We start from the raw sequence: 230686 nt of genomic DNA, 5'->3' as shown, positions 1-230686 counted from the left end.
AGCTGGTCTCTTAAATTTTCAATAGTTTCTGTTATATTGGAATCACTTTCATTAAAATTATCTAATTCAACATCAATTTTATCTTGATCTACTTTATGAGTTTCACCTTGAATGTCTGTAATATCTCTTGCGAAGTGAACACCTCCTTCATTTTCATTTAAAAGAACTGCCACCACCTTATCTGTAACCATAATGTCAATATCAATATCAGACTCAACATTCCCAGATAAAATATTCTTTTTAAGAGGAATAAATATTTGTGTCTTACCAGCCCATTGACTATATACCCTAGAAAGTCCCGCATTTTCTTTAGTTAAAGACTTCAAAGCAGACTCAATATAAAACCCTTTATAATAATCCAAATCTCCTCTATAAACAGCATTATATATTGTAATAACCTTAGCAATCAATTCCGCACTAGATCTTTCATAATCGAAAGCCTTTATTAAATACCCTACAAGAATTTTTCTTAAATTAAATATGCTGTCAAGCTCTGACCTACTGCCAATAGAAAAAACATCAACACTTGCTTTTTTATCTTGATCGTCAATAAATCTATTAATAAAATATTTACCATAATAACTTGAGTTGCTATTGGAATTGATCAATGGTTTTGCTAAAAATTCCCCAATACCTACTATTTGTTCATACGTATTTGAAAAATCATAAGGACCTTTATAATTTACAAACTCAAGATCCATATTTACAAAGTCCTTTAATTTCTCCTTATCAACTTCCCTTGCATTAAGAGGAAATCCATTCAAAAAAACAAGAAAAAAACTAAAGATTAGTAACATTTTTTTCATAAAAGAAATTCTCCTATAAATTTAATTATAATCTACCTTACCAACTAAATTCACTAATTTACCCTAATTTTAACATAATCAGATTTATATACAAAACAGATAATTCAATCTTGAATGCTTGAAATAATTTCATTAATGTGCTTATTAATATTTTCAGAAAAATTTTGCCGTCTCATAAACATTAATAAATTTATATACTTATTCTTACAAAGTTTTAGAAGTTTGTCTGTTGAATTTAAAATTATATTTCTCAAATTTAAAATCACAGAATAAGCTATTTCCAAATTGCCTTGGTAATTTAACACTATATGCTGTATATAATTATATATAATACAGTCTTGGCCATAATAACTTTCAAATTTGGTAATAGTTTGCACTATAGTAATTATATTATTAATATCTCTTTCTCTAATTGCAAAATTAATAAAACTCTTAATTGAAGCTTCATCATTAACACATAAAAAATATCTATAAAGCTTGCCCCTTGAAACAATCCGATTGGGTCCCTTTTCTGGCAAAAGCCAAACATCAAAAGCTTTTTTATATAAATTTAAATATTTTTTGGGGAAATTTCCATGTTTAGTTGCAAGAAAATCCAAAATCCCTAAAAATTTATCATAAGCAGCATCACTATAGCTAGAATTAAGAATTTCATCAAGAAGCAAATAATTTTTATCATAATCTACAAAACCTTTCTCTTTTAAATCTATTCTACCTTGATTGTATTTATTACCTCTAAAATGGTTCCACACACTAACATCAAGATTTTTGTCATATTCGTAATAATAAGTACTAAGAACCCAATCACCTCCCCCTAAAACAATAATACCTGAATTAGCACTAAGTCCTGACAAATCCTTAAGATTAGCATCTACAAAAGATACATTAAAATTTTCTCCAAAAGACAAAATTCCATCTGATTTGGTTGAAACTAAAAGATTTCTATTATTATAAAGAACAGCTTTTTCAACCTCAAAGTTCATTCTTTTTTTGAATTTAAGCTTAAAGTTTCTATTCAAATCAAAAAACATACCAACACTTGAAATTGCGACATATTCACCATTAAACTTTTCAAACAAAAAATTAATAGGAAAGTTTAATTTAATAGAGCCAACAACTTCCCCAAAATCTCTCTCATAAGAAACAATATGTCCTGATTTATGTCCAACAACTACTTCCTTTTTTGTATTTATCATTAACAAAAAAGGAAAAGCAACAAGCCTGGAAAACCATTTCTTATTACCCGAAGAATCAAACAAAAATATTTCATCATTTTCACTTGCAATGCAAAAATCACCATTATCAAAAACTACAGGAGAAGTAACAGGCCTACTGCCTATATTGACCTCAAATATTTTTTTTCCACTATTTAAATCAATAGAAACAACCCTTTCATTAACAAGAGGAATTAAAATGCTAACATTCCCCATAGCAGGAGCACTCAAAGGTGAAAAATCAAGCTTATACTTCCAAACAAGTTTTCCTCTCTTAATCTTTTGAACCTCATTTCTAACTGTAATAACATAATACCCATTATCAAAATCTTTCAAAAGAAAAGGATATGGAATTCTATTCAATCTATAAGAATATTTCTTTTCAAATGACATTGTATAGGTTATCAACCATCTATCTTTTGTTAAAACTGTAATAGTATCACGTTTTTCGTCAATAATTGGATTGCCTGCAACTTTACCAGTCAATGCTTTTTGAAAATATAAATTGATACTAGAATAAAGCCTTAAAAAAGAAGCTGAAAACACAAATATAAAAAGTATACCCCTCAAAACAAAAAACCTTTTGAGTTTTTTAAAAAATGCTATTAAAGCCTAAAACTAGCATTATCACCGTAAAGGTTATTTCTCAAATCCTTAATCTTAGTATCATCAATATACTCAGAAAAAGTCATATAGCGATCAATTATTCCATTGGGAGTAAACTCAATAATTCTATTGGCAACAGTATCTATAAATTGATGATCATGTGATGTAAAAAGAATAACTCCTTTAAACTCTTTAAGCCCAGCATTTAAAGATGTAATTGCTTCAAGATCTAAGTGGTTTGTAGGTTGATCTAAAATTAAAACATTTGCTCCGCTAAGCATAGCCTTAGCAAGCATACATCTTACTTTTTCTCCTCCTGAAAGGACATTTACCTTCTTTAAAGCTTCGTCCTGGCTGAAAAGCATTCGACCTAAAAATCCCCTAATATAAGTTTCATCTTGTTCTTTTGAATACTGACGCAACCAATCAACTAAGTTTAAATCTAAATCAAAATATTTCCCATTATCTTTATTAAAATATGAAAAATTAACAGTAGAACCCCATTCATAATGACCTTTATAATTTTTATCTTCGTTTGTTATAATATCAAATAAAAAAGTTGCAAACATGGGATTCCCCAAAAAAACAACCTTTTGCTGGGGCTCAATAATACTGCTAAATTTATTTAAAATTAAATTCCCTTCAAACTCTTTTGTCAAATTTTTAATTGTAAGAACATTTTTACCAAGTTCTCTCTCACTTTTGAAATTAACATAAGGGAACTTCCTTGAAGAAGGCTTTAAATCTTCAACCTTTATCTTTTCAATCAACTTTTTCCTTGATGTTGCTTGTCTAGACTTAGAAGCATTACTGGAAAATCTTTGAATAAATGTCTTAAGCTCGGCAATTTTATCCTCAGATCGCTTTTTAGCATCTTTTAGTTGCTTGTTTAAAATTTGACTTGTTTCATACCAAAAATCATAATTCCCAACATACACTTGAATCTTCCCATAATCAATATCAACAATATGTGTACAAACTTGATTTAAAAAATGTCTATCATGAGATACAACAATAACTGTATTTTCAAAATTAATTAAAAATTCTTCTAACCATCTAACAGATTGTAGATCAAGGTTATTAGTAGGCTCATCAAGAAGCAATATATCAGGCTCACCAAAAAGAGCTTGCGCCAAAAGAACTCTGACCTTTAAAGCCCCTTCAATATCGCTCATTAAATTATTATGAATTGACTCATCTATTCCAAGACCCTTAAGAAGAACTGCTGCATCAGATTCAGCCTCGTAGCCTCCAAGCTCTGAAAATTCTGCTTCAAGCTCCCCAGCTCTAATTCCGTCCTCATCACTAAAATCAAGTTTATTATAAATTTCATCTTTTTCTTTTTGAACAGAATAAAGTCTTTTGTGACCCATAATAACAGTATCGATAACCTTATAATCATCATAAGCAAATTGATCTTGCTCAAGAGCCGCTACTCTTTGATTTTTAGGAATAAATATTTCACCCTTAGTAGATTCAATCATTCCACCTAGCACTTTTAAAAAAGTACTTTTGCCTGCCCCATTAGCACCAATTATTCCATAACAATTTCCAGAAGAAAATTTAATATTTACATCTTTAAATAGAACTCTCTCCCCAAATGAAACTTCCAAATTATTTACAGTTATCAAACCATTACCCTGCCTAAAATTGATATTCTAATAACAAAATTATCTTGAAAATTAATTTAATTTTCAAGCACTATATAAATATATTGACTCAACTCTCAATTTTTTCGTATATTTAATATTATTAACATAAGGAGATGTTTGAAATGAAAAATATTAAGCCTTTAGCTGATAGAGTTTTAATAAAAATTAAAGAAGCTGAGAGTAAAACAATCTCAGGACTTTACATACCAGAAAATGCAAAAGAAAAAACAAATATTGGAACAGTTGTAGCCATTGGCTCTAACAAAGAAGAGATCACTGTAAAAGTTGGCGACACTGTACTTTACGAAAAGTATGCAGGAGCTGCTGTAAAAATCGAGAATAAAGAGCATTTAATACTAAAAGCAAAAGAAATAGTTGCAATAATAGAAGATTAAAGCTAAGTTTAGCTACTTAGCTTTAATCTTTATAAAAGATTTTTTATAAGATTATTGAAAAATAAGGTTTTAGTTTTAGTATGCATAAAAAGGTAGTCGTAGCTTAAAGAAAAAGTAGAAATGGTAAAAAGTTTCATATTTCTAAAGGAAGAATTACTAAAATTTACAAATATTTATAAGTCAAAAACTTTTATTAAAACTTACAATCTTAAACAAGAATTAAAATTTATTATAAAAACTTATTATTCTGATCAATCAAATTAAAAATTTCAAGCTTACAGAATTCTGTAAGCTTGAAAAATGAAATTAAATGAAAAAATGAAAAATCTAATTTTTAAAGAAAGCACCATATATTCAAGCAAATTCGATGACATCTATTACAATCCAAAGTATGGAATTGAAGAGAGTTTTTATACATTTATTAAAGGTTGCAATCTGGACTTAGAATTAAAAACAAAAAAAAATCTTCTAATAGCGGAGTTGGGATTTGGAACAGGATTAAATTTTATATGTCTTTTAAAATTCATAAAAGAAAACAACATAACCTCAAAAATTAATTACTATTCTATAGAAAAATTTCCACTAAAAAAAACCACAATAATGCAAATTTCAAAGTTCTTCGTTAAAGAAAATGATTATTTCAAATTAATGCTAAAACATTATCCTAAAATTCCAAAAAAAAATTTAAAACTAAAAATAACAGAAAATATTAATTTAAAAATTTTAATTGGAAACGCCAAAATAAAAATTAAAGAAATTCCAAAAAATGTAGAATACTGGTTTTTAGATGGATTTAATCCTAAAAAAAATCCTGAAATGTGGAACAATGAAATATTTAATTTAATTTCTGAGAAAAGCAGTCCAAAATGTAAGCTTTCAACATTTTCCTCTGCAAAAATTGTAAAAGATGGCTTAAAACTTGCTAATTTCAAATACATTCATATAGAAAAAGGATTTGGAAATAAAAGACATATGATAAAGGCTCAAAAAAATTAAAAATGCCTTTAATATAAGTCGTTTAAAAACCAATTCCAACAAATATGATATACTATCAAATAGAGAAAGGAGAATGTTAATGTCAATAAAAATATTTATTATAACCTTAATCTTTTTAATATCCAATAATTATATTTTTGCAAAAGACACAATTAAAGATCTGTTCTTTATAAAAGATATATTAATAAAAAAAGAAAAATACTCTGAGGTTCTAAATAATGCAAGCCTTGAAGGCATTATTGAAATTGAACATAACGGATCATACATTAAAGATCACGATTCAGAGGTTAAACTTATCCTAAAAGAAAACGGATATAGAAGAAATTTTGATTTTTTTAATCTTTTAAATACTAGCAATATAATCAAAAGTTTAAATTTATTTGATAGCAGGCCAAAAAGTATTAAAGAAAATGAAATAATATTATTAAGCACAAAAATGATTAAAGAAAATCCTAATAAACGATACCAAGACGATGATGATTTTGAATTAAAATTGAGCGTAACCCGAAAAAGTAATCAAATTTATTTAATTCTTGATTTTGAGTTTATCTTTGATCAAAGAAAAACATTCCCATCAATTTACATTAAAGAAGAAGATGTACCAACGATAATAAGCAGCTTCATGAAACTACAAGATTCAAATTTTTTATCTCCTCAAACATTACGTAACAATTAAGAACTCAAAATGCTATTTTTAATAGCGATCACACCTTTTGCCGAAAAGCTAAGTATAAAAATTCAATTATATAATAATTTTCAACTTTTTACAGATTTTTTAAATTCAAAATATAACTATTTATCTTATCAGTTAAAGAAGAAAATTCTACAAATTTTAATTTTTCAGATTCAATAATTTCTTTGGGAGCATTCATTAAAAAATTTTCATTTTTAAGTTTTTTTGAAACAGCAATCTTAAGCATTTTATACTTTTCAAGCTGCTTTTCAAGCCTTATTAACTCCTTAGTTTTATCTATCAATGACTTAACATCTGCATAAATTTCAAAACCAACTACAGCAACACCAAGCATGCTATCATAATTTTCATTGTAAAATATATTTTTAAAATTAATCATTCTTTTTGCAATACTTTCTTTGGCCTTAAAGTATTCCTCATATTTAAAATCAACATCAAATTTCAACGCAACATCAATTTTAATGCTAGAAGATATATTAAATTCACTCCTAAGCGTCCTAATAGCCACAATGAAAGTTTTAAATACTTTAAAACTTTCAAATTCTTCTTGAAAATTATTAGCAATATTAAAACTTGGATATTCATTTAAAGCTAAAATATCTCCTTTTTCTGAAAGTTCAGAATAAATTTTTTCTGTAACAAAAGGAATAAACGGGTGTAAAATTAACAATGCTTTTTTAAGAAAAAATAATAACTTAGAAATAGCCATATTTTGAATATCAACATTCTCACTACTTAGATCAATTTTACTAATTTCAATATACCAATCACAAAAATCATTCCAAAAAAATTCATAAATAAATTTTGAAGCTTCATTATATTTATAATTTGCAAAAGAAGAGTCTATGCCAAGAATAGTTGAATTTAAGCTTGTAAGCAACCATTTGTCAACATCATTAAATTTCAAATCATTTAATATTTCTCTATTTTCTAAATTCAAAAGAATAAATTTGGAAGCATTAAAAACCTTGTTTGCAAACTTAGCTCCAAACATAAAATCCTTAGCATCAATATTTAAATCTTGGCCTTGAACAGACAAAAATGATAAAGTAAACCGTAAAGAATCACTTCCATACTCATTAATAATATCAAGGGGATCTATTCCATTGCCCAAGGACTTTGACATTTTTTTACCTTGCTTGTCACGCAAAAGAGGTGTGATATAAACATCTTTAAAAGGAACCTGCCCTGTAAATTCTAATCCCGCCATTACCATTCTTGCAACCCAAAAAAATATTATATCGTAAGCTGTAATTAAAGTATTTGTTGGATAATAATTTTTAAAATCAGTAGTAACATTAGGCCATCCAAGTGAAGAAAAGGGCCATAGCCAAGAAGAAAACCAAGTATCAAGAACATCTGGATCTTGAATAAACCTCTTCCCTACATTCTTTTCATCTAAAGAAGGATCAGTATCACTAACAACAAGTTCGAATGTATCAATATTGTACCAAGCCGGTATTCTATGTCCCCAAACAAGCTGTCTTGATATGCACCAATCTCTAATATTTGATAACCAATATTTATATGTATTTTCCCACTTTTTAGGGTGGAATCTTAATTCACCATTCTCTAAAGCCTTTAAAGCCTTGGCTGCCAAAGGCTTCATACTTACAAACCACTGAGTAGACAAATAAGGTTCAACAATCTCACCCGATCTATAACAATGTCCAACCTGTTGTTTATGTTTTTTAACGCCTTGCAAAAACCCCTTTTCCATTAATTCTATCTCTATTTTAAATCTTGCATCCTTTATACTTAATCCTTGATATCGTAAAGGAACATTTTTATTAAGTTTCCCATCTTGAGTTAAAATATTGACCTTGGAAATATTATGCCTTTTTGAAATTTCAAAATCATTAGGATCATGCGCAGGAGTAACTTTTAAAGCCCCAGTACCAAAAGCACTATCAACATACAAATCTGCAATAATTTTTATTTTTTTAGTCGTCAAAGGAATTGTGACTTCTTTGCCAATTAAAGACTTATATCTCTCATCGTTGGGATTAACAGCAATAGCAGTATCGCCAAACATCGTTTCAGGCCTAGTTGTTGCAATCTCAATAAAAGAAGAATCATCAATAACATACTTAATAAAATAAAGCTTACCATCAACTTCTTTATACTCAATCTCTTCATCACTAACAACACTTCCAGATCCAGGATCAAGATTAACAAGATATTCACCCCGATAAATCAAACCTTTAGAATATAAATCTTTAAAAACCTTATTAACAGCCTTGCAAAGGCTATCATCAAGGGTAAACCTTTCTCTTGAGTGCTCATAAGATGCTCCAAGTTTTTTTATCTGACTAACAATCACATCTCTATGCTTATCTTTTAATTTAAAAATTTCTTGAATAAGCTCTTCTCTTTCAAAATCATCCTTATTTTTACCAATATTTTTAAGATACCTTTCAAAAACAGCTTGTGTTGCTATTCCTGCATGATCTGTACCAAAAAGCCACAAAGTATTGTGCTTTTTCATTCTTTTATACCTCACAAGAACATCTTGCAAAACAAAATTAAGAGCATGCCCCATATGCAACACGCCAGTAACATTGGGAGGAGGTGCAACCATACTAAATTTTTCAAATAAAGAATTATTTGGCAAAAAAACATTATTTTTAAGCCACTTATTGTAAATTTCATCCTCAAATGCCTTAGGATCATATTTTTCAAGAGGTCTACAATTCATTGTTTAGAAATCTCCTACCATATCAATAATGTTTAAATTTTCAAAAAGCTCTTCATAAGTTTTTGAACTTATAAGATTTGAGAAATATTTACTCTGTCTTTCCTTCTCAGTAAAATATATCTTAAAATATTTTTTAAGTTTATTAAAATCTTTTTCAAATCCCCAAGTAGCATAAAAATCCTTTATATGGAATTTTAATATATTTAACCTAAAATTTAAATTACTATCCAAAAAGTGTTTTGAAGATAACTTAAATAAATTTAAATTTTTAAAAATTCCACGACCAAACATAATCCCATCAATTAAATATTTATCAACATAATATTTAGCGTCTTTTAGACTCAAAACATCCCCATTGCCAATAATCAAGGTAGAAGGACTAAGATTATTTCGTAATTTAACAAGTTCATAAAAAATATCAAAATTAACAGGACCTTTGCTTTGATTAACAGCAAGTCTTGGATAAACCGTTAACATGTCAATTTTAAAGCTCAACAAAAACCCCAGCCAAGCGTCAACTTCTGGATATGAAAATCCATGCCTGGTCTTAACGCTAAGAGGTAAATTAAATTTGGCACAGGCTTCTTTACTTGCAAAAATTATTTCTTTAACCAAAGATTTATTATTAATTAAAGCAGAACAAACTCCTTTTTTAATTATTTTATTCTTAGGACAACCCATATTAATATCAATTCCCCAAAACCCCATGCCCCCTAATATTTCTATTGCTCTATAAAATTGTTCAGGAACATTCCCCCAAATTTGAGCAATTAAAGGCCGGTTAAGTTCATTGGGTTTTAAAAAAACATGCTGAATAGATTGTTTTGATCCGTTTAAAATTCCCTTTGCAGAAATAAACTCAGTAAAATAAATATGGGGTTCTCCTTCTTTAAACCCTATTAAATGAATTAAATTTCTAAAAACAGTATCAGTAACGTCTTCCATTGGTGCTAAAATCATAATTGGAAGAGGAATATCAAATAAAAATTTCATAAAATGACTATATAATAATAAAATATAACTTTAAGCAAAACAAAACAATTGCTTAATAAATTTAGATTTTTACAAAAAAAATTATAATTTTTAGAACAAAAAATTACTACAAAAGGATTCACAATAAATGGTATAATCATAAGATTTTAAAAAATAAATAAACAATTTTAATAAAAAATAATTTAAAAAATTAATCCATAACAAGACTCTCACCTGGAACTTTGGTTTTTCTTACTAAAGTATCTTTATATCCAGCAGATTTAATTAGCTCTATATTTTTTTGAACATCATCAGCATTAGTGGGGATAAAAACAGTATAAAACGGTCCATGAGAATTTACTATAACAAAAAGACCCGCTTTTTTTAATATTCGATAAGCCCTCTCAGCATAATCTTTTTTTCTATAAGATCCAACTTGTATGTAAAAATCTGTTTCCTTGTCAGCAGAAATTGAATAATCTGCTAATAAATTTGAAGATTTATTTTCAATGGAAATACTCTCCTCTGATTGCTTGATTTTTTTTTCTTTTTCAATCATGGGGGTATTAAACGCTTTTTTAAAGTCTCCAGATTTTGATACAGAAGGTCTTTTTTCATTTACACTTTCAATTACTTCAATTTTTACAGGAGCAACTCCTATCCCCAAAAAATCAAGCTTCTCGGCAGCATATTTTGACAAATCGATTATCCTGTCCTTCCTAAAAGGACCTCTATCATTAATTCTTACAACAACAGATCTATTATTTAAAAGATTTGTAACCTTTACAGCGGTATTAAAAGGCAATTCTTTATGAGCAGCAGTAAGAGCCATCATATCAAACTTTTCGCCATTAGCAGTAGTTTTACCATGGAACGCTTCACCGTACCAAGAAGCAAGACCTACCGTAGCAGAATTTATATGAGAAGCAACAAAAAAAAATACAAAGAGAAAAACAAAGTTTCTATTATCTCTTACGATAGCATCAATTAAATTCCTCATAAATTTATTATAATACAAAAACATATTTCAATAAACAATTGAGCTTGCAAATTGCTTATTTACATTTTTTTTGATTTAATTATAAAAAGAAAAAAGCCTAAAAGATGATGTCAACAGAAATAATTCGCAGTAATCAAATACAAAAAGCAGCAAAACTTATCAAAATGGGAGAGCTTGTTGTATTTCCAACAGAAACAGTTTACGGAATTGGTGCAAATGCTTACAATGAAGATGCCGTAAAAATGATTTTTTTAGTAAAAAAAAGACCTATTAATAATCCTTTAATAGTTCACGTTGACACGGTAAAAAAAATAAAAGAACTATCAGAATATATTCCCAAAAGTGCTTTAATGCTAATTAAAAAGTTTAGTCCGGGCCCTTTAACTTATGTTCTTAAAAAATCAACAAAAATATCCAGATTTGTAAGTGGAAACCTAAACACAGTAGCAATAAGAATTCCAGCAAATAAAATAGCTTTAAACCTAATCAAAGCATCTAAAGTTCCCATAGCAGCACCATCTGCAAATATATCAAAAAGACCAAGCTCTACAAACTTTGAAATGGCCTTAAAAGAATTAAATGGACTTGTGGGTGGAATAATAAAAACAACAGAGAACAAAGACTTTAATATTGGAATCGAATCAACTGTGATTGGATTTGACCTAAAAGATAACGTACTAATATTACGACCGGGAGCAATAACAAAAAACATGATAGAAAAAGAGCTTCGGGGAAAATACAAAGTAAATTATGCAAAAACAACAATAGAGTTAGAAAAATCGCCTGGCAACATAATAGAGCATTACAAACCAAAAATTCCTGTCTATTTATTTAAAAGTAAAGACAACATAAGACGATATTTAAACAAAGATACAAAAATACTTATCACAAAATCTACTCTAAAATCCTATTTATTTAATTTTTTGTGGGATAAAAAAAACATTACAATATTTAATACTCTTGAAGAGTATGCACAAAATCTCTATAAAGAACTAGTCAATTCTGAAAATACTTACAAGCAAATCCTTAGTGAATTCGTAAAAGATGAAGAACTTGGATACTCCATAAATAATAGAATAAAAAAAGCCAGTTCAAATAGGTTTATTAATTAAAAATTAAACATAAATACTCATTAGCAAAACAATGCTAAATCTAAAAACAAATATCTAAATCCATCGCACAATAAACTATCTCATTTTAAACTCAACAAAACCAGCAAATGCAAAAAACTTAAATTTTAAGCATTACAAACAAATTTGCACATAAGAAAAATTTTATTTTTTTTATTAATTAAAATAATCATGGATTAGCATAGTATACTCAAGTGGTATCTTATCCTCATCAAAAGCAATACCAAGCGCAAAAAACTTTCCATTGGGAGTCTGAATAACGCTTAAACTTTTTGATTTACCCTCAATAAAAATTTCTTTATCCATAAATTCAAAACTAAAAATCAAATCAATTGCATCTTCTTTGACATCACCATAATCAAAAGAAGAAATTACTAAAGCACCCCCATAAGATAAATCTTTTATTAAACATTTATGTTTTGACCCATTAAACTTAATAAAAGCTTTATCAGAATCAATTTTTAGCTTTCTAATAGAATCTTTATCAACAACAATCCTTTCATGAATTCTCTGATTTTGTCCAAGTTTTAAATCAAGAAGCTTTCCAACTTTAATAGCAATCTCTTCTGGCATAGGAGATAAAAATTCCAATGCTAATAGATTATATTCTTTATTTTGAGAAGAATAGGAAGAAGCACTTAGCAGTTTAACAGACAAAAAGGGAAAAAAAGCCATACTACTCTTAGAATCTGAATTTTTCTTAAGTTGAATAGAACCTAAATTTTTATTTTTAGCCAAAGCGGGCAATACTGTATCTTCTTGAAAAATAAGCTTAAGAGAATCCATAGAAATAGAATAAATTACTCCAATAACAGAATAAGTACCTACCCTCATCTCAATAGTATTGCGAAGATTTAAAAAACTATTTATCTCTGTACTCATTTTAATTTCTTTACCTCTATACTTAGCTCCATAATCTCTTATTTTTCTCGATAAAAGCATAAACCTCTCCTCTCTCCTTTTTTTGGATATAAAAAATAAAAATACTATACAACACTTAAAACTGTTTTAAACAGTTTTACACCAACAAAGTTTAAAACAAAAATGTCATAAGCAAATTTAATCAACAACCAATAAACTTACTCTTAAAGTCAAAGACATACCACCTCCCACAGCATCTATATTTAATTAACAAGACTTTAAAAATGCTATTTACATAGTGTAAAATTATAACAATAATTTTACACTATAACAATCAGCTTATAATATTATTAATTCTTATGCACTTATAGTATACTTTAGTAAAAAGTATGAACTTAAATAGCTTTAATTTAAAAAAAATAAATAAGCATAAGCTACTTATTTATTTAACATATTTCACAGTTAGCTTTTCTATTATCACACTGTCATTAGCAATATCTAAAACTATAAACATACAAAAAGATAAAAATTTTGGGTATATAAATCCAGCAATTCCTTCAAGACTTTTAGATGTTAATGGAAAACAAATAACTCAATTTATATCTGATGAGAATAGAGAATTAATGCCCTTGAGAAAAATGCCTGACAATCTAATTAATACACTTTTAATAAGGGAAGACATTGGATTTTTTTCTCATCGAGGTTTTTCCTTAATAGGAATATTTAGAGCCGCATTTAATATTGTTCTTGGCAGATATTTTTCAGGAGGCAGCACATTAACCCAACAACTTGCAAAACTTCTCTACACAAATCAAGCAAGAAGGTCTATTTTAAGAAAACTACATGAAATATGGTGGGCAATCCAACTTGAAAAAAAACTCTCAAAATACGAAATACTAGAAAAATACCTTAATAAAGTTTATTTTGGAAACGGAAACTATGGAATAGTTGCAGCATCAAAATTCTTTTTTGGCAAAAGCGTAAATAAAATCAATACAGCAGAATCCGTGATGATGATAATTCAACTCCCAAATGCAAAACTTTATTCACCTCTTTACAACCCAGAATTTTCAAAAAAAATACAACGCGCGGTTTTAAATCAAGTTGTGTCAAATGGGATAGTAAAAGCCGAAATTGCTGAAAAAGAATTTAATGAATATTGGCAAAACTATGATTGGACTAGAATGGCTGATACATCTGCAATTTCAAACAAAAAAGACCAGGCCCCTTACTTTTCTGAATATATTAGACAAAAAATATTAAAATATTTACCAGATGGTGCAAACATATATAAAGATGGGTACTCGATATATTCAACCCTTGACCTTGAAGCACAAAAACATGCAGATAAAGTTACAAACGATATGATTAATAAAGCAAGAACAATGCACAATTTAAACAGATCCTCTGAAACAATAATTATTAATTCAGAAATTGTCCCTGTAGTAGATACAATATCGGATTTATTGGGAATTAAAAACTTAAGAATAAATGGAAGACAATATAAAAAACTAAGAAAAAGAAAATTTTATGAAGACAATATTGATCTAATTGCAAGCTTTGGAGCTATACTTGGAATTGATAAAATAGATAAGGCAACAAAAGAATATATTATCAAAAATAAATTAACACCAAAACTAATTGCACAACCTGAAGGAGCAATGATAGCAATAGACACAACAAGCGGAGCAATAAGAGCCATGGTTGGGGGAAGCGGACATGCCAAAAACAACGAATTTAATCGCGCCACACAAGCAAAAGTTCAACCTGGAAGCGCATTCAAAACGCTATATTTTGCAGCAGCAATTGATCTGAAAAAAATAACAGCTGCCACAATGTTTTCAGACTCTCCTGTAGCATTTTTAGATAAAAACGGAGAAATCTATGCTCCAGGAAATTATGGTGGCAAATGGAGGGGCAATGTTTTAACACGCCAAGCATTAGCTTTGTCTTTAAATATTCCAGCATTAAGAATATTAGACAAGTTGGGTTTTGACTCTGCAATTGCCTACTCTTCAAAACTGCTAGGAATAACAGATCCAAAAGAAATAGAAAAAACGTTTCCAAAAGTTTATCCGCTAGCACTAGGCGTAATATCGGTTTCTCCAATTCAAATGGCAAGGGCATTTGCAATTTTGGGGAATAGTGGCAACGAAATTGAACCTTATGGTATAAGATACATTGAAGACAGAACCGGAAGGCTAATAGTAAATAAAGAAGCAAGCATATTAGCTAAACTAAAAAGTAAAGAACATCAAACTCAAATAGTGTCTCCTCAAGCTGCTTATATCATCACAGATATGATGAAATCAACAATTCAATACGGAACCTTAGCAAATCAAAGATATACAAATCTTAAAAATTTTAAATCTGACATTGCTGGAAAATCGGGGACAACGCAAAATTGGGCAGACGGATGGGCAATAGGATACTCTCCTTATATAACAACAGCATTTTGGGTTGGATTTGACAAAAAAGGATATTCACTAGGAATATCAGGAACAGGAACAGGATTGGCAGGCCCTAGCTGGGGGGAATTCATGTCAGAATATCACAAAAACTTACCTAAAAAAGTTTTTGTAAAACCTGCAGGAATAATTAGTATCCCCGTGCAAGCAGAAACAGGACTGCTACCAGAAGAAATTGCTGACGAAAAAATAATAAATGAACTATTTATTTCTGGAACCCAGCCAATTGAAAAATCAAAATACTATGAAAATAAACTAGAATTTAAAAACACAATAGAATTCAACATATATGGAATTGAAGAAATTAATAATAGCGATGAAATAAATTTTGACACTCCTGAATTTGAATATCTTGATAATAATCTTGAAAACCTAAAAAACAATACCAACGATCTTGAGCGTGTTAACAATAATGAAGATCAAATAGAAATGAACATTCAAGAACCCATAAATGAAATAGAAAATGAGAGCTCACAACAAGATCAAATAAATAATGACAATAACGAAGAAATGCTTTTCAAAAATACCAAAGACATTAAAGACGAAGTTATTGTTAATGAAACAACCACAGAAACACAAAGCACAAAGGAATTAAATTCAAACAAAAACGAAAATGAAAATGAAAATGAAAATGAAAAAATTAACAATAAAGACGTCAACGGAGAAGACATCCAATTGGATTAAAACAATATGTTAATAGATATCGATCAAATAAAAATAAAAAAAAGAATTAGAAAAAATATAGGAGACCTTGAAACCCTTAAAAACAGTATTCTAAAACATGGGCTAATTTATCCAATAATAATAGATAAAAATAAAAATTTGATAGCAGGATTTAGAAGATATCAAGCCTTAAAAGAAATTGGCTATAAAGAAGCTGAGGTAAAGGTAATCTCAATTGAAAACAAAAAAACCTTACTTGAGATTGAACTTGATGAGAATAATGTTAGAAAATCATTTACAAGAAGTGAAGCAAACGCAGGTGAAGATTACTTAAAAGTTTATTCTGAAAGAAATATAATAATAAGATTTTTTAAATTTATAATTTTAAAAATTAAAAACATGTGGAAAAAGAAAAAATAAAAAAATTTTAACCATATCAAAGGGGTGTGTTTATGATAAATTACAAAAATCTTAATGAGCTTAAAAATTTTAAAATCCTTGAAGGAATTGCTCCAGAAGTGCTTAAAACCGCACTAACCGGGAAAAGAATAAAAGAGTACGAAATTACAATAGAAGGAGATAGTGTGCATTATAATTATGCTTCAAAGCAAATTAATGAAAACCATCTTAAAATTTTTCAAGATTTAAGCGATGAATCAAATTTAATAGAAAAATATAAAGAAGTACTTAATGGGGAAAAGATCAATATTAGTGAAAATAGAAAAGTCCTACACCACCTTACAAGAGGACAAATTGGCAAAGATGTAATAGAAAACAATAAAGAAAATATGAGAGAATTTTTTCAATCAGAACTTGAAAAGATATATAATTTTGCGAAACAAATCCATTCTGGAAATATTAAAAGTGCAAATGGCAAAAAGTTTAAAAATGTAGTCCAAATAGGAATTGGTGGATCCAGTCTAGGGCCAAAAGCTCTTTATAGCTCAATAAAAAATTATGCAAAAAAATGTAATCTTACCTTAATGAATGGTTATTTTATTTCAAACATTGATCCAGACGAATCCGAAGAGGTGTTAAGTAGTATTAATGTTGATGAAACGCTTTTTATTATTGTATCGAAAAGTGGGAATACATTAGAAACTAAAGCTAATATGCAATTCTTAATAAACAAATTAAAATCAAATGGCATAAAAGAGTATAAAAAGCAAATGGTCATCATAACATTAAAAGATAGTCTATTAGCACTAGAAGAAAAAGGTTGCCTTGAATATTTCTTCATGCATAATTCAATAGGTGGGCGATTTTCACCAACATCAGCAGTTGGACTTACACTACTCACTCTTTGCTTCACAGAAAAAATTGTAAAAGAAATTATAAAAGGAGCCAATAAAGCTGATAAAAAAGCATTAAATAAAAATGTAAAAGACAATGCACCCTTATTAGCAGCATTAATTAGTATATACGAAAGAAATGTTCTCAACTACAGTAGTAACTGTATTATTGCTTATTCTAAAGCAATGGAAAATTTTTATCTTCACTTGCAACAACTTGAAATGGAAAGCAATGGAAAAAGTGTAAACAGATTTAACGAAACAATAAACTATAAAACTGTAAGAATAATTTGGGGAGGCACTGGAACAGATGTTCAACACTCATTCTTTCAAATGCTTCATCAAGGAACAGACATAGTTCCAATGGATTTCATAGGTTTTAATGAAACACAACTTAAAGAAGATATAATATCTGATAATAGCTCAAGCAATGACAAATTAAAAGCAAATTTAATAGCCCAAATAATAGCATTTTCAAAAGGCAAAGAAAACAATAACAAAAATAAAAATTTCAAAGGAGAGAGACCTTCTGCACTAATATATTCAAAAGAATTGACACCTTATGCAATAGGATCAATACTCTCCCATTATGAAAATAAAGTAATGTTTGAGGGATTTTTACTAAATATAAACTCATTTGACCAAGAAGGGGTTCAGCTAGGCAAAATTCTTGCAAATCAAATTCTAAAAAATGACAATTTTGAAGATGAAGTAATAGAATATTATTCTAAAAAAATATTAAAACAAGATTAATTAATTTTAAATATATAACCTTAAGTTTAAAAAAGAATGCACTAAGCTTATACAAGAGGTAATAATGGATAAAATAAGTATATTATATACATTAATCAATATTATAATAATGCTTATTCTAATAAGCATAGTTTATTTTTGCAAAAGAAAAAATGTTTCTTTTACAAAAAGAGTGTTTATATCTTTGGGAATAGGAATAGCATTTGGAACTACTATTCAATATTTTTATGGCACAAGTTCTTCTATAACAAACGAAACTATTAATTGGATAAACATTTTAGGCGAAGGATATGTAAGGCTTCTTAAAATGGTTATAATTCCCTTAATAATAACATCAATAATCTCTGCAATAATAAGATTAACCAACAGTCAAGATGTTGGAAAAATGAGTCTACTTGTAATCTTAACATTAGTAATTACAGCAGGCATTGCTGCTGTAATTGGCATTTCAACTGCTTTAATATTAGGATTAACAGCTGAGGGGCTGCAAGCAGAAGCCAGTGAAATTTTACAAGGTGAAAAATTACAAAAAGGCCTTGAAATATTAAATCAAACACCAATCACACAAAAAATATCAGAACTTATTCCACAAAACATATTTGAAGATTTGGCAGGACTTAGAAAAAATTCAACAATTGGGGTTGTGATCTTTTCAGCTGTTGTAGGGATAGCTGCTCTAAAAGCATCTATCAAAAAACCGGAATCAATAGAATTTTTTAAAAAAATAATATTAACGCTTCAAGACGTAATATTAGGAATAGTAACTTTAATTTTAAAACTAACACCTTATGCTATATTAGCCTTAATGACAAAAATTACAGCAACCAGCGAAATCAAAAGCATAATAAAGCTTGGAGAATTTGTAATTGCTTCCTACATTGCTATAGGTATTACATTTCTTATGCATATGACATTAATTGCAATAAACAAATTAAACCCAATTACTTTTATAAAAAAAATATCTCCAGCACTAACATTTGCATTCATATCCAGATCTAGTGCTGCAACCATACCTATTAATATAGAAATTCAAACTAAAAACTTGGGAGTAAGCGAAGGAATAGCAAATTTATCAAGCTCCTTTGGAACATCAATTGGGCAAAATGGTTGTGCGGCACTGCACCCCGCTATGCTTGCAGTAATGATAGCACCAACTCAAGGAATAAACCCCACAGATGCTTCATTTATATTTACACTTCTTGGATTAATAATAATAACTTCATTTGGAGCTGCTGGCGCTGGCGGAGGCGCAACAACAGCCTCATTAATGGTACTCTCAGCAATGAACTTTCCAGTAGGGTTGGTCGGACTTGTAATATCTGTTGAACCTTTAATTGACATGGGAAGAACAGCTGTTAATGTGGGCGGTTCAATGCTTGCTGGTGTTATATCTGCAAAACAACTTAAACAATTTAACCATAATATATACAATAAAAAAGAGTTCATAACCAAATAAATGGAAAAACAATCATGAAAATAATAATTATTGGGGGCACATCAGCAGGAACTAGTGCCGCAGCCAAAGCAAAACGCTTAAACAACAATCTAGATATTACTATCTATGAAAAAACAAATATTGTATCCCTTGGAACTTGTGGTCTGCCTTACTTTATAGGAGGATTTTTCGACAGTCCAAATACAATGATCTCAAGAACAAAAGAAGAATTCGAAAAAACTGGCATCTCTGTTAAAACTAACCACGAAGTTATCAAAGTGGATACAAAAAGCAATACAATCGTAATAAAAAATCAAAAAACAGGAAGCATTTTTAGCGACACTTACGACAAGCTCATGATAGCAACTGGTGCAAAACCTATTATCCCAGCAATCAATAATATCAATCTAAAAAATTTTTGTACGCTAAGAGATTTAGAAGATGGTCAAAAAATAAAAAATTTAATGGACAAAGAAGATATTAAAAATATAGTGATAATTGGTGCTGGATATATTGGAATTGAAATGATAGAAGCAGCAAAAAATAAAAGAAAAAATGTAAGACTAATTCAACTAGACAAACATATACTCATGGATTCCTTTGACGAAGAAATAGTCAAAATAATGGAAGAAGAACTAATAAAAAAAGGTGTTAATCTTCATACAAATGAGTTCGTAAAAAGCTTAATAGGAGAAAAAAAAGTAGAAGGAGTCGTAACAAACAAAAATACTTATCAAGCTGACGTTGTTATACTTGCTACTGGAATAAAACCAGCTACTGAATTTTTAGAAAATCAGATTAAAACTACTACAAATGGAGCAATAATTGTAAATGAGTATGGCGAAACTAACATAAAAAATATTTTTTCTGCAGGAGATTGCGCAACTACTTATAACATAGTAAGCAAAAAAAATGAATATATACCCCTGGCAACAACAGCCAACAAACTTGGAAGAATAATCGGTGAAAATTTGGCTGGGAATCATGTTCCATTTAAAGGCACATTGGGCTCAGCTTCAATTAAAGTACTATCTTTAGAGGCTGCAAGAACAGGACTTACAGAAAAAGATGCACAAAAGCTTCAAATAAAATATAAAACAATTTTTATAAAGGATAAAAATCATACAAATTATTATCCAGGACAAGAAGATCTTTATATTAAGCTAATTTATGAAGAAAATACCAAAACAATCCTTGGAGCACAAGCAATAGGAAAAAATGGAGCCGTAATCAGAATGCATGCGTTATCAATTGCAATCTATTCAAAGCTTACAACAAAGGAACTGGGAATGATGGATTTTTCATATTCTCCACCATTCTCAAGAACCTGGGATATATTAAATATCGCTGGAAATGCTGCAAAATAGAAAAAATTTAATAATTTAATTCTTCATGCTAATCGGTTGTCCTGTGCTTGAAAGAACATCTCTCCAAAAAGAACCATTTGGGTTAACCTTATTTCTGTCAATTACTGCCATCTTAATAGGTATATGAACAAATTTTGTACTCCACAAACTAATCAACATTTTTGTCTTGCCAGACATTGCAGCATGCACAGCGTTCGACCCAAGCCTAGCACAATATAAAGAATCACTAGCATTAGCAGGAGAACTTCTAATAATATAACTAGGATCAATGTATTTGAGAGTAAATTGTATATTTTTTGCTTTAAAATATTCTGTGATTTTATCTTTAATGTAAAGTCCAATATCCTCATAAAGCAAATTTCCAGAATCATCTTTTTTACGAGTAAAATGATCAAAATACTTTTGACCTGCTCCTTCTGCTATCAATATTACTGCATGAGGAATTTCTTCTAAACTTTCTTTCTCTAAAAGTCGTCTTTCAAGATGAACAAGAAATCCATTAGGCCCTTCTATATCAAAATCAAGTTCTGGAATTAAACAAAAATTAACATCATTAGAAGAAAGCGCAGTATGAGCGGCAATAAATCCAGAATCTCGCCCCATAACTTTAACAAGTCCAATACCATTATAAGCACTATTAGCTTCAAAATGAGCACCAGCAACAGCTGCAACCGCTTGTTCTACGGCAGTCTCAAATCCAAAAGATTTTTGAACAAACATAAAATCATTGTCTATAGTTTTAGGGATACCCACAACTGCTATTTTTAAATTTCTTTTTTCTATCTCCTCAGCAATAAGAAGAGATCCCTTTTGAGTACCATCCCCACCAATGTTAAAAATCATATTAATATTCATTCTCTCCAAAGTGTCAACTATTTCCACAGGTTTAATACCACCCCTTGAAGAACCAAGAATAGTACCCCCAAATTTATTAATATCATCAACAACATCTGGATTAAGATTAATAAAAGGTGAATTTGACTCAGGCAAAAGACCTTGATATCCAAACTTTACCCCATAAATATTGCGAACACCATAAATTTTCCATAAAGTTCGAACAATAGAACGAATAACATCATTAAAACCAGGGCAAAGTCCACCACAAGTAGTAATAGCAGCTTTAACATGTCTGGGTACAAAATAAATTTTTTCTCTGGGCCCAGCTTTTTCTAAAAGAACATCTTCATACTTATCCCCAGTATCCTCATTTCTATATACACTAAACTTAATTTTATTTTTTTCATTAACAAAATGTGAAAAACCCTCGCTAGCATAAAAATCAATCAAAGGATTGTTTTGCTTACATTCTCCCAAACTATCTATTTTAAAATCTAACTTTTCATTCTTAATTCTATACACCCAATACTCCTTTATGGAATTATAGCCTAATTACTTTCTAATAAATTGACTTTGATCTTTAATCATATCGTATATGTCATCATAAATATAAGGGGACCCTTCAATAGGAGATTTAATTAAATTACCAGCTATAAATTCAAAATATTTATTCAATTTTGAATTCTTCTCAAAATCAATAAATGGCACTCTATTATTAATAGCTTCTCTAAAACTTTTTGCAAAAGGCACAAAGCCTATAAACTCTATTGGTATATTAATATTATTCTTAACAACATTAATCAAATTTTCACACATAGCAATCTCTTCACTAGTTTCTATTCTATTTAACACCACTCTAGGATAAAAATTATTCATCATCTTCTTAACTTTCAAAGAAGAACTCAATGAAATAAGTTCAATCCCAACAACCAAATCTTTAAATCCAAGCTTTGTACCTTCAATCTTATCTTTGAAAAAATTACCAATATAATCACGCTCAGGGCTTTTTTGCGGAAACCCTAAATATAAAAGACGATAAAGAGCATTCTTTAAAAAAGAATAAGCATTAAGTATAGAGGGGGTCTCTGGCACTGTAACAATAATACCACTATAAGATGCTAAATAAAAATCTATTGTATTATAAGAAGTTCCAGATCCTAAATCTAAAAAAATAAAATCAGCAATAAGATCTTTTTGAATGGCTTCGATAATTTTTTTCTTAATAGAAAAAGAAAGATTGGCTGTTCCAGTATAAAGAGCATCACCTGGAATAAGGTAAAGCTTATCATAAGATGTTTTGCATACTAAATCTGAAAAACTTTTATCCTTTTTATTAATAAAAGAACCAATGCCTACACCTTTATTCTTAACACCCAAACATGTATGCAAATTAGAACCTCCAAGATCAAGGTCAACAAGTATTACAGTTTTACCCAAACTAGAAAGCTTATAACCAACATTTGCAACAAAAGATGTTTTTCCAACACCACCTTTACCACTTGCTACAGGAATAATTTTAGTCATTCTTGAACCCTAATTATCCTTACGATCTTTTTGAAAAATTTTCATAAAATTAAAAATCCCTACAAATCTAGGCTTCTTTTCAGCATCTTTATTTAAATTTTCATCCTCTTTAGAAACCGAAATTAAATCTTTAATTAAATCTTTATTGTTTGTAAAATTTTCAATACTATCTGGTTTTCCACAAATTACAATTTTATCATCTTTTAAAAAAAAATAATCACCATCAACAAATTCATACCTAGAATTACTTAAATTCCTAACAGCAATAACTGTAATACCGCGTTCTCTTCTAAGATCAGCTTCATAAAGAGTTTTTCCAACATATTCTTTGGGAATAACAGTTTCAGCCACAATAATATCATACCCAATAATATTATAAGTTGAAAGATTAGGAGATACTAATAATGGGGTTAATCTTCTTGCAGCATCTTTACTTGGAAATATAATTTTTGTTGCGCCAAGAGTTTTCAATATTTCAGCATCATCCCTATTTTCTGTCTTAACACATATTTCCTTCAAACCTAAAAGATTACAATAGTGGGTTACAAGAGCACTTTTGCCAAGATCATCATCAAAGTCAATCACAACAGCGTCTGTATCTACAGGAATTATTCTTTTCAAAGCATTTTTAGTAAATTGTTCAACAACAAAACTTTCTGTAGATATTACATCATATTCTTCAATAAGTTCTTTAGATGTATCTATAATAATAATTTGACAATCAAGTCTGCTTAAATCTTCAAGCAAGTGAATTCCTAAATTACTTAGCCCAATAATAACAAATGTTTTCATATGCTTCACCCAACCAAAATATCTTGTCTTGGTCTTGTAAATTCTTCAAAACGAACCTTTCTTGAAACAAAAACAGCCATCGAAAAAAGCCCTATTCGCCCTGCAAACATAGTAAAAATTATAATGACTTTACCCCAAAATGACAAATCCTGAGTTACTCCAACTGAAAGACCAACTGTCCCAAAAGCAGAAAATACTTCATAACCCAAATCAATAACTTTCCAATTGCCAGACCCTCCTTCAAAAAAAAGAAGCATGAAAAAAGAAAAACTTAAAATAAAAATAGCTCTTGCAAAAAATAAAAGTGCAAACCTTATACTATCTATTGAAACCTTATAAGATCCAATAATATACCCATTGCCATTTTGATTTTTAACAACAGCTAATATAATTAAAAAAAATGTTGTAATCTTAATTCCCCCTGCAGTTGATCCAGGTGCCCCACCAATAAACATAAACGGCAGAGAAACTATTTGGGTTCTTCCGCTTATCAAAGAATTATCAAGATAATTAAAACCAGCTGTTCTAGTACTAATTGAATAAAAAATTGAATTAAATATTAGAGTGCCTATTGAATAACCACATTTTAATTTATGCATCTCTGTAAAAAAAAATAAAATTGAGCCAATTATAATTAAAACAAAACTTAACGAAAAAACTATTTTAGCATGAAGTGATAGTTTTTTTTTGTTCTTAATAGTATTATTTACATCTCTATAAACCATAAACCCAAGCCCACCACAAATTATTAAAATAGAAACCACAACTATAGCTTCAGGAACATCTCGCCACGCATAAATACTCTCAGAATGCATAGAAAAACCCGCATTACAAAAAGCAGATACTGTAGTAAATAAAGCCTCTAAGAATGAAATATTAACCCCCCTAAGTTTAAAACAAATAAGTATTAATATTAAACCTATCATCTCAATTGAAAAAGTTATAAACAATATACTTTTTAAAATTCTAATAGGATTATATTCTATATTTGAAAGGGAATATTGCTTTATTATTCTTGCATCTGTTAAATTCATTTTCTTTTTAGGTATAAGTAAATAAAAAGTAGTAATGCTTATAAATCCAAGGCCTCCAAGCTGAACTAGTAGCATTATTAAGATAAATCCAAAAGTAGAAAAACTTTCTACTTCAACCGTTACAAGACCTGTAATGCTTACAGCAGAAACAGCAGTAAAAAGAGCATCAATGTATGCTAATTTGCCCTCACCTTGCCATGCAATAGGCAACATTAACAAAAGAGAGCCTATAAACATCATTAAAACAAAATAACTAAAAAGTAAAAACCTGTCGCTAAATTCAAATTTCAACATATCATACAAAAAGTTGTTTAAATTACTAAAAATTTATCTTATATAGCATAATATTTTAACATTGAAATACTATCATAATTACATTATTTTTAATATATGTTTGAAGTAGAATCAAAAGCATTTATTCCCCAAAAAGAGTTGAAAAGAATTATTAAATTAGCAAATAAAAAATTCAAGTTTATTAAAGAAGAAATAAAAACTGACATTTACTACTCTAACCTAAAAAAAATTATAAGAATAAGGAAATTAAATACTTTAGAAAAAATTGTCACATTTAAAAAAAAAATAATAGACAACAACAATACTATAGAAATTAATAAAGAGGTAGAATTTAAAATAGACAATATTAATAATTTTTTAATCCTTATGAAAGAGCTTAAATTTAAAAAACTATACAAAAAAATAAAAAAAAGTTTAATTTATCACATTAATAATTTAAATGTAGAGATAAACGAAATAAAGAATCTTGGATTTTTTTTAGAAATAGAAAAAATAGTTACCAATCAAAATGACATAGATTTGGCAAAAAGAGAAATTGCCAGCATAATCAATCAATTAGGATTAAAAGAAAACCTTGAGACTAGATCCTACTTTGAACTACTTTCATTGGCAAACCAAAGTAAAAAATAACTTATTGGTATTAGAGCTTAAAGTAGAGACTAAAAGCCCTTGATCACCATAAATTCCAATCTGGGGACTAGCAACATTGCTCTTAAAATAATTCAATTTATTTAAAAAATACCAATTTTTATTCTTAAAATAAATTAATCTCACATTATTATTGTCTTCAAAAGCTAAAAATAAATTATTTTTATAAAGCCCAATATCAATAATTGAACCTTCCATTGCAACATTAGGACTTATATTAATCCATTTATTGCTTTTTAAAGGACAAATACTTACAATAGGTCTATTTTCAGACACCAAACTCATAATTATTTGATTAAAATTAGAATCAAAAAAACCTTTAATAAAATTAGCCATATAAACAGAAGGAATATTTGCATTTACCCAAGAATTTTCATTGTTTACAATAAATTCAGATTTAATCTCATTATTTGACTTATAATTATAAAAAATACCCAAAAAAGGTTCTGATATTAGTCCAATGTTTGATGAATTAACATTAGAATCGCCTTTGCTTAAATAAGAATATATTACATCAGTCCAAATACTTCCGTACCCCATATTTGAAATTAAATTTATTTTATATTCACCTCCAATTTCCCTTAAATATGTTAAATACAACCTATCCTTTAAATCAATGCTAATATTTAATAAAGATCCAAAATTTTCTATGTACCTAGGGCTAATATCAATCCATTTTCTGCTATTAAATTTTTTAACTACAAGCTCGCTAGTAAAATCAGCCCCTGATTTCGTAACAAAAGCAATATATAAATTTCCTTTTGAATTAATTGAAAAATCAAAATTAACTATATTAATAATATTAACATTAACAGACGAATCAAGATTAAACCAACCAACATCCTCAATAAACTCAGCAACTTTAATGTCTTCGCTATTTTCTAACTGATACGCAATATAAATATTACTTTTATAAGTCCTTAATATATACTTTTTAAGCTTGCCAGTTAAATTTAAAACGGGCAAATCCTTTAAAGTAAAAAATAAATTTTCTTTTTCAATCTTAGATGTTTTAGCTTTCAGAGAATTGTTATTCAAAATTGAAAAATCTAAATCTGTAAGCGAAAACTTTATGTTCTCATTTTTAGTTCCAACATATATTATTGCATAAAGAGAATTCTTATCTAACCTTATTTTAAAATCTCTTTTTTTTATTTTATCAGTTATGTACCTTTTATTAGAAATATCATAAATTTTAAAAACAAAATCGGAATTTGAACTCTTATCTAAAGTTAAAATATAATCAGAAGATTTGCTGACTTTTAAATAAACACTGCCCTTTCCATTTTTATTTAAAATACTCAACGGGCTAATTTCCGTTAATATTTGATTGGCTTGAGCTTGAATGAAAGAAAGCTTTATAAATAAAAATATCAAAATTAATGTCTTATTTATTTTCATATTTTTTTATATTCAAAAATACAAACACATAATCTAAAAATGATAAAATTGCAAAAAGAGCAGCACAAACATACATTGCTTGAACAACAAATAAGAATTTGAATTCAAAATTTAAAATGTAGCTAATAAAATTTTGAATCGGTTTTGTAAAGTTGAGTTGATTAAAAGTATAAAGTAAAAGACTTGCAAAAGTACAAACAGCATAAAGAAATGACTTTAATTTTCCCAAAAAATTGGCTTGTTGAACTATATTAAACTGAATAATTAAATTCCTAACAAAACCAATAGAAATTTCACGATAAATAAATATTACAAAAAAATAATAAGGGGTTATGCCTTTGTAAAAGAAAAAAACAAAATACGTTAAATGTTGCAAAACATCTGCATACGGATCTAAAATTTTACCTACATTACTAACAAGACCATATTTTCTTGCAATATAACCATCAATAAAGTCAGTAAACTCATTAAAAATGATTAAAAACCAAATCATTACAAAAAATAAATATGGAAAAAATAGATTTTCCAAAAAAAACAAAATTAATATAATAAAGGAAAGCACAATCCTAGCTAATGTTATTTTATTAGGAGTAATAAACTTGATTAAATTATTCACAATTTATAAAATCTCCTTGTTTCTTATTTTTAATAAAATAAATTTAAGAGCCTCATTAAGTTCCATTCCATTTATTTGTTCATTTGTTCTTGTTCTAATAGATATTTTTTCTTCCGCTACTTCTCTCTCGCCAATTATAAACATATAAGGTATTTTTTTAGCTTGATATTCTCTAATTTTAGCATTCATTCTTGAGGAACTATTATCAAGTTTTATTCTAATTCCCTCATTTTTAAATTTATTTAAAACTTTAATAGAATAATCTTCTACAGTATTGTTAACGGGAATAATTACCGCTTGTACAGGAGACAACCATAAAGGAAACGCTCCACCATAGTGTTCTACAAGAATTCCAAAAAATCTTTCAATAGATCCCAACAAAGCTCGATGAATCATAAAAGGTCTTTTTTCTTTACCATCATAAGCAGTATAAGTCATGTTAAATCTCTCGGGTAGATTAAAATCAAATTGAATTGTGCTCATCTGCCACTCTCTCTCAAGCGAATCAACTATCTTAAGGTCAATTTTAGGCCCATAAAAAGCACCTCCCCCTTTATCAATTTCATAAGGAACTTCAAAATCGCTTAAAGTCTCTTCAAGAACTTTTAAAGACATTTCCCAATCAACATCATTCCCTACAGACTTGTCAGGCTTGGTAGAAAGATATGCCTTTAAACTGTTAAAGCCAAACTTACTCCACATATAAATAGCAAACCTAAGAACTTCTTTAATCTCACCTACAACTTGAGAATGAGTACATATAATATGAGCATCATCCTGAGTGAAACCTCTGACCCTCATCATGCCATGCAAAGCCCCTATCTTTTCATAACGATACACAGTACCAAGTTCGGCCCATCTAAATGGTAAATCTCTATAAGAATGCTTGCCCGCATTGTAAATTGCAATATGAAAAGGACAATTCATGGGTTTAAGATAATAATCGCTTTTATCCATTTCTATTTTTTCAAACATGCTATCTTTATAAAAATCTAAATGACCAGAAGTTTGCCAAAGCCAAGACTTACCAACATGAGGAGTAAAAAGAATATCATAACCATTTTTAGAATGTTCCTCTCTCCAAAAATCCTCTATTAAAGATCTTATTTTGGCCCCATTGGGATGGAAAAAAACAAGTCCCGGCCCAACCTCTTCATGAATAGAAAATAAATCAAGTTCTCTTCCAAGCTTTCTATGGTCTCTTTTTTTTATTTCTTCTCTCAAATTAAGATAAGATTTTAAATCTTTTTCATTATTCCACAAAGTTCCATAAATTCTGGTAAGCATTGTATTTTTTTCATTACCTCGCCAATAAGCCCCAGCAATACCAGTAAGCTTAAATGCCTTTGGATCAATTTTATTCATATTGTCAACATGAGGCCCCCTGCAAAGATCGACAAAATTATGACTTTTATAAATAGAAATTTCATTTTGTAAATCAAAATTTTTAATCAAATCAATCTTATAAGGCTCATCTTTAAAAATTTCAAGGGCCTGTTCTACGCTTATTATCTCTTTTTCGAAAGAACTTCCAGTCTTTAAAATCTCTCTCATTCTATTTTCTATATCCAAAAGAGAATCCTCTGTAATTTGCTTTTTAAATTCAAAATCATAATAAAAACCATCTTTAATAGGGGGTCCTATGGCAATCTTGGTATTTGGAAATAAATCACGCACAGCTTCTGCCATAACATGAGCTATTGAATGTCTTTTTTTGTAAAGAATATCTTCTTTATTTAAATCTTTGCTCACAATAATACCCTTAATCTCTTGATTTTTATTGAAAAATTATAATTTACATTCATTGCTTTTACGCAAAATGCATACTTCAAATATTTATAATTACTAAATTAAAATATACAAAAAAATTTTCTAAAAAAATAGAGACAAGAAAGCAAAAAAATAAAAATAAATTCTCAATCCATAGCAACTATTGATTCAATATTAAAATAAAAAGACATTGCTAAAAAAAATGTAATAGTAGAAGACCCCCCATAAGAAAGAAAAGGAAAAGGAATCCCAGTAATAGGAAGAACCCCTAAAGACATTCCAACATTAAAAGAGGTATGAAAAAATAAAAGTCCCAAAATTCCAGATATTACTAAAGCCATATATCTATCTTGACTTTTATTCATTATTATCAAAAATTTAAAAAAAAGAAAAAAAAATAATATTAAAATCGTACTAACACCTAAAAATCCAAACTCTTCAGCAAGAATAGAGAAAATAAAATCTGTGCTCTGAGACGGCACATAATTAGCATGGGTATAAGGTCCCTTTAAAAATCCTTTGCCTAAAAGACCTCCAGAACCAATTGCTATCTTAACCTGATTTAAATTCCAACCAGCACCCTTAGCATCAATATCCGGATCTAAGAATACTAAAAACCTTTTAATCTGATAAGTCTTCATTAACTTTGAAAGAACTTTTGAAAATACTATTGAAACCAACAAAATAGAACTTACAAAAAATACATAAAAATAAATTATTTTAATACTCAAACCATATTTAGCAATAAAAAATCCCAAAACAGAAATCAAAAGTATTAAAAGCAACACCCCCATTAATACTTTGAAATAGAAAGGATTTGAAAAAATAAGATAGAATACATTACCCATATTCACCTTATATTCATACCAAACCGGTAAAATTGCAAAAACAAAAGATAAAAACCCTGTCAACGCAAATGCTAAAACATAATGTAAATCTATTCCTGCAAAAAAAGAAATAAATATAAAAATGGTTAAATATACTATCGCTGTACCAAAATCAGGTTGCAACAATATAAGAATTACCGATGGAAAAATCAACAAAAAAGCAGCAATAAAGATAAAAAATTCATTATAACCTTTTTTTTCAGCATAAAATTTTGAAAGGGTTAATATAATAATAACTTTACCAAATTCAGAAGGCTGTCCCCCAAGTTTCCATATACCAATCCAAGACCTTGCTCCGTTTACGGTCATTCCAAAAAATGCAGTAAAAATTAAAGTCAATATTAATAAATAATATAAAGGATATACCATGCTATAAACAAATTTTAAATCATACTTACCCAATATAAAAATTAGAAAAAATCCAATAATTACCCAAAAAGATTGTTTTATATATTCATTCTTGGTTAAAGAACCACTAATATTATAATCACTAGAATAAATCAACAATATACCAACAAAAGAAACTATAAATAAGCTTATCAAAGCTAAATAATCATAATTTTTCCTAAAAACCATTAATCTACCTAATATACCAAGGCCTATACCCTTTAAGAATATCTTCATAACTTTGATTTGCAAAAATACCTTGCATTATTAAATCTGTAGATTTTGCAGGCCACCAATCTACATTGCTTTTTGCCTCAACCAAACTAAAAACAATAATTTGATTATCAGCTGAGCCATTATAAGGAGCAAGTCCAATAAAAGAACTGTTTTCAAAACCATCTATACCAGTTTGACCAGTACCTGTTTTGCCTCCAACTTTAACAGCTTTCGTAAGAACTGCATATTTTGCTGTACCATAAGTTACAACACTTCTCATATATTTTTTTAGAAGCTTAAATGTGTTCTTACTAATAAGATTTGTCTTTCTTAGTATTTCAGGCTTATTCTCAAGAAGAACTTCATTCGTACCGCCCTTTAAAATTCTATTTACAATTCTAGGCTTATATATCACACCTTCATTTGCAATCATAGCAACCATATTAACAATTTGCATAGGAGTAGCATTTAAAAATCCTTGACCTATTGAAAAATTTACAGTATCTCCTCCTACCCAAGGCTGATTAAAAGTTTTTTCTTTCCACTCAGGACTAGGAAGTAGACCAGATACTTCATTTGGCAAATCAATTCCCGTTTTTTCTCCAAACCCGAATTCTTTTGCATATTTTCTAATTCTATCAACCCCAAGATACTTAAGTCCAAGTGTATAAAAATAAACATTAGAAGAATGTGCAATAGCCTCTTCTAAATTAACATACCCATGACCACCAGGCTTCCAACAATGAAAAATTCTATTTCCAACTTTAAAATATCCAGGACAATAAATTTTACGATCTTTATCTATAACTCTCTCCTCAAGAATAGCCGCAGCAACAACTAATTTAAAAATAGACGCCGGCGGATAAACAGATTGAATAGCCTTATTTAAAAAAGAATAATCTTCCTTATTATGTTTATTGTAAACATCTGTCATAGAATAGTAAGGATAATTGTGAAGAGAAAGAACAGCACCTGTTGATGGTTTTAATACAACAATAGAACCATGCCTTTTGCCTAAAGCATTCTTAGCAAGATCTTGAACATCTTTATCAATATTAAGTACAACATCATTGCCTGGTACCATATTTCTTATAATAGAACCATCGTCTATTCTTCTCTCTTTAGAATCCACTTTGTATTTAATTAGTCCCTCTTGCCCTCTAATATAATTATCATAAACCTGTTCAACACCCAGCTTTCCAATCGTAGAAGTGTTGTCATAACCACTAACATTATAAAATGTTCTAAGTTCTCTTTGGTTTATTTGCCCAACATAACCGATTGAATGCGAATATGAATCGTCAACTAAATAGTTACGCTTAAAAGAATAAGTCCATGAAAGAGCCGGATAATAAAACTTTTTTTCAGAAATTTTAAACAGCATTTTTGGAGTAAGCTCCATTATTTCAACATCTTTAAGATATCCACCAGGTTCTTGGAGCTTAGACAGAATAATCGATTTATCAATATCTAGAGTGCTCGCCAAAAAGTCTATCATCTCAATTCTAGTAGCAACGGGCATATTATAATACTGTTGCAAACTTATCTTTAAAACAAACATGGTTAAATTATTTGCCAAAACATTAGAATTAGAATCTAAGATCTCACCCCTTGAGGCATTAATTTTTTCCAACCTTGATAAAAAAACATTAGCTTCCCTATCATAAAATAAATGCTTACCAATTTGCATTTTAAATAAAATTGCTAAATAAAACAGCATAATTACTATTAAAAAAAATATGCCAAATCTGTATCTAAAATTTGTTATAACACCCACTAATAATCCTCTTTAAAAGAATAAAAATTTCTAGTAAAATAATTCTGAATTGGATATAAAAAATTAATAAACATTATATTTACAACAAGGTCAAGATTAAAAATTGAATAATTAAAAGATTTCAAATCTACAAAATCATAAAATATAATAGCCAAAAACCATAATATAACTTTTGAAAGAATAAAAAATATTGTCATGCTAAGCATATTTTTAGGCATTAATAACTTTATTTTATTATTAAAATAAAATATTAATGTATACCCAAAAACAAAAAATCCAAGTGGTAATCCTGTAAAATAATCCATAAGAAGACCATATAAAATACCAGATAACAAACCCACATTAAAAATAAAATTCAAAGAATTATAAACTAGAAAAATTAAAAAAATATCTATTGAAAAATAAAAATAAGTTGCAAAATAGTGTTGAAAAATTTTACCTAAAAATGCGCTAGAAATAAAATATGTTAAAAATGCTGTCATTATTTACCAATCTCTTTGTTGTTTTTAACAAGAAAAACATACTCAAGCTTATCTAAAACTATTGCTGGCTCTACTTCTATTTTTAAAAGAGAATTGTAATCAAGAATATGAAAATTTGTAATCTTTCCAATATAAATTCCAACCGGATATTCACTAAACCCAGCAGTAACAATGGAGTCACCTATCTTCAAATCTTTTTCAGCAAGTCTATTGACATAATTCATTTCAAGTTTTTTACCATAACCATTGCCTTCTATAAGGCCTATAAACCTACTACTTTGAATCCTTGCGGACACAAAATTTTCATAATTAGTCAAAGGCAAAATTTTAGCAGTATTGGAATAAACCTTTACAACTTTGCCTACAAGACCACTAAATCCATCTTGATATGCAACTGCTATCATATCCTTTTCTATACCGTCATTGAATCCTTTATTAATAGCCATTAATGTTGATATATTTGAATAATTTAGATATATAATCTCTGCTGAAATAAAATCATTAGAACTTGACGAATAAAAATTTAATTGCTCTTTGAGACGGACATTCTCTTGCCTTAATGACTGTATATTCTGGGTTACTATTTCAAGCTGTTGTATCCTTTTTTTGTAAAACTCTATCTTGTCTTTATAATTCTTGTATTCATTCACAGTTTTAAAAACATTAGAAATAAAACTAAAAATTTCATGCATTCTACTTTGAATATAAGAATTAATAGTAAAAAACAAAAAATCATCAGATTTTTTTCTTTGAATACTGCTTGAATCATAAATCATAAAAACAAGAGAAACTATCAACACTAAAAGCACTTTGATAAAATTCTTGAATTTGACAAGAAAATTCATAACCTATTCATTGATAAAACTGTAAATATTCTTGCTAATATCTATTCTATTAGCATAGTCATAAAATAACCCAGCACCAACAGCTACAGAAAGAAGTGGATTGTCTGCAACATAAACAGGAACTCCGGTCTCTTTTGAAAGAAGCCTATTTAAACCCTTAAGAAGAGCTCCTCCTCCTGTCAAAATAATACCACGCTCAACAATGTCTGTAGCAAGCTCTGGAGGCGTTGCACCAAGAGTACGCTTAACTTCATCCACAACAATATTAATCGGTTCTTGTAAAGACTCTCTTACTTCCATAGAATCAACAAGTTGTTTTCTAGGAAGACCCGTTACAGCATCTGTACCCTTAATATCTATTTTTTCTACCCTTAAATTTTGAATATCAGGATATACATTTCCTATCATAATTTTCAATTTTTCTGCTGTCTGTTGGCCAATTATAATATTATGAGAATTTCTCATGTACTTTATTATGCTCTCATCAAATTCGTCACCACCGGTTCTAATCGCCCTACTTACAACCATGCCACCAAGAGAAATAACCGATATTTCTGTAGTTCCACCTCCAATATCACATACCATGTGACCCGTAGGTTCAAAAATAGGAATATCAGATCCAATAGCAGCTGCAAGAGATTCTTCTATTACTTTAACTTCTCTTGCACCGGCATTCATTGCGCTCTCTTTTACAGCTCTTCGTTCAACCTCTGTAATGCAAGTTGGAACACCTATTACCATTCTTGGCTTAAAAAACAATTTTTTACGAGAAAAAATTTGATTAATAAAATATTTAATCATCTTCTCTGTATTTTCAATATCAGCAATAACACCGTCTCTAAGCGGACGCACAGCCTTAATATTTTCTGGAGTTTTCCAAAGCATTTTTTTAGCATTTCGGCCAACTGCAACAACTTTATTACCTTTAGTAATATCTATTGCAACAACAGAAGGCTCACTCATAACCACACCATAATCTTTAATATAAACCAATGTATTACATGTTCCAAGATCAATGCCAATATCTATCAAAAAAGACTTAAACAAATTCAAACCAACCTCCCTAAAAATCTTCCAGAGTAATTCCAAGTCTCTCTCTTGCTGCTTCTAAATAAGGATTAAGATTGAGAGCTTCTCTCCAATATTTTCTAGCTTTAGGATAATCTTTATCTTTCTTTCTATATATATCTCCTATTTTAACATAAACGCTAGAATTTGAACTATTAATTTCTAGAACTTTATTATAGTAATTAAAAGCACCATCATAATCACCCTTATCTAATAATATGTCTCCATAAAGCAAATATACCTTTTGAATTAAATTTTCATCTGTTCTCTCACCCTTTGACAATTTTTCTTTCTCTTCTTCTATTATTTTTTTTATATACTCAACACTTTTGTTTATATCATTCAACTTATAATTAACATAAGCTAAACTCCAAAGCACTAAATCAGATTTATTTTCATTGTAGGCTTTTTCAAAAAACTTTAAACTAGACTTATAATCTCTTAAAAGCTGATATGAATACCCTAAATATTCAAAAATATCTTCTTTAATGTTCATGAAATCAAAATTATCAACACTTAAAGCCTTCTTCAAAAATTTCACTGCAAGTTCACTATAAAACTCTCCTTTATGAGAATATGCCTTCCCCAATATATAATACAAGGAGCCTATAGAGACTCCACCATTTATAGAAATTAAAAATCTTAATCTTTCTATAGATTTATCTAAAAATTCTCCTTTCAAATATTCTTCATTTACTATTAAAGAATAATAAAAGTATGAAAATCCCAAAAGCAAATTTAAATTAAAATCAAATCTATGATTTTTGATATCATTCTCGGCATAATCTATTATTTCTTTGTATTCTTTTTTATCCCATAGCAAAAGCAAATCAACCTCTGTTGGGCCTGCTTTTAAATAAGAACTAGAAAAAGACTTGAAATATGATAAAATATAATAAATTAAAAAAATAAAAATGAAAATCGTAAATGAATAAAAAATATATCTTAAATATCTTATTTCCATTAAAACTCTCTTTTATATTTACGAAATTAAGCTGACATCCATAAGCCGAGTTCTGTATTATGCCATCATCTCTCTTGTTTTTTTATCGCTAAAAAAATCATGCGATCTACCCGTAAGCACACCCTCAAGAACAAAGGAAACTTACATACTTGATCTTGCTCCTAATGAGGTTTATCTTGCCTGTATTTATTGCTAAATAAGCGGTGAGCTCTTACCCCACCTTTTCACCCTTGCCTTTTATGGCGGTAATTTTCTGCGACACTTTCTTAGGTTTAAAACCCCTAGGCATTACCTAGCATTATGTTCTTATTGGAGCTCGGACTTTCCTCTTAAGCTTTAATTATTATAAAACTAAGCGATGACTGACTGCCAGCTTAAATAAAAAGTATCAAATTAATAAATTTTATTCAATAAGATCTGCCAAACTACCAGGAATTATTTCATCACTTATTCGAATTTTATCCTGATAATAAAGTATTCTACTGCAATAAGGACAAAATTTAATATCGTTGGGCTTACGTCTTACTTTATTTGCAAATTCAACAGGAAGTATCATATGACAACCTTTACAAACATTGTTAATTAAGGGCACAACTCCGTTTGATTTATTTCTTATTATCCTTTGAAATTTAAATAAAAAATCTTCATTCATTTTAGAAGCACAATTTAACTCTTCACGCCCTATTTCTAAAAGTTTTTTTTCAATTTCTAAAAGTTCTAACTCTAAACTATTGCTTTCAGCCCTAAAACATTCTTCTTCTTTGTTATGCTTTTCGGTGACATCTAATATTTCTTTTTCTATTTTAGTTTTAAGTCCATTAACATGCGTCATCTTTTTTCTAATTGTAACTTCATCGTCAATAATAATCTGAAGCTCTTTTTCAAGAGCTTCATATTCTCTTTGCGTTTTAATGCTATCAATTTTTTCTTCTGCTTTACTTTTTCTTGAATTAATATCTTGAATATCTAACTTTAAAGCAGAGTCTTCTTTTTGGTATTCCTTAAACTTCTGTTGCAAATCAATAAGAACTTTCGATAATTCTTCAATCTGAACTTTTTTCATCTCCAAATACTTAGGAATACTTTTTCGTCTTTCTTCAAGCTCAAACTTAGACTTATATATAACTTCAAGTTTTTTTAATGTATCAATATTATTCTCCATCAACCCTCCCATGTTTAATTTAAATCTTCAAGATAATCTTTTAATTTTTGAGTTTTTTTGGGATTTTTAAGTCGCCTTAATGCCTTAGATTCAATTTGTCTAATCCTTTCTCTTGTAACATTAAAATGAAGTCCAACCTCTTCAAGAGTTAAAGAATAGCCATCTTCAAGTCCAAATCTCATTTTGACAACTTCTTGCTCTCTTTCGGGAAGAGTCCCAAGAATTGCCCTTATTTGATCTTGCAAAACTACAAAAGACGTGTGATTTGCGGGATTTTTTATTGCCTTATCCTCAATAAAATCGCTAAGAACAGAATCTTCTTCTTCTCCAATTGGTGTTTCAAGAGAAACAGGTTCTCTTGAAACACTTTTTACAGTTTTAACCTTTTTAAGCTCCCATCCCAGTCTGTCTGAAAGCTCCTCATCTGTGGGGTCTTTCCCCAAAACTTGAATTAGATATCTAGTTTCTCTATTAAGCCTATTGATTTGTTCAATCATATGCACCGGAACTCTAATTGTGCGAGCTTGATCAGAAATAGATCTTGTTATAGCCTGTCTAATCCACCAAGTAGCATAAGTTGAAAACTTAAAACCTCTTTTATATTCAAATTTTTCAACAGCTTTAATTAATCCAATATTACCCTCTTGAACAAGATCAAAAAAATGAAGACCTCTATTTGCATATTTCTTAGCAATGCTTACAACAAGCCTTAAATTAGCCTTAATCAACTGATCTTTAGCATGCTGCATCATTTGTTTTCCTTTAGCAATCTCCTCTGACATGCTTATTATCTTATCCATTGGGTATTCATAGTACATTTCAATTCTCTCAAGTTCTTTTTGAGCAAGCTGAGCCTCTGTAATCTGCTCTTTAATAGCATCTTCTTTAAGTTTAAGAGATTTTTCTATCTCTATTCTTTTCTCAGCAATGGTCAAATCTCTTCCAAGCACTCTTAAGTCTCTTATTTTTTCAATTTTTAACCTGCTTAAAATTATTCTTTGCTGTCTTTGCAAATCTTTTATTTTGTTAGCCGAGTCAATATAGTCATCCGAAAAAATTCTTAGCTCATCTTGATACAAAGGGATGTCTCGTAAAAGCTCTTTTAAGGCTGATCTCTCCCTTTTTAAATTCTTTTCAAGAATATCCCCCCCAAGCTCATATACCCTATGCTTATTATCTACATAACTTATTAAACGATCTTGAATTGGTTTTAAAGGAATTTTATAAAAAGAGGCAATTCTTTTTTTTTTATTATAATAATCAGGGTTATTTTCTTTATCTCTATCTTTTTCTCTTTTGAAAAACTCTTCCCTCTCCATTCTTGAATAAATAGTATTAACAAGATTATAATAATTTTCTATAACAAGTCCCTCATTTTTAAGAATATTCTCAATTATCCCCTCTCCAGAATCCATTTGCTTGGCAAGTTCAACTTCTTGATTTCCTGTTAATAAGAACTCTTTTCCTATTTCTTTTAAATAAAGCTTTATTGGATCTTCTGAATGACTATCTTTTAATACATTACTCTTAACATACCCAACCCCCAAGTCATCCTTAACAGAAATATCTTCTTCATCACAATCATCCAGTTTGCTATCAATATCAATATCTTCCTCATCACTTTGGAAGCCATCATCTAAAATCATAAAATTCCTATCGGATTCAATCTCCACCTCTTCATCCTCATCATTCCCCTCTTCAGTGCCTACCAGATCTAATTCTGAAATTTTATTAACCAACCTTATTCCCCTATCCTCAAGCATTGTGCAAATACAATCAAGGCTCTCTGGTTCCAATATATCATCGGGCAGCAAATTTGATAATTCGCTAAAACTAAGAAATTTTTTATCTCCCAAATGAGCAACAATACCCTCTACCAGCTTCGAATATTTCTTTTCCAAATCCAGCAAAACTCAACTCCCTGGAACATCTTCTATATAAATTTTTAAATTTTTTCTCTGCATATTTAAAAACATTAACTCATTTATTTGAACCTTAGCATTAACCAAAGAATTCTCATTACATCTTCTTTTGCAAAGCAAAACACGAGAATCTAATTTTCTTCTCTTGATTGCAAGCAAAATATGAATGAGTGTTTCATTATCCACTTCAAATTCAGAATTTAAAATTTCTTCAAAAAAAAATTCACTAACTTTATAGCTGTCCCTTAAATTTCTTTTTAAATCCATTAATGAAAAATCTTTATTATTTTCAAATAAATCTTCAAAGCATATAAAAGTTTTTCTAACATTAACATCAATTAAATCACTATCAATAATATTGCGCCTTATTATACCAAAATAACTAAAATTTTTCAACAAAGCTACTATTAGATACCTCTCATAAGAATCATCATTATGAGCATACAAATTTCTTTTATTATTGTCAACTATAAATCTTTCTTTTATTCTATAATAATCTTTTAATAAAGTTGTCACGCCAATACCAAGTCTATTGCTTAGTTTGTCTAAAAAAATTTTCTTCTGAGTATCTACTTTTGATAAATTTATCAAATTTAAAAATAAATTAATCATAGCATTTAAATCTACAGTTTTATTTAAATCATATTTATTAGAATAAACATCTAAAAAATAATCAAAAGCATCACACCTATTATTTAAAATTTTCTGCAAAGAACCTTCACCTTCATCCTTAAGAACATCTGCAGGATCACGACCAAAATCCATTTTAACAATACTAACATTAATATTAAATGGCAAACAAATTTGATAAGCTTTTAAAGTTGCAGAAAGTCCAGCGTCATCGCCATCAAAAGAAAATATTACCTCATTAGCATATCTTTGAATCAAAGCCAGATGTTCTTTTGAAAAAGAAGTGCCAAGAGTAGATACGGCCCTCTTAATCCCAGATGTAAAAAAAGCAAGAACATCTATATATCCTTCTACTAAAATAACTGACTTTGTAGATTTAATCTCATCAAACCCCTCATAAAATCCATAAAGAAGTTCCTTTTTTTTAAAAACTTCAGTTTCACTTAAATTAATATACTTAGAACCTTTCCCATCCAAATCTCGACCGCCAAAACCAACAACGTTTCCTTTAAAATCTTTAATTGGAAAAATTAACCTTTGAGATAAAATAGAAGCTTTAAGATTTGTCTTTGAAAATAAGCCACTTCTTCTCAGTGTTTCAAAAGAGTATCCTTTTGAAATTAAAAAATCATAAAGCTCTAGACCATCTTTAATATTAAATGGTAAATATCCAAGTTCAAATAAATCAACGACTTCCTTAGATATTGCCCTACTCTTTACAACGTAATCTAAAGCTTTTTTGTTTTTATTCAAAAAAAATTTAATAGTATTGATTAATCTAGAATTTAATGAGTAAATTTTTGAAACTATGTCTTTATTTTCATTTTTTTTTTCACTTTTTAGGCTTATTTTTAAATCATCATAATAAATACCGAATTTTTCACACAAAATCTTAAGAGCATCATTGTAATTGATTTTTTCCATATCCATTAAAAATCCAATAACATCACCACCCTTTTTACATCCAAAACAATAAAAATATCCTTGCAAAGGGTTTACAAAAAAAGAAGGGGTTTTCTCAGCATGAAAAGGACAAAGACCTTTATAAGTAGATCCTGATTTAATCAGCTTAATATATTGCTCAACAATAGATACAATATCAAATTTAGCTTTAATTGACGCTTTAGTTTGTAAATAATCCATACTCCTTAATCCTTAGTAATAAAATTTTTAATATAATCTTTTGCTCCTAAAAGATGTGAAGAATAATCTGATGAAAATTGATGCGTCCCTAACTTAGAGTCTTTTACTACAAAAAATAAATATTGCGTATTTTTTGGAAAAAAAGCTGCTTGTAAAGAAATAATACCAGCATTTGAAATTGGAGTAGGAGGATACCCTTTATTAATATATGTATTATAAGGGGAATCTATCTCTAAATCTGAAAAATAAATTCTTTTAGGATGACTTCGTCCTAGCTTCTCTGTAATAACATACTCAATAGTAGCACAAGATTGTAATGCCATACCAGATTTTATTCTGTTATAAAAAACCGAAGACATTATTGAAGCTTCATTTTTAACCCTATACTCACGCTCAACAATAGATGCTATTATTACTCTATTGTAAAGATCTTTACTTGAATAATCACTAAAAACAACACCTATGGATTTAAGCTTATTCAAAAAATTATCGACAAACATACGAACAACATTCTTTAATTCTATACCCTTGTAAAATTTATAAGTATCTGGAAATAAAAATCCTTCAAGAGAATCGTAATCAAATCCAAGCTCATAAATAAACGATTTTTCGTTAATCAAAAAAATAAAATCTTGAACATCATCAATCACGTCAAATTTTTTAAGCTTAAAAGCAATTCTTCTGCTAGTATACCCTTCAGGTATTGTAACATCAATATTTACGTTAGAAGATCCCCTTAAAAACTCTTTATATATTTCAAATGTAGAAAGATCACTATTGATTGAATATCTTCCCTCTTTAAATTGTTTATCACTACCAAAAATATACGAAATAAAAACAAGAAGCAATTCAGATTTAATTAATTTTTGCTTTTTCAACTCTTTAGCTATTTTTTTAACTCCCCAACCTTTCTCAACATTAAATTCATAAACCAAACCATTTGCTAAAGAAGATAAATTTAAAAAATATATAAAAATTGACAAAATAGATCCTAAAAAAAACAAAAGAATAAATACTTTCCCAATTTTAATAAGCACAAAAATCTCCTAGCTAAACAAAAGTATTTGCTAATTACTCATTGGTATCAATTAAAGTTTTTAATTGATACCAACACTATATTTTATAACCAATAATAACTTTTCTAAACAGATGAAAACACAAGCATCATAATGGAACAATATAACACATTTAAAATGTTAAAATATAAAAATTACAAAAAAGGCAATCTCTTACAATTTCACTAAATTGGGGAGGGTGGGATTCGAACCCACGTAGGCAAAGCCAACAGATTTACAGTCTGCCCCGGTTAACCACTTCGGTACCGCCCCTAAAAGCCGACTGTCGGAGTCGAACCGACGACCTGCGGTTTACAAGACCGCTGCTCTGGCCAGCTGAGCTAAGTCGGCAAATAACAAACTAATAGTTAGTTTATAAAAATAAAATTCATTAGTCAATAGAATAATGGCAAATAATTAATGCAATCTTTCCATAAATCTACTTGTTGCCAGAAAGAAAAATTTTAAAAACAAGAGCACAAAAAAAAATCATAAAACTAAAAATTAAAATTAAGCAATAATTAATTTTTTTATTTCTCAATAAATAAAAAAATATTAGCCTAGTAGATTCAAGCCCAAAAGAAACAGAGCTTAAAACAATGGTAATATCAAGATAAAATTTTTGAAAATTGTAAACAAAAATATTATAAGAACCAGCCAAAAAAACAAATAAACTCAACAAAGAATTTAAAAACAATACAATAACCAAAGTTCTAATAAAATTTGAAAAACGTCTTAGATTTTTTATTTTAAAAGCTTCCATTAGATTTATAAATTTTTTATTATAAAAAGTACTTGATCGATGATTTCTAAAAGATTGCCAATAACATCAGCTAATGTAAATTTTTTATTTTCGTTTGCCATTGACTTATAAGAAACTACTAAAGATTTTCGAATAAAAACATTCTGATTTTCCAAAAGAGCCAGACATCTTTTTTTAAGCTCAATAAAATAATCTACAAATCTATTTGAAATCTTATCAATAGAAGTCGATTCATTTAAACACCACTTTAAAATCCTTTCCTTATAAGAGTCATCAATTTTGCTCTCTCTTTTATGCCTTGCAAACTCTTCATTTTTATAATCAATCTCAAAGTAAATATTATAAATTTCTTTTTTCAAAACAGCAATATTATTTTCAATGTCAACATATATATTTCTCAAATCATGACTATTAATTAATACGACATTATTTATAGTTCTTAAAACTTCCATCATTCTAACATCATATATGTTTTTAAAAAAATCATTAAGAAAATATAACTTTTTAAAGCTATAGTGACCAAGATTTAATTCTGTGAAAATTTCACCCTTTAAATTTAAAATTACACTAGGATCTCTAACAAGATTTTTTATTTCTTTGATAACAAGAGCTTTTAAAGAGCTATCACGCCTTTTAATAACTTGGCCCATAACATTTAAAAATAAAATGTTTTCATAAAAATTTTTTACATCAAAAAAAGGAACATATTTTTTAGGAGATGCAACCGGGTTCTTGCAATACACCTTAAATACATCTAAATAGGGTAAAGTTCTTGATAAACCAACAATTTTAGATACAATTGACAAAACATTTTTCAATACATATTCTACACGAGATAAATGATCTTCTTTTGAAATTATTTCTGAATTACTAATATCATCAGATATTAGAAAATAATTTGATATAATACTTTTAACAATATTCTCATCTATCTCAATATCCTTTAATGTATACAAAATGTCAAAAAAATAATTCAAGTACTTACTAACACTTGAAAAGCTGGTTCCAAATCCAACCTCAAGATCAACAATGCTAATATTTTCAACATTATCTAAAAGATCTACATTGAAAAATGAAAAAAAAGACTTATAAGGAAAAAACGCCAAACTATTAAAAACATAATAAAACTCAAACATATCAGATACAGCTCTGTAAGTACTAGACGGGATAGAATTAATATACTCGTTTATCTTAACCTTAAGAAGTTCTTCTAAATCATTTTGGGTCTTTTCTTTTTTCAGGAAAAGCTCATATTCAAATTCATCTAAAAAATCTTCCAGATTTTTCTTAGAATGAAGAACTTTATTTTGAATAATTTCTAAAATAGTTTGCTCAACAACAACACCACCTTTTTCTAATTTTTTAAAAAATTCTTTCAATTCCATTGAATATCGACAAACACTAAAAAACATTTCTACAAAACCAATATACAAACACTCTTTCTTAAAATCTATTACTGGATTTTTACACATTTCATTAATTTGATTTTCTAGGTTTTTTATAACATAGGCTTTATAAATATCTTCTTTACTTCTATCCTTCTGAAAAAAATTCAAAATAGTTAACCACATTCTTATAAGAAATGATTCTTCCATTAAACGTCCTGAAAGAAATTTTTCAAGCTGAGAATCAACATAGGGCTCATTGTTACAATTCGGCAAAACAAATTCAGAAGAATTTAAACCTAAACTTTTCCTTATATCATTCATCAACCTATTTTTAGTCTCTTTTGAAAGCTGACCTATAGCGTTATATACACTATTGTTATTATCACTCATAAAACCCCAATAAAACCATTTTAAAAAAATAAAAGCACTACTTACAGCATACTTCAAATAAATTAAAATTATAAATCAATTTTAGAAAAAAATTATTTACACTATAATATAATTTTATATGAATCTGGGCAAGAATAATCAAAATATAATTAAAATTGGTAAAATATTTAAAAAAAATAATTACGAATTTTATTTAGTTGGAGGCGCTTTAAGAGACTTACTACTTAATAAACAACCTTGTGATTTTGATTTTGCAACAAATGCAACTCCTGAAGAAATAATAACATTATTCCCAAACAACATTAAAACAGGAATAAAACATGGTACAATTGGTATTATTTTTAACAAAAAAGTCTTCGAAATTACCACATACAGAATAGAAAAAGAATATGAAAACAACAGATCCCCAAAAAAAGTGGAATACACTAAACATTTAATTAAAGATCTCGAAAGAAGAGACTTTACAATCAATGCAATTGCAATGGACATTTTTAACTTTAACATAATAGATTACTATAATGGAAAAAAAGATCTTAATAAGAAAATAATAAGATGCATAGGAAACCCAAATAAAAGATTTGAAGAAGACGCCCTTAGAATACTAAGAGCGGCAAGATTTTCATCCACACTTAATTTTAACATCGAAAAAAATACTTTAATTTCAATGAAATATAAAAAAGAAAATATTTTAATTATTTCAAAAGAAAGAATAAAAAATGAATTTCACAAATTGCTAGAAGGCACAAATATACAAAAAGGAATTTATTATCTTAAAAAAGTTAATTTTTTTAAGAATTTTTTCAATCTAGAAATAAAAACAAAATTAATCAAAAAAACTGCCCTGCTTAATAAAGACAAATTTTATCTAAAAGCAATCACTATACTGACAATTAAAAAGCCTATAAAAGAGCTAAAAGAAATATTAATTTTTCTTAAATTCTCAAATAAAGAAATTAAATTAATTTTATTTTATAGAAGCATAATTGATAATAACAATATTTTTAATGTTAAAAAATTAAGTGATATTAGATATTTGCTCAGCAAAAGCACAAGAGAACATTATAAAGAAATAATTGATATATATAAAGCACTAAAAGGGAAAAAGAAAAAATATTTATTTATAATTAAAAATATAAAAAGAAAAAAATTACTAAAAAGCCCTCTCTCTTTAAAAGACTTAAAAATAAATGGGAAAGATATTCAAAATCTAAAACAAATAGAAAACAAAAATATAGGTAAAATTTTAAACATACTATTAAGCTATGTAATTGAAAATCCCAAACTTAACACTAAAAATTATCTTATAAAAAAAACAAAAACCTTAAAGATTAATATCTTCCATAGCCTTTAAAGCTACTTCAGCCGCTCTCATTTCGGCCTCTTTTTTAGATTTGCCCTTTCCGTTTGATACAAACTTTTCTCCAACATAAAGTTCAACGCAAAAGACTTTATCGTGGTCTGGACCTATTTCCTTGTCTAGTTTATAACTCGGTGAGATTTTATATTTTTTTTGAACATATTCCTGTAACAAACTCTTATAATCTTTAAAATCACCCCTATTAAACATCAATCTTATATACATGTCAAAAAGCCCAACCACAAATTCTGTTGCCACTAAAAACCCACTATCAAGATAAATAGCGCCTACAAAAGCTTCAATAGCATCTGCGAGAATGCCTTTTTTATTACGCCCATCATTACTCTCCTCCCCTCTGCCAAGTAAAATATAAGAACCAAGATCAATTTCTCTAGCAATATTAGATAGGGAATCTTCACTAACAATATAAGATCTAGCCTTACTAAGTTCTCCTTCACTTTTATTTGGATAAGTTTTATAAAGATGATCCGTGATAATCAAATTAAGCACAGAATCTCCTAAAAATTCTAACCTCTCATTATTGCCAAATTTTTGATCCAGCTCATTAGAATAAGACGAGTGGCTCAATGCTGTATTTAATAAATCAAAATTATTAAAATCGATGCTCAAATTCTCCAAAAATTCACTTAACTGAGCTTTTCTTTCACTACCAAAACAAAAATCGGAAGAATTTTTTTTCATCAACCTTTTCTCTTTCTAATAAAATTAACAACATCACCTACTGTTTCAAATTCATTGGCTTCGTTCTCTGGAATCTTATCATCAAAAGCCTCTTCAAGCAAATATAAAAGCTCATAAATGTCAAGACTATCTGCACTAAGATCCTCAACAAATCTAGAGTCTAGAGTAATTTCATCTTCTTTTTTATCAAGTTGCTCAGATATAATAGATCTAACCTTACTAAAAATTTCATCATTATCCATGAATATACCTTCCTTGTTACAACTATAAACCTATCTCCAGATATTGATTATTTCTATAATATCCACATTTTAAACAAATTCTGTGTCTCACCCCAAGATTAGCACAATTAGAACATTCTTGAAATTGCGGAATTTTTTTCCTCATATTTATACTACGCCTTGTTCTACTCCTAGATTTTGAAGGCTTAAATTTTGGAACAGCCATTACTTTCTCCTACTACTTTTAAACTAGATTAAATTATCTTAATAATATATATATTAACCAAGTCATTTGTCAATAAACTTAGATTTCAATCTATTAAACACCAATTCTGGGACAAAATGAGAAAGGTCAACATCCTTTTTCATCATCAATTCTTTTACAAAATCTGACCTTATGTATAAATGCTCCACACTACTTGGTAAAAATATAGTATCAATTTTAAAATTTAACTTATTATTAACAAGATATCTCTCAAACTCTATATCAAAATCATTAAAAGCCCTAATTCCCCTGACAATAAATTTAATAGAATTAACTAATGCATAATCAACAATAAAGCCATTATATTTATCTACAAATGCATTTAAAAAATTTAAAGACGAAATAACATCTTTTGTAAGACTAAACCTCTCACTATCGCTTAGCAAGTAATTTTTTGATTTATTTTTAGCAACTAAAACAATAACTTTATCAAAAATAGCCAATGATCTTTTAATTAAATCAATATGGCCCCAGGTAATTGGATCAAAAGATCCTGGAAAAACTGCCACCTTCATATCACCAAAGCCTAAACCCTTTATTAACATCTCTAAGAATTTTTTTGCGCCATATTGGTTGTTCCTCTAAATTTTCAAATTCAATTTCTTTAATAATTTTGAAATATAAATATTCACCTCTAGAAGAGGTATCCACAACAAAAAATTTACCAACACCTCTATAAACTAATTTTTCATTACTTGAAAGATTATTTTCAACCATTAATTTGTTGATAACACAATCAAAATGAACAGGCTTATCTTCGTTTCCAACTTTTAAAGACATACTAAAAACAAGATCATTTATTTTTTTTTCACAAATACCACAAGTAACATCAAAATTTATTCTTGTTTTAAATTTTATATTTTTTCTTCTAAATTTACCTTTAAAACCATTTTGTTTATCTGTATTCAAAACAGTCGATCCATTATTAGAATTGCTTACCGGAACAACATTTTGACTTTTATTCTCAGAATTTAATCTTTTTTTATTTTTAAATCCATAAAAACGCTTATTGAATTTCTGAAAATTGCTACCCTTAAACTTACTTTGAGTATATTTCAAAATCAACTCTCCTTAACGATAACAAATAAATATTTATTCTTCAAAAAAATAAAAATTTTAAGAATCAAATTACTCACAAAACTTAAAAGTTTTTCAACAAATCAAAATTTTAAACCTTTAGTTTTTTTAAAGACAAAAGTGTAATTAAACTTGCATTAAAATTAATAAGGATAGCTAATTAATCCTTTTAATCGTAACAAATGCACTATCAAGCTTACCAAAATTATTTTCTTTAACAGCAAAACCCCTAAATTTTGAATAAAAATTCACAAACAAAAGACTGCTCAAAAATAATTTCTAAGCTTGATCTATTTGCCTTATCTTATGACCTAATTTACTAAAATATTTAAAATAATTTATAAACTACTGCTTAACTTTTTTAATATTAAGACGCTCCTTGATCTTCATGGCAGCCTTACCAATTCTATTTCTCATATAATAAAGCTTTGCCCTTCTAACCTTTCCCCTTCTTAAAACTTCAACTTTTTCTATAATAGGAGAATATACCGGAAAAATTTTTTCAACACCTATTCCTGAAGAAATTTTTCTAACCAAAAATGTTTTACCAATTCCCTTATTTTGAAAAGAAATAACAATTCCTTCAAAACTCTGTAGCCTTTCATTACTGCCTTCAATAATTTTATAAACAACCTTCACGGTGTCTCCCACATTAAAGACAAAAGCATCATTTTTTTTATTTTGAGCTTCAATTTTTCTTATCAAACCCATCATTTTCTCCTATTATCTCTAAATATTTAAGGTATAAATCATATCTGTTTTTCTTAGTTTTTTCTCTAGCTTTTAAAAGTCTCCAATTCTTTATATTTTCATGATGACCTGAAACAAGAACTTCTGGAACCTTTATCCCCATAAAATTATAAGGCCTGGTATAATGGGGATATTCAAGTAATCCGTTTGTCACGCTGAATGATTCTTCTAATAAAGAATTAGGATTTATTACTCCATCTAACAATCTATATACACTATCTATTAAAACGAGAGCTGCAATCTCTCCTGAAGACAAAACATAATCTCCAATAGAAACCTCAAAATCAACATACAAATCTATAATACGCTGATCAATTCCTTCATATCTCCCACAAATTATAACAATTTCTTCTTCTTTTGACAAGGAATATGCCAACTCTTGAGTATACTTTTTACCAGAAGGGCTTAAAAATATTGTTGTTTTCTTAGTAGCTTCTACATGCTCAAGAGCAAAAGAAATGGGTTCAGCCTTTAATACCATTCCAGCACCGCCTCCATAAGGCAAATCATCACATCTTTTATGCTTATCTTTTGAAAAATCCCTAACATTAATAAGCTCAAAACTCACTATTCCTTTATTAATAGCTTTTTTCATTATTGAATTTTCAAAAAATGGTTTAATTATTGCTGGGAAAAGGGATATAACTGTAAATTTCATCTTAAAAGATCTAAAACCTTAAGCTCAATTGTTTTATTCTCCGCATCTATATTTCCAATATAAATACTCAAAAAAGGAATAAAAAAAAATTTAATACCCACTTTGACCTCAAGAAATGCACTATTTAAATATTCAAAGAAAGCTACAACTTTTCCTAGTTTTTTATTGTTATTAATAATAGAATAGCCAATCAATCTTCCCAAGTAATATTCGCCTTTCTCTAAACTCGATGCAAGCGAATCATCAACCCACAATTCAAAACCAATCAAAGGTTTTACCAACTCCGGGGTATTAATCCCTTCAAATTTTAAAAACAAGGAATTGCTCTTTATATTAACATCTACAACTTTAACTTCAATGGCAAAATCATTGTTTTTTTTTAAAAGGACTTTGTTATTTTTTAGGTTAATAAAATCACAAAAATTATTGGATATGCTTTTAACCTTAGCATACCCATTAACTCCATAAGACGATAGTATCACGCCTTTAACAAACATAAATCAATCTAAAATTTCCAACTGCACTCGCCTATTGGTTTTAGCAGCACAAGCTCCAAGCAAAGTTCTAATAGCTCGTGCAATACGACCTCGTCTTCCGATTATCTTGCCTACATCGCTTTGAGAAACCCTTAATTCCAAAATAGTTGACTTTTCCCCTTCAATCACATTTAATTTCACTTCGTCTTGTTTATCTACAAGAGACTTTACTACAAACTCTATAAGTTCAATTTCATTCCCATACTCTTTCATCTAAACCTCCTGACTTTTCGCATTCAAGTTGTTTTTATTTAAAAGCATTTTTACTGTATCACTTAAAATTGCTCCCTTACTTATCCAATCCTTAATTCTATCTTCCTTAATTTTTATTTGCTTTTGCTTTTCAACAGGATGATAATAACCAAGCTCTTCAATTGCTCTACCATCTCTAGGAGAAGCAGAATCCATAACTACAATCCTATAATAAGGTCTTTTTTTAGCTCCCATTCTCTTCAATCTTATCTTAACGCTCAAATTTATTCCTCCTTATTTTCCCCAAAGGGATGCAATCTTATTTTGAAAATCTTTATTTTTCATTTTTTTCATAAACAAAGTTGTTTGACTAAACTTTTTTATGAGCTTATTAACATCAAAAATAGTTGTTCCGCTTCCTAAAGCTATTCTTTTTTTTCTTGAGGGATTGTTCAAAATCACTGGGTTTATTCTTTCTTTTTTGGTCATAGAAAGAATAATAGCTTCTTCTTTATTAAAAACTTCTTCATTTAAGTTATCTATATTCAACATTGATTTTGAAGAACCTGGCAAATAACTTACAAAATTAGAAAATCCTCCCACTTGCCTAATACATCTAAATTGGCTTAGATAGTCTTCAAAATTAAAACTAGCTTTATTAATTTTTTCCTCAAGCTTAATAACCTCTTCTTTGTCAACAACACTTTGAACCTTCTCTACAAGGCTAACGACATCCCCCATACCAAGAATTCTAGAAGCAATTCTTTCTGGGTAAAAGGAATCAAGATCTTCAATTTTTTCTCCAACACCAATAAATTTAATAGGAACTGCACAAATACTTTTGAACGACAGTACAGCACCCCCTCTAGTATCTGAATCAAACTTAGAAAATATTGCACCGGTAAGTCCAACATTCTCATTAAATTCCTTGGCAATATTTACCGCAACTTGACCTATCATGGAGTCTAATACTAAAATGGTTTCTGTGGGCTGCAAAATCTCCTTGATTTTTTTTATCTCTTCAACCAACAAAGATTCAATCTCAAGTCGTCCTCTAGTATCAACTATTACAGAATCAAAAAACTCAGACTCGGCAACCTTCATAGACGCTTTAACAATTTTAATAGGATCTTTTTCCCCCTCAAGTGAAAATACTGGCACACCTATTTGGCTGCCCAATATTTTTAACTGCTCTACGGCCGCTGCTCTAAATGTGTCAGCAGCTACAAGAAGTACCTTTCTATTTTCCTTTTTAAGCCTTAAAGAAAGCTTAGCACATGTTGTGGTCTTGCCAGAACCTTGAAGTCCAAGCATAAGAATATAAGATTGCTTATTGATAGGATTCAAGCTAAGCTCATAATTTTTGCCTCCCAAAAATTTAACAAGATTATCATTGACAATTTTAATAAACTGAGATTTAGGATCAATGCCTCTTAAAACTTTTACTCCCCTGGATTCTTCAACTATAGAATTTAAAAAACGCCTTACAACTCTTAAGTTAACATCAGCATCAACTAAAGAATTTTTAATAATCTCAATAGCCTCTGCAATATTTTTATCATTTATTGTAGATTTTCCAGAAAGATAGTTTATAAAATTTTTAAAATTCGACCCCAAGCTTTCAAGCATTAAAAACAACCTTTATTCTCAAAAATAATCTTATCAAATATAAGATACAAAAAAAGGCAATATTAATCAATATCTCCTCCTGTCAAATAAAATTTATTAAAAATAACACTAGAAGCCGGTCCAACAACAGAAACTTCAGTATCTAATGAACTAAGCTTTAATACTATGTTCTCTTTATTGCGCTTTTTAATTTCTTCTTTTAACAAATCAAAAAAGGCTTTTAATTTAAAACTTTGACCGTAGAGTACTAAATAATTAAAATCAAGCATTCTTTGAATATTAATAATAATTATTGCCAAATATTTAACTGTATCTTCCATAATTTTATTTATAAAATCATATTTTTCATAAAGAGAAAAAATATCATATATTGTAACCTTTTTTAATCTACCTTCATACTTTTCATAAAGCTCAGGAATCTCACCATTCATAAACTCTTTTGAAATCAATCTTTGCAAAGCAAAATTAGATATTAGCATATTAACACAACCCTTATTACCACAAGTTGGACAATTTTTTTCTCCTTCATAATCAATTATCATGTGGCTAACCATACCCGACTTATTATTAAAACCAGGATAAACATTACCACCTGACCAAATCGAAAGTTCAGCAGTATCTGTATAGTCGAAAAACATAATATTATCTATATTTTTACCCATAAATTCAGCAAGCGATAAATTTTTAACATAACTTTCAAGATAAACCGTAAGTGAAAAATATTCCTCAAGTATCCTTTTAACAGGCACATCTTTTTCAATCCATGCTCCATAACTGTCATTAACAATGCCTGATTCTTTATCTTTTATTAAACCTGTAATACTAAAACCTAAACCAATAAACTTATCTCTTGAAAAATTATGTTTCCAAATAATTTCTATCATATGATCTTTTATTTTTTCTAAAATATCATAAGCACTAACTGGGGGCTCAAAAGAATGAGTTTCGCTTATTAAAACCTCGCATTTAAGATTAGCAATACCTATTTGAAAATAATTACTAGAAATAATAACTCCCATTGAATACGCATAATCTTTATTAATATCAAGAAGTATTTCTTTTCGACCATGTTTTTTAACATCAGACACTCTAGATCCAACTTCAATTAAAAGATTTTCTTTTATCATTTGATTAGTCAAAATAGTAACCGCAGCATTTGTTAAGGTCAACTTACGGGCTAAATCTGTTCTTGAATATTGCATATTTTTCAAACTAAGAAGAATTTTTCTTCTATTTCCACCTCTAATTGAAACCATATTTTCACCTTGCATAATACACCTCCTTTATTTTTAAAATAAAAAAAATATTATAAAATATCATATCAAAAAAGCCAATATAATATTTTATCTATTTTATAAAGACAAACATGCCTTTATAAGGATAAAAAATATTTTACATCATAATATCATACTCATATATTAAAAACTTATAACTTAACAAAAAAAAGGAATAAAATCATTTTTACATAAAAACTCATCAATAAAAATTAATTAGATTTAAAAAAATAATAAACACAAGAAAAGCCATTTTATCCTAAAAACTAATAAATTTAATTCACTTTTTCCTTAAAATAAGAAAATTCCATGGTAAAACTACCTCTCCCCTTAGTAGAATTTCTTAAAATAGAAGCATACCCAAAAAGTTTCTCAAACGCCGCCTCTGATTTTATCAAATCATATTCTCCAATATTGCTAACTGAATGAATAGCACCCCCCATGACATTTAGTGTAGAAATAATTCCCCCTGTATGCTCAATAGGTGTTCTAATTTCCAATAACATTATTGGTTCAAGTCTAATAGGATCTGATTTTTGAAAAATGCTATGAAAAGCAAATCCTGAAATTGATTCAAAAGCACTTGCACTAATCTTCCCAGACTCACAAACAATAGAAAAAATGCTAACATTAATATCAATAATAGGATATCCAAAAACTCCGCTTACAAATGCAGCTGTAATTCCCTTCAATATTGCAGACTTAATAGCAGAATCAATACTACATTCAAAATCGATTTTATTCCCCTCACCCCGTGACAAAGGTTTAATAATTATTCCAATTTTAAAAACAATATTCTTGCCGGCAAAAGTATCATTAAACTCAAAAACTTCTTTTACAATTTTACCCGCACTCTCTCTGTAACTTACTTGCGGTTTCCCTGTATAAACATTAAGATTAAATTCATCTTTAATTCTTGTTAAAATAATCTCAAGATGTAATTCACCCATTCCAGATATAATCAATTGCCCTGTTTCTCTGCTCTCAGAATAACTAAAAGTAGGATCTTCTTTAGATATTATTTCAAAAATTTCCTTTAATCTGGCCTCATCTGATGATCTTTCAGGCTCAACAGACATTAAAACAACTGGCTCTGGAAACATAACAGATTCAAGTAAAACATTGTTGTTTTCTTCAACAAGAGTATCCCCTGTAACAGAAAACTTTAATCCTAAAACAGCACCAATATCACCTGTTTTCACAAAATCTATTTGTTCATTTTTATTTGAAAAAACTCTAAAAATTTTTGTAAACTTTTCGCGCTTACCATTTGAAGCATTGATAATTTTTTTATTAGAATTGATCTCACCAGAATAAACTCTAACAAAATAAAGATGTGCAGCAATTACACTTGAATATTGAACTTTAAAAACAAGAGCTGACAATTTTTTGTTTTCATTAGGGTCAACTAAAATTTTTTTATTTGTATCTAAAGAAAAAGCATCAAAGCTTTTTTCAAAAGGACTTGGCAAGTAATCCACAATTGAATCAATTAAAGGTTCTATTCCAATATTTTTCAAACTAGTTCCCATTAAAACAGGAATAATAAATCTAGAAATAGTACCCCTTCTAATCTCCTTTTTAATAATATCTAAACCAATCTCTTTATCTTCAAGAAATAATTGAGTAATTTCTTCACTAAATTGGCTTAGAATATCTATTAACTTTTTCTTAAAAAAAACTGCTTTTTCAACAAATTCTTCTCTAATTTGACTATAAATTAATTTTGGATTTCCATTCTCCATTGAAAAATGGAGCTCCTTATTTAAAATAATATCAACTACTCCTTCAAAATTGCTTTCATTTCCAATCGGAATTTGCAAAATTAAAGGAATAGTTTTAAACTTACTCTCAATATCTCCTACAACTTTAAAAAAATTAGCACCTAATCTGTCCATCTTATTTACATAAGCAAGTCGAGGAATTTTATATTTTTCTGCCTGTTTCCAAACAGTTTCTGTTTGGGCTTGAATTCCATCAACAGCACTAAAAATAACAACACCCCCATCAAGAACCCTAAGAGATCTTTCAACTTCTGCCGTGAAATCAACATGCCCTGGGGTATCAATAATATTTATTTGGCAATCCTTCCAATGACAAGTAATAGCAGCCGAACTAATAGTAATTCCTCTTTCTTGCTCTTGAGGCATCCAATCAGTAACAGTATTTCCAGAATCTACATCTCCCATTTTATGGCTTTTGCCAGTATAATAAATAATTCTTTCTGTAGTAGTAGTTTTACCAGCATCAATATGAGCCATAATTCCAATATTTCTAATCCCCATAAAATCTCCAACAACTACAGCCTTAATACAGATAAACTAAGCATTAATATAAATTAAACCCTTTAATAAAATTGTTATTTTGTATCGCACTCGCAACATTCAGATTTGTTATCATCATGACAAAAACAATCACAACTTTCAAGCAATGCCTTATGCATCCATAAATGCTTTTCAAGATCACTCATAATGTCATCTATAATATTAGCAGTACCATAATCACAAGCAGTATCAATCAATTTTCTCATTCCAAAAATATTTTTCAAAATCTCTTCAAGACTGCAAACAATGCTTTTCATTGAAAGTAAAAAATCAAAAGTTGATTCAACATTAAGCTCCTTAATAAAGGATTTTTTAATAAATTCAGAATATCTAAATTCAGAATCATATCCAAGCATTCTTGAACGTTCTGCAACAATATCAATAATCTTTTCAATATATTCATAAAGATCTTCGGTTTTTTCGTGAATAACAAAGAAATTAGTATCTTTTATATTCCAATGAATACCTCTTAAATTGGAATAAAAAATATGTAAACTTGCTAAGAGTTCTTGTAATTTTAAGTGTATTTCTCTTAAATCGTCCTTTTTTATATAACTTAAATACTTTTCCACAACTATCTCCTTGATACAATCATTATAATACATAATGAGATATAATTATAATTTTAATACCATAATAAATAAAAAGGATATTTAATGAAAAAATTGATTTTAATTTTTGCAGTGTTTTTATCTCAAGCATGCAATTTAAATACAGTACATCCAGTAGATACAAAAAAAGATATGGAAATTCTATATTCAGAAATTGCCGAATTGAGAAGAAAATTGAATCTAAACCATCTAGAAATAGATGATACTCTTGAAAAAGTTGCAAAGGAATATGCTATTAAACTGGGTGAAAATAAAACACTAACTCATACCCTTTTTGGTACAACTCCGATGAAAAGAATACACAAATACGATGAATCCTTTAGTATAACAAGAGAGATACTAGCATCAGGAATTGAACTTGACAGCGTAGTTAATGCATGGCTTAATAGTCCAAGCCACAAAAAAGCTCTTATTAATACTGATACCAATAAAATAGGTGGCTATAGATTAAAAACAGCCGACAATATAAATATATTTGTAGTTCTTTTTGGGAAAAAAGAAAAAAGAAGAATTGACACCATTAAAACTTATACTGTATACTAGTTATTAGCAAAAAGGGCTCATAGCTCAGTTGGTCAGAGCGCCTGCCTTACAAGCAGGATGTCGGGAGTTCGAATCTCTCTGGGCCCAAAAATAACTTAAGCTTCAATTATTTTTAACCCTAAAACCAAGTTTATTTTGGAATTTTTAAGCATGTTATTCAATTCTTTTTGCGCTGTATTGGCTTTTTCCCAGCTTTCAAAAAGAAAAATAAACGCGCCCCCTTTTCCAGAACCGCTTAACTTACCAGATAAAGCGCCCAATTTGATTCCTCTACTTATCAGCCACTCAAGAGCATCATTAGATAATCCCAAACTCTTTAAACATTGATGTGCAACATTCATTTCGTTAGCTAAAGAATATATATCCTTATTCTGAAAAGAAACATAAGCATTGTTTGTAGTAAGACCAAGTTTCTCAATAAAAACAAATAAATCAGAATTAGATAATAACTGTTTTTTCAAATTAACAACTATTTCTTTAGTTGTAAAATCTCTTTTTATCGCTCCTATTAAAAAATAAAAACCAGAATCTTTTATTTCACTCGAACTCAAAAAATTTTCTTTTTTCTCTAAATAAAAAGTTCCACCCAAATCAACTAGTCCAATATCCATTCCAGAAGATTTACCATGAAAAATGTTTTCAATTTGATTTGCCAACAAAATTTTATTACAATCCCTATATTCAAAATGACTTGTAATATACTCTGCAAAACACAAACTAATGCTGGCAGAAGAACCAAGGCCAACTCCAATAGGAATTTCAGAAAGAATATCAAACTCAATCGGATTAACTTTGCTGTAATTTGAAACAATAAAACTTATAAGGCTATCTAATCTAGTGCTAGAGTTCCCTAAATATTTCCAATTTTTAGACACACTGTAAATCAGATCCATATAAATTGGAACTGTAGCTCCAATAACTGGAAACCCATAAACAGAACTATGTTCACCCAAGAACAATATTTTAGCAGGCTTTCTTATTTTTAGCATTATTTATTGCTTTCAAACTTAATACCTTCGGGCTCTAAAACAATTGGAATGACTTTTGACAAATCAAAAACTTTAAGATTAGGTCTGTAAACTAAAAAAGTCTCATTTCCGGCTCCCAAAGCTTTAATCAAATCACATTGATCTTGAAGATGCTCAAAACTTGAAGATAAAGTTGCAGGAACCCCTATTGCCTCTCCAATTGCTAATCCTAATTCTTTAGCTCTTTTCAAACTAGAAATTAATGCGGATTTAGAATTACCAATACTTAAAATAAGTTTTCTCATCTCCAAATTGCATTTCGCTATAAAATCTAAAATATAATCTCTATGTTTATTGTACTCATAAATAGAAGTGGTGGTTTTAACTGCTTGCAAACCCCGCATCAAATAAAAATCATTAAACTCTATAACATCCAGCTGTCTGCATTTAGGGGCAAAACCACCTTCAAACTCAATAACACCCCCAAAAATACTAGTAGCAATATCATATCCACTACCTATTCCCCCTTGAGAATGCCTGTAAGCTTCTAAACAATATTTAAAAATTTCATCTTTATCAACAACATTAGTAGCATTATTAATTAAAAAAAATCCATACACTATACCAATAGCAACAACAGCGCTTGAACCAAACCCCTTTTTAGTTCCATCATTAAAGAAAAAATTACTTGTATCGATGTATACATCATATGCAGATCTCTCTAGATTAAAAAAACAATTTTGGCTCAAGTAAGAAAACATTTTAAAAACAAAATCATTTTTATTTTCTATTAAAGAAAAATCATCTATCTCTTTTTTTTTGCTAAAGAATCGCCAAGAATCGCTCTTTTTAAAAGAAAAAAATGCTCTCTTGTTGATAGAAATTGCCAACCCTAATCCCTTTTCCTCTAAAATGCCATACTCCCCCATTAAAAGCAAATTTCCAGGCACGGAAAAATTAATCAAATCCATTCTAAGCCACACCCAACCTTTGAAACAATAAAATCAATGTCATTAAAATTTTGCTTAAGTCCTTTTAAAATAGTATTTAAATTTTTCTCCAAACAAATAAACTTTACTTGGGGACCTGCATCCATTGTCTCAAATACAAAAATTCCTGCATTTCTCAAATTAGCAACATATTTAATTAAATCTATTGTACTACTTTTAAAATAAAAAATAGAAGATGCAAACATTAAAGCAAACATATTCTGATAACTTTTTACAATAGTTGTTCCAAAATTAATAAAATCCTTTTTTAAAAAAAAATATAAAGCATCTTTAAAGATCTTTTTACTAGAAGCAATCCAAGCATCATAATAAAATTCGTGGTATTTACAAATATTCATTGCCACTCTTGAAGACAATTCTTTTTCATTACTATCAATTATGGCAAATATTATTCGCAAATCATCAAAATAAGATTGATCTCTTAACTGAAAAGATTCTTTTGAGCCTTCTTTTAAAATAGTAAACCCCCCATAAATAGCCCTTGCTGCAGAAGCTGACCCTATTCTTGCAAGATTAGATGCACTACTGAAAGAATATTTATTAAAATATTTCAAAATACAAGCAGCAATAGATGCAAAACCCGAACTTGAACTTGCAAGACCTGCTGCTGTTGGAAAATTATTTTCACTTTTAATTTTAAATCTAACATTCGGCTCACTAAGAATTTTTCTTGCATAATCAAAAAACACCTTTTCTCTATTTTGCAATATAACCGGCTTTGAATTTAAAATTATTTTATCTCGATCTGAAAGCTCAAGCTCACTTATTGAATAAAACTTATCAACGCTAACAGCAAGACTAGAAGTCGCTGGAATGTTTAAAAAAACATCCTTCTTGCCCCAATATTTAATTAAAGCCAAGCTTGCATTAACTTTACACTTTACTTTCATTCTCTAACCTTATTTTCTTTAAAATTTTCAAAGCAAAATCAAAAGAATAAATATCCATTTTTTCCATTTCTAATAATAATTTGTCTTTCTCAAAATCAGAAATACTATATTTTGTCTTTAAAAGGTAGAGTATTTTATTAACATGCAATCTCATGTGACCCTTTTGAATCCCATCAAATGCAAGAACCCTTAATGCAGCAAAATTACTAGCAAGTCCAACACAAGAGAGAATACCAATAAATTCGCTCTTACTAGTTACATTCATAATTTTAAAACTTAAAATTGAAGCTTCGTTAAAAGATGTAACCCCACCTTTAGTTCCAACTTGTAAAGGAATTTCAATTTCTCCAACCAAAGCATTATCAACGGTATAAAATTTACTAAGGGGTAGATATTTCCCGCTTTTTGAAGCAAATCTATGAACAGAGGCCTCAAGCGCTCTTGTATCATTAAAAGTCGCAAGACACACTCCTGTAATTCCATTCATAATGCCTTTATTATTAGTAACAGCTCGCTCCTCTTCGTAAAAACCTATGCTAGAAATAAGTTCAATTTTTTTAGCCAAATTCCAAGAATCCTCTTTATTTGGTAGCAAATGCTTAAGATCTAAAGTAAAACAAGCTTTGGCTGTAAATTCACTAATATCATTGCTTAAAATTTTTAAAACACACTCATACCCAAATTCCAAAAAAATATATTCTGCTACACGCTCTGCAATTGAATTTAAAAAATTAGCACCCATCGCATCACAAGTATCAAAATAAAGATTCAATTTTTGAATACCAAGCTCTTTAATATACCTGGTTAACAATCTTCTAAATCCACCCCCTCTTTTATTCATATTGGCTAAAAGCGGTTCAAGCCAAATCTTGATTTTATCATCAAGATCAATAAAAATTTCACTTAAATCTTGTTCCGATTTTATATAAATTTGAGAAATTCCCAAAACTTCACCCACAGAATACCTTAAATTAGCATTTTCAAGAATTTTTGCCGCAAAATTTAAGGCAGCAACAACAGAAGATTCCTCTGTTGCAATAGGCAAAGAATAATATTTACCATTTATTTTCAAATTTTTTACAATTCCAATAGGAAACGATAAATATCCAATATAATTTTCTATTACATTAAAAAGAAAATCTTCATTGACATTATTATAAAAAAAATCTTTACAAGATAATCCCAAAAGTTTTTTTATCTCTTGCCTTTTTTCTAAAACACTTTTATGTCTAAAATTTTTACTAAGTTTCATAAAACTGCTTAAAAACTCCAAGCTCAGCAAACAAATAGCTGCTTAAAAAATACTTATTATTTCTAAGTTCTGACAAATTTTTACTCCCACTTAAAAACATAGACATTTTTAAAACATGCTCATAATCAGAAAAAAGACTAAATACAGCATCTTCTCCTGATTCGTAAAAAGCTCTAAGAACAACCGCTGCAACTCCTATAAGTTTAGCTCCAAGGGCAATGCCTTTGACAATATCCATACCCGTCTCATATCCACCAGACGCAAAAATATTAGCCTTTAGAGAATCATCAATGCTAAGTAAAGTAAAAATCGAAGGAATACCCCAATCAGAGAAACAAGACGCGATATTTAAATTATTGCCCTTTATGCCTTCTACCAGAACCCAATTGGTTCCACCACTCCCTGCAAGATCAATATAAGAAACCCCAAGTCTAAGCAATTCCTTAACGGCTTTTGGGGAGATTCCAAAACCTGTCTCTTTGACAATCAATGGAATACTTAAAAAATCAGACAACTTAGCTATTGATTCTTTTATCCCTTTAAAATTTCTGTCGCCATTAACATTCATTAATTCCTGCCCTGCATTAAGATGGACAATAATTGCATCAACTTCCAATCTTTTAATCATTTCAGCTATTTTAAAAACACCAAATTCAACAACCTGAACAGCACCAATATTGGCAAACAAAGGAATATCATGAGCATACCTTTTAAGAGCAAAATCTTTTATGCATTCTGGATACTTAAACAAAAGCTTAAAAGAACCTAAGCCAATGGGAATTTTTAAATAATTTGCAATTTTAACTAAAGATTTATTAAAATCATTCCCTTCTTTACCGCCTCCTGTCATGGAAGAAATAAAAACGGGCATACTAATATTGTATCCAAATATTTCTTCTTTTATACTTATTTCAGAAAAATTAAAATCACTAAGAGCATCATGTTTTAACTTAATAAACTTTAAAAAATTGCAGCCACCTTTAACATCGTTTTTATTTAAACAAATCTCAATATGCCTTTTTTTATTCTCCAATATATTAGGCTCGATACCCATAAACTCGGTATCCATCATCCCTTAGTTCTTTCAAATAAAATCCTCTAGATTCACCAGGAATTATCTTATTTTGAAAAAACTCTTTATATTCTTCAAAATTTGCATTATTTCTATTTTTTATAAGCTCATCAAGATCCCACAATTTAACAACATCAAAAGCACCTTTTTCAATGGTAAATTCATAAATAATCATAATATTGCCAGATCCATAAGAACAAAACAATATCTTTTCTCCTGAAATATCCTTTTTGGAAAATACTCTTTTTAAATAAAATGCTAAAGATAGAAAAATTGAACCCGTATACAAATTTCCCACTTCCATAGAAGCTTCAACTCCATCGTAAAAATCTATTGATTCTAAATAAGCATTTCTAACAGATTCGTCATCACTATAATATTTTTTTAAAACATAATGCATTGAATCTATAGGCATCTTAGCAAAAGGAACATGTAAAATAAATCTATAATTAGAAAACAAATCTTTCATACTAAGCTGTTTTTTGACAGCAAAATCTCTTAAAGCATTTTCGTTTGCATAATTATAACATTCAACTGAATATCGACCTCGCACCTTAGCTTCTAAACTTCCAAAAGGTCTAAAAAAATCATCAACGTCATCAGTATAAACTCCAAATTCGGATAAATTAATCGAAAGTAACTTTGGATTTTTTTCAACCAGAATTGCAGTTGCACCTGCTCCTTGGGTAATCTCAGCTGTAGTAAGATTGCTATAATGCGCAATATCTGAAGAGAAAACTATACCATATTCAGAATTATTAGAATGGCTTAAAACGCTTGCTACGCTATGTAAAGACATAGCAGCACCGGCACACGCATGCTGAACTTGAAAAGTTAAAAAATTATTTCCCAGACAAATACCAGCCTGCTTTAAAGCCCCAAAAACATAAGAAGAAATTGCCTTTGAATGATCCACACCTGTTTCAGTTCCGCCCAAAAGCATCCTAATTTTGCTCAAATCAAGATTATTGTTGTCAAAAATAAGCTTAACAGCCGAACTTGCCATGGTTACACTATCCTCGTTAGGGCTGGTAAACCTGAAACCTTTTTGCAAAGTTGCATCTATCGCTCTATTGATTTTTTTAAAAAAAACTTCATCAGAAGAATATAAAGGATTTTCCAAAAGAACAGAAAAGTCTAAATAATTTAAAGGTAAAAAAATTCTAATATCACTAATACCTACTTTCATATATCCTCCCAAAGCATTAATGGACTTAAACATTATATTATAATTTACAAAAATTAGCAAAATCCTATATAATGAAACCTAAAAAGAAAAATTTATGAAAATAGCCGTACTTTTATCTGGAGGAGTTGATAGTTCTGTTGCCCTTTATAAAATTCTAAACAAAGGATATACAAATATAAAATGCTACTACCTAAAAATTTGGCTTGAAGATGAACTGTCTTATATTGGAAACTGTCCTTGGCAAGAAGACTTAAATTACATTGAAGCTGTATGCAATAAATTTAATGTACCTTACGAAATAATAAACTTTCAAAAAGAATATCACAACAAAGTAGTAAGCTATACTCTTGAAGAACTAAAAAAAGGTAATACCCCAAGTCCAGATATTTTTTGTAATCAAAGAATAAAGTTCGGAGCATTTTTTGATAAAATTAATGAACAATATGATTTGGTTGTCACAGGGCATTACGCTAAAATACAAAAAAAAGAGAAAATTTTTTTATTAAAACAGGCAAAAGATAAAATTAAAGATCAAAGCTACTTTTTATCTCACCTCTCTCAAAAACAAATGTCAAAACTATGCTTTCCCCTAGGGAAATTACTTAAAAGCGAAGTAAGGCAAATAGCTAAAAGCATAAATTTGCCCAACAAAGATAGAAAAGATAGTCAGGGTATTTGCTTTTTAGGAAAAATTAAATACAACGAATTTATCAAATATCATCTTGGTGAGAAAAAAGGCAATATAATTGAAAAAGAAACAGGAAAAATAATGGGAATTCATAACGGATATTGGTTTTTTACAATTGGACAAAGAAGAGGAATAAAGCTTAGCAACGGACCGTGGTTCGTCATAGAAAAAGATCTAGAAAAAAACATTATATATGTTTCCCACAATGAAAATTATCTAAAACAAGCAAAACGCAAATTTTTAGTTCACGAAATACATTGGATAAATGATGCTCCTTCGGATTTCAAAAATTTCAAAATTAAAATAAGACATGGTGAAAAGAAATATTCATGCAAACTAAAACTTATTTCAAATAACTTAATTGAAATTCATTTAAGCACAGAAGACCCTGGCATTTCCCCTGGTCAATTTGCAATCTTTTACAAAAATACAAAATGCCTAGGGGGTGCTAAAATTTTTAAAATTATAGAATAATAATCTTAAGTATAAGAAAATTGAAAAAATTTCTCTTACTTTTCTATTTTAAAGTAATCAACAGATTCTTTTAAATCTTTTACACTCTCTAGCATTTTTTCAGACATTGCAGAAAGCTCTTCACTACTTGAAGCCGTAGTCTGAACTAGCTGACTAACTTGTTCTATTGCATTTTTAAATTGCTCTATTTGAATACTTTGCTTAGAACTTTCATTGGAAATATTCTTCACGAGTCTAGCTGTTTGTTCCATCCCAGGAACTATTTGTTCAAAATTTTCCCCAGCACGACTTGCAACAGTTAAACTTTTATTTGCAATATCAATAATCTCTCTTGCTGATTCCTTGCTTTGATCTGCAAGCTTTCTAACCTCAGCAGCTACCACTTCAAATCCCTTGCCTTTTTCTCCCACTCGTGCAGCCTCAATTGAGGCATTTAAAGCAAGCAAATTAGTTTGTCTTGTTATTTCATCAATAATTCCAATTTTTTCAGTAATTACAGTCATTGCCTCAATAGCTTTGACAACAGATTTATGCCCCTCTTTAGTCCTTTCATTAGTATTAACAGCAATTTTTTCAGTAGTAGATGCATTTTCAGTATTCTCAGAAACACCTTGTGATATTTGCTCAATATTTGCTGTCATTTGCTCCAAAGTAGAAGCCTGCTCAACAGCACCAGAACTTAAATTCTGACTTGCATTTGCTATTTGAATAGCATTTTCATAAAGGTAATCTAGGTTTTCAATGACCCCTTTCGCAACTGAAGAAAAATTAGTTCTCAATTGTTCAAGGCCTTCGTACAAGCTATACAGTTCTACAGTATCCCATCTGTCAAAATTAACATCAGCAGTAAAATTACCAGAAGCAAGTCGCTCAGAATATTCTAATATCTGATTTAAAGAAGAGCTCAACTTTTTTACAAGATAAATAGTTGCAATAGCAAGAATAATCAATGTAAATACAAAACTAATACCCAATATTAAAGACGTAGCTCGTGACATGTAATAAAAATCATCCTCTGAAGTTCTAATTAAAAGAATAAATTTACTACTAGACAAGTTTAATGATACCTTTTGACTAATTCCCACATATTTTTTGCTGCTATTAGGATCATAATAATAAACAGTTGCGGTTTCTTTGTTTTTTTGCAACAAATCTTCAGATGTTCTCTTAAGAATATTAGAAAAAGAAGCACTAAGATCGGTCAAAACATCACCTGGAAGCACTGTATGATGAACCAAAAATCTACCTGCAGTATCATAAGCTAACGCACGACCACTAGAGAGTATACCAAAATTAATTCCTCTAAAAGATTTATATATATAATCCATTGAATAAAACAACATAAAATAACCAAAAATATCGTCTGTACCAAAATCTCTTAATGGAATGCCTATTACTATGTAGGGAATCTGGCCTTTTTTATTTTTTATCTTAGAAATGTTTTTAAGTAAAGACTCTTCAACAGACCCAGGCTCTGCCAACATGACAAAAGAATTGTAAACAATGCTTTGAGACTCTCTAAGTTTCGTAAAATATTCTTTATCCTGAATAGACTTGCCAAAATCACTATTATCCTTAACAGCTGTAGTAAAAACTATTTCACCTTCCTTGTTTGTAACCATCATATTACTACCGGTCTGAACAAGAATTTCAGATTGATCTGAAATAAAACCCAACCTTTTGGATCTAATTTTACTAGCTTCTTTGAATTTTTCAGCAGAATTGAAATACATAGAACTAACTCTAACTTTCTCTTCCATTGAAGAAATATAAATATTAAAAGAACTTTTAATATTTCCAATAAGATTCATCATAAGGTCAAACTGCTGGTCTACCAATTTGCTATTAATCAACATACCAAACACAAAAAACAAAATTGATATAAAGAATGCTATCAAAACAAGAACAAGTAGCAACATCCTAGCTTTCAGCTTCATACTAACCACCTCTTTTACAAAAAATAAATTCTAAAACTCTGAAAAATCATCATCAAAATTTAAATCCTTATCGGCAACATCGATAGCCTTTTTAGGATCAACTCTCTTATTAATAGTTTTCATAGAAGACTCGTCCTCAATACTTAAAGAATAGTTATTATGCCTACTGCCATTTAAAGTCGCAATTTCATTACTTTTAAAATTTTGATTTTCATCTTCTTTAAAAGAATTTTCAGGACAATCCATTGCTCGAAAATCATAATCACCATCTTCTAAATTTTCAATCTTAGAATCTTTAATTTTGAAAAATAACACAGATTTTCTAAGTTCCTTAGACTTTTCTAGCATTTTATCAGACATGCTAGAAAGTTGTTCACTACTTGAAGCTGAAGACTGAACAACTTCTCCAACCTGATCTAAAGCCATTTTAAATTGAGCAATCTGATCGCTCTGCTTAGAACTGCCTTCTGAAATTTTTTTAACAAGATTAGCTGTTTCTTCTATTTCAGGCAACATTTCTTTAAATATCACTCCCGCTTCAGTTGCTACTTTAGAGTTATCTTCAACCAACTCTCCAATCTCAAGGGCAGAAATTTTACTAAGATCGGCCAACTTTCTAATCTCACTAGCCACAACAGCAAATCCCTTTCCTTCATCACCTGCTCTTGCAGCTTCAATAGCCGCATTTAAAGCAAGCAAGTTAGTCTTTCTAGCTATTTCTTCAATAACACTAACTTTCTCTACAATATCCTGCATAGCAATAACAGATTCTTCGACAGCCTTACCACCTATCTGAGAACTTTCATTTGTCTTTAAAGCTATTTGCTCTGTTTCATAAGAATTATTCGCACTCATATTGACACCTGACGCTATTTGTTCAACATTGGCTGACATTTCTTCAAGAGCAGATGCTTGCTGTAATGCACTAGAGCTTAAATTTTGACTTGAACTGGCAACTTCTAAACTTGCCTTATTTACATAGCTAATATTTCTCAAAACACTCGCAATCGCTCCAGAAATAGCTTTTTTCATTTTAACAACCTGAAGACTTAACATGCTAAGCTCATCAAAAAATTCGTCATCATCAAGAGCATAATCTTTGTCTAAATTTCCCTTAACCATATCTTGAACTAAAACTCTAATTGTATTTAAACGGAAACTAATAACTCTATCTATTCTCATCAAAAGAGCAATGCTTAATAAAATAATACCTAAGATAGAATACAAGACATACTGAAGTTTTATGCTAGATATTACTCCATAAATATCTTTATAAGGAAGTCTAGCAATAAGTACTCCGCCTTTCTCTCCCAATTTACTATTTATAGGCAACAGCGCATAATAACACTCTTCTCCCATTTCGGAAAATAATATTCTATCAATAGTATAAACTGACACTTCGGTAGGAATCTTTGATAAAAGGGGTGGCTTAGAAAACACATCTTTAAGAATATTTAAAAATTTAGAACTAACCCTACTAGTCTCATTGTATTCTTCAAAAGGATTAACCGCTATATTATTAGGGTCCACATAAATAAAATTGCCTCTTTTATAAAAACCGAATCTAAATCTATCAAAACTATCTGCTAGAATATCATTAAGCAAATAGCCAGCCAAATATCCACAAACAAGTTTATCTTCTGGAGAGTATACAGGTACAATTATTGCAAAAGCCTTTTTTTCGCTTTGCCTAGACCTAATGGCAACTTCTGCGGATATTCCTTCAGAAAGATTTGAATACCAGCCTATAAATTTTAATTGGTTTTGTTTATAATCCTCAATCGCTTTTTTAAAATAATTAGTATTAGCCTCAGAATGTCCAAAATCCATATTATTTTCATGTCTTGTGCTAACAATTATTCTCCCTTCAAAATCAAAAAAAGCAAATTCTTCAAAAAAGGTATCATTTTTAAGATTGATCATAAAATTGTATACATATTGCCGATATTTTTTATCCACCTTTACAGTATCAATAACAAATTTTGAATTTTTTCTTAAATCTACTAATTCAGATTCAGAAAAATCTTTTCCTCTATTCTCAGAAATTGCAAATTCTGATATAGTTTCAAGCGCCAAATTAGAAGCTGCACCGTTGATTATGACATATAGAGTGTCCAAAAAAGATTGTGTAGAAAAAGCTGCTCTTCTTAACTGCGCCCTTGTAAGTTGCTTGTAATAATCTTCTAAATAACCACATAAAATAAATTTAAAAATCATAGAAAAAAGTAACAGTATGAAAATTAAAAATAATAATAAAAATCCAACAAACCTGTATTTAAGCTTCAACAACATAATAAACTACCTCACAAATCATCTACTTTATTTAATTAAACAAACTCAAGACCGAAAGGGTATCAAAAAAAATTTTACAGCAAAAAATTAAAAACTCTTAAAAATTAAAAGAATTTTCAAAACATGGAAAACAAATTATAAACTATTATCGCCTGTCAATGCTTTTTATAGGGTATTCCCAAAAACTTGGGCGCATAATTTCTTTTTGAAAAAAAAATAAGACTTAAAATAATAATTAAATATGGGGTAATAACTAACATTTTAGGAGGCATTATTAAAGATAAAAAAGGAGATTGGACCAAAACAATTGCCAAAGTTTTCACGAATGAAAACAAAAAACTACCTATTAAAATCCCCAAAGGAGTCCATTTCCCAAAAATCAACATTACAATAGCAATAAAACCTTGCCCACCCGTAACCCCTTGTACATAACTTGATGCGATCACTGTTGTAAGAACAGCACCCGAAAGCCCCGCTAAAAACCCACTTGAAAGGACGCAAAAAAATCTAATTTTATTTACACTAACTCCAACAGACTCTAATACCTCTGGATTTTCACCACTAGCATTAATTCTAAGCCCAATTTTAGTATATTTAAAAATAATATGAAATAAAAACACACCTAGCATTGCAATATATATAGAATATCTTTTACCAAAAATTTGAAATATAAAAGATGTTTTGCTTAAAATTCCATCAAAAAGTATTGGCAACTTTATCTCTATAGGTGGAGTTGAAATAGAAGAAAAAATTAAAGTGCTTAAAAAAACAGAAATAGCGGGTCCTAAAAAATTAAGTGCCATTCCGGTTATAATTTGATCTGATTTTAAAAAAATTGTAAAAACAGCGTGCAAAATAGAGAGCGTAAGCCCTGCTAATCCACCAACAAAAATTGAAAATAATGGGTCATTTGTAAAATATGCAACTGTAGCTCCTGAAAAAGCCCCTATTGTCATTATTCCTTCAAGTCCAATATTAATAATTCCACTCTTCTCGCTTATAAGGCCCCCCAAACCAGCTAAAATTAAAGTTTGAGAATTTATTAAAGTTTCACTAACTAAGAATATTATTATATTTGACACCCTTAACACCTTTTAAAAATATTTTATTTAAAAAATAACTAGCAGAAATTACAAGAACAATTATTCCCATCATCAAAGATACAATTGAGGATGGAAGCCCCATTAAACTTTGGACCCTGCTGCTTCCATAAAGCAATACAGAAAAAAGAATACTAGAAAATATTATGCCAATCGGTGAATTATTCCCTATTAAAGAAACAGCTATCCCATTAAAACCAATTCCTTCCATATAGGAAAGCTTAAATATAGCTTTATTAACACCCATAATTTGAACAGCGCCAGCAAGACCTGCAACAGCCGCTGAGAGAAACATTGAAAAGATTAGCACGGCTTTTACATTAATGCCCATACGCCTTGAAGCTTCAATATTGCCTCCTACAGCATTTATTTTAAATCCAATAATAGTTTTATTAAGTAAAAACCATATTAAAATAGCAAGAATTATACCCAAAATTATTCCAAAATGAAGAGGCGCTTTTAAAAGCTCATTAATAAAAGGATGCGAGGCCCTATAAGAAAGACCATCCGGTGAGAGTTTCCAAGAACCTAAAAAATCAATAAATGCACTTTCCTTAATAGACTTTGAAAAATCACTATTATCTCTTTTAATAAAATTAAAATCTAAAATTATATTATTCAAATGAAATAATATCCAATTAAACATTATTCCTGAAATTACTTCGTTAATATTGAATTTAGCTTTTAAATATCCAATTAAAATTCCTAAACTACCTGATGCAAAAAAAGTAACAATAAAAATAGAAATTACATGTAAAATTGGAGGCAAATCAAATAAAATTGATGCTATTAAGGCAACAATAGATCCTAGTATAAACTGGGATTCAACCCCAATGTTGAAAAGACCTGTTTTTAAAGAAATACCAATAGAAAGACCTGTAAAAATCAAAGGGGCTGCATAACTTAAAATATAACCTAAATGTTTGGGAGACGAAAAGATAATCTCAAGCATTATAAAATACATCCTAAAAGGAGAATAGCCAAACATCATTACCACTAGACCAACAATCAAAAACCCAACAAACAAAGCAAAAACACTAACAAATACTGAAGAATTTAAAAATTTTAATATAAATTTACTGCATACATTTTTACTAATTATCATTTAGCTTAAACCTATCATCATTTTACCAACAACATCAATATCAAAATTATCCTCTAAAATACCCACTATTCTTCCATCGTGCATTACAGCTATCCTGTCACAAACATTAACAAGCTCATCAAGCTCAAGAGAAACCAACAAAACAGATCTACCCGCATCTCTTTGCTCTATTATTCTTTTATAAATATTTTCAACAGCTCCAACATCAAGACCCCTTGTAGGCTGAATAGCCAAAAGAATATCCGGCTCTAAACTCAGCTCACGAGCAATAATAACTTTTTGCTGATTACCTCCAGATAAATATTTTACCTTACTTAAAATATTTCTTGGTCTAATATCAAAATAATTTACAAGTTGGTTGCTCATTTTTTTTAAAATGCTAAAATTAAACCCCACGAATTGTCCTTTAACCTTATGAAATTGTCTTTTGATAAAATTGAAAAAATTAAATTTTAAATTAAAATTATTCTTTGAATGATTTTTCTTTAATCCCAAATAATCAAGATTATCGAAGCTCTTAAGCCCAATATTTTGCATAACATTGAATTCTAAAATAAGACCGTGCCTTTGCCTATCCGAAGGAATACTGCCAATTTTTTTATCTATTATCTGCTTAATCGTTAAACCTTTTAAAGATTCCAAATTACCCGAAGAATCTTTTTTAAAGATATCGCCCTTAAATATGCTTTTTAAACCCAAAATTGCATCTACTAAGTCCTCTTGACCACTTCCCTCAATGCCTGATATCCCAAGAATTTCACCATTTCTCAGATTAAGATTAACATCTTTAACTCTTAAAATCCCTCTCTCATCCTTAACACTTAAATTTCTTATTTCAAGAACATTAAAATGATTTTCAAATTGAATTTTAGATGAACGAAGTGTAATCTCTTTACCTATCATTAATTTTATAAGATCTTTATCATCAATCTCATCAAGATTAACAGTTTTCACAGCTTTTCCAAGGCGCATAATTGTACATCGCTTTGCAATAGACCTAATTTCTTTTATTTTATGAGTAATAAGTATTACAGTGTGACCCTCTTTAGTGAGTACTTTTAAAATATTCATAAAATCATCAATCTCACTTGGAGCAAGCACTGCAGTAGGTTCATCAAAAATAATAATATCGGCATTTCGATAAAGAACTTTCAATATTTCTATTTTTTGTTCCATGCCAACACTTAAGTCTTCAATCTTCTTATCTAAATCTATCTTTAAACCATACTTTTCTGAAAGATAACTTATTTTTCTTCTAGCTTGTTTGTAATCAAGAAAACCAAACTTTGAATTTTCATACCCTAAAATAATATTCTGAACAGCAGTAAATTGGGGAATTAACATAAAATGTTGAAAAACCATTCCAATCCCATTTCGAATAGCCTCGCTTGAATCTTTAAAGTTTACTTCTTGGCCTTTTAAAATAATTTTGCCACTATTTACTTGATGAATCCCATAAATAGTCTTCATTAAAGTAGTCTTCCCAGCACCATTTTCTCCAAGAATAGCATGAACTTCGCCTGCCTTAAATTTAATAGAAACATCATCATTGGCAATAAAATCACCATACTTTTTTGTAATATTTTCTAATACCAATAGATCTTCTTTCACTAAGATTTAACCCCAACAAATATACAATACAAATGACTCACCATACTATATTCTAATGAAATATAATAAAACTTAAAATTTATATTTTCAATAGCATTTTTGCACTTTAATAAACAAAATAAACTATTCATAAAAATTAATTACTAATGAATAAAAAATGCTTAAAATATAAAAACCTTAATAAAGAGCGCAAATTAATGATAAAATAAAATAATAAATAAACTATTATAAAAGAGAGTACTATGAAAATCAAAGCATGCATTTTTGATATGGATGGAACCCTGGTAAATAGCATCATGGATATTGCATTCTCAATGAATTCAGCTCTTTCAAACTTGGGATACAATAAAATTGAACTAAACAAATTCAATGCTCTTGTTGGCAGAGGATTTGATAAATTTGTAATAGACACTTTAAAGTTATTATCTCTTGAATATAATAATCCCAATTTACAAGACACGCTTTACCAAGAATTTGTAAAAGAATACAATAAAAATCTTTCATCTCAAACACAACCATATGAAAACATAAAAACCCTTTTAAAAAATATGAATAAACTTAACATTCCAATTGGAATTTTAAGCAATAAAAACCATGAAGAGTTAATAAATTTGGTGAAAAATATTTTTGGAAATATATTATTTTTTGAAATCAGAGGTTATTCAAAAAAATTTCCACCAAAGCCAGATCCTGAGAATGCTCTTGATATGATATTAGAATTAAACATCAAAAAAGAAAAAATTGCATACATTGGAGACAGCGATGTGGACATGCTAACTGCACTAAACGCTGGATTTATACCAATAGGAGTTTCCTGGGGATTTAGAAGTGTTCAAGAATTAAAACAAAATGGAGCAAAACATATAATCCACAATCCGCTTGAACTATTGGACCTAATCAAATGAATGTAAAACCATATTTTTCTTACCTATATCATTACCTATTTAATCATGAAAGCATAAAAAGTTTATCTGCCATAGAAAAAGAAATTGAAATGCTCAATTATTTAAAGGAAAACAAAAAAACTATTGCTACATTTATTAAAAACAATTTTGAATCAGAGCTTAAAGATCTAATTCAGTACATCAAAGATAAAACAGATATAATGATTACACCATTTATTTTATCTGGCATTGAAGCTATCGATTTTAACATTGTAAAACCTCTTTTTAGTAAAGAATTAACAAAAAACGACTTAAATTTGATATTTAATTTTGTTAAAATTAACTCATCTTTAAGAAAAGAATTCTTTTATAATTTCAATACTATAAGCAACGGATACATTACTTTTTACATAAACAAACTATTTGAAGGAAAAAACTCTTATACAATATATTTAATACAAAAAGAAAATAAAACCCTTTACTCATCAGAGATCATAAAAAATTATTTAAAGATATTACTTCTTTTAAAAGTATTGGTAATTAAATACTGCTTCGAAAAAGGAATAGAATTGACTATTAAAAATATTGAATCTACTTCAAAAGCAATAAGCAATGATACCGATTTTTTAGACGAAAAAACAGCCAAACTAATAATTGAAAGTTTTTTTAAATATGAGATTTTACAAACAATGTCCCCAATTTCAACATTAATTGCCATTTTTTCAGCAAGAGCAAGAATTCCAAAATACAAAAACAATCCGGTTAAAGGTTTTATTGGATATGATGAAAGTTGGTTTTCAATAAAACAATCAAGCTCTAGAGAATATGACTCAAGAATAATCAAAGAATTATTAGAAATAGCTAAGGTAAATAAATGGTAAAAAAATTTTCGATTTTTTTAAAAGCAATAATAATTTTTTCAATATTTGAACTCTTAATCGAAGAGCTCTCAATAATTCTTTTTTTACCATACAAAATACGATTTGCACTAATATTTCTTGGTTTTCTATTTGATACAATTTTTATTTTCATTTTTTTATATAAAATAACCAAAGCTTACTTTTCCCAAAGATTAGAAATCTACGTCAGAAACAATCTATTCTTTGACATAATTCACTGCCTTATCCCTTTAGCATTTTATAGTTCATATCAGCTTAAAAACATAATTGTTGCCCACGAAACCATATTAAATCCAATAATGCTATCGCTTTTTAAACTAAGATTTTTAAGACTTCTTAGGTTTAACGACCTAATAATAGAAATTTACTACAATTCAAAAGAAAAGAATCTAATACTAATAGCATTTGCTAGAACATTTTCAATGAGCTTATTAATACCATTTACATTCTTTATAATAATATCAAGCTCAAAAATTGTAAATTCAATACCAGAAAAACAAGAATTTAATATTATAAAAAATATATCAATAATAAATGAAAAAGCTTACATAAAAGAAAAATATCCCTTCATCTTATTAATAAAGGAAAAAGAAAACATAATATACTCAAAATCAGACGAAATATTTGTTTACTACAGTCCTAGTGAATACAAAGTAATAGAAATAGATAAGACAAAATTTTATATAGATAAATATTTGCAAAGAAAAAGCGATTCTATTCTTGGAATTTTTCTATTTGCATTGTTTGCCTCATTTACCATTTTTTTAATGAATTTTTATAAATTTTTTAAAGCAAGTTTTTTAAATCCTATCATTTTAATGACAAAAATTTTACAAGACCCATTAGAATATCGAAAAATTCAAATTCCTTTTACTTTAAGCGAAGAAAAAGTATATGAACTTGCAAAATTATTTAATAATCTTTTACTAAAAGAAAAACTAAATTCAAAGCGAAAAAGCAAAATACCTTTAGAAATTGAAAATGTAAAAAAAATAATTAATAAAAACCAGGAATTAAAATGAAAATTCAAATAACTGCAGTGCTACTGACATTATTAAATTTGTCACTTAATGCTAGGCTTTTGAACATCTCAATTGAGAGAAGGGCAAACGAAGAAATAAAAAAATATTCATCTTTCAATTTAATTTTAGAAAAAGAATACTATACTGATTTTCCAACAAGCGAAATAGAAAAAAATATTTATAAACTAACTGAGCATTTTGTAAAAAGTATAATGCTTAATAAAATTAACTACGGTTTATTAAATTCGAACTACAAAGAAGTAAATAAGTATTTAATTCAAAGCGAGCTTATTGATAACAAATTTTTAAAATATAAAGTATTTAAAATTAAAAATATAAATGGAATCTTTAAAAGTTATTCACTAATATACACAAAAAAAGGATTTTACAAACTAGAACTTTACATAGAAAACAATACGGAACCTCTAAAAATACTCAACCTTAACATAACTTATTTTTTAAAAACTTCAGATAAAATAAGCAATGAAATGATTTTTTCTCCAAAAGAATGAAAATAATAAAATTGAAGCTTAAGCTTTTTTATAAATAATTTATTTAACAAATACAGACATTACTCTTTGAAGAACCTTTGCCCTGTCTAATGGCTTTACAATAAATGTTTTTGCTCCTTTTATTAAGCAATCTTTAACTAATTGTTCTTTGCCTAAAGCAGATATCATTATCACTCTGGCATTTTTATCAAATTCCATAATATTAGAAAGACAAGTTATTCCATCCATTTTGGGCATGGTAATATCAAGAGTGACAATATCAACATTAGGATAATGATTCTTGTATTTTATCAAAGCCTCTTCTCCATCAGCTGCGGTATCAATAATATTAAAACCCTCTGATGTAAAAATTTGAGTAAGCTGCTTTACGGTAAAAACAGAATCGTCAACAATTAAAACATTAAAAGGAATCCCTGTATCATAATTGATTCCCCTAGGCTTAGATGAAGAATCTGCAGCAATTGTAGTCTTTTGAATCATATTAACCTCTCTCTCTAATAAAAAGAATTTTTTTCATATCAAACCCTCTCTCTTATTGCAATATTAACTTCTATAATTTTACCATCAGGTAAAGAAAAAGGAACAATTAAAGCCTCAGAACCTTTATTACTTATTTTCATATTTTCTCCATAAATAAAAGCTGGTGGGGTTATATCGAATACAAAACCTTTAGCATGCAAAGTAGTAACGAAATTCCCCGCAATAATATTGCCAACCTCAGTGAGAGTTGCAGCAACCATCTCTTTTGTTTCTTCATCATCAAAATCATTATACTCTTCAAAATTTAACTTAGAAGCAACAAAAAGAGCTGTTTCTATGTCCATATCAATAATTATACTACCTTCAACAGACCCAGCAAGTCCCACTATTACGGAAACACCTTTTATCTTTTGATTTATTGACTTAAGCCCTGGCTTACCCATTTCTATATTCTCAACAAGCAACATATCCCTTAAAACCGAAGAAGCGGCATCCAAAAATGGCTCTATATAATCTATTCTCATTCATTTCTCCTTTAGACTTTCCTGTACAAGTTAAAATATTCTGCGGATTTCTCTTTTATAAAAACATCATTGTTTTTAAGCTCTTCGTTATCTCCCAAAACCAAAAGAGCCCCTTTAATAGTTTTGGAAGCAATGATATCTAAAATTAAAATCTGATCTTTACTATTCAAGAAACATAAAACATCTTTTAAAAAAACCATTCCCAAATTATCAGGCAAATCTGAAAAAAGAGCATCAGAATATTCAAACAAAACATTATTGAGAATTTCTGACTTAAATTTATAAACCCCAGGACTTTGTTCAAAAGAGTTCCTACGATAAATTTCACTAATACCAATTTCTGACTCTGAAAAAATCAACCTAGAAGTTTCAACCACTTTTGATAAATCATTATCAATAGCTGTCAACTTAAACGGTTTTACATAATACTCAGATAAAGCGTTAACTAAAGCCATAGTCTCTCTTCCATTACCACAACCAATTTCCAATACATTGAAAATAGAATTTAAATTCTCCATAAAATTCAAGCGATTCTTAACAATTTCATTTTGAAATTCTTCCAAACAATCAGCTCCCCACAAATTTCCTGATGATTTTGAATAAAATTCATTTAAAAAACTATCGTAAGGCAAGTAATCAGCATCAACCATATTAAAGTTTACTCCAACTTTTTCTAAAAACACATCATTTACTAAAGAAGCATTAAACGAGTATTTCAAAAGATTTTTTTTAATATTCTCCAAATTACATGTTGCAATATTGTTTAAAGACGAATTCTCACTGTTGTTAATATTTTTTAAAAAAACACTATTGGAAAAATTATCTTTGGAATTTTCTAGTATATCTAAATCATCACAATCACTTACAAAATTAATCTTTTCAACAAAATTTTGAGCGGGTTTTAATACTTTTTCTTCTTCACCATAATTAAAAATTTTAAAAACATCAAGGAGTATATAAAGCTTTTCGTTATAATCTACAACACCTTTTATATAATTTATTAAAGAATCCTGAGACAGGACTGGGTGTGGATCTTGAATAAGGCTAGAATCTATCGAAAAAACATTATTAATTTTATCAACAATAACCCCTATAAGAAGATCTTCATTTTTTAAAACCATAATATCTTCAAGGTCTTTTTTATTAGATTCCAAATTAAACATTATTCTAAGATCTATAATAGGAATTATTTCGCCCCGTAAATTATCAAGACCAGCCACATATTTTTTGGCATTTGGAACATAAGTAAAATTACTAGATTTTCTAATTTCTTTAACCTGCATAATGTCTACTAAATAATGATCCAATCCAAGCTCAAAGGAAACAACTTTAAAATCAAAATTGGCCGACTTAGAATTACAATTTTTATCATCTAAAACTTTAGGTCCAAAATAAATTTCTTTTATCTGCACAAGAGATTCACTCCTTAATATCCTTTTTTAAATCAAAAAGTTTAAAAACATCAATTATTAATACAACCTTACCATTACCCAGAGTAGTAGCTCCAACCACACCCGCACTTGATGAAAATTTATCCTTAATAGGCTTTACTACAAAATCTTCTTCGCCAAGAATAGAATCTACAACAATTGCAGTCTTTATATTGTTAGTATTAACAACTATTAAAAATTTCTCTATTAATGAATCATCTCTTGTTATATTAAAAAGTTTATCAAGCCTAAGAACAGAAATGATTTCGTCTCTTAAATTATAAACTTCATGATAATTTTCAAGCAATTTTATATCATGCTCGGTTATTCTATGAGTTTCAAGAACATTGTTTAAAGGAATAACATAAGTCTCGGGCCCCGATTTTACCAAAAGGCCTTGTATAATCACTAATGTCAGTGGTAGTTTGATTTTAAAAATCGTTCCAAGACCAATTTCTGATTCTACTAAAATAGTTCCATTAAGCTTTTCAATGCTTTTTTTCACAACATCAAGGCCAACACCTCTACCTGAAAGGTCTGTCACTCGACCTGCTGTTGAAAATCCAGGAGCAAAAATTAAGTTAATAAGTTCAAAATCAGAGTAAATTGCATCTTCTTTTATTGTTCCCTTTTCAATTAATTTGCGCTTAATAATCTTTGGATCTATACCAACCCCATCATCTTCAATCTCAATTGATATTACATTGCCCTCATTCTTAGCACGCAAAATTATAGTACCTGCTTTGCTCTTCCCCTTTTTAATTCTCTCTTCAACTGTTTCAAGTCCATGATCCATTGAATTTCTAACACAATGCATCAAAGGATCCACTAGGTCATCTATAACAGACTTATCAAGCTCAGTTTCCTCTCCTTCCATTTCAAGATTTACAATCTTATTCAATTTCTTTGAAAGGTCTCTGACAACTCTTGTAAACCTTGAAAATATATTAGATATTGGCAACATTCTAGTCTTTAAAACACTCTCATGCAAATCTGTAATTATCCTAGACAATCGTCCAGAAGTCATTTTAAAATTTTGAAGAAGTCTAAAAAAAGAATTTCTCAATTCAGATATATCATTCAAAGACTTTTCCATTTTAAAACTCATTAAAGAATTGATATGTGATTCAATTTCATCTTCTAATGTTAGGCCTGCATCTTTAAAAACTAGCTTTAAATCAATTAAAAAGTTTCTCTGAAAACTTTCTTGATAATCATAAAAATAATTAAAATTATAAAATAATGTAATCATCTCTGAATTTATTTGATTATAAGATGATTTGCTTATTACTGCTTCACTAACAAGATTTAATATGTAATCTATTTTTTTACTATCTATTCTAATTAAATTAACATTAATCGGATTGTTTTTTTTAATACTTTTATTTGCTCTAAGAGACACTTCATCGTTTTCTTTTAAATTTAAACTTTTTAAAGATTCTAAATTAACATTTTCAATTTCAAAATGACTAACAACATCTGGTAAATTAATCTTTTTAGCGATAGTATCTGCACTGACATCTGATATTAAGTAATATATAACAAAATCAAAAAACTTATCTGCTAATAATTCACTGGAATCTGGGAGAGACTTAAAAATATTCCCAAGACTTTTTAATGCCTTAAGCATTTGAAACCCACTAATCGTAGCCATAGGATTGTTTTTTACAAAATACAATTTAACTTTAAATAATTTTCGATTTTCAATCTCAAGCAATAAATCAGAAATCTCATTATCTGTAAAATCAAAACTATTATTCAAAATAGAATTGAAATTCAAATCAATATCTTTAACACATTTACCTATAAGATTTTTTAATTCTTCTTCTACATTAAATTCATCAACCAAATAACTTGCAATTATACTTGAAGGGTCTAAGCTTTTCTTCACGCCCTCTATATCTGAAGATATAAGATAGTAATCTACTCTTGTTAAAAATTTATCTTTTATGATTTGTTCATACTTAGGAATTGTATGTAGAACAGACCCTAAATTTTTTAAAACATTAAATATTTTCAATCCACCATTTTCAACTTCAGAACCACTATTTACATTAAAAATAACACTGATCTTTAAAACCTTTTGCCCAATACCTAAACTTTCCCTTATCTCCTCAAGATCTGATTTCGAAAGACAAAAATTGCCTTTGTTTGAATTTTCGTCAATTTCATTCATAAAAACTTGAGTATCAATCACTAAAAATTGCTTTAATTTGCTTTTAAGATCACTTATATCATTCAAATAAACCTTGCCATCAAGACGAAGCGCAAGCATTTCCTTAATAACATCCAATGAATTTAAAAGCAGATCAACAAGATCATTGTTTATATTTATCTTATCATCTCTAATAGCATCAAAAACATCTTCAACAATATGGGTAAAATCAGATAGCTCCATCATATCAAGAGAAGCAGAACTTCCCTTTAAAGTATGAGCTGCCCTGAATATTTCATCAATAGTATCAGAATTATTAGGATCATCCTCTAATGACATAATATTCTCTTCAAGGATATCTACAAGATTTTGAGCCTCTTCAAAAAAAACCCCTAAAAGCTCTTCATTTTCCAAATCTAATACTTCCATACTATTCTATTTCCTATTAAATATCTTATATATATAAAGCTAACCCAAAAGGTCAGCTTTATATATTAATTCAAGCCTACTGTTTTGGGGATGATTCTTTAGGCTTTTCACTCTCAACCTTTTCTATAAAGTTTTGAAAAGAACCTTCAGGCATAGAAATTTTTTCCCTAAGCTTTAAAACTCTTTTAAAAGTTTCATGTGCCTTTAATTTACGAAGGGATTCAGTCCCACTAGTCTCATAAACTTTAAATACAGACTCACTATCAATATCAGAATCTATTGAAACATTCAACTTATCATAAAGAACTCTCAAATCTTTCACATAAAAGATAAAATTTTGTTCTTTTGAACTATGTGATTTTGAAACTCTAAAAGCCTTAAATCTCATTTTACTTGAAGCAAGTGGATAATTTGGGACATCATCTTTAATTATTCTAGATGATATATTAGGAATATAGTTAGGATTTGACCAAATTAAATCAGCCCACCCTTTAAACTTTAAAGTTCCCATAGAATAAGCATACTCCATACCATTCATATCTTCAAATAACACCTCAAGATCTATCTCATAGCCTAAACTATATACTGATACTTTAATTTCTTTCATGGTTTTAATGTTGTCAACAAGACCTTTGCCTAAAAATTGATTCCCACTTTCCCCTGAATAAAAAGGAATTTTAAAGGGCGGCATAATCATAGCAGATGATTGAGAATAAGTTGGAAATAAGACCCTTACTCCCAAGATAGTATCGCCTGCATACCTTTTTGAATCACTCTTAACAACAGCAGGTGCAACAACTGAATTTTTAACGTAAGCCTGCAACCTTGCAGAAGGAGTAAGCAAAACACTCCAATTATTTATTCCAAGATCCACAACCATATCTTCCGGCTTAACAATACCAGAAGCACCAGAATATACATAATCAACATAATTTGTAAGATCAAGTTTAGTTGAACTCGGGTCTCTTGCAAGTTCGGCAAAATCTAAAACTAATTCTCCAGGCTCTGCCCTTTTAGAGCCTTCCGCCAATCCATCAGTCTCTTGAGCAAAAAGAGCAGTGGATAATAAAAAAAATAAAATGCTTTTCACTTTCCTCTTCATGTAAACCAACTCCTTACATATATAAATCTTTTATAAAATTTTCGTTTTTTAATTGTCATTATTAGTAAAAATAAATTTATCAGCTCTACTCCTTCAACATACACCCTTCAACAAGAATAACAAGCCTTTTTAACTTGCCAGGATAATTAAAGCGTATCGTCTTTACTAAAGACATAGCAAACAGATTAACCTTAACATCAAAAGATTCATAAGACTCATTATAATCACCGCTATTAAAAGAATCATAAAACTCCCTTGAAAGATTTATGTAATAAATCCTATTTTTTAAAAAAGAATATAAAAATCTTGCATCGCTTAATAAAAATCCAAAAGAAAACCCCTCGTTGCTTCCTAATAGAAAATCTTTTACTAAAAGATCTAAATTATCTTTCAAATCTTTTTCATCTTTCAAATACCTTAAATTAGCAACAAAACCCTTGCTAGTGTGAAAATAAAAAACCTTTTTTGAAAAAAGATTGCCATAATTTAAAAAAATCGTACAAATAGAAAACAAAAAACTTGCTGCCAAGGCTCCTAAAAGCACTCTAACCGTATGCTCTTTTTTAGAATTTAAAAATTTATAAATCACTACATTATATTTAAAAAATATATCTGAAATATTATTTTTCATAAAAATTTATAAATTCCATCAAAGATTTAAGTATTAGGATATTAAACTTGCTCATATAATTATAATCCAAAATTAATTTAGCATCTAAAATATTGGACAAAAACCCCATTTCAATCAATACGGCAGGCATGCTGCTATTTTTTATTACAAACCATTGCTCTTCTCTAATCGGTCTAATATTGGTTTCAATTAACTCATTTTTAAATACTTTATACAAAATTTCAGCCAATCTTTTTGATTCATATTTATACTTAATATCTAGTATATCATTAAGCTCACTTAAGTATCTATTACCTTTAATATCATATCCCTTAAAATCTTTAATAACCTCTCTTTTTGAATCCTTGGGAAGATACCAAAACTCAACTCCCCTCGCCTCATTATTTGGGGCATCATTAGCGTGTATAGACAAAAAGATAACATTATTCGGAAAATTTGGCTTTATTGCATTCGCAAATTCCGATCGCTCTTTCAAGGTTAAAAAAACATCATTTACACGGGTTAACAAAATATTTTTATTTACAAAATAATTGCTTAAAATTTTAGATAAATATATAGAATAGGTCAATGCAAAATCTTTTTCTTGAAGCACAACATCGTAACCATTTATCCTTAAAGTAACAACTGCGCCAGCATCGTGTCCACCATGCCCAGGATCAATGATTATTGAAGTAATTCTGGGTTTATTATAATCTTTAAGAGAACTAAAATAATTTTCAATCTGTTTTAATACCTTTTGGCTTATTAAAATTTCTCCACGAATGTCAACAATTGGATCTACAAACATATAATAACCAGAAGATGTAAGCGCATATTCAAAACCTACTCTAAACTTTAAATACCCCTTATCATTTTCAATTGTAAAAACATCATTTTCGATATTAAAATCGAACTTAAAAACATTAGTATCAAAAAAATCAAGAATATTTAAATAATCAAGCGTCTTGGAATATAAGTTCAAATATGAAAACAAAACTAAATTAATCAATAATATTATTTTCCCAAAGCTCAATGGCACTCTTTAAGTCTCCTTTGAATCTCAAGCTATTTTTAGTGATCTCACCTTTTATTTCCTTAAATTCTTTTTGAAAGAGAAAAGGATTAATCTTGTATTTTAAACAAACTTTACAAAACCTCAAAAAAGAAAAAACAACGCCATTTCCAACAAAAATTGGGACATAGTTCTTAAGCAAAAAAATCAAAAAACTTTTATTTTTGGTTAAATTTTCTGGTGAATTTGATGCGGTATACTGAATTCTTAACTTTCTATAAATATAAATATGTTCCCCAAAATAAACAGCTCTTAGTCCAAAATCTATTCTTTGAAAATATTCATTTTGAATTCTTCCGTCAAAACCCCCTAACTGTAAAAATTTTTCTTTAGAATAAAGTCCACAATAATCCATGGTAATCAAAGTTTTTTCATAGTCTTTCTCAGAATTTACTAAAATTACCTTAAACTTTTGCTGTTTATCTATACTGGGTAGAAAAATTGAGGGTATCATTTCCTCTTCTTTATCGAAAAATTCTCCCCCAACAAGAAGAACATTTTTTTTTACTATTTCATTAAATATATTTGGAATCCAAAAAGGATTTAACAAGTACATATCACTTTGCAAAACAAAAACAAAATCACAGCTGGATTCTTTCATTGCCAAATTAACCTTTTCCCCAGAATTTAAGTCATCAGAAAGTAAAATAAATTTTAACTTACCATAACTTTCTGAAATAAACTGTAAAGAACTCCTATTGCTCTGTTTTTCAATTGAAATTATTTCTCTTATAAAGTCAAAATTTGATAAAAATTCAAATAAATCTTCTCTAAAAATTTTTGTTCCTCTGTTTAATATTACAAAAGAAATCCCAAAAGAAGATTTTTGTGAATAATTATTCTTAGATTGAATAACAGTATATGAATAGTCAATACCTTGAAGACGCATAAATTACTTTTAAAATCCTCACAATTAAATTATAATAATCATATGTCAAATAATACAATGTTAATTCCAAAAATAATGAATATTAATGCATTATCTCATAGCATGATTATTATCATTTTTACACTCATTTCTTGCAACCATAAGAATATACAGTATGATAAGAGAATTAAAAAATTTTTAGATAAAAACAAAATTGAATATAAAATAGACTCAGATAATGACTTTGTAGCATTTAAAGACATAAACAATAATGAACGAGAAGAAATAATCATTAGATCAAGACTAAACTCATATAAAAATTCAAAAATAAGAGAAATATTTGGAATTGTCAAAGTATTTGATGTAAATACACAAAAAATTAAAGAAATATCTGAATCCCTTATGAGCGATAGCTACAACAACAGAGTACTTGGATCATGGGAGATTATTCATAACGCAGAAAGAGGAATTAATTCTTTGGTATATATTGTAAAAGCAGAAGAATTTGCAAGTGAAACACTTTTGCTTGATGCAATTGACGAAATCGCCTCAACAATGACTATTTTCAAAAAAATAATAACAAATAACGAAAACATTAATAATAATGAAGTAAATAACAATGCAAATAATGTATCAAGCGAACAGAATTTAAAACAAGAAAAAATAAATACAACAAAAGGATCTGATAAAAATGAAGTTAAAAAGGATCAAATCGAAGAAGAACTTCAAGAAATTAAAGCCCAATAATCAAAGTTATTCTACTAATAAAGAATTAATGGCAAAGCAAAAAGACACCTTATCACCTATTTTTATTTTAAATTTAGAAAATGAGCCTCTTGGAAGCTCGAGAGCATATTTTGCTTTATAAAGAGAATTAACGTTTGCCCTAGAGTATGGTTCTAAATCATAAATCTCTTTAATAATTCCACTTGAATCAATATAAGCTATTTCAAGCATCAAAGGTGTATTTTCCATCCAAAAAGATAAATATTGCTCTTTTTTAAAAACAAAAAGCATTCCATTTCCATATTCAACTTTTTTAGTATCCATATATCCTTTTGTTCTATCAAATTCATTAGATGCTATTTTTACAAAAAACTTAACGCCATTTATCACAATTTCTTTATCATAAAAATGATCAGCAAAAGATAAAGAAGGCATCAATAAAACTAAACATAAAAACCATTTTAAAGCTTTTTCCAATTATCAACCTTATTAAAAATCATTTATTATAACTTACAATATAAGATTTTAAAGTCATTCTTAAAATATTTTTATTCAAAACAATAATACACTCGCCAAGATCCCATAAATAATTTAAAGGAGTCACTAGTGTAGCCTCGCCAAACTTCTTCTTTACCTCAATAAAAATTGAATACTGGGATATTAATTTTTTATCAAAAACAAAAGTGTATGAAAACATTTTATTCTTGTCAAAATTAAAAACAGCATATTTTAAATGAGTTTTAGCAATAAATTGCAAAGTCTGTTTCTTAGCATAAGGAAACTCAACTTCTTCAACATCATAATAAAAAATAGTACTTTTTAGAATATTGTCTTTAACGGACTCCATGCTAGAGCCCATAACAAAAGATGTAAAAATAGAAAATAAATAAAAAACTGTAATACCCATACAAAGCCTTTAGCCATAAACAATATAAAGAAAAAGTATAACAAATAAAAAACTTGAAAATAAATACAGCAAAATATTAACATTAATTCCAAAATGGAAAAGTCTTACAAAAACTCTAGAAACTACTTTATCACTTACCATCTTTATTCTTTCTTTTCTTTTAAAGGGTTTTTCTTTTAGTTCCTGAAAAGGACTGTAGTGACAATTGGGGCAACCCTCTCCAAAAGCAGAAACTGGGCCTACATGTCGACAATTTGGACATTCGATATCACCAAGCTTAGAAGCACAATTAGGACAAATAGACCTATTAAGCCCAACTTTTTCGCCACATTGTTCGCAAAAAACTTCAAAATTTACCTTTGCCAAACGAAAATTCCTCAAATTTTACTTAATTATAAAGTACATAAATACTATATAATTAATTATAATAAAATATGTATTAATATTACATATTTTAAGGAATGTTAAAACATGAAATCAGGATTTGCAGCAATACTTGGTAGACCATCAACTGGAAAATCTACTCTTTTAAATTCAATATGCGGGCATAAAATATCAATCATATCCCCTATTCCACAAACAACTAGAAATAAAATAAAAGGAATCTTTACAGATGAAAGAGGACAAATCATTTTTATAGATACACCCGGATTTCATCTGAGCAAAAAAAAGTTTAATATTGCAATGATGAAAAACATACACTCTTCAATAGGAGAAGTTGAACTTATTTTATACATAATAGACATTCAAGACAAACCTGGAAACGAAGAAAATAAAATGCTAGAAATAATAAAAAACTCTAAAATTAAATTTTTAGTATTACTTAATAAAGTAGACCTTAAAAATACTAAAATAAAAGAAATAACACAATTTTTAAAAGAAAAAGAAATAGAAGACAACAATATAATTAAAATATCTGCTGAAAAAAAAATAAATACAGAAGAATTAAAAAATAAAATTTATGAAAATTTTTCAGAAGGTCCACTTTATTATCCACAAGAATACTATACGGATCAAAAAATAAATTTTAGAATTAGCGAAATAATAAGGGAAAAGGCTATTGAAAACCTAAGAGAAGAACTTCCCTATTCTTTGTATGTAGATATTGATACCTTAGAGAATAAAAAAGGAAGTCTTTTTATCAAGGCAAATATTTTTGTAGCAAATGAAAGTCAAAAAGGAATAATTGTAGGAAAAAACGGCAAAGAAATAAAATCAATAGGAGAAAAAGCAAGGAAAACGATTGCAAAAATTTTTGAAGCAAAATGCAACCTATTTCTCCAGGTAAAGCTAAAAAAAAATTGGAACAAAGAAGATAACCTAATAAAAAGACTTATAAATTAATATTTAACTACAATTTTCTAAATTATTGAAACTTTAAACATAAAATGCTAAAATTTGAGCTAGGAATAAAATGTGAAGACAGCGCATTGGGCAGATTTTTACGCAGAAAAAATAAAAAAGGAAAAAGGTCCAAAAGACTTATACACGGTGGCATCAGGAATTACTCCGTCTGGAACCGTGCACATTGGAAATTTCAGAGAAGTTATTTCAGTAGACCTTGTAGCAAGAGCTTTGAAGGACTCTGGAGAAAAGGTAAGATTTATTTATTCGTGGGATAATTATGATGTATTTCGAAAAGTTCCTAAAAATATGCCAGAACAAGAACTTCTTACAACTTATTTAAGACAAGCAATAACAAGAGTTCCTGACACAAGAAGCCACAAAACAAGTTACGCTAGAGCTAATGAAATTGAATTTGAAAAATATCTTCCTATAGTAGGAATCAATCCTGAATTCATTGACCAAAGTAAACAATACACCAATAGCATCTATGCAAGCCAAATAAAATTTGCACTTAATCACAAAAAAGATCTCTCTGAAGCATTAAACGAATATAGAACTTCAAAGCTTGAAGATAATTGGTATCCAATCAGTATATTTTGTACAAAATGTAATAGAGATACAACAACTGTAAATGATTACGACAACGATTACTCTGTTGAATACTCATGCGAATGTGGAAATCAAGAATCTCTAGATATAAGAACTACATGGGCCATTAAGCTTCTCTGGAGAATAGATTGGCCTATGAGATGGAAATATGAAAATGTTGATTTTGAACCTGCAGGAAAAGATCACCACAGCAGCGGCGGTAGTTTTGATACATCTAAAAATATTGTAAAAATTTTTCAAGGAAGTCCTCCTGTAACATTTCAATATGACTTTATTTCAATAAAAGGACGTGGTGGTAAAATATCCTCCTCATCAGGAGACGTCATATCGCTTAAAGATGTTCTTGAAGTCTACACACCTGAGGTCACAAGATTTTTATTTGCTGCTACAAAGCCAAATACTGAATTTTCGATCTCATTTGATCTTGACGTAATTAAGATATACGAGGATTACGACAAATTTGAAAGAATCTATTACGGAGTGGAAGACATAAAAGAGGAAAAAAAAAGATCGTTTAAAAGAATTTATGAGTTATCTCAACCATACATGCCAAGCAAAAGAATCCCTTATCAAATTGGATTTAGACATTTAAGCGTAATTTGTCAAATATTTGAAAATAATATAAATAAAATTCTAAATTACTTAAAAAACGTTCAAGACGATCAAAAAGACAAACTAATCAATAAAATCAAATGTGCAATTAATTGGATAAGAGATTTTGCACCCGAAGATTTCAAATTTTCATTAAGATCTAACTTTGACAATATAGAAATACTAAAAGAAAATAACAAAAAAGCAATTAATGAACTTTTGAATTTTTTAAAGAAAAATTTTGAAGTTGCCACAGAACAAGACATTCAAAACGAAATATATAAAATTGCAAGAGAAAATAATATAGAACCCGCTTTGTTTTTTAAACAAATTTATAAAATTTTAATCGATAAAGAAAAAGGTCCCAAATTAGCCGGATTTATCAAAATAATTGGCATTGACCGTTTTGAAAAGATTACAAGTAAATATATTTAAAATTCTAAAGATAAAAAAAATAAGCCATAATTATTATATGACTTATTAATACTTTAATACCAATAGCCCAATTATTTTAACTTTCCTTGACTAGCAACAGATTCCATTGCACTTTTAATCTTGCTTTCATCACCTAAATAGTAGTGTTTAATAGGATTTAAATCTTCATCTAATTCGTAAACTAAAGGAATACCTGTTGGAATATTAAGCTTTAAAACATCTTCTTCGCTTAAATTATCAAGATATTTAACAAGAGCTCTTAAAGAATTGCCATGAGCAGCAACAATAACCTTTTTACCCTCAAGAACTTCTTTTGCAATCTCATCAGTCCAATAAGGAATAACTCTTGCAACAGTATCTTTAAGACACTCTGTCGAAGGAAGTTCCCTTTTAGAAACATATTTATATCTTGGATCTTTTATTGGATGACGCTCATCAGATTCATCTAAAGACATTGGGGGCACATCATAGCTGCGTCTCCAAATTAAAACCTTATCTTCCCCATATTTTGCAGCTGTTTCTGACTTATTTAAACCTTGTAAAGCTCCATAATGTCTCTCATTTAATCTCCAGGTTTTTTTTACACTAATATAAGATTGGCCTAGTTCTCGCAAAATAATATTTAAAGTATCATTAGCCCTTGACAATAAAGAACTAAAAGCAATATCAAAAGAATAACCTTCTTGCTTGAGGAGCAAACCTGCCTCCACAGCCTCATCAATACCTTTATCGGAAAGTTTAACATCTGTCCAACCAGTAAAAAGATTCTCCTTGTTCCACTCACTCTCTCCATGTCTCACTAAAACTAATTTATACATAAAATCTCCTAGCATATTATTTTATTTATTAATACTAATAATTATAAATTAGCACAAAATCTAGTCAAGATTTCAACCATTAATTAAATAATGATATACTTTAAAATACATTGAACTTTAAATTCACTCAAGCAAGGAAAAAAATTATGGAAAATCAAAAAATTTTGGTAGCAAAATACGCAATTGATCGCTATATCAAAAGCAATATGAACCTTGGAATCGGAACAGGCACAACTATTTATTATGCAATAAAATATTTAAGCGAAAAGCTAAAATCGGGCAATTTAAAAAATTTAAAATTCTATACAACAAGTAGCGATACAAAATATTTACTCTCAAGAGAACAAATCCCTTATGAATCAAATTTTTCAAAACTTAACAAAAATTTAGACATTGCAATTGATGGAGCTGATGAAATTTTATTAGAAAAAAAAAGTCTAATAAAAGGAATGGGGGGCGCCCATCTAATGGAAAAAGTAATAGCCTACAATTCAGAAACATTGCTAATAATAGCAGATGAAACAAAAATTGTAAAAAAATTGGGAACAAAAATGCCTATTCCCATAGAAGTAGCCCAAAGTGCTATTGGATTCATTATGACTAGACTTGAAGAAATGAATTTAAACACAACCTTAAGAATTTGTAACGAAAAAAAAGGCCCCATTATAACTGATAACAACAATTATATTTTAGATGTAAAAATGCACGTAGAAAATCCTGAAGGAACAGAAAAATACTTTAAACTATTTCCAGGTATACTTGAGATTGGAATATTCAATCACAAAAATACAAAAATAGTTTATTACCAAAACAAACAAATCAAGGAAGCCTAAACTTCACTTTAAAAATATTATCATTAAAATAGTTTATAATTTTTACTAAATAAAAATCTAACTTAAACCTTTCATGTCCTTTTAGTAACATAATATTATCATCAAAAACAAATTTTCTACTTAAAGTCGAGCAATAACTAATAAACTTGAAAAATTGCTTTTCATCATACTCAAATCTAAGTCTAAGAGACCGTAAGTTAACACCTTGAATAGTTCCAAGACCTTGAATAAAATGATAAATAAAAAACTCCAAATCCTCTAGCAATTTAAATGTTACTAAATAATTATTTGCTTTAACAAAACCATTATCTTTTCTAATCAAAGCTTTTATATTATTATTGTCATTACAAAAAAGCAAACTTACAGCATTCAATCCTAATCCTAAATAAGGTTTTAACTCCCAATTTAACTTATTATGCTTACTCTCATGACCCTTTAACGCAAAATTAGTAATTTCATAATTAATGTAACCATTAGATTCTAAACACTCTAGGGCACAAAACCACAGTTTTTCTGAATCAACACCATTATCAAAATTTTTAAAAGTAAGGCCTTCCTTTTCACATATAAAATCACTAAAACAAATATGCTCAGGCATATATGAGAGCAATTCTTTCAAATCTCTCTTAAGATGAGATTTTTTTTGCAAAGGCATATTGATAGTCATATCAATATTTAAATCAAAAGCAAACTTTTTAATATTGTTAATTAAAACATTCATTTTTTTATAAGAAATCTCAGGAATACTCACAATCTTTCTAAATTTTAAAGAAAAACTTTGCACACCAAGATTAATCCTAGTAATACAAAATTCATCCAAAAGTTTGAACTTTTCAAAATCAACACAACCTGGAAGAATTTCCAAAGTAAATTCTTCTAATAACGCCAAATTAATACATTTAGACAAAGAAGTGAAAATAAATTTTAAATTATCCTGCTCGCATAAACAAAAATCTACATGCTTAATATAAAGTGTTTTTATAATTGGATGCCCTAATAAGACTATATAATATTTTAATTTATTTAAAATTCTATTAAAAATGCTAAAATCTTTACAACAAAATGAAATATTAATATAAAGACTTAGCTCGATAAGGGGCAAAAGATCTACTCTCATAATGGTCTTTTAAAAATTTAAGTTTAATTATAACATATATAAAGTACAAATATTAAAATACATAATAAATACAGGGGATTTGGAGGAGATTTTTTAATGACCAAAGACTACTACAATATACTTGGAATACAAAAAAATGCTAGTAACGAAGAAATTAAAAAAGCTTACAAAAAATTGGCAATAAAATATCACCCTGACAAAAACAAGGGAAACAAAATAGCTGAAGAAAAGTTTAAAGAAATAAATGAAGCTTATGAAATTTTATCTTCTCCTGATAAAAAAAGAAATTACGATGCTTTGGGCAGCACTAATTTTAATGGCAACAATGACTATTTTGAAAAAGAATTTAATAGCTCAAGATTTAGCAACTTTGAAGATTTCGATTTTTTTTCAAAAATCTTTAGCGGGTCTTCAAGAAAAACAACAGACAAAGAAATAACTGTAAATATTTCACTTTATGATGCTTATATGGGGGGTAAAAAAACAATACTGATAAACAACAAAAAATTTGAGATACTAATACCAAAAGGAACATTGGAAACAACTAAAATAAAAATAAACAATAAAGGACCTATTAATCCAATTTTTGGAACAAAAGGGAGCTTAATAGTCAAATTTGCTATATCAAGCTATAAAAAATTTAAACTGAATGGAAAAACCTTAGAAACAACAATAGAAGTTTATCCATGGGAAATAGCTCTGGGCTGTGAAAAATTATTTGAAACAATTGAGGGGAAAAAAATAAAACTTAAAATTCCTTCAGATGCTCAAAATGGCGAAATTCTAAACTTAAAAGAACTAGGAATGCCTATAATTGGAAACAATTCTAAAAGAGACCTTAAAGTCACTTTGATAGTAAAAATTCCCAAAATAATAAATAATGAAGTAAGAACTATTTACGAAAGATTAAAAGAGATATATAGTTAAAGTGTTTCTGAAAATAAATGCCCAAAATTTTTTAAATTTGCCTCCCAACCCGACCTATATTCATTAAATTTATTTATCTTAGACTCATATTCCTTGATTCCATCCTCAATATTATCAAAATTTTTAGCAATATCCACTGAAAATTGGAAAACATCCCCTTGTCGGGGAGCAAGAGTAAAAAAGGCAAATTTCCAATTTCCAGAATTTATAGTAGATATGATCCTTTTTTGGAAAACATAATCAGAGATTAAAACAAATTTTTGGAACTCTTTCCTTCTTAAATAAATAAGCTCATTCCATTCATTAAAAATAGCATCCGGCAATTCGTTTAAACCGATCTCAATTATATTATTAATAGATAAAAGAATTTGTAAAATTTCCAATAAATTCAAATAATAGCTATCAAAAGATTGAATTGTAATCTCAAGCAAAGCAATTTTTATAAGCAGTTTAGAAACGTCAAGACTATGATCTTTCATGATTTTATTAATTCTGTCTTTCGTGTGTTCTATAATAAATTTTTTATGAGTTTCTTTAATATTGTTGCTTTTTTTAATTTGTTCTACTTTTTCATAATAATCATTAATTTCTTTGTTAATTACATCTAAATTATTACTATTAGCCTCATTGGAGAAAAAATCAAACGAATTATTAAGTCGATCTAAAAATTCTTCTTGAATAAAGAATGTAGCAATTCTTATACAAGAAAATGGGGCTTTACTCTTTTTTTCAAAATTTTCAATCTTTTGCTTAAGATCTACTCTAAAGTTTAAATATTTAAGTTTATCTAAAAATTTATTAAAATGGGAAATATCTTCCAATAATTCATCTTCTTGAATGTCTAAAAATTCTGAATCGGGATGATATTTCTTTATCAAATTTTTAATAATAAGCAAAGTATCTAAAAAAATAGCTTTATTAGCATCCCAAGATTTACTGACGCTGGGATTAAAATCCCTATAAATCTTATCCAAAAATACAAGTTTATCCTTAAGTAAATTAGCATCGTTAATAAGGCTTGACTGCTCTCTATAAGAATAATAATTTATTAAACTATACCTAAAAATACTAAAATTAAGATATTTTTGAAAATCAAAAAACCTATAAAATCCTAACGAACCAAAATCAAAAAACTTCATGTCAAAACATCATCTTATTCAAAGATCTACTTTATTTTTCTATACAGTTTTAAAAGTATTGGAGAAGCTATGAACACAGAAGAATAAGTTCCAACAATTACACCTACCATAAATACCAAAGAAAAATCTTTTATAGATCCTTCGGTAAACACATAAATGGAAAATACTGCAACAAATGTCGTAACTGACGTCAAAACAGTTCTTGATAAAGTTTGACTAATGCTTATATTTAATATATTTAAAAATGCATTATCGGTTAATCGCTTAACATTATCTCTAATCCTATCAAAAATAATTATTGTGTCATTTAAAGAATATCCAATAATGGTTAATATTGCCACAATAATGTAACTATTAATCTCGATTCTAAATACCCCTAAAAAAGCAACTATAAAAAATATATCATGAAATATTGAAAGTATGGAAGCAATAGCATAACTTAGTTTAAATCTTAAAGATACATAAATCAAAATCAGAGTAAATGTTCCTAATACCAAAAATATCGACTTAATTCTCAAAGTAGAAGAAAAGCTTGAATCAATAAAATAAGAATCCAAAACTTCAATATTAGCATTAAATGCTTTTTTAAGTTCATCCATTATTGTCGTTTGAACTTGTGTTTTAAAAGCATAATCAATGATATCCGACTTTACCATAATAGAGAATTCACTTTTATTCTCATTCGGTGAAAAAATACTCTTAACATCTAAAGTCTTATAAATTGGAGAAAATATTCTTTTAATTTCATTTTCTTTAATATCTGATTTTTCTATTGAAAGATTAATATTAACTCTAGAAGAAAAATCTATTCCCCAATTGTATCCACCATGATACAAAAAAGTATAAATAAGTCCAATCAAAGTCAAAATAACACTAACAATTAAAACATTACTTCCATATTTTAAAAAATTAATTACTCTTTGCATATTTTGAACTCCAAGATATACTTATAAATTTGCTTTTTTTAACAGACATGATAAATTCCAAAATAAATCTTGAAAAAATCAAACTACTAAAAAGGGATGCCACAATTCCAACAGAAAGAGACCATGCAAAACCTTGAATAACTCCCGTCCCAAGAAGGGTTAAAAAAAGCACTGCGATAAATGTCGTTATGTTTGCATCCATAATAGATAAAAAGGCTTTCTTAAAACCATCTTCAAAAGCATTTTCAAATTTTCTACCTTCTCTAATTTCTTCTTTAATTCTCTCATAAATAATTATATTTATGTCTACAGCCATACCCATTGTCAAAATAAGACCTGCAATACTTGTTAAAGTTAAAGTAAAATTAAAAGCCGACAATATTGCTAAAATTAAAAACACATTATAAATAACAAGTGAAAACCCAGCTACAAAACCACTCAAACCATAATAAAAACACATAAACAAAAAAACCAAACAAAGAGCAAGCATAGAAGCTTTAATACCAAGATCAACAGTCTTAGCACCAAGAGTAGGTCCTATTATTCTCAAATCATCTATTTTAATTTCAACTGGAAAAGCAGCTGTTTTAAAAACTAAGGCAAGGTCTAAGGCCTCTTTTTTATCAAAAGAGTCACCTTGAATCGAAACATTACCACCAGTAATAGCATATCCAATTCCTGCCACAGACTTAATTTTACCTTCCATGACAACAGCCAAAGACTTTCCGACATTTTTCTGAGTAAATTTAAAAAATTTTTCACTTCCATCAACATCAAGATTAAAAACAACAATATCTCGACCCGTTCTAGGATCATTAGAGACCCCGGCATCTTTAATGTGAGCACCATCAAATGAATTTTCAGGACTTGAATCAACTACATAATAACGAACTGATGACTCATCATCTACCCCATAAGAATCTTTAACATACCAAGGAAAAATTTGCTTACTATCTGGAAGGTGCATATTTGCCTGAATTTCGGAAATAGAAAAAAGAGAACCCGCTTCTAATATTTTTTTATGCAAAAGTGTTGTAGATTCGTCATCAACCACATAAAAAGTCAAATTACCTTTCCCACTCAAAAGAGTGTTCACCCTGCTCTCATCTTTTTCTCCAGGAATATCTAAGAAAATTTTATTTCCTCCAGCCTCTCTTGCAATTTTAGGCTCTGTAAGTCCAAACCTATCTACCCTATCTTTAAGAATTTGCATTATGCGATAAATAGCATCTTCTTTCTCGGCAAAAGTCAAAGAACGGCCTAATTTTTTTTCAACACTTGAATAATCAAGAGAAATGGTAACACCCATCCCACCAGACAAATCAAGTCCAAGATGTATTATTCTACTTTTACTCTTCTTTATATTCTCATAATATTTATAAATCTCTAAACTTACTTCTCCCATATCAGAATCAGTCAAAAATCCTTCACGCAAAGATTTAGCAGTAAAAATATTAGGGGGAATTTTCATTGAAGACTTATAATTATTTTTTGCTATTGGAATTAAATAAGACAGGCTAGTCGGAATACTGCTATTGGGATCTTTATTATACAACTCTTTAAGCTGAACAAGATCGTTCAAAGCTTTTTTTTTTGAATAATCCCTTAAGGCCTCTTGTGAATATGAGCTTATTCTTTTATCCTCACTGCTCATTAAAAAATACCACTTTAAAGTCGGAAATATTAAAAGACACGCAAAAAACGTCACCAACAATATCAATATAAGCTTAGATCCTTTTTTCATTATACAAATCCTTAAAATTTTTAACAAATACCACTATTAGCTACCAGTCCTAATTTTACCTTAAATTATAATACCTTTTTAACTTCTTTCTCAGACAAAACTTTATCAATAGAGGTTTTTACAAATACTGCTTCGATATTTGGATTTAATTCTAAAATAACATCCGTATCCCCTAGTTTTTTTACAACTCCAAAAATTCCACCTATTGTTAATACCCTATCACCTTTTTTTAAATTTTTTATCATTTCTTTTTTATTTTTTTCTTCCTTACGCTGAGGAGATATCACTAAAAACCAAAATATAGCAATAACAGGCACAAAAACTAACAAACTTCGGAAAAAGCTACTATTGCCGCTAAACTCTTGCAATAAAAACACAAAACCTCCTTTACTATACATACGTCACTTTTATCTTATTAATATCATTGGGATAAACCACTCCAAATAAAAGCTTGAAGTCGTCCTTTTTGGTATAATTAGAATTACTTATTTTATTATACTCTTCAATTAAATAATTGATAAGAGTATCATCATTTCTATAAAGAGCTTTGCTAAAGGCACTTCTATAAAGCCCAAGTTCAAAAAGCTCCTTAACGCTTTTACCTTTGTTTTCTTTTAAAAGCTGTCTATCTACTATTGCTTTTGAACAATCATAACCTATACAAAAAACAAATTCATCCTCACTCAAAATAATTCCTTTGAATAATAAAACATTACACCGGCAAAAACACAAGTTCGCCGGTGAAACTTTAATTTACATCATTCCCATTCCTGGGTCCATAGGATAACCACCACCACCAGAAGTATTTTTCTCTTCTTTAATGTCAGTGATTGCACATTCTGTTGTTAATAAAAGTCCAGCAATCGAAGCAGCATTTTGAAGTGCACTTCTTGTAACCTTAGCAGGATCGATTATTCCACTCTCAATCATATTTACCCACTTAAAACTAGAAGCATCAAACCCAAGTCCTTTTTTCTCAGTTTTAATTTGATGGATATAAATAGACCCTTCAAAACCAGCATTTGAAATAATCTGCCTCATTGGCTCTTCAAGGCTTCTTTTTACAATCTCAAAACCTTGCTTTTCCTCATAGCTTAATTTGCTTGTATCTATTGTATCCAAATACATAGCAACTTCAATAAGAGTTGATCCACCACCAGGCACAACACCCTCTTCAACAGCAGCACGGGTTGCAGAAAGAGCATCTTCAACTCTATGTTTTTTCTCCTTAAGTTCTACTTCAGTAACAGCTCCAACATTAATAACAGCAACTCCACCAACAAGCTTTGCAAGACGTTCTTGAAGTTTTTCTTTATCGTATTCGGATGTTGAATCTTCAATTTGCTTCTTAATAAGCTCTGAACGCTCTTTTATTTGTTCTTTATTGCCAGTATTAATAATAGTAGTATTGTCTTTATCAACCTTAATAGTTTTAGCCTGTCCAAGCTGCTCAATCTCAACTGTCTCAAGAGTAAGACCTAGTTCCTCACTGATTAGAACACCGCCTGTAAGCACTGCAATATCCTCAAGCATTGCCTTTCGTCTATCACCAAAACCAGGCGATTTAATCGCACAAACTTTTAAAGCTCCTCTAACGCTGTTTAGCACAAGAGCAGCAAGAGCATCTCCTTCAATGTCCTCAGCAATAATCAACAAAGGCTTATTTGTTCCTAAAACTTTCTCAAGAACCGGTAAAAGCTCTTTAATAGAACTAATCTTCTTCTCATATATCAATATGAACGCATCATCAAAACTAACACTCATATTCTCTTTATTGGTGGAAAAATAAGGAGAAAGGTATCCTCTGTCAAATTGCATTCCCTCAACATAAGAAATCGTAGTATCAAAAGTTTTTGACTCTTCAACTGTTATAACCCCATCTTTTCCAACTTTATCCATTGCCTCAGCAATTTTTTCTCCTATATAACTGTCATTATTAGCAGAAATTGAGGCTACTTGTGCAATCTCTTCCTTTGTTGTGATCTTCTTTGCAGACTGTCGAATTTTCTCAGCAGCCAAATTTACAGCGTGATCTATTCCCTTTTTTATACCAATAGGATTAATTCCTGAAGATACATTCTTAAGACCTTCTCTTGCAATAGCATAAGCAAGAACAGTGGCAGTTGTTGTTCCATCACCAGCAACATCATTTGTCTTAATAGCAACTTCCTTTAAAAGTTGCGCCCCCATGTTTTCAAATGGATTTTCAAGCTCAATCTCGCGAGCAACGCTAACACCATCCTTTGTAACTGTTGGAGAACCGAACTTTTTATCAATAAGAACATTTCTCCCTTTTGGCCCAAGAGTTACTTTTACAGCATTGGATAATTTTTCAACGCCACTAAGTAAACTTTTTCTAGCATCCTCATTAAAATATATGTCTTTAGCCATAAAAATTTTACCCCTTTTATATATAAAATAATTTATATTTAACAATATAAGATTAGCATAAACTTAATACATTCGCCATAGCGTTTGTTTCTATATATCAAAAAATACAAAATATACAAAACTAGCATAAATTTTTATTATATAATGTAAATATTGAGTGATCTTCATATCATAAAGACAAAGAATTTATGTTTAGAAAACTAAAAAAATCAAAAACTTATATTATTATAATTTCAATAACTAAATTTTCAGAGGATAACCTGTTATCAATAATATCAAATATAAAATATTTAATTGAACACAAACAACTGGCTTACAAAATACATTGGACATTTCCAATATACTTTTTTGAAATCCTAAGAAAACATGAGGAATTAAATAAATGGCTATTTGAAAGATTCAAAACCAATATGGATACATATATACCTGGAACTTACAGTGGAAGCCCTCATGAATACATGTTGCATGATGAAATACATTTAGATTTGTATTGGGCACTAAAAAATCCATTCAAAAGTGGTTACAAAGACATATTTCAAAACAACCCTATTATGCTTTATATATACAACATAGAAAAGTTTAGAAAAAAAGTGACTGAGCTTTACAGAAAACTTAATTTCAATTATACAGAGGGAATAAGACAGAGCAAAAATAATAAAAACTACTTAATTTTTTATAAGAATAACTGCCAATATTTATATGAGGTCCAAAAAATAGATTCTCCAAAAAGCAACGTAGAAACTCTTATTTATTTCTATGAAATCAAAGAAACTTATGATAATCAAGAATTAAAAAATTTTTTACTTTATTTAAAATCCTTAGAAAATAACTTTCACAGCATCAAGATACAAAATCTTGAAGGATCCAAATTGACTACTGAACTACTAGAAATTCCAAAATTTAACTCACTCAAGGAGCAAGAACCGATAATAAATTTTCAAAACAAAAGACTTAAAGATTATCAAATCAACGAAAAAAGCTTAAGAGAATTTTTAATAAATAAACACCAAGAAAAAATTACCAAAAATTCTGAATCCATTGTGCCTAAAAATTTGGAATACAATATGGAAGGAAATTTCACACTATCTCACAATCAATACAATATCAAATTCGAAAACGGGAAATTAAATAAAATAAAATTTAAAGATAAAAAAGTTGAATTTCTAAACACATCTAGAACCTATTTTAAAGTTTTATCAAAAAAAGAACTAATAAAAGAAGCATCTATTGAAAATTCATTTTCCTTCTCAAATGAAAAAATTTTAGGAATAAAACAATATTTGGCTTTCAATTCCGCTACAAAATCAACAATTGATTTTTTCATAGATGAGAATATCCCTAGCTTCTTTGTATCCATTAAAATAAAATGGCCTTCTAAAATCAATCTGGATAAAAAAACCTTAAAAAAATGTAATCCTGACTATCTTCTTGAATATTCGGCCCTTGAAATACCTGTTTTTGAAATTTCAAAAGGAGCTAATTTAAAAATAACAGCAAAATACAGCGATCTTGATACTTATGAAAAAATAATAATAACTAAAAACAATCCCAAAGGCTACATTAATGGAACAGAATTTTTGATATCTAAAGGAAATGATAAAAACAGTAATTTTTTTATAAGCTTTTTAAATGTTGAAAAACAAATCATTCATACAATTAATTATAAGATTGAAAAAATAAATTCTAAAAAATGGTTAATTTTAAATATAGGGGGCTCTTATAACACAGTCAAGATCCAAGATGTAATAAACTACTCCCAAACACTAAATTTGATGATACTACCATTAAATAATAATTTTGATAACAAAATAAAACTAAATTCAAAAATAAAAAATTTAATTTTTTATACTGATATAAAAAAATATGAAAATAAATAAATAATAAGTAGTAAAATATTAATAACTAGGTATAAAATTATTCTAAGTAGAACATAAAAAGTATTTAATCTTTAATTTAAACAAAAAGGTATAACAATATGAATGATAACATAATAGACGTACACTCTGCATTAGAAAAAGTCGGTATTACGAATGATCCTGTATTATTAAAAAATTTAACATCAGAATTGGGAATGAAAGCATCTCATTCTAGAAATAGAATTATTCTCTACATAGCATCAAACCCAAAAGAATACTTTACAGCAAAAGAAGTCTATAACAAACTTATTAAAGAAATTCCAAGTCTATCAAAAGCAACAGTATATAACACATTAAACATTCTAAAAGAAAGAAATATACTAAAAGATATAAAAACTACTGATCAAAAAGAAACAAAATTCTACCTAAGCTTGGCTTCCACAATAGCCCACTTTAAATGCAATAAATGTAATCAAGTCCATCCTATTCAACTTGATGACATTAAAGATATTTTGAAAGACAAACTTGGAGAAAATTGGGAAACAAAATCTATTGAAATAATTTACTCGGGACATTGCAATAACTGTTACAAAAAAGATTCCCAAGCTGCCCATAACAATAATAATGGGCTAAATAACAAGGAAATCACTGTATGAACATAAAGAATATCATTTTTACAATTATATTCTTATTACTTTTAATACTAGTTAGTCCAAGGATAAAATTTAAAAATGAATTTTTAAAAAAACCAATTCCCAAAAACATCAAAGAAATTGATCATTACCTATTAAAAGAAGAGTTACAATTTAATTTAGAAAAAAATACAAAAAAAGAAATAATTTGGTATGAAGAGGTGCAAAAAACAAAATATTCTGTGGTCTACATTCATGGCTTTGGAGCATCAAAAAATGAAATTTATCCAGTTCCAAATAATATTGCAAAAGCCCTTAAAGCAAATCTTTTTTTTACAAGATTGAAAGGCCATGGAATAAACAATAAAAATGCATTTCGAGGAATAACTACCCAAGATTGGTTAGGAGACATTGATGAGGCTATTAAAATTGGCAAATTAATAGGCGATAGATTAATACTAATTGGCACATCTAATGGGGGTGCTGCTAGCATCTGGGCTTTGGCAAACTATCCAGATGAAATAAATTCAGCAATATTAATTTCTCCCAACATATTCCCTTATGACAAGAGAACAAATATCGTTTACTATCCTTGGGGACGACAAATTGCACATCTTATAACAGGTGGTTACAACAAATTCGAAACAAAAGAAGATAAACGAAAAGAACACATGTCTATAAAAAGCTACTCTTCAAAAGTACAACATGTAGATGCAATTATTGCAATGATGGGCCTTGTCACATTATTAAATTCATATAATTTCGATGAAATCAAAACACCTTTAATAATAACCCATACACCTAATGATCGTACAGTAGACCCAATAAAAATAAATGAATTTATAAAAAACTATGGCGGTGAAAAAAAAGATATTCCCATTATACTTCTTGAAGATTCACAAGCACACGTACCTATTGGAAATCAAAGCTATAAAAGCGCCCAAAATACATCATACTTCACAAAGTATGCAGTTGATTTCATAAATAAAACAAATAAGTAATAGCCTTAAGGCTATTACTTATTAAAAAATCAATCATCCAATAATTCTTCTATTTCATTCTTAAGAACACTAACACCTGGTCCGTAAACTACTTGAACTCCATTGCCTTTAATAATCACTCCCTTAGAACCGGTTTTTTTTAAAATTTTTTCTGAAACTTTAAGAACATCTTTTACTGTAATTCTCAGCCTAGTTGCACAACAATCAAGCTCAACAATATTTGAAGCACCACCAAGCCCAATAATAACCTTAGTAGCATAATTTTCTTCAAATTCATTACTTTTAGAATTTGGAGAATCTACAGAATTTAAATCATTCGTTCTACCAGGAGTTTTAAAATCAAACTTATTTATCAAAAATACAAAAGCAAAGTAATAAAGAAAAAACCAAACAGTACCTACAACTGGCACCAAAAGCCAATTAGTTCTTGAATTTCCCTGCAAAATACCAAAAAGAATAAAATCAATAAACCCGCCAGAAAACGTTTGACCTATTGTAATTTGAAGAATATGCGCCAACATAAAAGCAAATCCATCAAATATAGCATGAACAATATAAAGCATAGGAGCTACAAAAAGAAAAGAAAATTCAAGCGGTTCTGTTATGCCTGTCATAAATGATGTTAGGGCTGCAGATATTAAAAGACCAAAAACTTTTGCTCTCTCATCACGCTTTGCGGTGTAATACAATGCAAGTGCTGCTCCAGGTAAACCAAACATCATGGTAATAAATCGCCCACTCATAAAACGACTGGTTCCAACAAAAAACCTATTTGTACCTTGAGCAGCAAGTTCTGCAAAAAATATATTTTGAGTCCCTTCGATCAATTTCCCATCAATAATAACAGATCCCCCAAGGCCTGTTGTCCAAAACGGCAAATAAAATATGTGGTGAAGACCAAAAGGCCCAAGCATCCTTAAAAAAATTCCGTAAATAAGTGTTCCAATATAGCCAGTTGAATTTACTAGACCTCCCGCTTTATTAATTCCATTTTGTACAAATGGCCAAAAAATAAACATAATTACAGCAAGAAAAATACTAGAAAAAGAAACAACAATCGGCACAAATCTAGAGCCCGAAAAAAATCCAAGAACCTTAGGCAAATCTATCTTGTTAAACCTAGCATGAAGGTAATAAGTCAAAATACCGACTATAACCCCACCAAAAACCCCTGTTTCTAAAGTTTTAATTCCAAGAATAAAACCCACAGCACCACTAGAGAAAGATTCTGCTTTACCTGACACCTCAATTAAAACCCCAATAGTAGCATTCATTACAAGGTAACCAATAAATGCCGCAATCCCAGCCGTACCTCTATCTGATTTGGCAAGTCCAACAGCAATCCCAATAGCAAATATTGGCGCTAAATTTGCAAAAATAATAGAACCTGATGCACTCATTACCTTGAAAACTGATTGTAAGAAAAATATATCCAAAAAAGGATATATTTTAACAGTTTCCGGATTAGAAAGAGAACCCCCAATTCCTAAAAGCAACCCTGCTGCTGGCAAAATAGCAATGGGAAGCATGAAAGAACGCCCAAATTTTTGAGCTTGTTCAAAACCCTTTACCATAAAAACCTCCTAAAATAAACAATAAACTTACTATTTAATGTTTAAAATTATCTTTTAATTTGATTTATTTTTTCTACAAACTTTTTAGTAATCTCAACAGGTCTTGTAATAGCTCCCCCCACAACTACTAAATCAACCCCCATTTCAAAACACTTTTGAGCCTTTAAAGGGGTATCTATTTTTCCTTCCACTATTAAAGTAGCTTTCAAATTAGAATTAAGCAAGATTTTTAAAAAATTAAAATCATTGTCTGCAATATTAAAACCATTAGTACTTTTTGTATAGCCATACAAAGTTGTTCCAATAAAATCAAATCCCAATTTATCAGCATTGATAGCTTCATCTAAAGAAGAAATATCTGCCATTAAACACTGTCTTGGATATTTTTTTTTAATATTTTTAAAAAAATCATCAAGCAATACACCATCAGGCCTATTCCTAAGAGTAGCATCAAGGGCAATTATATCTACTCCTTCAATACAAAGCTCATCAATCTCTTTCATGGTGGGAGTAATAAACACATCACAATTATTATAATTTTTTTTAATAATACCTATTATTGGCAAATCAACTTCCAGCTTAATTTGGCTAATATCATTAATCCCATTGGCTCTTATTCCGATAGCTCCACCTATTTTAGCTGCTAAAGCCATCTTGGACATAATAAAACTACTATGTAAAGGTTCATTCTCAAGAGCTTGACAAGATACTATTAACCCCCTTTTAATTTTTGCAATAATAATCAAACCTCCTATAAAATTTATTTTTTTAAAAAAATATAAAAACTTAAATACAGGTTATATTTTTTTTTAAAAAAAAACAATTCTTTTGCTAAAAATCAAAATGTATTAATAAATACAAAAACAAAAATAATTTATTATTCAACACATATTAAGTTATAATTTAGGCATGATAAATAAAATTAATTGGTTTCCTGGTCACATGAAAAGAGCCTTAGACTTGATAAAGAATAATTTACAAAAAACCAATATTGTGCTAGAAATCCTTGATGCTAGAGCTCCATTTAGTAGCAAAAATCCATTAACTGAAAAAATTACTAAAAATCAAACAAAAATAATTCTTTTACATAAATCTGATATTGCTCAAACAAGTGAAATTATAAAATGGAAAAAATATTTTGAAAATCTTGGCAATACTGTAATTATAAGTAATATTTACAAAAAAGGCATACGCAAGCAAATAATAGATAGTATTAAAAAATCGGTCATTGTTAAAAAGATAAAAAATTATAAAGAAAAAATAAAAGTTTTAATTATTGGAGTCCCAAATGTTGGAAAATCTTCAATAATAAATCTATTATCCGGTAGAAAGAGCGCAAAAGTTGCAAATAAGCCTGGATACACTAAAAATATACAAATAGTAAAAATAAATGAAGAAATTAATCTTTTTGATATGCCAGGTATTTTATGGCACAATTTAGCAGATCAATCGATTGCAAAAAAACTTGCAATATTGGATATGATCAAAAATGAAATAGTAGATAATATAGACCTTGCATTATATTTACTTGAAATAATGGATCAAAATAATAAAAATATTTTACTAAAAAAATACGAAATATGTCATAAAAATTCACTTGATATTTTACAAAATTTTGCAAAAGCTAGAAAATTAATCGATAAAAAAAACGTGCTTAGCCTTGAAAAAGCATCAAAAATATTAATTAAAGAATTCAGAGAAGGTAAATTTGGGAAAATAATTCTTGACAAGAATTATAATCCCTTTTAAAAAAGTCATTTACATAAATAATAATATTAAGTATAATCTTGGTTTGTATTAATACAGCCATAAGGAGGTTGGAATTAGTTGGATAATTGTATCCTAGAGATTAAAAATTTAAGTCATTATTATGATAACAATGAAAACAAAACTTTAGATAACATAAATTTAAAAATTAAAAAGAACGAGTTTATTACTTTATTAGGTCCATCCGGATGTGGAAAAACAACATTAATAAAAATATTAGGTGGGTTTTTAAGTCAAAAAAATGGGGGAATTTATTTCTTTTCTAAGGAAATATCTAAAACTAGTCCAAATAAAAGAGAAATTAATACTGTATTCCAAAATTATGCACTTTTCCCACATATGAACGTTTTTGACAACATTTCATTTGGACTTAGAATGAAAAAAACACCAAAAGATATTATAAAAGAAAAAGTAAAAAGATCTCTTTCATTGATAGGAATGCCAAAATATGCATACAGAAATATTAACGAACTATCAGGAGGACAAAAACAAAGAGTTGCAATAGCCAGAGCAATAGTAATGAAACCTAAGCTTCTATTACTAGACGAACCACTTTCTGCTCTTGATTTAAAAATGCGACAAGAGATGCAAAAAGAACTAAAAAAAATACAGCGACAACTTGGAATCACATTTATATATGTTACTCACGATCAAGAAGAAGCATTGACAATGAGTGATAGAATTGTTGTAATGAACGAAGGAATAATTTTGCAAATAGGAACACCTGAAGAGATTTACAATGAACCTAAAACAAAATTCGTAGCAGATTTTATTGGAGAAAGCAATATTTTTGATGGAACATACAAAAAGGAACTGATTGTAAGTTTGCTAGGCCATGAATTTGAATGTCTTGATAAAGGATTTAAAGCTGAAGAAGCAGTTGACCTTGTAATACGCCCAGAAGATATAAAAATACTACCAAAAGGAAAAGGGCATTTAAGCGGCACTATAACATCCGCAATTTTTCAAGGGGTTCATTATGAAATGACTATAGAAATTCAAAAAACAAATTGGATAGTTCAAAGCACAAGGCTTACAAAAGTTGGAGAAGAGGTTGACATATTCTTAGAACCTGATGATATTCATGTTATGCGTAAGGAATAATTACTGTGAAAAAATTGATATTAATCATATACTCTATATTCTTATTAACATTTAGTATTCTTCCTTTACTAATAATAATACTGCTGGGATTTTTAAATGAAAAACACGAATTTACAATTAATAATTTTATTGGGCTTTTAAACCCAAGTTATCTTAGTATCTTTTCAAGAAGTCTAAAACTAGCAACAATAGCGACAATTTTTTGCATTTTAATAGGCTATCCTGCCGCCTGGCTAATTTCATTATCAAAAAAAAGTACTCAAAATAAATTAATAATCATGATAATACTTCCCATGTGGATCAATACATTACTTAGAACTTACGCCTGGATGAGAATACTTGGAAAAAACGGATTCATAAACAACTTATTTGAAAAGATCGGAATTGGTAATTTAGATCTTCTTTACAATGAGCAAGCTGTTACAACAGGCATGGTATACAATTTTTTGCCTTTCATGATATTACCAATATATACAGGGCTTTTAAAAATCAAGCCAGAATACATTGAAGCGGCACAAGATCTTGGAGCAAAAATGTGGCAAATACTAATTTATATAAAAATCCCCCTAACACTTTCTTACTTGGCAACAGGAATAATTATGGTATTTATTCCGTCAATCACAGTATTTGTCATTTCAGATTTACTAGGAGGTTCTAAACAAATTTTGATAGGAAATCTAATAAGCAAGCAATTTCTTTTCATAGAGGACTGGAACACTGGAGCTGCAATTTCATTTATTTTAATGTTAGTAATATTAATTTTTAATTTAATAATAATAAAATTAATGCGAAAAAATAATGGGGAATAAAATATGTTTAGAGCTTTCAAAAACATTTTTTTATGTCTAATACTCAGCTTTATTTACCTTCCAATAATAATCTTAATAATTTATTCCTTTAACTCTGGTGATAGTGGATTTATATGGCAAGGATTTAGTCTAAAATGGTATAAAGAAATTTTTGCTTCAAATCAAATCAAGTCAGCAATATTTAACACCATTTTAATAGCTACAATTTCATCTTTAACTTCTGTTGTTATTGGGGTTATTGGTGCTTACGCAATATATAAAACAGAAAATAAAAAATTAAAAACAATACTCTTATCAGCAAATAAAATAACAATAATTAATCCAGACATCGTAACAGGAATAAGTCTAATGACATTTTATTCTGCAATAAAAATGCAATTAGGATTTCCTACAATGCTAATATCACATATAATTTTTTCAACACCGTACGTAGTAATAATAATTTTACCCAAGTTATATTCTCTTCCCAACAATATTATTGATGCTGCCAAGGATCTTGGAGCTTCAGAAATTCAGATATTTTTCAATATAATTTATCCAGAAATAGTTGGAAGCATAGCAATTGGAGCTCTTATTGCATTCACATTATCAATAGATGATTTCTTGATATCATTTTTCACTACTGGGCAAGGATTTAATAATTTAGCTATTCTAATAAACTCGCTCACAAAAAGAGGCATCAAACCTGTAATAAATGCTATTTCTGCTATACTATTTTTTGCAATATTGAGTCTTTTGTTTATTATTAATAAATTTATAGGAATTAAAAAATTAACAACAGATGCTGAGCTTTAAAATACAAAAGAGGAGTACTTATGAAAAAAATTTTTATATTAATAATAATTTTTACAACTTTTGCTTGTACTAAAAAAGACACAATAACTTTAAACATATTTAATTGGGCAGAATATATTGACGAAACTTTATTAGATCAATTTGAAAAAGAAAATAATATAAAAATTAATTATGAGGTTTTTCATAACAATGAAGAAATGATAGCTAAATTTAACACCACGACGAACTACTACGATATAATAGTACCATCAGAATATTTAATCCAAGAATTAATCGATGAGGGTAAAATTGCAAAATTAGATTACTCAAAATTGCCAAATGTAACAAAAAATATTTCTCAAAATCTCACAAATTTAGAACATGATCCTGGCAATCTTTATTCAGTACCAGCTTATTGGGGATTAATGGGCATACTTTATAATAAAAATAAAATAGACTTAAATGACATGCAAGGTTTTGACATACTATTTAATGAAAAATATAAAAAAGAGATTACAATGCTAGATTCTCCCAAAGACAATATTGGAGTTGCTCTAAAAAAACTTGGATACTCAATAAATGAACATGATATAGACAAAATTAAAGAAGCTGGGGAACTTTTAAAAATACAAAATCCACTATTAATCGGATATTTTTCAGATGTACCTGCAAAATCATTAATGCTAAATGGAGAAGCATCTATTCAACTTACATGGAGTGGCGAAGCACAAAGCGCTATCCTAAAAGATAAAAATTTGGATTTTTATGCACCAGAAAACACCAATCTATGGGTAGATGCATTTGTAATTCCTATTGATGCGCCAAATAAAACTTTGGCTTACAAATTTATAAACTTTCTATACGACAATGAACCATCTTATAAAAATTTTAAAGAAACTAGATATAATTCTCCAAATAAGAATGTAATAAAAAGAATAGAAGAAGAAGCAAAAAATAATCCCGAAATGAAATTATATTTGGAAGAAAAATTTTTACCCAAAGATTTTTCCAAATTTGAAATTTTTAAAAAAATACCTAAAAAAATAAAAGAAGAAATGCTCAAAATATATTTGAATCTATCTTCTTAAATATTTAAATACAAAAACAATCTTAAAACCTTTTATTTAGAAAGGTTTTAAGATTTTTGTCCATAATTCAAAAAAGATCTAAATACCAATTTTATATCAAGTCCAATTATAGATAAAGCAATTAATAAAATTAAAAATCCTTGGTAAATTAAAAACGGGAAAATGTCAAAAGGAGAAAGCTTGCCTTTTGTAAAATCTATAAGAGCTATAACATGCATGCTATGGGGCAAAATACTTAAAAAAAAGCACGAAGACATACAAAGTAAAGCTGCAATACGTTTTGAGTTTAAATTATTCTCCTTAGTTATTGATCTAACAACAGAACCACTCATTAAAATAGCAAGTCCATTATTTGCAAGAAACGCAGTCAAAATGCCAACTAAAAATACAATTACAAACTCCGAAGTTCTTTTAGACTTTGACATTTTTTGCAATTTTAACAGTAACCAATCAAACCCTCCATACTTAATTGCCATATAAGAAATTCCACCCGTAAAAACAACAAGAATAAACATTTCTCCTAAGCCCAAAAATCCTTCATTGATTTTTTTAGCCAATAATAAAAAAGTAATATCTGAGTAATAAATTCCAATAACACCAGCAACAACAATACCTAAAAACAAGGCCAAAAATACATCAATACCCGAAATTGCAACAACCATAACAAAAATATACGGAATAATTTTTAAAAAATTTATCTCACTAGGCTCAATAATAAAACTATTAGTCTTACTATAATAAGAACCTAAAAATGCAAAAACAATGCTTGCTAAAATTGCTGCTGGGAACGTATAAAAAGCTCCATTTTTGAAAACATCAACAATATTAACTTTTTGAGTATGACTTGAAATAATAGGGGTATCTGATATTAAAGACATATTGTCTCCAAATGCCCCAGCACTAAGAATAGCCCCAGCAACCAATGGAAGCGAAATGTTTACTTTATCTGCAAGTTCCAAAGCAATAGGAGAAACAGCAACAATAGTCCCCATAAAACTTCCAGTAGAAAAAGACAAAAAAAGGGTAATTAAAAAAATTCCACATACTAGCAAATTTAATGGAACATATTTAAGGCCAATATTTACTACAGCTTCAACACTTCCTATTTCTTTACAAACAGCAGAAAAAGCACCAGATAGCATAAATATTAAAGATATAAAAATAACATCTCGTTGAGCACACCCCTCAATAAACTTATTCATTTTTGCTAAAAAAGATCCCTTAAAAATAATAAATGTTAAAACAATAGCAATAAACATAGCAAATACAGGGGGCATTTGATAAAATGCCTTTTCTATACCATTAAAATAAAGAAAAAGTCCGGTGCCAATATAAATTCCTATAAAAAGAAAAAAAGGCATAAGTCCCCAAAAATTTGGCACTATATTAGTTTCTCTTTCCAATTTAAAACCTCCTAAATCATATAATACAATTAAAAATAATTTATTCTAAATAAAATTAATAAAATCAAACAATGCAAATTTTAAAATTTTCAAAATTTCTATTTTTTTAAAAAAAATAAAAAAAGTTTTTTTATATCAATTCCCCAAATAGATAAAATAACAAAAAACAATAAAAATCCAAAATAAACTAAAAATGGTAAAACGCTAATTGGCGACACAAGCCCATTTGAAAAGCCTACTAAAATAATCATTTGAGCGCCATAAGGAATAATGCCTTGAAAAATACATGAAAACATATCTAAAATAGACGCACTCCTTTGAGAATCGATGTTATTTTCAAAGGCTATATTTTTTGCTACTTTACCGCAAATCAGTATAGCAATTGTGTTATTAGCAAGAAAAACGTCAACTATTGAAACAAAAGCAGCAATAGAAAATTCAGCCGAACTTTTTCCTCTAACTAAAGATTTCAATTTAATAAGCAACCATTTAAAGCCTCCATTATGAATCGCAACAAAAGAAACTCCCCCAGTTAAGATTGAAAGAAAAATTAAATCCGCCATATTTAAAAACCCTTTATTAATGTTTCTTATTACATCTAAAAAATACAAATTAGAATACAAAACACTAATAAGGCATATAGAAAAAATGCCCAAAAAAAGAACTAAAAAAACATTCACTCCAGCCAAAGAAAAAAATATAATTATTAAATAAGGCACAGTTTTCACAAAATCTATTGAGCTTTCATGTAAAAAGCTTGTAGTATTAAGCAAATCCCCAGAAAGAAAGAAAAAAGAAAAAAAAGTTAGTATGGCAGATGGGAAAGCGTAAAAACTACTACTAATAAAAACATCTAAAATGCTACTGCTTTGAGTTCGACTAGAAACAATAGTTGTATCTGATATTAAAGAAAGATTATCTCCAAACATAGCTCCACACATTACAGATGCTGCCATTAAATTGGGGTTAATATTGCTTTTAACGGCAATATTAAAAGCAACAGGAGCAATTGCAACAATAGATCCAACAGAAGTACCCGCAGAAAAAGAGAGAAAGCAAGTTATAAAAAATATACCAGAAACAATCCAATTAGGATTAATATATTTAATCCCCAAATTTGCTACAGTTTCAACACAGCCTATTTCTTTGCAAAGAGAAGAAAAGGCCCCAGAAAGCATAAAAATAAGGCACATTAGTATAATGTCATACTGAGCAGCCCCTTTAATAAATATGTGAATTTTGTCAGAAAATTTTCCCTTAAACCCTAAAAAACAAACAATAGAAGCAAAAAACATTGCAACGCTAGCTGGAAGCTGATAAAAAGCCATTTCTAAGCCAAGAAACCCTAAATAAATTCCTGTGCCCATATAAATAATAATAAAAACGAAAAAAGGAACAAGTCCAAAAAAATTTGGTTGGACTTTTACTTCAATATTTTTCATATACATCCTTTAAATATAGGTACTTTTTTTAAAAAAATTACTTATATTTTTTTAATAATAGTGCAAATTATTAATCGATGCATAAACTTGTAATCAAGCCAAGAACAAAAATTTTTGATTTTCTTAAAAAATTTTAAAAAAAATCAATTTATCACAAACTTTACTACTAAGTTGCAAAAAATAAAAATCTGCTAACGTTAAATTACAAATAGAATAAGCATTAAAAATAAACAGAAACAATAAAAATAAATTACATAAATTTTTTTAATTTATCTTTTTAAAATTTGAAAAATTAAATTTTACGCCAAAAATGATCCTTTTCTAAAATAGAATCTATCTCTTTTGGGCCTTCAGACCCATAAAAATAATTACAAATTTCAATATCTGCCCATTTATTTGCAATATCTGAAACAAATTCCCAAGAACTTTCAATCTCGTCACTTGTAGCATACAAAGTACCATCTCCCAAAAAAGCATCTAATAATAAACGCTCATAAGCCTCACCAAATAATCTCTTAAATGCCCCATGATATGAAAACTCCATATTAGCAGTTTGAATTTCATAATTATATCCTGGTTTTTTGGTATTGAATTTAATTTCAATTCCATCTCTCGGCTGAATTCTAAATATTAAAGCATTGGAAAAATCAACAGAACTATTATTAAAAAGAGTAAAGCTCGGTTTTTTAAATTGAATGTATATTTCTGACAATTTCCTAGCAAGCCCTTTGCCAGTTCTAAGATAAAAAGGAACACCGGACCAGCGCCAATTATTAATAAACACTTTCATAGCTAAATAAGTTTCGGTGATTGAATTTCCCAAAGATTCTGTTTCATCTTTATAGCCTTTTTTAAAAACCCCTTGAATTTGTGAACCTATATATTGCCCCTTAACAATGCAATTCTTAATATCCTCTTTGCTAATTTTCCTTAAACTTTTTAAAACTTTTACCTTCTCATCATGAATAAACTCAGAATCAAATTTAATAGGAGATTCCATTGCAACAAGACTTAACAATTGTAAAATATGATTTTGAACCATATCCTTTAAAGCTCCAACAGAATCGTAATACTCAGCTCTCCCATCAAGCCCTAATTCTTCTGCCACTGTAATTTGAACAAAATCTACATAACGATTATTCCAAATATTTTCAAAAATGGAATTGCCAAATCTAAATGTAAAAATATTTTGAACTGTTTCTTTACCCAAATAGTGATCTATTCTATAAATTTGATCTTCTCTAAAAGCAGAATACAGCAAACTATTTAATTTTACTGCTGTCTCAAGACTAGACCCAAAAGGCTTCTCAAGAACTATTTTTGACAAAGTTAATCTTTCATTTAAAGAATACTTTTTCAAATGATTAATTATTGGTCCATAGAATGTGGGAGACGTTGAAAGATAATATATTGTTTCTCGGTTTTTATTTAAAAGTTTAAATAATTTTTTATAAGGCTCCTTTTCATTAAAATCACCAAATACATAAATAAAAAAATTTAAAAAAATTTCAATCAAAGAATCAGTTTCTTCCTGCCATAAAGAATCTTTAATATATAATCTAAATTCTTTATCTGTAAAAATTTTACGAGAAAAACCAATAACCCTGAAATTGCTAATACATTTATTTTTAAACAAATTAAAAAGTGACGGAATAAGTTTTTTTCTAGACAAATTCCCGGTAACTCCAAAAATTACAATATCGAAATTAGAAACACTTTTTTCTTTCATATAATTTAGTCCGATCTGGTCAATTTATTATATATTACAAATATATATTCATAAATATTAACAAATAGCAATTACGCTAAAATTAAATATCATTTTTTTTACAAACAAAACTAGTATATAATAAGGAGAATGAAAAATCTATCACTATTCACAGATTTTTATGAAATTTCGATGATGAATGCTTATTTTACAAAAGGTATTAATCCTAAAGCAAAATTTGAAGTATTCTTTAGAAAAACACCGTTTAAAAATGGCTATATTGTTTTAGCTGGAATACATACATTAATCAATGAATTAAAAAATATTCACTTCAATGAAACTGAATTAATATATTTAAAAAGCTTAAATATATTAGATGAACAATTTTTAAACTTTCTCAGAAAATTTAAACTAAACATAAAAATAAGCTCAATAGAAGAAGGACGCCTGGTTTTTCCCTATATACCAGTAGTTGTTATTGAAGGTCATCTAATAGAATTATTATTAATAGAAGGGCTGGTGTTAAATACAATAAACTTTGAAAGTCTAATAGCAACAAAGACTGCCAGAATAAAAGAATCTGGTGCAAAAATTCTAGCAGAACTTGGCCTAAGAAGAGCACAAGGAATAAATGGAGCGCTCTCTGCCAGCAAAGCTGCCTACATAGGAGGAGCAGACTTTACAAGCAATATGCTTGCTGGATATAAATACAATATACCAGTCACAGGAACAATGGCTCATAGTTGGGTAATGAGTTTTGAAAACGAAGAACAAGCATTCAGAGAATATGCAAAAACATATCCAAATAAAGTAAGTTTACTAATTGATACTTACGACACGCTCAACAGTGGATTAAAAAATGCCATTAAAATATTTAGGGAACTAAAAGAAGAGGGAAAAAATAATTTTTCAATAAGAATTGACAGTGGAGACCTTGAATATCTAAGCAAAGCTGCAAGAAAAGAATTAAACCAAAATGGATTAAATCACGTAAAAATTATTGCGTCTAATGAGCTTGACGAAAATATTATTATGTACTTAAATTCGATAAATGCTCCAATCGATATTTGGGGTGTTGGAACAAACCTAGTTACAGCAAAAGGAGATCCAAATCTTTCAGGAGTATATAAAATGATCTCTATAGAAAAAAATGGGAAATTTATACCAAAAATAAAAATATCAAATAACGCAGAAAAATCAACATTACCTGCCCAAAAAGAAGTCGCAAGAATTTATTTAAATGGTCAAATGCTCTTCGATTTCATATTTTTAAAAGAAGAGAAAGATAAAATTAAAGAACACCTAAATTCAAGAAAAGAATTAACCATTTTCCATCCAATACAAGATAACGTTTTCAAAGTCATCAAACAATATGACGATTTTGAATTTTTGATTCACACTGTCTTAGAAAATGGGAAGCTTTACAAAGGTTACGAATCTAATTTAAACAATATTAGAAACAAAAACAAACTTGACTTAAGCAAACTTGAACATACGTACAGAAGAATAATCAATCCCCACATATATAAAGTTAGTATAAGCACAAACTTAAGAAAATTAAAAAACAAGCTCATAAAAGATAATAAAAACAATTAATCTATGAACATATATAAAACTAATAAAATAAATAATATTTATGAAAAAATTAAAGAATTAACTCAAAACGACAATATCTTTAAAAAAGAAACACTAATAATAGTAAAAAATGATCTCTTAAAAGAAGAAATCAAAAAAACCATAGCAAAATTGAATGAGATTTCTTATAATCTAAACATTAAAAAAAATGCTATAAAAAGCATATATGAAATATGCTTAAAAAATCCCAATATAAAAAAATACATAGAGAAGAATACTTTTTTATTTTATTTGGAAACAGAAAAATTCATTCTATATAACATATTGAAAACTGAAAACCTAAAATACATAAAGGATTTAACATCAATAAAGAATAGATACTTTTTTGCATCAAAAATAATAGATTTATTCCACAATTATTACTCAAAATTTTCAAAATTAATTGAAACTTGGGAAGATAATGGATTTTTATTCCAAGAAGAAAATTTAAAACCCTACGAGAATATGCAAAAAGAACTATTTAAAAAGCTCTTTGAAAAGCACAAAAATATTTTAAACTTACATAAAAAAATAATTCAAGAAAAATCAACAAAAAATGTAAAAATAGAAATTAAAAAAATAATATTTATTGGCAATAATAGAGAGATTGAAAAAAAAATTCTTAATTCTTTAGAAAAAATTTTTGACCTTGAAGTGCATGTGTTAATTTTTGAAGACTTGCTCAACTATAAATCTCCTTTTGTTAAAGAATTATTGTTAACAACAGAAAAAATTAACCCAATAAAATATCAAGCTTCAGAAAAAGTAGATATTGAATTATTTAAGGGTAAAAATTTTTTAACAAGCATTAAAAACAACATTGTAGCACAAACTCCACTTTCAAAATTAGACGATAGCTTTAAAATAATAGAAGCTAAAAATCAACAACGTGAAGTAGAAATTTTGGTAAATCAAATAGTGCACTCAATGGAAAAAAATAACCTTAAATTAAGCGAAATAGCAATAACTTCTTTGCAAGAAAAATTTAATGAATATTTACCATATATAGAAGAATGCCTAAATAAATATGAAATTGAATATAGTGTTTTATGCTATAACAATTTGTCAAAAGGAGAAAGTATATTAACCTTAAAAAGGCTAATGGATCTTTTTATATCAAAAAACGGAACAATTAGTAATTTCAGCAGAAAAGAAGTGTTTAACTTACTAAGTAGTAATAAAGTAATGAAAAAATTTAATATATCAATATCTGAATTAAACTATTTAATAGAATTTAGCGATGCAATGAACATTAATTTTGGTATAAACAACACTCACAAAGAAAATCTAAAATATGATCAAAACTTTTTAAACTCGTGGGAAGACGGATTTAATCGATTTTTAATGTCTGAAATATTTGACGAAAAATATGAAGGGGAAATTCAAAAAGAAAATACAAGATTCCAAGATCAAGAATCAATAATAAAACTCATAACGATAGTAAAAAGTTTGTACGAAGATATAAACTATTTTAAAAATAAAACATATAAAGTATCTGAATGGGCAGAAATAATAGAAATTTTTATTCAAAAATATATCGATCTTGAAGAATTTAATACAACTGATGAATATTTACAAAATAAAATACAATCCTTTAAAAATTTTCCCAAAGATTTAAATGATAATCTTTGCAAGAATTATTTAAAAGAAATTAATGAAATAAAAATTGAATTTTATCTTTTTAAGATTTTGCTTGAAGAAAGTCTTGAAAAGGAAAAATATGGAGTAATGTATAAAAAAAATGGAATATTGATTGCCAATTACAAAGAAATAGAATATCTTCAAAAAAAAGAAATTCATTTTTTGGGATTTCAAAAATTTAACTCTAAAATAGATTATGATAATATGAATTTATTAAATGAATACTATGAACATGAAAACACCGAAAAAGAAGCAGTAACAACTCTTTTTAATTTAATTTTTGCAACATCAGAAAAATTTTACCTTTACTATTCACTTCAAGACAATATAAATCCAGAAATTAACACATCAAAAACAATAAACAAAATACTTAATCACATACAAAAGTATGAAAAAAACTTTCAAATAGAAAAACATCCAAATGAAAATCATGACCTAGCATATTTTAAAGATGCAAAAGAGAATTACTTAATAAACTATGATTTAGAAGCCTTTAATATCGCAAAAATACTACAAAATTCTAAACCAACTAAGTTTAAACAAAATAAAATTCAACTAGAAAGTCCAATTAAATTAAATTTATACGAATTAAAAAATGCCCTTTCTAATCCTTATAAACATTTTTATGAAAAAACTTTAAACGTCAAAATACAAGACATAAGATTAGAAAATGAAATCAAAGAAAAACAAGAAGAACAAGTTTTTAGTGATATTGAGATTATTTACAGCCTTATAAAAAATTCAACACTACTACATGAATACATAATGGGGAAAAAAGATGATGGAGATAAGGTAATAGAAATTATTAAAAACCACATTAAACATGAAATACAACAAGGTAATATTCCTTTCAATATAGATCAAAAAACGAATATGAATGATATCTTCAAAAAAATTAACAAACTACAATATAACGCTGCTATAAACTTTAAAAAGCTTCTAATAATGGAAAAAACCAAAATTAAATTTTGTCAAACAATAAAAATAAATTTTCAAAAAAAAAATATAAAATTTGAATTGAAAAAAGATATCGAGAATGTATATAAAATCGAAAACGATTATTTTTATTTAAATTTTGTAAAAAAAGACTATTGTAACATCTCAGATAAAATAAAAAATGAAATAGATTTATACATAACAGGTCTGCTATTAAAAAAAGAAATACAAAATTTCAATTCATTAACTGAAATAAAAATTGATCTTGATAACTTATCCGTAAAAGCAACTATTTGTTATCACCACAACGAAATAATAATTAATGACATTGAAAATATGCTTATGCAATTTGCATATATATCAAGCTATCCAACTCCAATTTATCAAAGCTTGATAATTAAAATTTTAACAAAAACAAATCAAGATAATTTTTCAAATTGTTTTAAGAATTTCATAAAAATGCAAATCAAAAACCCTTCCAAAGCTTATTTCACAAGTAAGGCACACGAGAGATTTTTAAAAAAAAGTGAAATAACACTGTGTGATTATTATAACAGATTCAAAGACACTCATGATTTCAAGCTAGACAAAAATTTACTAACATTGATGGAAAAATTTTATATTAAATTTGCAAGGACAAAAAATTAAACTCCATGGACAAAATCTTAGAAAAAATTCGAAATAACACAACAATATTAATAGAAGCATCGGCAGGAACTGGCAAAACTTACATACTTGAAAATGTGGTTATAAACTTAATACAAAACAAACTATATTCCATAAATGAAATTTTGGTATTAACTTTTACAAAAAAAGCTACAGAAGAAATGCATACAAGAATACTAAAAGCAATAGAAAATACTTATTTTAACTCAAAACCAAATGGGGTTTTAAAAGAAGCCTACGAACAATCAAAAAAACTCTTTATATCTACAATCAATAAATTCGCATTACATGCCTTAAATAATTTTCAAATTGAAACAGAGAATTATTCTAAATATAAACCCAAAGAAAAATTTTCAAAAGAAATAGACGAAATAGTTTATGACTTTTTAAGAAAATCAGATAGCCTGATTCAAGCCATTGACATTAAAGACTACGAACTTAAAGTATTTAAATCTGATGCTAAAAAAACAGAAGAAATTGTTTTAAAAATAAAAAAAGCTTACGAAAGAGATACAACTAAAGAACTTGGAGATTGGCTTAAAACCCAAACATCATTTGAAAACGTTCTTCTTAAAAAGGAAGAGTTAATCAAAGATTACAACAAAATAATAGAAGATTTAAACAAAATGTCAACAGATGAAATATTAAGTTTTTATAATAAGCATATTCAAACTGGCAAACTTGAAATAAAATTCTCTAAAGAAAACGAAATATTCAAAATAGCAGAAACATTATTAAATAATAAACTTTTTTCAACTTTAATAGAAAAAGAAATTAAAAAAAATGCTAAATTATTGCCTAAAGAGCTTAAAATTAAAAATGCTTTAATCTATTTGGGAATTAATATTAACCATGAAAAATATAAATCAGAAGACAATAGAAATAAAAATAGAAACAATTTAAAGCAGTATGTTATCTTAAAAGTTGAATACAAAATACTAAAGTATATTGAAAAAGAACTAGAGAAAATTATTAAATCAACAAATACGATAGATCAAAATTACATAATTTCAAATTTTAAAAATTACTTAAAATCAGAAGACAAAAAGCTTATAAATGCAATCAAAAATCGATACAAAATCATTCTAATTGATGAAGCACAAGACTTAAGCTTATCACAAATCGAGATATTTAAAATATTAAAAACAGCAGGAATAAAATTGATATTTATAGCCGATCCCAAACAGATAATATATTCTTTTAGAAAAGCAGACATTTCTTTTTATAACAAAGAAATAAAAAATAAAATTAACACAGATGCTAGGATTATACTAAAAACAAATCACAGATCAAGTAAAAAAATAATCGAACCTTTAAATAAAATTTTTAATAATATATATAATAATGCAATAGTCGATGAAATTGAAAAAATTGAATTTACCAATTCACTTCCAAATCAAAAAAATGACAATAATAACATTTTCATTAACGGACAAGAAATAGAAGGAATCAACATAATAACCACAAATGCCGAAAAAGAAGAAGACATTTACCAAAAAACAGCATTAACAATCAAATACCTACTTACATATGGAAAAATTGCCGAGAATAATGAAATTAGAAATATTAAAATGCAAGACATTAAAGTACTTTGTAGAGGGAAAAACGAAATCAATTTAATAGATAAAGCATTAAAAAAAGAACAAATTCAAACAAATAAAACCCAAGAACAATTTTTAAAAACCAAGGAATTTATCGAAATTTTTTATATTCTTAAATGCCTAGACCGAAAACAAAATTTTAAAACCTTAAATTATATTCTAAACAGTAAAATATTAAATGTACCATGGAATCTACAAAGAATTTTAATCAAACAAGACAAAATTCATCTCATAGAAGAATTTATTGAAAATATAACAGTTTTGCTTGAAAAAAATGAAATAACATTAATAAATGCAATTAACAAAATTGCATCCGAAAAAACCTTGTGGATCAAAATTGCAAATAGCACCAAAGATCAAAAAATTATTGAATGGGCAAAAAATAAAATACATTACAAAGGTCTTCTTATAAAAGAAGGGAGACTTGACAATTTAAAAATCTATGAAACAACACTTGAGATTATCTCTAAAATATATCATAAAGAACAAAACATACAATCTCTAATCTCTACTTTAGAAAGTCTAATAATAAACGAAGAGCCTGAAGAAATAGAAGAAAGAATCAATAATATAAATAATGACGATGAATCTATAGAGCTGATGACAATACACAAATCAAAAGGACTTAGCATGAATATCGTATTTTTAATAAATACATCTCCAATAGAAAATGGCAATATTTTTTCAAAGAAAAATCATTTTTACAAATTTTATCAAGACGGAAAAATTGAATATGATTTTTTCAAATTAGAAGAAAACAAAAAATATGCTAGACTAAAAATACTAAGTGAAGAAAAAAATATATTTTATGTAGGAGCGACAAGAGCTAAATTTGCTCTTTTTATTGCAAAAACAAATAGCATAACTAGCAAATTATTAGAAATAGCAAAAATTTTTACTATCGATGGCATCAAACATGACTTTAACATATATGAATTTATTAGCCAAAAGAGATTCAATAAAAAAAAGAACAATACAAATGTAAATGCGAAATTAATACCACCAAAACCAATAATTAAAAACATGTTTAAAAAAGAATATACATCTAGTTTTTCAAGTCTAACAGCGCAAGCTCATCATCAAACATTTTACGAAAACTATGATTTTAAAAATACTAACTATGAAAAAGAAACAGATCTTGATTTCGATTCAACATTAGAAGAGGTTCTACCTAAAGGAAAAGATAGTGGAAACATTTTGCATGCTGCAATGGAGGAAATAATCTTTAGCACAGCAAAAGATACATTTGATAATTTTAAAAAAAATAATATTGAAATTATTAAAAAACATATACAAAAGATTAACTCAAATCTCAATACAATAGAAATACAAAATTCATTATCTAAAATGATTTATAATATACTAACTTATAATATAAAAGCAATTAATACTCGTCTGTGTGATATTGAAGAATTGCAAAAAGAAATGGAATTTTTAATCAAAATAAATCCTAAATTTCAAAAACAAAAAAATCTTTTTGACAACCACTTCGAAGATCTCCACATAAAACTCAGTGATGGATATTTAAAAGGAATAGTAGACCTCATATTTAAAGCTAATAATAAAATATACATTCTAGATTACAAAACAAACTATCTTGGAAAAGATAAAGATGATTACAATATAACAAATTTAAAAAATATAATAAAAAAAGAATATTATGATTTGCAATATAAAATATATGCACTTGGAATAAAAAAAATATTATTTAAAACCAAAAGAGAATATAACCAAAAATTTGGTGGAATAATATACCTTTTCACAAGAGCATTTAAAGATAATCTTGAATGTTTGCAATCAAAATTTGAAAATGGCATTTATTTTGATCTTCCAAAATTTAATGATGTGGATTTAGATCAAATCATCTCAGAATTAAGTATTAAAAGGTACTTATGAGAGATTTTTTAGTATTAAGAGAATTTTTAAAAAATAAAAACAAAAAATTTTTAACCCCCGAACTTAGGCTTTATGAAATAATTGAACTTTTAAATATCAATAAAAAAAATTGCTATAAAGCACAAACACTTGTAAAGTCAATAAAAAATGAAAATATTGTAATATTTTTAATATTCTTATTTAACTACTTTGATAAAGGCCACTTAAGAGCTGATATAAATCTATTAGCAAAAGATATTCAAAACACAATAACATTCACAAAAGACAACCTAGAAAAAACTAGTCATAGTTACAATAAATTAATAAAAATGTTAAAAGAGTTAGAAACATTTGGGAACCTAGAAACTATTCAAGATATAGTTTCACTTTTAAAGAAAAGCAACATACTAATGGAATTAAATAAGCTTAAAATTACAACTCCTTTAGTCATAGAAAACAATATCTACATCTATACTCAAAAAAACTATAGAGAAGAAGAAGAATTAATAAAACAAATTATAAAAAGATTGGAAAACCATCCAAGTGAATTAAATGACAATAAAATACAAAATATAATATCAAATCTGAACACTAAAAATTTAAATAAAGAGCAAATTACATCAGTCAGAAAGGCACTAAAAAGCAACTTCTTTCTATTAAGCGGAGGCCCGGGAACAGGCAAAACTACAACTATTAACTATATCTTAAAGGCAATTAATAAAACATTAAACAATAAAAAAAAATTAGTAGCAATTACAGCGCCTACAGGAAAAGCTAGTTTAAGGTTACAAACAAGTATCGACCACTCATTCAAAAATTTAGAAATAGAATGCAACACAATTCAAAAAATATTAGGAATAAAATTTATAAACAAAAAAAATCTATATGATGAAGAAAATCAACTAAATTTTGACATAATAATAATTGACGAAGCTTCAATGGTAGATGCATATACTTTTTTAAAATTATTAAAAGCAACACCAATAACTACTAAATTAATAATGGTAGGGGATAAAAATCAACTCCCATCGGTAAATGAAGGGAATGTATATTCAAGCCTTTTAGGAATAAAAAAATTAAATAACGATAATGTAGAAGATCTTAAAGAAAATTTCAGAAGCAATAAAGAAATAAATTTGCTTTCAAAAGCCATATACAAAGAAGACAGCAGTTTGATTTGCAAATATATTAATAACAATAAAAATATTCAATTAAAAGAAATAGAAAAAATAAACTTAAAAAAAGATCTAATAGAATACACAAACAATTTATATAAAAAAATACCCACTTTTAATCTTAAATTACTAAAAGAATCAAAAATTGAAGCAATACTTGAAACTTTACTTGAAAATATCATTTTAAGTTCAAAAAATTTTGGAAAATTTGGAACTAAAACACTAAATGAAATAATAAAAACTTACCTAAAAAAGACTTATGGAAACTTTACTGGTCAAATAATAATGATAACTAAAACTGACTATAAAAATAAATTATTTAATGGGGAAAGAGGCATCATTTTTAATGAAAATTTTAAATTTTATGCTTTATTCCAAAGAAAAGATGAAAAATACAAAAAAATAAATTTAGATTTACTAACAAATTATGAATTCAGCTTTGCCACAACAATACACAAAAGCCAAGGATCTGAATATAAACATATAAAAGTAATATTGGAAAATAATCCTTTTTTGACAAAAGAGCTTATGTACACTGCAATAACAAGAGCTAAAGATAGCTTAGAAATAATTTCCAACAAAGAGACCATTCTCAAACTAAGCAAAAAATCTAGCGAAAGAGACTCAAAAATACTAGAACATTTAAACTCATTAAAAAAAATTGACAAATAAATCAAAAACAACTATAATCTTTTAAAAAGAATGACTTTGGGGGCGTAGTTCAGATGGTTAGAACGCCTGCCTGTCACGCAGGAGGTCGCGGGTTCGAGACCCGTCGCTCCCGATAGCAACTTTTACACTTTATTATATCAGCAGCTTTTTAGAAAATTTATCTATTCTAGAAAGCTTTGAATGATAAAGAATTACAGATGTTTAATTTAAAAGCTATAATTTAAGTAATTCAAAAAATAAACCTTATGGGGAAAGGAGAAGATAAAATGAATCTACGAAAATATTTATTTTTTACTACTTTACTATTGATTTCAACATATGTTTTCGCACAAGCCAACACAACAACAGAAAATATAATTTCAAATAAAAACTTAAGCCAATTTGGAGTAGAAGAGATCTGCCCAATATGTGGATATGTTAACTGTGTTTGCGATGAAAAAAGCACAGAAATCGCTGCAAAAATCACTCAATCAAATACAACGGGCTTATTTGCAAGCATAGCTATAGCCGCATTGTTGGCGGTTATGGGATTAGCCCTAGCAACACACAAATTGCATAAATCAAAATTAAAAATTTAAACAAACTAAATACTGTAGCTTTTTAAAAGCTACAGTAAAGTTTAAAAATTAAATACTTAACTCTATTTAAAAGATAATTAAGAAATGCAAATGTCTTCAACCCTAATCTCACAAAGCATCTTTTTAACATCTTGAAATTCACAAAGATTTCCTTTTAATGCCGTAGCTGTACCGGCTGCAACACCAAATTTAAATGAATCTGCCAAAGTACTTTTATTATCAAACGCATATACAAATCCTGCAATCACAGAATCTCCTGCCCCAATAGTGCTAACAGAGCTAATCTTTGGAACAAAGGCTCTAAAAGCAATATTTTTGCCAACAAAAATAGCTCCATCACTTCCCATAGAAATTATAATATTTTGAACCCCCTTTTCTACAAGATTTTTCCCAATTTCAATCAATTCTTTTGTAGAATTGAATTTAACATTAAAAAGATCTTCAAGTTCATAAATATTAGGCTTTATTAAAAAGGGATTTAATCTAAGAATTTTTTTCAAAGGTTTGCCGCTAGTATCAATGATAAGCTTAACATCACTAGAAATTATATTAGATATTTCGTTGTATGCATTCTCCCCAAGAGATGCAGGAACGCTTCCTGACATCACCAATATACTATTATTTGCTAAACTTTTAAGCTTATTTTTCAAAAGTTCAAATTCATCCTTAGAAATATCTGGAGAATTAGCATTAATTTCTGTTTCTCTGCCACTTGTTATCATTTTAATATTTAATCTTGTATTATATTTTATTTTAATAAAATCGTTTTTTATACCCTTAGAATCAAGAGAAAATCTTATATAATCACCCGTAAAACCTCCTAAAAAGCCAAAAGCTATACTAGACTTTCCCAAATTTTTAAGAACAGTACTTACATTTATTCCCTTACCACCAGCAAAGAAATTGTTATTTAAAGCATAATTAAGACTTTCTTCCTGAAATTCTTTTAAAACTATCTTATAATCTACAGAAGGGTTAAGTGTTAGAGTATATATCAAGATAATCTCCTTTAATTGATAAAATTAATTAAATAAATGTAAAATTTATATATTACATATACACTATATAATATATAAAGGTGATTATTATGCAAAATTTATTTTCAAAAAATTTAATTATTTTAAATTACAATGCAACTAGCAAAGAAGATGTAATTAGAAAAATGGCTAGCATGCTCAATGAAAATGGATACTTAAATGACATGGAAACATTCATAAAAGAAATTAAAAAAAGAGAAGAAATTAACGGGACAGGCATTGAAGAGCATATAGCCATGCCCCATGCAAAAGGTGATTTTATTAAAAAACACGGAATTGCCATTTTAAGAGTTGATGGCGATGGATTTGATTTCAACTCTTCCGATCAAAAACTTTCAAAACTGTTTTTTATGATGGCTATCCCCAAAGAGGCTCCTAGCAATGTACATATAAAAGCTATATCATATCTAAGCAATACTTTTAGCGACAACTTATTAAGACATGAACTTATGAGCACAAATAATGAAGATAGATTTTTAGAAATAATTATGAGTAGTAGCAATACAAATGAATCTAATAATTCAAATACAAAAAAAGATTTCATTATTGCTGTAACAGCATGTCCTGTGGGAATAGCTCACACTTATATGGCAGCAGAAAGCCTTAAAAAAGCGGCTTTAGAATTAAACATAAACATAAAAGTAGAAACAAATGGATCTAGTGGAACCGAAAACCCATTAACAGAAGAAGAAATAAAAAACGCAAAAGGAATCATTATTGCATCTGGAAAGACTATAAACAAAGAAAGATTCAGCGGGAAACCTTTAATTGAAGTAGGCGTAAAAGACGGCATACACAAAGCAAAAGAGCTTATTCAAACAATTCTTAAAAACAAAGCGCAAATTTACAACAAACGCGACACAAATACAACCGTAGAAAAACCTAAACAAACCCAAAGAATTGGAATTTATAAACACTTAATGAATGGGGTCTCATTTATGCTTCCATTTGTAGTCTCAGGAGGAATAATAATAGCAATATCATTTATGTTTGGAATAAAAGCATTTGATATAAATGACCCAAGCTACAATAAAATAGCAGATATTTTGATGCAAATCGGAGGAGGAAGCGCATTTGCTTTAATGATTCCAATACTTGCTGGCTATATTTCATTTAGCATAGCAGAAAGACCAGGACTTGCACCTGGAATGATTACAGGGTTAATGATGAGCAATGGAAATGCGGGATTTTTGGGGGGCATCTTAGCAGGATTTATTTCAGGATACGTTACATTGATTGTAAAAAGAATATCTGACAAAATCATTCCTAGCAATTTAAGAGGAATAAATCCAGTATTAACTTACCCTTTTCTATCAGTTATAATTTCAGGAATTTTAATATATGTAATGCTTAGTCCAATATCATTTATTAATAAATCAATAACAGATATGCTAAATCAACTCAGCGGAACTAATATGGCAATACTTGGGGCTTTGCTTGGAGGTATGATGGCAATAGATATGGGAGGACCTGTAAATAAAGCTGCATACGCATTTGGAATTGCAATGATAACTGCAAAAAATTATATTCCTCATGCAAGCATAATGACAGGAGGAATGGTACCACCTATAGGAATTGCCCTTGCTACAAGTTTATTTAAAAACAGATTCTCAAAAGAAGAAAGGGAATCTGGAAAAGTTTGTTATTTCCTAGGATCGTGCTTTATTACAGAAGGAGTAATTCCATTCGCAGCATCAGATCCTTTAAGAGTAATACCTGCATGCGTACTAGGCTCATCTGTAGGAGGATTTATTTCTGCACTTTTTAAGGTAGAAGTTATAGCACCACATGGTGGTATATTTATTTTACCAATAGTAGTAAATCCATTAATGTGGATAATATCTATCTTGGCAGGATCAATTTTAACAGCTATTTTAATAGGAGTTTTAAAAAAAGAATACAATGTAAGAATATAAACTTAATCGCGGCTATATTCTTACACTTTTGTCAATAAACTACTCTAAGTTTTATTGGCGTTTCAAGACTCAATCCTTTAACCATATTCATCTCAAACTTTAGTGTATTTGAGTTAATCTGTTTGAATCCAAATTGTTCTTGAACATTTCTAGAAGTCTTAACTATAAAATTAAATTTTGAATTGTCAATAAGTTCGCTTGCTTTGGGAGTAAACCCCGATAAAAAATAAACCAAAACATCTTTATATTCTTCAGCAGACATTGGAATCTCATCCGATGGCAAAAGAGCAGCAAGTGCATCACTAATATATTCTTTATTTTCATTAATATTCTTAGTAGCGTTTTCCAAATTAATATCAAGTTCAATAATATTTTTACCATCTTTCTTTTCTATCTTAAACACAGAAATATCAGATTTTTTCATATAATCGCCTAAAACTTTAATTAAATTATCAAACTTAACAACTAAATTAATAGAGTCCCCCTGAGTTTTAATACTCAAAAGCTTAAGTCCAAGCTTTTCCTCTCCATTTTTAAAATATTTTTTTATTTCATCTACAGGAAAAAGGGGCATGCTTGCAACTTCTTCTCCAACTAAAGTTGTTAAGAGTTCTTTTCTAATTTTTTCAAATTCTCTATTAACATTGACAAATATTGAAACAATACCACTAATATCATCTTTTAACTCAATTTCAACATTAGAACTACAAGCAAAAAAAATCAGCAATAAACCCCAGCTGGCAAAACACTTTCTCATAACAAACTCCTAACTAATATACAGTTAAAAATTATTATAATAAAATATATAGTTATAAAGCAATAAAATTAAAGGAGAACACCTATAGTGAGCGATAAAACACTAGAACCAAAATTTTTTCAAAGTCTGCTAGACAATAGCCCCACACCTTACCATTTAGTAAATTATATTGAAGAGAAATTAATAAATTATTTTAATGCACAAGAATTAAAACTTGATAAAAAATGGGAAATTGAAACAGGATCGTATTACATAAAAAAAGAAGGAACTAGCCTTATTGCCTTTAATATTGATGTAGAAAAAAAATATGAGCCGTTTCTAATAGCAACGGCTCATACAGATAGCCCGGGACTAAAATTAAAAATAGATGCAACAAAAAACACAAGTGGTGTATTCTACAATCATATTGAAGTTTATGGTAGCCCAATAATTTCTACTTGGATTGACAGAGACTTAAGCTTAGCAGGAATTATATATTTCAAAAAAAATGAGAATATTAATTCAAAATTAATCAATATTGAAAACATAGGAATTATTCCAAACCTTGCAATCCATTTAAACCGACAAATTAACGAAGGATTTGGATATAATACTCATGACAATTTAACAGTAATAAGCAGCACTAAAAAATCAATAAAAGATAGCATACTAGAACAACTTGGAATAAAATATGAAAATTTTTTATCTTGTGATCTAATATTTACAGAATCACAACCTTCCAAAATAATAGGAACTGAAAAAGAATTTTTGACTTCTAAAAATCTTGACAATAAATCAGGATGTCACGCAATAATGAACTCTTATATTCATACAAGCAACAATAAAAATAAAATGGCTGTATTTTTTGATAACGAAGAAGTAGGATCTCTAACCTCAAGAGGCGCTGATTCCAATTTTTTATCAGAAGTTTTAGAAAGAATTGATCTTGCTCTTAACTTAAACAGAGAAGAACATTTAATAAAAACAAACAAATCATTTAATATATCGTTTGACAGTGTTCACGGAATTCATCCAGGATATGCGTGTAAACATGATCCAAACTATCAAGCAACTCTAAGTAAAGGTATAGTTGTAAAAAACAGCGCCAATTTCAGATATGCAACAACTTCAACAGGATTTGCAAAATTAAAAAATTTGGCTATTAAAAATAATATTAAGATTCAAGAAATAATAATGAAAGCAAATGTTCCTTCAGGCACAACAATTGGTCCAATATCAAATGCTAGAACGGGAATAGAAACTATTGACATTGGAACACCAATGTGGGCAATGCATTCCCTACGCGAAACAGTATCAATAGTTGACCACATAGAAGCAATTAAATTGCTAAGAGCTTTCTTTGAACAAGGAATTTAAAATTGGAAAAAATTAAAGAAATAATTATAGTTGAAGGAAAAGACGATCTTAAAAGAATAAAAGAATCTTTTGACTGCACAGTAATAGAAACAAAAGGATTTGCTTTAAAAATAGAAACTATTAAATTGCTAAAAAAAGCTTTAAAATACAAAGGAATAATAATTTTAACAGACAGTGATAAATCTGGTAATATTATTAGGCAAAAAATAGTAAAACATCTGGGAAAAAATAATAAAATCAAACATGCATATCTTAATACTAAAGATACCGAGGTTGAATCGGTAAATAAAACAGAAATAATAAAAATAATTAAAGAAGTTGGAACTCTGTATAAAGATAATCAAAAAGATTTATTAACATTAAGCGATTTGTTAGAGCTTGATTTAGCAGGAGAAAACTCAAAAGAAAATAAACAAAAAATACAAAAACACCTTTGCTTAGGACACGGAAACAATAAAAAACTCTTAGAAAGACTTAATTACTTTAAAATAACAAAAATAGAATTAAAAAAACAATTAGCCTTAATTAACTCCCCCAGAAGGACTTGAACCTCCGACCTAGTGGTTAACAGCCACCCGCTCTACCACTGAGCTATAGGGGAAATTGAACACTGTGAATATTATCCTAAATTTAAAAATTTTTGTCAATTATTTTCCAATATTTTTAAAATCCCATTGGCAAGAATTTTAGAATCTTGATCTCTAAGCTTAGAAGATCTAATAGACCAAGCTTCTTCTGGAAATGCTAAATTTCTAACTTCTATTAAAAGCTTGGTCATTACTATATTGTTTCTTAAAACATGTAGATTTTGACCCTTAATATAAGAACTTCTTTTCATTCCTTCTGTAATTTTTTCTGCTACAGATTTTGAATGAATATCATAGTTTCTTTCATCATCCTTTTGATAATAAAACCCCATACTCTTAGGTGCTCCAACACTATTATCCGCATGCAAACTAAAAAAGGCTATATCCTTATCTTTAATATTTTTATATTTATTAACAATGTTTTTAACAACAATCAATCTTTTTTTAAGACCTGCTGGAGTGCCATTTATCCAGGACTCAACAGTATCATTTTTATTCAGGTCATAATCATTGTAAACTTCATTTTTAACATTAACAAAAGTATTGTTAGCAAAAACACTATTCCTAATTAAATGATCGGGGGCTAAAATGGTAAGCTCAACATTTGCCCCCTCTTCTTTAAGATATACATAAAGCCTTAAAGCAATGTCATACACATACTCATCTTCAACAACAAAAACTTCATTTCCAAGACCGTCTCTAGACTTGACAATAGCTCCAGGATCAAGGCCACCATGACCAGGATCAAGAATTATTAACTTATCTTTAAGCCTTGATCCTTTATTAAACCTAGAATTTACCAATTTTTCAAAACTTTTGAAAAGTTGCGTCGCCTTTTTATAAGAATTTAAAGGAGAATACCAATCCTCTGAATAAAATTCACTTGGCTGACTTATTTTTTTGGGTTTATACCAATAATAAAAATCACCAACAACCTCAAATATTGGTATTTTGGAATCTAAAATAACCAAAGAGCTAATATCAAAAAGATCTTGATTTGCAGAAATTCCAAAAGTATTTAAATTTAGCTTTTTGTTTTTACTTGAGGGAAGATTAACTATTGTTTGAACTTTGTCAGAAGAATTAGAGTTAGAATCAACCTTATTTTTAATATATAAATCGTTTTTAGATTTAATTGTAGAAGAATCAAATAAAAGTTTTTTATCAAAAATTTTCAATTTTTGATCGTGCATAATATTGTTACTGCTTAAATTATTCCAATTCTTAAGATCTTCGATTAAAACCCCGTAATGTCTGGCAATGCTATACAAAGTCTCTCCTACAGCAACTGAATGATAAATAAATTGATTATTTGTTTTTTTATCAATTTTTAAATCTTCCTCAACAGGTTTTTCTAAATCACTATTTAAAATCTTTAAAACATTTAGCAAAGAACCTGCTTTAAGATTAACAGCCCGATTGCCATTAAGAGCTACAAGATCCTTAGCAGTAACACCGTAAATATAAGCTATTCTACCAAGAGTTTCTCCCTTTTTAACATAATGAAAATTAACATTTTTAGTAGATTTCTTTAAAAAAAGCTGTTGGCCAATCTTTAATTTATCGTCATTAAGAAAATTAAATTTCAAAATATCCTTAGAACTAATATCAAAATCCTGAGAAAGTTTTGAAAGCGAATCTCCCTTCTTAACTACATAGGGTTTTAAAAAATCAGGTTCAGTTAATACAAGTTTCATTCCAACTTTAAGATCCTTAGAGCTCAAATCATTCCAAGCTATTATCTCTTCTTGACTTAGTCCAACAAGCTTTGAAACACTCTCAATAGTATCACCTTCTTTTACAGTGTAAAAAATTATCCCTTTATTAACAGATTTTAGCACCCCAAGAGAATTATTATCTTTATGAGTAATATTTTGATCTAAATTAGAATTACTTGGAATAATTAATATTTGACCTACCCTAATATTATCAACATTAAGTTTATTAATCCTTTTAAGATCGTTTACTTTAGCTTTGTACTTAATTGCAATTGAAAAAAGAGTATCTCCTTTGACAACCTTATACTCAAAATCAGCGTTAAGATTAGCAGGACTTATTATTAGAAAATAAAATAATATAATAAGTTCTATAATTTGCAAAACACAAAAAGTTTTACTTTTCCTTAATGCCAATATTTTGAACAATGTAGTCATAAATTATCCAATAATAATCATATTTTTTGAAGAAAAAAGTATACCTTTTGGAAATATAAAAATGCCCATCGTCAAAATATAAATCAGCAATTACCTTACCAGCAGTATCAGAATAAGTTGTCTCAATAATAGAAAATTCATTTGGTGCTTTTGAAATATCTGAATTATTAGAATTCCATAAATATTCCTTATACTCTTTAACTACATTTTTATTAGGAACAGATGATAACTTCTGTTTATAAAGGTATGCTTTGCCTTTATCATTCAATAACAAGCCTTCAATGTCAAGATATAAAAAGAATTTCTCTTTTTCCCCAAACTGCAATGCCTTTAATAAATATTTAACAATCTCATCGGGAGACAATTTTTTCTTTTTCAATAGATCTTGAATGTCCTTATTTTCAGACAAATTAACAAGATCTATACTGCCTGGATTTTCATCAAAACTATCATTTAAAAAAAGTGTAATAATATTGGATTCTTTTTTCTTAGATGGATTTGAAACATCTGGGAAAAAAATACCCTTAACAAAATAAACTCCATCTTTACTAAACTTAACAAATTGATTTAAGTTAATAACCACAGAAAACTTTTCATTAGGTCTCAAGCTCATATTCCTAACAGGAATAGCAACATTTTTAGATCTTTTTTTAACATATTCAATGGGTCTTTTAACTTTAATATTAGTAGTATCAGTAACATCAAAATCAAAGCCAAAAAAATTAATATCGCCTATTTCTAAAGTTAAAACACTATCAGACGCATTGCTAAGAGAAACTTCAATAAAAATATTGCTATTGACACGATAAATAGATTGATTAAAAAACTTAATTTTAAAATCAAGCCCCTTATAATCTCCCCCCGCAAACAAAACAAAAGAAATATTCGTAAAAAAGATACAAAAAAGCAATTTTCTAATTTTCATAAGCTCCCCTCAAAACCTAACCACATTATATATAAAGAAAGTAATAATACCTATAGTATATTATTATACTAAATTAATTAAACAAAAAGGTAAAAAATGAATATAGATGAAGAACTAACAACAATATTAAGAAATAATTCCAATTTAAAAAAAATGAAAGAATTTTTAGAACAAAATACATTTTTTTCATTAATAGGATATGAAGGATTTTTCAAAGCTTTCTTAATTAAAAAAATCAAAGAATATAGTAAAACCGGGAAAATAATATTAATAGTTAAAGACGAACATACATTAGATAAAATTAAAAATGATTTAAAAGTAATTACAAATCAAATCTTTGAGCTTAACTATTTTAGTCCCCTTGTATACAAGGGCATTAGCTCAAAAAGTACGATTTTTAACGAAAGAATCAAATTCTTGATAAATTTTTATAAAAAAAATCCTGGAATATACATTACAGTTTTAAAATCATTGCTTAGCAAAATACCAGATCAAAATACATTACTAAAAAATATATATAAAATTAAAAAAAATACTAAGATTAATACATCAGATATTGAAAAAAATCTCATAACATTGGGATATGAAAAAACATTCAGAGTAACAATTCCAGGAGAATTTGCAATAAAAGGAGAAATTATAGACATATACTCTTTTGGAGAACAAAACCCAATAAAAATTATATTAAACTTCGACAAAATAGAAGAAATAAAGAAATTCGATCCTTTAACCCAATTAAAACAAGATAATGAAATTTTAGAATTTCAAATTCTTCCAAAAAAAGAAATTATTTGGAAGAATGATGTTATTAATAACTTAAAAACAAATATTAAATCTGGTGAATATAAAAAAATTTTTGAAGAGTTAAATTTAAAAAAAGAAACAAAAACAGAAGAGATGTTTTATCCTCTAGTAGCAAATACTTACTTAAGTGATGAAATTGAAAAAGACACACCTATTGTAAACTTTGAAATTAACAATTTAGAAAAAGAAATTGAAAAAATACACCAAGAATATAAAAAGCTTTATATAGAAGCAAAAGAAGCTGGAAAAAATATAATTGATCCAAAAAAAATTTTCTTAAATTCTAAAACCTTTAATCTAAAAAGCGATGTTTTATTTTCAAAGATTAAAAGTTCTAAATCCAAAGAAATTGTAGAATTCAAAATTGAAAGTGAGAGAAACTTTTTTTCAAATATTATGCTTGCAAAAGAAGAATTCAAAAATTGGCTAAAAAATGGATTTAAAATCGTTATTGCAGCAGAATCCGAATCACAAAAAGAAAAACTTAAATATATTTTCAAAGAATTACCAAAAGTATCAATTGAGGTTTTAAAAATATCTAGCTCTTTAATAATAGAAAAAGAAAAAATCGCAATTATTCTTGAATCAAACATCTTCAATACAGGGGAAAAAATAAACAAAACCTTTGAATCTTCAAAAACAAAAGCTATTAGCTCTTTTATTGAGATTGAAAAAAACAGCCATGTGGTTCACATAAACCATGGAATTGGTATATTTAGACAAATAAAGAGAATAAAAACAAGTTTTCTTGAAAAAGATTATATTGAAATTGAATACGCCGAAGGAGAAAAGCTATTTATTCCAATTGAACAAACAAATTTAATCCAAAAATATATTGGGGGCGATCCTAAAAATATTAAATTGGATAAAATTAGCTCTAAAACATGGATAAAAAATAAAGCAAACGCAAAAAAAAGAATTGAAGAGATTGCAGACAAATTAATAGAGCTTTATTCAAAAAGAGAAAGCATTAAAGGTATTAAATACCCAGAAGATAACGAATTACAATTGTTATTTGAATCTGAATTTCCATACGATGAAACTCCAGATCAAATAACAGCAATAAAAGAAATCAAAGAAGACATGATGAGCTTCAAAGTGATGGATCGCCTTCTTTGTGGAGATGTTGGATTTGGAAAAACTGAAGTCGCAATGAGGGCTGCTTTTAAAGCTGTAATGGGAAACAAACAGGTTATTGTACTTTCACCAACAACTATCTTGGCAGAACAACATTTTAATACATTCAAAAAAAGATTCAAAAATTTCCCAATCAAAATCGAAGTATTAAGCAGATTTATCAAAAACAATACAGAAAACCGAATTTTAAAAGAATTGAAAACCGGGGAAATTGATATAATCATAGGAACACACAAAATTCTTTCAAAAAAATTTACCTGCAAAAATTTAGGACTAATAATAATTGATGAAGAACAAAGATTTGGCGTAAAGGAAAAAGAAAAACTTAAAGAAATAAAAATTTCAGTTGATTGTCTTGCTCTTTCTGCAACACCAATTCCCAGATCTCTTCACATGTCACTAATTAAACTCAGAGATATTTCCGTTTTAAAAATTCCTCCTAAAAACAGAGTAAAAATAGAAGCTTATTTAGAATCGTTTAGTGAGCTTTTAATAAAACATGCAATTGAAAGTGAACTATCTCGGGATGGTCAAGTTTTTTTAGTAAATCATAATATTGAAGAACTGCATTATTTAAAAACATTAATTGAAAAATTAACTCCTTACGCAAGGATTGCAATAATTCATGGAAAACTCACAGGAGACGAAATTGAAAACATAATGCACAATTTTATTAAAAAAGCTTATCAAATTTTATTAGCAACAACAATAATTGAAAATGGAATAGACATCCCAAACGCAAATACAATAATAATTAACAATGCAAACAAGTTTGGACTTGCTCAGCTATATCAACTAAAAGGAAGAGTTGGAAGGGGTTCTAAGAAAGCTTATGCTTATTTTTTGTACCAAGATAGCGAAAAGCTTAATGAACGCTCTATTGAAAGACTAAGAGCAATAACCGAATTTTCAGACCTAGGATCTGGATTTAAAATAGCAATGAAAGATATGGAAATAAGAGGTGTTGGAAATTTGCTTGGTAGAGAACAACATGGAGAAATTGAATCGATTGGATTGGACTGTTATTTAACAATGCTAAATAAAGCAATTGAGAAAAAAATGGGGAAAATTTCATTAGAAGAAGAAGTTGATATTGAAATTAACTATAACGGCTTCATTCCTGACAATTATGCAAAAAATGAACAGGATAAAATACTAATCTACAAAAAAATCTTTGAAATTCAAACCGAAGAAGAAAGTAAAAAGATAAGATCGGAAATCCACGACAACTTTGGCCCAATACCTAAAGAAATAAATAGTCTATTAATGTTAGCTGAACTTAAAATATTAGCAAAAAAATTAAATATAAAAAAACTAAAAGAAACAAATAGAACTCTGGAAATAGAATATAAAAACACTGAAAGCATCCCTATGAACAAAATAATAGAAATAGTTCAAAAGCATCCTAATTTATTACTATTAAATCCATCGTACCAAAAATCAATATTCTTAAGCTTTAAAAATATTGAGAAATCTGACAAAATAAATTACATATATAAAAACATTAACTTGCTAAAAACAAACACATAGCTTGTCAAGCATAAAAGGAAAAAAAATGAAAATATTAATCATAAACACAGGAAGTTCTTCGTTAAAATTTACTATTTATCAATATGAAAATTCAAAAAAATTAATATCTGGAATTATTGAAAAAATAAAATTACCAAAATCAATCATAAAAATTATAAATACTGATGGATCAATAATAGAAAAATCAGTGAAAGGAGTTGAAAATCACCAAAAAGCAATAGAAAAAATGTTTAAAATATTGCTAAACAGTAATTCAAAAATTCTTAAAACTATTAGTGAGATTAAAATAATAGGACATCGAGTTGTACATGGAGGATCAAACTTTAAAAGTTCAGTAATTCTTAAAAACAGCATTTTAAATAAATTAAAACAAATTTCTGAACTTGCTCCACTTCACAACCCAAGTGCAATCACAACAATAGAAACAGTACTTAAAATTTTACCACACACAAAACAAGTTTTATGCTTCGATACATCATGGCATCAGACTATAAAAGAACATGCTTTTCTTTACGCAACTCCATATTCTTGGTATAAAAAACACAATATTAGAAAATATGGCTTTCACGGCCTTTCTTATTCCTACATAACAAAAAGATCATCAAAAATTTTAAATAAAAAAATAGACGATCTAAATTTAATAATATTACATCTTGGAAATGGAGCAAGCATTAATGCTGTTAAAAATGGAAAATCTTATGACACAAGTATGGGAATTACTCCACTTGAAGGCCTTGCGATGGGAACAAGAAGTGGTGATATAGACCCAGCAATTATTAATTTAATGAGCACAATATTAAATAAAACCACTAAACAAATTGAAGAAATATTAAATAAAGAAAGCGGTATACTAGGGATTTCTGGAAAATCAAATGATATGAGAGACATTTGGAACCAAATTGAAGAAGGAGAATATCAATCAAAACTTGCAGTAGAGATAATGGCATATAGAATAAAAAAATATATTGGATCTTACATTGCCATTCTTGATTTTAATATTGATGCAATAATTTTTACAGGTGGGATTGGTATTGTTGATTATGGAATAAGAAATCTTGCACTAAAAGGGTTTGAAAAAATTGGAATAGAACTGGACCTTGAAAAAAATGAAATGGCTCAAAACAAAAATTTAGAATCCGAAATATCAACAACTAAAAGCAAAGTAAAAATACTAGCAATACCAACAAATGAAGAATCAACCATTCTTGAAGACATTTATAATTTAATTCCAAAAAACTTATGATTTTCAATTTTAAAAACTAAATTTGATTAATTTATTATAGCCATTTTAAATAGTTTTATATTTAACCCCCACAAAGTAAAGTTGCTTTTTTAACATTTTCCATTATCTGCCTTCCCTTTATCATTTCAAGAAGAGTAAAGGCAAATTCAAATGAAGTTCCAACTCCTTTAGAAGTAATAAAATTATTACTAATTACAACATTTTTATCTACAAACTCACCATCAAACACGTTTTTTTCCAAACCTGGATAACATGTAAACTTATTAAATCCTAAAAGACCTTTTGCAGCAAGCACCACTACTGGAGAAGCACAAATAGCTGCAATAAATTTACCTTTAGCATTCATATCTTTTAAAATTAAATCCAATTCTTTTGAATTAAAAAGATTAGTAGCTCCGGGCATGCCTCCTGGGAGGATTATTAGATCAAAATCATTCTCTTTACAATTTGATATTACATCATCTGTTAAAAAAGAAACACCTTTTGAGCTTATCACAACATTATCATCATTTACACTGATAACTTGAATATTAACATTGCCCCGTCTTAAAATATCAATCGGAACTATAGCCTCAATATCTTCAAAGCCATTTGCAAGAACAATTCCTACTACCATTAAAACCCCTAATGCTGATGGAGGGACTTGAACCCACGACAACTCGGATATGAGCCGAGTGCTCTAACCAACTGAGCTACATCAGCTTAAACTTTTATTAAGTTTATAAATTTCAATAATGCTTTGTCAATGTTATTATTCAAAAGAATTATTATAAAGTATAATACAAAATGATTTGCTAATATACATAGATACTAATCTTATTAGCATTTATTATTTGTATGGTTAAATGAAAAGAAATTTTTATCTTATCGCCCTTTTTATAGCTACCAACTGCTTCTCCATTGATTTTTGGGATACAATGGAAAGAGAAAAATTAATAAATGAAATGGTAAGCAAAATGCAAAATCATGAACTATTAGGACAAATGTTCATGATAAGCTACCCCAATCAATCAATCACAAATTTTGTTCTTGATTTTATAAGTAAAAAAAATCTTGGGGGAATTAAAATTTTTGGATGGAACGCAAAAAATTTAAAAAACTTAACAGAAAGTATTAATAAAGCTCAAAAAACATCTCAAAATAATAAATTTAAAATTCCTTTATTTGTAGCAACAGATCAAGAAGGGGGGTTGGCACAGCACATAAAATTAAATACATCGGGAACAGTTGGCAATCTTGGAATTGCAGCATCCATGTCTCCAAAAGATTCTTATAATACAGGTTATTATATAGCACAAGAGCTAAGTCAACTTGGAATAAATTTAAATTTTGCACCCATAGTAGATATCTATAGTAATGAAAATAATTTCACAATAGGACCAAGAACATATTCAGATAACCCAAAAATAGTATCACTTCTTGCTCTGGCCTTTTACAAAGGACAAGAGCAAGGGGGAATAATTTCTACCGCAAAGCATTTCCCAGGACATGGAAATACTGCTCTTGACTCTCATATAAATATTCCAATAATAAATTCTAATTTACTAGAAATAAATTTAAATGAACTTTTACCATATAAAATATTAATCCAAGAAAACATTCCGGTAATAATGACAGGCCATCTAGCATATCCAAAGCTTACAAATGGAGAAAATATTCCTGCATCGTCTTCAACAAAAATAATTAAAGATATACTGAGAAAGAAATTAAAATATAATAACATAATAATTACTGATGATTTATTAATGAACGCAGTAAAATACAATAATGAGAATATTTACACTACAATTGAAAGAATAGTTAGAACCCAAAATGACATCTTTTTAATATCTTTAAATGAAAATATACAAAAAAATGCTTACAACATGCTACTAAACTTAATGAAAAAAGATTTAGAAATAAAAAACAATATTATTGAATCTAATAAAAGAATATTAAGAATAAAATTGACATACTTAAAAGAAAATAAAAATCAATCTGATCTTTACCCTAATTTCAATAAAGATGGAAAAATATATTCAAAAGAAGGTGAAAAATTTTTTGAACAAAATACATTAAGGAGTATTACAAAAGTAAGAGTAGATAAAGAAATATCTAAAACCAAAAAAACCCTTATAATATCTCCTTACTACAAAATGATGGCAGAAGGCAAAAAAATATTTCAAAACACATATGCTTACTATTACGACTATTATCCCTTAAACAGTATCAATCTTAAAAAACTTGACGAAATTAAAAAATTAATTAAAAAATTTGAACAAGTCATCTTTCATTTATCAACGCCTGGGAGTTTGAAATATTTAGAAAATTTAAAAGAATATAAAGATAAAATAAGCGTAATTGTATCCCTTACGCCTCAACATATCAAAAAATTACATTGGATAAAAAACATAGTAATCATTTATGGAACAACACCTCTGGCATTTAAATCTGGATTTTTAACACTAACTAAGGATTTTGATCCAAAAGGAACCATCCCTTTAAGTGATATTATAAATAAATATTATCCTTAATGTACGCTAGCATTCTATTTTTTACAATCTCTAAAGAACTTTGTTTAATTCTAAACCCACTAGCATTTTTGTGCCCCCCACCTCCAAAATCTTCTGCCAATTTTCCAACATTAAAAGAATCTTTGGATCTAAGCCCAACTATAATCGAACCGTCTTCCATTTCCTTTAAAATACCTAAAACTTCATTATTATCAACATTGCTTAATAGCATATAAAAAAGTTCATTAACCCCACTAACAATACCATCTTTGTTAGAACTATAAGAAGATAAAAATGTAAATAAAACCTTTCCATTCCAATAAGATTCAAGATTGTTTAACATTAACTTAAGAGTTTCTATTGACTTTAGGCTTTTGGATATTTCTATATAACTGTAAACTTCTTTAAGACTTATTCCTTTTGAAACCAATCTTGCAACCATTTCAAAAGGCTCCGGATCACTTCTTGAAATAAATTTAAAAAACCCAGTATCAGTACAAAATCCTACTAAAATATACCATGCCTCTTCTTTTGTAAGATCATATCCAAATTCTCTGATTAATTTTTCAATTAAAAAAGTCGTAGAGGGCGCAAAAGGATCAATATAACCTGCACATTTTAATTTTTCACCAGACATATGATGATCTATTACTAAAATAGGCATATCCTTTACATAAAATATAAATTCATCGCCTATCCTATCTAAAATTGAGCAATCCAAAATAATAACTGAATAATCTGCAAGCTCAATATTAGGCCACTCAGATAAAAATTTATCCTTAAAGGGCATTATTTCTTTTCTAACAAAAGGACCCTCATTTAATAAAATAGAATTTTTACCAATTCTTGAGAGAAAAGATGATAAAGCTAAAGACGAACCTATACAATCGAAATCAGGATCCTTGTGCCCAATAATAATAAAATTATTGTACCTTTTAATAAAATTAATAACATCTCTCATAATAAAGTTTGCAAACCTTCCGCAAAACAAGTTTGTAGCTTGTTTTACATTGACTATATTACAATATTTCAATAAAATAAACCACAAAGGATAATCAAATACAATATATGGGGGCAATTGTGACAAAATTAAAACAAGAAGATATAGATAAAGCATTTTATATGGCAGAAAAAGCAAGAAACAATTCATATTCTCCATATTCAAAATTCAAAGTAGGAGTCTGCATTAAGACTAAAACAAACGATTTTTTTATTGGAACAAATGTTGAAAATGCAAGTTTTGGCGCAACTTGTTGTGCAGAAAGAAGTGCTATTTCAAATATGATTGCAAAAATAGGTGTACAAGAAATAGATTTTTTATTGCTTAATACAAGTCCCGAAGCTATTCCATGTGCTATATGCCTGCAAGTAATGGCAGAATTTTTTGATCAGGATACAAAAATAATAATAACAGAATCTAACTCATTTAATAAAAACAAAACACCAACAAAAATTTATATATTAAAAGATTTGCTTAGAGCTCCTTTCGATAGAAAAGAACTGCTTCGAGTAACAACAACATAGTCACAACTTATAAAAACTAAATTAATCTAATATCTTTAGAGAAACTATAGCATTCGCAAGCCTATTTAATTTATCGCTTTCAAGAGTATTAGCAGATAAATTAAATGTATTTAAAATAAGTTTCTTCTCATCAAAACTAAAGTTATACTCCAAGTCATCCAATAACAAAAAATTAATAATTGGAACAAATTTTTCTACAAAACTATATAAACTATTATTAAAATCATAAGATTCATAATAATAATTGAATACATCTTCTAATGAATTTCTGTCAAACTCTTTTAAAATTTCACAAAAAATATTTTTAATATTTTCAATTAAACTGTGCAAATTATTATTAAAAATAATTTTTTTACATTTTTTCACAAAAAAATCAGATTGCCGCATAAAATATTCCTTACTTTTGTCTTAATAAACCAAGATTGAACTTGAATTTAATAATTGATAAAATGTAGCATTAATATCTACATTGATAAAATTATGCAATAACCAGGAGAATGTTACAATTATGGTTAAGGTAATAAGCTTAAAAAACATCCATAAATTTGCTCATTTAAAGCTAGATCCTTTAAAAAAAGAAGATATCTACATCGTTTATATTGAAAATAATTCAAAATTAATTGCAAATCTTAAAGCATCAGCAACGGATGGTCAAATTAAAATAATTCATTTTTATATTGATGATGATTTTAAATCAGAAGGCATAGAAAGAATAATGATTAGCAATTTAATTCATTACGGCAAAAAAACCAAATTTAACACAATTTTATGCAAAATTACTGAAATACAAGAAGAGCTTTTGGGTTTAGGGTTTGAAAATAAAGATTCTCAATATAAAAAAGAATTAGCATCTGAAATAGAAGAAGATACATTTGTAATGGGAATAGGAATAATCTCTATATTCACCGAAGTAGCATCAATATCTTCTAAGCTTACTGTCGGAATACTTTTTAACTCATTTGCGCTTATTGCTGATGCTTTCCATGTTATGGCCGATTTTGTTTTATCTACAATAACTTATTTTAGCTTAAAAATTACAAGCAAACCTGAAACCATTCACTACCCTCATGGACACAAACTAATGGAAAGCTTAATAGCTTTTATCATGGGAATAATCATAGTTATGGCGGGATTTACACTATTTTTAAATACAACAGGATTAAATAAATTTATAACTCTGGGGGGAGAGTCTGGATTTACTCTGCACATACACCAAAACAAAAATAAAAATAATAATATACATGACTTACATGACTTACATGACCACTCACATGACCATGATCACAACCACTCACACGATCACAATGAAGAAGACAAAAAAAATATACTAGAAATATTTTCAAATAATTCCCTTAAAAAAAGTTTATGGATACCACTTACCCCCTTCATTTTTTTCATAGTGAAAATAATAGAATATTTGACAAAATTTCAAATAGGGAAAAGATACAACAACCAACTTCTCCTAGCACTAGCTTCAGCCGATAAAAACTGTATATTCTCACACGGTGGGATTACATTAAGCTTATTACTTGCAACTTACATGTGGAGTGGCTTTGACAAAATTATGTCTATATTCATTGGCTTTATCATAATAAAAGAGGGACTTAATGTAATAATAAATAACGCAAACAATTTGCTCTCAAAACAAAATATAGATCTTAAAAGAAGCGTAAAAGACACATTGAAAAATTTAAATATAAACTTTAAAACACTCAATTTTCACAATCAGGGTAACAAACTTGTGCTTTACATCAAAATAAATTTGAATTCAGAAAATGAATTTCAAAGTTTTATAAATAAAACACAAAATATTAGAAAAATTGTAAAACAAGAACATAAAGAAATAAATGATATATACTTCTTGGTCTAATTAAATTAATAATAAACAAATAATTGACACTTATAATAAAGTTGTGATAACATTTTAAACTGTAAGACGCAGGGTAGAGCAGTTGGTAGCTCGTCGGGCTCATAACCCGAAGGTCATAGGTTCGAGTCCTATCCCTGCTATATTTTATTTTAATATGTGAGGAATTGATGAACAGGAAACAAATAGCTAAAGGTAAGTTGGTAAGGAGGTTTGGTATTAATATTTTTGAACAGCCAAAATATGACAAAATCCTTAAAAAAAAACCACATCCTCCCGGAATGCATGGAAAAGCTAGAAAAGCTAAAATCACAGAATATGGAAAACAATTGATAGAAAAACAAAAGATAAAGTTTACTTATGGTGTAAGCGAAAGACAGTTAACCAACACTTTTAAAGAAGCAAAAAAACATCATGGTGTTACCGGAGACAACTTACTATCAATACTTGAAAGAAGAATTGACAATATTGTATATAGAGCTGGATTTGCCATCTCAAGAGCACACGCAAGACAAATAGTTTCTCACGGGATTGTTATATTGAATGGAAGAAGGGTTACAATTCCTTCAATCATATTAAGAGCAAATGATTTAATTCAAATAAAAGAGAAAGACAGTCTAAAAAAATTAATAAGATCAAATATAGAAAAAACTTCGTCTCTTAGAAATTTACCAACTTGGATAGAAGTAAACGCTGATGATTTAAACATAAAAGTAAAGCATGCTCCATCAAGAGACGAAATACCTACGCTTGCTAATGAGCAAATGGTTGTAGAGTATTATTCTAAGAGAGCATAACATGCCTTTTATTTTTGTATTGTCAAAGAAGCAAAAAGTGGCCAATTAAAGCCACTTTTTTATTTACCTTTTTTTTTACCCTTTAAAAAATTTTTCCCTAAATTATTTTTAGCAAAACAAGAAAAACTGTTATTCTTTTTTAAGCTTTTAGCATAAGGTTGAGCACTAAAAGACGCTCTACTTCCTGAAGGTTTTCTAACTCCATCTTTCATATATTTACTCCTAGAATATAAATTTAAATTTTTAAATAATATTCAAATAATCAAAAACTTCTTCCAAATTAGAGACAAACTTAACATCTATATTATCCTTAACTTCTTCTGGAAGCTTAAAATAATCTTTTTTATTGTCTTTAGGTAAAATAACTTTGTTTATACCGTTTCTATAGGCTGCCAAAACTTTTTCTTTAATTCCACCTACAGGAAGAACGAAGCCTTTTAAAGTTATCTCACCAGTCATTGCAAGATCCAAAGGAACTTTTTTGTCGGACAGTATTGAAGCAATTGCTGTTGCAATGGTAATACCTGCAGAAGGTCCATCTTTTGGCGTTGCTCCTTCTGGAAAATGCAAATGAATTTCGGGACTTTCTTTTACGTCGAAATTAAGCTTAGAAGAATAAGTTTTAACTATAGAATATGCAAGCTGTGCACTCTCTTTCATAATAGCTCCAAGACTACCTGTTAGAATAATATCTCCTTTTTTCTCAAACTTAATTGCCTCAACAGGAAGAACTGTACCACCATAATTTGTCCAGGCAAGTCCATAAACAAATCCAGAAGAGTCAATCTTAATTAAATCCAAATTATATTCAGTATCAACGTAATTATAATAATTATTAATATTGATTATTTTATAAATACCTGGAATATCAGGATCATGAGTAAAAATTGAATTATTTCCATGTATCAACGAACTTGGTGAATAAAAATTGCCTTTAATAATTTGATCTTTAGAATACTTATAAAGCAACTCCCTTACAAGCTTCCTAATCAAGTTAGTTAAAACTCTCTTTAGCCCCCTTACACCGGATTCCATAGTATAGTTTCTAATTAAATTCAAAATAACATCATCTTCTATTCTTATATAGACTTTGTCTAAAAAACTTTCTTTAATTATACTTGGAATCAAAAAAATCTTAGCAATTTCTAACTTTTCAATATAAGAATACCCATCAACTTTAATTATTTCCATTCTATCAAGAAGTGGCTTTGACATACCATGAAGAGAATTGGCAGTTGTAACAAATAAAACATTAGAAAGATCATAAGGGATTTCTAAATAATGATCTATAAATTTATAATTTTGCTCAGGATCTAAAACTTCTAACAGAGCAGATTCTGGATTACCTTTATAACTATTATTAATTTTATCTATCTCATCAAGAAGAATAACAGGATTAGATTTGCCTGATCTTTTCATTGCACTAATAAAAACACCCGGAAGAGAACCAACATAAGTTCTTCTGTGTCCCCTAATTTCTGCCTCATCTCTTAAGCCACCAAGAGATATTTTAACAAATTCTCTAGAAAGAGACCTTGCAATAGATTCTACAAGAGATGTTTTGCCAACGCCAGGAGGCCCCACAAGGCATAAAATAGGAGCTTTAACCTTAGAATTAATTTGATAAACAGCTAAAAAATTTATTATCTTTTCTTTTGCTTCATCCATACCATAATGAGAATTTCTTAAGATAAACTCAATCTCGCTTAAATGATTTTTCATAACAGTATTTTCATTCCACGGAAGATCTAATATTAATTCTATATAACTTCTAATAATATTAGCATCAGGAGAATTCATCTGCATTTTAGATAATCTAGAAATTTCTTTTTCAATCTTAAATTTAACATCTTCTGGAATATCTTTGGAATTTAATCTATCAATATAATCATTCTCATCTTTGCCCAGTCTTTTTTGTATCTCTTTAACTTGCTCAGAAAGAAAATAATCCCTTTGGCCCTTATCCAACTTAGCTCTAACTTTAGAATTAATATCTTTTTTGAGATCTAAAAGGTCAATTTCAATATTCAAATTAACAATTAACTTTTCTATCCTGGTTTTAATATTTAACTCTTGCAAAAGCTCCAATTTTATACTATTTTCTAAATTTGAGTTAGAGGCTATAATATCGACAAGCTTACCTGGATTCTCAAAATAATTGATTGACTCATTATCACTATCATAAGATTTTAAAGATAAAGAATTTCTATAAACTTCATAAGTTTCTTTTAAAAATTTAGAATAAGCAAAAAGTTCTCTGTTTAATCCACTAGCATCAGGCACAAAAGTAACTTTGGCTCTCAGATAATCATTTTTTTTTGAAACGCTACCTATAAGAACTCTGCTTTGACACTCGACCAAAACCTTTATTACATCTTTACTGACTTTTATAACCTGAATAAGTTTGGAATATGTACCTACAGAGCATAGGTTTTTAATCCCTTCTTTGCCAGATCCGTCATAATTAGACTCACTTGGATAAGCAAAAAGAATCAACCTATCTTCTAACATGGATTGAGCTATAGAATTAATTACATATTCATTATCAAAAGTTACCCACAGTGTCATATTAGGGAAAAGAACATTTTCTTTTAAAATAACAATTGGAAGATCTTCTTTTTTATTTTTTATCATATTTAAGATTGATTTCATATAACTCTTTTGCCCAAGGTTTTTTAGTTGCATTTCCCACCAAAATTAATGGGTTAATATCTGCATTTAAAACAGACTCTTTTGTAACAACAACCTTCTTAGTCCTACTAATAGAAGGAACCTCAAACATAACATCTTTAAGAAGACCCTCTAAAATAGATCTAAGACCTCTTGCTCCAGTATTTTTTAAGATAGCTTCATCTACGATTGATTCCAAAGCATCTTTTTCAAATACTAATTCTACATTGTCCATTTTAAACATATGATAATACTGCTTAACAATAGAATTTTGAGGATCAACTAATATTCTCATCAAATCTTCTTTACTTAATTTTTCAAGATACGAATGTACAGGAAGTCTACCAACAAATTCTGGTATCAAACCAAATTTAATCAAATCTTCCATTTCTAAATACTTCAATGAAGTGTCTTCTCTTATGTTCTTTTTTTCAATCGCTGAAAACCCAATAGAACTCTTATTCATTCGATTCTTAACAATATTTTCAAGCCCAACAAATGCACCGCCACATATAAAGAGTATATTTTGGGTATTAATTTCAATAGTGTCTTCATAGGGATGTTTTCTTCCTCCTCTTGGAGGAACATTAGCAATAGTACCCTCAATTATCTTTAACAAAGCCTGTTGAACCCCTTCTCCAGAAACATCTCTTGTTATTGAAACGTTTTCATTTTTTTTAGCAATCTTATCTATTTCATCTATATAAATAATCCCTTTCTCGGCTAGACTAACATCCCCATGAGCAGCATGTATCAATTTAAGTAAAATATTTTCTACATCTTCACCAACATATCCAGCTTCTGTCAAGGTTGTAGCATCTGCTATTGCAAACGGCACATTCATCTCTGCAGCCAATGTTTTTGCAAGCAAAGTTTTACCACTGCCTGTAGGCCCAACCAAAAGTATATTGGATTTTTCAATCTCAATACCATTATCATATTTATTATTTTTCAATATTCTCTTATAATGGTTATAAACAGCCACAGATAAAACTTTTTTTGCGTCTTCTTGCCCAACAACATGCATATCTAAATGATCTTTAAGTTGTCTGGGAGTTGGTAAACCATTGAACTTAGAATCTAGCGACTTGCACAATTTTTCTTTAAAAAGATTGTGACATATTTTAGAACACTCAGGACAAATAGCTACTCCATTAGATATAACAACATTACCCCCAAGCTCAGCAACACTAAGCCCACAAAAAGAACACTCTTTTACTTTTTGACCTTTTACTCTTGCCATAAAAATTTCTACCGAAAATAAAACTACTCCCTCACTAGGATACTATCAATAAGACCATATTTAAGAGCATCGTTTGAAGTCATAAAATAATCTCTTTCCATATCAAGAGCCAGTTTTTCCTTATCAACCCCTATCTGATTAGACATAATATCTATTATTAATTTTTTAAGTCTTAAAATCTCATTAGCTTGTATATTAATATCGCTAGTTTGACCACTTATTCCACCCCAAGGCTGGTGAATCATTATTCTAGAATAAGTTAAAGATTCTCTTTTGCCTTTAGCACCGCTAGCAAGCAAAAAAGCTCCCATTGAAGCGGCTTGTCCAATGCAAATCGTTCTCACATCGGGTTTTATATATTGCATAGTATCATAAATCGCAAGACCTGCAGTAATACTGCCTCCTGGAGAATTCAAATAAAGATAAATATCTTTACTTGAATCTTCTGATTCTAAAAACAAAAGTTGAGCAATCACGGTATCTGCTTTAGGATCATTAATCTCACCACTCAAAAATATTATACGCTCTCTAAGTAATCTTGAATATATATCAAAGACTCTCTCATAATTTCCAGTATGCTCTATCACAGTAGGTATTAAATTATGCATAAACTCCATTTTTTTACTCACAAATTTTACAATTAACAAAATCTTTAAAAGAAACTTGCTTACCTTTTACTTCCTTAAGATTTGCCAAAATTTTTTTATTAACTCTTTTTCTTTTGATATCATCCTTTAAATAAGAAATTAAATTTTGATCTTCATAAAATTTTTTAATTTCCTCATAATTTACACCTGAATTCTCAGATTGCTTAATCATCTCATCCTTAAGCTCACTCTCAGTAACTTCAATTGGATCTAAATCTACCATTTTCTGAATTATCAACTTAGATTTTAAATTGCCAAGAATCTCATCTTTTACGTTATTGCCACCAACATATCCTGAAGAATAAAACATACTTTTAAACTCTTCAAGACTAATCTTATTTTGCTTTGCAATATCCTTAAAGGCAATTTCAATTTCTGCCTCAATCATTGAGTGAGGGATATCTATTTCTAATTTTTCAGAAATAGTAGAAAAAAATTTATTTAGCTTTAAAGCTTCTTTCTTTTCCTCAATAAGGTTTAAAATATTAGATCTTATAAAACTTTTAAGATCATCTAGAGTATTATATCTATCACTAATATCTTTTGCGAATTCGTCATTTATTAAAGGAAGATCTCTTTTTTTAATACTCTTAATCTTAATTTTTAATTTTCTTGAAGAGCCCGCAAGTTCTTCAAATTTATAATCCGTAACATAAGATTTTTTTATAAGCCTCTCCTCATTTAGTTTCATACCGACTACATCTCTGTCAAAATCATAATAAGTCTCAGATTTTCCAACTGTAAAAACAAAGTCTTGTCTTTTTGTTGATACTATCTCATTTAAAACATCATCAAGTTCAACAAAATCTACTTTAACAATGCTATCTTCCTTGACAATTCCTTCCTCATCTTCAATGATAATTGAATTTTCTATTTGAAGACGACTAATCTCATTATCAATGTCAAAATCATCAATCAAAACTTCAGGAACCTCTACTTCAATATCAATACTATCAAAATTTGGAATCTTAAATTCAGGGTAAGTCTCATATACAAAAGTAAATTCAAAATCTTTATCAAGATTTAATCTTAAATTTTTTTCCTTTATAATAGGAGAAGCATAACTTAAAGGCATTCTAGATTCTTCTTTAAAAAATTCTTTAAGAGAATTATTAACTACCTCTTCTAAAACAGTAGCTCTTAACCCCTCAGAATATTTACTCTCAATAATATTAATAGGAACTTTTCCAACTCTAAACCCCTGAATTTTAAGTCGGGAAGAATAGTCTTGCAATAATAAGTTATATTTTTCCTGAATAACATTTTTTGAAACTCTAATAACAACCTCAACTTTTGAACCCGGAAGAAGCTTAATATCTTTACTCAAAATCACTGTTAATGCCTCAATTAAACCTTATTGACAATTATTAAAAAGCGAAAGACGGGATTTGAACCCGCGACTTTCACCTTGGCAAGGTGACACTCTACCCCTGAGTTACTTTCGCAATTTTACAGAAGGTGGGAGTCGAACCCACACGCCGAAGGCACTAGATCCTAAGTCTAGCGTGTCTGCCAATTCCACCACTCCTGCATACTTCATACTCAAACTAGTATACAAAAACTTAAAAGCTTTTGCAAGTATGCCCCATTTGCCAAATAAATAACATTTTCGCACTCAGCAGGACTCGAACCTGCAACCTTCGGATTCGAAGTCCACTGCTCTATCCAATTGAGCTATGAATGCAGCTAAAATAAAATTGATTATAAGGTGATTGACGGGGCTTGAACCCGCGACATTCGGAACCACAACCCGACGCTCTACCAACTGAGCTACAACCACCAATAACGAATTACTATAATATTTTATAGATATTTAATTTCTAAGTCAACAAAAGATAAAAATCTACAACTTTTATTAAAAAATTAAATTTTTAAAACTAAAATTTTTTAAATCTTTCTAAACTTTTTTTCAAAAAATCATAAACTCTAATAGTTGAAGAAATGTTTACCCTTTCTCTAGTAGTATGCGGCGATTCAATCCAAGGACCAAGAGTAACTGATTCTATACCTCCCAACCTAGAAGATATTATGCCTGTTTCAAGCCCTGCATGTATTAAAGAAACATTAGCATCTTCAAGATACATCTCTTTATATACACCTTGAAGATGTTTTACAAGATTGCTATTCTTATCAGACTGCCAAGAAGGATCGTCATAAATTACACGCAAATTAGCTCCTGATAAATTACTTATTGATTGCAAATGATTGCAAATATACTCTTTGTCCAAATCCAATAAAGATCTTATTAAAAAAGTAAAAATATAGTTATCTTGCACTTTTAAAAGACTTGAAAAATTTAAAGAGGTCTTGATAAGCTTGTTTTCATAATTTTCTACTTTTTGAACTCCATGTAAAAATCCCATTCCCATATTTAAAAGCTTGTTTTTGCTATTTTCATCAAAAACTTTAACTGCTGAAAATTCTCTTCTATTAACAATAATGTCAAATTCATTTTCAAGAGAATACATACTTTTAACTTTAAACGCAAAAAGTTGAAGCTCTTTATTTAATAAATCATAATCACTGCCATTAATAAAGATTAAAGCCTTAGCTCCATTTGGAATTGCATTACTGCTGTCCCCACCAAAAATACTTTCAATCTCAAAATCAATATTTGCTTTAATTTCAAAAAGAGCAAAAAACATTAATTTTAAAGAATTTGCCAAATCCAAATGAATATCTGCTCCAGAATGGCCACCTTTAAGTCCTTTAAACAAAATTTCTACTTTTGTTTTTTTTGTTACAAGGCTATATTGAGGAGAAAAAACAATCTCAACAAGTCTTGATCCCGCACAACCAACTAAAAAATAACCTTCCTCTTCTCCGTCAAGATTAATAAGGCTTTTACCACTACATAGCTTAGGATCAAGATTAAGAGCACCTATTAAACCTATTTCTTCGTCAACAGTAAAAAGAAGTTCTAAATCGGGATGAGGAAAACTATTGGCCTCACTCATAATACCCAACATCATAGCTACTCCAATCCCATTATCAGCTCCAAGAGTAGTTCCCACCCCTTTGAGATATCCATCCTCTTCAACAATTTCAATTGGATCTGTTTCAAAATTATGTAAGCTAGACTCATTTTTTTCACAAACCATATCAACATGGGATTGTAAAATAATAGGATGCATATCAACATTATTGTTAGATTTTATCTGAACTACAATGTTACCAACAGCATCTTCTTTAAAAGGATAACCAAATTTTTTGGACCTTTCCTTAATAAAATTAATAATTCCTTTAAAATTTTTTGAACATCTTGGAATTTTTGATATTTCTTTAAAAAAATCAATCACAATACTCATAATAACTTTCCTTTCCTTATAATCAAATTCATAAACGGCTTAAATTTATTATAATTACTCATATAGTATACTAAATCAATCTTAAAATTCATTCAATAAATTTAATAATTCTTGTCAAGCTTTATTTTTAACAAAATCTGCATAATAATTAAAATTTAAAAATTCTTTGGGAATTTCTGAAATAAATCTTGAAGGCATCTGCTCAAAAACTTGCCTATCTTTTTTCCGCTTATTAGCCATAGTAATAATAAGAGATTCTTTTGCTCGAGTTAATGCAACATAAAAAACTCGTCTCTCTTCTTCTAAACCAACTTCACTGTCTTCAATGATTCTATGATGAGGAATGATATTGTCTTCAACAGCAATAAAAAATACACAATCAAATTCTAAACCTTTAGCAGAATGTACTGTCATTAAATTAATATTAATATTTTCAGATTCTTCACTTACTTCATTAGATTGAAGAACTATGTAGTTTAAAAAACTGCTTAAATCTTTCAATTCATCAAATTGTTTGCATTCCCAATTTTTAATTATACTTAAAAATCCTTCTATATTTTGATATTTATATTCAGCCACTTTTATTGAATTGGGATTTTCACTAACTAAAAATCCCCAATATTCAATGCTTTCTATCATTTCTTTGATTATTTTAGAATACGTGTTTTTTGCTATACTAAATTTATATTGATACTCTTCAATAAAAGATACAAAATCTTCTATACTTTCAATGACTTGCTTATTTAAAGCCTTTTCGTAACTAGAAATGTTTGTAAAAGAAAAAGCAATATCACAAAGAGCATCATAAATGCAACAACCTTTTTTGTCTGCTATATTTCTAATTTTTTTCAAATATTCCTTACCAATTCCCCTTCTTGGAACATTAATAATTCTAAGTAGATCATAATCGCTTTTAGGATTTATTATTACATTTAAATAAGAAATAATATCTTTTATTTCTTTTCTCTGAAAAAAAGATGTTCCTCCCGAAACTTTATATTTTATGCCCTGTCTTCTAAAAATCATCTCAACGTTTTTAAAAAGAGCATTAGTTCTCATAAGAACTCCTATCTTTTTAGATTGAAAACCTTTACCCTTTGAAAGCTCTATGATTTGACTAGCAATAAACTCAGATTCTTGAATTTCATCCTCAAATATAAAAACATCTATAACTTTGCTACACATCTTTGAAGACCACAAAGTCTTTTCTTTTCTATTTTTATTATTTAAAATCACAGAATTAGCAACATCTAAAATATTTTTTGAAGAACGATAATTTTGTTCAAGCTTTATTTCTTTAACGTTGTAGTCTTTTTCAAATTGCAACATATTATTATAACTAGCCCCACGCCAAGAATATATCGATTGATCATCATCCCCAACACAACATAAATTACTGTGATTTATTAAAAGACGAATAAAATTATATTGAATCAAAGAGGTATCTTGAAATTCGTCAATCAAAACATACTTATATCTTTTAGAATATTTATTTCTAATATCAAAATTATTGCTTAACAATTCTTTTGGTTTCAAAATTAAATCGTCAAAATCAAAAGAATTATAAAGCCTTAATCGCTCCTCATAAAGTCTAAAAATATTTATATCTTCTTCCTTTAAATCACCAAGAGTAAGAATCCCATTTTTTAAAAGTGAGATAACATTACTAAGTGAATTTAAAGAAACTTTTTTATTGAAAAGACCTTCATCAAGTAAAATTTCTTTAAGAAGAGAAATTTTATCACTATCATCATAGATGCTGAAATTTTTCCTATACCCTAACAATTTATAATTTTCTTTTAAAAAAAAAAGTCCAAAAGCATGAAAAGTTGAGACCATAAGATTGCTAAGAGGACTTTTCAAAATTTTTTTAATTCTATCTTTCATTTCATTAGCTGCCTTGTTGGTAAAAGTTAAGGCTAAAATTTCCTTCTGGGCAATACCTTTTAAAAGTAAATGCGCTATTCTATAAGTAACAACCCTTGTTTTTCCACTACCAGCACCAGCAATAATTAAAAGAGCACCCTCAATAGTGGTAACTGCTTCATATTGAAATTGATTGAGAGAATTTTTAAAAAAATTATCAAGCAAGATTAAAAAACCTTTGTTCCATCTGGATATTCTACAATAACTTTAAAGTTTTCGGGAAAAGCAAAAATCTTTCGTGACTTAGATTGATCAAAATCTTTAGCTAAGATTGGAATACGATATTTATTTAATGTATTAACAGCAAACTCTGAATTTTCAAGTCCAACTTTAACTGATCCTTTCGCCATAAAATTAGTTCCTCCAAAAAGCTTGGCCTTAAGATTACTTTTATTAGCTCCACTTTCTAACATTGCATTTATCAACATAGGAATAGCATAAACCCCATATCTTCCCCTTTGGGCAGGAGATATATCAAGATCCGACTTGACTAGAACATAATGATTCATTCCAATTAAATTACTCGATTCATCAAAGAGTACAACCGCAACACAAGAACCAAGGATTGTAGAAATAACTCTTTTATTTGAAACAAAAGCTTCGCCCGGAACTATTATTGTAACATCTCGTTTCAATTTAAAATTAAAATGATTTAACATAAAATTTAATACTCTCTTAAAAAAAATTTTCTAAAACTCTTATAAAGCCCTTGCCAAAACCCTAATTTATTTACTTTACTACTAAACAAAGCAACATCCCCTATTTTTTCCTTTTCTAAAAAAATCATAGCCCTCCCCACGGACATATCTCCACTAAGAGGAGCAACTAACTTATCAACAGTATAACTTATATTAATTTTATCAAATTCATCTTTAGTCAAAACATAATAAAAAGGCTCTTTAGAAAAAAGAGCAACTGTATCTACTGTACCATTATAGACTTTTTCTTTTAATTTTACTATTAAAGGAAATTTAGAATATTCATTAAATCCATACTCAAATAAACTTTTTGCAATTAAAGCTCTCATCTTCTCTCCAGACCCACTAATTCCTTTTTTAACTCCCAATACAACCGCTATTAATCTTCTCTCGCCCTTTAAAGCAGTAGCAACAATATTTAAGCCCGATTCCTTAATGTATCCAGTTTTAAGACCATCTGAATAAGGATATTCAGATATTAATAAATTAGCATTTTTTTGTTTTAAGTTTAAAAATTTTGATGATAAAGTAATTCCTAAATTTTTACTCTTTGGATAAACAAAATACTCTAAAGAATGAATATTAAGCATAAATTTGAATTTTTCTATATAAGATTTTGCAAAAAAAGCCATATCTAGTGCTGTAATTTTATTCTCATTGCTATATCCAGAAGGTTCAACAAAATACATATTTAAAAGTCCTAAATTTAAAGCATTAATATTCATCAAATTAACAAAGCTATTTACATCACCAACTACAAACTCAGCAATAGCAATAGAAGCATCATTGCCTGACGAAACTGAAAGTCCCTTTAAAATCTCTTCAAAATTAACAATTTGACCTTTTTCTAAAAACATTAAAGAAGAATTCAAGGGGGCATTATAATATGAAGCAGAATCACTAATAGGAACTATGCTTTTTAATTTTATATTTCGCTTTTCTGCCTCAATTAATGCAGTATAAATTGTAACAATCTTTGTAAGCGATGCCGGAGGAAAAACCAAATTAGGATTTTTAGAATAAAGTATCCGCTTAGTATCAAAGTCCATTAAAACTATTGATTTTGCATGTCCTGATAATTCATTAATATCCGCTAAATTAACAGCAAAAAGATCATCACAAAGCAGAAAAAAATTAAAAAATAAAATTAATAACAATTTTTCAATAACACAGTTACTATTCATGTTGTAATATTAAAATTATATATTATTTATTGATTGTTAATTATAATACAATTTAAAAGGAGCTATTTTTTATGAATTTTTATGATTTTATGGCAGCTTTGGTGCCAATAATCCTAATAATTATTGGCCTTGGCATAATAAAAAAGCCCGCTTACTATGTAATACCTATATCATTAATAACAACTGTTGCTATAGTTATATTTTATAAAAACTTAGGAATACTAAACACAAGTCTTGCAATGCTTGAAGGCGCCTTAATGGGAATATGGCCAATAGCAACCGTAATTATTGCTGCCATATTTACATACAAAATGTCAGAAGATCAAAAAGATATAGAAACTATTAAAAACATTTTATCAAATGTATCTTCTGATAAAAGAATTATAGTCTTGCTAGTAGCATGGGGATTTGGAAATTTTTTAGAAGGAGTTGCTGGATATGGAACTGCTGTTGCAATCCCTGTTTCAATATTAATAACAATGGGATTTGAACCGCTTTTTGCCTGCTTAATCTGTTTAATAATGAACACTTCATCAACCGCTTATGGATCTGTGGGAATCCCTATAATATCTTTAGCTCAAGCAACTAACTTAGATGTTAATACAATTTCATCTGAGGTTGCATTGCAACTAATACTTCCAACTCTAACAATACCTTTTATATTAGTAATTCTTACAGGAGGAGGTATTAAAGGATTAAAAGGGGTATTCCTTCTTACTCTATTATCAGGAATGTCAATGGCAATATCTCAAGTATACATATCAAAAACTCTGGGGCCTGAACTTCCTGCAATACTTGGAAGCATCCTTTCTATGACAATAACAATAGTTTATGCAAAGTTTTTTGAAAATAAAGATGTGAACAATCAGCAAAGCAAAAATAAAAACATAATACCCCTATCAAAAAGAATTATTGCTTGCTCCCCCTACATTTTAATAGTAGTATTTATAATAATTGTATCTCCCCTTTTTAACAAAATTCACGAATACCTAAAAGCTTTTCAAAGCACTATTAGCATTTATCCGGAAGCAAATCCCCTACATTTTAAATGGATTACCTCTCCAGGCTTCTTGATTGTGCTTGCAACAATAATATCCTACTCAATACGAGGAGTCCCAATATTAAAACAACTAAAAATATTTATGCTAACTTTAAAAAAAATGGCATTATCTTCATTTATAATCATGTGTATTGTTGCAATATCAAGATTAATGACACACAGTGGAATGATAAGAGATCTTGCTAATGGAATTTCAACAATAACGGGCCAACTTGGACCATTATTTAGCCCTCTAATTGGAGCTATTGGAACATTTTTAACAGGAAGTGACACAGTTTCAAATGTTCTTTTTGGCCCCTTGCAAACACAAATGGCAGAAAATATTGGAACAAATCCTTACTGGCTTGCAGCAGCAAATACAACAGGGGCAACTGGGGGAAAAATGATTTCTCCCCAAAACATCACAATAGCAGCAACAACTGCTGGATTAATTGGACAAGAAGGCAAAATTTTATCAAAAACAATAACTTATGCCTTATGCTACATTTTAGCAACAGGACTACTGGTTTATTTAGTATAAATTAACCATTTAAAATAAATAAGATTAATTTTATTATCAATTAATCTTATTTATAGATTTGAATAATCTAAAAGCCACAAAATAATAATGTGCTCTTGAATTTTTATCCAATATTTTAATATTATATATGTTATATACATGCTATTATATTGTATATAATAGCATGTATATAATGCATTTATTAATACATTTAATTAATAACTAGAACTAATAAAAAAGTTTATAGTTATAACAGGAAGGTATAATTATGAAAAATAATATTTTATATAAATTAATTATATTTTTAACTACATCTGCAACAATATTTGCAGCAGACGAATTAAAGGAAAAAGATATATTTAAAATAAACCCATGGATACCTACATTTGGATTTGAAAACACGAGTGAATTCAGATTAGATATAGATGAGCTTGTTCCTGGGTTTGAAAACAAAAGTAAAATTACCATTAAACTTAAACCATTTGAAGCTAATCCCGAATTAGGCAAAGATGATCCATTCTCAGCTTACATTAAGGTAGAAGATCTTGCATTAAAAGCAGAAGGTAAAAAAGGCGATCAATTCAAAATTGACCTAGGAGATATAACAGCCCAAATTAATATATACGATTTCTTTATTAAGATAAGTACTATGACAGATTTTGACTTTAACAAAGAATCTTTATTTAGTTTTGCGCCTATGACTGGATTCAAAAGCACTTATTACGGATTTCCAAGCAATGATAGAGCAGTAAGAGGGACGATTCTTGCAAGAGGCACTTCTAAAAACATAGGAACAATTCAACTAGGATACAAACTCCCACAACTAGACCTTACATTTGCAATAGGGGGAACAGGTACAGGTAATAGAAATCAAGAGAATGACAAAGACACTCCATACAATAAAACCTATAAAGGAATACTTTATGGAATTCAAGCAACATGGAAACCAATAAAAAATATACTAGATCAAAATGAAAATGTTCAATCTGTAATTGCAGAAACACCTTTTGAATTAAATTTTGGCTTATCAGGAGCTTATGGAAACGAAACATTTAATAATTCATCAATAACATACTCTTTAAAAGACAAATCCGTAGTCGGCAACGATTTACTTAGTCCAACTTTATCAAATTCTGCAATTTTAGCATCTTTTGGAGCTCAATATAAGCTTGGATTAACAAAAATTAACAACAAAAACACCTATCTTATTTTACAAATGGGCACTGATTTTGGAATAGATCCTTTTGCAAGCGATTTTTCTGTATTTGGACACATCTCAAAAGCAGCAAATTTCAAAAAAGGAATATCCTCAGATCCTAGTCAAAAAACTGAAGACATATTCGATCCAAATGGCAACGCCCTTAATTTCAGTAAAAGTAAAGAGCTTGGCATTGCATTTTCAACAGGAGCAAGCATAGGCCTTATTTGGAATAAAGACACTGGTGAAAAAGAATCTTGGAAGATTAAGGGATCTGATTCATACAGTACAAGACTATTTGGAGAACAAGACAAAAAATCTGGGGTTGCATTAGGAATAAGCTATGGACAAAATCTTTACAGATCCAAAGATACAGAAAAAAGATTAAAAACCATATCTGAAAATGCATTTCAAAGCTTAAATGTTGAAATTTCAAGCTATGAGGACAATAAAAAGGGACTTATGAATGGACTAGGATGGATAACATCTATCGGTCTTTATGATATCTTAAGACAAAAATCTATAGAAAACTATCCTACAGCAAGCTCAAGTGCCAATGCGAACAATCAAGCTGGAAAAGATTCAACAAGCAGCGCACAAGCTGCAACTCCCAATCTAACATTTGAAGACGCAATGAAACTCGGTGTGGCTTTATATCTTGATTATGCAATTCCAATAGAATCCATTTCAACAGAAGCGTATGTAGTACCCTATATTGGAGCATACCTTTTAGGACCTTTTAATAACATCTCAAGCGATGCTACAAAAATTTATTTGAAAACAGGCCTTAGCCTTGAAAAACTAATAAGATTTACAACAATTTCTATTGGATGGGATTCAAATAACATTATAGAGCTTGCTAATAAAAACGCAAATAATGCCGCTATTGGTAGTGCTTTCTTGCAATTTAAAGTGGCCTACAGTGGTAGCTAACAGTAAAAGAAGGGCAAAGCCCTTCTTTTTTTTATACTTAAAACCCAAATTAATCAATTATTACTTAATATTTCTTTCTTTGCAAATTTTTTCATAAGCACCTTGAATTTTAATAAATTTATCATTTGCATCTTTTTGCCTTACCGGATCATTTGCAAACCTATCAGGATGATATTTTATAACAAGGCTTTTATAAGCCTTTTTAAGCTCGTCATCACTAGCACTATGGGTTAATCCCAAAACACTATATGGATTTACGATTTTAATATTAATATCTTTATAAGTTTCATAACCATCAGATTCAAGTTCAAGGAAAACACCAACATAAGAAATAAACTTTTCAGCTTCCAAGTTTTTATACCTAGAAAGTCTATTAATCTCTTTAAGAGAAGCAAAAAGCCATATAAAAAGATCTTTATGTTGAAAATATCCAAGCTTAAGAGTATACAAAATTTTATCCGCATTATTATTCTTAGTAATAGCAGAATGAAAGATAGTATACAATTCTGATTTGCCACGTTCAGACAAATTCAAAGAATTGATAATGAAATTGACATAATTTAGCTGTTCTCCCGTTACAGTTCCCAAAATAGATAGTAATTTAGCCATTAATAAAAAAGAAAGTTTATAAAATTCAAACTCTCTAGACCTAGAATATGAATAATCCCTTGTGAGATATATTCTAAAAACACCTAAAAAACTAAATAATATCAAAACAAAAGGAAATAATATAAAAAGCATTCCTATTAAAATGGGATTAAAAATAAAAATAAACAACAACACTAAAAAACATATTCTAATTAAGCTTGGCATTTATTAATCATAACCTCCAAACATAATTAAGGTATGTCAAAATCTTTAATAAATCTTACAACTTCCTTTTTTATTTGTTTTAATTCAATATCAGACTTTGCCTTTAAAGCTCTAACAATAAATTTAGCAACATTTAAAGAATCATTTTCATTTAAACCCCTAGAAGTGATCGCAGCACCACCAATTCTAATCCCAGAAGCTACAGAAGGGCTTTTTTTGTCAAAAGGAATAGCATTTTTATTTAAAGTAATATTCACACCCTCAAGCAATTTCTCAGCTTCAACACCTGTAAGATCCAAGCTGCTTAGATCAACCAAAAATAAATGATTGTCTGTACCTCCACTAACAATCCGAAATCCTTCCGATTTAAAATATTCGGCCATAATTTTAGTATTTTTTATTATGTTAGCAATGTATTCTTTAAAATTTTCTTGAAGAGCTTCTTTGAATGCAATAGCCTTGCCCGCAATAACATGAACTAAGGGACCCCCTTGAGTTCCCGGAAAAACTGTAGAATTGACAACATCAGACAAAGCTCTCTCTTTCCCATTAAAGTTTACCAATTTGTTAAAATCTTTTCCAGAAAGTATTATTCCACCTCTTGGGCCTCTTAAAGTTTTGTGCGTAGTGCTTGTAGTAAGATGCGCTACATCAATCGAAGAATTATGAAAACCGGCAACAATAAGACCTGAAATATGAGCAATATCACACAAAAGATATGCAGAAACATCATCTGCTATTTCTCTAAATTTTTTAAAATCAATTTCTCTTGAATAAGAAGAAGCTCCAGCTATTATTAAATTTGGTCTACAATCTCTAGCTATTTTAAGAACCTCATCATAATCAATAAGCTCAGAGTCTCTAGAAACACCATAAAAATAGGTATTAAAAAATATGCCAGAGAAATTTACCCTACTACCATGGGTTAAATGCCCTCCATGAGACAATTGCATGCCAAGAATCCTGTCACCTGGGTTAATAAGAGCCATTATAGCAGCCATGTTAGCCTGAGATCCGCTATGAGGCTGAACATTGACATAATTTGCACCAAAAAGCTCTTTTGCTCTTGAAATTGCCAAAGTTTCAATCTCATCAATAAAAGAACACCCACCATAATATCGATTCAAAGGATACCCTTCTGCATACTTATTGGTTAAAATACTACCAACAGCCTGCCTTATCTCTAAAGATGTAAAATTTTCAGACGCAATAAGATCGATATGTTCTTTTTCTCTTAACTTCTCTTTTTCAATTAAATCAAATATTTGATCATCTCTCATTAAAAATTATCCTCCAAAACAAACCTATACATTAAAGAATACGCTCCGTTAGTCAAGCTTTTATACTTTAAAAACCCAGAATCTAAATACCCATCAAAAAATTCATTTTTATCATAGTCTTCTTTGCACCCATATTGAATATAGTTTTCAGACATATTTAAAAAATACTTAGAGCTATCCTTACATAATACTGCATTTATTATATCAAAATACACAAAACCAACCCCAGGCAAAAAAAATTCAAACCAATAATGCTCAATCAATTTAAGAGAATTAGAATCATAGTAAAGTCCAACTATATTTCTTAGAGGAATCTCGTACTTTAAAAATAATAAATTAGTAAGAACTATTAAATTGCTAGATGAAATTTTTCTCTCTTTAATAGAATCCTTTAAACTTAAATTATTTTCAACAATTTTAAAATTTGAAATCAAAACATCGATAATTGCTTTAGCCAACTTATAAACTGAATTATTCCCAGCAGTCATAGATAAAATTAAAGAATCTAACGATATTAAATCAACAGAGCTGTAAGATAAATAATCTTTTTTTTTGTCTTGAACATATGTTTTATATTCTTTATTGTTAATAACCCCTTTGACCTCAATACTTTCTAAATATTTAGTATCCAAAAATTCCAAATTAAGTTTATGCGTCTTTACCCTAGTCTCAAAAATAAATTTATTTGTCTTCAGGTTTTCAAAAAATAAATTACCAATATTAAAATCAAGACAATTATTACTGCATTCTGTAATTTTTTGACGCTCATTCTCAATTGGCCTTAAATAGAAAATATTGAAATTAATACCTTCAGGGTTTGAATCAAAATTATTACTAATATCTTGAGTGAAATAAATTTCTTCAATTATTGTAAACTCTTTTGAATCACCTAAAGTCCACTTAAAAAAATCATCTTTAACAGAAAACGAAACTTTATTGCTTTGAAGATTGTCCAATAAAACATAAAGCTTACCGCCAGAATTTAAAGTTTTAGGAGGAATAAATTCCACCCTATTCTCAGAAACATCTAAAATATTTTTAGGAGAAATTGTATAAAGTTTGTCCTTAGTTTCAAGAAAAATTTTAATAATACCAGAATGTGAAAACAAATTCATACCTTGCAATACAGTTGAAGAATTTGCATTTAAAACTATTTTATCCTCTGAAAAAATAAAAGGTATATTTTCTCTATTAAGCTTAACAGGAACTTGTCTACTAATAACAAGAAAAAGCTCGTTGCTAGTCCCGCTTTCATTTTTTACAAAAATAAGTCCAGAATTTACTTCGTCTGTAATTTTAAAAACTATTTCAGTATTACTCCAACTAATTATACTACTTTTAACCAAATAATTATTGTTAATATTAATCTCACCTGTATTATAACCTAAATTATTTCCTTTAATAACAATAATATCCTTGTGTGAAGTGGGAATTGGAGATATTTCATAAATAACTGGCTTTGAATAAAATAAAAATCCAGAAAAAAGAAATAAAAATAAAAATATAATAAAAATTAAACTTAAATAAAAATATTTATTTTTAAAAAAAATAGCCAAATACTAGCCTCTTTTAACCTTAGTTCCTTCCTTGGTATCAACCAAAACAAAGCCTTTTTTAGCAAAAAAGTCTCTAATTTCATCGGCACGCTTAAAATCTTTCTCACATTTAGCTATTCTTCTTTCTTCAATCAAAGTTCTCATATCATCATCAATAACTACATCATGATTTTCTAAACTTTTTAAAATTTCTTCTTTCAAATTAAGCGACATAATTTCATCAAAAACAAAGGCCAATTTAAGTTTTGAAACAAAGCCTAAATTTTCAGATTTAATTATCTCCCAAAGCAAAGCCAAACCCTGAGGAACATTCAAATCAAAAGAAATTTTTTCTACAAAAGAATCATAATATTCTTTTTCTATATTACAACTAAAATTTTTTAAATCCTTATCAAAAACATTTAAATCAACTGGGTCTAAAGATGCATAAAAATAACTTAGTCTGTTTATCATATTTTCCCTAGCAATCTTACTTGCTTGAAGATTATTTAATGAAAATTTTAATTGATTCCTGTAGTGTGATGTCAAACACAAATATCTAAAATCAAGAGGAGAGAAATTTTGCTCTTCCAAGTCATTAATCGTAATAAAATTCCCGCGTGATTTTGACATCTTATTATAATCCATAATTAAAAATTCTCCATGTACAAAAATATCACACCATTTTTTATTCAAAAAACACTCTACTATTGCTATTTCATTTATATGGTGAACCCCAATATGATCAACTCCTCCTAAATGAATATCGAGTGTATCTTTGAAATACTCTAAATTCATAGCAGCACACTCCAAATGCCAACTTGGATAACCAAATCCCCAAGGAGAATACCATTTCATTTCCTGATCTTTAAATTTAGAATTAGTAAACCACAAAACAAAATCGGTTTTATTCCTTTTAAATTTATCAATATCAACTCTGGGAAAAGTCATATCTTTATCAATTAAATCAATGCCAGCCATCTCACCGTAGCTTTTAAAACAAGAAGTATCAAAATACACATTACCATTAGAAAAATAAGTAACTTTTTTTTCTTCAAGAACTTTAACAACCTCTATCATGATGGGAATATGTTTACTTGCGATAAGAACTTTATCAGGATATATAACGTTTAATTTTCTACAATCCCTAAAAAAAGCTTCTGTGAAAAATTCACTAATCTCATAAACCGTAAGACCCTTCTCTCTTGCGGTTTTGGCAACCTTATCTTCTCCATCATCAAAATCGCCTGTTAAATGCCCAATATCTGTAATATTCATTGCATAATTAACTTTATACCCTAAAAACCTTAAAGTTTTAATTAATAAATCACCAAAAATATAAGTTCTAAAATTTCCAATGTGTGCATAATTATAAACAGTGGGCCCGCAAGCATACAGTTTAACATCATCAAAATTTGCTAACTCTGAAAAATTCTTTGTTCTAGTATTATATAATTTTAAAATCATCCATTTCTCAAAATTGAAAAAATAAAAAGCCTAATCTATTATTAAGTAAGTATGTTTAAAAGCCTAAATAATTTTTTTAAAAAAATCAATACAAAGCCTCAAACAAAAAATTTGGCTAACTATACAACATATAAAATTGGAAACACTTCGAAACTATTTCTCATCCCTAAAAATATTCAAGAAGCCGAAAATATTTTTAAAGCAGCAATTGAAGAAAAAATCAAACTATTTATTCTTGGTGGAGGATCCAATATTTTAATCAATGACGAGAAAGAACTTGATTTCCCGATAATATATACCGGACATCTAAACAAAATAGAAATTCACGACAATAAAATTGTTGCTGAATGTGGTACAAATTTCGAAAATTTATGTAAAATTGCCCTCGATAACAGCTTAAGTGGACTAGAATTTATATATGGACTACCCGGAACATTAGGAGGCGCTGTGTGGATGAATGCTAGGTGCTTTGGAAATGAAATTTCTGAAATACTAAAAAAAATCACATTTATAAATGACAAAGGAAAAATCATTTGTAAAGAATTCAAAAAAGAAGACTTTGGGTATAAAAAATCGCCTTTTCAAAATAAAAACTTTTTCATATTAAAAATTGAATTGAATTTAAAAAAAGAAAATAAGAAAATTATTGAAGAAAAAATGAATAAAAACAAACAAACACGAATAGACAAAGGGCACTATTTATTCCCAAGTGGCGGAAGCACTTTTAAAAACAATAAAGCATTCCTTAAACCTAGTGGACAAATAATTGAAGAATGCAAACTCAAAGGATTAAGCATTGGGGGCGCTACAGTATCTAAATATCATGGAAACTTTATTATCAACATTAACAATGCTACTTCCAATGACATAAAAAGTTTAATTGAAAAAGTAAAAACTGAGGTCTATTTAAAAACTGGGCTTTTACTCGAAGAAGAAGTTCTTTACATAGGATTTAAAAATCAGAAAAGCTAAAAAAGAATATCCTTAATCTCATCATTAATTTTTTGAATCAATTCCTTTGTCTTTAATATTTTATCCTTGCAAGATTTTACCAAAGATGAATATTTTTGAAGAGAACTTATTGCATCCAAATTCATCTTAGAAACTTCAAACTCTTTTAAATCCTGACTAAAGTTGTTAAACTTGCTGCTAACAAAAAAATGGTTATTAAATATTTCCTTATACATATTCTTAGCATCTCTAATCTTAGTATCATGAGACAAATACCTTTCCTTAAATTCACCGATTTCTTTAAAATGCTTGGCAAGAGTAAGGTCTACCTTCTCATGTCTTGAAAAATTGCCGTCCACATTATCTTGAATATCCATAAAATTTTTATAAATTGTATCAATCTCTGAATTAATTATTGCAATAATGCCATCAACCGTTTTAAGTTCATCTTTAATGGTTTTAGAATATTTTCCAGAATTAATAGCAAGCTTTCTAATTTCTTCAGCAACAACTGCAAAACTTTTACCGGCATCACCTGCTTTTGCTGCTTCAATTGCTGCATTCATAGCAAGCATATTGGTCTGAGCTGAAATTGAAACTAAAAGTTTATTTACACTTTGCAAGCTGTTCGTTTGAGACAAAAGATCTGCAAAATTTTTATTCACATTTTCAAAAACAATATTTAAATCAAAAACTTTACTTTTAATATTTTCAATATCAGCAGAATTTGTAATAGCAACTTTATTAAAAATTTCTAAATTTTTATCTATACTATAAAAAAAACTAACATTCTCTTCAAAATTTGAAGAGATTTCTGACATATGCTTATTATGGTCATTAATAGGATCAACAACAGCTTCAAAACCTTTTGAAATATCAATAATCGACTTTTCGAACCTAGAAAAAGTATCTCTTAATTGCTCGTAAGCTGTAACGCTAGCATCTATACTCTCAGTATTTAATATAGCAGCTTCTATTTGTTTCAAATAATCATTCACATCTTCCGAATAAAATTTTATCTTCTCAAAAGATTCGTTACTCTTAGAATACAGGCTGTCCAGCTTTGAACTAATATAAGAAATAATAGCTGAGGAATACTTAACCTCCAAAGGAGGATCAAGACGAAAAGGATCATTTTTTGATTTTTGATACTCAACAATTTTGTTAAAATCATTAATTAACGAAAAAATAAAGGTATTACACAAATAAAACATAATAGCAAAAGATGATAATAAAAACATAGAAAACACAATCCAATTTGACTTAAACATAATAGGAATAGAATTGGAATTTAAAATCAATCCTTGAACCAAAAAATCATCGATTTTTACAAAATTTAAAAAATAAAAATCGTTTTCATAATTAAAAGTGTATTGAGAAACAGAAAAATCTTTTTTAGCATAAGCTATAACTCTACCTAAAACATTCTCGCTATAACTTGTAGAAAAAGATTTATCCTTAAGATTATTAAAATTTAAAAAAATGGGCATATAATTTCTGTCAAGCATAAAAAAATTATAATTTTTATTGCTGGATTTAAGAGAATAATATAGCTGATTTTCAATACTATCAAATAACTCATCAAAACATATTAAAATCCCTATCACTCCCAATGTTGCAACAGAATTTCTAACTGGAAAACTTACTACAGAATAAATTTTTCCATCTATTCTTATGTACCTTGAATAATATTTAGAATTTTTTTCTACAGGAACAGAATAAATTGGATCTAACCTAACATCTTTTAACCCCAACGAAGAAAAATTTGAATTTGATATTAAAACATTCTTACCTATAGGAATGTAAAATATACCTTCGAGTGAATTTTCTGCTATAGGAATAGTTTTAAAAATTTTATCTATGGCGCTGAATTCTCTTGACTTTAAAAACAAATCGCTATTTTCATCTAAACTATCACCAAACTTTAAACTTGAAGACAAAAGGAAGCTCTTTGAAGAATTCACTAGTATACCAAACCTGTAACTATCTTTTACAAGCTCTTCAAGAAATCTAGAGGATTCCAAATACTTAGACTTAATAACAGTAGACACACTGTCTAAAAACAGCTTGGTATCAAATTTAAAGCGATCCAAATATTCATTTTTATAATTCACGTAAGAATAGCCTATAAATATAAAATTAAAAATAAGAAATCCAAATAAAACTATATAGAGAAATCGTTTAGTATTTTTCAGATTAACATCGATTAAATTCTCATCAGTCATAAAAGTTCTCCAAAATAACATTAATGTGATTAAAATTTTAAAACAAAAATTTCATCTTTATAAACCACATACAAATAATTACTAATAACAATTGGCAAATTAGACTTTCTCTCTGAAATCTTAAAAATTAAATTCTCAAATATTTGCGAATAATTATTTTATTATTTAGCTACATGCATATATAATTATATAATAAAACATGTAGAATACTAAAAATTCAATATTTTAAAATTTTATGAAAAATCAAAATTTTGAGGGGACTTAGTGAAAAAAAAGAAACTTAACTCCAACCTTTTTTATAAATTCAATTTTATAATTCTGGCATACACAATAATAATTATTGCAACAACCTTCTTACTATTAGATCAGGGATACAAAAAAATTATAACAAAAGAACTTCAAGACTTTACAAAATTCATTAATCAAGCAATGATTAAAAGCTTTTCTGATGAATCTAAAGAAATAATAAAAGCTTTAAGTATATTAACATCTAGGTATGATTATCAATCTGCAATTTTAAATAATAAAAATGAAGAGCACTTAGTATCTGACAAGATTTTAGTTACACTTCCATCCTTTATTAAAATAATAGAGTATGCAAACAAAGATGGGTATATAATCGCATCAAGTGAAAAAAAAAGAAACGGCCAATATATGAGCTTAAAAGAATTGATTTTGGGCAAAGCTATAACCACATTTCAAATTTCAATTCTTCACAACAGTTTATCAAAAATAAATAACAATTTTTATATTCCAATAGCATATAAAATAACAGATTCAAAAAAATCTAACATTGGATATATTATTTTATATGCTGACATTTCAGAAAAAATTGCTGAATTAAAAGAATATCTTTTACTTCTTTTAGAAAATTCGTTACTAGAACAAAATGCAAGCAGCCAAAATTCATCAAAATACTTTAATGTATACATAATAAACAACAGTGGAGATGCATTTGGAGGAAAAGATGAGGTTTTGAAAAACATAAAACACATATTTAGCTTTAACCTAAAAACATTAACTCAAATATTAAGCGCATTATCTCAAGGAAAAGCGAATTACAATACAAGTAATTCAAATGAAATAATCTCTTTAGCAAGAATAGCAACATCTCATTGGTACTTAGGAATAAAAATAGATTATAATAACATATTTTCAAAAGAATTTAAAAACATGAGATTAGTTTCGCTCTCAATTATACTTATCTTGGTAATAATTTTTATATTAATAATGATATCAACCATAAAAACTTTAATTATATCAAAAATAGATAAACTCAATGTTGTCATTCCAAAAGTTAAAAACGGCGACTTAACATTTAAAGTCGAATCAAAAGGTAAAGATTCAATAAGCTCAACAATAAATCTTTTTGGTCATTTTATTGAAAATCTAAAAAATGTAATAAATTCACTACAAGAACGAGTGAAATTGCTAAAAGAAAACGGAGATCATTTATTTAGTGAAATAAACAAAACCCACAATACAATAAAAAATTCAAATCAATACATAGAAAAAACACAAGAAGAAGTAGAAAAACAAGTAGAATTTATCTCTAATACAACAAGCGTAATTGAAAGTCTTTCAAAAAATATTTCATCTCTTGATAACTCAATTGAAACTCAAGCTGCAAGCGTTGAGCAATCCTCATCAGCTATCGAAGAAATGATAGGGGGAATACAATCAATAACAGAAATAACTCAAAAAGCTGCAAAAAGCACAGAAGAGTTAAAAAGATTCTCTGATGATGGGCGAAAAAAACAAGAAGAAGTTATTACTCAAATCAAAGAGATTTTCAAAAACTCAACAAGATTACAAGAAGCAAACTCTTTAATTTCATCCATAGCTAGTCAAACCAACCTGCTTTCAATGAACGCTGCAATTGAAGCATCCCATGCTGGTGAAGCTGGGAAAGGATTTGCTATTGTTGCAGAAGAAATAAAAGACCTAGCAGAACAAGTGACATCACAATCAGAATCTGTTGCTTCATCAATTAACGAAATAATGGATTCAATAACAAAAACCGTAAACACTTCTGAATTAACAAATAAAGCTTTCAACCAAATATTCGATTCAATAAATCTAGTTGTTCAAGTAATAGAAGAAATAAATCACACAATGCAAGAGCAATCAATAGGTAGCCAAGAAATTTTAAAGGCTTTAAATACAATGAGAGAAATAACATATGAAGTAAAAATTGGCTCAAATGATATGTTTAGGGGCAACAAAGAAATCATTAATACTGTTAAACTATTAGGGGAAATTAATATTACGGTCTCAAACTCAATGAAAGGGTTAAAAGAAGAGATTAATAAATTAGTAGAAGCAATTGGGCGTATTAAAGTTTTAGGAACTACAAACTCAAGTCATATTTCTGGAATTAGTGAAAGTACAAATCAATTTAAAACCAAATAAAATAGATAAAAGGGAATAATATGCAAAAAAAACTATTTTATAACACTGAAAAATATCTTAAAAGTCATTTAATGTTATTTCCTATTTTTACTTATACAAAAAATTTTCTAGACGCTAGCATCGTATCTGTTTGGATTTCAATATGCATTATATTTCCTGCCTTAATAATCAATCAAATAGAACTTAAAAACTATAAAAGTCATATATTAGGAATATATCTATTAATAATAGGGATTTTTACTAGTCTGACTTATTTATTCATGCTCTATTTAACACCAACCTTATACAAAGAATTTAAATTTTCAATACCCATTTTAATAGCCATAATAATATCATTTCATAAAAACGAGCCTTTTAAAATTCTAAAAAATCCATCAATGATAATTAAATATTCTAAAAATCCAATTTTAATTTTTATTGCTCTAAGCTCAACAATTGCACTTATTAGAGAAATATTAAACACAGGGAATTTAAAACTTTTTAATAAAGAGATACTCATAATAAAAGATTTTACAAATGTAAAAATGTCAGCCCACAGCTCAAACGTTTTTATTGCAGCATCTTTAATGTTATTATTAACCAATATTTTAACAAGTGTTAAAGAGGAAAAAAATGATTAAAAGTGTTAAAAAGCAGATTAAACATGAAATTAGCGCTATAGTTTCCAATCTAGCATTATCAAAAAACATAAAGCTAGACAAAATCAATATAAATATTCAAAAACCTCCCAAAAGTGATCTGGGAGATATTTCCATATTAATATTTGAACTTAGCAAAACTTTGCAACTTTCTATTGCAAATATCTCTGAAGAAATAATAAAAACTCTTAAAGATAAATACGAAATTAAAGCTGCGGGGCCTTACTTAAACATCAAATTTTCTAGAAAAGAATATATTAACAATACAATACAAATGATAAATGCTCAAAAAGAGGCCTATGGAACAAGCAAATATTTAGACAATAAAAAAATAATATTAGAATTTTCATCACCAAATACAAACAAGCCACTGCATGTGGGACATCTTAGAAATGATGTAATAGGAGAAAGCCTCTCAAGAATATTAAAAGCTGTGGGTGCAAAAATTACAAAAATAAACTTAATAAACGATCGTGGGGTTCATATTTGCAAATCAATGCTTGCTTACAAAAAATTTGGGAATGATATTACCCCAGAAAAAGCTTTAAAAAAAGGAGACCATTTAATTGGCGATTTTTATGTTAAATACAACAAATACTCACAAGAAAATGAAAATGCTGAAAACGAAATTCAATACCTACTCTTAAAATGGGAACAAAAAGATGTAAACACAATTGAACTTTGGAAAAAGCTAAACAAATGGGCAATTGAGGGAATAAAAGAAACATACAAAATTACAAACACCTCATTTGATAAAATTTACCTTGAAAGTGAAATTTTTGAAATTGGGAAAAATGTCGTATTAGAAGGCCTTGAAAAAGGGTTTTGTTATAAACGAGAAGATGGAGCAATATGCATTGATTTGCCCTTAGATTCGAATGAAAAAGAAGATACTGAAATAAAACAAAAAGTACTCATAAGACCAAACGGAACATCTATCTATCTTACCCAAGATTTAGGAAATATAGCAGTTAGAACAAAAGAATTTAATTTTGACGAAATGATTTATGTAGTTGGAAGTGAACAAATTCAGCATTTCAAAAATTTATTTTTTGTAGCAGAAAAATTGGGAATTTCCAAAAATAAAAACCTTATTCATTTGTCACACGGAATGGTCAATCTTATTGATGGCAAAATGAAATCAAGAGAAGGCAATGTAATTGACGCAGATAATTTAATATTAGAGCTAACCGAATCAACAGTACCTGAAATTACACAAAAAATTGAGGATAAAGAGAATGCTAAAAAAATTGCTTTAAATATTGCATTAGGAGCAATTCACTATTATCTACTAAAATCAGCTATACATAAAGATATTGTATTTAATAAAAAAGAAAGTCTATCTTTTACAGGAAATTCTGGTCCATATATCCAATACGTTGGAGCAAGAATTAATAGTATTCTTGAAAAATATAATAAACTTTCTATCCCTATAACAAGAAAAATCAATCTTGAACTTTTAAAACATGAAAAAGAGTGGGAAATTGTCAAAATTATATCAGAATTAGAAGAAAACATAATCAAAGCAGCAAAAGATTTAAACCCTTCAATACTTACCAACTATTCATACTCACTTGCAAAGCATTTCAATGCATACTATCAAGAAGTTAAAGTAATAGACATAAACAATGCTGATTTGACAGTCGCAAGAATTGCATTTTTAAAAGCTATATTGCAAACAATAAAAAATTGCATGTACTTTCTTAACATTCCTTATATGTTAAAAATGTAACAAGAAAATAATACATTATTTTCTTGTCTAATATCCATTTAAATCCAAATCACTTTTGCTAAAAATTAATCTTATTTTATCTTCATACTTTTGAGATATATAATATCTTTTTAACTTAAGGGTATTAGTAAGTTCTTCACCAATTGAAAAAGGATCCGGGAGCAAAACAAATCCTACTATTTTTTCAAAATTTTTAAAACCTAATTTGGTATTAATAGTATCTGAGATATGCTTAGAATAAAGCTTGTTAACATCTTCATTAATTAATAAATCATCCCTAGAAGAAAAAGATACTCCACTAGAGTTTGCCCATTTTTCCAGATTATCAAAATTAGGCACAATAACGGCTCCTAAAAATTTTTGATCCTGGCCAACAATCATAATATTTTCAATAAACAAAGATTTGCCCAAAACTCTCTCAAGAGGCTCGGGCTCAATATTTTCTCCCCCTCTGAGAACAATTGTATCCTTACTTCTACCAACAATTGAAATTTCATTATTAATTGTCAATCTAACTAAATCCCCAGTGTTAAACCAACCATCTTCTGTTAAAACTTCACTGGTCTTAGCCTTATCCTTAAAATAACCACTCATTATTTGTGGTGACTTTACCCAAAGCTCACCCTTTTCCCCATAAGTCAAAACTTCTCCATCAATTCCAACTACTTTGTATTCAACATCTGGCAAAATAGGACCTACAGTTCTTGCTACGGGACCTTTAAGGCGCCTAACACTTAAAATAGGACCCGTTTCGGTAAGACCATAACCTTCAAGAACTTTAATTCCTACAGCCTTAAAAAAATAATCAACATAATCAACCAATGCCCCACCGCCAGAAACACCAAATTCAAAATTTTTTCCAAGGGCATTTCTTATTTTTTTAAATACCAAAATATCACCTAATAATTTAATAGGGAAAATTAAAACAATCCCTCCAAATAAAAATGTTTTTGAAAAAAGCATAATAAACAAATTGGACTTTTTATAAACAGGTGATAAACCTAAAAATTTTTCCTTAAACTTTGCATAAACAATTCCAGCTTTTAAAAACCCTCCAAACAGAAGTTTTTTAATAAAAGATTCTGACACCTTTTTAATAATACCTATTCTTATACCTTCCCAAATTCTAGGTACAGAAATAATCATCTGGGGATTTAAAAGTAAAAAATCTTTTAACAAAACCGGACCTATAGGTTTTGAATATGCGATTGCTATACCTTTTAAAGCAACTATATATTCACAAGCCCTCTCAAAAGAATGCCAAAGGGGAAGAATAGAAATCATTATCTTGCCTGGCTTAAGTGTTGGAAGATAATCATAAAGCCTGTCTAATTGAAAAATAAAAGATTCATGTCTCAACATTACTCCCTTTGGCATACCCGTTGTACCAGAAGTATATATTATTGTTGCAATATCTTTTGAAGAACCTTTTTCAATCTCCATATCAAATGATTTTGGATTAGCCTTTAAATACTCGGCTCCAAGTTCTAGTAATTTTTTGTAAGAAAATACAGTAATATTTCCCATTTTTTCTTCATAAGATTTATCATCATCAATAACAACAATGCACCTCACCAATCTAAGATCGTGTTTTTTGGATAAAACTTTTTGGAGCTGTTTATTGTTTTCAACAAAAATAAAAGTAGATTCGGAATGGTTAATAATATAAGCTAATTCATCCTCGGAAGAATCATTTCCCCTAGGAACATCAACACAACCCAACCCCAAAGTAGCAACATCAATTATTATCCACTCCCTTCTAGAATCAGAAATAATTACAACTTTCTCCCCTCTTTTAATGCCATAATGCAAAAGCCCAGAAGCCACTCTTTTTACTTCATTCCAAAAATCAGCATATATTTGCTTCTTAAAACTCTTAGACTCCCCCCCTTCCTTATATAGAAAAATATCAAGCTCACTATAAAGGGTCACTACCTCTTTAAAACGCTTAGGCACAGTATCTCTCATAAATCCCCCTCAAATCAATTTAAAATTAATTTAAAAAAAGCAACAGACTACTAACAATAATATTATAAAAACTATGTATAAAAATCATATAATATATATTTTTATACCTTAAATAAGTAAAAGCAAAAAATATCCCTAATATAAATGTAACCAAAAATCCCAAAATTCCATAATATAAATGTCCATAAGCAAAAAATATACTGCTGAGAAAAACAGTAACTGAAACAGGAAATCCCATTTGTGTAAATTTGGTAATAACAAAAGCCCTATAAAACAGCTCTTCAAAAGCTCCTGTAAAAAAAGAAGTAAAAATCATTAAAAACAATGCTGTTTTACTGCTAATTTTCCAATTAAATCCAACATTGTCTTGAAAATAATATACAAATACCGATTCTGGCAACAGATACTCAAGTAAAAAAGCTATTAAAAAAATGAATATCATTGCGACCAATATTGTTTTAATGAAAATCAAAACAGATTCCCAAATAAAAATAAATTTAAATTTAGGAATAAAAAACTCTACTCTAAAATCATCATAAGAACTGGTAAGTTTAAAAAAATAAATTATAAAAACAATTAAAAAAGATCTTGAAATCCAAAAATAAAAATGGTTTTTATTAACATTCCAAAATTCTGAATTAACATTTTCAAAAGGAGACGCAAGATAAATAACAACATAGACCAAAAAAAGTTCAAGCAAGGCTCGCTTGAATGGATATTTATTTTTTAACAATTGCATAAAGTATTGTAAGTAAATAATTATTAATTGTCAATGAATGATTATTGATTGATTTATCAAAACAAATTAAAATTTAATAAATAATTATATCTAAATAAAAAATAGAAATATTATAAATGATTTTAATATTCATCCTTATTTCAATAAATTTATCAATTCAATACTATTTAAAACTTAATTTGATTTATTTTAATACAATATTAGCATTATTTTTTATAATAAAAAATAACAAACACTTGGCACTTAGTTTTATTTTTTGCACAATATTCTTATTAAGTTTTCAAGCCAGATTAAATTTTAAAACATTTAAAAAAAATATTTATCAAATAATAAACATTAAGCATTTTAAAAAAAATTCAAAAACCATTATCGAAGTAATTGACAATAAAGCAAACACACTCAAATTTAACTTCAAAAATATTGAGAATATTTACAAAATCGGAGATATCATTAAAATTGAAAACCAAAAAATAAAACTTATTAAAAGACCCTTTTTTGCCAAGCTTAGGGAAAAATATACAAACACCTTAAATAATTTTTTTGCCGCATTAAATCTTAGCTATTCCCATTTTTCAAAAACAATAATTTTGAACATCAAATCAGAAATAATAAAATATGAAAAAATATTATTTCAAAATGCGGGCATTGCTCACATTTTGGTGGTGTCTGGATTACATTTTTATCTAATAAGTTTAATAACTTACTATTTACTTTTAATAATCACAAATGAAAAATTAAAATACTTGATACTAAGCGTAATTTTACTAAATTATCTAATATTAACTGGATTTACACCTTCAACACTAAGAGCATTTTTAATGACAGAATCTCTTATGATATACAAACTAATTTATGGAAAGATCAATTTAATAAGCTGTATATCTATTAGTTTTATAATAAATGCTATCGCATTACCCGAAACACTTAGTTCAATAGGATTTCAGCTCTCCTATCTTGCAACAATAGGAATAGCAGTATCGGTTTATCTAAAAAATAGATACGGTCTTAACAAGTTGGCATCATCAATGCTTGCAACATTTTTTATTCAAATATTCACTTCACCAGTAATTTATGTTAACAATTTTGATCTAACACCAATCTCAGTATTTTCAAACTTAATAATTATTCCATTAACATTTATTTTCTTAGCAACAACAATATTAAGCTTAATAACTTACTTTTCAAGCTTGAATTTATTTTTTCTCTTTGACCTTATAAATGCCTACATATTCCAAACAATAAAAATTACAGCAACATTTTTTAGCAAATTCTTTATAGTCAAGAATTACCAAATACCCATATTTTTAACATTAAGTATTCTTCTTATAGCTTGCATTATTTATAATAACGAAGCTAAAAAATTTCAAAATAATTTAAAAATAGATGTCAAATAATGAATAATATGCTACTATCTCTTTTATCTATGAAAATCAACTATAACAGTATAACTAGCATAAAACAAACATTAAAAGAAAGAAAAATAGCTCCAAGAAAACTGTGGGGACAAAACTATCTAATCAATGAAAACATAAGACAAAAAATAATAGAAAGCTTAGATATAAAAGAAAATGAAAAAATTTGGGAAATTGGTCCAGGTCTTGGCGCAATGACTGATATTTTATTAAAAAAAACTAATCTTTTAACAGCATTCGAAATTGACTTAAAATATTCAGAAATATTAAATGAAAAATTTGGAAAATTAAAAAACTTTAAACTAATAAAAGGAGATTTTTTAAAAAAATATGCAAACGAAAACAAAAATATTGATAAAATATTTTCAAATTTACCATACAACATTGCATCAAAAGTAATATCTAAATTAATTGAAGAAAATTTTTTAAAAGAAATGGTATTCACAGTACAAAAAGAATTGGCAGACAGAATAACTGCAAAAACAAATAGCAAAACCTATTCTTCATTTACAGTCTTAGTACAATCACACTTCACAGTAATTAAAATAATAGACATAGGAGAACACAATTTTTATCCTGTACCTAAAGTTAAGTCTACAACACTAAAATTAATTCCTAAAGAAAATAACATAAAAGATTTTAAAGAATTCAACAAATTGATTAGAACTGTATTCTCAAGTAGAAGAAAAAAATTGAAAAACACTATTATTAATTTCATCGCAAATAAAGATACTTTGGGAGAAAACTTTTTAAAAGAATATTTAGACAAAAGACCTGAAAACATTTCTGTTGAAGAATTTATAAAAATTTCTAACACCTTAACTACTTATCATTAAAGCACTTGCAAATACAATTTCATCAACAGAACAACCCCTTGAAAGATCGCTAATGGGCTTGGAAAAACCTTGCAAAAAAGGACCGTAGGCCTTAGCAAAAGCAAATCTTTCTACTAATTTATAACCAATATTCCCAGCATCTAAATTAGGAAATATTAAAACATTAGCAGAACCTGCTACTAAAGATTCTCTGCATTTTTTCTCTGCAACATTTTTAATTATAGCTGAATCAAGTTGAAGCTCCCCATCAACAAGTAAATCACTCTCTTTATTTTTCACAATATTTAAAGCACTCTTTACTTTTTCAGTTTCTTTAGCATTAGAAGATCCTTTTGTTGAAAAACTTAAAAGTGCAACCTTAGGCTTTACATTTAAAATATCTTTAAAAGATTTAGCACTTTGCAATGCAATTTCTGCAAGCTCTAAAGAATTCGGATTGACTACCACAGAACAATCTGCAAAAAATAAAATTCCATTATGCCCAAAACAAAAATCAACATTACGAACAATATTCAAAGTATCCATAATCATAAAAGATGATATAATATTAACATCATTCAACTTGGGGATTATCCTCAAAGCATTAGACAAAACCTTAGCAGAAGTTGAAATAGCACCACAAACACAAGACTTGGCATACCCAAGTCTTACCATAAGCATAGCAAAAGTAATTTCATCTAAAACTTGAACTTTTAAACTCTTTTTAGTAACTCCTTTTAACTTTAGCAAACTCCAATATTCATCTAAGTACATTTCAATGTCTTTAAAAGAATTAGGATCAACGACTTCTATTCTTTCTAAAATAGAATTACAATTAGAAAACTCTTTTAAAGAATTAATAACAGGATCTTTTTTGCCTATAAAAATAATTGAGCTCGCAAGATTTTCTTGCAAAACAATAACAGCTGCCCTTAAAACTCTGGAATCACTACTTTCAGGGTAAACTATACTGGCATTAAACTTATTCTCTTTTACAAAGATTTCTGCTCTCTTAAAAATATAATCCTTTAAACAAAACATTTTATAAAAATAAAACAACACAAATTTATAAGCGTGTGAAAAACATTTTTAAAATAAAAAAATCTCCTCTCACACATAATTTTCGATTACAAAAATTAAATATTTTTAAAGAACTCTTAAAATTTCTTGTACAACTTTAGCTGAATTAAAGGCAGCTAATTTTAAAAATTTATTATATTCAACTTCATTGCCTTCTTTATTTACAATATCAGATATGGACCTAATAACTATAAAAGGCACATTAAACATATGAGCAACATGCCCTATTGCCGCACCTTCCATCTCCACAGCTATTACATCTTTAAAGTTTTCTATAATTTTATTCATATAAGTTGAATCAACAAACTGATCTCCTGAGACTATTAATCCTGAATATGCATTAGAACCTTTAATCTTGGATTTAATGGCCTTTGTAGCTTTATTAAATAAATTTTTATTAGCACTGAATTTTTGAGGGAATCCCACAAGTTGACCCACCTTGTGTCCAAATTTAGTCAAATCAACATCATGATATGCAACCTCTGAAGATACTACCAAATCCCCCACTTTAATATCTTTGTATTTATCACTAACAACACCGCCAGCAACTCCAGAATTAATTACATGACTTATATTATATTTTGACAAAAGATAACTAGTAAACACACCCGCATTAACCTTGCCAACACCACAAACAATAACCATAGCATTACGATTGGACAACTTTCCCTTTACAACCTTTCTATTAAGACCATACTCCTTAAGAACTATTTCTTCCTTATTAGACATAAGCTTAGCTATCTGCTCAAATTCAGAGTCCATAGCAGTTACTATTAAAACATTTATGTTCTTAGAAAAAGCAACATAACCGTTTGAAAAAACTAATAAAAAAAGAAAAATTTTTATTATAAAATTTTTCATAAACTCACCTCCCTATGATAAAAATATATATCAGTTTTGACATAAAAAATCAAAAATAGGTTGATTTTAAAAGAATTTTTATAAAAAATATTGAAAAAAAATATCCTATCCGTATTACAATATTAATAGATTACTCAAAAAGGGGACACTGAATGAAAAAATTGAATTTGGTAACAGCTGCTCTACCCTATGTTAACAACATTCCTCATCTTGGAAACTTAGTACAAGTATTATCAGCCGACGCTTTTGCAAGATATTCAAAAATGTCAGGAATTAAAACCCTTTATATTTGTGGAACAGATGAATATGGAACAGCCACAGAAACCAAAGCCTTAATTGAAAAAACTACCCCTTTAGAACTTTGCAATAAATATTTTGAAATACATAAATCAATTTACAAATGGTTCAATATCGAATTTGATATCTTTGGTCGCACAACCAACAAGCATCACCAAGAAATTGTACAAAAGTTTTTCATAAAATTAGAAAAAAATGGTTATATAAAAGAGCAAGAAACTGTACAGTTTTTTTGCAAAAAAGACTCAATATTCTTAGCTGATAGATACATAATAGGAGAATGCCCAGAGTGCCAAAATATAGCTAAAGGAGATCAATGCGACAACTGTTCTAAGCTTTTAAATCCAATAGACTTAATAAATCCAAAATGCATAATTTGTAAAAACAAACCTATTTTGAAAAAAACCAATCATCTTTATATAGATCTTCCTAAAATAAAAACAAAACTTGAAAAATGGATAAAAAATCCAAATACTAGCAAGAATTGGAATACCAATGCCCTTAAAATGACAAACGCTTTTTTAAGAGATGGGCTTAAAGAAAGAGCAATTACAAGGGATCTAAAATGGGGAATTCCTGTGCCTAAAAAAGGTTATGAAAATAAAGTATTTTATGTCTGGTTTGATGCCCCAATAGGATATATTTCAATTACCAAAAACATTGTAAAAAATTGGAAATCGTGGTGGAAAAATAATGAACAGGTAAATCTTATACAATTTATTGGAAAAGACAATATATTATTTCATACAATCATCTTCCCCTCCATAGAAATTGGGAGTAAAGAAAGTTGGACAATGTTAAATCAGCTCTCATCAAGTGAGTACTTAAATTACGAAAATCTTAAATTTTCAAAATCGGAAGGAACAGGTGTTTTTGGAAACGATGCTATTACCACAGGAATCCCTTCTGATGTTTGGCGGTTTTATATTTACTATAACAGACCCGAAAAATCTGATTTTCAATTCATGTGGCAAGATTTTATGGAAAGAGTAAATACAGAGCTTATTGATAATTTTTCAAACTTTGTAAACAGAGTATTAACATTCCAAAAAAAATTCTTTGGAGATGTTATAAAACCAATAGAAATACAAAATAAATTTTGGAAACAAATAACACCAAAATATAACAAAATACTAAATCTTTTTAAAAAGACAGAACTAAAATCTGCGCTCAAAGAAATACTTAAAATTTCATCCCTTGGAAACAAAATATTTCAAGATAACGAACCTTGGAAAAGAAAAGACAGCTTTCCACAAGAAACAAAAGAGCTAATCTTAAACTTAATATACCTAATCAGAGACTTATCTATTTTAATGATGCCATTTATTCCCGAAACAAGTAAAAAGATACAACAATTTTTGGGCAACAGTTATCAATTTTCTACCAAAATTCTTGGAACTAAATCGGGAATTAAAAAAATTGAATTCACAGAGATATTGTTCAATAAACTAGAGCAAACAAAAATCAACAATTTAAAGCAAAAATATTCAGGAGAGAATAATATGCAAGAAAAAGAACAACCAGAAAACTTATTTAGAGAAAAAGTACTCTTAAAAGTTGTGAAAATAAATAAAATAGAAAGAAATCCCGAGGCTAAAAACTTATTCATATTGAAAGTAGATAGCAGAGCTAATGAGGATAAACAAATAGTTAGCAGCCTCGAAGGACATTACAAAGAAGAAGATCTTTTAGGGAAACATATAATAATAGTAGACAATTTAAAGCCTGCAAAATTTAGAGGAATAAAATCGGAAGGGATGCTAATAGCGGCTGAAGACAAAAACAAAAATTTTAAAGTTATCATTGTAGAAGATTCGATCCAAAATCCCATTGCTGGAGAGAGAATAATACTTGAAAACGATCAAAATAAAGATCTTATCTGTCCACCTAAAATTGACATAAATAAATTTTCAAAAGCTAATATAGTAGCAGAGAATGGAGAGCTTAAAATAAACGGAATAAACTTAATATTAGAACATTCTAAGAACAAAATCCTATCTAAAGATATTCCAAACGGAATAATTTGCTAAGAGCTATAAATGATTATTAAAAAAATAAAAACAAAAGAAATGGAAGAAAATTATCTTCAAAGCGAACTTTGGGCATCAATAAAAACAACAAAAAATAACAATTGGAAAGCCATAGCATTTAAAAGCGATGTTTTTGGTAAAATTGTTGTAATGCAAAGAAGACTGTTTAAAAACTTTTACTTAGCATACATTCCACATCCAGAATTTTCAAACAAAACTCTTGATAAGATTAATATTGACCAAATAAGCACAAATATTAAAGAATTTAGCATGAAAATAAAATCCTACTTACACGAAAATACAATTTTTTTAAGATTCGATTTCATGTATTACTATCAAAGAACACTAAATGATAAATACTCTCCACTAAAAATTAAAATCAAATATCTAAAAAAATCATTTGATGACATACAGCCTTCAAGCACAACAATATTAAACTTAAACAATTCTCTTGAGAATATTTTGCTTAACATGAAAAAAAAAACAAGATACAATATAAAGCTCAGCGCAAAAAAAAATCTCAATGTATTAATAGATGATGAATTTAAACATTTAAATGAATTTTACAAACTCTACAAAGAAACTAGCAAAAGAGATAAATTTACTATCCACTCAGAAGAATATATACAAAACCTCATTAAAATATTCAAACAAGACAAAAATGCTCAAATAAAATTGATACTTGCATTTTACAACAATATAATTGTTTCTGGCATAATAGTGGGAATTTACAAGGAAAAGGCAGTCTATCTTTACGGAGCTTCTAGCAACGAATATAGAAATTTAATGCCCAATTACGCAGTGCAATTTAAAGCAATACAAATCTTAAAAAAACTAGGAATAAAGGAATATGATTTATTGGGGATCCCCCCAATTGCAAATAAAAAACATCCCTTGTCTGGTCTTTTTGCTTTTAAAACGGGATTTGGGGGGAATATTATTCACAGAATTGGATGTTATGATTTTACTTACAAAAATTTTATTTACAAAATTTATACAAATCTCGAAAAACTCAGATACTTTTATTACAAAGTAATTAGAAAAAAAATTTAACCAAGCATATTAACTAAATTTTTGAATTGCAAACCTCTATCAAACTCATTATTAAAAAGTTCAAAAGAAGCACTAGCAGGAGAAAATAACACAATATCACCTGGACTTGAAACCTTGAGAGCATAATTTACTGAATCTTTTAAAGAATCAAATACAAAATATTGTATGTTACTTTTTTCTAAAATCTTAATAATCTTTACAGTTGCACTACCTTTTATTAAGATCCAAATTTTCACACAATTTATAATTTTTCTAAAACCTGAAAAATCAAGCTCTTTATCAGTTCCTCCAACAATTAAGTTAATATGATTATCATTTGTTTTCAAACTTTTAATAGATAAAACCGTAGAATCGGGAATAGTTGAAGCTGTATCATTATAAAACATTACATTTTGAATTAACCTAACAAACTCCAATCTATGCTCAATACCTTTAAAATTATTTAAAATCTGCAACACATCATTAAAGTCTATGTTTAAATAATACGAAACAAAAAAAGTAATAAGCTTGGGAACCATAAAAACAACTTGTGACTCAGGAAAACTTCCAATCAATTTGTTATTAAAATATATTTTACCCTTATTACAATAAAAAACATCTAAATCAAAATCACAAGGATTAAATTCAGAAAATAAAATAATTTTGGCTTTTGATTCAAATTTTGAAAAATACTTGTAATAAGCCTTATCTTGAATAATCACAATTCCTGAAGTTTGATTTACAAAAATTTTTGACTTATCAATAATATAGTCATCAAAATTTAAATAATAATTTTGATGATCGTTGTAAATATTTGTAACAATGCTAAGAATAGGATTAAAATTCTCTAAAGATTGCAACTGCCAAGAAGACAGTTCTAAAATCAAAGGAGATCTTCCATCAAGTTGGTCAAAAAAACTCAAAGGAGATACACCAATATTTCCTCCAAGCTTTGCTCTTGGATATTTCTTTTTCAAAGCTTGATACAAAAGAGATGCAAGAGTCGATTTACCTTTAGTGCCTGTTATTGCAATTATAGGGTTCTTGTTGAATATCAAAAACAAACTAATATCCGTTTCAACTCGTTTTGCAAGCTTTAAATATTCATTATTAGGTTTCACACCAGGATTTTTCACAACAATATCAGCTCTTTTAAAATCATCTGCATCGTGTTTACCTAAAACATACCTAATTTGATCATCAAAATCTTTCAAAGAATCAATACTTAAAGCTAATTCTGCTTCGCTTTTAAGATCAGTAATTACTATTTTTGCCCCATGCTTTAATAAAAATCTAGAAAGAGCTACTCCTCCTCCATTAATACCTAAACCCATAACTAAAAAATTTAAATTTTTAATTTCGTCTAAACGCACAATAAAATTATATCAAACCTACCAACCTGTTTTAATAGATTTAATCCACCTTTCACTATAAAAATAAGGCAGCGAAATAGCAAGTTTGATTGCATCCTCAAGAGCTGGAATAAAAACAATAATTTCAAAAGGAAAATTTGTATAATTTGCTAAAACAAAAGCAATAGGAATAGTGTAAACAAACGTTACAGAACCTTCCATAATAGCACCAAAACTTGGAGATGCTCCTGCACGAAAAAATCCAAAAAGATATTGAAAAGCAAGAGCCATAAAAAAGGCAGAAACAGAAGAATACCTTAGAATAATTCCTGTAAGGTGCGAATATTTTAATGTATAAAAAATATAAGGCGCAAAAAATGAAAATACAAACAATACAAAAGATGTTAAAAAAGCAAGCTTTAAGCCAATTTTGCCTAAATACATTGCAACTTTCATAACTTCTTTTTTACTATTATGCATTTCATAGCCCATCATAATATTTAAAGCAATACAAAAGGAATTTATTATATTAAAGATAATAAAATAAACAGAAAAAGATATGCTGTAAGCAGCATATCTATGAGTATCAATTCCTATAAAAATTGACGTCAATACAAGATAGCCTAAGAACCAAATAAAATCATTTAAAAGGATTGGGATAAAAAATTTAATTAACTGAACAAACAAATTAGCATTAATATTTAAATCATTAAGCTTAAAGTGCAAAATTGAATTTTTGTTAAACACTGTATAAAAAAGATAAACAATAAGCTCTAAAGTACGAATAATTGTTGTCGCAATAGCAGCTCCAACCACACCCATATGAAAAACAAAAATAAAAATATAATTTAATATCAGATTTAAAAGTACTGAAAAAACAGAAATGTAAACTTGAAATTTAACAATCTCAACAACTTTAAGGGCATTAGCAACAAGTCCTTTTATGATTGCAAATACAAAAGAAAAAATAGCTACATTTAAATAAATCGCTCCATAATAAACTGCCTGCACATCGCTAGAGATCAATTTAAGTAAAAAAAAGGGGTTAACTCTAGAAATCAATATAAACGGAAAAGAAAATACAATAATAGTTAATATACTAATAAAAAATGTATTTTTAAAACTCTTAAAATCACCCTGATTGTATTGCCTTGTAGCGATTATATTGTAAGCCCCTACCATAGCGAACCCAATAGTAACAAACAGTTCAAAAAATTTATTTGCCAGAGAAACTCCTGCAACAGGATAATCACCAAGATATGCAACCATAGCATTATCTGTAAGAGAAATAAAATTAAACAAAAAAAACTCAATAGCAGTTGGAATTGCAATTTTTAAAAGATCTTTATAGATCTTCTCTTTTTTTGATGCACTTAATGAATACATAAACTTCTCCAAATAAAAAATCAAGATTTTGCAAAAAAGAATACTAAAACGCTATAATAAAAGAAATTGCTTTTAAGTAAATATAACCAAAATGAATTTTAGATTTACCAAGACCATTAAATTTTTATTAATACTAAATATATCACGCTACCCCACGCTCAATCAAGCTCTTCATAATCAATCTTTCGTATCCAATCATCATGAAAAAATTCAATTATAATAAATATATTTTTAATAATCTCTTCTAAATTTACAATAAACACCACTATTGGCAAACTTAAATTAGTATAAAACACTAATAAATAAGCAACTGGAAGCGTATAAAAAACAATTACCCCCGATTCAATAAAAAAACAAACATTTGGTATACCACTGGACCTAAAAATTCCAACAAGAACTTGCGCCGTAAAAGCTTTAAAAACTACAATACTTGCAAAAACATAAATAAACACACTAACAAGTTTGGGAGAATTTAAATTGCTAAAAATATAAGGTGCAAAGCCAGATATTCCAATAAGCAAAATAACTACAAAAATACCTAAAAGAAATCCTAAAAAAGATAAGAAAAATCCAACCGATCTAACATGTTTTTTATCATAAACCATTAAATGTCCAATAACAACACCTGTTGCAAGTCCCATACCATGAAGTAATACAAAGCAAATATCAAAAAGATTTGACGCAACAGCAAATGCAGCATATTCAATACTCCCAACACGAGCATAAAATGCATGCAAAATAGTTATACTCAAGACCCAAAAAATCTCATGGGATAACACAGGTATAATCAGATTTAAATTGGCTTTAGTAACTATCTTTGAAACAAAAAAATCGCTAAACTTAATCCGATAATATGAATTACTACTTATCAGGCTATATAAAAAATAAAAAATAAACTCAATAATTCTAGCAAGCACAGTAGCATATGCGGCACCTTTTATTCCCATATCAAAACCAAAAATAAAAATATAATTAAAAACAATATTTATTAAAACAACAATAGAAGTAACATATAAAGGTATTTTTACTTCTTTAGCACTCTTAAACCCCATAGCTGATAAAAAAGAATATGCCATTAACACATAGGACCATGAAATAATTTTTAAATACTCTGATCCAAAATTTAAAGAATTCTGATTAGCTGTAAACAGCTTGATAATATTTTTTGGGAAAAAAAATGAAAATATAAAAAAAATTATTCCTATTGTAGTTCCAATTGACAATATATAAGCAAAAGATTGCCTTATTTGAAGAAATTTCTTTTTTGCAATTGCTTGAGACACATAAGCACTTAAAGCTGTACCAAGTCCAAACACAATAATAAAAAAAAGAAAAGTCACTCTATTTGCTAAAGAAACTCCTGTAACGTGAAAAGATCCTAAATAAGAGATCATAAAATTATCAAAAAAGGTTACCATTTGGAATAAAAGTGATTCAAAAGCCGTAGGAATAGCTATAACAAATAGCTCTTTTATTATCTGATCATAATTTTTAAACTTTTTGATCATATCCCTTATGATATTCTCCTTTATTTATTACTTTTAATTAAATTAAACCCAATCTAAAATATTATATAAATACATATACATATATTTAGAATTAACTATTTATTATACTAAAATATATTATTATAATTAAATAATATGAAATCAATCTATGTTTTATTACTTCTATTTATTAACCTATCTTTGTTAGCAAATAGCATTTCAAAAAAAGATTTAACAATACTACTAAAGATTACCAAAACAATGGATGAACAGCACAAAAATTTTATTGAAAAAAATCCTATTCAGTTCTTAAAAGAAATAAAGCCTTTAGTAGATGCAGAAAAAAATAATCTTTTAACTCTAATAAATAAAAAAATGCCAATTCCTGCAGATTATAAAATACCTGATTTAGTAAATGTTGATACCTTTAAAGATCTTAAAAATCTTGGAGTAAAAAATCTAAAGGTAAGACAAATCTTAATCAAAGACTTAATTCAGCTAGTAAAAGATGCAAAAAAATTTGGAATCGAAATAAAAATCAAATCCGCTTACAGAACACAAGAATACCAAAAATTTTTATTTGATTACAATGTAAAAACTTACGGCAAAAAAGTTGCAGAAACTCAATCAGCAATTCCGGGTCATTCTCAACACCATATGGGAACAGCAATAGATTTTATAAATCTAGATGATAATTTACTAAGCACAAAAGAAGGAAAATGGCTTTACGAAAATTCTCTAAAATATGGATTTTCTCTTTCATATCCAAAAGGATACGAAATAAAAACTGGCTATAAAGCAGAGCCTTGGCACTATTTATACATAGGACCTAAGCCATGCTTTATTCAGAAAAAATATTTCAATAATTTACAATATGAACTTCTTGAATTCTGGAATCAGAATAAAACAAATCTTATTAACCTAATTGAAAAATATGCAAACTAAATGCTCCTTCCGGAATTCAAATAAGAACAAAAAAGATTGTCTAGCAAATCAATATCAAGCCTATCATAAGAAGAATTGTCATAAAAAAATAAGTCAAGTTCTTCTCTAATCAATACTATAATATCTCTATCATCAACAAAATTAGATATTTTTAATTTTAAATACCCTGCTTGCTCAAGCCCAAATAAATTACCAGGCCCTCTTAACCTCAAATCTTCTTCTGCTATTTTAAATCCATCTAAATTTTCTTTTATGGTTTTCAATCTAAATTTTCCAGCACTTGTCAAAGGTTCTTTATAAAGTAAAAAGAAAAACGATTGTAAATTACTCCTACCAACTCGACCTCTAATTTGGTGCAAGGTGGAAAGTCCAAAACGCTCAGCATGCTCTACCACCATACAAGTTGCATTTGGACAATCAATTCCAACTTCAATAACACTAGTAGCCACCAAAATATCTACTTTTTTCGAATAAAAATTTTTCATAATTTCTTCTTTTAAATCAGATGGTAACTTAGAATGAAGCATGTCAACAACATATTCACTAAACACTTCCTTCAATTTTAAATACATATTATTAACATCTTTTAATTCAAATTTTTCTGAAGATGAAATTAATGGATAAACAAAATAAACTTGATGACCCTTTACGAGCTCTTTTTTTAAAAACTCGTAAACTTTATCTTCATTGCCATGCTTTGCTAAATAAGTAGTAATGGGCAAACGCCCCTTGGGTAAAGTTTTAATAAACGAAATTTCAAGATCACCAAAAAGTGTTAACGCAAAGCTTCTAGGAATAGGCGTTGCAGACATTAAAAGCATGTCCACCCCTTCTCCCTTGTTTTTAAGCTCTTCTCTTTGAACAACTCCAAATTTATGCTGCTCGTCAATAATAACATATGCCAATTTTTTAAATTCTGTACTTTCGTAAAAAATAGCATGTGTTCCGATTATTAAACCAGAAGTTCCACTTTTAATGCTTTCTAAAGCTTGCTCTTTGTCCTTCTTTTTTAAACTGCCAGTCAAAAGAGTCACTGAAACATTAAAAGACGACAATATGTAGGATAAATTATCATAATGTTGGCGAGCTAAAAGATCAGTAGGAGCCATAAATGCTACCTGATACCCAGCTTCAATTAAAGGAAGACCTGAAAGCAGAGCAACAAGGGTTTTACCACTTCCAACATCACCTTGAAGCAATCTATTCATTGGCTTAGAAGAGCCAAGATCAGAGAATATCTCATCAATAGAGATTTTTTGATCTTCTGTAAGTTCAAAGGGCAAGCTTGAAATAACTCTTTCAAGCAAATCTTTTGATAAATGTTTTTTTTCTCGGAAAAGAACCTTAGAAGATCTATACCTTGAAAAAAATTGAAGCAAGAAAATTTCTCTGTAAATTAAAGTTTTTTTTGCCTTTTCAAGCATTTCTAATGAACTTGGAAAGTGAATCTCTTTTAAAGCCTCGCTTAACGACAACAAAGAATACTTCTCTATTAAAAATTTAGGAACATCTGTTTGCCCAAACTTAAAAAAATATTCAAGGGCTTCTTTTACATATAATGAAATTTTCTTAGATGTCAATCCTTCTGTTAAAGAATAAACCGGGAGAATTTTTTTAAACCTTTCAGGATTATCGCTAAAAGCTTCACTGTCAAAATTAGAACAACTCCATAACCCACTATAATCGTTATAGGTAAATTTAGAATAAATATAGAATTTTTTATTTATTCTAAAAACATTCTCTAAAAAAGCCCTATTGAAAAGTAAAATTTCAAAAGGCTCATCATTTATGCTTCTAGCTGTTAACTTCAAATTTTTTTTAGAACTATCTCCAAATTTTTTATGCCCTACAACAGTAAACACCGTCATCATATCACAACTTTTCACCTTAGAAAAATCCGGAAAAGTCTGTATATTTTGACGATCTTCATATTTTACAGGAAAAAACTCAATAAGATCTTTAACATTTAAAATCTGCAGATTATTTAACCTTTCAACCCCCTTCTCACCAAGACCACCTATACCTTTAAGCTCATATTCAAACTCATGTAAAAACATTTTAATCTCCTAAAAAGGCAAATATGTTCCTAAAACTCTAATAGCAAATACAACTTGTTCAATAATAATTATAAATGCTATCATTAAAGCACTCCCAACAATCAACCGTAAAGTATAAGACATATGTTTGTCAGTAACCACACCACTTATCTTAGTAGATAAAGGAAGTAAAAATGAATCGACTGTTTTAAAAAAGTCTGAACCTTGGAACAAATTCAAAAGCAATAATAATAATCTCAACAATAAAAAGAAAACTATAGCAATAAAAATGCTTCTAAATATCCCCCAAATTTCAACAATAAATAAAATAATAAATGTAGAAAGCTTATAATTTCCATAAACCAACATTCTTTCAAAAATAGTTAAAGTTATTAAAGCCGCAATTGGAGAAAAATCAAACATACCGATTGTGAAAAAAGGAATTCTTCTGAAAAAAGATAAAAATGGTTCTGTGACAATATGTATAAACCTGAAAAAAACATTGGTATTAATTCCTGAAGATACTAGCCAGCTAAGAATGATCCTAATTAAAATTAAAATCCTATAAATTTGCAAAAATACCATTAAAGTTTCTATTAAAACAACTAACACGGCACCTCCTAATCTACCCAAACATCTTCAACTATTGTACATCTTCTCAACTGATCAAGCTTGTCTTCATCTGGCACAAAATTTAAAATTGAATTCATTTTTAATTTTAAATCTTTACCATTTTCCCTTAAATAAAAATAAACATTTGAAAATCCAGAATTGTCCTCAAAATTACTTATGCTTTCCTTCAAAGAGTTAAGTAATTGCAGGTCATTTAATTTATTATTTAAAAATTTAATATGAATATTATTTACTCTACCTTCGGAGAGTCTCTCAATATTTACAACTTTTTCAACTACAATCGAAAATTTATCTCTGTTAAACGTAAGTCTGCCCATAACCCCAATAACATTGCCTTCAAGTAAAAAATTCTTATACTTTTCATAGCTTTCTGTAAAAACTACAATATCTATTGCACCTTTAAAATCTTCAATAACACCAAAAGCCATTTTTGCATTATTTCTTTTAGTTTGAATAATTTTTACTAAATTTAAAATGCCGGCAAATTGGACAACGCTATCTTTTTTGATAGCAAGATCACTTAAAACATTGAAATTGGAAAAACTATTAATTGCCTTTTTATAAGGATCAAGAGGATGTCCTGATACATAAAATCCTAAAAGTTCTTTTTCAAATCCTAAAAGCTCAGAATAAGAATATTCTTTAAAAACCTGATAATTAAAACTTTGTTGAATTGGGTCTTGACTTTCAAGAGCATCAAACAAACTATTTTGACCAAGTTTTTTATTATTTTTATCTTCTGAAACGACTTCAATTAATCGATCAAGATTTTCAAATAAAGTTCTTCTATTTTGATCCAAACTATCAAAAAGTCCAGATTTTATTGCAGATTCTAAAAATTTTTTATTGATTACTTTATCATCTACACGTCTGATAAAATCCTCAAAAGAAATATATTTACCGTTTTTCTCTCTTTCATCAATTATTAGGTCAACAACAATTTCTCCAAGATTTTTAATCCCATTAAGTCCATAAGAAATTCCAGAGTCAGTTACACGAAATTCTTTAAATGATCGATTTATATCAGGTTTAAGTACGTTTATACCTATAGCTTTTGACTCCTCAATGTAATAAGAAAGCTTATCATTATTATTAATTTCATTTGTCAAGTTGGCAGCCATAAAATACTCAGGGTAATTAGCCTTAAGATAAGCAGTTTGATACGCTATTAAAGAATACGCCGCTGCATGTGATTTATTAAATCCATATCCCGAAAAAGGCTTTAAAAGTTCAAAAATTTCACTAGCAACTTCTTTGTCATATCCCTTCTCAATAGCTCCTCTTAAAAAGTCAACCTTCATTTCATTCATCTCGTCTTCTTTCTTTTTACCCATAGCACGTCTTAAAATATCGGCCTTGCCAAGAGAAAAACCTCCAATTATTTTTGCAACTTCCATTACTTGTTCTTGATAAACAATAACTCCATAAGTCGGTCTTAAAACTTCCTTTAAATCTGGATGAGGATACTTAATTCTCTTAATCCCTTTTTTAGCAGCAATAAATTGAGGAATAAATTGCATGGGACCTGGCCTATAAAGAGCATTTAAGGCTATCAAATCTTCAATATTATCAGGCTTTGCATCTTTTAGAATTTGCTGCATTCCTTCAGATTCAAACTGAAAAACAGACGCGCTTTTTCCTTCCCCTAGCATCTTAAAAGTCTTAACATCATTATCCGGAATATTTTTTATTTTAAAATCTGGATTTACACTTCTAATAAGATTTTCTGCATTTTTTATTAAAGTTAATGTTTTCAAACCAAGAAAATCCATCTTAACAAGTCCACATTCTTCAAGCAAATCCATTGTATATTGAGTAGAAACAGAACCTTGCTTATAATCCTTATAAAGAGGCACATAATCAGTTAAAGGTGTTTTCGAAATTACAATCCCAGCAGCATGAGTTGAAGCATGTCTATTCATTCCTTCAAGAATCAATGCAGCATTCATCAATTCTTTATAAACAGGCTTGCTAGTAAAATACTCTTTTAAAGAATTATCATCTAAAACCTCTTTTAAAGAAACTTTAGGACCATCAGGAATAAACTTAGTAAGCTCGTTAGACTCAGCAAATGGAATATCTAAAACTCTAGCTACATCTTTAACTACAGCCTTGGGTTTTAAGGTTCCAAAAGTAATTATTTGAGCTACCTTATCTTCTCCATACTTATTAGTAACATATTTTATAATCTCATCTCTGCCTTCAAAACAAAAATCAATATCAAAATCAGGCATAGAAATACGCTCAGGATTTAAAAATCTCTCAAAAAGCAAATTATACTTTAAAGGATCAATATCGGTAATTCTAAGAGCATAAGCTACAATTGAACCCGCACCAGAACCACGCCCAGCCCCAACAGGAATATCGTGATCATGAGCAAATTTAATAAAATCCCAAACAATCAAAAAATAGCCCTCAAAACCCATTCCAATTATCACACTCAATTCATAAAAAGCTCTATCTTTTATTTTGTTTGTCAAAGTCTCATACCTAAATTTTAACCCCTCAAGAGTAAGGTGTTCTAAATATTCACCAAGGGTATTAAATTCAACAGGAATTTGATAATCAGGCAAAATAGGACCTGGAAAAGTTATTTTAAAATCATCACACTTCTCTGCAATCCTTACAGTATTTTCTAAAGCTTCAGGCAAATCATTAAAAAGTTCACACATTTCTTCTTGAGATTTAATATAAAATTCATTGGTTTCCATTTTCAATCTATTCTCATCGCTTTTCTTAGCACCAGTACCAATACAAACAATAATGTCTTGAGCAACCGCATCTTCTTTATTAACATAATGAGAATCATTAGCTACTGTTAAAGGAACTCCAAGCTCCCTAGAATACTCAACCAGCCTTTCATTCACAATATCTTGATCTTTAATGCCATGTCTTTGAAGCTCAAGATAAAAATCATTACCAAAAACTTTCTTAAACCAAATAATTTCATTCTTAGCATCTTCAAATCTATTGGCCAAAATAAGTCTTGGAATAAGCCCCCCAATACAAGCTGAAGTACAAATTAAACCTTCCGAATATTTTTCAAGATCCTCTTTATCTATCCTTGGACGATAATAAAACCCTTCAAGATAAGAAATACTTGTTAACTTTAATAAGTTTTTATAACCCAGCTCATTTTTGGCAAGCAAAATTAAATGATAAGACATTTTTCCAAGATCATCCTGCTTTTTTAAAAACTTAGAAGTTTTTGCCATATAAGCTTCAATACCAATTATTGGCTTAATCCCTGCTTTTTTAGCTTCTTTATAAAATTTAATAGCTCCAAAAAGATTGCCATGGTCTGTTAATGCAATATGTGACATATTGCATTTTTTTGCTTTCGATATAATATCTGATATTTTTGCAGCTCCATCCAAAAGAGAATAATCTGAATGCACATGAAGATGAATAAACTTGGCCCTAAAACTCATACCTAACATTATTTTATCAAAATAAAACTTGATTTTTAATAAACCTTAGTCAAATAAATAAAAATTTAAAAACCCATAATAATTTTAAATCTCTAATTTAAATCATTACAACAACCCTTATTAACAGAATCAAGCAAAAATACTAATTCCTTGATTATCCAATTCAATTGCCATTTTTTTAATATGCTCAAGCTTTCTGACAATTTCTTCAGATAAACTCTCAGCTTGAGACAAAAAATCCTTAGCTTGCCTTAACCCACTATCACTACGATTCTCCACCCTAAATATAATCAAAATTTCAGCTGCAAACTTATTAATATTTAAATAAGGAATATATACTTCTTCCCACAACTGCTTAACAGCATCATTTTTAGGAGACAATCCTTTATAAAATAATCCAAATCCATGCTTGGAAGCATCCGTTTGAATAAATACTGCCTTTTGTCCTTCAACAATTAATCTCAAACTATTAATCCAAGCAAATTGTTCTGAAATAATAAATTCCAACTCTTTTAAAAATTCATCATTAGAAAGCATAAAAGTATCAGAACTAATCAAAGAATCGCAGTTCCTTGAATAATAAGCCATATTAGCATCTATGCTATCAAGATTTTCAAGCAAAGAAGAAAATTCCTCTTGACTTCTTGAAAAGCGTTTAAATATGCTCTCAAGATAATTAAGCTGTTCAAGAATCTCGGCAAAGAACTTATCAATATCAATCTGCAAATCCTTAAGGTTATGAGAAATTAAATCTTTAGAAACCTCCTCAATTTCCTTTACAGAAATCATATTCATAACACCTTTTGCCTGATCAGAAAGTCGCTTAATCTCATCTGCAACAACGGAAAATCCTTTACCATATTCTTTAGCTCTTGCTGCCTCAAGCTTTGCATTAAGAGAAATCATATTGGTAGCACCCAAAAAATTACTTATTGTTTCTAAGCTTCCCTGAATTCCAACAATAACAGAAGATATTTGATTTAGTTTTTCTTTGTTATTTTTGCCAAGATCACTAAAAATATCGCTTATCTGATCACGAGCATTATTTGTAATCTTAACAAGAACAGAAAATATATTGTCAAAATCTTCTATTCCAGAAAACAAAATTCTTTGTAATGACTCAAATCCTACTTTTAAAGTAGCAATAGAAGCTTTGGTATGATAAAATCCCTTTAGCATTTCCTTAACAGGGGCTTTATATTCATAAGTACTCAAATCTTTTTTGTCATTATCGACAATATTTAAAAGAGTTGGATCCAAAACTTTTTCTTTCTTTTTTTTTAAAAACGAAAATTTTTTCATAAAGGGATTCTACCATATTTTTTTTATTTTTAATAGAGCCCCCACTACTTAATTTGACGCATTATTACAACTTTAACATCAAACCAAATACATCAATAAACAAAAAAATATTTTTTTACATTTAAATGTTAATAAATAGTAAAAATTAACACTCTGATATAAATTTAAGCTTTCATCTTAAACCACAAAACCATCTAAAGATACAAATTATTCTCCTTACTTAATTAACTTTACAACTAATATTAAATTTATTTACTTCCTTTTTACCCAAGAATAACGTCCACTAACTTCATTATACTCAAAAAGAGCATCTCTGTAAGAAAAAAAACATAAAAAAATATTGATAAACTCTTCTAATTTAGCCTTAACTTTTGGCAAGTTAAAATCGTTGTCAAAATTAAAAATATCGTCTGATTCTGTTATAAATAATTTATCATCTTGCTTAAGAATAACCTTTTTGGGTTGCCAAAAAAGAACATTAGATTTTTTATCCTGAAGAAAAAATCTATTAAATTCATAATTAAGATCAACTTGATCCGTTTTTGCTTCAACAATCCCAACAATAACACATCTTTCATGATCAATTCTTTTAATCAAAACAGCATCCGTAAGCACAACTCTCTCGCCAACTTCAAGAGCAAACTGCTCTTCTATTTCATATTGTTTATTAAAAGGAAGATTTGCAATTTTCCTAAAAAGATTGAGAAGTATATACTTAGTGCTCATCTCTTTATTACTTATTTTAAGGCAAGGAATCTTCATTCGGTATTTAAGTTCATCAAAAAAATATTTAACTAGTCTTTTCATTAGAATTGTTTTTCTAATGTCTTCTTCCTTCATTCAATCCTCCTAATAATTGCCAAAAATTAAAACTATTGTACAAATACAATAAAATTAGAATCGTATCAAATAAATCAAAATATTTTATTATATACTAATTATAATTAAATCATTACCCAAAATGAAGGGGGAAATTATGTTGGTCAAATTTCTGTTCTCAAATATTAATCTAATGTTAATAGTAGGTATGACTTTATTTAAAATATTATTAGAAATAATATACCGAAAAATATTGCTAAAAAAAATAATTTACAATGCCACTACATCAAACGCTCAAAACAAACAATATAAAATAATTATTATTGTGATTTTAACTTTCAGTCATTTATTTCAAAGTTTTTTAATCAGTGCTCTTATCAATTTATTTAACAATTTAATAACCCTAACTAACAACTCGCTTGGAAGCCTAACAAGCTTAAATTACAACATATTATCTGCAATACTAATATCTAGCACAACTTGGCTTGCATTTAGCTTGCCCAAAGTAATAAACGATATAATCTATGAAAAAAGACCGTTTAACTTGACAATAGCCAATGCTTTTTTTGACTTTTTAATAATAATATTGCTAACCATATTCTCTAAATTATTTTTAAGTTACAAAATATTGCAATTTGAAAACACTACAAACATTAATTTTGAAAACCTCCCTACTCACTAAGTATAAACAGATACTTAAATACAAGCTTTAATTAAGCCTAAAAAAAGCTTGGCTGGATTTTCTATTCTTGTAATAAGTTCTGGATGAAATTGACAAGCTAGAAAAAATTTATTTTTAGGAATTTCTATTAATTTTGCTATTTTAAAATCACTTGAAAATCCAGATACTACAAGTCCATTTTTTTCAAATAAATCTATATAATCATTATTAACTTCATACCTATGTCTAAATCTTTCAATTATCCTGTCTTGGCCATAAAGCTTAAAAGCCATTGTATTCTTTTTAAGAATCACGGGATATCCTCCAAGTCTCATTGTAGCACCCTTATCTTTAATTCCCTTTTGCTCGGGAAGTAAATGAATAACAGGGTTTTTTAAAGGCTTATCTTTTTCTAAATTTTCCTCCGTATCAGCATCAAGTATCCCACAAACATTACGAGCAAATTCTATTATAGCAAGCTGCAAACCAAGACAAATTCCTAGAAAGGGAATATTGTTCTCACGAGCATATTTAATAGCAATGATTTTACCCTCATACCCTTTGCCTCCAAAACCACCAGGAACAATAATACCATCAAAACCTCTTAAACAGCTCTCATTTAAATCATTAGAATCAATTAGTGTGCTTTTAATAAGTAAATCCAAATTGGCTGCAACATGGACTAAAGACTCTCTAATTGACGCATAAGAATCATCAAGTTCGGCATATTTACCGCAAATAGCAATATTAATAATTTTTTTAGGCATAAAAAAATTAGATTTTATAACTTCCACAAGCTTTGAAAGCTCTTCTATTTTCGGATCAACCTTAATATTTAACTTAGAACTTAAAATTTCATGTACACCTTGCTTATAAAAAGATATAGGAATTTCATAAATAGTAGAAACATCAACATTATCAATAATAGAAGTACTCTTAACATTACAAAACATTGCCACCTTTTTTCTGATTTGGTCTGTTAATACTTGAGAGCTTCTCGCAATAATCAAATCGGGGAAAATGCCTGCCTTATTTAAAGTTTTAACACTCTGTTGAGTGGGTTTAGATTTTTGCTCATTAATTCCAGTCGGACTTGGCACATAGGTTAAATGAATAAAAGAAATATTGCTACTTCCAATTTCATGTCTTATTTGTCTTACTGTCTCAATAAATAAAATATTCTCCATATCTCCTACAGTTCCACCAATTTCAATTATCAACATATCACTATTTTCAGAACTTGCAATCTGAAAAATTGCAGACTTGATTTCATCAGTAACATGAGGAATAAGTTGAACTGTTCTTCCCAAATATTTGCCCTCTCGCTCATTTTCAAGTATCTTTTTGTATATTTTGCCCATTGTAATATTCCAACTGGACTTTGCATTAAGATTTAAAAATCTCTCATAATGGCCAAAGTCCATATCAACCTCTCCCCCATCATCAAGCACAAAAACTTCTCCATGCTCAACAGGATTAATAGTCCCAGGATCAGTATTTAAATATCCATCACATTTAATTGGAGTAACTTTAAAGTTATATCTAAACAACCTTGCAATACTTGCCGATGTAACTCCTTTACCAATCCCAGATATCACGCCCCCTGTTATTACTAAAATCTTTAAGTTTTTTTTCATGTATACCCCAAAATTAAACCTTTAAATTTTAAACCAATTAAGCTTACGCTTAATAAGAACACATAAATCACATATAAAACATAATCATTTACATTAACACAAATAAAAATATTAAACTAAAATAAAAATTATTAATGCCTAGCTAAAAGGCTATTTTTAAACCCTTGTTTTAAATCCTTTAAACTATTTTAATTATAATTAACAAAACAATACAATGAACCTTTGGTTAAATAATAATAATTAAACATTGCTAAAAAAACTAAAAATCCTACAATAGCAAACAAGTTGCTTTTTTTTCTAACACTTCCAAACTCTACTATCTTAAAATATGAAGCTAAATATAAAAAAACTACTGAACTATAAATTATTTTTAAAAAAAAGCCCCCTAAAAATCTATCAAAAGAAAAAATTAAATCGGAAGAACATGGCGAATATTTAAAAACTGAATAAATAAAAGATGTGAAAAAAAATAATAAAATAATATTCCCTAAAAAGAATATAAAAACCTTAATAAAAGGATATGTTTTAAAAGCTATTCTAAAAAACATGAAGATTGGAAAAACAGACAAAAAATTAAAATAATGAAAAAAGAAAAAATCAGAAAGATATCTTAGCTCTAAGAATGCAAAACCCTCACCATTTCTTAAAAAGAATACATTATCTAGGAATAAAAAAATATTTAATCCTAGATAATAAAAAAATATTAAAATCAAAGGCAATATAAATAAATATTTAATTAAATTGAAAAAATAATGTTCAAAAGTTGAAACGGGCAAAGATAAATAAAGAATATTTTTAAACGGATCGTGAATTACTTTATAATAATCACACATGGCAAACATCGATACAATCAGGGTTAAAATCAATATTTTAGGAACAAAAAATTTTAAAAAATCAGTTGCTGTAAAATTAAAATAAAATCTAACAAGAAAATACGATATAAATATCATTCCTAAAATTTTAACTATTAATAAAATATAGAATTTTTTATTATAAACAAAATCAAAATAAAACAAATTTAAAAATCTTTTTAAGCTAAACATCTTTTATTTCCTCTACTTTTTATTTTCAGTAACATATAAAAAGAAAAATTCAATATCAATAACTTCATCTCCATTGCTAATCTCAAAATAAAGCGCCTTAAACCCCTCTTTATTTTTTTCATAATATAATTCATTTCCATTCAATTCACTGACAATTTTAATCTTATAATTTTTATTAATATAAGATACCGAATTAGAAAAAAGAATTGACTTTTCTCCAACAATAATTAAATAATCTACAACTCCTGTTAAATCCCTTACATTGTGACCTGTAATAAAAATTACTCTATCATTTAAATTAGAAAGCACATTTCTAAAAACATTTTTTGAAACAATATCAAGACTATTTGTTGGTTCGTCAAACAACAAACAAGAAACGTTTGTAGCTAGAGAAAACGCAATAATACTTTTTTTCTTTTGCCCAAAAGAAGCTGAGGATAGTTCTAAAGAAATATCTAGATTAAATTCCAATAAATATTTTTCAAAATCTGCCTTATTAAAATTTGGATAAAATCTAGACAAAGCTTTACTGTATTCAGCTAAAGACAATCTAGGAAGTGAAAATTCTTCGGGAATAAAAAATAAATTTACTAAATTTAAGGGATCTCTTGGAAAAACTGCTAAAGAGTTAAATAAAACTTTCCCTTTTAGTGGCTCCAAGAGTCCACTTACAAGTTTAAGCAAAGTTGTTTTTCCAACTCCATTTTTTCCAAGAAGCAAATAGGTTTGGGGGATTTCAATGTTTAAATTTAAATTAGAGTAAACTTCTTTTTCTTTATAGGAAAATTTTACATTAATAACTTCAATAGCCATAAATACTCCTAATATTAAAGGTCAAATATGAAAAAAAATTAATTACCCCCAAAAATATAAATTCAATTCTTTATGAACAACTTATAAATAAATATGGAAAAATTTACATAAAGTCTTGAGCTAAAATTCCAAATTTTTAGCATAGTTCTAGGTAAAATTTGAATTTCGTTAAATCCAAAATTTTTCACATATTCATAACAATCTTGAAATTCAGATAATCCTTTAATCTCATTAAGAACAGAAATAAGCTTTTCTTTATAAGCTCTATAAACAAGCTTGTCGGAAATATTCCAGCTAATAATATAAATTTGCTTAAAAGAAATAAAATAATAAAATTGCAAAAAAAATCTTTTATACAAATGTTGATATTCATTAAAAATACCTTCTCTTTTTAATAAAGTTTCTATTGTATTAAGAGATAATTTAGCTTTATGCAAAACGCTAATAGAAGAACTCATACTTCCCATTCTCTGGTAATTAGTATAAAAATAATTATTTACAAAAGAAACCTTAGAAGCTTTTAAAAAAATTTGCATAACAAAAATTATGTCTTCAAATACTACATTTTGTTGGTGAATATTATTCTTTAAGATTAATTCTCGCCTAATCAATTTATCCCATAACGTTCCAACAACAAAATTTTTCTTTCCAAAAGTCGCATAAACAGTAAAAAGCAAATTTTTAAACGCCTCTTTACCCGTTAATGGATAATTGGGAAAAGGAAGCAAAGATTTTCTTTTTACATTTATTGCGAGAAAATAAACATAAAATTGGGAACAAACAATATCAGAATTGTCTGCCTTTGCCCTATTATATAAAACTTCAAGCATAGTGCTCTCTACAGAATCATCACCATCCCAAAAAATAACATACTCTCCTTGAGCCTCAGAAAGTCCCTTATCTCTAGAAGCAGCAAGCCCCATATTTTTTTGACTAAAAATCTTAATAAAGCTATACTTATTAGCATATTTTTCTGCTATCTCTAAACTATTATCATAAGAACCATCGTTAATTAATATAATTTCTTTGTCTTTTAATGTTTGATTAACAGAATCCTTTATCATTGCATCAAGAGTTTCAGCCGAATTAAAAAAACAAATAATAACAGAAACTTTATACTTATGCACAATATCCTCCAAAATAAAAACTGCTAAGTAAACCCAAAGCTAAAACACCTAACAACAAATTCTTTTAATTTTTTGCATAACAATTAAATTGTAATATATAATTAACAAGTTTGTATTATTTTAAATTTATTTTTAATGAAAAGTTTATCAGAAATTGCTATATTATTAAAAAGTAAAAAATTTAAAAAACATTAACCTAAATAAGGAGCTTGGATGCTTGAGATAATAAGTCTTGGGGGAGGTGTAATAAATTCAAATCAAATCAATATAGAATTCATCAAAAACTTTAAAAACTTTGTTTTTAAATGGTTACTAGAAAATGAAAAAAGAAAAATCATTTTAATAGTTGGTGGAGGAAAGGTTGCAAGAGAGTACCAAGACGCATATAAAAAAATTAACCCTGATTTTAAAGTTCGTGAACTTGATGAGATTGGAATAATGTCAACAAAATTAAACGCAGAATTTCTATGTAAAGTAATGAATCCCTTTTGTATAGACAAAATTGTTACCAATCCACTAAAAAATTTTTCTTTTAAAGGAAAAATATTAATTGCTTGCGGATGGAAATCAGGATTTTCAACAGATTACATTGCTGTAAAATTTGCAGAAAAATTTAATAAAAAAGATATCATAAATATAACAAATGTAAATCAAGTTTATGATAAAGATCCAAAAAAATTTAAAAACGCAACAGCTTTTAAAAAATTAAATTGGAAACAATTACAAAACATTGTGGGTCAAAAGTGGAATCCAGGTTTAAATTTACCTTTTGATCCAATAGCAACAAAGCTTTCTTCAAAACTTGGACTTACCCTCTACATAGTAAGTGGAAATAATATTGAAAACTTAGAAAAAGTTTTTAACAAAAATAATGATTTTTTTGGTACTGTTATAGTAAAATAAAAACTAATGCCGGTATGGCGGAATTGGTAGACGCGTCAGACTCAAAATCTGATGAGGGCAACTTCGTGTCGGTTCGACTCCGACTACCGGTATTAACTGATTTTTAGAAATTTCAAAATTAAACAGCACTATATGATAATTGCTTTTTAAAAAAATTTCATAAATTATTTATGCTAATCAAATTTAACATCATTGCAATAGAAATAAAATACTCCCCTCAATATGCTATCTTTGCTCTAAAATAGCATATTAAAAATCATTCTAATTTATAATAAAACTTGAAAGTCTAGAAATTAATTTGTAACTAAAAACTTAAAATATCTTTGAAATTGTTTTCATTAAAGCTTCAGGATTAAAAGGCTTAACAAGCCAACCAGTAGCACCCGCTTTACGACCTTCATCAACCTTGGATTGCTCAGATTCAGTGGTAAGAACGAGTATCGGAACAAAACTGCCAAATTCTCTTATCTGCTTAATAACACCAATACCGTCTAAATTAGGCATATTGATATCTGTAATAACAAGATCAAAATCTTTATCTCCTTGTCCAACTGCTTCTTTAAATTTCAAAACCCCCTCTAAACCATCCTTTGCTTCTGAGACTCCAAAACCATTTTGTTCTAAAATATAAGCAACGCTTTGCCTTATTGCCCTATTGTCATCAATAACCAAAATTCTTTTTTTCATCTAATTTTCTCCTAAAACCTCCCAAAGAGTATATAAAAATTAAAACAAAATTACACTACCTTCATCAAAGGAATGAACATCCTTGGCTTCCTCTATTAAAGATAATAAGTGTTTTTTATGAACAAATAAAGTAAATCGATTGGCAATTCTATTAACAAATTCTTTATCTTCGATTTCAACAGATTGAACTCCAACTTTAGATAACTCTAAATTGAGATTAAAATTTATCTTGCTTTCCATATCGCTTAAAAATCTGTCTATATCCAAAAGAGAATTTTTTAAATTTCTAACATTGTAAACTTCTAATTTCATTTCTTCAAATATTTCCATAAACTCAATTGAAAAAACTTCATAAGACAAAATATTATCGATAGCTATGTTCTTAATATCTAAAATATCATTTTTAATTTCCATAAATAATTTTTTAAATTTATTAAAATAATTCTTTTCAAGATAAAATCTATTGTCATAATCCTTAACAACTTTTTCAAGAAAAAAGATTATTTGATCTAAAAATTCTATTCCCTTAGTAATATTAGAATCAATTTCTTTGATAATTTTCGACATTTCCGAAATATTGCCCTCCATAGCTTTAAGTTCCGATCTTTTGACAACTTCTATCTTTGACGCTATGTTAATATTTTGAAACCTAGCAGAAATGGCTGAAATATTTGAAAACATTAACTCTAATGATTTTATAAGCTTAACCTGTTCATAATATAAATTTAAAAAATTAGAATTGTTTTTCTCAACATCATCAATCCTTCTAAGAAGATCAGACAAAATACTAGAAAATTGTTCTATTATCTTAGGAATATCTATATATAAAGAATTATCAGACCTTAAATCATTAATAGTTTGAATAGAATTAAGAGAAGTATCAATAAATTTTTCAAAAACAGTATAATTTTTTTCAAGCTTTTCAAGAACATCTTTTACTATAACCTTTGATGTATCAGTAAAAACTGATAAAATTTTTAATTTTTGAATCTCGCTTATATCTCTAAATTTAAAAACATCAATATTAGAATACATAATATTTAAATGTTGCAAAGATTGCGTTAACCTGTCTTGAAACTGAAGATAAGAAATAGAATTTACAAGTTTAAACTTAAATTCTAACAAAACTTTTAAAATATCATCATAAAGAGCAATAACACTTCCTATTCCATCTGAAAAGGCATCTATGTTTTTCATTAAATTATTTCTAAATTCTTCAAGAATTTTATTTTCAGCTGTATTGCTTTCATATACTTGATTTTTAGCCCTATCTAGACCAATTTTAACTTCACGCCCCTTGCTGGTAAGTTGGTCTGCCTGCTTTATCATAGATTGGGTTAAAACCTTAATTTCACTAGTAATATAAGAAAAGGCTCCACCAGCCTTACCAGCTCTCATAGCAACTGTTAAAGTATTAATAGACATTATTTCCATATCAAGAGAGCTTTTTTTCATTTTTTCAATTACATCTTCAAGTATTTCTATATCTTTAACCTTGCTTCGTATTACAGCAAACTGAGATTCAAGAGAAGTTGTTGAAGAATTAAAGTAAGCAACAAAATCATCTAATGCTCCTATAATCTTAGATATAAAATTATTCAAAGAAACATCATTATCAAGATCAAGATTAGAAATTAAGTCAATACTAAAAGATAAATCCTTAGAATCCTTAGAAATTTTTTCTATTAATTTGGGAATTGATTTGCTTAAATTTGAATAAATATGCCTTGCGCTCTCATCAAAAGTTTCAAGTTTATAAAATAACGTTGCCAAATAATCATTGGCATTAAAAAAACCATTATTGTCATTATCCATTACTAAGATCTCCTTAGAACATGATCAGCTATTTTGCTTATAGGAAGGATTTTGTCTACAGCTCCTATTTTTATAGCTTCCATTGGCATACCAAAAACAACAGAAGTTTCTTGATCTTGGGCAACAGTATAAGCACCATTTTTTTTCATTTCAAGCATACAAATAGCACCATCATCTCCCATACCTGTAAGAATAACTCCAATAGCATTAGAACCTGCATACATTGCAGCAGACCTAAAAAGTACATTTACAGAAGGCTTATGTCTGCTAACAAGAGGTCCATCTAATAAGTTTACAAAATAATTTCCACTACCATATTTTACAATCAAATGATAACTTCCATTAGCAATTATTACAAGGCCTGGGCGAAGAATGTCTCCATCTTCAGCTTCTTTAATATCAACATTAAATTCATTATTTAAGTTTTTTGCAAAAGATTTTGTAAATCCTCCCGGCATATGTTGAACAATAATAATTGGTGGAGAATCTTTTTTAAAAGAGCTTAAAAAAATTCTTAACGCCTCTGTACCACCCGTTGAAGAACCTACAACAATAATTTTGCCAGTTTTATTCTTATTGAGAAGACCTTGGTATTTAATAATAACATCCGGATCATTTTTCGGAGCAAAATTAATAACATCACAAACTCTATAACTTTTTCTTATACTTGAATCATCTAAACTATTTCCTCTCAATTCTACTTTAGAATGATTAGCAAAATCGGGTGCATAAATCTTTTTAACTTTATAAGAAGATATTAATTTATTTTTACCTAAGTTTTTCAACTCAAGCTTAATTAAAGCTAAATACTTACTACGAAATAAATCAACTGTAAGCTTAAAGTTAAGCTTATTTATTATTAGTTTAACCTTTTCTTTACTTTGCTCAAGATATCCAAAATTTGGAAACATTTCATTTTGTGCAATAAATACCACCGGAAGAGATATATTATTAAGAACATTGTTCAAAGAATTTCCAAAACTAGATTTTGCGGTATTTTCATCAATAATAACTAAATCCGGGAACTTTTGTAAAAATACATTAATAAGATTTAAAGAATTAAAACCAGCATTTAATATTTCAACATCATTATCTTTAGAAAAAGCTCTAACAAAAACCTGCTTTATAAGACCCTGAATATCAATTACTAATATCTTCATTGTTATACTTTAATATTTTTAACCTTTAAACCTAAAAATCTGTGTTTTCGATTTTTTATCTCATAAGCTTAGTTATTGCATCTATATCAACAACTAAAGCCAAACTTCCATCACCAAGTATAGTAGCTCCAGAAACTCCTTCCACTCGAGAATAAATTTTACCCAAAGCTTTTATAACAGTTTGATGTTGTCCTAAAACTTCGTCAACCACAATTCCCATTTTACCACTATTTGTATTCACAACAACAACTTGCTCATTAAAACTCTTCTCGCTAGAAACCTGAAAAAACTCTCTAAGCCGAATAAAACTAATCATACTACCCCTATAATTCATTACATTGCTCTTAGTTTCAACTCCATCTATTTGAGAAATTAACTTGCTGGATTCTAAACAAGACTCAACATTAGAAAGAGGAACAATAAAATGCTCATCTTTTACTCTGACAAGCCAGCCCTCAATAATAGCTAAGGTTAATGGAAAAATTAACTTGGTTCTAGTATATTTGCCAGGCTCACTTTCAAGTACAACATGTCCTCTTAGAGATTCAACCTGTTTCTTAACAACATCCATACCAACTCCACGACCTGATATATCAGTAACAGAACTTGCAGTTGAAAATCCAGGCTCAAAAATCAAATTATAAACATCAATATCTGATAATGTTTTGGCAACTGAGTCAGAAATTATATTGCGCTCCACGGCCTTTTTAAGTATTTTATTCTTATCAAGACCTCTTCCATCATCTTCAATAATAACAATAACAGAGTCCCCAGATTGACACGCTGAAAGCTTAATAATGCCTTTAGGATCCTTACCTAACCCTTCTCTCTCTTCAGATGACTCAATTCCATGATCTATTGAATTGCGAATTAAATGAACCAAAGGCTCATTAAGCTTTTCAATAATACTTTTATCAAGAACAGTATCGCCCCCATAAGCGCGATAAATAATTGACTTACCAAGACTAGCGGACAAATCTTTTACTATTCTTTGAAATTTTACAAACAAAATCTCAATAGGAACTGTTCTAAGACCTGTTGTATAATCCCTAAGCTCATTAATCAGCAAAGAAAATTCTGCTGATATTGAATTTAAAACATTACTATTCCTATTTTCAGCCTCTTTTGAAAGTTTTGATTGTATTGTAACAAGTTCTCCAACAAGATTTACTAAATGGTCAAGCTTTTTAGAATCTACCTTAATACTAGCAATATTAACCTTGCTCCTAACAGTATCGTCTTGAACATTAGGCTTACTTTTATCTCCATTAAAAAAAGATTTTTCAGCAAATTCCGATTTTTTAAATGCAAGATTAGCAGCATCTTTACTACTTCTACCCAAGCTCAATAAATTACAACTTTCAAGCCTTACACCATCGCCTTCATCCGCGTCGAAACATTTCTCCAATTCTTGAATATCAACCTTTGATTGAGAATCTAAAAATACAAAAATATCTTCAATATTTTCTCTACTTTCTTCAGTATCCAGCCTTATCTCCCAATCAACATAAACATTATCCGGAGAAATAAGTTCTAAATCGGGAATATTATCCACTTTAGCTCTAACATGGCCATTACCCAAATTAATCAACTTACTTAATAAATTTATAGGCTTATGCCCATGAAACAAAATGCCCTTAGCAGGGGAAAAAAGAATTTTATAGCTCTTAAATTCAGATTGCAAAGCCTCATCATCAAATTTATTGTCTGAATTTACTTTAACATCTTCTAAAACAGCACTGTTGTTGGGATTTGGGAAATCATCTTTTAAAGTTTCTTGAAAAGCGTCTTTAACATCAGGAATCTCAAGAACCTTTTTAATTTCATTTACCAAAAACTGCTTACGCTTATCAAAATCAATCTCAGAAATTACTTCATCTCCTTCAATAAGCTCCCTAATAAAATCAACAGCCATTAAAGTAGCATCAATAGCAGCTTGATTGAAAGTAGCTTTACCATCTTTTACAACATCAAGTACTGTTTCTATTTCATGGACAAGCGATGCTGTAAAATTAAAGCCAAACATACCAGAACTTCCCTTTATAGTATGTAAATTCCTAAAAATAGAATTAATAATGTCTTGATCTGAGCTTACCTCAAGATTAAGAAGTGCTTGCTCAATATCTGAAATATTTTCTATCGACTCCTCCTTAAAGGAATCCTTAAATTTATCAATCACATCACTACTATCCATAAGCTTTCCTTAAATCTAAAATCCAACTAAATTAAGTCCCAAATCAAAACTATCAACATCTTCAATGTCTACCAAAAACCCGCCATATATTAATGAACTTAAAACCTCATCGGATGGATACTCAATTTTTACAAATAAATTTCTATTCTTAGCATATTTATTAGATGCATACAAAATTTGTATAAAAGTAATATCTATTTTTTCAACATTTGAAAGATCAATAATAAGAGTATCCCCTTCTTTCATTTTTTTAAAAATATGCAACAAGTCTTCTTTTACCTTGAAAATACTGTTTATTACAAGCTCTCCTTCCGGCCTATAAATCATGACTAAAAACTCCTATTGTTGCTGATGTTCGGGATCATATATTGTTGTATTTCTAAATTTAGAAAGCTCTCTAACGTCAAATAAATTTTCTACATCTAAAATGATAATAAACTTACCATTACTCTTGCCAATTCCTGAAATAAATTTTGAATTAAATCCTGACCCAATCTTAGGAGCATCATCAATACTAAATGGATCTAATTCAAGAACCTCATTGACATAATCTACCAAAATTCCAAGATTAAATTCATCTCCCTCATAAACTAAAGTCAATATAATAATATTTGAAATATCAACTCCTTTATGCCTCTTTTTATCATCTTCATCAACAACACGATCACTCATTCCAAATTGTTTTCGAATATCAATTATTGGAACGATTTTACCCCTATTATTTATTATTCCTGCCATGTAACTGGGAGTCCTTGGGATTTTTGATATCTTAGTATATTCCAAAACCTCAACAACATATTTAATCTCAATGGCATAAAGTTCGTCCAAACTAAATAAAAGATACTGACTTAAAGAATCTTGTACATCTGAATCGATGCCCATAACCGCCCCTTTAAATGCAATTTAAATCACAAATAGAATACTAATATCAAGATTAATATTACCTCATATATTCATAAATACAAATTAAAAACTACTAAAATTCAATTTTCAATAAACAATAAAAGGCATAACTTTAGAAGAATTCTAATTTATAATTTATATAATTTAATAGAGATATAAAGTTGCAGCTTAATTTAAATTAAGCATAAAAAAGTTAACAATGAAAAGTAAAAACAAGCTAATCAGATTATTAATAATAATTACATTATTTTTCAATACCCAAAGTATTTTTACAAACGAAAAATCTAAAAACAGTACAACTAGCCAAAAAATAGAAAACCTAGAGCAAAAAACCAAAATAAAATTTGGCTTTATTTTGCCTTACCCTACTGCAATAGAACTTAGCATTAATAACTTTAACATTGGGATAGGAACAACAATATTTAGTATCTCGGAATTTTTTCCAAAATCACCAATAGTACTTCTATTTAAAGCATATCTCGACTATATGTTCTTAAATTTAAGAATTAAAAATTCAAATTTTATCTTTTTCTTAGGATATGGCCTATTTTTTGAAATAGGTAAAATTACAAACCCAACTTTAATAAATGGTTTTTCTGGGATTACCTATAAAATCGGAGTGGGTTTGCCCTTAGGAATAATATATGAAGCTTATTATGACGTTATTGAAATTATAATAAAAACAACGCCATCGATTTTTATTGGTCAATTGCCTAACGGAGATTTAATATTCCCAATAAAAGGCAACTTTTCTATTGGAATCAAAGGTTATCTTAAGATATAGTTTTAACTTTTTAGATAAAAAAAATTATTGAACTAAAATGTCTAACTTAGGAGGTAAAAAACAATGAAAAGAATAATAATTATTATGTTAATTATTATTTTATTAGCCCCAATCTCAGGATTTGCTAACACAACAAACTTTGCAAGGGGTAAATATGGGGCAGGAATTATACTTCCATTACCAATTGCTTTGCACATTAATCTAGGAAACTTTGATCTTGACATTGGTCTTTACAGCGGAGTAAATAATTTATTTACAGACTGGAAAACATTGTTTATAGCATTGGACTACATTTTTTACACATATACATTCTCAGGAGCTGCCAACATTTTGGATTTTTCAATTGGTGCCGGAGGATATGGAACAATATGGTTTTCAAGATTTGGTGGCAGTCAATCAGGATCTGGCCCAATGAGCATTGGAGCAAGATTGCCTTTGGCTTTAAATCTTGCAGTATCTAGAAAAAAATTCGACTTGTTTTTAAGAATAGCACCGGGACTTGGAATGAACATTTGGAGCAATGGAGTTGGACTTAGATGGGAAGTATTTGCAGGATTAGGACTAAGGTACTGGTTTACTTAAAATAAAATTATTTAATAAAAATAATTGTAAAAAATCAAACTACTAAAAAACTCAAACAAAAAATTTAAATGGTCAAAGGTTTTTTTATTATTTTTAAATTCAAAAATAAAATATTATAATAATAAGACAAAACTTGGGAGACAATGATGAAAAAAATCATAATGCTATTCATCATGATTGCAAATATATCTACAAATAGTTTTGCAAAAAATTCATATTTAAACAGGGGTATTGGCTTTGGAGCAAGCATTGGAAATCCAATTATCAACTTAATAATGTCATTTCCTTTCATCGACTTTGAAATAGGCTACGGCGGTAGCAATGGGATAAATTTATCGGGCCTTAAACTTGAATCAAAATTTTATGATTTTAATTTATTCGCATTAGCAGTACTTGATTTCATTTTTACAATATCCTTGATAAAAAATTTAAATTTAGGAGTTGGAATAGGAGGAAATCTAAGCCTATCGTCTCACACATCCAAATTAATAAATATAGAACTGGGATTTGGAATAAGAATTCCATTAGCTATTTTTTACGACATTACAGAAAATTTAGAAATAGGCATAAAAATAGCACCTTCGATAGAATTTATCTCAAACACAAGGTCCCTTGCTCATCATAGAACCTATTCGGGAATAAAATCAAACTTTGCTGGAGGAATATTCGCTAAGTACTACATTTAAATCCAAGCACCGTATTAAATTTATTGCCAAACACTGTGAAAAAATTCACCTCGTTTTGAGTCTAATCTTTCAAAAGAATGAGCACCAAAAAAGTCTCTTTGTGCTTGAATTAGGTTAGAAGGTAAATAATTGGTAGAATAAGAATCTAAAAAAGAAAGACTAGCATAAAATGCTGGCAAAGGAATACCAATTTCACTAGCTTTTGAAATTATTCTTCTCAAAGATTTGTGATTATTTTTTAATAAATCCAAAAAATAATCATCAAAAAGCAAATTAATAAGATGGGGATTTTTATCATAAGCCAATTTAATTTTATCTAAAAAACTGCTACGAATAATACAACCTTCTCTCCAAATTAAAGAAATTTTACCCAAATTTAAATCCCAACTATAATTCACAGATGCAGTCTTAAGCATCATAAACCCTTGAGCATAAGCTACTATTTTTGAAACTAAAAGAGCATAATAAAGATCTAAAATCCAATCACTAAGCTCAAATTCAAAAGAAGCAGTATCCATCTTAAGCAAATCACTAGCAATAACCCTTTCGTGTTTTAACCCCGACATAAATCTTGAAAAAACAGATTCAATAATTAAATTTACAGGCATATTAAATTCAAGAGCATCAATAGATGCCCAAACACCAGTACCTTTTTGATTTGCAACATCTAAAATCTTATCAACCAAATATTCATTATTTTCTTTATACTTAAGAATCTTAGAAGTTATTTCTAACAAATATCCTGAAAGATCGCCCTCATTCCACTTTTCAAAAACTTCAGAAATTTTTGAATTATCTAAATTGAAAGCTTTTTTCATGAAAAAATAAACTTCGCTGATAAGCTGCATATCAGCGTATTCCACCCCATTATGTATCATTTTAACATAGTGCCCAGAACCATTCTCTCCAATATAAGCCGAACAAACATCATTATTTTTAGTTTTAGCTGCAATTTTATTTAGCATGGGCTCAAGAATTTCATAAGCCGATTTACTTCCTCCATACATTAGCGCAGGACCAAACCTTGCTCCTTTCTCTCCTCCAGAGATTCCAAGTCCTGCAAAATAAATGTCCTTAGCAAACAATTCTTTTTCCAATCTCATTGTACTCTTATAGTGAGAATTTCCACCATCAATAATTATGTCCGATTTATTCATAAAAGGTAACACTTGTTCAACAACCTTTTCTACAACCGAACTTGTCACCATTAAGATAATTTTTCTTGGGGTTTTCAAACTTTTAACAAAAGATTCAACATCTTTAAAGCCATTTATTTTTTTATGAGAATTTTGTTTAACAAAAATTTCAGTTTTCTCACTATCTCTATTGTAAACAGAAACATTAAAACCGTTATCAGCAATATTTAGAGCTAAATTACCACCCATAATACCAAGACCATAAATTCCTACATCCATGCATTCTCCTTGATTCTAATTTTCTATTTTAAACAAATTGTTTTATTTATTATTTTTAGATTATGTTATATTATAAAAAAAGTAAAGATTAAATTGAAAAGGAAAATTTGCATGAAAAAACAATTTGATACGGAAGTAAATGATTTACTTTATTTAATCATTCACTCTCTTTACTCTCATAAAGAAATATTTTTAAGAGAATTGATGTCAAATGCATCTGACGCTATTGATAAACTCAAGTTTTTAAGCTTGACAAATGAAAAATTCAAAAACATTGCCTTAAAACCAAAAATAGAAATAACATTTGATGATAAAAGTATCCTAATTAAAGATAATGGAATCGGGATGAATGAAGAAGATTTAACTAATCATCTTGGTGTCATTGCAAAATCAGGAACTAAAGAATTTATTAATAATCTAAAACAAGATGAAAAAAAATCTGCAAGTCTAATTGGTCAATTTGGAGTTGGATTTTACAGTGCATTCATAGTATCAGAAAAAGTAGAAGTTACATCAAAAAAAGCACTAGAAAACGATGCTTATATTTGGTCTAGCGATGGCAAAACAGGGTATGAAATAGAAAAAGCAGAAAAAGAAGAGTCCGGCACAGAAATAAAGCTTTATCTTAATAAAGAAGGGCTTGAATATGCTAATAAATGGAAAATTCAAGAAATCATCAAAAAATATTCAAATCATATAAATTATCCTATTTATATAAAATACAACGAACCTATAATGAAGGACGGCAAACAAGAAGGAATAGAAGAAAAAGAAGAAAAATTAAATGAAACCACTGCTCTTTGGACAAAAAATAAAAGCGAAATTAAAACAGAAGAATACAATGAATTTTACAAAAATATAACATTTGATTATGAAAATCCATTGCTGCATATTCATACAAAAGCTGAAGGAAATTTAGAATATACCAATTTATTTTATATTCCAAGTAAAGCTCCTTATGATTTATATTATCCAAACACTAAACCTGGAGTAAAGCTATTTATAAATAGAATCTTTATTACAGATTCTGAAGGCAGTTTGCTTCCAAACTATCTAAGGTTTATAAAAGGAATTATAGACTGTCAAGATTTACCACTAAATGTAAGTAGGGAGATTTTACAACAAAATAAAATTTTGTCTAAAATTAAATCATCTTCTGTAAAAAAAATACTAAGCGAGCTTGAAAAGCTCAGCAAAAAAAGTCCTGAAAAATTTTCAGAGTTTTCTAAAGAATTTGGAAGATGCATTAAAGAAGGTGTTTATTCTGACTTTGACAACAGAGAAAAGCTTATCTCATTAATAAGATTTAAATCTTCAAGCGTAGATGGATTTGTATCTTTTAAAGAGTACAAAGAAAGAATGAATGAAAGCCAAAAAAGCATTTACTATATAACAGGTGGCAAAGAAAACATATTAAAAGAAAATCCGATAGTAAACGCTTATAAAGAAAAAGGATTTGAAATTCTAATCATGGATGATGAACTTGATGAGGCTATTTTAAATCTAATTCCAGAATACGAAGGATTAAAATTAAAAGCAATAAACAAAAATGAAACTAGTAATGAATTAAAAGATGAAAATTTCAAAAAGATTGAAGAAGAGTTCAAAGATATTCTTACAAAAGTAAAAGAAATCCTTAAGGATCACATAAAAGAAGTAAATCTTTCGGCAACATTAATAAAAGAACCTTCAGCAATAATTGTTGATAGTAATGATCCAACTTATCAAATGCAAAAAATCATGCTGTCAATGGGACAAGAAGTAAAAGAAATCAAACCAATACTTGAATTAAATCCTAATAATAAAATAGTCCAAAATTTAAAAAATCTAGAACCTGAAAAATTAGAAAAAATAAGCATACTCCTTTTTGAGGAAGCTATGTTAACTTCAGGAATGCCTAGCAAAAATCCAGGGAAATTCATAAACATAATAAACGAATTTTTAGAAAAAGACTTGTTATGATTAAAAAAAGAGAGAGTTTTAAACTCTCTCTTTTTACTTTTTAACTCGTAACACTAAATCTTTGCCTGCTATAACAGGCTTTGTTTGAGATATTTTATGCCTAATTTCTTCTGTCAAAACAGTTGACGATAATAAAATATACTCGGCCTCATTTTCAAGCTTTCCAAAAGAATATTCTATACTGGAAACTTCATCAGAATTTGCAATAACAACTGGAGTAATAACGGATTCTGAATGTTCTTTTAAATATTCAAGATCTAACCTAATAATAACTTCACCTTGTTTGACATTAACGCCTTCTTCAGCAACTCTTGTAAAACCCTTACCATTTAAATTAAGAGTATTAATTCCAAAATGAACAAAAATTTCAACACCTTCTTTGGTTTCAAGGCTAAAGGCATGATTAGTTTTAAAAATTTTACCTATTTTGCCATCACAAGGCGCTAGCAACTCATTACTTGTTGGAAGAATTGCAATTCCATCGCCAACTATTTTTTCAGCAAAAGCTTCATCAGGAACCTTATCAATTGACATAACTTTTCCACTAATCGGAGCAATCAAATCCAATGTAGCGGTTTTTTTAAAAAAATCTAAAAACCCCATAACTAATCTCCTATAAATTTATCAAAATAAATTAAAGTTTCTTGCTCAGAATCGCTATTTAAAACCTTATTTGCCAATTCTTCCAATTCCCTTATTGTATATTTTTTAAGCAAATATTTAATTCTAAGTGTAGCACTAGGAATCATACTCAAAGACCTAAATCCAAGACCCACAAGAAGTAACGCCCCAGCATCATCTCCACCAAGCTCGCCACAAACAGACACATCAATTCCAGAACTAATTCCATCATCAAGAACCTTTTTGATTAATTTCAACACAGCAGGATTATACTTATCATATAAATTTGATATTTTTTGATTGCCACGATCAACAGCTAACACATATTGGGTTAAATCATTTGTTCCTATACTAAAAAATTTCAATTTATTAGCAAGTTTAGAAGAAATTAAAGCTGCAGAAGGGACTTCTATCATACAACCCACTTCCAAATTTTCATCAAAAGGCAAATTCCGAGACTTTAAATTGATTTTTGCATTATTCACAAAATATTCGATCGTTTCAATCTCTTCATATCTGGTAAGCATAGGTACCATTACCCTTATCTTTCCATAATGACTGGCTCTAAAAATAGCATTAAACTGCGCTTGGATCAATTCTTCATATTCCTTATACATCCTAAGTGCCCTAAAGCCCAAAAAGGGATTCTCCTCTTTCTTAAAATTAAGATAAGGAATTTCCTTATCCCCACCAACATCAAGAGTACGAATCGTAACAACCCCTTTTTTTTCCATTGTATCTATAACTTTCTTATAAGTTTCAAACTGCTCATCTTCTGTTGGGGGCTGTAAAGATTTCATATATAAAAATTCTGTTCTAAAAAGACCTATTCCTTCAACGCCATATTTATTAACATAGGCAATATCAACAGGTGTTCCAATATTTGCCTTTAAAAACACTTTTACGCCATCTTTTGTTTCAGCATCTTTATCTTTTAAAGAAAAAAGCTCTTTTTCCATCTCTATTTGACACGAAATCTTCTCCTCATAAAGATTAAGCTCATCATAAGAAGGATTTTTAATAACAATAGAAGATATTGCATCAATGACTATCCTATCACCATCATTTAACAACTCAATATCTAACAAAGTCATAACAAGCGCTGGAAGCCCCATTGTTCTTGCTAAAATAGCAGCATGAGAGGTTTCTCCCCCAACGGCAGTTAGAAACCCTTTAACATATTTTAAGTCAAATTGCATGGTATCAGATGGAGTTAATTCTTCGGTAACAAGAATAACATCTTTATTAATTTCAGAAAAATCGGTTACTTGACCTAGAACGATAGAAATTAATCTATTTCTAATATCCTTATAATCAGAAGCTCTTTCTTTTAAATAAGGATCTTTATAGTCTTCCACGCTTTTAACCAAATTTTCAAACGCCAAATAAATAGAATAAGCAGCGCTATAATTTTCCTTTGTAATAAGCTCAATAACAAACTCAGAAAACTCATCGTCTTCAACGATCAACACTTGGCCTTCAAAAATACCCTTTTTATCATCTCCAAATTGAATCACAGCTTTTCTCTCAAGATCCTTAAGCGCTTTAATTGCTTTTGACTTAGCTTGATTGAATTTTGATATCTCACTATCAACTTGAGAAAAGTCAATCTTTTCTCTACTTACAATCTTATCAAAATTTTTCCTAATACAAAGAACTTCTCCAATGCCTATCCCTTTAGATATTCTTTTACCCGATAAAGTCATAACTTAAATCCCTCTAAAATTCATTCCTTAAAAGATTCGATAAGCTTTGCAAGCTCTGAAGCAGCAATCTCCTCATCTTCACCTTCAGCACATATCAAAAGCTTTTTACCCGATGACAATTCCAAAGTTTGAAGCCTGAACAAACTCTTCCCACTAACAGATTTTCCATCAGATTCTATTGTTATCTCACTGGAATATTCTTTAGCTTTTTTTACAAAAGTTGATGCAGGCCTAACATGTAAACCATTTACAGCCTTAATAATTGCTTCTTTTTTTACCATAAGTACAGAAACCCCTCATTATGAATATTATTTTTTGATTAACTTTTTACATTATAATACATAAAAATAAATTATATATTCCCTTTATATAAGAAATATAGCATAATAAATATAGTAATTAAACTTATTTGAGCCATTAAAAACTAAAATTCATTAATATATCTAAATAAAAATTTTTTATTAGCTTTAAATTTCTCTCTCCTATATTAAAATTTTTAGAATCTCTTATATGTTTATCCAACATTTTAAGGGAACTTTCTATCTCAAAAAATGAAAGCGGCAAAGATTTGTTTAAAAGTAAAATTTGAAAATCCTTTATGACGATCACCTTATCATCATAAAATATTTTTAATAAAAAATCATTTATAATATCTCTTTTTATGTTTAAAAGAATGCATATAAAGATAATATCCGTTTCTTCTAAAATGTTAAAAGACGAGGTATTAAAAAATACTTTATGATAAAAGCTTCTGTTCCATAGATTCATCATTGGAAATTTAAATTTAGTAACAAGAACAGTATTTCGGTTTGCAATATACTCGGCTCTATTTAAATTATAAGAACTAAAAACATAAGTTTTTTTGGTCAAAACATTTTTAAACTCAATCTGAGCATCAAGGCTTAACAATAAAGGATAAATATCAAAAATAGTGTTTTTATAATAAAAACCATTTGCAAGGTTAATGCTATTTAAATATATTTTATCATTAAATTTCGAAATAAATTCATAAAGTAAGCTTGGAATATTTTGTTTACCAATCTGAAGTATCTCGTTGTAAGTAACACACGGACCCATCTCAAGGAAATTGCCCCTTAAAGACACTTTATTAAATTTTTCAAAATTACCAACTAAAAAAAAATTATCAATAGAAGTTTCCCTATTAAATAGATCGGGATTTTTTTTAAAATCTAGCTCATTATAAATGACATAATTATTTAGATTTTTGTTAAATAAATTAGATAATATATTAAAACTTTCAGGATAATAAACCTTAACATTAACCATTTTTTCTATACAACTCTTCTGCTTTCAAATAGAGAGATAAAAAAGTATTAACATCCATACAATTACATTTCAATGAATTCCTATAGCCTAAAATATCTGATTTGCTTACAATCTTGTTTTCCAAAAAGTAATAAAACAATAAAACATTGGATTCAAAACAATTACTGCAAAAATTAAAATCGTTTTCTAATAAAATTTTTTGCATGTGCTGATAAAAACTTTTTTTTTTGAGCCCCTCAAGAGTAACTACACTACGACCATTTAAAATAAAAGCGGGGATTAAATTAGAATAAACAAGTCTAGAATCCAATAAAATTAAAAAAAATCTGTTATTAACAATATACTCAAAACTATTACTCTTAGCAAAAAAAATAGATTCCAAAAGATTTCTAGTCGCTAAAGAAAGACTAATCTTTTTTGAAATACTTTCTCCATTTAAATTAAAATTAATTAATATCAATTTTTACACTCCAACTACTTAAAATTTCTTCAAAATCAAGAGGCGTGCTACTTGTATTAAAATCAAACATCTGAATCAAGGCAGTTCGAATTGCAGAAACAGAAACGATAAAAAAACTTCTAAAAGAAAAAACAAACTCACCATCTTCAATAAACTCTAAGCTTAAACAATCTTTAATATCGCAATTTACATTAGCACTGCAAAATACATAATCAACCGCTAACCCAAAGATTGTATAAATTCTTTTGTTATTTAACTTAAGCTTAACAAATTTGCCTTGCTCTACAAAAAAGCTTACATTGGTAAAAACAGCGCTAAGAGAATAAAATTCAAATTTAAGCTCAACAGAACACCCAAGTATACAATCATTAACATAATCAGCAACTATTTTTTCTTTTAAAAGAACAGGATATTCGTTTACAAGGTCTGTACCTATTAAAGAAGAAAAATTGTCCCTAATGCTTAAAATTGCTTTTTCAATCAAATAAGGATCTTTAAAAAGAAGAGTATAAAAATTATTAAAATCTAATACACTCTCATCTAACAAAAATTTTATACTATTATAGGCCAATCCCAATGTTTTTGCCAAACTATTTTTCAAATAATTGCTTAAATTGTTATCAATAATACTGTAAGGTAAAAAGATATTTAATCCGTCCTTATATAATAAAGCAACAATGTATTGCTCTTCACCTAAAAAATAAGTGTTTGAATTCAAATACGCAAAACCAACTCCCCTGCGACTAGTATCAAAAATATTGTAATTCTTGTTAAAACTTAAAACAGAAGATTTCTTTATCAAAGAATTCTTTAAATCTAGTTTTTTAAAAATTTTAAAAAAACTACTGTAGTTACCTTTAATTTGTGTAAGTAAATAACCTATTGGTTCACAAGACATTGCTAAAGCAAGATTATAAAAATTAGAGTAAATGAAATTATAAACAGAAGTCTCAAACGCCAAAAGATTGTCATAAAAAAATATGAAATCACTTTTATTCTCAACAAAAAAAAATTCTAAAAACCCGTCAAAAAATAAATTTTTAAAAATATTATTAATAAATTTAAAATAAAATTTATATAAAAAATTTAAAGGTCTATTTATTACAATTTTTAAAATAATCTTTGAAAGCTTGTTATCTTCCAATAAACAATTAGAAACTGAAAAAGTTAAATTTAAATTATTTAAAATTCCAAAATGCCTTTTGTAATAAACAACATTAACTTTTTTATTAATTTTTTTTGAAATTACAATGCCTTGCAAAATTGCATTAAAAGAAATAGGAAAAATAGAACTAGACCAGTAATTATTAATAGAATTTATTTTTATTTTATCTTTACTAACACCAAAATTTTCACTAATAAAAAATTTCAAAAAAGAAATATTATCTACATTAGCATCAATAATTAAACTTTCAGAATCAAAAAATATTTTAACCAAAATAAAGTCATACGGGAAACTATTGTAATCACTAAATTTATAACAAGCATTCAAAGCATTGCAAGTTTCAGATTCTTTATTTTCAAATCCAGAAGAATAATTATTACTCCCATCATCAATTCTTAGATTAAAAAGAACACTTTTTTCTGCTTTTAATAAATAATCCAAATTATTTGAATACAAAACCAAGGGAATTTGACCTTCAAAACTTATTTTGTTATCAAAAAGTTTTAAATTAAATTCATTAGAATCAACAAAATCTTTAAACTTCAAAATTATATTGTCTTTATAACTGATACTAAAAATTGAACCTACATGCTCATCTACAAAACTAAAATCTTCAATAAAAGAATCTTTAACATTGCAACAAACCGGCAAAGCCCAAAATTCATATGCATCCACATTTGTCAAATTAACAAACTCCAACTAAACAAAAAAATTAAATCAGCAAGAACCTATCATTACATAAATAAAAAGATTGAGAAATAAAATTTCAAAAACAATTGACCTTACCAACATATGTAACAATTTTAAAGCAACTTAATAAAAAATTCGCTTAAAACTCATTAATTTGAAATTAGTACCCACTTGTCAATAAAAATAACACCTATGGCGATCTTTATAGCTTTTGATATATGGACAAACTATGCTAACATTATAAATTATAGATGTTTTCTAAATAAAAACAAGGACTTTATGAATAAAACAAAAAATCTAAGCTTTAAGTATTTTATAATACTTTCATGTATGTTATTATTTGGGGCTAATAATACGATAAGCTACTCTAGCATTGAAATTCCCTTAGAAGATTTAAGTGAAGAATTCAAAGATAATGAAGATAAAAACGATCAAATAAATACCCAAAAAAATTTAAGCAAAGACACAGTTTCTTATAAAGACCTCAAAAAAGGTAAAGATCTAAAATTGCCAGAAAATATAAGAGACAAAAAACTGTTTAAAAAAAGAATGGATGAAAATGATCTAAAATCTGTAATTGAAAATTATGAAAATAAAATTAAAAATATAGAAAAACTTTTAAAAACCAAAAATCAAAAAGCATCGGTAAATGAAAAAGAAAAAATAGAATCAATTGAAAAAAAAGCAAAAAAATATGAAATTTTAACCAATAAATTAAAAACCGAAATATCAGAGATAAAAAAGCTCCTTAATGAAAAGCTCAAACCCAAAGAGTATAAAAATTATGAAAAAATAAATACTGAAAACATTGAAGAAGAAGATGATGGTGATAATGTCGGCAATGATGATGATTTTGAAGAAAACTATGAATATAATGATGCAATTGAAGAAATAAATGAGGAAAACTATCCTTCTGATGAAGGAATAATAAATAACCTAAAAGCAAATCTTCATGATAACGAAAAATATTATGCTATTAATGAAAAAAAATTCGATGAGCTTGAAGATAGAATTAATGATAATGAAAATACTATTTTGGACTTGCAAAGAGAACTAAGAAATTTTAAAAAAAAAGATGACTCAGATAAAAACTTAGAAGAAATTGAAGAAAATTTATCTTCAATAGGAAAAATAATCAATGATCTGAGGGAAAAAATTAGTGTAAATGAAGCAATAAACAAAGAAAATCAAAAAAAAATAAGAAATGATAAACACAAACTTAAAGAACTAGAAGATAAAATAAAGGAGAATGAAGAGACTATTTTAAAACTTCAAAAAGAATTAAATAATTTTAAAAAAAAGGAAATTTCTCAAAGATCTTTTAACGAAGAAACATCCGTTCCTACAAGTATTACAAATACAAATAATAACGACTTAGAAGAAAATAGCGAATTAGAAAATAAATATTTAAAGCCTACAAAACCTACAAAAAAATATGAAAGCCAAGATCTTGAAGAAAATACTAAAAACACTCCAAAAACAACTATGATCAAAACCGCAGATTTTCAAATCTACCCTGACATATACCTTAATAACTATAAATTTAAAGAAAAAGGAGATAAATTTGCATTTAAAAAGGAAAACACATACTATATTGAAATAGATCCAACTAATAATTTAAATGAAGCTCTAAAAAATCATGAAATAATCTCAAAATATAAATTCAAAAGATATTTTATTAATCCTACTCTAAAAAATAAAGAAGAATTTTTTAGGAACTTAATAGAAGTAAAAAATATCCACGAACTGGGAATTATGTATAAAAGCCTAAAACCTGAATTTAAACAAATAAAAATAATTAAATAAAAACAAACTCTTTAAAAATCTAATTTAATCCAAATGGATTTTAATGTCCTCAAAAGGCATAATTTTTATATTCAAATTCAAAGCTTTTTTAAGCTTTGATCCAGCTTTTTCTCCGACAACAAGAAAATCTAAGTCCTTAGTTACACAAGTTTTAAAAATTGCTCCTTTATTTTTCAACTTATCAATAATAATAGGCCTAGAATAACCATCAAAAGCTCCAGTAATACAAAACTTTTTACCAGCTAATAACTTACTTTCACCACCAATCACAATACACTCTTCCATTTTAAATTCCAAATTTTCAAAAAATTTAAACTTATTAAGCATTATTGAATCATTAAAAGCTTCAATAATATTTAAAGCAATTTTCTCTCCTATCCCTTTAATTTTCAACAATGTTGAAAAAGCAAAATCTTTATTTTTACAAAGACTAAAAAGCTTTGAAAATGAATTTAAATTATTAAAAAACAATAACCTTATTGTGTTTTCTCCCAATTCTTTAATTCCCATGCTAAGAAGTAATTTACTAAATGGCTTCTTTTTGCTAGCTTCAATTGAATTTATTAAATTACTTACCCTTCTACCTTTAAACCCTTTAAATTCAAGAAGTTTACAAAAATTAAATGTATAAAGATCAATTTCTGACGAAATAAACTTCTTCTCAAAAAGAAAAGAAATGATTTTATCAGAAAACCCTTCAATATCCATACAATTTTTACTACAAAAATATTTTATTCTCTCAACTACTATTGAAGGACAATTATTATTTGTACAAAAAAAATGCGCTCCTTCTTTTATTAAAACCGTTTTACAAGTTGGGCAATTTTCAGGAATTTTAAAAAATCCTGTTGAAAATTTATTTATTACCATTTCAACAGCAGGAATTACATCACCCCTTCTTGAAACTTTAACAACATCGCCAACATTCAAATCAATCGAAATTATATAATCTTGATTGTGCAATGTTGCATTAGTAATAAAAGCCCCTGAAACAAAAACTTTATCAATATTGGCAACCGGAGTAATTTTACCACTGCGCCCAACCTGGACAATAATACTATTTACCCTGCTAAAACCTGAAAGCGCTTCAAATTTGTAAGCCATTGCCCATTTAGGATGATGTGAAGTATACCCCAATCTTTCTCTTAGCGAAAAATCACTAACCTTAAGAACAACTCCATCTATTTCATACTCAAAAGAATTTCTTTTTTTTGTTATATCTGCTATATAACTGAAAACTTCTTTGATTGAACTTTTTTGATCAAAAAACCTAATCAAAGGATTAACCTTAAACCCTAATTTCTTAAGTCTTACAGTAGCTAAATTATTAGTTTTAAATTCTAATCCAGCATTTAAAAAATCATAAATAAAAATATTTAAAGGGAAATTAGCAACCTCTCTACTATCAACCCTTCTAAGTATTCCCGAAGCTAAATTTCTAGAATTACTATAAGGCTTCTCCAAAAATTTATTTATTTTAAAAAAATTTTCTTTAGTAATATAAACTTCTCCCCTTAATACTAAATCAACCTCTTCATCAAGAAATAAAGGAATATACCTAATAGTTCTAATGTTTTTAGTAACATCATTACCAAACTTTCCATTACCCCTAGTCAGGGCTTTTTCAAGAATACCACCTTTATAATAAAGAACAATCGAACATCCATCAATCTTTGGTTCAACAGAAATATTAAAAGAATCGTTAAAGTCAATCTTATCTATCCATGTTTTGAGCAAATTAAGATCATAAACCTTGTCAAGACTTAATATAGGAACAGAATGTTCAACCTCTTTAAAGTCATTTAAAAGATCACTGCCAAATTTAAGAGTGGGAGAATCTAAGGTCTTGTATTCGGGATATTTATTTTCTAATTCTTGAAGCCTTAAAATATGCTTATCATATATAAAATCTTCAACACTAGGCAAAGAATCAGCATAATATTCTTTATCCCACTTTCTGATTAACTTCTTCAAGTCTGCAATCTCTTGCTGTACTTTACTGCTCATAGGGTAAAATTTAACATATTCTTTATTATTTTATCAAATAATCTAAATTAACAAAAAAAGCTTATTTTTTTTTATTATACAAACTATAAAAGAACAGCAAAAACACATATTATCTTTAATTATGTTTAAACTAAAATAATCTTTAAATAAAAATATTAATCAAAAAGACAATATTATAAAAATGTGAATTATATTTTAATTGTCGTTAAAGATATTTTAATATGTTAAAATGAGTAAAGGAGTACTTGTTTGGAAGAAAACAAAAAAGCTTTAATAGCTGATGACTCACTTTTTATGAGAAAAAACTTAATAAAAATCTTAAAGCAATTAGGATTTAAAGAATTTTTAGAAGCCGAAGATGGAATTCAGGTTGTTAAAGAATTTGAAAAACAAAATAATATTGATTTAATAACACTCGATATAACAATGATGGGAATGGATGGGATTACAGCTCTTGAGAGAATATCTGAAATTAATAAAAAATTGCCTAAAAAACTTAACATATTAATGGTTACAGCTATTGGAAAACAAGAATTAATACAAAAAGCTTTATCTCTTGGAGCTAGAGGATACATTACAAAACCTTTTAAAAAAGAACAAATAATAGAACAAATTAAACTTTTGGATTAGAGGGAAAATTTTGATAGCAAAAGAAAAAATATATAAACAAACACAAATAAACACATCAAACCCCCTCTCAATATTGATAATGCTTTATGACAAAGCAATACAGGATTTAAAAGTTGCCAAAGAACTTATACAAGATGAAAATTGGCAAAATGCAATTAAAGCTAATGAAAAAATCTTTCATGCACAAGAAATCATTACAGAATTAATGTCAACCTTAAATTTTGAAAAGGGGGGGGACATTTCTACAAATTTACTATCAATATACTCGTTTCTAAATAAAGAGCTAGAAAATGTTCTTTTAAAAAAAGAAATACACAAAATTGACAATGTTATAAAACAATTGCAAATATTAAGCTTTACCTGGAAAAAGTTAAAAAAAGAAAATAATGCTACTCACAATAAATTAGGAATCAATATTGTCAGCTAATGAAATTTTAAAAAAATATTTTAGCAATTTATTATTAGAATTAAAAAAATTAAAGTTACTATTAACAATAGAAAGTAATGAATTGCAAAGAGCAGAAATAAGAATATTAAATGTAACCAATCCTAAAAAAGATTTACTACTAGAATCAATAACAAACTATCATAAAACAATAAATGCGTGGTTAAAATCTAAAAATCAAAAATTGGACAATTTCGAATCTTTGATTAAAGAAATTAACCTATTAAAAGAAGAAATATATATTAAATATCAAACTTGTTCTAAACTCTTACAGCAAATTATAAATGCAAAAAGAAAAATACCAAAAATCAAAAAACATCAAAACCCTATTATAGGGCTCAATGCACCTATAATGTTAGATATTAAAATATGAAAGAACTTTACCTAATTGACGCACTAAACATAATATTTAGAAATTATCATGTAATGAAAAATTATCCACTTTTAAACACACAAGGAGAAAATGTAAACGCATTTATTGGCTTTTTTAAAACATTATTTTTCATAATAAAAGAAAAAAATCCTGAACATTTAATTGTTACATTTGACTCAGAAATACCAACTTTTCGAAAACAAAAATATCCAAACTACAAAGCAACAAGAGATGCACCCCCCAATGATTTAATCCCTCAAATCGGATGGATCAAAGAGGCCCTTTTAAAGGCAAAAATACCAATCTTTGAGATCGAGGGCTACGAAGCTGACGATATTTTAGCTAGTTTTGCCAAAAAAGCTGACAAAAATAACTATTTAACTTACATTATTTCCCCTGACAAAGATTTACTGCAAACAATGTCAGAGCATATAAAGATACTTAAAATTGAAAACAACAGCTTTATTGAAATGAACAATGAGTACGTAATAAAAAAATTTGGAATAAATAGCTTTCAAATAAAAGATTATTTGGCTATTGTTGGAGACAGATCTGATAATATACCTGGAATAAAAGGCATTGGACCAAAAGGAGCAGCAAATTTATTAAGAGAATTTAAAACATTAAAAGAAATATATTCAAATTTAGAACTAATAAATAAAAAACATCAAGAAATTTTAATCAGAGAAAAAGAAAATGCTTTTTTAAGCTATGACCTTGTAAGTCTTGAAGAAAATTTACAAATTCCAGAAATTGAAAACTTCGCCTTAAAAAATTTTAGTGAAGAGATAATACCTTTGTTTGAAAAACACTCAGCAATTGCTCTAATAAAAACTTATAAAAAAGACATTTTAAAACAAGAAGAAAATGCGGATCAAAAAAGTTTATTTAAGCAAGAATTTACTATCAGCAGCTTAGATACTCTAAATACAATTGACACAGAAAATGTTAAATACTATCCAATAACAACAAAAAAAGAGCTTGATAGTTTAATGGAAAAACTTAAAAAAGCTAAATACATATCAATAGACACAGAGACATCTTCACTTGATACCTACTCAGCTAAATTAATTGGAATTTCCATTTCATTCAAAGAATTTGAGGGTTATTACATTCCAATCGAAGCCAAAGGAAAAGTTTACATAGAAAAACATTACATAATACAAAAATTTAACAATCTATTTGAATCAAACCCAAAAATAATTGGTCAAAATTATAAATTTGACTATAAAATACTAAAAAATAATGGATTTGATCCTATACCACCTTATTTTGATACGATGGTTGCAGCATACCTTATTGATGCAAACTCAAAAATATCGCTTGATTTTCTAGCAGAAAAATATTTAATGCACAAAAATATTAAATATGAAGATATAATACAAAAAAATGATAACTTCGCAAATATATCTCTAGAAATGGCAACAAGTTATTCATCTGAGGATGCTGATATTACATTCAGATTATTCAATATATTTAACGAAAAATTAAAAAAAGACGGTCTTGATAAGTTAATGTACGAAATAGAAATGCCTTTTAACAGGGTAATTATAGAAATGGAAGAAAATGGCATTTACCTTGATAAGGAATATTTAAAAGAATATGGAAAAGAACTTGGGAAAGAATTAGAATTAATCGAAAATGAAATAATAAAAAGCATAGGGATTGATTTTAATCTAAATTCTCCAAAACAAATGCATGAAATTTTATTTGAAAGATTAAATCTAAAATTGCCAGATAACATGAAAAAAGATTCAACTGATATAAAAGTACTTGAATCTCTCGTAGGACAGCATGAATCAATTGAAAACCTAATAAAATACAGACAAATTGCAAAATTGCAGAGTACTTACACAGATAATTTGACAGAACTAATAAACTATAAAACAAATAGACTGCATACAAGCTTTATACAAACAAAAACAGCAACTGGTAGAATCACCAGCATAAATCCCAATTTACAAAACATACCAATAAAAGAAGAGAAAGGTCGAAAAATAAGAAAAGCATTTAAACCCGAAAATGGGAATATTTTTATTTCTGCTGATTATTCTCAGATTGAGCTTGCTGTACTTGCCCATTTATCAAAAGATGAAGTCCTTATTAAAGCATTTGAAAATAATAAAGACATTCACGCAGAAACCGCTTCTAAGCTTTTTAAAATAGAAGAAAAAGAAATTACTCCTAACTTGAGAAGAATAGCAAAATCTATTAATTTTGGAATAATTTATAGAATGTCAGATTTTAGACTTGCAAAAGAGCTGGGAATTACAAAAGAAGAAGCAAAAGGATTTATAAACTCTTACTTTGATTCTTACCCAAAGATCAAAGAGTTCATAATAAATCAAATAAACTTCGTAAGAAATACTGGATATAGCGAAACCATTTCAAAACGAAGAAGATATATAAAAGAAATCAATAGTAACAATTATATAGAAAGATCTGCTGCAGAAAGAATCGCAATAAATAGCATAATTCAAGGAAGTGCCGCTGATATTATGAAAATTGCAATGATCAAAGTATTTAATGAATTTAAAAGTAAAAAAATGAAATCAAAAATATTATTACAGGTGCATGATGAAATGCTTATCGAATCTCCTATTGAAGAGGAAAATGAAACAAAAAAAATATTAAAAAATATGATGGAAACCGCTTACGCATTAAATCTACCTTTAAGAGCAAATATTGAAACGGGTAAATCATGGGGAGACATCCATTAATCATTGGAATAACAGGAAGAATTGCATCTGGCAAAGATACTGTTTCTAAAATAATTAAAAATAAATATGGATTTTGCGAAATAAATGCAGACAAGCTTGGACATTTAGTCTTACATGAAAAAAAGGAAGAAATAGTTAAAATATTTGGCCAAAAAATATTAAATACTAAAAATGAAATAAATAGACTATTAATAAGAAATCTTGTATTTAATAACAATAAAGAATTAAAAAAGCTTGAAAGCATATCACACCCAGCCATACTTAACAAAATAAAAAAAATCCTAATTCAAAACCAATCTAAAAAAATACTTATCAATGCTGCTTTACTTTTTAAAATAAATTTAGAAAAATTTTGCAACTATATAATTGTGGTCAAAGCCAAGACTCCTATAATAAAAAATAGATTATCATATTCTATGCCTAACATTGACTTAAATATAATCAATAAAATACTCAAAATTCAAAAAGATATTTTTTTTAAAAAAAATATTATAAACTTAAGAATAATCAATATAATTAATAATAAGAATTATGCATATCTAGAAAAAGAAATTGAAAAAAAAATGCAAGGGATCATTAACTATGAAAGATTTAAACGAAAATAATGATAATAACAAAGGATTTTTTGTAGCATTAACCTCGATTGCAACAGTTTGTATCATAATATTTCTTGGGACAATTATTTTCTTTCCAAACAAAAATTTGGCTTCAGATATTGCAGAGAAAAATATTGTTTTAGAAGAATCTAAAGATGAAGACCCTTTAGAAAACATTGACCAAAATGAAAAATCTTTAAAGGTATCTGAAACTCCAAACGAAATAATCATAGATTTAACACAAGATTTGAATAAAGAAAAAAAAACGACAACTCAAAAAATACCCAATACTTCTCAAAAATCAAAAATTATTGAAAAATCTACACCTACAACTCAAAAAATATCCAATGCTTCTCAAAAATCAAAAATTATTGAAAAATCTACACCTACAACTCAAAAAATACCCAATGCTTCTCAAAAATCAAAAATTATTGAAAAATCTACACCTACAACTCAAAAAATACCCAATGCTTCTCAAAAATCAAAAATTATTGAAAAATCT

The 230686-nt window shown here is 28.1% G+C and carries 193 protein-coding genes, 12 tRNA genes, 1 other RNA gene and 1 pseudogene (1 of these 207 running past the window's edge); 72 read left to right on the top strand and 135 right to left on the bottom strand.

All coding sequences use genetic code 11. The features are described from left to right. The 3 genes from HNP68_RS01665 to HNP68_RS01655 all read right to left on the bottom strand — a co-directional run. Window positions 1-806 carry the beginning of a P83/100 family protein gene (locus HNP68_RS01665; protein ID WP_183219747.1) on the bottom strand. It extends 1279 nt beyond the left edge of the window, so 806 of the gene's 2085 nt are visible here — the first part of the coding sequence; it begins with the start codon at window positions 804-806; the stop codon falls past the left edge of the window. A 104-nt stretch (window positions 807-910) separates the two neighbouring features. Continuing rightward, a complete protein-coding gene (locus HNP68_RS01660) occupies window positions 911-2590 on the bottom strand; it encodes a PQQ-like beta-propeller repeat protein (protein ID WP_183219744.1) in 1680 nt (559 codons plus the stop codon). 35 nt (window positions 2591-2625) lie between these two features. Further along, window positions 2626-4257: an ABC-F family ATP-binding cassette domain-containing protein gene (locus tag HNP68_RS01655; RefSeq protein WP_183219742.1), complete on the bottom strand. Its 1632-nt coding sequence runs from the start codon at window positions 4255-4257 to the stop codon at window positions 2626-2628. A 143-nt stretch (window positions 4258-4400) separates the two neighbouring features. On the opposite strand from HNP68_RS01655, the gene groES reads away from it, so the two are divergent. The 3 genes from groES (at window position 4401) to HNP68_RS01640 (ending at window position 6345) form a co-directional block, all read left to right on the top strand. Next, window positions 4401-4673 (top strand): co-chaperone GroES, encoded by a 273-nt coding sequence (gene groES / locus HNP68_RS01650; RefSeq protein WP_183219740.1) that lies wholly within the window; start codon window positions 4401-4403, stop codon window positions 4671-4673. Window positions 4674-4991: 318 nt separating this feature from the next. Next, window positions 4992-5669, top strand: coding sequence for a tRNA (5-methylaminomethyl-2-thiouridine)(34)-methyltransferase MnmC2 (gene mnmC2 / locus HNP68_RS01645; RefSeq protein WP_183219999.1), 678 nt, complete (start codon window positions 4992-4994; stop codon window positions 5667-5669). 79 nt (window positions 5670-5748) lie between these two features. After that, entirely contained in the window at window positions 5749-6345 is a 597-nt protein-coding gene (locus tag HNP68_RS01640; RefSeq protein ID WP_183219738.1) for a hypothetical protein, read from the top strand. An 88-nt stretch (window positions 6346-6433) separates the two neighbouring features. On the opposite strand, the gene valS is transcribed toward HNP68_RS01640, so the two are convergent. From valS to HNP68_RS01625, 3 genes are all read right to left on the bottom strand, one after another. Continuing rightward, window positions 6434-9061: a valine--tRNA ligase gene (gene valS / locus HNP68_RS01635; protein ID WP_183219736.1), complete on the bottom strand. Its 2628-nt coding sequence runs from the start codon at window positions 9059-9061 to the stop codon at window positions 6434-6436. Between the two features lie 3 nt (window positions 9062-9064). Then, on the bottom strand, window positions 9065-10054 hold the full coding sequence (locus tag HNP68_RS01630) for a tRNA dihydrouridine synthase (protein WP_183219734.1): 990 nt from the start codon (window positions 10052-10054) through the stop codon (window positions 9065-9067). Window positions 10055-10244: 190 nt separating this feature from the next. Beyond that, window positions 10245-11033 (bottom strand): septal ring lytic transglycosylase RlpA family protein, encoded by a 789-nt coding sequence (locus tag HNP68_RS01625; RefSeq protein WP_183219732.1) that lies wholly within the window; start codon window positions 11031-11033, stop codon window positions 10245-10247. A gap of 104 nt (window positions 11034-11137) precedes the next feature. On the opposite strand from HNP68_RS01625, the gene HNP68_RS01620 reads away from it, so the two are divergent. After that, window positions 11138-12145 carry an L-threonylcarbamoyladenylate synthase gene (locus tag HNP68_RS01620; RefSeq protein ID WP_183219730.1) on the top strand — a complete coding sequence of 336 codons (1008 nt, stop codon included), beginning with the start codon at window positions 11138-11140 and terminating at the stop codon, window positions 12143-12145. A gap of 174 nt (window positions 12146-12319) precedes the next feature. Here HNP68_RS01620 and plzA read toward each other — a convergent pair whose 3' ends face one another. Further along, a complete protein-coding gene (gene plzA / locus HNP68_RS01615; protein WP_183219728.1) occupies window positions 12320-13105 on the bottom strand; it encodes a c-di-GMP-binding receptor PlzA in 786 nt (261 codons plus the stop codon). A gap of 308 nt (window positions 13106-13413) precedes the next feature. Between plzA and HNP68_RS01610 the strand changes: the two genes are divergently transcribed. The 5 genes from HNP68_RS01610 (at window position 13414) to HNP68_RS01590 (ending at window position 21002) form a co-directional block, all read left to right on the top strand. Then, window positions 13414-16176 carry a penicillin-binding protein 1A gene (locus HNP68_RS01610; RefSeq protein WP_183219726.1) on the top strand — a complete coding sequence of 921 codons (2763 nt, stop codon included), beginning with the start codon at window positions 13414-13416 and terminating at the stop codon, window positions 16174-16176. Between the two features lie 6 nt (window positions 16177-16182). Then, window positions 16183-16575 (top strand): ParB N-terminal domain-containing protein, encoded by a 393-nt coding sequence (locus tag HNP68_RS01605; protein ID WP_183219724.1) that lies wholly within the window; start codon window positions 16183-16185, stop codon window positions 16573-16575. A gap of 32 nt (window positions 16576-16607) precedes the next feature. After that, window positions 16608-18200, top strand: a complete 1593-nt coding sequence (locus HNP68_RS01600) for a glucose-6-phosphate isomerase (protein WP_183219722.1) — start codon at window positions 16608-16610, stop codon at window positions 18198-18200. Window positions 18201-18264: 64 nt separating this feature from the next. Then, window positions 18265-19656, top strand: a complete 1392-nt coding sequence (locus HNP68_RS01595) for an L-cystine transporter (RefSeq protein ID WP_183219720.1) — start codon at window positions 18265-18267, stop codon at window positions 19654-19656. Window positions 19657-19670: 14 nt separating this feature from the next. Next, window positions 19671-21002 carry a CoA-disulfide reductase gene (locus HNP68_RS01590; protein ID WP_183219718.1) on the top strand — a complete coding sequence of 444 codons (1332 nt, stop codon included), beginning with the start codon at window positions 19671-19673 and terminating at the stop codon, window positions 21000-21002. A gap of 15 nt (window positions 21003-21017) precedes the next feature. Here the strand turns inward: HNP68_RS01590 and HNP68_RS01585 are convergent, their stop codons facing one another. From HNP68_RS01585 to HNP68_RS01570, 4 genes are read right to left on the bottom strand one after another with little or no spacing between them, the layout of a single operon-like run. Beyond that, window positions 21018-22361: an ATP-dependent 6-phosphofructokinase gene (locus tag HNP68_RS01585; RefSeq protein ID WP_183219716.1), complete on the bottom strand. Its 1344-nt coding sequence runs from the start codon at window positions 22359-22361 to the stop codon at window positions 21018-21020. 30 nt (window positions 22362-22391) lie between these two features. Further along, the gene (locus HNP68_RS01580; RefSeq protein WP_183219714.1) at window positions 22392-23363 is read right to left on the bottom strand and encodes a MinD/ParA family protein; all 972 of its coding nucleotides are present in this window, start codon (window positions 23361-23363) and stop codon (window positions 22392-22394) included. 9 nt (window positions 23364-23372) lie between these two features. Continuing rightward, on the bottom strand, window positions 23373-24155 hold the full coding sequence (locus tag HNP68_RS01575; RefSeq protein ID WP_183219711.1) for a potassium channel family protein: 783 nt from the start codon (window positions 24153-24155) through the stop codon (window positions 23373-23375). A 5-nt stretch (window positions 24156-24160) separates the two neighbouring features. Then, on the bottom strand, window positions 24161-25483 hold the full coding sequence (locus HNP68_RS01570) for a TrkH family potassium uptake protein (RefSeq protein WP_183219709.1): 1323 nt from the start codon (window positions 25481-25483) through the stop codon (window positions 24161-24163). A 96-nt stretch (window positions 25484-25579) separates the two neighbouring features. Between HNP68_RS01570 and cyaB the strand changes: the two genes are divergently transcribed. Continuing rightward, window positions 25580-26113 carry a class IV adenylate cyclase gene (gene cyaB / locus HNP68_RS01565; protein ID WP_183219707.1) on the top strand — a complete coding sequence of 178 codons (534 nt, stop codon included), beginning with the start codon at window positions 25580-25582 and terminating at the stop codon, window positions 26111-26113. Here the strand turns inward: cyaB and HNP68_RS01560 are convergent. The 18 genes from HNP68_RS01560 to HNP68_RS01475 form a co-directional block, all read right to left on the bottom strand. Further along, entirely contained in the window at window positions 26087-27532 is a 1446-nt protein-coding gene (locus tag HNP68_RS01560; protein ID WP_235684923.1) for a hypothetical protein, read from the bottom strand. The two genes, cyaB and HNP68_RS01560, sit on opposite strands and share 27 nt — an antisense overlap. After that, window positions 27519-28148: a CDP-diacylglycerol--glycerol-3-phosphate 3-phosphatidyltransferase gene (pgsA, locus tag HNP68_RS01555; RefSeq protein WP_183219705.1), complete on the bottom strand. Its 630-nt coding sequence runs from the start codon at window positions 28146-28148 to the stop codon at window positions 27519-27521. Before pgsA ends, HNP68_RS01560 begins: the two co-directional genes overlap by 14 nt. 3 nt (window positions 28149-28151) lie before the next feature. Then, window positions 28152-29900, bottom strand: coding sequence for a threonine--tRNA ligase (gene thrS, locus HNP68_RS01550; RefSeq protein ID WP_183219702.1), 1749 nt, complete (start codon window positions 29898-29900; stop codon window positions 28152-28154). A gap of 164 nt (window positions 29901-30064) precedes the next feature. Next, window positions 30065-31381, bottom strand: coding sequence for a rod shape-determining protein RodA (gene rodA, locus HNP68_RS01545; protein WP_183219700.1), 1317 nt, complete (start codon window positions 31379-31381; stop codon window positions 30065-30067). Window positions 31382-31385: 4 nt separating this feature from the next. Beyond that, entirely contained in the window at window positions 31386-33185 is a 1800-nt protein-coding gene (mrdA, locus tag HNP68_RS01540) for a penicillin-binding protein 2 (protein ID WP_183219698.1), read from the bottom strand. Then, window positions 33185-33667, bottom strand: a complete 483-nt coding sequence (gene mreD / locus HNP68_RS01535) for a rod shape-determining protein MreD (RefSeq protein WP_183219696.1) — start codon at window positions 33665-33667, stop codon at window positions 33185-33187. Before mreD ends, mrdA begins: the two co-directional genes overlap by 1 nt. Then, window positions 33667-34512, bottom strand: a complete 846-nt coding sequence (mreC, locus tag HNP68_RS01530) for a rod shape-determining protein MreC (RefSeq protein ID WP_183219694.1) — start codon at window positions 34510-34512, stop codon at window positions 33667-33669. The genes mreD and mreC overlap by 1 nt, the downstream gene beginning before the upstream one ends. Before the next feature lie 3 nt (window positions 34513-34515). Further along, on the bottom strand, window positions 34516-35565 hold the full coding sequence (locus HNP68_RS01525; RefSeq protein WP_183219692.1) for a rod shape-determining protein: 1050 nt from the start codon (window positions 35563-35565) through the stop codon (window positions 34516-34518). Between the two features lie 10 nt (window positions 35566-35575). Beyond that, the gene (locus HNP68_RS01520; protein WP_183219690.1) at window positions 35576-36544 is read right to left on the bottom strand and encodes a tetratricopeptide repeat protein; all 969 of its coding nucleotides are present in this window, start codon (window positions 36542-36544) and stop codon (window positions 35576-35578) included. A 23-nt stretch (window positions 36545-36567) separates the two neighbouring features. Further along, an RNA gene (gene rnpB, locus HNP68_RS01515) (RNase P RNA component class A) lies at window positions 36568-36921 on the bottom strand. Window positions 36922-36947: 26 nt separating this feature from the next. Continuing rightward, window positions 36948-37706, bottom strand: coding sequence for a zinc ribbon domain-containing protein (locus HNP68_RS01510; protein WP_183219688.1), 759 nt, complete (start codon window positions 37704-37706; stop codon window positions 36948-36950). A 14-nt stretch (window positions 37707-37720) separates the two neighbouring features. Beyond that, the gene (gene rpoD / locus HNP68_RS01505; protein WP_183219686.1) at window positions 37721-39616 is read right to left on the bottom strand and encodes an RNA polymerase sigma factor RpoD; all 1896 of its coding nucleotides are present in this window, start codon (window positions 39614-39616) and stop codon (window positions 37721-37723) included. A gap of 3 nt (window positions 39617-39619) precedes the next feature. Next, window positions 39620-41401, bottom strand: a complete 1782-nt coding sequence (dnaG, locus tag HNP68_RS01500; protein ID WP_183219683.1) for a DNA primase — start codon at window positions 41399-41401, stop codon at window positions 39620-39622. A 5-nt stretch (window positions 41402-41406) separates the two neighbouring features. Continuing rightward, on the bottom strand, window positions 41407-42438 hold the full coding sequence (gene mltG, locus HNP68_RS01495; RefSeq protein WP_183219681.1) for an endolytic transglycosylase MltG: 1032 nt from the start codon (window positions 42436-42438) through the stop codon (window positions 41407-41409). Between the two features lie 209 nt (window positions 42439-42647). Next, window positions 42648-42729: transfer RNA gene (locus tag HNP68_RS01490), tRNA-Tyr, on the bottom strand. 4 nt (window positions 42730-42733) lie between these two features. After that, window positions 42734-42807 (bottom strand) — tRNA-Thr (locus HNP68_RS01485). An 88-nt stretch (window positions 42808-42895) separates the two neighbouring features. Beyond that, the gene (locus tag HNP68_RS01480) at window positions 42896-43219 is read right to left on the bottom strand and encodes a hypothetical protein (RefSeq protein ID WP_183219679.1); all 324 of its coding nucleotides are present in this window, start codon (window positions 43217-43219) and stop codon (window positions 42896-42898) included. 5 nt (window positions 43220-43224) lie between these two features. Then, window positions 43225-44997, bottom strand: coding sequence for a hypothetical protein (locus tag HNP68_RS01475; protein ID WP_183219677.1), 1773 nt, complete (start codon window positions 44995-44997; stop codon window positions 43225-43227). Between the two features lie 118 nt (window positions 44998-45115). Here HNP68_RS01475 and HNP68_RS01470 point away from each other — a divergent pair, with 118 nt between their 5' ends. Next, window positions 45116-46348: a CCA tRNA nucleotidyltransferase gene (locus HNP68_RS01470; protein ID WP_183219675.1), complete on the top strand. Its 1233-nt coding sequence runs from the start codon at window positions 45116-45118 to the stop codon at window positions 46346-46348. Here the strand turns inward: HNP68_RS01470 and rnc are convergent. The 14 genes from rnc to HNP68_RS01400 form a co-directional block, all read right to left on the bottom strand. Then, the gene (gene rnc, locus HNP68_RS01465) at window positions 46319-47056 is read right to left on the bottom strand and encodes a ribonuclease III (RefSeq protein ID WP_183219673.1); all 738 of its coding nucleotides are present in this window, start codon (window positions 47054-47056) and stop codon (window positions 46319-46321) included. The two genes, HNP68_RS01470 and rnc, sit on opposite strands and share 30 nt — an antisense overlap. Beyond that, entirely contained in the window at window positions 47056-47298 is a 243-nt protein-coding gene (acpP, locus tag HNP68_RS01460) for an acyl carrier protein (protein WP_183219671.1), read from the bottom strand. The genes rnc and acpP overlap by 1 nt, the downstream gene beginning before the upstream one ends. Before the next feature lie 22 nt (window positions 47299-47320). Continuing rightward, complete coding sequence (gene rpmF, locus HNP68_RS01455; RefSeq protein ID WP_183219669.1) at window positions 47321-47503, bottom strand: 50S ribosomal protein L32; 183 nt, start codon at window positions 47501-47503, stop codon at window positions 47321-47323. A gap of 62 nt (window positions 47504-47565) precedes the next feature. Next, a complete protein-coding gene (coaD, locus tag HNP68_RS01450) occupies window positions 47566-48057 on the bottom strand; it encodes a pantetheine-phosphate adenylyltransferase (protein WP_183219667.1) in 492 nt (163 codons plus the stop codon). A gap of 1 nt (window position 48058) precedes the next feature. Further along, window positions 48059-48601 carry a hypothetical protein gene (locus tag HNP68_RS01445; RefSeq protein WP_183219665.1) on the bottom strand — a complete coding sequence of 181 codons (543 nt, stop codon included), beginning with the start codon at window positions 48599-48601 and terminating at the stop codon, window positions 48059-48061. A gap of 363 nt (window positions 48602-48964) precedes the next feature. Next, window positions 48965-49330: a 50S ribosomal protein L19 gene (rplS, locus tag HNP68_RS01440; RefSeq protein WP_183219663.1), complete on the bottom strand. Its 366-nt coding sequence runs from the start codon at window positions 49328-49330 to the stop codon at window positions 48965-48967. Then, window positions 49308-50027 (bottom strand): tRNA (guanosine(37)-N1)-methyltransferase TrmD, encoded by a 720-nt coding sequence (trmD, locus tag HNP68_RS01435; protein ID WP_183219661.1) that lies wholly within the window; start codon window positions 50025-50027, stop codon window positions 49308-49310. Before trmD ends, rplS begins: the two co-directional genes overlap by 23 nt. Continuing rightward, window positions 50024-50524 carry a ribosome maturation factor RimM gene (gene rimM, locus HNP68_RS01430; RefSeq protein ID WP_183219659.1) on the bottom strand — a complete coding sequence of 167 codons (501 nt, stop codon included), beginning with the start codon at window positions 50522-50524 and terminating at the stop codon, window positions 50024-50026. The genes trmD and rimM overlap by 4 nt, the downstream gene beginning before the upstream one ends. 3 nt (window positions 50525-50527) lie before the next feature. After that, a complete protein-coding gene (locus tag HNP68_RS01425; RefSeq protein ID WP_004789492.1) occupies window positions 50528-50776 on the bottom strand; it encodes a KH domain-containing protein in 249 nt (82 codons plus the stop codon). Further along, complete coding sequence (gene rpsP / locus HNP68_RS01420; RefSeq protein WP_006068830.1) at window positions 50777-51037, bottom strand: 30S ribosomal protein S16; 261 nt, start codon at window positions 51035-51037, stop codon at window positions 50777-50779. It abuts the gene before it with no gap. A 12-nt stretch (window positions 51038-51049) separates the two neighbouring features. Then, entirely contained in the window at window positions 51050-52384 is a 1335-nt protein-coding gene (gene ffh, locus HNP68_RS01415) for a signal recognition particle protein (RefSeq protein WP_183219657.1), read from the bottom strand. Window positions 52385-52446: 62 nt separating this feature from the next. Then, window positions 52447-53655 carry a host adaptation transcriptional regulator BadR gene (gene badR, locus HNP68_RS01410; RefSeq protein WP_183219655.1) on the bottom strand — a complete coding sequence of 403 codons (1209 nt, stop codon included), beginning with the start codon at window positions 53653-53655 and terminating at the stop codon, window positions 52447-52449. Window positions 53656-53933: 278 nt separating this feature from the next. After that, a complete protein-coding gene (gene fusA / locus HNP68_RS01405) occupies window positions 53934-55943 on the bottom strand; it encodes an elongation factor G (RefSeq protein WP_183219653.1) in 2010 nt (669 codons plus the stop codon). Window positions 55944-56017: 74 nt separating this feature from the next. Continuing rightward, entirely contained in the window at window positions 56018-56554 is a 537-nt protein-coding gene (locus tag HNP68_RS01400; RefSeq protein ID WP_183219651.1) for a Dps family protein, read from the bottom strand. Between the two features lie 84 nt (window positions 56555-56638). Between HNP68_RS01400 and HNP68_RS01395 the strand changes: the two genes are divergently transcribed. Both HNP68_RS01395 and HNP68_RS01390 read left to right on the top strand, forming a co-directional pair. Continuing rightward, window positions 56639-57136 (top strand): BB0689 family surface lipoprotein, encoded by a 498-nt coding sequence (locus HNP68_RS01395; RefSeq protein WP_183219649.1) that lies wholly within the window; start codon window positions 56639-56641, stop codon window positions 57134-57136. 13 nt (window positions 57137-57149) lie between these two features. Next, window positions 57150-57223, top strand: a tRNA-Val gene (locus tag HNP68_RS01390). A gap of 8 nt (window positions 57224-57231) precedes the next feature. On the opposite strand, the gene mvk is transcribed toward HNP68_RS01390, so the two are convergent. From mvk to HNP68_RS01360, 6 genes are read right to left on the bottom strand one after another with little or no spacing between them, the layout of a single operon-like run. Next, window positions 57232-58125, bottom strand: coding sequence for a mevalonate kinase (mvk, locus tag HNP68_RS01385; RefSeq protein WP_183219647.1), 894 nt, complete (start codon window positions 58123-58125; stop codon window positions 57232-57234). After that, window positions 58125-59075 (bottom strand): GHMP family kinase ATP-binding protein, encoded by a 951-nt coding sequence (locus HNP68_RS01380; protein WP_183219645.1) that lies wholly within the window; start codon window positions 59073-59075, stop codon window positions 58125-58127. The genes mvk and HNP68_RS01380 overlap by 1 nt, the downstream gene beginning before the upstream one ends. Beyond that, window positions 59066-60004, bottom strand: a complete 939-nt coding sequence (gene mvaD, locus HNP68_RS01375; protein WP_183219642.1) for a diphosphomevalonate decarboxylase — start codon at window positions 60002-60004, stop codon at window positions 59066-59068. The genes HNP68_RS01380 and mvaD overlap by 10 nt, the downstream gene beginning before the upstream one ends. Then, window positions 59988-61256, bottom strand: coding sequence for a hydroxymethylglutaryl-CoA reductase, degradative (locus HNP68_RS01370; RefSeq protein ID WP_235684922.1), 1269 nt, complete (start codon window positions 61254-61256; stop codon window positions 59988-59990). The genes mvaD and HNP68_RS01370 overlap by 17 nt, the downstream gene beginning before the upstream one ends. After that, window positions 61246-62310, bottom strand: coding sequence for a type 2 isopentenyl-diphosphate Delta-isomerase (gene fni, locus HNP68_RS01365; RefSeq protein WP_183219994.1), 1065 nt, complete (start codon window positions 62308-62310; stop codon window positions 61246-61248). Before fni ends, HNP68_RS01370 begins: the two co-directional genes overlap by 11 nt. Further along, window positions 62294-63517, bottom strand: a complete 1224-nt coding sequence (locus tag HNP68_RS01360) for a hydroxymethylglutaryl-CoA synthase (protein WP_183219640.1) — start codon at window positions 63515-63517, stop codon at window positions 62294-62296. The genes fni and HNP68_RS01360 overlap by 17 nt, the downstream gene beginning before the upstream one ends. 94 nt (window positions 63518-63611) lie before the next feature. Here HNP68_RS01360 and mnmA point away from each other — a divergent pair, with 94 nt between their 5' ends. Further along, window positions 63612-64679, top strand: coding sequence for a tRNA 2-thiouridine(34) synthase MnmA (gene mnmA, locus HNP68_RS01355; RefSeq protein WP_183219638.1), 1068 nt, complete (start codon window positions 63612-63614; stop codon window positions 64677-64679). 35 nt (window positions 64680-64714) lie between these two features. On the opposite strand, the gene HNP68_RS01350 is transcribed toward mnmA, so the two are convergent. From HNP68_RS01350 to HNP68_RS01330, 5 genes are all read right to left on the bottom strand, one after another. After that, window positions 64715-66616, bottom strand: coding sequence for a methyl-accepting chemotaxis protein (locus HNP68_RS01350; RefSeq protein ID WP_183219636.1), 1902 nt, complete (start codon window positions 66614-66616; stop codon window positions 64715-64717). 30 nt (window positions 66617-66646) lie between these two features. Next, a complete protein-coding gene (locus tag HNP68_RS01345; protein ID WP_183219634.1) occupies window positions 66647-68908 on the bottom strand; it encodes a methyl-accepting chemotaxis protein in 2262 nt (753 codons plus the stop codon). Window positions 68909-69063: 155 nt separating this feature from the next. Next, window positions 69064-69990, bottom strand: coding sequence for an ABC transporter permease (locus tag HNP68_RS01340; protein WP_183219632.1), 927 nt, complete (start codon window positions 69988-69990; stop codon window positions 69064-69066). Continuing rightward, the gene (locus tag HNP68_RS01335) at window positions 69962-71113 is read right to left on the bottom strand and encodes an ABC transporter permease (protein ID WP_183219630.1); all 1152 of its coding nucleotides are present in this window, start codon (window positions 71111-71113) and stop codon (window positions 69962-69964) included. Before HNP68_RS01335 ends, HNP68_RS01340 begins: the two co-directional genes overlap by 29 nt. Beyond that, entirely contained in the window at window positions 71114-72724 is a 1611-nt protein-coding gene (locus HNP68_RS01330) for an ABC transporter ATP-binding protein (RefSeq protein ID WP_183219627.1), read from the bottom strand. A 242-nt stretch (window positions 72725-72966) separates the two neighbouring features. On the opposite strand from HNP68_RS01330, the gene HNP68_RS01325 reads away from it, so the two are divergent. The 4 genes from HNP68_RS01325 to HNP68_RS01310 are packed head-to-tail and all read left to right on the top strand — an operon-like array spanning window position 72967 to window position 76041. Further along, the gene (locus HNP68_RS01325) at window positions 72967-73629 is read left to right on the top strand and encodes an HAD family hydrolase (protein ID WP_183219625.1); all 663 of its coding nucleotides are present in this window, start codon (window positions 72967-72969) and stop codon (window positions 73627-73629) included. Next, window positions 73626-74489, top strand: coding sequence for a hypothetical protein (locus HNP68_RS01320; protein ID WP_183219623.1), 864 nt, complete (start codon window positions 73626-73628; stop codon window positions 74487-74489). Before HNP68_RS01325 ends, HNP68_RS01320 begins: the two co-directional genes overlap by 4 nt. Next, entirely contained in the window at window positions 74483-75529 is a 1047-nt protein-coding gene (locus HNP68_RS01315; RefSeq protein WP_183219621.1) for a hypothetical protein, read from the top strand. The genes HNP68_RS01320 and HNP68_RS01315 overlap by 7 nt, the downstream gene beginning before the upstream one ends. After that, the gene (locus tag HNP68_RS01310) at window positions 75526-76041 is read left to right on the top strand and encodes a hypothetical protein (RefSeq protein ID WP_183219619.1); all 516 of its coding nucleotides are present in this window, start codon (window positions 75526-75528) and stop codon (window positions 76039-76041) included. Before HNP68_RS01315 ends, HNP68_RS01310 begins: the two co-directional genes overlap by 4 nt. 39 nt (window positions 76042-76080) lie before the next feature. On the opposite strand, the gene HNP68_RS01305 is transcribed toward HNP68_RS01310, so the two are convergent. The 8 genes from HNP68_RS01305 to HNP68_RS01270 form a co-directional block, all read right to left on the bottom strand. Beyond that, a complete protein-coding gene (locus HNP68_RS01305) occupies window positions 76081-76521 on the bottom strand; it encodes a response regulator (protein ID WP_183219617.1) in 441 nt (146 codons plus the stop codon). A 38-nt stretch (window positions 76522-76559) separates the two neighbouring features. Beyond that, window positions 76560-77045: a chemotaxis protein CheX gene (locus HNP68_RS01300; protein WP_006068952.1), complete on the bottom strand. Its 486-nt coding sequence runs from the start codon at window positions 77043-77045 to the stop codon at window positions 76560-76562. Between the two features lie 11 nt (window positions 77046-77056). Next, complete coding sequence (locus HNP68_RS01295; RefSeq protein WP_183219615.1) at window positions 77057-78457, bottom strand: CheR family methyltransferase; 1401 nt, start codon at window positions 78455-78457, stop codon at window positions 77057-77059. A 7-nt stretch (window positions 78458-78464) separates the two neighbouring features. Beyond that, window positions 78465-81059: a chemotaxis protein CheA gene (locus tag HNP68_RS01290; RefSeq protein ID WP_183219612.1), complete on the bottom strand. Its 2595-nt coding sequence runs from the start codon at window positions 81057-81059 to the stop codon at window positions 78465-78467. A gap of 76 nt (window positions 81060-81135) precedes the next feature. Beyond that, window positions 81136-82161, bottom strand: a complete 1026-nt coding sequence (gene flaA / locus HNP68_RS01285; protein WP_183219610.1) for a flagellar filament outer layer protein FlaA — start codon at window positions 82159-82161, stop codon at window positions 81136-81138. An 85-nt stretch (window positions 82162-82246) separates the two neighbouring features. Then, the gene (locus tag HNP68_RS01280; protein WP_183219602.1) at window positions 82247-82792 is read right to left on the bottom strand and encodes a flagellar filament outsheath protein; all 546 of its coding nucleotides are present in this window, start codon (window positions 82790-82792) and stop codon (window positions 82247-82249) included. Next, on the bottom strand, window positions 82782-83780 hold the full coding sequence (locus tag HNP68_RS01275) for an N-acetylmuramoyl-L-alanine amidase (protein WP_183219992.1): 999 nt from the start codon (window positions 83778-83780) through the stop codon (window positions 82782-82784). The genes HNP68_RS01280 and HNP68_RS01275 overlap by 11 nt, the downstream gene beginning before the upstream one ends. Next, window positions 83773-84732, bottom strand: a complete 960-nt coding sequence (locus HNP68_RS01270) for a glycosyltransferase family 2 protein (protein ID WP_183219600.1) — start codon at window positions 84730-84732, stop codon at window positions 83773-83775. Before HNP68_RS01270 ends, HNP68_RS01275 begins: the two co-directional genes overlap by 8 nt. 57 nt (window positions 84733-84789) lie before the next feature. Here HNP68_RS01270 and HNP68_RS01265 point away from each other — a divergent pair, with 57 nt between their 5' ends. Next, window positions 84790-85458: a hypothetical protein gene (locus tag HNP68_RS01265; protein WP_183219990.1), complete on the top strand. Its 669-nt coding sequence runs from the start codon at window positions 84790-84792 to the stop codon at window positions 85456-85458. Between the two features lie 6 nt (window positions 85459-85464). Here HNP68_RS01265 and HNP68_RS01260 read toward each other — a convergent pair whose 3' ends face one another. From HNP68_RS01260 to HNP68_RS01250, 3 genes are read right to left on the bottom strand one after another with little or no spacing between them, the layout of a single operon-like run. Continuing rightward, the gene (locus tag HNP68_RS01260) at window positions 85465-85914 is read right to left on the bottom strand and encodes a DUF192 domain-containing protein (RefSeq protein WP_183219598.1); all 450 of its coding nucleotides are present in this window, start codon (window positions 85912-85914) and stop codon (window positions 85465-85467) included. A 19-nt stretch (window positions 85915-85933) separates the two neighbouring features. Next, window positions 85934-86344 (bottom strand): hypothetical protein, encoded by a 411-nt coding sequence (locus HNP68_RS01255; RefSeq protein WP_183219596.1) that lies wholly within the window; start codon window positions 86342-86344, stop codon window positions 85934-85936. A 9-nt stretch (window positions 86345-86353) separates the two neighbouring features. Next, window positions 86354-86710, bottom strand: a complete 357-nt coding sequence (locus tag HNP68_RS01250) for a hypothetical protein (RefSeq protein ID WP_183219593.1) — start codon at window positions 86708-86710, stop codon at window positions 86354-86356. A gap of 105 nt (window positions 86711-86815) precedes the next feature. Between HNP68_RS01250 and era the strand changes: the two genes are divergently transcribed. Together era and lysS are read left to right on the top strand one after the other, a co-directional pair. Then, complete coding sequence (era, locus tag HNP68_RS01245) at window positions 86816-87688, top strand: GTPase Era (protein WP_183219591.1); 873 nt, start codon at window positions 86816-86818, stop codon at window positions 87686-87688. Window positions 87689-87760: 72 nt separating this feature from the next. Continuing rightward, a complete protein-coding gene (gene lysS, locus HNP68_RS01240) occupies window positions 87761-89326 on the top strand; it encodes a lysine--tRNA ligase (RefSeq protein ID WP_183219589.1) in 1566 nt (521 codons plus the stop codon). A gap of 71 nt (window positions 89327-89397) precedes the next feature. Here lysS and gpmA read toward each other — a convergent pair whose 3' ends face one another. After that, on the bottom strand, window positions 89398-90144 hold the full coding sequence (gene gpmA, locus HNP68_RS01235; RefSeq protein WP_183219587.1) for a 2,3-diphosphoglycerate-dependent phosphoglycerate mutase: 747 nt from the start codon (window positions 90142-90144) through the stop codon (window positions 89398-89400). Window positions 90145-90290: 146 nt separating this feature from the next. On the opposite strand from gpmA, the gene rpiA reads away from it, so the two are divergent. Beyond that, window positions 90291-90977 (top strand): ribose 5-phosphate isomerase A, encoded by a 687-nt coding sequence (gene rpiA, locus HNP68_RS01230; RefSeq protein WP_183219585.1) that lies wholly within the window; start codon window positions 90291-90293, stop codon window positions 90975-90977. On the opposite strand, the gene psgB is transcribed toward rpiA, so the two are convergent. Beyond that, entirely contained in the window at window positions 90964-92094 is a 1131-nt protein-coding gene (gene psgB / locus HNP68_RS01225; protein WP_183219583.1) for a HemN-related non-iron pseudo-SAM protein PsgB, read from the bottom strand. The genes rpiA and psgB overlap by 14 nt on opposite strands. A 96-nt stretch (window positions 92095-92190) precedes the next feature. On the opposite strand from psgB, the gene HNP68_RS01220 reads away from it, so the two are divergent. Continuing rightward, on the top strand, window positions 92191-93021 hold the full coding sequence (locus HNP68_RS01220) for a DnaJ domain-containing protein (protein ID WP_183219581.1): 831 nt from the start codon (window positions 92191-92193) through the stop codon (window positions 93019-93021). On the opposite strand, the gene HNP68_RS01215 is transcribed toward HNP68_RS01220, so the two are convergent. The 6 genes from HNP68_RS01215 to groL form a co-directional block, all read right to left on the bottom strand. Continuing rightward, window positions 93018-94160 carry a hypothetical protein gene (locus HNP68_RS01215; protein WP_183219579.1) on the bottom strand — a complete coding sequence of 381 codons (1143 nt, stop codon included), beginning with the start codon at window positions 94158-94160 and terminating at the stop codon, window positions 93018-93020. The genes HNP68_RS01220 and HNP68_RS01215 overlap by 4 nt on opposite strands. Before the next feature lie 26 nt (window positions 94161-94186). Further along, window positions 94187-95086, bottom strand: coding sequence for a protein translocase subunit SecF (gene secF / locus HNP68_RS01210; protein ID WP_183219577.1), 900 nt, complete (start codon window positions 95084-95086; stop codon window positions 94187-94189). Next, the gene (gene secD, locus HNP68_RS01205; RefSeq protein WP_183219575.1) at window positions 95070-96830 is read right to left on the bottom strand and encodes a protein translocase subunit SecD; all 1761 of its coding nucleotides are present in this window, start codon (window positions 96828-96830) and stop codon (window positions 95070-95072) included. The genes secF and secD overlap by 17 nt, the downstream gene beginning before the upstream one ends. A gap of 65 nt (window positions 96831-96895) precedes the next feature. Then, a complete protein-coding gene (gene yajC, locus HNP68_RS01200; protein WP_183219573.1) occupies window positions 96896-97228 on the bottom strand; it encodes a preprotein translocase subunit YajC in 333 nt (110 codons plus the stop codon). Continuing rightward, a complete protein-coding gene (locus HNP68_RS01195; RefSeq protein WP_183219572.1) occupies window positions 97221-97517 on the bottom strand; it encodes a hypothetical protein in 297 nt (98 codons plus the stop codon). Before HNP68_RS01195 ends, yajC begins: the two co-directional genes overlap by 8 nt. A 66-nt stretch (window positions 97518-97583) precedes the next feature. Then, entirely contained in the window at window positions 97584-99221 is a 1638-nt protein-coding gene (gene groL, locus HNP68_RS01190) for a chaperonin GroEL (RefSeq protein ID WP_014653826.1), read from the bottom strand. A gap of 188 nt (window positions 99222-99409) precedes the next feature. Between groL and HNP68_RS01185 the strand changes: the two genes are divergently transcribed. From HNP68_RS01185 to HNP68_RS01175, 3 genes are all read left to right on the top strand, one after another. Next, window positions 99410-101098 carry a histidine kinase gene (locus tag HNP68_RS01185; protein WP_183219569.1) on the top strand — a complete coding sequence of 563 codons (1689 nt, stop codon included), beginning with the start codon at window positions 99410-99412 and terminating at the stop codon, window positions 101096-101098. Window positions 101099-101196: 98 nt separating this feature from the next. After that, window positions 101197-101733, top strand: a complete 537-nt coding sequence (gene bosR / locus HNP68_RS01180; protein ID WP_183219567.1) for an oxidative stress transcriptional regulator BosR — start codon at window positions 101197-101199, stop codon at window positions 101731-101733. Next, on the top strand, window positions 101730-102710 hold the full coding sequence (locus HNP68_RS01175; protein WP_183219559.1) for an alpha/beta hydrolase: 981 nt from the start codon (window positions 101730-101732) through the stop codon (window positions 102708-102710). Before bosR ends, HNP68_RS01175 begins: the two co-directional genes overlap by 4 nt. A 29-nt stretch (window positions 102711-102739) precedes the next feature. Here the strand turns inward: HNP68_RS01175 and HNP68_RS01170 are convergent, their stop codons facing one another. Next, window positions 102740-104284: a maltose/glucose-specific PTS transporter subunit IIC gene (locus HNP68_RS01170; RefSeq protein ID WP_183219558.1), complete on the bottom strand. Its 1545-nt coding sequence runs from the start codon at window positions 104282-104284 to the stop codon at window positions 102740-102742. 47 nt (window positions 104285-104331) lie between these two features. After that, window positions 104332-105030: an N-acetylmannosamine-6-phosphate 2-epimerase gene (locus HNP68_RS01165; RefSeq protein WP_183219557.1), complete on the bottom strand. Its 699-nt coding sequence runs from the start codon at window positions 105028-105030 to the stop codon at window positions 104332-104334. Window positions 105031-105193: 163 nt separating this feature from the next. On the opposite strand from HNP68_RS01165, the gene ylqF reads away from it, so the two are divergent. The 5 genes from ylqF (at window position 105194) to HNP68_RS01140 (ending at window position 109826) form a co-directional block, all read left to right on the top strand. Further along, window positions 105194-106033 (top strand): ribosome biogenesis GTPase YlqF, encoded by an 840-nt coding sequence (gene ylqF / locus HNP68_RS01160; protein ID WP_183219556.1) that lies wholly within the window; start codon window positions 105194-105196, stop codon window positions 106031-106033. A 78-nt stretch (window positions 106034-106111) separates the two neighbouring features. Continuing rightward, a complete protein-coding gene (locus HNP68_RS01155; protein WP_183219555.1) occupies window positions 106112-107155 on the top strand; it encodes an ABC transporter ATP-binding protein in 1044 nt (347 codons plus the stop codon). Between the two features lie 5 nt (window positions 107156-107160). Beyond that, on the top strand, window positions 107161-107964 hold the full coding sequence (locus tag HNP68_RS01150) for an ABC transporter permease (protein WP_183219554.1): 804 nt from the start codon (window positions 107161-107163) through the stop codon (window positions 107962-107964). 3 nt (window positions 107965-107967) lie between these two features. Then, a complete protein-coding gene (locus HNP68_RS01145) occupies window positions 107968-108759 on the top strand; it encodes an ABC transporter permease (RefSeq protein WP_183219553.1) in 792 nt (263 codons plus the stop codon). Between the two features lie 20 nt (window positions 108760-108779). Then, window positions 108780-109826: an ABC transporter substrate-binding protein gene (locus HNP68_RS01140; protein ID WP_183219551.1), complete on the top strand. Its 1047-nt coding sequence runs from the start codon at window positions 108780-108782 to the stop codon at window positions 109824-109826. A gap of 47 nt (window positions 109827-109873) precedes the next feature. On the opposite strand, the gene HNP68_RS01135 is transcribed toward HNP68_RS01140, so the two are convergent. From HNP68_RS01135 to zwf, 3 genes are all read right to left on the bottom strand, one after another. Then, window positions 109874-111229: a Na+/H+ antiporter NhaC family protein gene (locus tag HNP68_RS01135; protein ID WP_183219549.1), complete on the bottom strand. Its 1356-nt coding sequence runs from the start codon at window positions 111227-111229 to the stop codon at window positions 109874-109876. Between the two features lie 98 nt (window positions 111230-111327). After that, window positions 111328-112671 (bottom strand): Na+/H+ antiporter NhaC family protein, encoded by a 1344-nt coding sequence (locus HNP68_RS01130; protein ID WP_183219547.1) that lies wholly within the window; start codon window positions 112669-112671, stop codon window positions 111328-111330. A gap of 292 nt (window positions 112672-112963) precedes the next feature. Continuing rightward, window positions 112964-114400, bottom strand: coding sequence for a glucose-6-phosphate dehydrogenase (zwf, locus tag HNP68_RS01125; protein WP_183219545.1), 1437 nt, complete (start codon window positions 114398-114400; stop codon window positions 112964-112966). A gap of 129 nt (window positions 114401-114529) precedes the next feature. Between zwf and HNP68_RS01120 the strand changes: the two genes are divergently transcribed. The 6 genes from HNP68_RS01120 (at window position 114530) to HNP68_RS01095 (ending at window position 125137) form a co-directional block, all read left to right on the top strand. Further along, window positions 114530-115975 (top strand): nicotinate phosphoribosyltransferase, encoded by a 1446-nt coding sequence (locus HNP68_RS01120; protein ID WP_183219542.1) that lies wholly within the window; start codon window positions 114530-114532, stop codon window positions 115973-115975. A 3-nt stretch (window positions 115976-115978) separates the two neighbouring features. Then, a complete protein-coding gene (locus tag HNP68_RS01115) occupies window positions 115979-119218 on the top strand; it encodes a PD-(D/E)XK nuclease family protein (RefSeq protein WP_183219541.1) in 3240 nt (1079 codons plus the stop codon). A 5-nt stretch (window positions 119219-119223) separates the two neighbouring features. Continuing rightward, the gene (gene recB, locus HNP68_RS01110) at window positions 119224-122733 is read left to right on the top strand and encodes an exodeoxyribonuclease V subunit beta (protein ID WP_183219539.1); all 3510 of its coding nucleotides are present in this window, start codon (window positions 119224-119226) and stop codon (window positions 122731-122733) included. Then, window positions 122730-124559, top strand: coding sequence for an exodeoxyribonuclease V subunit alpha (gene recD / locus HNP68_RS01105; RefSeq protein WP_183219537.1), 1830 nt, complete (start codon window positions 122730-122732; stop codon window positions 124557-124559). The genes recB and recD overlap by 4 nt, the downstream gene beginning before the upstream one ends. 38 nt (window positions 124560-124597) lie before the next feature. After that, a tRNA-Asp gene (locus tag HNP68_RS01100) sits at window positions 124598-124671 on the top strand. 154 nt (window positions 124672-124825) lie between these two features. Then, entirely contained in the window at window positions 124826-125137 is a 312-nt protein-coding gene (locus HNP68_RS01095) for a hypothetical protein (RefSeq protein WP_183219535.1), read from the top strand. A 77-nt stretch (window positions 125138-125214) separates the two neighbouring features. On the opposite strand, the gene pfkB is transcribed toward HNP68_RS01095, so the two are convergent. Next, window positions 125215-126135 (bottom strand): 1-phosphofructokinase, encoded by a 921-nt coding sequence (gene pfkB, locus HNP68_RS01090; protein ID WP_183219533.1) that lies wholly within the window; start codon window positions 126133-126135, stop codon window positions 125215-125217. Between the two features lie 89 nt (window positions 126136-126224). On the opposite strand from pfkB, the gene HNP68_RS01085 reads away from it, so the two are divergent. Continuing rightward, entirely contained in the window at window positions 126225-128090 is a 1866-nt protein-coding gene (locus HNP68_RS01085; RefSeq protein ID WP_183219531.1) for a fructose-specific PTS transporter subunit EIIC, read from the top strand. A 31-nt stretch (window positions 128091-128121) separates the two neighbouring features. Here HNP68_RS01085 and HNP68_RS01080 read toward each other — a convergent pair whose 3' ends face one another. Then, complete coding sequence (locus tag HNP68_RS01080; protein ID WP_183219530.1) at window positions 128122-128847, bottom strand: hypothetical protein; 726 nt, start codon at window positions 128845-128847, stop codon at window positions 128122-128124. 84 nt (window positions 128848-128931) lie between these two features. Here HNP68_RS01080 and HNP68_RS01075 point away from each other — a divergent pair, with 84 nt between their 5' ends. Both HNP68_RS01075 and rnmV read left to right on the top strand, forming a co-directional pair. Beyond that, window positions 128932-130203, top strand: coding sequence for a M18 family aminopeptidase (locus HNP68_RS01075; RefSeq protein ID WP_183219988.1), 1272 nt, complete (start codon window positions 128932-128934; stop codon window positions 130201-130203). Window positions 130204-130205: 2 nt separating this feature from the next. Then, window positions 130206-130751 (top strand): ribonuclease M5, encoded by a 546-nt coding sequence (gene rnmV, locus HNP68_RS01070; protein ID WP_183219528.1) that lies wholly within the window; start codon window positions 130206-130208, stop codon window positions 130749-130751. Here rnmV and HNP68_RS01065 read toward each other — a convergent pair. From HNP68_RS01065 to HNP68_RS01055, 3 genes are all read right to left on the bottom strand, one after another. After that, window positions 130733-130804: transfer RNA gene (locus tag HNP68_RS01065), tRNA-Asn, on the bottom strand. The genes rnmV and HNP68_RS01065 overlap by 19 nt on opposite strands. A 42-nt stretch (window positions 130805-130846) precedes the next feature. Beyond that, the gene (locus HNP68_RS01060) at window positions 130847-132943 is read right to left on the bottom strand and encodes a LysM peptidoglycan-binding domain-containing protein (protein WP_183219526.1); all 2097 of its coding nucleotides are present in this window, start codon (window positions 132941-132943) and stop codon (window positions 130847-130849) included. Further along, window positions 132903-133868, bottom strand: a complete 966-nt coding sequence (locus HNP68_RS01055) for a hypothetical protein (RefSeq protein WP_183219524.1) — start codon at window positions 133866-133868, stop codon at window positions 132903-132905. Before HNP68_RS01055 ends, HNP68_RS01060 begins: the two co-directional genes overlap by 41 nt. 96 nt (window positions 133869-133964) lie before the next feature. Between HNP68_RS01055 and mfd the strand changes: the two genes are divergently transcribed. After that, window positions 133965-137339 (top strand): transcription-repair coupling factor, encoded by a 3375-nt coding sequence (gene mfd, locus HNP68_RS01050; protein ID WP_183219522.1) that lies wholly within the window; start codon window positions 133965-133967, stop codon window positions 137337-137339. Window positions 137340-137364: 25 nt separating this feature from the next. After that, window positions 137365-138582, top strand: coding sequence for an acetate kinase (locus tag HNP68_RS01045; protein WP_183219520.1), 1218 nt, complete (start codon window positions 137365-137367; stop codon window positions 138580-138582). 61 nt (window positions 138583-138643) lie between these two features. Here the strand turns inward: HNP68_RS01045 and HNP68_RS01040 are convergent, their stop codons facing one another. Together HNP68_RS01040 and HNP68_RS01035 are read right to left on the bottom strand one after the other, a co-directional pair. Beyond that, window positions 138644-139198, bottom strand: a complete 555-nt coding sequence (locus HNP68_RS01040) for a DJ-1 family glyoxalase III (RefSeq protein WP_183219518.1) — start codon at window positions 139196-139198, stop codon at window positions 138644-138646. 12 nt (window positions 139199-139210) lie between these two features. Beyond that, window positions 139211-139284: transfer RNA gene (locus HNP68_RS01035), tRNA-Met, on the bottom strand. Between the two features lie 215 nt (window positions 139285-139499). Between HNP68_RS01035 and HNP68_RS01030 the strand changes: the two genes are divergently transcribed. Next, window positions 139500-141095 carry a glycoside hydrolase family 3 N-terminal domain-containing protein gene (locus HNP68_RS01030; RefSeq protein WP_183219516.1) on the top strand — a complete coding sequence of 532 codons (1596 nt, stop codon included), beginning with the start codon at window positions 139500-139502 and terminating at the stop codon, window positions 141093-141095. Here the strand turns inward: HNP68_RS01030 and HNP68_RS01025 are convergent. After that, window positions 141073-142035, bottom strand: coding sequence for a DHH family phosphoesterase (locus tag HNP68_RS01025; RefSeq protein ID WP_183219514.1), 963 nt, complete (start codon window positions 142033-142035; stop codon window positions 141073-141075). The genes HNP68_RS01030 and HNP68_RS01025 overlap by 23 nt on opposite strands. Before the next feature lie 119 nt (window positions 142036-142154). Here HNP68_RS01025 and cdd point away from each other — a divergent pair, with 119 nt between their 5' ends. Beyond that, on the top strand, window positions 142155-142598 hold the full coding sequence (gene cdd, locus HNP68_RS01020; protein ID WP_183219512.1) for a cytidine deaminase: 444 nt from the start codon (window positions 142155-142157) through the stop codon (window positions 142596-142598). Between the two features lie 21 nt (window positions 142599-142619). Here the strand turns inward: cdd and HNP68_RS01015 are convergent, their stop codons facing one another. Then, window positions 142620-142985 (bottom strand): hypothetical protein, encoded by a 366-nt coding sequence (locus HNP68_RS01015; protein WP_183219510.1) that lies wholly within the window; start codon window positions 142983-142985, stop codon window positions 142620-142622. Window positions 142986-143106: 121 nt separating this feature from the next. Here HNP68_RS01015 and HNP68_RS01010 point away from each other — a divergent pair, with 121 nt between their 5' ends. The 3 genes from HNP68_RS01010 (at window position 143107) to rpsD (ending at window position 145262) form a co-directional block, all read left to right on the top strand. After that, window positions 143107-144468, top strand: a complete 1362-nt coding sequence (locus tag HNP68_RS01010; protein WP_183219507.1) for a cation diffusion facilitator family transporter — start codon at window positions 143107-143109, stop codon at window positions 144466-144468. Window positions 144469-144535: 67 nt separating this feature from the next. Continuing rightward, window positions 144536-144608: transfer RNA gene (locus tag HNP68_RS01005), tRNA-Met, on the top strand. 27 nt (window positions 144609-144635) lie between these two features. Continuing rightward, window positions 144636-145262: a 30S ribosomal protein S4 gene (rpsD, locus tag HNP68_RS01000; RefSeq protein ID WP_183219505.1), complete on the top strand. Its 627-nt coding sequence runs from the start codon at window positions 144636-144638 to the stop codon at window positions 145260-145262. A gap of 59 nt (window positions 145263-145321) precedes the next feature. On the opposite strand, the gene HNP68_RS00995 is transcribed toward rpsD, so the two are convergent. The 13 genes from HNP68_RS00995 to HNP68_RS00935 form a co-directional block, all read right to left on the bottom strand. Beyond that, a complete protein-coding gene (locus HNP68_RS00995) occupies window positions 145322-145474 on the bottom strand; it encodes a hypothetical protein (RefSeq protein WP_183219503.1) in 153 nt (50 codons plus the stop codon). Between the two features lie 31 nt (window positions 145475-145505). Beyond that, complete coding sequence (gene lon / locus HNP68_RS00990) at window positions 145506-147896, bottom strand: endopeptidase La (protein ID WP_183219986.1); 2391 nt, start codon at window positions 147894-147896, stop codon at window positions 145506-145508. After that, window positions 147883-149175 (bottom strand): ATP-dependent protease ATP-binding subunit ClpX, encoded by a 1293-nt coding sequence (gene clpX, locus HNP68_RS00985; RefSeq protein WP_183219501.1) that lies wholly within the window; start codon window positions 149173-149175, stop codon window positions 147883-147885. The genes lon and clpX overlap by 14 nt, the downstream gene beginning before the upstream one ends. Window positions 149176-149198: 23 nt before the next feature. Then, window positions 149199-149783 carry an ATP-dependent Clp endopeptidase proteolytic subunit ClpP gene (gene clpP / locus HNP68_RS00980; RefSeq protein ID WP_183219499.1) on the bottom strand — a complete coding sequence of 195 codons (585 nt, stop codon included), beginning with the start codon at window positions 149781-149783 and terminating at the stop codon, window positions 149199-149201. Window positions 149784-149796: 13 nt separating this feature from the next. After that, window positions 149797-151155, bottom strand: a complete 1359-nt coding sequence (tig, locus tag HNP68_RS00975; RefSeq protein WP_183219497.1) for a trigger factor — start codon at window positions 151153-151155, stop codon at window positions 149797-149799. 40 nt (window positions 151156-151195) lie between these two features. Further along, a tRNA-Gly gene (locus tag HNP68_RS00970) sits at window positions 151196-151267 on the bottom strand. A 5-nt stretch (window positions 151268-151272) separates the two neighbouring features. Further along, a tRNA-Leu gene (locus HNP68_RS00965) sits at window positions 151273-151353 on the bottom strand. 79 nt (window positions 151354-151432) lie between these two features. Then, a tRNA-Arg gene (locus HNP68_RS00960) sits at window positions 151433-151506 on the bottom strand. Between the two features lie 22 nt (window positions 151507-151528). Beyond that, window positions 151529-151603 (bottom strand) — tRNA-His (locus tag HNP68_RS00955). A 96-nt stretch (window positions 151604-151699) separates the two neighbouring features. Beyond that, complete coding sequence (pepD, locus tag HNP68_RS00950) at window positions 151700-153130, bottom strand: beta-Ala-His dipeptidase (RefSeq protein WP_183219495.1); 1431 nt, start codon at window positions 153128-153130, stop codon at window positions 151700-151702. A gap of 114 nt (window positions 153131-153244) precedes the next feature. Further along, window positions 153245-155221 (bottom strand): ATP-dependent helicase, encoded by a 1977-nt coding sequence (locus tag HNP68_RS00945; RefSeq protein WP_221240603.1) that lies wholly within the window; start codon window positions 155219-155221, stop codon window positions 153245-153247. Between the two features lie 2 nt (window positions 155222-155223). Next, a complete protein-coding gene (gene cheD / locus HNP68_RS00940) occupies window positions 155224-155715 on the bottom strand; it encodes a chemoreceptor glutamine deamidase CheD (protein ID WP_183219493.1) in 492 nt (163 codons plus the stop codon). A 5-nt stretch (window positions 155716-155720) separates the two neighbouring features. Continuing rightward, window positions 155721-156938 (bottom strand): D-alanyl-D-alanine carboxypeptidase family protein, encoded by a 1218-nt coding sequence (locus HNP68_RS00935; RefSeq protein WP_183219491.1) that lies wholly within the window; start codon window positions 156936-156938, stop codon window positions 155721-155723. Between the two features lie 71 nt (window positions 156939-157009). Here HNP68_RS00935 and HNP68_RS00930 point away from each other — a divergent pair, with 71 nt between their 5' ends. Continuing rightward, on the top strand, window positions 157010-158518 hold the full coding sequence (locus tag HNP68_RS00930; RefSeq protein WP_183219488.1) for a lactate permease LctP family transporter: 1509 nt from the start codon (window positions 157010-157012) through the stop codon (window positions 158516-158518). A 247-nt stretch (window positions 158519-158765) separates the two neighbouring features. After that, complete coding sequence (locus tag HNP68_RS00925) at window positions 158766-160628, top strand: integrin-binding adhesin P66 family protein (protein WP_183219486.1); 1863 nt, start codon at window positions 158766-158768, stop codon at window positions 160626-160628. A gap of 60 nt (window positions 160629-160688) precedes the next feature. On the opposite strand, the gene HNP68_RS00920 is transcribed toward HNP68_RS00925, so the two are convergent. The 4 genes from HNP68_RS00920 to HNP68_RS00905 are packed head-to-tail and all read right to left on the bottom strand — an operon-like array spanning window position 160689 to window position 165723. Further along, window positions 160689-161441 carry a J domain-containing protein gene (locus tag HNP68_RS00920; protein ID WP_183219484.1) on the bottom strand — a complete coding sequence of 251 codons (753 nt, stop codon included), beginning with the start codon at window positions 161439-161441 and terminating at the stop codon, window positions 160689-160691. A gap of 26 nt (window positions 161442-161467) precedes the next feature. Continuing rightward, entirely contained in the window at window positions 161468-162721 is a 1254-nt protein-coding gene (gene glyA, locus HNP68_RS00915) for a serine hydroxymethyltransferase (protein ID WP_183219482.1), read from the bottom strand. Then, window positions 162721-164277, bottom strand: a complete 1557-nt coding sequence (locus HNP68_RS00910) for an IPT/TIG domain-containing protein (protein ID WP_183219480.1) — start codon at window positions 164275-164277, stop codon at window positions 162721-162723. Before HNP68_RS00910 ends, glyA begins: the two co-directional genes overlap by 1 nt. 3 nt (window positions 164278-164280) lie before the next feature. Beyond that, complete coding sequence (locus tag HNP68_RS00905; protein WP_183219478.1) at window positions 164281-165723, bottom strand: cysteine--tRNA ligase; 1443 nt, start codon at window positions 165721-165723, stop codon at window positions 164281-164283. Between the two features lie 51 nt (window positions 165724-165774). On the opposite strand from HNP68_RS00905, the gene murB reads away from it, so the two are divergent. Then, window positions 165775-166695: a UDP-N-acetylmuramate dehydrogenase gene (gene murB, locus HNP68_RS00900; RefSeq protein ID WP_183219476.1), complete on the top strand. Its 921-nt coding sequence runs from the start codon at window positions 165775-165777 to the stop codon at window positions 166693-166695. Here murB and HNP68_RS00895 read toward each other — a convergent pair. Then, window positions 166692-168899 carry a methyl-accepting chemotaxis protein gene (locus HNP68_RS00895; protein WP_183219473.1) on the bottom strand — a complete coding sequence of 736 codons (2208 nt, stop codon included), beginning with the start codon at window positions 168897-168899 and terminating at the stop codon, window positions 166692-166694. The genes murB and HNP68_RS00895 overlap by 4 nt on opposite strands. A 264-nt stretch (window positions 168900-169163) precedes the next feature. On the opposite strand from HNP68_RS00895, the gene HNP68_RS00890 reads away from it, so the two are divergent. The 3 genes from HNP68_RS00890 to argS are packed head-to-tail and all read left to right on the top strand — an operon-like array spanning window position 169164 to window position 173681. Then, window positions 169164-171311: a methyl-accepting chemotaxis protein gene (locus tag HNP68_RS00890; protein WP_183219471.1), complete on the top strand. Its 2148-nt coding sequence runs from the start codon at window positions 169164-169166 to the stop codon at window positions 171309-171311. Window positions 171312-171331: 20 nt separating this feature from the next. Beyond that, entirely contained in the window at window positions 171332-171931 is a 600-nt protein-coding gene (locus tag HNP68_RS00885) for a hypothetical protein (protein WP_183219469.1), read from the top strand. Beyond that, window positions 171924-173681, top strand: a complete 1758-nt coding sequence (argS, locus tag HNP68_RS00880) for an arginine--tRNA ligase (protein WP_183219467.1) — start codon at window positions 171924-171926, stop codon at window positions 173679-173681. The genes HNP68_RS00885 and argS overlap by 8 nt, the downstream gene beginning before the upstream one ends. A gap of 27 nt (window positions 173682-173708) precedes the next feature. Here argS and HNP68_RS00875 read toward each other — a convergent pair whose 3' ends face one another. Continuing rightward, window positions 173709-175649 carry an AMP-binding protein gene (locus HNP68_RS00875; protein WP_183219465.1) on the bottom strand — a complete coding sequence of 647 codons (1941 nt, stop codon included), beginning with the start codon at window positions 175647-175649 and terminating at the stop codon, window positions 173709-173711. Window positions 175650-175674: 25 nt separating this feature from the next. Further along, on the bottom strand, window positions 175675-176388 hold the full coding sequence (locus HNP68_RS00870; protein WP_183219463.1) for a CPBP family intramembrane glutamic endopeptidase: 714 nt from the start codon (window positions 176386-176388) through the stop codon (window positions 175675-175677). Window positions 176389-176504: 116 nt separating this feature from the next. Here HNP68_RS00870 and HNP68_RS00865 point away from each other — a divergent pair, with 116 nt between their 5' ends. Both HNP68_RS00865 and rsmA read left to right on the top strand, forming a co-directional pair. Further along, on the top strand, window positions 176505-177782 hold the full coding sequence (locus HNP68_RS00865; RefSeq protein WP_183219461.1) for a ComEC/Rec2 family competence protein: 1278 nt from the start codon (window positions 176505-176507) through the stop codon (window positions 177780-177782). Window positions 177783-177790: 8 nt separating this feature from the next. Next, window positions 177791-178636, top strand: coding sequence for a 16S rRNA (adenine(1518)-N(6)/adenine(1519)-N(6))-dimethyltransferase RsmA (gene rsmA, locus HNP68_RS00860; protein WP_183219982.1), 846 nt, complete (start codon window positions 177791-177793; stop codon window positions 178634-178636). On the opposite strand, the gene pta is transcribed toward rsmA, so the two are convergent. Both pta and HNP68_RS00850 read right to left on the bottom strand, forming a co-directional pair. Beyond that, window positions 178619-179656, bottom strand: coding sequence for a phosphate acetyltransferase (gene pta, locus HNP68_RS00855; protein WP_183219459.1), 1038 nt, complete (start codon window positions 179654-179656; stop codon window positions 178619-178621). The genes rsmA and pta overlap by 18 nt on opposite strands. Before the next feature lie 105 nt (window positions 179657-179761). Further along, the gene (locus HNP68_RS00850; RefSeq protein ID WP_183219457.1) at window positions 179762-180556 is read right to left on the bottom strand and encodes a 5'-methylthioadenosine/adenosylhomocysteine nucleosidase; all 795 of its coding nucleotides are present in this window, start codon (window positions 180554-180556) and stop codon (window positions 179762-179764) included. A gap of 152 nt (window positions 180557-180708) precedes the next feature. Here HNP68_RS00850 and metG point away from each other — a divergent pair, with 152 nt between their 5' ends. Both metG and HNP68_RS00840 read left to right on the top strand, forming a co-directional pair. Further along, the gene (metG, locus tag HNP68_RS00845; RefSeq protein ID WP_183219455.1) at window positions 180709-182883 is read left to right on the top strand and encodes a methionine--tRNA ligase; all 2175 of its coding nucleotides are present in this window, start codon (window positions 180709-180711) and stop codon (window positions 182881-182883) included. 9 nt (window positions 182884-182892) lie between these two features. Further along, window positions 182893-183936, top strand: a complete 1044-nt coding sequence (locus tag HNP68_RS00840; RefSeq protein ID WP_183219453.1) for a lipid II:glycine glycyltransferase FemX — start codon at window positions 182893-182895, stop codon at window positions 183934-183936. On the opposite strand, the gene murD is transcribed toward HNP68_RS00840, so the two are convergent. The 3 genes from murD to HNP68_RS00825 form a co-directional block, all read right to left on the bottom strand. Continuing rightward, window positions 183933-185288 (bottom strand): UDP-N-acetylmuramoyl-L-alanine--D-glutamate ligase, encoded by a 1356-nt coding sequence (murD, locus tag HNP68_RS00835; RefSeq protein ID WP_183219451.1) that lies wholly within the window; start codon window positions 185286-185288, stop codon window positions 183933-183935. The genes HNP68_RS00840 and murD overlap by 4 nt on opposite strands. 18 nt (window positions 185289-185306) lie before the next feature. Next, complete coding sequence (locus HNP68_RS00830) at window positions 185307-186653, bottom strand: MATE family efflux transporter (protein WP_183219449.1); 1347 nt, start codon at window positions 186651-186653, stop codon at window positions 185307-185309. A gap of 158 nt (window positions 186654-186811) precedes the next feature. Beyond that, window positions 186812-188161 (bottom strand): MATE family efflux transporter, encoded by a 1350-nt coding sequence (locus HNP68_RS00825; protein WP_183219447.1) that lies wholly within the window; start codon window positions 188159-188161, stop codon window positions 186812-186814. A 135-nt stretch (window positions 188162-188296) separates the two neighbouring features. On the opposite strand from HNP68_RS00825, the gene HNP68_RS00820 reads away from it, so the two are divergent. Next, a complete protein-coding gene (locus HNP68_RS00820; protein ID WP_183219445.1) occupies window positions 188297-189085 on the top strand; it encodes a M15 family metallopeptidase in 789 nt (262 codons plus the stop codon). On the opposite strand, the gene recG is transcribed toward HNP68_RS00820, so the two are convergent. The 5 genes from recG to HNP68_RS00795 form a co-directional block, all read right to left on the bottom strand. Beyond that, window positions 189082-191142: an ATP-dependent DNA helicase RecG gene (gene recG / locus HNP68_RS00815; protein ID WP_183219443.1), complete on the bottom strand. Its 2061-nt coding sequence runs from the start codon at window positions 191140-191142 to the stop codon at window positions 189082-189084. The two genes, HNP68_RS00820 and recG, sit on opposite strands and share 4 nt — an antisense overlap. Window positions 191143-191151: 9 nt before the next feature. Then, the gene (locus HNP68_RS00810; RefSeq protein WP_183219980.1) at window positions 191152-191706 is read right to left on the bottom strand and encodes a YggT family protein; all 555 of its coding nucleotides are present in this window, start codon (window positions 191704-191706) and stop codon (window positions 191152-191154) included. A gap of 35 nt (window positions 191707-191741) precedes the next feature. Beyond that, window positions 191742-195185, bottom strand: coding sequence for a DNA polymerase III subunit alpha (dnaE, locus tag HNP68_RS00805; protein ID WP_183219441.1), 3444 nt, complete (start codon window positions 195183-195185; stop codon window positions 191742-191744). A gap of 129 nt (window positions 195186-195314) precedes the next feature. Continuing rightward, window positions 195315-196487 (bottom strand): methyl-accepting chemotaxis protein, encoded by a 1173-nt coding sequence (locus HNP68_RS00800; protein ID WP_183219439.1) that lies wholly within the window; start codon window positions 196485-196487, stop codon window positions 195315-195317. Between the two features lie 252 nt (window positions 196488-196739). Continuing rightward, a complete protein-coding gene (locus HNP68_RS00795; protein ID WP_183219437.1) occupies window positions 196740-197327 on the bottom strand; it encodes a hypothetical protein in 588 nt (195 codons plus the stop codon). A 136-nt stretch (window positions 197328-197463) separates the two neighbouring features. On the opposite strand from HNP68_RS00795, the gene HNP68_RS00790 reads away from it, so the two are divergent. Beyond that, window positions 197464-197988 (top strand): DUF1761 domain-containing protein, encoded by a 525-nt coding sequence (locus HNP68_RS00790; RefSeq protein ID WP_183219435.1) that lies wholly within the window; start codon window positions 197464-197466, stop codon window positions 197986-197988. A gap of 14 nt (window positions 197989-198002) precedes the next feature. On the opposite strand, the gene pyrG is transcribed toward HNP68_RS00790, so the two are convergent. The 4 genes from pyrG to HNP68_RS00770 form a co-directional block, all read right to left on the bottom strand. Beyond that, window positions 198003-199604: a glutamine hydrolyzing CTP synthase gene (pyrG, locus tag HNP68_RS00785; RefSeq protein ID WP_183219433.1), complete on the bottom strand. Its 1602-nt coding sequence runs from the start codon at window positions 199602-199604 to the stop codon at window positions 198003-198005. A 188-nt stretch (window positions 199605-199792) separates the two neighbouring features. Beyond that, window positions 199793-200647: a hypothetical protein gene (locus HNP68_RS00780; RefSeq protein WP_183219431.1), complete on the bottom strand. Its 855-nt coding sequence runs from the start codon at window positions 200645-200647 to the stop codon at window positions 199793-199795. Between the two features lie 12 nt (window positions 200648-200659). Next, complete coding sequence (locus HNP68_RS00775) at window positions 200660-201460, bottom strand: ATP-binding cassette domain-containing protein (protein WP_183219429.1); 801 nt, start codon at window positions 201458-201460, stop codon at window positions 200660-200662. 62 nt (window positions 201461-201522) lie between these two features. Beyond that, window positions 201523-202599 (bottom strand): glycosyltransferase family 2 protein, encoded by a 1077-nt coding sequence (locus HNP68_RS00770; protein ID WP_183219426.1) that lies wholly within the window; start codon window positions 202597-202599, stop codon window positions 201523-201525. A 201-nt stretch (window positions 202600-202800) separates the two neighbouring features. On the opposite strand from HNP68_RS00770, the gene pyrH reads away from it, so the two are divergent. Both pyrH and HNP68_RS00760 read left to right on the top strand, forming a co-directional pair. Then, a complete protein-coding gene (gene pyrH / locus HNP68_RS00765) occupies window positions 202801-203490 on the top strand; it encodes a UMP kinase (protein WP_183219425.1) in 690 nt (229 codons plus the stop codon). An 8-nt stretch (window positions 203491-203498) separates the two neighbouring features. Continuing rightward, a tRNA-Leu gene (locus tag HNP68_RS00760) sits at window positions 203499-203582 on the top strand. A gap of 220 nt (window positions 203583-203802) precedes the next feature. On the opposite strand, the gene HNP68_RS00755 is transcribed toward HNP68_RS00760, so the two are convergent. Genes HNP68_RS00755 through HNP68_RS00730 form a run of 6 tightly spaced genes read right to left on the bottom strand, consistent with a single transcriptional unit; the run spans window position 203803 to window position 210228 of the window. Continuing rightward, entirely contained in the window at window positions 203803-204177 is a 375-nt protein-coding gene (locus tag HNP68_RS00755; protein ID WP_002557158.1) for a response regulator, read from the bottom strand. Between the two features lie 39 nt (window positions 204178-204216). Then, window positions 204217-205992, bottom strand: a complete 1776-nt coding sequence (locus HNP68_RS00750) for a BB0569 family chemotaxis protein (RefSeq protein WP_183219424.1) — start codon at window positions 205990-205992, stop codon at window positions 204217-204219. A 2-nt stretch (window positions 205993-205994) separates the two neighbouring features. Beyond that, complete coding sequence (locus HNP68_RS00745; protein ID WP_183219423.1) at window positions 205995-207152, bottom strand: CheB methylesterase domain-containing protein; 1158 nt, start codon at window positions 207150-207152, stop codon at window positions 205995-205997. 55 nt (window positions 207153-207207) lie between these two features. Continuing rightward, window positions 207208-209346: a chemotaxis protein CheA gene (locus tag HNP68_RS00740; protein WP_183219421.1), complete on the bottom strand. Its 2139-nt coding sequence runs from the start codon at window positions 209344-209346 to the stop codon at window positions 207208-207210. A gap of 15 nt (window positions 209347-209361) precedes the next feature. Further along, entirely contained in the window at window positions 209362-209673 is a 312-nt protein-coding gene (locus HNP68_RS00735; protein ID WP_002557154.1) for an STAS domain-containing protein, read from the bottom strand. 12 nt (window positions 209674-209685) lie between these two features. Continuing rightward, window positions 209686-210228, bottom strand: a complete 543-nt coding sequence (locus HNP68_RS00730; protein WP_183219419.1) for a chemotaxis protein CheW — start codon at window positions 210226-210228, stop codon at window positions 209686-209688. Between the two features lie 220 nt (window positions 210229-210448). Between HNP68_RS00730 and HNP68_RS00725 the strand changes: the two genes are divergently transcribed. From HNP68_RS00725 to HNP68_RS00715, 3 genes are all read left to right on the top strand, one after another. Further along, window positions 210449-211033, top strand: a complete 585-nt coding sequence (locus HNP68_RS00725; protein WP_183219417.1) for a BAPKO_0422 family outer member beta-barrel protein — start codon at window positions 210449-210451, stop codon at window positions 211031-211033. A 63-nt stretch (window positions 211034-211096) separates the two neighbouring features. Then, window positions 211097-211615 carry a DUF3996 domain-containing protein gene (locus tag HNP68_RS00720; protein WP_183219415.1) on the top strand — a complete coding sequence of 173 codons (519 nt, stop codon included), beginning with the start codon at window positions 211097-211099 and terminating at the stop codon, window positions 211613-211615. A 146-nt stretch (window positions 211616-211761) separates the two neighbouring features. Then, window positions 211762-212301, top strand: a complete 540-nt coding sequence (locus HNP68_RS00715; protein WP_183219413.1) for a DUF3996 domain-containing protein — start codon at window positions 211762-211764, stop codon at window positions 212299-212301. Between the two features lie 20 nt (window positions 212302-212321). On the opposite strand, the gene gnd is transcribed toward HNP68_RS00715, so the two are convergent. After that, window positions 212322-213716, bottom strand: a complete 1395-nt coding sequence (gene gnd / locus HNP68_RS00710) for a decarboxylating NADP(+)-dependent phosphogluconate dehydrogenase (protein WP_183219411.1) — start codon at window positions 213714-213716, stop codon at window positions 212322-212324. Between the two features lie 111 nt (window positions 213717-213827). Here gnd and htpG point away from each other — a divergent pair, with 111 nt between their 5' ends. Continuing rightward, window positions 213828-215678 (top strand): molecular chaperone HtpG, encoded by a 1851-nt coding sequence (htpG, locus tag HNP68_RS00705; protein ID WP_183219409.1) that lies wholly within the window; start codon window positions 213828-213830, stop codon window positions 215676-215678. Between the two features lie 33 nt (window positions 215679-215711). On the opposite strand, the gene crr is transcribed toward htpG, so the two are convergent. From crr to HNP68_RS00675, 6 genes are all read right to left on the bottom strand, one after another. Continuing rightward, window positions 215712-216281 (bottom strand): PTS glucose transporter subunit IIA, encoded by a 570-nt coding sequence (gene crr / locus HNP68_RS00700; protein WP_183219407.1) that lies wholly within the window; start codon window positions 216279-216281, stop codon window positions 215712-215714. Window positions 216282-216283: 2 nt separating this feature from the next. Further along, on the bottom strand, window positions 216284-218005 hold the full coding sequence (gene ptsP / locus HNP68_RS00695; RefSeq protein WP_183219405.1) for a phosphoenolpyruvate--protein phosphotransferase: 1722 nt from the start codon (window positions 218003-218005) through the stop codon (window positions 216284-216286). 20 nt (window positions 218006-218025) lie between these two features. Then, entirely contained in the window at window positions 218026-218286 is a 261-nt protein-coding gene (locus HNP68_RS00690) for an HPr family phosphocarrier protein (protein ID WP_183219403.1), read from the bottom strand. Window positions 218287-218422: 136 nt separating this feature from the next. Then, window positions 218423-219292 (bottom strand): FAD binding domain-containing protein, encoded by an 870-nt coding sequence (locus HNP68_RS00685; RefSeq protein ID WP_183219401.1) that lies wholly within the window; start codon window positions 219290-219292, stop codon window positions 218423-218425. After that, on the bottom strand, window positions 219285-219752 hold the full coding sequence (locus HNP68_RS00680; RefSeq protein ID WP_183219399.1) for a hypothetical protein: 468 nt from the start codon (window positions 219750-219752) through the stop codon (window positions 219285-219287). Before HNP68_RS00680 ends, HNP68_RS00685 begins: the two co-directional genes overlap by 8 nt. After that, the gene (locus tag HNP68_RS00675; protein WP_183219397.1) at window positions 219739-221601 is read right to left on the bottom strand and encodes a hypothetical protein; all 1863 of its coding nucleotides are present in this window, start codon (window positions 221599-221601) and stop codon (window positions 219739-219741) included. Before HNP68_RS00675 ends, HNP68_RS00680 begins: the two co-directional genes overlap by 14 nt. 285 nt (window positions 221602-221886) lie before the next feature. Between HNP68_RS00675 and HNP68_RS00670 the strand changes: the two genes are divergently transcribed. Further along, window positions 221887-223413 (top strand): coiled-coil domain-containing protein, encoded by a 1527-nt coding sequence (locus tag HNP68_RS00670; protein WP_183219395.1) that lies wholly within the window; start codon window positions 221887-221889, stop codon window positions 223411-223413. Between the two features lie 24 nt (window positions 223414-223437). On the opposite strand, the gene ligA is transcribed toward HNP68_RS00670, so the two are convergent. After that, entirely contained in the window at window positions 223438-225420 is a 1983-nt protein-coding gene (gene ligA, locus HNP68_RS00665) for an NAD-dependent DNA ligase LigA (protein ID WP_183219393.1), read from the bottom strand. A 249-nt stretch (window positions 225421-225669) separates the two neighbouring features. On the opposite strand from ligA, the gene HNP68_RS00660 reads away from it, so the two are divergent. From HNP68_RS00660 to HNP68_RS00635, 6 genes and pseudogenes are all read left to right on the top strand, one after another. Next, window positions 225670-226050 carry a response regulator gene (locus tag HNP68_RS00660; RefSeq protein ID WP_183219391.1) on the top strand — a complete coding sequence of 127 codons (381 nt, stop codon included), beginning with the start codon at window positions 225670-225672 and terminating at the stop codon, window positions 226048-226050. Window positions 226051-226060: 10 nt separating this feature from the next. Then, on the top strand, window positions 226061-226477 hold the full coding sequence (gene fliS / locus HNP68_RS00655; protein ID WP_183219389.1) for a flagellar export chaperone FliS: 417 nt from the start codon (window positions 226061-226063) through the stop codon (window positions 226475-226477). After that, window positions 226467-226868: a hypothetical protein gene (locus HNP68_RS00650; RefSeq protein ID WP_183219387.1), complete on the top strand. Its 402-nt coding sequence runs from the start codon at window positions 226467-226469 to the stop codon at window positions 226866-226868. The genes fliS and HNP68_RS00650 overlap by 11 nt, the downstream gene beginning before the upstream one ends. Beyond that, entirely contained in the window at window positions 226865-229588 is a 2724-nt protein-coding gene (gene polA / locus HNP68_RS00645; protein ID WP_183219385.1) for a DNA polymerase I, read from the top strand. Before HNP68_RS00650 ends, polA begins: the two co-directional genes overlap by 4 nt. After that, complete coding sequence (coaE, locus tag HNP68_RS00640; RefSeq protein ID WP_183219383.1) at window positions 229570-230193, top strand: dephospho-CoA kinase; 624 nt, start codon at window positions 229570-229572, stop codon at window positions 230191-230193. The genes polA and coaE overlap by 19 nt, the downstream gene beginning before the upstream one ends. Further along, a pseudogene (locus tag HNP68_RS00635) lies at window positions 230171-230686 on the top strand (SPOR domain-containing protein); the annotation flags it as partial. The gene coaE and the pseudogene HNP68_RS00635, both read left to right, overlap by 23 nt.

This window comes from Borreliella yangtzensis (assembly GCF_014201775.1).
Classification (GTDB): Bacteria; Spirochaetota; Spirochaetia; order Borreliales; family Borreliaceae; genus Borreliella; species Borreliella yangtzensis.
The sequence above is the reverse complement of the archived record's forward strand: the minus strand, read 5'-3'. Positions and strand labels throughout refer to the sequence as shown.

Excerpts from the sequence above, each read along its gene's own strand:
- HNP68_RS00715 (WP_183219413.1), top strand. The coding sequence starts at position 211,762 with ATGAAAAAAATCATAATGCTATTCATCATGATTGCAAATATATCTACA.
- HNP68_RS01220 (WP_183219581.1), top strand. The coding sequence starts at position 92,191 with ATGACCAAAGACTACTACAATATACTTGGAATACAAAAAAATGCTAGT.
- HNP68_RS01370 (WP_235684922.1), bottom strand. The coding sequence starts at position 61,256 with ATGAAACTTAGTAAAAATTTTAGACATAAAAGTGTTTTAGAAAAAAGG.
- HNP68_RS01280 (WP_183219602.1), bottom strand. The coding sequence starts at position 82,792 with ATGAAAAATAATATTTCAGATATATTTTTTAAATATAATGTAGTGATT.
- HNP68_RS01010 (WP_183219507.1), top strand. The coding sequence starts at position 143,107 with ATGGTTAAGGTAATAAGCTTAAAAAACATCCATAAATTTGCTCATTTA.
- HNP68_RS00830 (WP_183219449.1), bottom strand. The coding sequence starts at position 186,653 with ATGTATTCATTAAGTGCATCAAAAAAAGAGAAGATCTATAAAGATCTT.
- mvaD (WP_183219642.1), bottom strand. The coding sequence starts at position 60,004 with ATGAAAGTAAAGTGTAAAGTTAATGCAAGCTTGGCTTTAATTAAATAT.
- HNP68_RS01560 (WP_235684923.1), bottom strand. The coding sequence starts at position 27,532 with ATGAAAATAAATAAGACATTAATTTTGATATTTTTATTTATAAAGCTT.
- HNP68_RS00800 (WP_183219439.1), bottom strand. The coding sequence starts at position 196,487 with ATGAAAAAATTTTCGTTTTTAAAAAAAAAGAAAGAAAAAGTTTTGGAT.
- HNP68_RS01510 (WP_183219688.1), bottom strand. The coding sequence starts at position 37,706 with ATGGAGAATAATATTGATACATTAAAAAAACTTGAAGTTATATATAAG.
- HNP68_RS00780 (WP_183219431.1), bottom strand. The coding sequence starts at position 200,647 with ATGTTTAGCTTAAAAAGATTTTTAAATTTGTTTTATTTTGATTTTGTT.
- HNP68_RS01640 (WP_183219738.1), top strand. The coding sequence starts at position 5,749 with ATGTCAATAAAAATATTTATTATAACCTTAATCTTTTTAATATCCAAT.
- HNP68_RS00995 (WP_183219503.1), bottom strand. The coding sequence starts at position 145,474 with ATGAAAGATGGAGTTAGAAAACCTTCAGGAAGTAGAGCGTCTTTTAGT.
- HNP68_RS00905 (WP_183219478.1), bottom strand. The coding sequence starts at position 165,723 with ATGATTTTAAAATTATATAATACTAGAACAAAGAATTTTTCAGAGTTA.
- HNP68_RS01620 (WP_183219730.1), top strand. The coding sequence starts at position 11,138 with ATGATGTCAACAGAAATAATTCGCAGTAATCAAATACAAAAAGCAGCA.
- clpP (WP_183219499.1), bottom strand. The coding sequence starts at position 149,783 with ATGCATAATTTAATACCTACTGTGATAGAGCATACTGGAAATTATGAG.
- era (WP_183219591.1), top strand. The coding sequence starts at position 86,816 with ATGAAATCAGGATTTGCAGCAATACTTGGTAGACCATCAACTGGAAAA.
- HNP68_RS00840 (WP_183219453.1), top strand. The coding sequence starts at position 182,893 with ATGATTATTAAAAAAATAAAAACAAAAGAAATGGAAGAAAATTATCTT.
- HNP68_RS00790 (WP_183219435.1), top strand. The coding sequence starts at position 197,464 with ATGTTGGTCAAATTTCTGTTCTCAAATATTAATCTAATGTTAATAGTA.
- HNP68_RS01310 (WP_183219619.1), top strand. The coding sequence starts at position 75,526 with ATGAAAATTCAAATAACTGCAGTGCTACTGACATTATTAAATTTGTCA.
- ffh (WP_183219657.1), bottom strand. The coding sequence starts at position 52,384 with ATGCTTGAAAGCTTGGGGTCGAATTTTAAAAATTTTATAAACTATCTT.
- secF (WP_183219577.1), bottom strand. The coding sequence starts at position 95,086 with ATGCAAAGAGTAATTAATTTTTTAAAATATGGAAGTAATGTTTTAATT.
- HNP68_RS01025 (WP_183219514.1), bottom strand. The coding sequence starts at position 142,035 with ATGAGAGATGTTATTAATTTTATTAAAAGGTACAATAATTTTATTATT.
- groL (WP_014653826.1), bottom strand. The coding sequence starts at position 99,221 with ATGGCTAAAGACATATATTTTAATGAGGATGCTAGAAAAAGTTTACTT.
- HNP68_RS01520 (WP_183219690.1), bottom strand. The coding sequence starts at position 36,544 with ATGGAAATAAGATATTTAAGATATATTTTTTATTCATTTACGATTTTC.
- coaD (WP_183219667.1), bottom strand. The coding sequence starts at position 48,057 with ATGAAGGTGGCAGTTTTTCCAGGATCTTTTGATCCAATTACCTGGGGC.
- HNP68_RS00930 (WP_183219488.1), top strand. The coding sequence starts at position 157,010 with ATGAATTTTTATGATTTTATGGCAGCTTTGGTGCCAATAATCCTAATA.
- gnd (WP_183219411.1), bottom strand. The coding sequence starts at position 213,716 with ATGGATGTAGGAATTTATGGTCTTGGTATTATGGGTGGTAATTTAGCT.
- clpX (WP_183219501.1), bottom strand. The coding sequence starts at position 149,175 with ATGGCAAGAGTAAAAGGTCAAAAAGTAAAAGAGTGTTCTTTTTGTGGG.
- rimM (WP_183219659.1), bottom strand. The coding sequence starts at position 50,524 with ATGTTTGTTAAAGGCGTGATACTATCGTCTTATGGAGTTAATGGGTAT.
- HNP68_RS01380 (WP_183219645.1), bottom strand. The coding sequence starts at position 59,075 with ATGGATTTGATTAATTTTTCCGTGCCTGGAAATTTGCTTTTAATGGGG.
- ptsP (WP_183219405.1), bottom strand. The coding sequence starts at position 218,005 with ATGACTTTATCGGGTAAAAGAATATCTAAAGGGATAGGCATTGGAGAA.
- HNP68_RS01215 (WP_183219579.1), bottom strand. The coding sequence starts at position 94,160 with ATGAAGTTTTTTGATTTTGGTTCGTTAGGATTTTATAGGTTTTTTGAT.
- HNP68_RS01095 (WP_183219535.1), top strand. The coding sequence starts at position 124,826 with ATGAATCTACGAAAATATTTATTTTTTACTACTTTACTATTGATTTCA.
- HNP68_RS00825 (WP_183219447.1), bottom strand. The coding sequence starts at position 188,161 with ATGATCAAAAAGTTTAAAAATTATGATCAGATAATAAAAGAGCTATTT.
- HNP68_RS01590 (WP_183219718.1), top strand. The coding sequence starts at position 19,671 with ATGAAAATAATAATTATTGGGGGCACATCAGCAGGAACTAGTGCCGCA.
- HNP68_RS01360 (WP_183219640.1), bottom strand. The coding sequence starts at position 63,517 with ATGAAAGTAGGTATTAGTGATATTAGAATTTTTTTACCTTTAAATTAT.
- HNP68_RS00925 (WP_183219486.1), top strand. The coding sequence starts at position 158,766 with ATGAAAAATAATATTTTATATAAATTAATTATATTTTTAACTACATCT.
- yajC (WP_183219573.1), bottom strand. The coding sequence starts at position 97,228 with ATGTATAGTAAAGGAGGTTTTGTGTTTTTATTGCAAGAGTTTAGCGGC.
- mnmA (WP_183219638.1), top strand. The coding sequence starts at position 63,612 with ATGAAAATAGCCGTACTTTTATCTGGAGGAGTTGATAGTTCTGTTGCC.
- murB (WP_183219476.1), top strand. The coding sequence starts at position 165,775 with ATGTTTAAAAGCCTAAATAATTTTTTTAAAAAAATCAATACAAAGCCT.
- rpiA (WP_183219585.1), top strand. The coding sequence starts at position 90,291 with ATGGAAAATCAAAAAATTTTGGTAGCAAAATACGCAATTGATCGCTAT.
- HNP68_RS01470 (WP_183219675.1), top strand. The coding sequence starts at position 45,116 with ATGAATCTGGGCAAGAATAATCAAAATATAATTAAAATTGGTAAAATA.
- HNP68_RS00870 (WP_183219463.1), bottom strand. The coding sequence starts at position 176,388 with ATGCAATTGTTAAAAAATAAATATCCATTCAAGCGAGCCTTGCTTGAA.
- HNP68_RS01015 (WP_183219510.1), bottom strand. The coding sequence starts at position 142,985 with ATGCGGCAATCTGATTTTTTTGTGAAAAAATGTAAAAAAATTATTTTT.
- HNP68_RS01085 (WP_183219531.1), top strand. The coding sequence starts at position 126,225 with ATGCAAAATTTATTTTCAAAAAATTTAATTATTTTAAATTACAATGCA.
- groES (WP_183219740.1), top strand. The coding sequence starts at position 4,401 with ATGAAAAATATTAAGCCTTTAGCTGATAGAGTTTTAATAAAAATTAAA.
- HNP68_RS00725 (WP_183219417.1), top strand. The coding sequence starts at position 210,449 with ATGAAAAGTAAAAACAAGCTAATCAGATTATTAATAATAATTACATTA.
- HNP68_RS01175 (WP_183219559.1), top strand. The coding sequence starts at position 101,730 with ATGAACATAAAGAATATCATTTTTACAATTATATTCTTATTACTTTTA.
- rsmA (WP_183219982.1), top strand. The coding sequence starts at position 177,791 with ATGCTACTATCTCTTTTATCTATGAAAATCAACTATAACAGTATAACT.
- HNP68_RS00820 (WP_183219445.1), top strand. The coding sequence starts at position 188,297 with ATGAAATCAATCTATGTTTTATTACTTCTATTTATTAACCTATCTTTG.
- HNP68_RS01305 (WP_183219617.1), bottom strand. The coding sequence starts at position 76,521 with ATGATTCAAAAGACTACAATTGCTGCAGATTCTTCATCTAAGCCTAGG.
- rodA (WP_183219700.1), bottom strand. The coding sequence starts at position 31,381 with ATGGTTTTTAGGAAAAATTATGATTATTTAGCTTTGATAAGCTTATTT.
- pta (WP_183219459.1), bottom strand. The coding sequence starts at position 179,656 with ATGTTTTGTTTAAAGGATTATATTTTTAAGAGAGCAGAAATCTTTGTA.
- HNP68_RS00895 (WP_183219473.1), bottom strand. The coding sequence starts at position 168,899 with ATGACTGATGAGAATTTAATCGATGTTAATCTGAAAAATACTAAACGA.
- secD (WP_183219575.1), bottom strand. The coding sequence starts at position 96,830 with ATGAAAAAAGGATCTAAGCTTATATTGATATTGTTGGTGACGTTTTTT.
- glyA (WP_183219482.1), bottom strand. The coding sequence starts at position 162,721 with ATGAGAGATGATCAAATATTTGATTTAATTGAAAAAGAGAAGTTAAGA.
- HNP68_RS01255 (WP_183219596.1), bottom strand. The coding sequence starts at position 86,344 with ATGGGTATTACAGTTTTTTATTTATTTTCTATTTTTACATCTTTTGTT.
- dnaG (WP_183219683.1), bottom strand. The coding sequence starts at position 41,401 with ATGGATTATTTACAAACTAAAGCGTCAATTAAAGCTAAATTTGATATT.
- HNP68_RS00720 (WP_183219415.1), top strand. The coding sequence starts at position 211,097 with ATGAAAAGAATAATAATTATTATGTTAATTATTATTTTATTAGCCCCA.
- pyrG (WP_183219433.1), bottom strand. The coding sequence starts at position 199,604 with ATGAAAAAAAACTTAAAGATTTTAGTAATAACAGGGGGCGTGATATCT.
- HNP68_RS00740 (WP_183219421.1), bottom strand. The coding sequence starts at position 209,346 with ATGGATAGTAGTGATGTGATTGATAAATTTAAGGATTCCTTTAAGGAG.
- zwf (WP_183219545.1), bottom strand. The coding sequence starts at position 114,400 with ATGAAAGAAAAAAGTGTTTCTAATTTCGATATTGTAATTTTTGGAGTT.
- HNP68_RS00885 (WP_183219469.1), top strand. The coding sequence starts at position 171,332 with ATGCAAAAAAAACTATTTTATAACACTGAAAAATATCTTAAAAGTCAT.
- badR (WP_183219655.1), bottom strand. The coding sequence starts at position 53,655 with ATGCAAGGTGAAAATATGGTTTCAATTAGAGGTGGAAATAGAAGAAAA.
- HNP68_RS01185 (WP_183219569.1), top strand. The coding sequence starts at position 99,410 with ATGTTTAGAAAACTAAAAAAATCAAAAACTTATATTATTATAATTTCA.
- HNP68_RS01625 (WP_183219732.1), bottom strand. The coding sequence starts at position 11,033 with ATGAGGAATTTAATTGATGCTATCGTAAGAGATAATAGAAACTTTGTT.
- HNP68_RS01575 (WP_183219711.1), bottom strand. The coding sequence starts at position 24,155 with ATGAAAACATTTGTTATTATTGGGCTAAGTAATTTAGGAATTCACTTG.
- gpmA (WP_183219587.1), bottom strand. The coding sequence starts at position 90,144 with ATGTATAAATTAGTTTTAGTGAGACATGGAGAGAGTGAGTGGAACAAG.
- HNP68_RS00865 (WP_183219461.1), top strand. The coding sequence starts at position 176,505 with ATGATTTTAATATTCATCCTTATTTCAATAAATTTATCAATTCAATAC.
- HNP68_RS01475 (WP_183219677.1), bottom strand. The coding sequence starts at position 44,997 with ATGAGTGATAATAACAATAGTGTATATAACGCTATAGGTCAGCTTTCA.
- HNP68_RS01040 (WP_183219518.1), bottom strand. The coding sequence starts at position 139,198 with ATGGTAGTAGGAATTGTTCTTGCAAATGGCTTTGAAGATATTGAGGCT.
- cheD (WP_183219493.1), bottom strand. The coding sequence starts at position 155,715 with ATGTTAAATCATTTTAATTTTAAATTGAAACGAGATGTTACAATAATA.
- recD (WP_183219537.1), top strand. The coding sequence starts at position 122,730 with ATGAGAGATTTTTTAGTATTAAGAGAATTTTTAAAAAATAAAAACAAA.
- HNP68_RS01595 (WP_183219720.1), top strand. The coding sequence starts at position 18,265 with ATGGATAAAATAAGTATATTATATACATTAATCAATATTATAATAATG.
- metG (WP_183219455.1), top strand. The coding sequence starts at position 180,709 with ATGAAAAAATTGAATTTGGTAACAGCTGCTCTACCCTATGTTAACAAC.
- HNP68_RS00750 (WP_183219424.1), bottom strand. The coding sequence starts at position 205,992 with ATGGATAATGACAATAATGGTTTTTTTAATGCCAATGATTATTTGGCA.
- HNP68_RS00875 (WP_183219465.1), bottom strand. The coding sequence starts at position 175,649 with ATGAGAGATACTGTGCCTAAGCGTTTTAAAGAGGTAGTGACCCTTTAT.
- HNP68_RS00920 (WP_183219484.1), bottom strand. The coding sequence starts at position 161,441 with ATGCCAAGCTTAATTAGAATATGTTTTTTAGTGTTGTTGTTTATTTTT.
- HNP68_RS00810 (WP_183219980.1), bottom strand. The coding sequence starts at position 191,706 with ATGGTATTTTTGCAAATTTATAGGATTTTAATTTTAATTAGGATCATT.
- flaA (WP_183219610.1), bottom strand. The coding sequence starts at position 82,161 with ATGAAGAGGAAAGTGAAAAGCATTTTATTTTTTTTATTATCCACTGCT.
- HNP68_RS01130 (WP_183219547.1), bottom strand. The coding sequence starts at position 112,671 with ATGAAAAATATTGAAGTAAAAGTCCAACCAAATTTTTTTGGACTTGTT.
- HNP68_RS01345 (WP_183219634.1), bottom strand. The coding sequence starts at position 68,908 with ATGTTGTTGAAGCTTAAATACAGGTTTGTTGGATTTTTATTATTATTT.
- psgB (WP_183219583.1), bottom strand. The coding sequence starts at position 92,094 with ATGAGAGTAGATCTTTTGCCCCTTATCGAGCTAAGTCTTTATATTAAT.
- recG (WP_183219443.1), bottom strand. The coding sequence starts at position 191,142 with ATGTTTTTACATGAGTTTGAATATGAGCTTAAAGGTATAGGTGGTCTT.
- mvk (WP_183219647.1), bottom strand. The coding sequence starts at position 58,125 with ATGCTAAAAATAAGAAAGCCTGCTAAAATATTGTTCTTGGGTGAACAT.
- HNP68_RS01425 (WP_004789492.1), bottom strand. The coding sequence starts at position 50,776 with ATGAAAGAGTATGGGAATGAAATTGAACTTATAGAGTTTGTAGTAAAG.
- HNP68_RS00670 (WP_183219395.1), top strand. The coding sequence starts at position 221,887 with ATGAATAAAACAAAAAATCTAAGCTTTAAGTATTTTATAATACTTTCA.
- HNP68_RS00755 (WP_002557158.1), bottom strand. The coding sequence starts at position 204,177 with ATGAAAAAAAGAATTTTGGTTATTGATGACAATAGGGCAATAAGGCAA.
- HNP68_RS01140 (WP_183219551.1), top strand. The coding sequence starts at position 108,780 with ATGAAAAAAATTTTTATATTAATAATAATTTTTACAACTTTTGCTTGT.
- dnaE (WP_183219441.1), bottom strand. The coding sequence starts at position 195,185 with ATGAGTTTTAGGGCCAAGTTTATTCATCTTCATGTGCATTCAGATTAT.
- fni (WP_183219994.1), bottom strand. The coding sequence starts at position 62,310 with ATGGGTATCGAGCCTAATATATTGGAGAATAAAAAAAGGCATATTGAG.
- HNP68_RS01605 (WP_183219724.1), top strand. The coding sequence starts at position 16,183 with ATGTTAATAGATATCGATCAAATAAAAATAAAAAAAAGAATTAGAAAA.
- polA (WP_183219385.1), top strand. The coding sequence starts at position 226,865 with ATGAAAGAACTTTACCTAATTGACGCACTAAACATAATATTTAGAAAT.
- HNP68_RS01630 (WP_183219734.1), bottom strand. The coding sequence starts at position 10,054 with ATGAAATTTTTATTTGATATTCCTCTTCCAATTATGATTTTAGCACCA.
- HNP68_RS01290 (WP_183219612.1), bottom strand. The coding sequence starts at position 81,059 with ATGGAAGTATTAGATTTGGAAAATGAAGAGCTTTTAGGGGTTTTTTTT.
- HNP68_RS00730 (WP_183219419.1), bottom strand. The coding sequence starts at position 210,228 with ATGGGCATCGATTCAGATGTACAAGATTCTTTAAGTCAGTATCTTTTA.
- HNP68_RS01055 (WP_183219524.1), bottom strand. The coding sequence starts at position 133,868 with ATGAAAATTAGAAAATTGCTTTTTTGTATCTTTTTTACGAATATTTCT.
- pyrH (WP_183219425.1), top strand. The coding sequence starts at position 202,801 with ATGCTTGAGATAATAAGTCTTGGGGGAGGTGTAATAAATTCAAATCAA.
- HNP68_RS01580 (WP_183219714.1), bottom strand. The coding sequence starts at position 23,363 with ATGACTAAAATTATTCCTGTAGCAAGTGGTAAAGGTGGTGTTGGAAAA.
- HNP68_RS01480 (WP_183219679.1), bottom strand. The coding sequence starts at position 43,219 with ATGGAAGCTTTTAAAATAAAAAATCTAAGACGTTTTTCAAATTTTATT.
- HNP68_RS00775 (WP_183219429.1), bottom strand. The coding sequence starts at position 201,460 with ATGGCTATTGAAGTTATTAATGTAAAATTTTCCTATAAAGAAAAAGAA.
- HNP68_RS01265 (WP_183219990.1), top strand. The coding sequence starts at position 84,790 with ATGTTAATTCCAAAAATAATGAATATTAATGCATTATCTCATAGCATG.
- HNP68_RS01045 (WP_183219520.1), top strand. The coding sequence starts at position 137,365 with ATGAAAATATTAATCATAAACACAGGAAGTTCTTCGTTAAAATTTACT.
- rpmF (WP_183219669.1), bottom strand. The coding sequence starts at position 47,503 with ATGGCTGTTCCAAAATTTAAGCCTTCAAAATCTAGGAGTAGAACAAGG.
- HNP68_RS01570 (WP_183219709.1), bottom strand. The coding sequence starts at position 25,483 with ATGTTGAAATTTGAATTTAGCGACAGGTTTTTACTTTTTAGTTATTTT.
- mfd (WP_183219522.1), top strand. The coding sequence starts at position 133,965 with ATGAATATAGATGAAGAACTAACAACAATATTAAGAAATAATTCCAAT.
- HNP68_RS01120 (WP_183219542.1), top strand. The coding sequence starts at position 114,530 with ATGAAAAATCTATCACTATTCACAGATTTTTATGAAATTTCGATGATG.
- HNP68_RS01395 (WP_183219649.1), top strand. The coding sequence starts at position 56,639 with ATGAAAAAATTGATTTTAATTTTTGCAGTGTTTTTATCTCAAGCATGC.
- HNP68_RS00685 (WP_183219401.1), bottom strand. The coding sequence starts at position 219,292 with ATGGTTAATGTTAAGGTTTATTATCCTGAAAGTTTTAATATATTATCT.
- acpP (WP_183219671.1), bottom strand. The coding sequence starts at position 47,298 with ATGGATAATGATGAAATTTTTAGTAAGGTTAGATCTATTATATCTGAG.
- HNP68_RS01315 (WP_183219621.1), top strand. The coding sequence starts at position 74,483 with ATGGTAAAAAAATTTTCGATTTTTTTAAAAGCAATAATAATTTTTTCA.
- HNP68_RS01320 (WP_183219623.1), top strand. The coding sequence starts at position 73,626 with ATGAATGTAAAACCATATTTTTCTTACCTATATCATTACCTATTTAAT.
- HNP68_RS01335 (WP_183219630.1), bottom strand. The coding sequence starts at position 71,113 with ATGATAATTAGTAAAAATGTATGCAGTAAATTTATATTAAAATTTTTA.
- HNP68_RS00850 (WP_183219457.1), bottom strand. The coding sequence starts at position 180,556 with ATGAAAAATTTTATAATAAAAATTTTTCTTTTTTTATTAGTTTTTTCA.
- HNP68_RS01060 (WP_183219526.1), bottom strand. The coding sequence starts at position 132,943 with ATGACTACATTGTTCAAAATATTGGCATTAAGGAAAAGTAAAACTTTT.
- rnc (WP_183219673.1), bottom strand. The coding sequence starts at position 47,056 with ATGAAAAAAAATTCTTCCGATTTTTGTTTTGGTAGTGAAAGAAAAGCT.
- HNP68_RS01270 (WP_183219600.1), bottom strand. The coding sequence starts at position 84,732 with ATGCGTCTTCAAGGTATTGACTATTCATATACTGTTATTCAATCTAAG.
- rpsD (WP_183219505.1), top strand. The coding sequence starts at position 144,636 with ATGAACAGGAAACAAATAGCTAAAGGTAAGTTGGTAAGGAGGTTTGGT.
- ylqF (WP_183219556.1), top strand. The coding sequence starts at position 105,194 with ATGATAAATAAAATTAATTGGTTTCCTGGTCACATGAAAAGAGCCTTA.
- mnmC2 (WP_183219999.1), top strand. The coding sequence starts at position 4,992 with ATGAAAAATCTAATTTTTAAAGAAAGCACCATATATTCAAGCAAATTC.
- HNP68_RS00690 (WP_183219403.1), bottom strand. The coding sequence starts at position 218,286 with ATGGTAAAAAAAGAAGCAATTATTAAGGCTGTAAATGGTTTACATGTT.
- HNP68_RS01300 (WP_006068952.1), bottom strand. The coding sequence starts at position 77,045 with ATGAGAATAGATTATATAGAGCCATTTTTGGATGCCGCTTCTTCGGTT.
- rplS (WP_183219663.1), bottom strand. The coding sequence starts at position 49,330 with ATGGGTTTGATAAGAAAAATTGAAGCTCAAAATAAAAAAAATGATGCT.
- HNP68_RS01080 (WP_183219530.1), bottom strand. The coding sequence starts at position 128,847 with ATGAGAAAGTGTTTTGCCAGCTGGGGTTTATTGCTGATTTTTTTTGCT.
- cyaB (WP_183219707.1), top strand. The coding sequence starts at position 25,580 with ATGTTTGAAGTAGAATCAAAAGCATTTATTCCCCAAAAAGAGTTGAAA.
- fusA (WP_183219653.1), bottom strand. The coding sequence starts at position 55,943 with ATGGGGATTAGAAATATTGGAATTATGGCTCATATTGATGCTGGTAAA.
- HNP68_RS01170 (WP_183219558.1), bottom strand. The coding sequence starts at position 104,284 with ATGGTAAAGGGTTTTGAACAAGCTCAAAAATTTGGGCGTTCTTTCATG.
- HNP68_RS00935 (WP_183219491.1), bottom strand. The coding sequence starts at position 156,938 with ATGAATAGTAACTGTGTTATTGAAAAATTGTTATTAATTTTATTTTTT.
- mreC (WP_183219694.1), bottom strand. The coding sequence starts at position 34,512 with ATGAATTTTCTTGTCAAATTCAAGAATTTTATCAAAGTGCTTTTAGTG.
- HNP68_RS01030 (WP_183219516.1), top strand. The coding sequence starts at position 139,500 with ATGGAAAGAGAAAAATTAATAAATGAAATGGTAAGCAAAATGCAAAAT.
- trmD (WP_183219661.1), bottom strand. The coding sequence starts at position 50,027 with ATGAAATTTACAGTTATATCCCTTTTCCCAGCAATAATTAAACCATTT.
- HNP68_RS00735 (WP_002557154.1), bottom strand. The coding sequence starts at position 209,673 with ATGATTTATAGGCCGGAAGGAGAGCTTGTAATAAACAGTATTTTCAAG.
- htpG (WP_183219409.1), top strand. The coding sequence starts at position 213,828 with ATGAAAAAACAATTTGATACGGAAGTAAATGATTTACTTTATTTAATC.
- coaE (WP_183219383.1), top strand. The coding sequence starts at position 229,570 with ATGGGGAGACATCCATTAATCATTGGAATAACAGGAAGAATTGCATCT.
- pepD (WP_183219495.1), bottom strand. The coding sequence starts at position 153,130 with ATGAGTATTGTGATTGATTTTTTTAAAGAAATATCAAAAATTCCAAGA.
- lon (WP_183219986.1), bottom strand. The coding sequence starts at position 147,896 with ATGATAAAAAATAAAAAAGAAGATCTTCCAATTGTTATTTTAAAAGAA.
- HNP68_RS01350 (WP_183219636.1), bottom strand. The coding sequence starts at position 66,616 with ATGAAGCTGAAAGCTAGGATGTTGCTACTTGTTCTTGTTTTGATAGCA.
- HNP68_RS01600 (WP_183219722.1), top strand. The coding sequence starts at position 16,608 with ATGATAAATTACAAAAATCTTAATGAGCTTAAAAATTTTAAAATCCTT.
- ligA (WP_183219393.1), bottom strand. The coding sequence starts at position 225,420 with ATGAGCAGTAAAGTACAGCAAGAGATTGCAGACTTGAAGAAGTTAATC.
- valS (WP_183219736.1), bottom strand. The coding sequence starts at position 9,061 with ATGAATTGTAGACCTCTTGAAAAATATGATCCTAAGGCATTTGAGGAT.
- plzA (WP_183219728.1), bottom strand. The coding sequence starts at position 13,105 with ATGCTTTTATCGAGAAAAATAAGAGATTATGGAGCTAAGTATAGAGGT.
- HNP68_RS00795 (WP_183219437.1), bottom strand. The coding sequence starts at position 197,327 with ATGAAGGAAGAAGACATTAGAAAAACAATTCTAATGAAAAGACTAGTT.
- recB (WP_183219539.1), top strand. The coding sequence starts at position 119,224 with ATGGACAAAATCTTAGAAAAAATTCGAAATAACACAACAATATTAATA.
- crr (WP_183219407.1), bottom strand. The coding sequence starts at position 216,281 with ATGGGGTTTTTAGATTTTTTTAAAAAAACCGCTACATTGGATTTGATT.
- HNP68_RS01145 (WP_183219553.1), top strand. The coding sequence starts at position 107,968 with ATGTTTAGAGCTTTCAAAAACATTTTTTTATGTCTAATACTCAGCTTT.
- HNP68_RS01610 (WP_183219726.1), top strand. The coding sequence starts at position 13,414 with ATGAACTTAAATAGCTTTAATTTAAAAAAAATAAATAAGCATAAGCTA.
- bosR (WP_183219567.1), top strand. The coding sequence starts at position 101,197 with ATGAATGATAACATAATAGACGTACACTCTGCATTAGAAAAAGTCGGT.
- argS (WP_183219467.1), top strand. The coding sequence starts at position 171,924 with ATGATTAAAAGTGTTAAAAAGCAGATTAAACATGAAATTAGCGCTATA.
- HNP68_RS01325 (WP_183219625.1), top strand. The coding sequence starts at position 72,967 with ATGAAAATCAAAGCATGCATTTTTGATATGGATGGAACCCTGGTAAAT.
- HNP68_RS00745 (WP_183219423.1), bottom strand. The coding sequence starts at position 207,152 with ATGAAGATATTAGTAATTGATATTCAGGGTCTTATAAAGCAGGTTTTT.
- mreD (WP_183219696.1), bottom strand. The coding sequence starts at position 33,667 with ATGACAGCATTTTTAACATATTTTATTTCTAGCGCATTTTTAGGTAAA.
- HNP68_RS01115 (WP_183219541.1), top strand. The coding sequence starts at position 115,979 with ATGAACATATATAAAACTAATAAAATAAATAATATTTATGAAAAAATT.